Below are 219,718 nucleotides of genomic sequence, written 5' to 3' on the forward strand. Positions count from 1 at the left end.
GAAATGGTGATGCCGGGTGACAACGTCAAGATGGTCGTCACCCTGATCAACCCGGTGGCGATGGACGAAGGCCTGCGCTTCGCCATCCGCGAAGGCGGCCGCACCGTCGGCGCCGGCGTGGTCTCGAAGATCATCGAGTAATCTGGTAGTATCTGCGCCCCGATGTTGCCTGGGTAGGGCATCGGGGCGTATCAAATGGGAAAGCAGGCACAGGATGTGCCTTGTGTTCCCCGGACCAGGAAGGGTCAATGCCATTCAGGCGGCGTCAACAGGCGACTGTTGACAGCTGCCTTGTGTGCCATTATGCTTCTACGTCTGGGCAGGCCGGGAAACTGGTCTGCCTACGTTTTTGAGGTCCATGGAGTGACCTTGTCGGCCTGCAGGAGTGTGGGCCGTCCGTATTCAGGAATTTCATGGGGCAAAGCAACCCAGAGGCTTTGTCTGTCGCTCTTTTAACGAAGGAACCTACCGCCATGGCGGACCAAAAGATCCGGATCCGGCTGAAAGCGTTCGATCATCGTCTGATCGACCGTTCGGCCAGCGAGATCGTTGAAACGGCAAAGCGGACCGGCGCGCAAGTGCGTGGCCCGATCCCGCTGCCGACCAAGATCGAGCGCTACACCGTTCTCGTCTCCCCGCACGTCGACAAGGACGCGCGTGACCAGTACGAGACCCGCACGCACAAGCGCGTGCTCGATATCGTTGACCCGAATGACAAGACCGTGGACGCGCTGATGAAGCTCGAACTGGCTGCCGGCGTCGACGTTCAGATCAAGTTGACCTGAGGACTACGACCATGACGAAGAAGTATTCGTTGGGCTTCGTGGGCCGCAAGGCCGGCATGAGCCGCGTGTTCACTGAAGATGGCCGCTCCATCCCGGTGACCCTGATCGAAGCAACCCCGAACCGCATCGCGCAGATCAAGACCGTCGAAACCGACGGCTACAGCGCCGTGCAGGTGACCGTCGGCGCGCGTCGCGCTGCCCTGGTCAACAAGCCGGAAGCCGGCCACTTCGCCAAGGCGAAGGTGGAAGCGGGTCGTGGCCTGTGGGAATTCCGCGTTGAAGACGCGCAGCTCGGCGATTTCGCCGTTGGCGGCGAAGTCAAGGCGGACATCTTCGAAGTCGGCCAGATCGTCGACGTCCAGGGTGTCACCAAGGGTAAGGGCTTCCAGGGCACCATCAAGCGCCACAACTTCCGTATGGGCGATGCAACCCACGGTAACTCGCTGTCGCATCGCGCGCCGGGTTCGCTGGGTCAGCGCCAGACCCCGGGTCGCGTTTTCCCGGGCAAGAAGATGTCGGGCCACATGGGCGCGGTGCAGCAGAGCACCCAGAACCTGGAAGTGGTCAAGGTCGACGTCGAGCGCGGTCTGATCGCCGTTCGCGGCGCCGTTCCGGGCGCGGCGGGTGGCGATGTGATCGTCCGTCCGGCGAGCAAGGCATAAGGAGAGATGACGATGGAACTCGTTATCACGGGTAGCAACAACAAGGTCTCGGTCTCCGAAGCCGTGTTCGGTCGCGATTTCAGCGAAGATCTGGTCCACCAGGTCGTCGTTGCTTACCGCAACGCCGGTCGCGCCGGCACCAAGGCACAGAAGACTCGCTCCGAAGTGGCTGGTACCACCAAGAAGTCGAAGAAGCAGAAGGGCGGCGGCGCGCGTCATGGCGCACTGACGGCGCCGATCTTCGTCGGCGGCGGTGTCACCTTCGCGGCCAAGCCGCGCAGCTTCGAGCAGAAGGTCAATCGTAAGCAGTACCGTGCCGCCATGTGCGCGATCCTGTCCGAGCTGAACCGTCAGGGCCGTCTGACCATCGTGGAGTCCTTCGACGTCGAAGTGACCAACACGAAGGGTCTGGTCGCCAAGCTGGCCGGCCTGGAGGTGGGCAAGCGCCCGCTGATCGTCACCGAAGAAGCGTCCGAGCACCTGTACCTGTCCGCCCGCAATCTGCCGTACGTGCAGGTGCGTGACGTCCAGGGCCTGGATCCGGTCTCGCTGGTGGGTGCCGACACGGTCGTCATCACCGCTGACGCGGTCAAGAAGGTCGAGGAGTGGCTGGCATGAACAGCAACGAAAAAATCTTCAGCGTGCTGCGTGCCCCGCGTGTCTCCGAAAAGACCGCGCGCCTGCAGGAACTCTCCAACCAGTATGTCTTCGAAGTTTCGAACGAAGCCACCAAGGCCGATGTAAAGGCCGCGGTTGAGCAGCTGTTCGACGTCAAGGTCGAAGCTGTCAACGTGGTCAACGTCAAGGGCAAGAACAAGTCCTTCCGTAACCGTGCTGGCCGCCGCGGCGATTGGCGCAAGGCGTACGTTCGCCTGGCCGATGGCCAGTCGATCGATGTAACGGCCAAGGCCTGAGGTACATCCCATGCCATTGATGAAATTCAAGCCCACTTCCCCCGGCCGCCGTTCGGCCGTGCGCGTGGTCACTCCCGACCTGCACAAGGGTGCTCCGCACGCTGCCCTGGTCGAGTCGCAGAGCCGCTCGGGTGGTCGTAACCACCATGGCCGCATCACCGTGCGTCACGTCGGTGGTGGTGCCAAGCAGCACTACCGCATCATCGACTTCAAGCGCAACAAGCTGGGCATCCCGGCGCGCGTGGAACGCATCGAATACGATCCGAACCGCACCGCCCACATCGCCCTGCTGTGCTACGTCGACGGTGAGCGTCGCTACATCATCGCCCCGAAGGGCCTGAAGGCCGGTGATCAGGTGATCGCTGGTTCGGATGCCCCGATCAAGGCCGGCAACACCCTGCCGCTGCGCAACATCCCGGTCGGCACCACCATCCACTGCATCGAACTGAAGCCGGGCAAGGGCGCTCAGATCGCTCGCGCCGCTGGTGCGGCCGTGCAGCTGGTGGCTCGCGAAGGCATCTACGCCACCCTGCGCCTGCGCTCGGGTGAAATGCGTAAGGTTCCGGTCGAGTGCTGCGCCACCATCGGTGAAGTCGGCAACGACGAGCACAGCCTGGAAAAGCTGGGCAAGGCCGGTGCCAAGCGTTGGCGCGGCGTCCGCCCGACCGTTCGTGGTGCTGCCATGAACCCGGTTGACCACCCGCACGGTGGTGGTGAGGCCAAGGCCGGCCAGGGTAACCCGCATCCGGTCACCCCGTGGGGTGTCCCGACCAAGGGTTACAAGACGCGCCATAACAAGCGCACTCAGCAGTTCATCGTCCGCGATCGTAGGGGCTAATCGACCATGGCACGTTCACTCAAGAAGGGCCCGTTCGTCGATCACCACCTCGTCAAGAAGGTGGAGGCCGCTGCGGGCAGCAAGAAGCCGATCAAGACCTGGTCGCGCCGTTCGATGATCCTGCCTGACATGGTAGGCATCACCATTGCCGTGCATAACGGCAAGAACCACATCCCGGTTCTCGTCAACGAGAACATGGTCGGCCACAAGCTCGGCGAATTTGCCATCACCCGGACCTTCAAGGGTCACGGTGGTGACAAGAAGTCGGGCAAGTAAGGAGAGATGACAATGGAAGCGAAAGCCATCCTGCGCACTGCGCGCATCTCCCCGCAGAAGGCTCGTCTGGTCGCTGACCAGGTGCGCGGTCTGCCGGCCGAACGTGCGGTCAACCTGCTGAAGTTCTCGGACAAGAAGGCTGCCCACCTGATCAAGAAGGTGGTGGAGTCGGCTATTGCCAATGCCGAGAACAACCAGGGCGCCGACGTCGACGAGCTGAAGGTTCAGACCATCATGGTTGATGAAGGTCCGACCCTGAAGCGTTTCATGGCGCGGGCGAAAGGCCGCGGTACCCGCATCCTCAAGCGCACCAGCCACATCACTGTGGTTGTGGGCGCCGCCAAGTAAGCGGATAAGGAAAAGACCATGGGTCATAAAGTTCATCCGATTGGTATCCGCCTCGGCATTTCCAAGGACTGGAACTCCAAGTGGTACGCCAACAAGGCCGAGTTCGCCGGTTACCTGGCAGCCGACCTGAAAGTGCGCGACATGCTGCGCAAGAAGCTAGCCCAGGCCGGCATCAGCAAGATCCTGATCGAGCGTCCGGCCAAGACCGCTCGCGTGACGATCCACACCGCCCGTCCGGGCGTGGTGATCGGCAAGCGCGGTGAGGACATCGAGAAGCTGCGCAAGGAAGTGAGCGAGATGATGGGCGTCCCGGCGCACATCAACGTCACCGAAGTGCGCAAGCCGGAACTGGACGCGCAGCTCGTTGCCGAGTCGATCGCCCAGCAGCTGGAGCGTCGCATCATGTTCCGCCGTGCAATGAAGCGCTCGGTCGGCAACGCGATGCGCCTGGGTGCCCTGGGCATCAAGGTCAACGTCGGTGGCCGCCTCAACGGTGCAGAAATCGCCCGTTCGGAGTGGTACCGCGAAGGCCGCGTGCCGCTGCACACCCTGCGTGCCGACATCGACTATGGCTTCGCTGAAGCCAAGACGACCTACGGCATCATCGGCATCAAGGTCTGGATCTACAAGGGCGAGGTCTTCGATTTCTCCCAGGTTGGCCAGGAAAAGCAGGACGACACCCCGTCGCGCAACGATCGTCACGATCGCGGCGACCGTGGTGACCGTCAGCGCCCGGCCCGTGAAGCGAGGTAACGACAATGTTGCAACCCAAGCGAACCAAGTACCGCAAGGTACACAAGGGCCGTAACGATGGCCTGAGCTGGAGCGCCAACGCTGTCAGCTTCGGCGAATACGGCCTGAAGGCAACCGCACACGGTCAGCTGACCGCGCGCCAGATCGAAGCGGCCCGCCGCTCGATCAGCCGCTACGTCAAGCGCGGCGGCAAGATGTGGATCCGCGTGTTCCCCGACAAGCCCATCACCAAGAAGCCCATCGAAGTCCGAATGGGTTCGGGTAAGGGTAACGTGGAATACTGGGTGGCCCAGATCCAGCCCGGCCGCATGATCTATGAAATCGAGGGTGTTTCCGAGGAAGTGGCTCGCGAGGCGTTCCGCCTGGCCGCCGCCAAGCTCTCGGTCACCACCACTTTCGTGACCCGTACGGTGCGCTGATGGATATCAAAACTCTCCGTGAAAAGTCGGCTGACGAACTCAAGGCCCACCTGATCGACCTGCGTAAGGAACAGTTCTCTGTCCGTATGCAGCAGGTCACCGGCCAGCTGCCGAAGACCCACGACATTCGCCGGGTCCGTCGCGAGATTGCTCGCGTCAAGACCCTGCTCGGCAGCACGAAGTAAGGATGGCCGCTATGAGCGACAATACTGAAAAGAAGACGCTGCGCACGGTCGAAGGCCGTGTCGTCAGCAACAAGATGGACAAGACGGTTACCGTCCTGGTTGAGCGTCAGGTCAAGCACGCGCTGTACGGCAAGTACATCAAGCGCTCGACCAAGCTGCACGCCCACGATGCCGACAACGCCTGCAAGGAAGGCGATGTCGTCCGCGTGACCGAGATTGCTCCGATGTCCAAGACCAAGAACTGGCGCGTGGTGGAAGTCATCACGCGTGCGGCTGAATAAGGAGTCTGAATCATGATCCAGATGCAGAGCTACCTTGACGTCGCGGACAATTCGGGTGCCAAGCAGGTGATGTGCTTCAAGGTGCTGGGTGGTTCCAAGCGCCGTTACGCCGGCATCGGCGACATCATCAAGGTCACCGTGAAGGATGCGATTCCGCGCGGCAAGGTCAAGAAGGGTGAAGTGTATGACGCCGTCGTGGTGCGTACCCGCAAGGGTGTGCGTCGCGCCGACGGTTCGCTGATCCGCTTCGACGGCAACGCGGCCGTCCTGCTGAACAACAAGCAGGAGCCGATCGGTACCCGTATCTTCGGGCCGGTGACCCGTGAACTTCGTTCGGAGAAGTTCATGAAGATCGTCTCGCTCGCTCCCGAAGTGCTGTGAGCGACAGGAGATAATCATGGCTAACCGTATCAAGAAGGGCGACCAGGTTGTCGTCAACGCTGGCAAGGACAAGGGCAAGCAGGGCGAAGTCGTCCGCGTCGACGGCGACCGTGTGGTCGTCGCCAACGTGAACATCGTCAAGCGCCACACCAAGCCGAACCCGCAGGCAGGTGTTGCCGGCGGCGTGGTCGAGCGCGAAGCTTCGATCCATATCTCCAACGTGAACGTGCTGAACCCGGCTTCGGGCAAGGGCGAACGCGTTGGCTTCAAGGTGCTGGAGGATGGACGCAAACTGCGTGTGTTCCGCTCCAGCGGTGAGGCGCTCGACGCCTGAGGAATGTGAAGATGACTTCCCGTCTCGAAAAGATCTACAAGGAAGAAGTGGTGCCGGCGCTGATGAAGCAGTTCGGCTACACCAATCCGATGGAAGTACCGAAGCTCGTCAAGGTCACCCTGAACATGGGTGTCGGCGAGGCTGCCACCAACAAGAAGATCCTGGAAAACGCCGTCGCGGACATGACCAAGATTTCCGGCCAGAAGCCGGTTGTCACCAAGTCGCGTATCTCGGTCGCGTCGTTCAAGATCCGTGATGGTTGGCCGATCGGCTGCAAGACCACGCTGCGTCGCCACAAGATGTACGAGTTCCTGGACCGCCTGATCAACATCTCGCTGCCGCGCGTGCGCGACTTCCGTGGTGTTTCCGGCCGTTCCTTCGACGGCCGCGGCAACTTCAACATGGGTGTGAAGGAACAGATCATCTTCCCGGAAATCGACTTCGACGCCGTCGATGCGATCCGCGGCATGGATATCGCCATCACCACCACTGCGAAGACCGATGCGGAAGCGAAGGCGCTGCTGGCAGCGTTCAAGTTCCCGTTCCGTAACTGATCTGTCGAGGAAACCGAAATGGCAAAGACCTCCATGGTCAACCGCGACATCAAGCGGGAAAAGCTGGCCAAGAAGTACGCTGAAAAGCGTGCGGCTCTGAAGAAGATCGTGTCCTCCGTGGACGCGACCTACGAAGAGAAGATCGAGGCCGCAACCAAGCTGGCCAAGCTGCCGCGCGATTCGTCGCCGAGCCGCCAGCGTAATCGTTGCGAGCTGTCGGGTCGTCCGCGTGGCGTCTACAGCAAGTTCGGCCTGGGCCGTAACAAGCTGCGTGAAGCCACCATGCGTGGCGACGTGCCGGGTCTGCGCAAGGCCAGCTGGTAACCCCAGCCGGCCCTGCGATCAGGAGCCCCTTCGGGGGTTCCTGAACCGGGCAGGGGAGGCATTCAGCTTTCCCGACGCAAAAAAACCGAGGAGCCCGGCGCAAGCCGGGCTCTTTTGGCGTATACTCCCGCGTCTTGCCCTGCGCAAACGGGGTCGTAGGAGTGGGCTTCCGGCCCGCTGCATCAAGGGACCTGGCCCGTTTCCAGGAGACAACAGATTTTCGCGAAAGCGGATATCGGTGCACTCAAAGGTACTCATATGAGCATGACTGATCCCATCGCCGACCTGCTGGTCCGCATCAAGAATGCGGCCGCGGTGGGCAAGCAGACGGTGAAAGCCCCGTCGTCCAAGATCAAGGTTGCGATCGCCCAGGTCCTGAAGGACGAGGGTTACATCGCCGACCTGCGCGTGACCCAGCTGGAAAACAACAAGTCCGAGCTGGAAATCGTGCTGAAGTATTTCGAAGGCAAGCCGGTCATCGCGACCCTGAAGCGCTTCTCGCGTTCGGGCCTGCGCCAGTACCGCGGCAAGAGCGAGCTGCCGAAGGTCATGAACGGCCTGGGTATCTCCATCATTTCCACCTCCAAGGGCATCATGACTGATGCGCAGGCGCGCCAGCTGGGCGTCGGCGGCGAAGTCCTGTGCTTCGTGGCCTAAGGCGAAAGGAGTAGAACTATGTCCCGCGTAGCCAAGAAGCCGATTACCCTGGGTAAGGTTGAACTGAACGTCCAGTCGGACAGCGTCACCGCCAAGGGCCCGAAGGGCACCCTGTCGCTGGCCAAGCCGGCCGGTATTGCCATCAACGTCGACAACGGCGTTGCCACCCTGAGCACCGAAAGCGCCGACCTGGTCGCACTGACCGGTACCGTGCGTGCGATCCTGTCCAACATGGTCAAGGGCGTGTCCGAAGGCTTCGAGCGCAAGCTGGAGCTGGTGGGCGTGGGTTACCGCGCTGCCATGCAGGGCAAGGACCTGAACCTGTCGCTGGGCTTCTCGCACCCGGTCGTGTTCGTGGCGCCGGAAGGCATCACGCTGTCGACCCCGACCCAGACCGAGATCCTGGTCCAGGGCGCTGACAAGCAGGTCGTCGGTGAAGTTGCCGCCAAGATCCGTGCGTTCCGCAAGCCGGAACCGTACAAGGGCAAGGGCGTGAAGTACTCCGACGAAGTCATCATCCGTAAGGAAGCCAAGAAGGCATAAGCGCGAGTCCCTCGCAAGAGCCCGCACATCCCTGTGCGGACTTCTCAGGGAAAAGCTCTTCCTTCAGCTTTCAAGGAATAATCAAAATGAACAAGAACATCGCCCGCCTGCGTCGCGCCAAGTCGACCCGTGCCCACATCCGTGAGCTCGGCGTCGCCCGCCTGTCGGTGCTGCGCACCGGCCAGCACCTGTACGCCCAGGTCTTCACCGCCGACGGCTCCAAGGTGCTGGCTGCTGCCAACACCACCCAGGCCGACGTCATCGAAGGCCTGAAGAACGGCAAGAACGCCGATGCTGCTGCCAAGGTTGGCCGCATCGTTGCCGAGCGCGCCAAGGCCGCCGGCATCGAGAAGGTTGCCTTCGATCGTTCGGGCTACCGCTACCACGGCCGCATCAAGGCCCTGGCAGAAGCCGCCCGCGAAGCCGGCCTGCAGTTCTAAGGGACAAAGGCAGGGGGCCATTGGCCTCCTGCCCACCTGCTCGCCAGCCTGAGTGAGGCTGGACGGCGCCGCTCTTCTGCAGCGGCCCACCGGAACGCCGCGTCACGCCACAACCATAAGCGGCTTCGAGCCGTATATACCCAAACAACCAAGGAATCAACATGGCAGAAGAGCGTCAGCAGCGGGGTCGCGATCGCGACCGTAACCGCGAAGAGAAGATCGACGACGGCATGATCGAAAAGCTGGTCGCGGTCAACCGCGTCAGCAAGACCGTCAAGGGTGGCCGCCAGTTCACCTTCACCGCCCTGACCGTCGTCGGCGACGGCGAAGGCAAGGTCGGTTTCGGCTATGGCAAGGCCCGCGAGGTGCCGGTTGCCATCCAGAAGTCGATGGAACAGGCCCGCAAGAACCTGGTCAGCGTTGACCTGAACAACGGCACCCTGTGGCACACCATCAAGGATGGTCACGGCGCAGCCCGCGTGTTCATGCAGCCGGCTTCGGAAGGTACCGGCGTGATCGCCGGCGGTGCCATGCGCGCCGTGCTGGAAGCCGTTGGCGTGAAGAACGTGCTGGCCAAGGCCACCGGTTCGCGCAACCCGATCAACCTGGTGCGTGCCACCGTGAAGGGCCTGGCTGCTGCACAGTCGCCGGCTCGCATCGCGGCCAAGCGCGGCAAGAAGGTGGAGGAACTCAACCATGGCTAATGAGTCCAACAAGACTGTCAAGGTCCGCCTGGTGCGTGGCCTGCGTGGTACCCAGTCGCGTCACCGCCTGTCGGTGCGTGCGCTGGGCCTGAACAAGCTCAACGATGTGCGTGAACTGAAGGACAGCCCGCAGGTGCGCGGCCTGATCAACAAGGTTCAGTACCTCGTCCAGGTTGAGGAGTAATCGACCATGACTCTGCGTCTCAATGAACTGAGCCCGGCACCGGGCGCCCGCACCGAGCGTACCCGCGTCGGTCGCGGTATCGGCTCGGGCCTGGGCAAGACTGCCGGCCGCGGCCACAAGGGTTCGTTCGCCCGCAAGGGTGGCGGCAAGATCAAGGCTGGCTTCGAAGGCGGCCAGACCCCCATGCAGCGTCGTCTGCCGAAGATCGGCTTCCGTTCGCCGATCGCCAAGGACACCGCTGAAGTGCTGCTGTACGCGCTGGACAAGCTGCCGGCCGGTGAGATCGACTTCGCCGCCCTGCGTGCTGCCAAGCTGGTCCCGAGCACTGCCAAGAAGGCCAAGGTCGTCGTCAAGGGCGAAGTGACCAAGGCGTTCACCCTGAAGGGTATTGCTGCCACGGCGGGTGCCAAGGCCGCGATCGAAGCTGCCGGCGGCAGCGTAACGGAGTAAGAAAATCATGGCGCAAGCTGGCATCGGTAACCTCGCGGGCGGAATGGGCAAGTTCACTGAACTTCGCCAACGTTTGCTGTTCGTCGTCGGGGCTTTGATCGTCTATCGCATCGGCTGCTACGTGCCGGTGCCGGGCGTCAATCCCGATGCCATGCTTGCCATGATGCAACAGCAGGGCGGCGGCATCGTGGACATGTTCAACATGTTCTCGGGCGGCGCCCTGCACCGTTTCAGCATCTTCGCGCTGAACGTGATGCCGTACATCTCGGCATCGATCGTGATGCAGCTGGCCGTGCACATCTTCCCCGCCCTGAAGGCGATGCAGAAGGAAGGTGAGTCCGGCCGCCGCAAGATCACCCAGTATTCGCGCATCGGCGCCGTGCTGCTGGCAGTGGTGCAGGGCGGCTCGATCGCGCTGGCCCTGCAGGGCCAGGTCTCGCCGTCGGGCGCTCCGGTCGTGTACGCGCCGGGCATGGGCTTCGTGCTCACCGCCGTGGTCGCGCTGACCGCCGGCACCATGTTCCTGATGTGGGTCGGTGAGCAGGTCACCGAACGCGGCATCGGCAACGGTGTGTCGCTGATCATCTTCGCCGGTATCGTCGCAGGCCTGCCGGGTGCGATCATCCACACCTTCGACGCCTACCGCGACGGCAACATCCAGTTCATCCAGCTGCTGCTGATCGCCATCGTCGTGCTCGCCTTCACCTTCTTCGTGGTGTTCGTCGAACGTGGCCAGCGCCGGATCACGGTCAACTACGCGCGCCGCCAGGGCGGTCGCAACGCGTACATGAACCAGACCTCGTTCCTGCCGCTGAAGCTCAACATGGCCGGCGTCATCCCGGCGATCTTCGCCTCGAGCCTGCTGGCGTTCCCGGCCACCCTGGCCATGTGGTCCGGCCAGGCTGCCAATCAGAGCAGCTTCGGCCAGGTCCTGCAGAAGGTCGCCAATGCCCTCGGCCCGGGCGAGCCGCTGCACATGATCGTGTTCGCTGCGCTGATCACCGGTTTCGCGTTCTTCTATACCGCGCTGGTGTTCAACTCGCAGGAAACCGCCGACAACCTGAAGAAGTCGGGCGCGCTGATTCCGGGCATCCGCCCGGGCAAGGCCACCGCCGATTACATCGACGGCGTGCTGACCCGCCTGACCGCAGCCGGCTCGGCCTACCTGGTGATCGTCTGCCTGCTGCCGGAACTGATGCGCACGCAGCTGAACGCCTCGTTCTACTTCGGTGGTACTTCGCTGCTGATCGTGGTGGTGGTGGTGATGGACTTCATCGCCCAGGTGCAGGCGCACCTGATGTCCCACCAGTACGAGAGCCTGCTGAAGAAGGCCAACCTGAAGGGCGGCAACCGCGGCGGTTTTGCCCGCGGCTGATTGGCCTGTTATACTTTCGTCTTCCTGACGTGATGGTCCCTCCGCTTCGCGGACTCCGGCCACACAAACGAAGGGCGGCCCCCGCAGCGGTTCCGGGTGGGGGTGTGATGAGGTGGTCCCGCGCTGGAGTAGCGCGGGCGGCCCCGGGGGGAACCCCAGGTCCAACCCCATCCGGCGCCGGAGCCTGGGCACACTCCCCAGGCCGGGTTCATGAAACCAATGGTTTCACGGGCTTCCATGTAAACCGGAACCTTGTTAGTATCGCTAGTTCACTTTTTTGATCCATCCCGCCGGATTGGCGTGCCCGAGGCGCGCTGTCGGCCATCACTCAGCTGGAGAACCGCGTCATGGCGCGTATTGCAGGCGTCAACCTGCCAGCCCAGAAGCATGTCTGGGTCGGGTTGCAAAGCATTTACGGCATCGGCCGTACCCGTTCGAAGAAGGTCTGCGAAGTCGCAGGCGTTGCTTCGACCACCAAGATCCGCGATCTGTCGGAGCCGGAAATCGAGCGCCTGCGCGCCGAAGTCGGCAAGTACATCGTGGAAGGCGATCTGCGCCGTGAGATCGGCATCGCGATCAAGCGCCTGATGGACCTGGGCTGCTACCGCGGCCTGCGTCACCGTCGTGGCCTCCCGCTGCGTGGCCAGCGCACCCGTACCAACGCCCGCACCCGCAAGGGTCCGCGCAAGGCGATCAAGAAGTAAGGGACTGAGAAATGGCTAAGCCCGCTGCTAAGACCAAGAAGAAGATCAAGCGCGTCGTCACCGACGGCGTTGCCCACGTCCACGCTTCGTTCAACAACACCATCGTCACCATCACCGACCGCCAGGGCAACGCTCTGTCGTGGGCGACCTCCGGTGGCGCTGGCTTCCGCGGTTCGCGCAAGTCGACCCCGTTCGCTGCCCAGGTGGCCGCTGAAAAGGCCGGTCGTGCTGCGCTGGACTACGGCGTGAAGTCGCTGGAAGTTCGCATCAAGGGCCCGGGTCCGGGCCGTGAGTCGGCCGTGCGTTCGTTGAACAACGTCGGCTACAAGATCACCAACATCATCGACGTGACGCCTATCCCGCACAACGGGTGCCGTCCGCCGAAGAAGCGTCGCGTCTAAAGGGAGCGATAAGAAATGGCTCGTTATATCGGTCCTACCTGTAAGCTCGCCCGCCGCGAAGGCGCCGACCTGTCCCTGAAGAGCCCGGCGCGTGCGCTGGACTCGAAGTGCAAGCTGGAGCAGAAGCCCGGCCAGCACGGCGCCACTGCCCGCAAGGGCAAGCTGTCCGACTACGCCACCCAGCTGCGTGAAAAGCAGAAGGTCAAGCGTATCTACGGCCTGCTGGAGCGTCAGTTCCGCAACTACTACAAGAAGGCCTCGACCAAGAAGGGCAACACCGGCGAGAACCTGCTGCAGCTGCTGGAAACCCGCCTGGACAACGTCGTCTACCGCATGGGCTTCGCCGTGACCCGTCCGGCTGCCCGTCAGCTGGTGTCGCACCGCGGCGTCACCGTGAATGGCAAGTCGGTCAACCTGGCTTCGTACCAGGTCAAGGCTGGCGACGCCATCGCTCTGTCTGAAAAGGCTGCCAAGCAGCTGCGCGTCCAGGAAGCCCTGACCGTCGCCGCCCAGCATGACCTGAGCCCGTCGTGGGTTGAAGTGGATTCCGGCAAGTTCACCGGCATCTTCAAGGCTGTTCCGGATCGTTCGGATCTGCCTGCGGACATCAACGAAGCGCTGATCGTCGAGCTGTATTCGAAGTAATTCACATTGGAGAGCCCCCGGCGACGGCCGGGGGTTCACTAGGAGAACCCGCAACATGACGGTTACCGCCAACCAGGTTCTGCGTCCTCGCGGTCCGCAGATCGAACGCCTTACCGACACCCGTGCAAAGGTCGTTATCGAACCTTTGGAGCGGGGTTACGGGCATACGCTGGGTAATGCCCTGCGTCGCGTGCTGCTGTCGTCCATCCCGGGCTTCGCCATCACGGAAGTCGAAATCGACGGCGTGTTGCATGAGTACACCACGGTCGAAGGTCTGCAGGAGGACGTGCTCGAAGTCCTGCTGAACCTCAAGGACGTGGCCATCCGTATGCACTCCGGCGACAGCGCCACCCTGTCCCTGTCCAAGCAGGGCCCGGGCGTTGTCACCGCTGCCGACATCAAGGTCGACCACAATGTGGAGATCCTGAACGGCGACCATGTGATCTGCCACCTGACCAAGGACACGGCAATCAACATGCGTCTGAAGATCGAACGTGGTTTCGGCTACCAGCCGGCTGCCGCGCGTCGTCGTCCGGACGAAGAAACCCGTGCCATCGGCCGCCTGGTCCTGGATGCCTCGTTCTCGCCGGTCCGCCGCGTCGCCTATGCCGTGGAAGCGGCCCGCGTCGAACAGCGTACCGACCTGGACAAGCTGGTCATCGATATCGAGACCAACGGCACCATCGACGCCGAGGAAGCCGTGCGCACCGCCGCCGACATCCTCAGTGACCAGCTGTCGGTGTTCGGTGACTTCACCCACCGCGACCGCGGTGCGGCCAAGCCGGCAAACAACGGCGTGGATCCGGTGCTGCTGCGCCCGATCGACGATCTGGAGCTGACCGTGCGTTCGGCCAACTGCCTGAAGGCTGAAAGCATCTACTACATCGGCGATCTGATCCAGAAGACCGAAGTGGAGCTGCTGAAGACCCCGAACCTGGGCAAGAAGTCGCTCACCGAGATCAAGGAAGTGCTGGCTCAGCGCGGCCTGTCGCTCGGCATGAAGCTGGAGAACTGGCCGCCGGCCGGTGTCGCCAGCCACGGCATGCTGGGCTGATATCGGTAATGCCTGAAGGCTCCACCGTTCGCGGTGGGGCCTTCAATGCAACACACCATGCCATGACGAACCGCAGGTTCGCGCGGCAGGTCGTCCAGGACGGGCGGCCAGGACCATCCGCAGTCCGCGCAGCAACGCCAGGATGGCGACAACGATCTACACAGCCACATCATTAACCAAGGAATATCACCATGCGTCACCAGAAGTCTGGCCGTAAGTTCAGCCGCACCAGCGCCCACCGCGAAGCGATGTTCAAGAACATGGCCGCCTCGCTGTTCAAGCACGAGCTGATCAAGACCACCCTGCCGAAGGCCAAGGAACTGCGCCGCGTTGCCGAGCCGCTGATCACCCTGGCCAAGGTCGACTCCGTCGCCAACCGCCGTCTGGCCTTCGCCCGCCTGCGCGACAACGAAGCCGTGGGCAACCTGTTCACCATCCTGGGCCCGCGCTACGCGAACCGTCCGGGCGGCTACCTGCGCCTGCTGAAGTGCGGCTTCCGCGCCGGCGACAACGCGCCGATGGCCTACGTTGAGCTGGTTGACCGTCCGGTCGTGGCCGAGGAAGTGGCCGAGTAATCGGACCGCTCCAACGCGACACAGCGAAAGCCCGGCCTCTGCCGGGCTTTTGCGTTTCCAGGGCTCGGATCCCTTTCCGCAGGAAAGGGCCCTGACCCCGGGCAGGCAGCACCGCAGGCCAGAGCCCTTTGCATTCGCACTGGGATCTGACCCGCACCGTTCCGACAGGCGTCACCTGTGGCGGTTCGAATGGCACGCACTCTCGGTTACGCTTGGCGCCTGATCCATTTGAGCGTTGACGATGAATCCACTGCGCTGGCCCTTCCGCGCCCAGTTCTTGCTGGGCTTCCTGATCTGCGCGGGCCTGCTTGGCTACGCGATCTTCCTGCAGTTGAAGATGGGCCTGGAGCCGTGTCCGCTGTGCATCTTCCAGCGCCTGGCCTTTGCCGCGCTCGGCCTGCTGTTCCTGATCGGTGCGCTGCACGGGCCCTCCAACCGCCCGGGACGCGCGACCTATGGCGTGCTGGCGTTCATTGCCGCCGCAGTGGGTGCCGGCATCGCCGCGCGCCACGTCTACGTGCAGATGCTGCCGCCGGAAATGGGCTCCACCTGTGGCCCGCCGCTGGCGTTCCTGAGCGAGACCATGGGACCGCTGGAAGTATTCCGCACGGTACTGACCGGTACCGGCAACTGCGGCAACATCGACTGGACCTTCCTGGGCCTGACCATGCCGATGTGGTCGGGCGTGTGGTTCGTGCTGCTGGCGTTGTGGGCGCTCGTGGTGTCGCTGGGCAAGGTCAAGCGCTGAAAGCGAAACGGGGTCGGGTCCCTTGGCATCGCAAAGGGCTCTGACCCCAATCGTTGACGAAGGGTAGTGCCGGCCGCTGGCCGGCACACCGTGAGGATGCCGGCCAGCGGCCGGCACTACCTCAGAAGTCCTGCTGCAGGCTCAGGTAAGCACCTCGGCGCGGTCCCCACTGCGGGGCGAAGACGCCGACACCGCCACCGTCGCGCAGCTGGTAGCTGCGATCCAGTGCGTTGATCACGGCCAGTTGGACGTGCAACGGATGGCCGCTGTCGGCATTGAAGTCGTGCCCGGCGCTGAGGTTCACCTGCAGGTACGACGGCAGCTCGCCGCCGTTGGGTACGCCCTCGATGTCCGAACGCAGGCCGCTGCCGAACACGTAGTTGGCACCGATCCGGTTGTGTCCGGCAAAGGCGTAGCTGAAGCCACCCGATGAGGTCAGTTTCTGGTCGTGGTCGAGGTGGATCCAGTGGTCGGCCACATAGGCCAGCGCGTCCGGATCGAGGTTGTACTGGCTGGTGATCACCTGGGTGCCGATGGCCTTGTTGTACGCCGCGTTGAAGTAGGCGCTGAACGGGCCGTTGCTGTAGTCGGCACTGAACTCCAGTCCACGGATGTGGCCACGGCGATAGTTGAACGTCGAGTAGATGTAGGCGGCGCCGAACTGGCCTTCGTCCTGCAGGCGTGCGACGCGTCGGTCATACGCGTCCAGGCCCAGGGTCAGGTGCTCGCCCAGTTGCTGCGAGACGCCGATGTCGTAGTAGTCGCTGCGCTCGGCCAGCGGCGTGTTGTTGCCGCCGCTGGGCTGCTGGTTGGTGGTGCCGTCGTACAGCGCGATGTCGCTGCTGGCAATCAACTCGCTGGCCGGTGGCGTGAAGTAGCGCGAATAGCCGGCGTGCACGGTGGTGCTGTCGCTGGCATTCCAGACCACGCCCACGCGCGGGCTGAGCTGGCCTTCGGTGCGGCCGAAGGCCTTGTAGCGGTCGCCACGCAGGCCGTAGTTCACGGTCCAGTCGTCGCCGATCTTCCACTCGTCCTGTACGTACAGTGCCAGCGTACTGGCGTGGAACGCGCTGCGGTCGGGGATCAACAGCGGTGTCGTGCCGAACTGCTGGCCGCCGTCATCAACCGGGAACACCCAGCTGTTGCTGCTGGCCCGCGCGTTCTCGTAATTGCCGTACAGGCCATAGCGCAGCGTGTGGTCGTTGCCCAACGGCGTTGAGAAGTCGGCCTGCAGGGTGTTGGCGCGGTTGCTGCGCTGGACCTGCGAGGCGACGCCACTGAACACCAGGTCGCCCACCACGTCCGGGTTGAACGCCACGTCGCTGTAGCGCTGTCCGGCCGATAGCTGGTACGCGGTGCCGCCCAGCGTGCCCTGCAGCACCAGCATGCCGAAGCGGGTGGTCTCGCGCTGGGTCTCATCCAGCTGGCTGGAGTCGAAGGTGGTGGTGTCCAGATAACCGAACTGTGGGGTCTGCCCGGGGTTGACCGGGATCTGGAAGCGGTTGTTGGCGAAACCGGCGAACACGCTCAGGCGGGTGTTGTCATTGACCAGGTAGGTCAGGTCGGCGAAGGCCTTGCCCTGGTGGGTGTCGTCGTGCAGCGGCTTGCGTGAGTTGGTGGGGTTCTCCAGGCCGACCTCGTTCTGGTCGTAATTGCCGGTCAGGAACCAGCTCCAGCGCCCCTGGCTGCCCCACCACGAGGCGTTCGGATTGATCTTGCCGAACGAGCCGGTGGTCAGCCCCGCGCTGCCGCCATTGCCCAGCCCGGCACCGTTGCGGGTGGTGATGTCGACCACCGCTGCGGTGCGCTCGCCGAACTGCGCCGGCAGTGCGCCGTCCATCAGGCGGATGCTCTTGATGGTGCGCGCGTCCAGGGTCTGGCCGAAGCCGGAGATCGATTCGGGCAGCAGCACGCCGTTGATGCGGTACTGCAGGTTGGCGTGGTCGCCACGCACATGCACGCCGCCATAGGAGTCCTGGACCATGCCAGGGGCCTGCAGCAGTACCTGGCTGAGTGGCGCGGAGGCACCCAGCGGCTGCTTCTGGATGTCCTCGGCGGTGATCTGGTACTGGCTGCTGCCGATGTCCGGCGACAGCGTGTTGCGGGCCTGGTCGAGCTGGGCGTGGACGGTGACCGCATCCAGATCCTTGACGGACGAAGCGGGGGCGTCGGCTGCCGAGGCGAAGGCGGGCAGGCTGGCCAGAGCCAGGGCGAAGGTGATGCCGGTAGCGAGGGGCGAGGGCTTCATGGTGGGAGAGGTGGCGGCTGGATGTGGAAGGGGCCGGTCCATGACATTGAAGTGTTACTCCGTAACAAATCATGCGCCTGTCCCGGGCGGCTGACCATGCAGGATCTGGCCGCTGGCGTCGGCCTTTCTCTGCCGTTCAGGCGAGCCGGTAGGCCGGACCGGCCCTTTGCGTCAGCGGCCGGCTCTGCGACCATGACCGCCCCCCATCCCGGAAGTCTGCAATGAGCCTGTCCGCCGTTCCGCCTGTGCCCGATCCCGCCGCGACCGCCGCTGCCTGGTCGCCGGAGAGCTGGCGGGGCAAGACCGCGCTGCAGATGCCGACCTATCCCGACCCGGTAGCCCTGGAGGCGGCCCTGCACGAGCTTAAGCGGCTGCCACCGCTGGTCACCTCATGGGAGATCCTGGCGCTGAAGCAGCAGCTGGCCGAGGCCCAGGAAGGCAAGCGCTTCCTGCTGCAGGGCGGCGACTGCGCCGAGAACTTCAGCGACTGCGAATCGGGCACCATCTCCAACCGGCTGAAGGTCCTGCTGCAGATGAGCCTGGTGCTGGTGCACGGCCTGCGCCAGCCGGTGATCCGCGTTGGCCGCTTTGCCGGCCAGTACGCCAAGCCGCGTTCGGCCGATACCGAGACCCGCGACGGCGTGACCCTGCCGAGCTACCGCGGCGATGTGATCAACGCCCCCGCTTTCACTGAAGCAGCGCGTCTGCCGGACCCGAAGCGGATGCTGCAGGCCCACGCGCATTCGGCGATGACGATGAACTTCGTGCGTGCGCTGATCGACGGTGGTTTCGCTGACCTGCACCACCCCGAATACTGGAACCTGGAGTGGGTAAGCCACTCGCCGCTGGCGGCCGAGTACCAGAAGATGGTGGCCTCGATCGGCGATGCGGTGCACTTCATGGAGACCCTGGCCGGGGCCCGCGTGCACAACCTCAACCGCATCGACTTCTACACCTCGCATGAAGCGCTGCTGCTGCCCTACGAGCAGGCGCTGACCCGCCAGGTGCCGCGCCAGCAGGGCTGGTTGAACCTGAGCACGCATTACCCGTGGATCGGCATGCGCACGGCTGCGCTCGATGGCGCGCACGTGGAATACCTGCGTGGCGTGCGCAATCCGATTGCGATCAAGGTCGGCCCGTCGGTGACGCCGGACCAGCTGCTGCGCCTGATCGATGTGCTCAACCCGCACGACGAACCGGGTCGACTGAGCTTCATCCATCGCATGGGTGCGGCGCAGATCGCCGAGAAGCTGCCGCCGCTGCTGGATGCCGTCAAGCGTGATGGCCGCCGCGTGCTGTGGGTGTGCGATGCGATGCATGGCAACACCGAAAGCACTGCCAATGGCTTCAAGACGCGTCGCTTCGACAACGTGCGTGGCGAAGTGGAGATGTCGTTTGATCTGCATGCGGCCGCGGGCACGCGCCTGGGTGGCGTGCACCTGGAGCTGACCGGCGAGGACGTGACCGAATGCACCGGTGGTGCGCGCGAACTGACCGAGCGTGACCTGGAGCGTGCGTATCGCTCAACGGTGGACCCGCGGTTGAATTATGAGCAGTCGCTGGAGATCGCGATGGCGATCGTGCGCAAGCAGGAGCAGGTGCGGTAAGGGGTTTTCGGCAGGGCTTGCAGCCCTGCACCTGCTGCAATCAACGTCAACGGCAAAAGCCGAAGCCGAAGCAGCGGCAACAGCATGCATTCCATGGGCTGGCGGGGCGGTGTCGGAGTGCGGGGACGCTGCAAGTACGTCCCTGTAAGCTTGGCAGCCGCATCCATGCGGCTGACACCCCGCACTCCGACACCGCCCTACCTTCGACAGGTTCGGGTCGCTATTGGTGGGTGCCGACCGTTGGTCGGCACATCTGTCAGATGTCGAATGAATCATCCACGCATGGCGTGGATCTACTGGTAACTGCGGCGATTGGCATGCGCGCCTGTTGGTAGGTGTCGACCGTTGGTCGACACGATTTTTCTGTCAGATAGCAGTATTCAAAATGGGCTCCGACCCCGTGCCGACCAACGCTCGGCACCCACCATCAGCAGCAGGTTCCGACAGATCGCAGAAAACTGTCGAAGGCGGGGTGGGTCCGGTTGCGGGGGCGTGAGCCGCATTGGCCCGAGGCATGCCTCGGGCGGGTTGGGCAGGACGCCCAACCCCGGTCTTGCCGTGTGCGCAGGACTGCGCACACGAGCAAGCGGCGACCGAGCTTACATGGGTGAGGGCGCTTTGCTTGCGAAGCACCGCTTCGCAAGCGCCCGAACGCACAGCCGCCGGCGGCTGGGCCGAGCCCCGGAGGGGACTTGCAGCGCCCCCCGCAACCGGACCCACCCCGCCATCCCACAGGAAACCCGCTTCTGCTTCGGCTGTTGCTGTTGCCGCAGCACGCAGCAGGTGCAGGGCTGCAAGCCCTCCCGACCAACACCCTGCTTACGAACGGCTGACGTGACGCTCATGCGCCATGCGCGAGGCTGTCCACCTGGTTGTTCGACTGGAGGTGGCAACGGTGCACTGGCAGAGCGCACAGGCCTACGCATGGCCGTTGGGATTGGCCGTAGTGGTGGGCGGCATAGGCGCGTGGCTGATCCTGTGGATCTATCACCGGCTGAAAGGGCGTGATCGCCGACGTGCGCGTATCGGTCGAGTACTCGGGTTGCCGCTGGCTACCGCGTGGCCGCTGCTGCTGCTGATTCCCGCCTTGCAGGCGACGCCGCTGCAGGATCCGTTGCTGGGCCATCTGCAGCACGGACTCCACATTGCATTGATGGCCTGCTTCGTCTGGCTGCTGGTACGCGCGGTGGCAGCGGGCGAGCGCGCGATCCTGCGTAGCCATCCCATCGATGTCTCCGACAACCTGGAGGCACGCCGCATCCAGACCCAGACGCGCGTGCTCAGCAGGGTGTTGATGGGCGGCATCATCGTGCTCGGTGCGTCGCTGGTGCTGTTGACCTTCCCGATGGTGCAGAAGATCGGCACGGCGCTGCTGGCGTCGGCAGGCCTGATCGGGCTGGTGGCGGGCATCGCCGCCAAACCGGTGTTCGGCAACCTCATCGCCGGCCTGCAGATCGCACTGACGCAGCCGATCCGCCTGGACGACGTGGTGATCGTCGAAGGCGAGTGGGGACGCATCGAGGAGATCGGCAGCAGCTACGTGGTGGTGCGGATCTGGGATGAGCGGCGGATGGTGGTGCCCTTGACCTGGTTCATCGAGAACCCGTTCCAGAACTGGACGCGGCGCAGTGCCGATCTGCTCGGCACTGCGTTTCTGTGGCTGGACTATCGGGCACCGATCGCGGCGATCCGGGCCGAGCTGGAGCGCATCTGCCATGGCCAGGCGCTATGGGATGGGCGCGTCTGCGTAACCCAGGTGACCGAAACCAACGAGCGCGCGATCCAGGTGCGCCTGCTGGTCAGCGCGCGCAGTTCCGGTGATGCCTTTGATCTTCGCTGCCTGGTGCGCGAACGCATGCTCGATTTCCTCGCACGTGAGCATCCGCAGTCGTTGCCGCAGGTGCGTGCGCGGCTGCAACACGAAGACGAGCTGGATATGCCGCGTGGTCCACGTGCACGCACCTCGGATGTGCGTTCGCCAGGTGCTGAAGATGGTGAGGCCGCGATCGTGCCGGTGGAGCCACAGGATCGGTAGTGCCGGCCGCTGGCCGGCAACGCCGGAGCGATCGAGCTGCCGGCCAGCGGCCGGCACTACCGGAAGCAAGATGTCGCGGCGTCACCGGAGCTCAGGGCTCGCCGGCGTCGATCAGCGCATCGGTATCAAAGTGTGGCGGCCGCCGCGCACGGGTGCGCTGCTCGTAGGCGTAGGCCATTTCGATCAGCTTCGGCTCGCTCCAGGCGGTACCCATGAACAGCAGGCCGACGGGAAGGCCGTTGATCTGGCCCATCGGCACGGTCAGGCTGGGGTAACCGGCCACGGCAGCGGCGCTGTAGCTCTCGCCGGGGAAGTCGTCGCCATCGCTGCGGATCGGCCACGCCACACCGGTGGTCGGCGCCACCAGCGCATCGAGCTGATGGGCGGCGAGGGCTGCATCGATGCCTTCCGGACCGGCCAACCGGCGCGCATCACTGCGCGCGCGGATGTAGGCAGGGTCTGCCAGGCCGGTGGTGGCATCGGCCTCCACCAGCAGCTCCTGGCCGAACAGGCCCAGTTCCTGCTTGCTGTGCGCCTGGTTGAAGGCGATCAGTTCGGCCAGGCTGCGCAGTGGCGCGCGGTGGGTGCTGAAGTAGCGCTCCAGCCCGGCCTTGAATTCGTACAGCAGCAGCGTGCGCTCAGCCTCGGCCCACGCGCCCTGGTTGGGCAGCTCCACCGGCACCACCACGGCGCCGGCGCGACGCAGCTCGGTCGCTGCCTGATCGATCAGCGGCGGCATGCCGCGGTACTTCAGCAGCGGCGTCTGCAGCAGACCGATGCGTTTGCCGCGCAGACCCTGCGGGTCCAGGCGCGCGGTGTAGTCGTAGACCGCACGGCCGGGCATGGTCGCGGTGGCGGGATCGGCGTCATCGCGGCCGGCGATCGCAGTCAGCACGGCGGCAGCATCGGCGACGCTGCGGGTCATCGGGCCGGCGGTGTCCTGGCTGAAGGAGATCGGCACGATGCCATCGCGACTGACCAGCCCGACCGTCGGCTTCAGACCGACCACGCCGTTGATCGCGGCCGGGCAGACGATGCTGCCGTCGGTTTCGGTGCCGATCGCCACGCTGGCCAGGTTGGCGGCCACGGCCACCGCGCTGCCGCTGCTGGAACCGCACGGTGAATGGCTGATGCGGTAGGGGTTGCGGGTCTGGCCGCCGCGAGCGCTCCAGCCGGAGATGGAGTCATTGCCGCGGAAGTTGGCCCACTCGCTGAGGTTGGTCTTGCCCAGCACTACGGCGCCAGCCTCGCGCAGCCGGCGTACCAGGTAGGCATCGTCCGGACGGAAGCCCTGCAGGGCCAGCGAGCCGGCACTGGTGACCATCGGTGCGGCGTTGATGTTGTCCTTCAGCAGCAGGGGGATGCCATGCAGCGGCCCACGCAGGCGTCCTTCGCGGCGCTCGCGGTCGCGTGCGGCGGCTTCCTTCAGCGCGTCGGGGTTGAGCTCGATCACCGCGCGCAGGCGGGGCCCGGTGCGGTCCAGGGCGGCGATACGCTGCAGGTAGGCCTGGGTCAGGGTGGTGCTGTCCAGATCTCCGGCAGTCATCCGCGCCTGCAGGTCGGCGACATCGGTTTCGGCGTACGGGAACGGCACGTTGCGGCTCGCAGGTTCGGCCGCATGCGCGCTGGGCGTGGCCGGGCTGCAGCCAGCCGAAAGCAGCGCCGGCAGCGCGGCGAGCAGGCAGGTCAGCAGAGGCGGCAAGGACGGGCGCATGGGGCGGCTTGGTCGGCTCCAATCCCCAGTGTAGCCGGTGCTCAGCGGTGGCGCTTGCGCAGGTCGCGGGCGAGGACGTAGACCACGATCAGGTTGATCGCCAGGATCGTCCATGACGGCCAGCCGGGATGGCGGATGATCGCGAAGATGTCGAAAGGCAGGTACAGGGCGGCGGTCAGGCAGCCCAGCCAGGACGCCCAGGCCTTGGCCCGCCACAGGCCCCAGGCTTCGACCAGGTGCAGCAGGCCGTAGCCGATCATCCCCGCCGCGGCCAGGTGGACCGCGTCGGGACTGATCATGTGCAGCAGCGAGGGCAGGGTGCCATGGTCCGGATCGAGGCTGAAACGCCGGATCAGGGCCATGATGCCGTGCCGCAGCGGCTGCGGTCCGAGCACTTCCAGCCCGGTGGCGGCCAACAGCGCCAGCATCGCCTTGCTCGCTTCGAGCAGGGCGATGACGTGCAGACCCGGATGCCGGTGTGGATCCGGGTTGTAGCCGCTCTGGTTCACGGGGTGCTGGCTCAGCCGCCGCGCGAAGCCTTCTTGCGATCGCTCTCGGTCAGGAACTTCTTGCGCAGGCGGATCTCCTTCGGAGTGATCTCGACCAGCTCGTCGTCTTCGATGAAGTCCAGGGCCTGTTCCAGCGAGTACTTGATCGCCGGGGTCAGCTGGATCGCATCGTCCTTGCCCGAAGCGCGCATGTTGGTCAGCGGCTTGGTCTTGATCGCGTTGACGGTCAGGTCGTTGTCCTTGGAGTGGATGCCGACCAGCTGACCTTCATACACGTTGTCGCCTTCAGCAGCGAACAGCTTGCCGCGCTCCTGCAGCGGGCCCAGCGAGTAGGCCGGCGTGGTGCCCGGTGCATTGGCGATCATCACGCCGTTGATGCGCTTGGCAATCGCGCCCTGTTCCTTCGGACCGTAGTGGTCGAACACGTGGAACAGCAGGCCCGAACCCTGGGTCAGGGTCTTGAACTCGTTCTGGAAGCCGATCAGGCCACGGGCCGGGATCTGGTACTCCAGGCGCACGCGGCCCTTGCCGTCCGATTCCATGTTCTTCAGCTGGCCCTTGCGGGTGCCCAGCTTTTCCATCACGCCGCCCTGGTGGATTTCTTCGATGTCCACCACCAGCTGCTCGATCGGCTCCATCAGCTGGCCGTCGATTTCCTTGATGATCACTTCCGGGCGCGACACGGCCAGCTCGTAGCCTTCGCGGCGCATGTTCTCGATCAGCACCGACAGGTGCAGTTCGCCACGGCCGGAGACCAGGAACTTGTCGGCGTCTTCCAGCTGCTCGACCTTCAGGGCCACGTTGTGGACCTTTTCACGGTCCAGGCGGTCCTTGATCTGGCGGCTGGTCAGGAACTTGCCACCGGACAGGTCCTTGTTGCCGGCGAACGGCGAGTTGTTGACCTGGAAGGTCATCGAGATGGTCGGCTCGTCGACGGTCAGCGCCGGCAGCGCTTCCGGGAAGTCCGGTGCGCAGATGGTGTCGGAGATGGTCAGCTCCTGGATGCCGGAGATGGCCACGATGTCGCCGGCCTCGGCCGAATCCTGCTCGATGCGCTCCAGGCCCATGAAGCCCAGCACCTGCAGCACCTTGCCGTTGCGCTTCTTGCCTTCACGGTCGATGACCGCGACCTGCATGTTCTTCTTCAGGGTGCCGCGCTGGATGCGGCCGATGCCGATCACGCCCACGAAGTTGTTGTAGTCCAGCTGGCTGATGCGCATCTGGAACGGGCCTTCCGGATCCACTTCCGGCTTCGGCGCGTGCTGCATGATCGCTTCGTACAGCGGGGTCATGTCGCCGTCGCGCACGGTGTCTTCCAGGCCGGCATAGCCGTTCAGGCCCGAGGCGTAGACGATCGGGAAGTCCAGCTGCTCGTTGGTGGCGCCGAGCTTGTCGAACAGGTCGAAGACCTGGTCGATCACCCATTCCGGACGGGCGCCCGGACGGTCGACCTTGTTGACCACGACGATCGGCTTGAAGCCCATCGCGAAGGCCTTCTGGGTCACGAAGCGGGTCTGCGGCATCGGGCCGTCCATCGCGTCGACCAGGATCAGCACGGTATCGACCATCGACAGCACGCGCTCGACCTCACCACCGAAGTCGGCGTGGCCGGGGGTGTCGACGATGTTGATCCGGTTCTTGATGCCGGTCTTCTTGTCTTCCCAGGTGATGGCGGTGTTCTTGGCCAGGATGGTGATGCCGCGTTCCTTTTCCTGGTCGTTGCTGTCCATCACGCGCTCGGCGAGGACGGTGCGCTCGGACAGGGTGCCGGACTGCTTCAGCAGCTGGTCGACCAGGGTGGTCTTGCCATGGTCGACGTGGGCGACGATGGCGATGTTGCGAAGATTTTCGATGGACATACGAAAGGGGGCCAGTCGGCGCCGGATTTGGAAAAAGAAGTCCAACATTATACGTCGAACTTGACGATTCGCGAAAAGGTGGATTTCACATCCGTCGCGGGGCCCATTCAGCTGGCTGTCCGCCGCGTCGGCCGGGGCCGCCAGCGCCCGGAGACGCGGCTTCCCGTCCATGGGCTGAAGCCGGGTTCTTCACCGATGGTCGAAGCCGCCGCCGCCACGAGGCAGGTGTAAACTAGGTGGCTAGACGCGTTCCCCTCTGCATCAAGGATCTTCATGTCCCTCATCGCCACTTTCGACACCACCCAGGGCCCGATCAAGGTCGAGCTGTTCGCCGACAAGGCGCCGCTGACCGTGGCCAACTTCGTGAACCTGGTCAAGCACGGCTTCTATGACGGCCTGATCTTCCACCGCGTGATCGCCGACTTCATGATCCAGGGCGGCTGCCCGCAGGGTCGTGGCACCGGCGGCCCGGGCTACAAGTTCGAAGACGAGAAGAACGGCGTGAAGCACGAGGTCGGCTCGCTGTCGATGGCCAACGCCGGCCCGAACACCAACGGCAGCCAGTTCTTCATCACCCACATCAAGACCGACTGGCTGGACGGCCGCCACACCGTCTTCGGCAAGGTCCTGGAAGGCCAGGCCATCGTTGATTCGGTCAAGCAGGGCGACGTGATCCATTCGATCACCCTGGAAGGCGACGTCGACGCCGTGCTGGCCGCCCAGGCCGACCGCGTCGCGGAGTGGAACAAGCACCTCGCCGCCTGATCCCCCTTCGAAACGGCCACCCATGGGTGGCCGTTTCCCTGTTCCCCGCCGCCCGCTTGGCCTGCGTGGCTCTGCCCGCGGCGTCCCATCAAACGCTTGCAAGCAAGAGGAAACCCCCATGAAAGCACCCGTTCGTGTTGCCGTGACCGGCGCCGCCGGCCAGATCGGTTATGCCCTGCTGTTCCGCATCGCCTCCGGCGAAATGCTGGGCAAGGACCAGCCGGTCATCCTGCAGCTGCTGGAACTGCCGGTGGACAAGGCCCAGGCCGCCCTGAAGGGCGTGATGATGGAGCTGGAAGACTGTGCCTTCCCGCTGCTGGCCGGCATGGTCGGCACCGATGACGCCGAAGTCGCGTTCAAGGACGCCGACATCGCCCTGCTGGTCGGCGCACGTCCGCGCGGCCCGGGCATGGAGCGCAAGGACCTGCTGCTGGAGAACGCCAAGATCTTCACCGCCCAGGGTGCAGCGCTGAACAAGGTCGCCAGCCGTGACGTGAAGGTGCTGGTGGTCGGCAACCCGGCCAACACCAACGCCTACATCGCGATGAAGTCGGCCCCGGACCTGAAGCCGGAAAACTTCACCGCCATGCTGCGCCTGGACCACAACCGCGCGCTGAGCCAGCTGTCGACCAAGCTCGGCAAGCCGGTCGGTGGCATGGAGAAGCTGGTGGTGTGGGGCAACCACAGCCCGACCATGTACCCGGACTACCGTTTCGCCACCGCCGATGGTGCGTCGATCGCCGATGCGATCAACGACCAGGAGTGGAACGCCAACACCTTCATCCCGACCGTCGGCAAGCGCGGCGCGGCGATCATCGAAGCCCGTGGCTCGTCCTCGGCTGCTTCGGCCGCCAACGCAGCGATCGACCACGTGCGTGACTGGGTGCTGGGCAGCAACGGCAAGTGGGTCACCATGGGCGTGCCGTCCGACGGTTCCTACGGCATTCCGGAAGGCGTGATCTTCGGCTTCGCGGTGACCACCGAGAACGGCAAGTACACCCTGGTCAAGGACCTGCCGATCGACGACTTCAGCCAGAAGTACATCGACAAGACCCTGGCCGAGCTGGAAGAAGAGCGCGCCGGCGTCGCCCACCTGCTGGGCTGATGCAGGCGGTACCGGCTCCGGCCGGTACGTCTTCCATCAAGGTAGGTACCGACCGTTGGTTGGTACGCAGAAAACGGGGAGGCTTCGGCTTCCCCGTTTTCATTTGGAGCTCCTGGAACCGCATGATCCACCTGCACTACATCGATGACGCACTGCTGGTGGCCGAGAAGCCGGCTGGCCTGTTGTCCGTACCCGGCCGCAGCGCCGAGAACCAGGACTGCGTGGTCGCGCGCCTGCAGGCGCTGTATCCGGATGCGTTGACCGTGCACCGGCTGGACCAGGTGACCTCCGGCCTGCTGCTGCATGCGCGTGGCAAGGACATGCAGGCGACGTTGTCGATGCAGTTCGAGCAGCGCCAGGTTGGCAAGCGGTATGAAGCGGTGGTGCAGGGGCTGCTCGAGGGTGATTCCGGTGAAGTGGACCTGCCGTTGATCGTTGACTGGCCGAACCGGCCGAAGCAGATGGTCGATCACGAACGCGGCAAGCCGGCGTTGACGCGTTGGCGCGTGCTGGTGCGCGATGTTGAAGCGCGGCGCACGCGCGTGGCGTTGGAACCGATCACTGGCCGCAGCCATCAGCTGCGGTTGCACATGGCCACTATTGGCCATCCGATTGTTGGCGACGTGCTGTATGACGCGGCACCGGCGCACCGCGTGCATCTGCATGCGTGCAGCCTGCGGTTCACGCATCCGCTGACGGGCGAGGCGCTCGCGTTCGAGTCCGCGGCTCCGTTCTAGGGGGTCGGCAGGGCTTGCAGCCCTGCACCTGCAGAATCAACGTCAACATCAACGTCAAAAGCGGGCTGTCCGTGGGTTGGCGGGGAGGTATGGGTGGGCAGGACACGCCGTAAACCCATCCATGGGGGCTCGATGGCGCCATCCATGGCGCCAACGGTCCTGCCCACCCACACCGCCCCGCCTCTGACAGATTCCCGCGGCTGTTGGTAACTGCGGCCGTTGTTCCGCACGGCTGTTGGTAGATGTCGACCTTGGTCGACACGATTTTTCTTTCAGATATCGAATGAGTCATCCACGCATTGCGTGGATCTACCGTGTCGACCAAGGTCGACACCTACCAGCGCAATCCGCCGTTCCGACAGATGGCAGGAAACTGTCGAAGGCGGGGTGGGTCCGGTGGCGGGAGTGTCCGCGGCATGGATGCCGTGGCCAAGCCCCCATGGACGGGTTTACGGCGTCTCCCGCCACCGGATCCACCCCGCCATCCCCCAGTAAGCCAGCTTCTGCTGTTGCTTTGGCTTTGGCTTCGGCTTCTGCAGGTGCAGGGCTGCAAGCCCTGCATAACAAACCCCACCCCCTACCAAGGTAGGGCGGCCCGCGCGGCAGCACCGGACTATCCTCGAACCCATGACTTTGTCTGGGAGGGCTGCGTCATGAACTACGAGGAAACCTACCGTCGCTCGATCGACGAGCCGGAGGCCTTCTGGGGCGAGGAAGCCAAGCGCATCCATTGGCATAAACCGCCGCAGCAGGTGCTCGACTACAGCAACCCGCCGTTCCGGCGCTGGTTCGTCGGCGGCGAAACCAATCTCTGCTACAACGCCGTCGACCGCCACCTGGCCGAGCGCGCCGACCAGCTCGCGCTGGTCGCCATCTCCACCGAAACCAACAGCACACGCGAGATCACCTATCGCCAGCTGTACCGCGAAGTGAACGACTTCGCCGCGGTACTCAAGCACCTCGGTGTCGGCCACGGTGACCGCGTGGTGATCTACATGCCGAACATGGCCGAGGCGGTGTTTGCGATGCTGGCCTGCGCGCGCATCGGTGCGGTGCACTCGGTGGTGTTCGGTGGCTTCGCCGCGCACAACCTGGCGCTGCGCATCGACGATGCCAAGCCCAAGCTGCTGATCGCGGCCGACGCCGGTATGCGCGGTGGCAAGCTGATTCCGTACAAGCCGATGGTCGACGCCGCCTGCGCCGAAGCGGCGTCGCCGCCACCGCATGTGCTGATCGTGTCGCGCGGGCTGGATGCCGCCGAACCCCGCGTGCCGGGCCGTGATGTGGACTACGCCACGCTGCATGCACAGATCGGGGAAGTGGATGTGCCGGTGCAGTGGCTGGAAGCGAGCGAACCGAGCTACCTGCTGTACACCTCCGGCACCACCGGCAAGCCGAAGGGCGTGCAGCGCGATGTGGGCGGCTATGCAGTGGCGATGGCGCAGTCGATGGAGACCGTGTTCGACTGCAAGCCGGGCCAGGTGATGTTCTCCACCTCCGATGTCGGCTGGGCGGTGGGCCACTCCTACAATGTGTACGGCCCGCTGATCGGTGGCTGCACCTCGCTGCTGTACGAAGGCCTGCCGACCAATCCGGATCCCGGCATCTGGTGGGCGCTGTGCGAGCAGTACAACGTGCGCACGATGTTCTCCTCGCCCACCGCCATCCGCGTGCTGAAGAAGCACGACGCGGACTTCATCCATCGCCACGACCTGCGTGCGCTGAAGTACCTGTTCCTGGCCGGCGAGCCGCTCGACGAGCCGACCGCGCACTGGATCAGCGAAGCGCTCGGCAAGCCGATCATCGACAACTACTGGCAGACCGAAACCGGCTGGCCGGCACTGACCCTGCTGCCGGGCCTGGAGATGAAGCCGGTGCGTTTCGGCTCGCCCGGGTTCCCCAATCTCGGCTATCGGATGAAGGTGATCGACGAGAACACTGGCGAGGAAGTCGCACCGGGGCAGAAGGGCGTGCTGGTGGTGTCGCCACCGCTGCCGCCGGGTTGCATGAGCACCGTGTGGAATGATGACAGCCGCTTCCTGCAGAGCTACTTCAGCCACTTCAAGGAACTGCTGTACAGCTCGCTGGACTGGGCGATCCGCGACGACGATGGCTACACCTTCATCCTCGGTCGCACCGATGATGTCATCAATGTAGCCGGGCACCGTCTGGGCACGCGCGAGATCGAGGAGGCCATTTCCAGCCATCCGCGGGTGGCCGAGGCCGCCGTGATCGGGGTCAAGGATGAACTGAAGGGGCAGGTGCCGCTGGTGTTCGTCACCCTCAAGCAGGGCCTGGATGGCGAGGATCCGGCGCCGGTGGTGGCCGAGATGATGGCGACGGTGACCACCTCGCTCGGCGCGGTCGCACGCCCGGCGCACGTACACGTGGTCAATGCACTGCCCAAGACCCGCTCCGGCAAGCTGCTGCGGCGCTCGCTGCAGGCGCTGGCCGAACAGCGCGACCCGGGTGACCTGTCGACGCTGGACGACCCCAGCGCGCTGGAGGAGATCCGCCGCGCGCTGGGCCGTTGATCCGGTAGTGCCGGCTACTGGCCGGCCCCCCCCCTCAATCCCGAGGTTGCCGGCCAGCGGCCGGCACTACCCGCGGCACTTGCGCTAAGCTCGGCCTGTCATCGACCTGCAATACGCGGCGCGCGCCGGGGAAGGCGCGTGCCGTCCGGGGATGGCACACAGGGGGGCGTGCCCGTCAGGGCGCGCCGGCATTGTGCATCGAGGGAGGGGGAGGCAATGGCATTGCTGCACGCCAAGACGGCTGCTGGCCGTCAGGAAATCGAAGACCGTGGCCGGCGCCTGCCGGCGGCACTGCGTTCGATCCTGCTGATGGTCGACGGCCATCGCGATGACACCGAACTGCGTGGCCTGTTCGAAGGCCTGCGCGCGCCGGCCGATGCACTGGAGCAGCTGGAAGCGCAGGGCCTGATCGAAGTGATCGGTGGCAATGCCGAGCTGGCACCGGTACGTGGCATCAGCACCGGCCGCGAACAGGATCCGGCGTTGTACCAGCAGCTGTACGACGCGATGAGCGAGGCGGTGCGGCGCCACCTGGGCCTGAAGGGCTACTTCATGCAGTTGAAGATTGAACGCTGCACCGATGCACTTGCACTGGAACGCCTGTGCCCGGAACTGCTGGCGGCGGTGGGCAAGGCGCGCAGCCCGGCGCTGGCGCAGCGCTGGTGGCAGGAAACCCAGGCCGCCGTGGTCAATGGTGGCGGCGAGGTCGTGCAGGCATGAGCCACCGCGTAAAGTGATCGGTTCACTTCCCCACAAGGAGTCCCGCGTGCAGGACGACCACGACGACAGCGACACCCCAGGCTGGGACGCGATCAATGCGGCGCTGGCGCCGCTGTATGCCGGCCAGGAACCCCGTCACTACGGTACGGCGTTGCCGTACACGCTGGGTGGCCAGGATCCACTGGATGGCATCAGCGTGTACTGGGTGGATGCACCGGTACCGCATTGGCACTACATCACCTACGGCTTCTCCGAGCTGTACACCAAGGAGAGCAGCGATGCCGCCGCCAGCGGCTATGGTTTCGAGCTGACCTTCCGCCTGGCTGCTGAAGCCGGTGAGCACGCCGGCAGCAACCCGCCGGTGTGGCCGATGAACCTGCTGCAGAACCTGGCGCGCTACGTGTTTGGCAGCGGCAACGTGTTCGAGGATGGTCACCATCTGAACGCCAACGGCCCGATCGCGCTGGAGACCGGCACGCGCCTGTGCCACCTGGCCTTCATCGCCGATCCGCAGTTGCCTGCGCGCGACACCGCCAATGGCCACCTGCAGTTCCTGCAGCTGGTCGGGCTGACCGATGAGGAGATGGAAGCGGTCAAGCGTTGGTCGACGCGCGGCGTGCTGCAGGCGCTGCAACCGGCGATGCCGCTGTGGATCAGCGACCTGCATCGCGGCAACCTGTTGGAGGATCCGACACTCGCCGCACAGGTGCGGGCCGGCAGCGAGCGCGAGGGCTCCAGCACCGGCATGTTGTTCATCGAGACACTGGATTGGCGGCAGGAGGCGGGGGTCACCACCCTGGTGCTCGGCGCCGGGCAGGTGGCCAGTGTGTGCGAGCTGCTGCCATTGCGCCTGCGCCACGGCAGATCGCTGGAACTGGCCAGCCGCGAGCGGCAGTGGGAGTTCATTCCGGCAGCGCGCGGTGAAACCGGCGAGGTATCGGCCGACAGCGCGCGCTGGGCGCTGGACGAGACGGGGCTGCAGGCCCTGGCGGGCGTGCGTGCCGAACGTGGCATCTACCCGGTGGCGGGAGCGCTGCGCATCGAAGTGGTTCCGACCTACCTGCGCGATGCCAACGGTGAAGTGATCCGCCAGATCGGCTGAGTGTGGTGATGGCGCCGGTGGGGTCAGAGCCGCCTGCTGTGCAGACGGATCCGACCCCGGGTCAGGCTCAGGCCAGGCCTTCGGCCTTCAGTGCGGCCTGCACGCCGGCATCGGCGTCCATGCGTGCCTTGTAGGCGGCCAGGTTGTCCAGGCCCGACAGGTCGACCTTGGTGCCGGCGGCCCAACGCAGGGTGATGTAGAAGTACGGGTCGGCGAAACTGCGGAAGCCGGCCAGCCAGGGCTTGTCGGCCAGCTGCCTGTCAGCGGTCTCGAACAGGCCACGCAGGCGCTTGTGTGCGGCGGCGCGGATCGCATCGAACTGGCTTTCGTCGGCGATGAACTTGCCCGGTGCGAACAGCGGCGAGAAGGCCGGATGCACGTCGGAATTGACGAAGGCCAGCCAGCGGGTAGCTTCGGCACGCTGGCGCGCGCTGCCATCGCCGCCGAGGCCGGCCTGCGGGTAGGTGTCGGCGATATAGCCCATGATCGCGGCGTTCTGCAGCAGCACGAAGTCGCCATCGACCAGCGCGGGAACGGCGCCGGCCGGATTGATCTTGAGGAATTCCGGACCCTTGAGGGTGTCCTTGTTCAGCAGTTCGACCTCGAACGGCTGGCCGGTCCACTGCAGGGCGATGTGGTCGGCGGTGGAACAGGCACCGGGCTTGCTGTACAGCTTCATGGGAACTCCAGGTGATGCGGGCGGGAAACGCCCACTATCCCAGAGCCTGCCAGCGGGCGGCAACGCTGCCGCCAGCACGGATCGTTACGACTGCCGCGGCTTGAGGTTCTGCACCTTATAGAAGGTGTGATCGCCGATGGTGGCCACCTGGTAGGCGTTGCGCCAGTTCGGGCTGGCGATGGACAACGCGGCGAAGTGGCTGGCACCGGGCACGATCTCGCGGCGCTCGCCGGCCGGCAGCGCCCAGTTGCGCTCGGCGTCGAAGGCCACGTTCATTGCCTCGCTCCAGGCCGCGTCATTGCCCAGCTGGGTGCCGGGGGAGACGATGGTCGGCGCGAACTGCTTGCGCGCGGTGACCACCTGGCACATCGAGTCGCCCCACAGGCCACTGTCGAGGCGGCGCAGGGCGACCTCGGCAACGGCTTGCTGGCCGCGCAGGGTCTGGTCGCGGGCTTCCAGATAAACGGTGGTGCTCAGACACAGTGAATCAGCGGCCGGCTGCGGCAACAACTGCGACAGCCAGAGAATCCAGGCCAGTTTCATATAACTCCTTGCTCCGTATGGGCCGCACTCTCCGCTTCCAGTCGCGGGGGCGACAGGATGCGGGGTACGACTTGGCGTCATGGGGAGGCGGCCATCGGGGCCGCCCCGTGGGCAGCCCCAAAAGAAACGACCAGTACCGATCGTGGGGGCTGCGCCGGCTCACCGGAAACTGGCTGGTGAGCGGAAAGATGGCGCAAGGTAGGGGGGCGTAGCCGAACGCATCGTGAACCGGCCGGCTTGACATTCAGGTTCCGGAGGGGTGACGGAAATCACATTCCGTCCCCCATTCATGCGCTCATCAGAGCGCGGCGGCCACCCGGCTGCCCTGGTCGATGGCCCGCTTGGCGTCCAGTTCGGCCGCTACATCGGCACCGCCGATCAGCTGCGCGTTGATGCCGGCGGCCTGCAGCTCGGCCTGCAATGCGCGGTTCGGTTCCTGCCCGGCGCAGATCACCACATGATCGACCGGCAGCAGCTGTTCGCTGCCTTCCACGCGGATGCGCAGGCCTTCGTCGTCCACGCCCAGGTACTCGACGCCGCCGAGCATGCGCACGCCCTTGGCCTTCAGCGTGGCGCGGTGGATCCAGCCGGTGGTCTTGCCCAGCCGCGCGCCGGGCTTGCCCGGGCTGCGCTGCAGCAGCCACAGCCGCCGCGGCGATGCCTCGGGCTGCGGCCTGGCCAGCGAGCCGCGGGCCTCGAACGTGCTGTCCACGCCCCATTCGGCCATCCAGCGCTGTGGGTCCAGCGAGGGGGACTCACCAGCGTGGCTGAGGAACTCGCCGACATCGAAGCCGATGCCGCCGGCGCCGATGATCGCCGCACTGGCGCCCACTTCGACCCGGCCCAGCAGCACGTCCAGGTAGCTGACCACCTTGGCGTGGTTGGCGCCGGGGAAGTCGACCTTGCGCGGCGTGATGCCGGTGGCCAGCACCACCTCGTCGAAGCCGGCCAGGCTGGCCGCGTCTGCTCGCGTGCCCAGGCGTAGCTGCACGCCGGTTTCAGCCAGCTTGTGGCGGAAATAGCGCAGGGTCTCGTGGAACTCTTCCTTGCCGGGGATGCGCTTGGCCACGTTGAACTGGCCACCGATCTCGTCGTTGGCATCGAACAGGGTGACCTGGTGGCCGCGCTCGGCGGCCACCGTGGCGCAAGCCAGGCCGGCCGGACCGGCGCCGACCACCGCCACCTTTTTCGGCGTGGCAGCCGGGCGGTAGACCAGCTCGGTCTCGTGTGCGGCACGCGGATTGACCAGGCAGCTGGCCAGCTTGTTCTCGAACACGTGGTCCAGGCAGGCCTGGTTGCAGGCGATGCAGGTGTTGATCGCCTCGGCGCGGCCGGCGCGGGCCTTGTTGGGCCATCGCGGGTCGGCCAGCAGCGGGCGCGCCAGCGACACCATGTCGGCGCCGCCGCTGGCGAGGATGTGCTCGGCGACGTCGGGCATGTTGATGCGGTTGGTCGCCACCAGCGGCACCGTTACATGCGGCTTGAGCTTGGCGGTGACACCGGCGAAGGCGGCGCGCGGCACCGAGGTGGCAATGGTCGGGATGCGCGCTTCGTGCCAGCCGATGCCGGAATTGATGATCGTCGCGCCAGCCGCCTCGATGGCCTGGGCCTGCTGCACGATCTCTTCCCAGTTGCTGCCGTCGTCAACCAGATCCACCAGCGACAGGCGGTAGATGATGATGAAGTCCGGGCCGCAGGCCTCGCGGATGCGGCGCACGATCTCCACTGCAAAACGCATGCGTTGGTTGGCGTCGCCACCCCAGCGGTCGGAGCGCTTGTTGGTGCGCGGGGCGATGAACTCGTTGATGAGGTAGCCCTCCGAGCCCATCACTTCGACGCCATCGTAGCCGGCTTCACGGGCCAGCTTTGCGCTGCGTGCGTAGTCGGCGATATGCCGCTCGACGCCGCTGGCCGACAGCGCACGGGGGGTGAACGGGTTGATCGGCGCCTTCAGCTTCGACGGTGCCACCGACAGGGGATGGTAGGCATAGCGGCCGGCATGCAGCAGCTGCAGGCAGATCTTCGCGCCGTGCTGGTGCGCGGCGGCGGTGAGCTGCCGGTGCGGGCGTACTTCCCAGGGCCAGGACAGCTTTCCGCCAAAGGGCTTCAGCCAGCCGACCACGTTCGGCGCGAAGCCACCGGTGACGATCAGGCCGACGCCACCTTCGGCGCGTTCGGCGAAGTAGGCGGCCAGGCGCGGGAAGTCGCGGGCGCGATCTTCCAGGCCGGTGTGCATCGAACCCATCAGCACGCGGTTGCGCAGCTGGGTGAAGCCCAGGTCCAGCGGGGCGAACAGGTGGGGATAGGCGCTTTCGTTGGCTGGCGACATGATCGATACGCTTGCGTACGGAAGCGCGAAGCGTGCCGGGAAACGGCGGCTGGGGCAAGGGGCGCGGGCGGTAGTGCCGGCCGCTGGCCGGGTACGCTCGGCACATGCGTGCTGTCGCTCCCGCATTTCGCTGCGCGAACCGCGGGCCCCACTTATCGGCCTCTACCCCCCGCGCCTGCGGCGCTGCCCCCGAACTCCGGGCGCGGTAGTGCCGGCCGCTGGCCGGCATCCCGATCAGCTCAGGGTGATTGCGGTTGCCGGCCAGCGGCCGGCACTACCGGGGGACGCCCAATCCCAAACCAGCCCAGCGTTACCCCGCACAGGGGGCCGATCAGCAGGGCGAAGGCGAGGGTGCCGACACCGACATTGCCGCCGAGCCACCAGCCCAGCAGTAGCACGCTGCCCTCGATCAGGCTGCGCACCTTCCAGATCGGCCAGCCGGTGCGGGCATGCAGGCCGGTCATCAGGCCGTCGCGCGGGCCGGGCCCGAGCTTGGCGCCGATGTACAGGCCGGTGGCCAGGGCGACCAGCAGCATGCCGGCGCAGAACATCGCCAGCTGCCAGCCAAGGCCGACCGCCGGGGGAAGCAACCACAGCCCGAACTGCGCGGATGGACCGATCAACATCACGTTGAGCACGGTGCCGACGCCCGGCTTCTGTCGCAATGGCCACCACAGCAGCAGCACCAGCGCACCGATCACATTGGTGGCCAGGCCGAACGATAGCGGCGTCTGTGCGGCGATGCCCTGCGACAACACGTCCCAGGGGGCCACGCCGATCGCTGCACGGATCATCAGCGAGGCGCCGAAGCCGTACAGGAACAGGCCGATGATCAGTTGCAGCAGACGCAGGGGCAGGGCGGTGGGCATGGCGGCGCTCGGGGAGAGGGGAGGGATCTGTTTCCACCGTAATCCCGATTCAGTCACTCCCATAGATACAGATGACGGCCGATCCGCCGCTACAGGAGTCGTCGATCCTGCGTATGGGACGTTCTGTGGAGCTGGGCCATGCTCGGCTGCTTTGCCTGGCACCGCCAGCCGAACATGGCCCGGCACTGCACCGGCGTTCCAGCCTGGCTCAGTCGCTCCAGCCGGCCAGCGCCAGCTTGCCCACCGTGCGCCCGCTGGCCAAGCGCTGATGCGCGATGTCCAGATTCGCCGCATTGATCGCGCCCAGCGTCTCGCTGAGGGTGCCGCGCAGCTGGCCAGCGTCGATCATGCTGGCCGCGCGGCTGAGGATGCGGTGCTGTTCGATGCGGTCCGCCGTGGCGAAGCGCGAACGCGCGAACATGAACTCCCAGTGGATGCCGATGCACTTGGCCTTGTAGGGATCACCGATGCGCAGCGCGCCGCGCGGTTCGACGATGAGGCCGACATGGCCCTGTGGCGCCAGCAGTTGACCCAACGCATCCCAGTAATGGTCGGTGTCGGCCAGGTTGAGCGCGACCTGTACTGCGTCGATGCCCGATGCCTGCAGCTGGGGCAGCAGCGGCTGCCGGTGGTCGATTACATGCTGGGCACCCATCTGCCGGCACCAGTCGATCGACGACTCACGCGAGGCGGTGGCGATCACCTCGAATCCGGCGTGCCGGCCCAGCTGGATCGCCATCGATCCAACACCGCCTGCTCCGCCGATCACCAGCAGGTGCTGGCCGGCATGGCGGCGATCATCCAGCTGCAATGGCATGCGCTGGAACAGCAGTTCCCATGCGGTGAGCGTGGTCAGTGGCAGTGCGGCCGCTTCGGCGAAGTCGAGCGTGGTCGGCTTGCGCGCTACCAGCCGTTCGTCCACAAGATGGAACTGCGCATTGCAGCCCGGCCGGGTGACATCACCGGCGTAGTAGACCTCGTCGCCGGACGCGAACAGGCTGGCGTCCTCGCCGATCGCTTCGACCACCCCGGCGGCGTCCCAGCCGAGTACGCGGGGTGCTTCGAGCGTGGCCGGATCGGTGGCCGCCCGCTGCTTGCCGTCGACCGGGTTCACCGAGACGGCCTCGACCCGGATCAGCAGGTCGCGGCCACCCGGAGGCAGCGGCGGGGGGAGGTGGATATCGCAGAGGGCGGGGGCGGATTCACGACTCAGGGCGACGGCTTTCATCTCGGCTCCGGCTGGGTACGTGGCTCCATCATAGAGTTCCTCACGTTTCAGCAGATACGCTGAATCGGGTGGAGCAAGCTGTTGCGCAATATGTGGTATTCCGCACTTAAACCCCGTCAAACCCTTGCAGCGTGAGGGTCTTGCGGATTTTCATCATCCTGTATAGGGTTTCAACGTCGGACCGGTGGAGGGTCGGGCGCGATACTTCACATGTTACGGGACTGTTAACATGACCTTCACCCGCCTGAGCATAATGTTCGCGGCGGTGGCGTGCTGAATCGGCTGTCGAACATCGACGCACTAGTGCTGGCCCATGCCTCTACCGGTTTCATACCCCCGAAATAGGAGCTGTACTCAATGAACAAGAAGATCCTTACTGCCGCGCTGCTGGGTGGTCTGGCTTTCGCCCAGGCTGCGTCCGCGCAGGAGTTCGATGACCGCTGGTACCTGACCGGTTCGGCCGGCTTCAACTTCCAGGACAGCGACCGCCTGACCAATGACGCTCCGTTCGTCACCCTGGGCCTGGGCAAGTTCATCAGCCCGAACTGGTCGCTGGACGGTGAGCTGAACTACCAGAACCCGAACTTCGACGCCAACAAGGACATGAACTGGTCGCAGTACGGCGTCTCGCTGGACCTGCGTCGCCACTTCATCAAGGAAGGCCGCGGCTGGAACCCGTACCTGCTGGCCGGCCTGGGCTACCAGAAGTCGGAAGAAGAGTACAACCCGATCAGCGGTGGCCTGGCTGACCGCAAGGACGGCAACTTTGCCGCCAAGGTCGGCGTCGGTCTGCAGACCACCTTCGAGAAGCGCGTCGCTGTCCGTGCCGAGGTCGCCTACCGCGCTGATTTCGACGACCAGAGCGTGAACCCGAAGCGTGCCGGCAACGATGAAAGCTGGTTCGGCGACGTGCTGGCTTCGGTCGGCGTCGTGATCCCGCTGGGCCCGGCTCCGGTCGCGGCTGCTCCGGCTCCGGCTCCGGTTGCCCCGAGCTGCGCCGACCTGGATGACGACGGTGACGGCGTCAACAACTGCGACGACAAGTGCCCGAACTCGCAGCCGGGTCAGACCATCGGTCCGGACGGTTGCCCGGTGCCGGTCTCCATCGACCTGAAGGGCGTCAACTTCGACTTCGACAAGTCGAACCTGCGTCCGGACGCCGTGGCGATCCTGAGCGAAGCCACCGAGATCCTGAAGCGTTACCCGGATCTGCGCGTTGAAGTCGCCGGTCACACCGACTCGAAGGGTACCGACGCTTACAACCAGAAGCTGTCGGAGCGTCGTGCTACCGCCGTGTACAACTACCTGACCAAGAACGGCGTTGACGCCGGTCGCCTGGTCGGCCCGATCGGCTACGGCGAGAGCCGTCCGATTGCTCCGAACACCAACCCGGATGGTTCGGACAACCCGGAAGGTCGCGCCAAGAACCGTCGTACCGAGCTGAACGTCCAGAACTAAGTTCTGACGCTCTGCCAGTAGGACACAGCAGGACCCGGCTTCGGCCGGGTCTTGTTGTTTCTGCGGCCCGGAATCCGTTGCCTGCCGGTCCGGGGGTAACCGTTCATCGGATTTTTGTCCGTAAAACCAATGGGTTGCCGTATTCATTGAAAGTGGCGCTTGAAAGCTGTCGCGGCATTGCTAAACTCGCCGCGTCACTTCCTTTCCTGGATGCCCTTCATGCTGCGCTCTGCATCGGCCGCCGTCCTGGCGCTGGCCCTGGTTCCCGCCGCCCACGCTGCGGTCGATTGCTCGGTCAACACCAGCGCCTCGCCGCTGCCGTTGCCGGCCACGACCATCGCGCCGGTGGCCGACGAGCTCTACATCCGTGGCAACCAGCTGGGCATGCCGGCCGGCGTGCTGAGCAGCAACTACGATCCGTCGCAGTCGCTGGACCAGGTGCTGCAGCGCCTGCGCATCGATGGCTGCCAGAACATCGCCAAGGCCATTCCGAGCGCACCGGCGGTGAAGCCGAACGATCCGGCGGCCTACAAGCCGCAGACCGAATTCGACAACACGCCCTGGCGCTTCGACATGAGCCAGAACGGCAAGCGCATGACCGCCGAAGAGTTCGACGCCTGGATGAAGGCGCGTGGCGTGCGTGTGGTCAAGGCGCGTCCGGCTCCGGCCGCCACTCCGGCCCCGGCCGAAGCACCGGCTGAGACCAAGCCGGTCGACAAGAAGTAAGCGCCGCGGGGAGCAGAGGCTTGCGCACGCGCCGCCCACCTGCCGCCCCCGCCGCCCGCTCCCACGCATCGCGTGGGCGTGCGACTCCCGCTGCCACAGCCGCCGGTGTCCGTCATGGCCTGGCGCGCGTGCTGTCCAAGGCCGGCGTCTGCTCGCGCAGCGAGGCCGCGCGCTGGATTGCCGAGGGCCGCGTACGCGTCTCCGGCCGCATCGTGCGGGATCCCGAGTTCCCGATTGGCCAGCCGGCGCCGCCGATCGAGGTCGATGGCCAGCCGATGGGCGCGCCGCAGCGCCTGTACCTGATGCTCAACAAGCCACGCGGGGTGGTGACCACCGCGCAGGACGAGCGTGGCCGCGACACCGTCTACCGCTGTTTCGATGGTGCAGGGCTGCCGTGGATAGCGCCGGTCGGGCGCCTGGACAAGGCCAGTGAAGGGCTGTTGCTGTTCAGCAACGATCCGCAGTGGGCCGCGCGCCTGACCGATCCGGAAACGGGTCCGCAGAAGACGTACCACGTGCAGGTCGACCGCCTGCCCGATGACGCCACGCTGGCGGCCCTGCAGGCCGGCGTGGAGGACGAGGGCGAGTTCCTCGTGGCCCAGGCCGTGCGCGTGCTGCGCAGCGGCGACAAGACCGCGTGGCTGGAGGTGGTCCTCGACGAGGGCCGCAACCGCCACATCCGCCGCCTGCTGGCGGCCTTCGACCTGCAGGTGCTGCGCCTGGTCCGGGTTGCGATCGGCGGGCTGCAGCTCGGCGATCTCGGCAAGGGCCAGTGGCGGATGCTGGAGGTCAATGATCAGCGGCGGCTGGGGGCCGCTGCACCGGGCTGATCATCGCCCGCGGCCGGCGGTTGCCGGCCACCGTTCCAGGCGTAGGGGGCGCCTGGTTGCTGAACTTCCCGAACGGAGCCTGCCCATGTACCACCCGACCCTCAACCAAACCCTGCGCTGCGCAGGCCTGCTGCTGCCGATGGTGCTGCTGACCGCCTGTGGTGGCCACAAGAAGGTGGCCAAGGCAGAAGCGCCGGCCGAAACCCCGGTGGTGGAAGTGAAGACCCCGGAGCTGGATGGCCGCGGCAGCTACCGCTTCCTGATGAGCAACGGCGACAAGAAGATGACCGCCGATGAGTTCGATGCCTGGATGAAGGCCAACGGCATCCGCGTTGCCAAGGGCAACGGCCAGGACGCTGCCGCCAAGCCGGTGGTGGTGGCCAGCAAGGACGAGCCGAAGGGCAAGAAGAAAAAGAAGTGATGCTGGGAAGGTGCCGACCTCGGTCGGCACGCCCTCAAGCTCTGGTAGGTGCCGACCTTGGTCGGCACGCTTTGACCGCTGGGATCAACCCTTGATCACGCCCAGCTCGACACCGATGCGGGTGAACGCATCGATCGCGCGGTCCAGCTGCTCGCGGCTGTGCGCAGCGCTGATCTGGGTGCGGATGCGGGCCTGGCCCTTGGGCACCACCGGGAAGAAGAAGCCGATCGCGTAGATGCCTTCTTCGAGCAGGCGCTCGGCGAACTTCTGCGCCAGCGGTGCGTCGTACAGCATCACCGGGCTGATCGGGTGTACGCCCGGCTTCACGTCGAAACCGGCGGCGACCATCTTTTCGCGGAAGTAGCGGGTGTTCTCCACCAGGGTGTCGCGCAGGTCGTCAGCGGCGGCCAGCATCTCGAACGCCTTGATGCCGGCGGCCACCACATGCGGCGGCAGCGAGTTGGAGAACAGGTACGGCCGCGAACGCTGGCGCAGCAGCTCGATCACCTCGGCGCTGGCGCAGGTGAAGCCGCCCAGTGCACCGCCCATGGCCTTGCCCAGGGTGCCGGTGATGATGTCGATCTTCTCCAGCACGCCCTTCACTTCGGCCGAGCCGCGGCCGGTGGCACCGAGGAAGCCGGTGGCGTGGCATTCGTCGATGTGCACCAGCGCGTTGTACTTCTTCGCCAGCGCGGTGATCTCGTCCAGCGGAGCAATGAAGCCGTCCATCGAGAACACGCCGTCGGTGGTGATCAGCTTGGTCTTGCAGCCGGCGGCATCGGCGGCCTGCAGCTGGGCTTCCAGGTCGGCCATGTCGCAGTTGGCGTAGCGGAAGCGCTTGGCCTTGCACAGGCGCACGCCGTCGATGATCGAGGCGTGGTTCAGTGCATCGGAAATGATCGCGTCGTTCTCACCGAGCAGCGGTTCGAACAGGCCGCCGTTGGCGTCGAAACAGGCCGCGTACAGGATGGTGTCCTGCTTGCCGAAGAAGTCGGCGATCTGCTTCTCCAGCTGCTTGTGCAGGTCCTGGGTACCGCAGATGAAGCGCACCGAGGCCATGCCGAAGCCGTGGGTATCCAGCGCATCCTTGGCGGCCTGGATCAGGTCCGGATGGTCGGCCAGGCCCAGGTAGTTGTTGGCACAGAAGTTCAGCACCTTGCGGCCATCCTCGAGGGTGATCTCGGCCGACTGCGGGCTGGTGATGATCCGCTCGGACTTGAACAGGCCCTGGGCGCGGATGGCGTCCAGTTCCTCGGCGTAGTGGCGGGTCAGGGCGGAGGAGGCGTCGGTCATGGCGTGGGCACGGCTCTGAACGGGGAAACCGTTGATTCTACCGGGCTACGACGGCCTTCGACCGGGCCGGGCAGGGCACCGCCACGGGTGGCACATGTTGCATCGCAATAGCAAACGGGTTAAAAATTCGTGAACCGCGCCTGTCTGGCGCCGGTTGCCCGCTCCCCCTTCCCGCCCCCGCCACCCTCGGAGACGCCCATGAAGCACGCCCGTGCCTGCCTCGCCATTGCCGCTGCCCTGACCCTGGCCGCCCCGTTCGCCGCCAGCGCCCAGGAAAACGAATCGCCGTACAGCTGGAACGTCACCGCTGTTTCCGATTACCTGTTCCGTGGTGTGTCGCAGACCGACGAGGATCCGACCCTGCAGGCCGGTTTCACCTACACCAGCCCGGTTGGCCTGTACGCAGGCGTATGGGGCTCGGGCGTGGATTTTGGTGCGGGTGACCCGAAGACCGAGGTCGACTACCTGATCGGCTACGGCGTGGACGTCACCGAGCGCGTCAACTTCGACGTGCTGCTGAACCGCTACACCTACCTGAAGTCCAGCCACCAGAACTACAACGAGCTGATCACCACCACCACGCTGGATGACACCTACAAGCTGACGGTGGCCTACACCAACGATGTCTGGAACAGCAGCACCGATGGCTGGTACTTCGGCCTGGGCGGCAGCTGGGGCCTGCCGAAGGACTTCACCCTGAATGCCAACGTCGGTCGCAGCACCTTCGAGGACGGCATCGCCAAGGACTACACCGACTGGAACGTCGGCGTCGCGCGCCAGTTCGGCCTGTTCAACGTCGGCCTGGGCTACTACGGCACCGACGGCAACGGCCGTGACAATTCCGGCAAGCTGGCCCACAGCCGGGTGATGCTGAGCGTCGCCGTCGGCAAGTAACGCCGCAGGCGTTACGGGTAGTGCCGGCCGCTGGCCGGCAACACCAAAGAAAAAGGCGCCCATCGGGCGCCTTTTTCAATTTCAAGGTGTGCCGAGCAAGCTCGGCACCCACCCATCGCGCACGGCGAAGGGTCAATTCCAGCTCAAAACAACCTTGCCGGCCTTGCCTTCTTCCATCAGGTCGAAGCCCTTCTGGAAGTCGTCGATCGGCAGCTGGTGGGTCATCACCTTGCCGAGCGGGAAGCCGGACAGCACCAGCTGGGTCATCTTGTACCAGGTCTCGTACATCTTGCGGCCGTAGATGCCCTGCACGGTCAGGCCCTTGAAGATGATCTTGTCCCAGTCGCAGCCGGCGCCCTTGGGCATGATGCCGAGCATGGCGATCTTGCCGCCGTGGTACATGCAGTCGAGCATGTCGTTGAACGCACGCGGGTTGCCGCTCATTTCCAGGCCCACGTCGAAGCCCTCCATGTGCAGTTCCTTCATCACGTCCTTCAGCGACTGGTTGGCCACGTTGACCACGCGGGTGGCGCCCATGTCGGCGGCCAGCTTCAGGCGGAAATCATTGACGTCGGTCACCACCACGTTGCGCGCACCGATGTGCTTGCAGATGCCGGCGGCGATGATGCCGATCGGGCCGGCACCGGTGATCAGCACGTCCTCGCCGATCACGTTGAACTCCAGCGCACAGTGCGCGGCATTGCCGTACGGGTCGAAGAACGCAGCCAGCTCCGACGGGATCTGGTCCGGGATCGGCCACAGGTTGCTGGCCGGCATCACCATGTATTCGGCGAAGGCGCCGTTGACGTTGACGCCGATGCCGACGGTGTTCGGGCACAGGTGCGGGCGGCCGCCACGGCAGTTGCGGCAGTGGCCGCAGACGATGTGGCCTTCGGCCGAGACGCGCTGGCCGATTTCATAGCCGGTCACGGCCGAGCCGAGTGCGGCGACGCGACCGACGAATTCGTGGCCGATGGTCAGGCCCGGCTTGATGGTGCGCTGACTCCACTCGTCCCACAGGTAGATGTGCAGGTCGGTGCCGCAGATCGCGGTCTTCTCCAGCTTGATCAGGACCTCGTTCGGGCCCGGGGTCGGCACCGGAACTTCTTCCAGCCAGATGCCCTTGGCCGCTTCGCGCTTGACCAGGGCCTTCATCGTTTGCTGCGCCATCGGGGTGGAACTCATCAGGGGGAAAGCGCGGATTATAGGGTGCCGCGCGGATTTCCCATGTTGCGCTGCGGGTGCATTGGCGGAACGAAAGGCGTGCGCCGGCGGGCGTTTCGAACGTGCCGCAAACAGCAGCGCCTCCTTGATTCCGGGGGAGGGGGCGTGGTCACCCTGGCCGGGACACGCAAAAGCCCATCCATGGTGCTCGATGGCGCCTTGCTCGTGCGCGCTGTCCTGCGCACACGGCAAGACCGGGGTTGGGCGTCCTGCCCAACCCGCCAGTCGCATGCGCCCGGCCCATGGCGCCAACGGTCCCGGCCAGGGTGACCACGCCCCCTCTGGACCATTCCATGTGCGCGGCCGACGTGCGCATGGCAGCGCGAGAAGCAGGCCCATGACTTCCGGGGTTCGGGCCGGGGCGGGGCGGCGGGCTACAATCGAGGGTTCCACTACCAGGGGCCGCTCCATGCGCTCGAACCTGCTTGCATTCTCCATCGTCGCCAGCCTCGGGCTGGCCCAGGTCGCCCATGCCGCTGAAGGCATGTGGGTGCCGCAGCAGCTGCCGGAAATCGCCGGCCCGCTGCAGAAGGCCGGCCTGAAGCTGTCCCCGGAACAGCTGTCCAACCTGACCGGCGACCCGATGGGCGCGGTCGTCGCCCTCGGCGGCTGCACCGCCAGCTTCGTCTCGCCGCAGGGCCTGGTGGTCACCAACCACCACTGCGCTTATGGCGCCATCCAGCTGAATTCGACCGCGCAGAAGAACCTGATCAAGGACGGCTTCAACGCGCCGACCCTGAAGGACGAACTGAGCGCTGGCCCGAACGCCCGCGTGTTCGTGCTCGACCAGATCACCGACGTCACCACCCAGGCCAAGGCCGCCATCGCTGCCGCCGGCAACGACCCGCTGGCCCGCAGCCGCGCGCTGGACGCCTTCGACAAGGCCCAGGTCGCCGCCTGTGAAGCCGATGCCGGCTTCCGCTGCCGCCTGTACAGCTTCTCCGGAGGCAACACCTACCGCCTGTTCCGCAACATGGAAATCAAGGACGTGCGCCTGGTCTACGCGCCCCCGGGCAGCGTCGGCAAGTTCGGCGGCGACGTCGACAACTGGATGTGGCCGCGCCACACCGGCGATTTCTCGTTCTACCGCGCCTACGTCGGCAAGGACGGCAAGCCGGCCGCCTTCGCCGCCGACAACGTGCCGTACCAGCCCAAGCACTTCCTGAAGTTCGCCGACCAGCCGCTGGGTGCCGACGACTTCGTGATGGTGGCGGGCTACCCGGGCCGCACCAACCGCTATGCCCTGGCCGGTGAATTCAACGAAACCGCCAGCTTCACCTACCCGACCATCGCCAAGCACTACAACGCCGTGCTGAAGATGATCGCCGACGCCGGCAAGGCCGACGCCGACGTCAAGGTGAAGTACGCCGCCACCGCCGCCAGCATGAACAACGTGGCCAAGAACTACCTGGGCCAGCTGGAAGGCTTCAAGCGCATCGACGCCGCTGGCCAGAAGCAGGCTGAAGAAGCCGCCGTGCTGGCGTGGCTGAAGAAGCAGGGCGCTGCCGGCAAGCCGGCCCTGGCGGCACACGCGCAGCTGCTCAAGCATCTGGATACCAGCAAGTCGACCCGCGAACGCGACCTGTTCGTCGGTCAGTTCAACAACACCTCGGCCGTTGGCGCGGCGATCACCCTGTACCGCCTGTCGATCGAGCGCAGCAAGCCGGATGCCGAACGCGAAGCCGGTTACCAGGAACGCGACCTGACCACCATCGAAGGTGGCCTGAAGCAGATGGACCGCCGCTACGTGGCGAAGATGGACCAGCAGCTGCAGGCCTACTGGCTGGACCAGTACGTGGCCCTGCCGGCCGCACAGCGCGACAACGAAGTGCTGAACAAGTGGCTGGCCGGCAGCGATGCCGCTGCGGTGAAATCGCTGGTGGGCAAGCTGTCGGGCACCGAGCTGGGCAGCCTGGATGCACGCCTGAAATGGTTCAAGGCCGACCGCGCCGCGTTTGAGGCCAGCAACGATCCGGCCATCCAGTACGCCGTGGCCGTCATGCCGGCACTGCTGAAGCAGGAAGAGCAGAAGAAGATCCGCGAAGGCGAATCGCTGACCGCGCGCCCGCTGTACCTGCAGGCCGTGGCCGACTACAAGAAGAGCCAGGGTGAGTTCGTCTACCCGGACGCCAACCTGTCGCTGCGCATCACCTTCGGGAACGTCATGGGCTATGGCAAGGACGGCGTGAAGTACACCCCGTTCACCACCCTGGAAGGCGTGGCGGCGAAGGAAACCGGTGAGGATCCGTTCGATTCGCCGAAGGCGCTGCTCGATGCGGTCAAGGCCAAGCGTTACGGCGGCCTGGAAGACAAGCGCATTGGTTCGGTGCCGGTGAACTTCCTGTCCAACCTGGACATCACCGGTGGCAACTCGGGTTCGCCGGTGCTGGACGCCAACGGCAAGCTGGTCGGCCTGGCCTTCGATGGCAACTGGGAATCGGTCAGCTCCAACTGGGTGTTCGACCCGGTGATGACCCGCATGATCGCCGTCGACAGCCGCTACATGCAGTGGATCATGCAGGAAGTGGCGCCGGCGCCGCAGCTGCTGAAGGAACTGAACCTGGCGAAGTGAGGTAGTGCCGGCCGCTGGCCGGCAACCTCGACCAGACAGCCGGAGTTTCCGAAACCCCGCGACCCACGTCGCGGGGTTTTTTCATGCCCGGCCCGGCCCGGTGCGCCGAACAGGTATCATCCCTGTTCCGCGTACTTCACAGGATGTGAACGAAACGCGGAAACCTCCTCCCCCCAGGACCCCTTGCACGCATGCGCATCCTGCTTGCCCGCCACGGCGAAACGCCGTGGAACGCCGAAGGCCGCTACCAGGGCCAGATCGATATTCCGCTTTCGCCGATCGGTGAAGCCCAGGCCCAGGCACTGGGTGCCCGCCTCGCCTCGGTGGACGTCACCCGTGCCGTCGCCTCGCCGCTGTCGCGCGCGCAGCGCACCGCGCAGCTGGCGCTTGGCGCCGCCCGCGCCGACATGCTGCTGACCGAGCCGGAGCTGCAGGAAATCGCCCACGGTGAATGGGAAGGGTTGCTCGCCAGCGAGATCCACGAGAAGGATCCGTCGCGCCTGCAGGCCTGGCGCGAGGAGCCGGATACGGTGTTGATGCCCGGCGGCGAATCGCTGCGCCTGGTGCTGGAGCGCAGTTGGCGCGGGCTGGCCCGCGCCACCGAAGGCCTCGGCGAGCACGACACTCTGCTGGTGGTTGCGCACGATGCGGTCAACCGCGTGATCCTGTGCAAGGTGCTGGGCCTGCCGCTTTCCCGCCTGTGGACTTTCCGCCAGGCACCGACCACGCTCAACCTGCTCGAAGGCGCCGACCTGGACAGCCTGGAAGTGGTGCGCCTGAACGACTGCGCCCACCACACGCCGTTCTTCGGCGAAGCCAAGCACCGCGCTCTCTGATCCATCCCCCGCATCAACTGCTTCTGCTGGAACCGCTGCCGTGACGAACACCCCGACCACCCTGGCCGACTGGCTGGACTACATTGAACGCCAGCACCCGGCGAGCATCGACATGGGCCTGGAGCGCGTGCGCGCCGTGGCCGCGGCGATGGGCCTGGGCGCGCCGGCCAAGCGCACCATCGTGGTCGGTGGCACCAACGGCAAGGGCTCAACCGTGGCTTTCATCGAAGCCATTGCACGCGCCGCCGGCTGGAAGGTCGGTGCCTACACCTCGCCGCACCTGCTGCGCTACAACGAGCGCGTGCGCATCGACGGCCAGGACGTGGACGATGCCGCGCTGGTCGCCGCGTTCAATACGATCGAAGCCGTGCGTGGCGAGATCACGCTGACCTATTTCGAGTACGGCACGCTGGCCGCGCTGCAGCTGTTCGCCGACGCCGGGCTGGACCTGGCGGTACTGGAAGTGGGCCTGGGCGGCCGCCTCGATGCGGTCAACATCGTCGATGCTGACGTGGCGGTGATCACGACCGTGGACATCGACCATGCCGAGTGGCTGGGCGAGGATCGCGAGGCGATCGGGACCGAGAAGGCCGGCATCATCCGCGGCTGGAAGCCGGTGATCCTGGGCGAGACCGATCCGCCGTCGAGCGTGCTGCGCCGTGCCTACCTGGTTGGCGCCAATGCGATCCGTGGTGGCAGCGACTATTTCTACGAGCCGATCGATGCGCAGCGTTGGCGCTGGCGCGATGTCGGCCTGCGCATGGAACTGCCGACCCCGGCGCTGGCCGGCCCGATCCAGCTGGCCAATGCGGGTGCCGCCATCGCCGCGCTGCGCGCGCTGGACAAGCCGGTGCCGCGTGCGGCGTGGGCCGCCGGTGTCGCAGCGGCGCGCATTTCCGGCCGGCTGCAGGCATTCGAGCGCGATGGCGTGCAGATCCGCGTCGACGTCGGCCACAACCCGCAGGCGGCGGGCCAGCTGGCGCGTGCGCTGAAGGCCGAGGTCTCTGCCGGGCGCACCCTGGCGGTGTACGCCGCGCTGCAGGACAAGGACGCAGCGGGGGTGGTGCAGGCGCTGGAGGACGTAGTGGGCGAGTGGACCCTGGCCGGGCTGGAAGGCCCGCGCGGGCAGAGCGCCGTCCAGCTGCAGGCACGCCTGGCCGGCACCGCCGCCGCCACGGCGCTGCTGGCTGACAGCGTCGAACAGGCACTGGCGCAGGTGCTGGCCCAGGCCGAGCGCGGTGACCGCGTGCTGGTGTTCGGCTCCTTCCATACCGCTGCCGCCGCCCTGCAATGGCTGCAGGGCGATGCCTGATACGCGTTCAGCCAACGCCGACGCCGTCCGGTCCGGCACCCGTATAATCGATGCCAATCTCCGGACAGTTGCCTGCCTCACGTGGATACGCCTCTGAAACAGCGTCTGATTGGTGCCATCGTGCTGGTGGCACTGGCCGTGATTTTCCTGCCGATGCTGGTCAAGGGACCCGCACCGGACAGCGGCGTGGCCAATGTGCCGATCGCCGCGCCGGATGCACCGGCCGATGGCCAGTTCGAAACCCGTGAGCTGCCCCTGGTCGCCCCGGCCGGTGGTGCCACCGGTCTGCAGACCGGGCAGGCCAAGCCGCTGCAGGACGCCGCCACGCCGGCCACTCCGCCGACCGTGGATACCTCGCCGACGGTCGCCGCCGGCAACTATGCGGTTACCTTCGGTGCCTACGGCAGCAAGGCCGACGCCGATGCGGTGATCGCCTACCTGAAGCGCTCGCAGCTGCCGGGCTTCGCCGAAACGGCGACCATCAACGGCCGCCAGGCATGGCGCGTGCGCGTGGGGCCGTACGCCGACCGTGCACAGGCCGAGGCCGCCCGCCTGCAGGCGGTGAAGATCCGTGCCGATGTGAAGGCCGAAGTGATCACCCTGGATGCCGCAGCGGACAGCAGCGCCCCGGTGGCAGCCACCCCGGCACCGGCTACGCCGAGCGCCAGTACCCCATCCGCCGCCACCGCGCCGTCGGCCACCAGCAACCCGGTGCGCAGTGAAAACCTGCCGCCGAGTACGCCGACTGCAACGACCACTCCGGCGGCCAAGCCCGAGCCGCCGAAGCCGGCGCCGAAGCCCGAAACCCCGAAGCCCGAGCCGAAGCCGGAGGCCACTGCCAGCAAGCCGGCAACGGCCCCGGCCACGCCGGCAGCACCAGCCGCCAGCGGCGTCGGCTTTGCCGTGCAGCTGGGCGCGTTCGGCCAGGCCAACGATGCCAACGCCCTGCGCGACAAGGTCCGCGCCGCCGGCTTCAGTGCTTTTGTCGAGCAGGTGCGCACCGAAAAGGGCACCCTGCATCGCGTCCGCGTCGGGCCGGTGGCCAACCGTGGCGATGCCGAGCAGCTGAAGGCGCAGGTTGCCGCCAAGGTCGGCGTGGCCGGCATGGTCCGACCGCACCCATGACCCACGCGCAGCCTCGTTGCCAGCGCCGCCGAAGGAGCGGGGCGCCATGATCGACGTGGTGCTGCTGATCGTGATCGCCGCCTCCACCCTGCTGGGGATGCTGCGCGGCTTCGTGGGAATCGTCATCGGCACCCTGTCGTGGCTGCTGGCCGCGTGGGCGGCCTTCGCCTTCGGCAATGACGCCGCCCATTGGTGGGCCGCCCCGGCGGCCCCCGGTGGCGAACACTTCGTCGGTGGCTACCTGGGGGTCGGCATCGGCGTGATGATCGGGGTTGCGGTGATCGGCATGGTCATCAAGGCTCTGGTCCAGCGCAGCATGCTGACCAGCCTGGACCGCCTGCTGGGCGGGGTGCTGGGCGCCGTGCGGGGCGGCCTGATCGCCGCGATCCTGCTCCTGCTGGGCAGTTTCACCCCGCTGACCGCCGAGCCCTCCTGGCAGCGCTCGGCGGTGCGGCCACTGCTGAACCCCACCGTTGCCTGGATGAACAGCAAGCTGCCGCACTGGGAGGTTCCCGGGGCCGATCTGCTGCCCAAGGCCTTGCCGACCGACGGGCTGTCCCCATCTGCATTGATGGAGTTGGGCAAGAACGCGGGCGCCGGGTTGGGAAAGCCGGGCGCGGCAGGCGATAATGGCATCCTCAACCAGGTAGTGGCAGGCAGCGGATGGCTGCGGCCTGCGAAAGCGGAACAGGGCGATTCCTACGATCCGGCCGAAGTGCGTCCGGACGCCCCAGCACTGCCGGACAGTATCGAGCCGGGCGATCCGGCCAATGTCGACCGCAGGCGCGGCGACCACCGCGGCCAGGTACGGCCACCTTCCTTGTAACTGGGCACAGCCCAGCGGAGACCTCGCACCATGTGTGGCATCGTCGGAATCGTCGGCAACCAGAACGTCGCCGGGCAGTTGTATGACGGCTTGACCGTCCTCCAGCACCGTGGCCAGGACGCGGCGGGCATCGCCACCGCCAACGGCAGCCGCCTGCGCGTGCAGAAGGCCACCGGCCTGGTCCGCGATGTGTTCGATGCCCGCACCATGTCCACCCTGGAAGGCAGCGTCGGCATCGCCCACGTGCGTTACCCGACCGCCGGTTCGGAAGGCATGGACGAGGCGCAGCCGTTCTACGTCAATTCGCCGTACGGCATCGCGCTGGCCCACAACGGCAACCTGATCAATACCGAGGCGCTGCGCCAGCAGGTGTTCGAACAGGACCGCCGCAACGTCAACACCGATTCGGACAGCGAAGTGCTGCTGAACGTGTTCGCCTACGAACTGGAACAGCAGCGCCAGCTCAGCCCGGAAGCGGCCATCCGCGCGGTGGCCGGCGTGCACCGCCGCTGCAAGGGTGGCTATGCAGTGGTCAGCGTGGTGCTGGGCCTGGGCCTGGTCGCCTTCCGCGACCCGCATGGCATCCGTCCGCTGGTGCTGGGCAAGCGCAGCCATGCCGAGGGCGACGAGTACATCGTGGCGTCCGAGTCGGCCGCGCTGGACGTGCTGGGCTTCCAGCGCGTGCGCGATGTGCAGCCGGGCGAAGCGCTGGTGATCACCGCGCGCGGCGAGCTGTTCTCGGAAATCTGCGCCGAGCCGGCCGAGCACACCCCGTGCATCTTCGAATACGTGTATTTCGCACGCCCGGATTCGATGATCGACAACGTGTCGGTGCACAAGGCGCGCATGCGCATGGGCATCAAGCTGGGCGAGAAGATCCTGCGCCTGCGCCCGGACCACGACATCGACACCATCATCCCGATCCCGGATACCTCGCGCGACGCTGCGCTTGAGATCTCCAACGTGCTCGGCGTGAAGTATCGCGAAGGCTTCATCAAGAACCGCTACATCGGCCGTACCTTCATCATGCCGGGGCAGGGCGAACGCGTGAAGTCGGTGCGTCGCAAGCTCAACCCGATCCACCTGGAGTTCCGCAACCGCGTGGTGCTGCTGGTGGACGATTCGATCGTGCGTGGCACCACCAGCCAGCAGATCGTGCAGATGGCCCGTGACGCGGGCGCGCGCAAGGTCTACCTGGCCAGCGCCGCGCCGCCGGTGCGCTACCCGAACATCTACGGCATCGACATGCCGGCGGCCGAGGAACTGGTCGCGCACAACCGCACCGTGGAAGAGATCGAAGCCCACCTGGGCTGCGACTGGCTGATCTACCAGGACCTGGAAGACATGGAAGCGGCAGTGAGCGAGGGCAATCCGGCGCTGCGCAACTTCGATTCGTCCTGCTTCAACGGCCACTACCCGACCGGCATTGAACCGGGCTACTTCGAGCGCATCCAGCAGCTGCGGTCGGACGACGCCAAGCACAAGCGCCGCGCCTGAGGACCAGGCGTGGTTGACGTGCCCGATGTTGCTGGCGACCTGCTGCGCGCAGCGCAGCAGTGCCTGGCCGAAGCCGACCCGCTGCGCAAGGTTGCGCTGACCCAGGCCTACGCCGCTGCGTTCCGTGCCGGCCGCCTGAAGGTGGCTGCCGACGCGCCACCGCCAGAGCCGATCCGCATGCCGGGCCGGCCGGCGCAGCTGGTGCTGGTGCACCCGCGCGAAGTGCCGCGGCGCGGACTGGGCGGTGTGGAAGGACGGGCCGCCTTCATCCACGCCATCGCGCATATCGAACTCAACGCGATCGACCTGGCCTGGGACGCGGTGTACCGCTTCCGCGGCCTGCCGCCGGCGTTCCATGCCGACTGGGTCAGCTGTGCCGACGACGAATCGAGGCACTTCATGCTGCTGCGGGAGCGCCTGCAGGTGCATGGCCACGACTACGCCGACTTCCCTGCGCACAACGGCCTGTGGGAAATGTGCGAAAAGACCGCGCACGATGGCCTGGCACGCATGGCGCTGGTGCCGCGCGTGCTGGAAGCGCGCGGCCTGGACGTGACGCCCGGCATGATCGGGAAACTGCGCAATGTCGGCGATGGCGAGACCGCCGATGTGCTGGAAGTGATCCTGCGCGAGGAAGTGGCACATGTGGCTGCCGGTTCGCGCTGGTACCGCTGGTACTGCGACCGCGCCGGCGTCGAACCGCGTGCACGTTTCAAGGAACTGCTGGTGGAGTACGCCGGCGGCTACCTGCACGGACCGTTCAACATGGAAGCGCGCCTGCTGGCCGGTTTCGACGCGGATGAGCTCGCCAACCTGGTCGAACAGGCCGGTTGAAGAAAAGGGGACGGAGGGGATCAAGTCGTTTGTGCCACAAACGACTTGATCCCCTCCGTCCCCTATTTTCAGGCGTTCGGCAACACCACGCGCTTGCCATCCACCGTCGGCCGGTTGATGTAGAACAGGCCGGGACCCGGCCGGTAGGGCAGTTCGCTGACGCCGGCATCGGCCGCGTAGGTCAGTGCGGTGTCGCCCAGTGCATCGAAGTTCCAGTGCGCCGATTGCATCAGGTAACGCCGGCGCAGCAGCGCCTCCTGTGTCTGCGTCAGCGGCTGTCCGGCCACCAGGCGCCGTGCGATCGGCTGCAGGGCGGACGGCAGCTCCCAGCCAGGAACCTCGGCGGCATTGGCGGTCCATTGCACGCCGGCGTCGATGGCCTGCTGCTGCATCACCTGCAGTGCAATTAGCTGGTAGCGCCAGTCGATGCGCCGACGCAGCACCACCGCGGCGGTCACATACAGCACCGGTGACAACAGCACGCTGCGGCTGCCGGCGCGACGCTGCTGCTGCCACTGGTGCCAGACATCCACCCAGACCTCCTTCTCACCCACGCCCAGCTGCTGGCGCCAGCGTTCGGCATCGGCCTGTGCTTCGGCGTAGGCCGTGGTGGCCTGCAGCAACGCCAGTGGAGGGACCTGGTAGTCGGCAACCGCGGGGCGGCGCAACTGTTGCCGGCGCGGGCGGCTGAGCAGCTTGGGACCTTCTTCCAGCTGGTTGTAGCCACCGCCGATATTCGCGTGTACGCCGGGTAGGGCGATCTCGGCAAACGGCGGTGCCACGCTGGTCAACGGATAGTGCTGTCGATGTTCATCGCGTGCAGTGAGCTGCACGACGCGACCGGCGATGCCGCCGTGCAGGGCCAGCTGCGGCCGCTCATCGGCGCGGCCGCCATTGACTGCAACAACGGTGTCGAACAGTCCGATGAAGCGCAGCGCCGGCGTGGCCGGGGCGAAGTTCGCAGTGCAGGGCAGGCCGGCGGCCTGCAGCAGCTGGCGCCAGCGCACGCCGTCCCAGCCCTGCAGTTGGTTGGCGATGTCACGTGCGGCAGCAGCACCGCGTGAATAACCGAACAGGTCCAGCTGCACGCCATGCAGCGGTCGCTGCCAGCGTGCGGATAGTCCCGACAGTGCGGCCGGAAGCAGCACCTGCAGCGCGCGCTGTACTTTCGCGCGAACGCCACTGGCACCGATGCCGAAGGCCAGCCCGATCAGATCGTCGTCGGCATCATCGCGGGTACCCACGCCTTCGACATAGATCGACAGCGAGGGAGCGGCCATCGCATCACGGCGGCTGTCCGGATACAGCTGCTGCAGGCGCGCGATGTTGGTCAGGCCGTTGTCGTAGCTGCTGGTCAGCCGGCTCTGGTAGGTCGAATCATCGTCCGCGCGCAGCTGCGCCGGTCGAGGCTGCGGAACCTGCGGACGGCCGCGCGCCAGGTTGTGTGCGTTGTTGCGGGTGCCGTCGAAGAACAGGCCGATCCGCAGCAAGCCGACATCTTCGTCCGTGTCATTCGCTGGTGCCATGTGCATTCCCCGTCGTGGCCGCGTCACGGTAGCGCGAAAGCGGTGTATTGGCGAAGTGTAGTGACGCTTTTGACCTTACTTAACGCAGATGCGGTCGATCACAGTTCCTGATTTTCATTCCCATCTTCTATTGAATTCACACGACCCGCGCAGGCCATATGGCCAAACCCGGCAAACCCGGGCGTGCTGCATCAACGCTGTTCACATCATTCAAGGAGCGACACAATGTTGTCCAGATCGATTGGCAAAGCGGCAGGTGGCCTGGTGTTGGGTTTGTCGGTGGCGGCAGCCGCGCATGCGGCACCGTTGTTCGAACCGGTGACGGTCATCAGCCGGGCATCGGCCAACAGCGAGCCTGCACTCGGCAAGCTGCTGGCCACCCCGTCCACGGCGACGGTGCAGGAAGTGCGTGTCGACGCGGCGGCTACGGCGCAGCCGCAGCTGGAATTCGAGCTGCTCGGCAAACGGGTGCAGGCGGTGCGCAGCAAGGTCGAGGCGCTGCCCGATGGTGGCAGCATCTGGTACGGCCAGTTCCGTTCGCCGTCCGACCGGTTGACCGCCGCCACCTCCAGCGGCCAGGACGATCCGGGCAATTCGTTGATCCTGGTACGTTCGGGCGACACCATCACCGGTTCGATCCGCAAGGACGGCAAGCTTTATCGCCTGCGTCCACTGGGTAACCGCCACGTGCTGGTCGAAGTCGACGAATCGAGGATGCCAGCCGATCATCCGGCTGACTACAACCAGCTGCCGAAGATCCCGATGGGCAACAACGACCGCATCGGCATCGCGCAGGCCTCGTCCGGTAGCCCGGCCACCATCCGCGTGCTGGTGGTGGCGACCAATGCAGCGGTAGCGGCTTATGGCGGCAACATGCAGTCGCTGGTGCAGCTGGCGGTGGCCGAATCCAACCAGGGTTATGTCAACAGCAACGTCGGCATCACCATGGAACTGGCCCGCTACGAGACCACCAGTTACACCGAATCGGGCAGCTTCGATACTGATCTCGCGCGCTTCCGCGGCACCAGCGACGGCTACATGGACAGCATCCACACCAGTCGAAACACCTACACGGCGGACGTGGGCGTGCTGCTGATCAACAACACGGCGTACTGCGGCCTGGCGTCGGGGATCGGCTCGACGGCGTCGACGGCGTTCGCTGCGGTGTACTGGGATTGCGCAACCGGCTACTACTCGTTCGCGCACGAGATCGGCCATCTGCAGAGCGCGCGGCATGACATCGCCACCGACTCGAGCACCTCGCCCTACGCCTATGGCCACGGCTATCGCTACGAGCCAGCCACCGGCACCGGATGGCGCACGATCATGGCCTACAACTGCACCCGCAGCTGCCCGCGCCTGAACTACTGGTCGAACCCGAACATCAGCTACAACGGCATCCCGATGGGCAATGCCAGTACCGCCGACAACCAGCGCGTGCTGGTCAATACCAAGGCCACCATCGCGGCCTTCCGCTGAGGCCAGGCGCCGACCAGGCGCGGCGTCTACCCGGGCACGTGCACCTGCCCGGGTAGATGCCAACCTTGGTTGGCACCTTCGGACCCATCATTCGCGCGCGAGCGTATCCAGCGACCAGCCGCCGGCATCCACGCGCAGCACCGATCCCTGCTCGTACCAGTCACCCAGCACGATGCGGGTGCAGGCACGGCCACCGGCCTGCAGCGAATGGATCGCCGGGCGGTGGGTGTGGCCATGGATCATGGTGTCCACGCCATGGCGCGCGAACGTGGCATCGACTTCGGACGGCGCCACGTCGGTGACGGTCTCGAACTGCGCGCGATCACCCTGCTTCATTTCCGACTGGCGGGCCTGGCTGGCTTCGCGCGCCTTCTGCGCGAACGCGATACGCGCTGCCAGCGGCTGTGACAGGAACTGTGCCTGGAACGCCGGGTCACGCGTCTGTGCACGGAACTGCTGGTAGGGAATGTCATCGGTGCACAGCAGGTCACCGTGCTGCAGCAGCACCGGGCGACCGTAGAGGTCGATCACGCATGGGTCGGGCAGGATGCGCAGGCCGGCACGGCGCGCATAGTCTTCACCGAGCAGGAAGTCGCGGTTGCCGCGGATGAAGTACACCGGCACGCCGCTGTCGGAGAGTACCTTCAGTGCATCGGCCACCGCATCGGCGGCAGGCGAGGGCGTGTCGTCGCCGATCCAGGCTTCGAACAGGTCGCCGAGGATGTACAGCGCATCGGCGCCGGGCGCCTGCTCGCGCAGGAAGCGCAGGAACAGGTCGGTGATCTCCGGACGGCTGGGGTCCAGGTGCAGGTCGGAAATGAACAACGTGGTCATGCGGGCATTCTAGGGCATCAACGATGACGGTAGCGCCGCCGGCATCGTGGGGTTCAGATCCCTCTTCGAAGGAAAACGGATCTGACCCAGGGGGCTACACCGGCAACGGCAACCAGGCCAGGCTGGCCGAAGCCAGCCCGATGGCGATGCCGGTGGCGGCCAGCACATCGGACGGGTAGTGCAGGCCGAGTACCACCCGCGACAGCGCCACGCCCGCAGTGAACGGCACCAGCAGTGGCGCCAGCCACGGGTAATAGGCCAGCGCCACGATGGTGAACGACACCGCGTGCAGGGTATGCCCGGAGGGGAAGCTGAACTCGTCCAGCGGTGCCACCCAGGCACGGATGCGCAGGTCGGCGGCATACGGACGCGGGCGCCGGGTCCAGCGCTTGAGGCCCTTGTACAGCAACAGCGCGGCCAGGCCGGTGGCGGCCATGTGCACCGATGCGCGCAGGCCGTCGAAGCCATCAAGCAGCACCAGGGCGCCCATCAGCACATACCAGAACACGCCGTCACCGAGCCGGCTGATGACCGCGAACAGGCGGCGCACGCGGCGGCGGCGGCAGTAGTGGTTGGCCCGCCGGCACAGGCGCGCTTCGCGGTCGGCCAGCAGTTCAAGCCGCGTTGTGCGCATGGCCGGTCCTCCGCGACTGGGCCAGTTCGGCCAGCAGGGCGTCGAATTCCGCCACCACCTGCTGCGGATGCAGGCGCTTCATGGCGCGTGCGGCGTTGCTGCCCAGCATGTGGCGCTGCGCGTCATTCGCGGCCAGTTGCACGGCCGCGTCGATGAACTGCTCGTCGTTGTCCACTGCGGCGCCATTCTCGCCATTGCGCAGGTACTCGCGCGCCGCGCCGTAGTCGAAGGCCACCGTTGCCACGCCGCTGGCCATGCTTTCAAGGGTCACGTTGCCGAAGGTCTCGCTGCGGCTGGGGAACAGGAACAGATCGCCGCTGGCAAAATGACGTGCAAGCGCATCGCCACGCTGGACGCCGCAGAAGATGAAGTCGGGATTTTCATGCGCCAGCTTTTCGCGGGCCGGGCCATCGCCCACCCACACGAAGCGGGCCTTCGGACGGATCTGCTGCAACCGACGGAAGGCCTTCACCGCCAGCCCGAGGTTCTTCTCCGCGGCGATGCGGCCAACGTAGATCGCCACCAGGCCGTTGCCGTCCACGCCCCACTCTTCGCGCAGGGCAGGGTCACGACGGTTCGGATCGAACTGCTGGCTGTCGACCGCGCGCGCCAGCAGGCGTACGCGTTCGAAGCCCTGTTCGCCGAGGAACTGCTGCAGTTCGCGGGTGGGTACCAGGGTTGCATCGGCCTGGTTGTGGAAGCGGCGCATCCAGCGCATCGCGGCGGCCTGTAGCCAGGCCACGCCGTAGTCGGGCAGGTACTCGTCGAAGCGGGTGTGGAAGCCACTGGCCACCGGGATGCCGAGGCGCCGTGCGGTGCGCACCGCCGACCAACCCAGTGGGCCTTCGGTGGCGACATAGACGGCATCCGGGCGTTGCTGCTGCCAATGGCGACCGAGCCGGATCGGTGCCGGCATGCCGAAGCGCAGGCCGGGGTAGCGCGGCAGGGCGGCGCCGGGAACCAACAGGGTGCCCGGTGCGGAGTCCAGCGCTTCGTTGGCCTGGCGGGGCCGGATCAGGTCGATCTCATGGCCGGAATTGCGCAGTCCCTGCTCCAGCCCCTGCACGGTGAGGGCAACGCCGTTCACTTCCGGCGGATAGGTCTCGGTGACGATGGCATAGCGCATGGCGGGCCTCCGGGTTTCCGGCATGCTCGGGCCTGGCGATGTAGCCGATGTGACCGCTTTGCGACCGGCAGATGACGCGGCCGGAAGCGTACGCCACCACGGCCCCGAAGGGCCGTGGTGGGCACCGTGCGTGGTGCGTGGATCAGAAGCGCTGCTGGTATTTCATGTAGATGAAACGGCCGATGTCGAAGCCACCGTAGTAGGAGAAGTTGGCACTCGGCTGGCTGTACATGGCCGGGCCCTGGCGGCCGAACACGTTGTTGGCGCCGATTGAAACGGTGGCGTCCCACGGCAGTCTGTAGCGCGCCTGCACGTCATGGAAGGTGACCGATCCACGACGGTTGTAGTCGCGCGTACCGCTGAACCACGGCGCGCGCTGGTCGGGGTGGGAACACTCGTTCGGATAATCCTCCGCACCCAGGCAGCGTTCCTTGACGGCGGAGAAGTAACGCAGGCCCCAGGTCAGGCCGAGGTTGCCATGCTCCCAGCCCAGCGACGCGTTGGAGCGCACGCGGAAGCCGATGCCGCCATTGCCGGCGATGCCATTGCTGGGGATGGCCGGTACGCCGGCTTCGTTGGTGGTCTTCTCTTCGGCGTTGACCACATAGGTGGACTTCCAGTCGGCGCTCAACCTGCCCCAGCGGGTTTCGACCTTGTGGCCGATCTCCAGGTCGTAGCCTTCTGCGTGGCGGAAGCCGCTGTTGCGGTTGCCGAAGTTGAGTTTGTTGACGATGCCCAGCTCCGGGTCGCGGGTGAAGCTGCTGCAGCGCTCGGCAATACCCAGCTCGTAGCAGTCGCGAAGGATGTCGTTGGGATGGTCGGAGACGATGGTGTTGTCGATGCGGATCTTCCACCAGTCCAGTGCGATGTGAAGCCCTTCGGCGAACGTCGGGCTCCAGACCAGGCCCAGAGTGCGGCTGGTCGAAGTTTCCGGCTGCAGGTCGGGATTGGAGCCGTTGGTGAAGGGCAGGGGCGTCTGCCCACTGCTGCCGGTGATGGGTTCATTGCCCTGGCCGAGCTGGCGGTAGGTGTCGGCGTTGGCGATGTCGGCAGCACATCGCGCGCGGACCTCGGCACTGCTTGCGGCTGCGCCATGGACCGTATCGCAGGGATCGCGGAAGCCGGTGGTGAACGTCTCCGAGCCGCCGCCGTACAGGTTGGCGATGGTCGGCGCACGGAAGCCCTGTGCCCAAGTGCCGCGGACCAGCAGCTGATCGATCGGCTTCCAGGTGAAGCCGAACTTGCTGTTGAGGGTTCCGCCGAAGGTGGAGTAGTCCGAGTACCGTGTCGCCGCGCTGAGGGTCAGTTCGCGGGCACCGGCGAGGTCGCGCAGCACCGGCACGCTCAGTTCCAGGTAGGCCTCGTCGACACGGTAGCCGCCACCGGTGGGGCCTGCCGCGAGGTTGGTGGTGGCACCGGTCTGCGCAAGCGCATCAGGGATGAAGCGGCCGTCCTCGCGGCGGCTCTCGGCCCCAACGGCGAAGGCCAGCTCGCCGGCGGGCAGGCTGGCAAGGCTGCCGCTGAGGTTGGCGAACAGGTTGCGGGTGGTGGTGCGGCCGCGGGTGAGTTCTTCCGGGAACAGCCAGTCCTGTAGCTCCGTGTTGCCGGTCAGGCCATAGGGATCGTCCTGGCCATACGGAACCAGCGGGTTCCAGGGTTTGCAGCCTGCGATCGGCGCATCCGGCGTTCCGCATTCGACCTTGCCGGTTGCCGGGTTGTAGAACGAAGGACCGGTGGCATCGGCCACGCGCTGCTTGTGCAGGTTGCCGGTGGCACGTTGGGTCAGCTCACTGCGGTTGTACTGGTAACCCGCTTCCCAGTCGAAGTCGCGACCGCCGAATTCGAAGTTGCCCTCGAGTGCCGCGACGGCCTGCCAGGTGGTCAGATCGCTGGTGCTGACGCGAGGAATCTCCCAGGTACGACGGTTCCAGTGCACATCGCTGGGCGTGTCGTAGCCGTGATGGCTGCCGAACGGGTTGAACCAGCTGTCGGCCGACATCGGGGTGATGCCGGCTGGGCCGGACTGGAAGGGATAGCCGGCAATCTGGCGCGTGGTGGTGCGCCGGTTGTAGGCCAGCTGGGTGTTGAAACGGACCTGGTCGTTCAGCTCCACGCGCGCATCGACGAAGATCGAATCGCGCTTGATCGGCGTCTGCAGATGCATCTGCTCGTTGCTGTTGCTGACATCACCGGTGAACGGTGTGTTGTCGCTGAGGTGGAAGCTGTCTGGCCCACCTGGCTGGCGGCCACGGTCGAGCGAGTAGCTGCAGCCCCGGCTGTTGCTGCAGCCGGGGCCCTTGAAGCCGGTGATGCGACCCCACTGGCCGACCGTGGTCCAGCCGTCATCCGCGTGGCCGTCGGTATAGGTATAGGCACTGAAGCCGCGGTCCCTGGCCCAGACGCCCTTTTCTTCGACATGCTCGGCAGCAACGCTGATGGAAGCACGGTCATTGGACCAGCCGGCAACCACGTCGTACTGGGTACGGGCACCGTCGCCTTCACTGTATTGGCCGTGATAGACGTTGGCGGTTACACCCTGAACGTTGCGCCGGGTGATGATGTTCACCACGCCGGCCATCGCGTCGGACCCGTAGATGGCCGAGGCACCGTCCTTGAGCACTTCCATGCGTTCCACCGCAGCGGCAGGAATGCTGGAGATGTCCTGAAAACCCGAAGTGGTCATGCCCAGCCGCTTGCCGTTGACCAGCACCAGGGTGCGCTGCGCACCGAGGCCACGCATGTTCACGTAGCTGCCGCCGGCGGCTTCGCCGGCGCTCAACGGGCTGGCGCGGCTCAATGCCGGGCTGCCGGTCGCGGTCAGGTTCTGCAGGATGTCGGCAACGGAGTTGAAGCCCTGTCGCTCGATGTCGGCGCGGCTGACGGTCAGCACCGGCTGTGCGGTTTCCAGGTCGACCTGGCGGATGCGTGAGCCGGTGATTTCGATGCGGTCCAGCGTGGTGGCTTCCGGTGCCTGCTGCGCGAGCGCTGGAACGGCCAGGGTTGTGGTGGCCGTGATTGCAAGCGCACGACGGATCGCCAGCCCCAGTGCGGGAATACGGATGGTCATGGGTGTCTCTCTCTCAGTCTTCGAAGTCTTCGGTGCGCAGCCAAGCGGGCCGCGCCAACGCCACCGCAGGCGGTGGTTGTTCGAACCTAGTGAAGGAGGAGAGGGAGAGGTATGGGGAAAGGACGAAATCGCCATGGAGCGGCATGACGCTTCCGCACAAACCGGAAGTGAATCAATCGATTGATCTGATCGACGGCGGAGCGATGGACGATGCACCCTCGCCCCGACTCTGGACCGAAAGCGTCATGGCAATTGCAGGCAGCGACAACCTGCGCGGAAACAGTAAAGACCATCGCTCCGAAGGGTCGTGGTCGTAGAGCTTCAACAGTTTGTCGAACACGCGCGGAACAGGCCTTTGGCGACGCGTCATGACGTGCCGCCCTGGCCGTAGGGATCAGGCCACGAACGGCCGGAACTGGATGCCCAGCCCGGCGATGCCGTCGGTCTCGCCGATCAGGTCGGCGCGGAGCAGTGGACGCGCATCGATGAAGGCCTGCGGCACGATCAGCGACAGGCGGTTGTCGTCCGCGGTCAATTCCAATGCCGGCAGCGGATCGTCCTCGTGGGCGCGGTTGAGCAGTACCGCCAGGCGCAGCAGGGCGGCCAACCGGCGTGCGGTCAGCAGCAGGCGCTCGGGCAGGGCGTCGAACGCGGTCTTGGTCACGCTGCGGCGATGGCTGCGTACCAGTGCGGCCAGCATCTGCTGCTCCTGCCGCGAGAAGCCGGCGATGTCCGAGTGTTCCAGCACGTAGCTGCCATGCACGTGGTAGCCGCTGTGGGCAATCATCAGGCCCAGCTCGTGCAGGCGCGCGGCCCAGCCGAGCATGCGTGCGTCGTCGGCATCGAGTTTCCAGCGCTCCTGCACCTGCTCCAGCAGCGACAGCGCGGTGTCCTGCACACGGTCGGCCTGTACCGTATCGATGCCGTAGCGCTGGCTGAGCGCGGCCACCGATTCGTCGCGCAGGTCGTTCTCACCGGCACGGCCGACGATGTCGTACAGGATGCCTTCGCGCATCGCCGCCTTGCTGACCAGCAGCTTCTGCAGGCCCAGGGCCTGGAAGGCGGCCTCCAGCACCAGGATGCCGCCGGCGATGATCGGGCGGCGGTCGCTGGACAGGCCCGGCAACTGGATGTCGTCGATCTTCTTGGCCTTCAGCAGCTCGTCGCGCAGCTGGGGCAGGGCCTCAGCGGTGATCGCGCCCTTGCTCAGCTTCATCGTCGCGCAGATCTCGCTGATTGCCTTGTGCGTGCCCGAAGATCCGAGCGCTTCCTGCCAGCCCAGTGCGCGGTACTTGCTGGCAAAGGGCTGGAACTCGCGGCCGATCTCGGCCAGCGCGTCCTTCCAGCGCTTCTTGCTCAGCTTGCCGCCGGGGAAGAAGCGGCGGGTGCTGGCGATGCAGCCGGCCTGCAGGCTTTCACGCTCCAGGGTCTGCATGCCCATGCCGATGATGAATTCGGTGGAGCCGCCGCCGATGTCGATGACCAGCCGGCGCTGGCCGGGCTTGGGCGGTTGCGCGTGGGCCACGCCGAGGTAGATCAGGCGCGCTTCTTCGCGGCCACTGACCACTTCGATGGCATGCCCCAGCGCGGTTTCGGCCGGGACCAGGAACGACTGCGGCGAGCGCAGCTGGCGTACGGTGTTGGTGGCCAGCGCGCGTACCCGGTGCGGCGGCACATTGCGGATGCGCTGGCCGAAGCGGGCCAGGCATTCCAGCGCGCGCTGCCGTGCGGCGGAAGAGAGCCCACCTTTGCCATCCAGGCCATCGGCCATGCGCACGGTTTCGCGCAGGCGGTCGATCACCCGCAGCTGGCCGAGCGTGTAGCGCGCGATGACCATGTGGAAACTATTGGAGCCAAGGTCGATGGCGGCCAGCAGGTCGCCATCCTGCAATGCGGGCGGAGTCGTAGTGGTATGCGGCATGGGCGAATGTTAGCCGAAGGGACGGTGTGCTCGTCACCGCGCGGCCTTCACATTTTGGAAGAGGGGAGTGCGGCAGGGCTGCGCCCTGCACCCGCAGAGGCAACGTCAACGTCAACGTCAAAAGCGGGGTATCCGTGGGATGGCGGACCCACCCCGCCTTCGACAGATTTCTGCGATCTGATGGTGGGTGCCGACCGTTGGTCGGCACTGATCCTATCCCGCCCCAAATCGGTGCCTACTGCTCTTGGTAGGTGTCGACCTTGGTCGACACACCGGGTCAGAGCCCCTGCATCAATGCCATCTGCGCAGAATGCGGGGCTTCGTCGTGGGCCGGGGCACGCTTGTGGTAGATGCCGTCGGCATCCAGTTCCCAGGCGTTGAGGTTGTCGTCCAGGTAGTTCTGCAGCACCTCGCGGTAGACCCGCTTGGCCAGCTCCGGGTCGAGAATCGGGAAGCAGGTCTCGACCCGGCGCAGCAGGTTGCGCTCCAGCCAGTCGGCGCTGGCGCAGTACATCTCCGGTGCGCCGTCGTTGCCGAACCAGTAGACGCGGCTGTGCTCCAGGAAGCGGCCGACGATCGAGCGCACGCGGATGTTGTCCGAGATGCCCGGCACACCCGGGCGCAGGGTGCAGGCGCCGCGGATGATCAGGTCGATCTGCACGCCGGCCTGCGAGGCGGCGTACAGCGCGCGCACCACTTGCGGTTCGTTCAACGCGTTCATCTTGGCGATGATCCGCGCGGGGCGGCCGGCGGCGGCGATGCGCGTTTCGCGCTCGATGCGGCCGAGGATGCCGGTGTGCAGGGTGAAGGGCGACTGCAGCAGGCGCTTGAGCTTCATCTTCGAGGCCAGCCCGGACAGCTGCTGGAACAGCAGGTGCACGTCGTTGCCGATGTCCGCATCGGCGGTGATCAGGCTGATGTCGGTGTACGCGCGGGCGGTGCCGCTGTGGTAGTTGCCGGTGCCCAGGTGTACATAGCGGCGCAGCTTGCGGCCCTCGCGGCGCACGATCAGCAGCATCTTGGCGTGGGTCTTGTAGCCGACCACGCCGTACACCACCTGCACGCCGGCTTCCTGCAGGCGATCGGCCAGGCCCAGGTTTGCCTCTTCGTCGAAGCGTGCGCGCAGTTCAACGACCACGGTCACGTCCTTGCCGTTGCGCGCGGCCTGGATCAGCGCATCGACAATCAGCGAATCCTTGCCGGTGCGGTACAGGGTCTGCTTGATCGCCAGCACGTTGGGGTCGATCGCCGCCTGCCGGATCAGGTCCAGCACCGCGGTGAAAGCATCGAACGGGTGGTGCAGCAGCAGGTCCTGGCGCGCCGCGGTCTCGAAGATGCCGTCGCTGTCGCGCAGCGTGCGCGGGGTCATTGGCGGGTACTTCAGGTCCGGCTGTGCGATCAGGTCGTACAACTGGATGATGCGGTTGAGGTTGACCGGGCCGTCGATGCGGTACACCGCGTTCTCGGTCAGGCCGAAGTTCTGCAGCAGGGTGCGCACGATCTCGCGCGGCATGTCCTGCGCGATTTCCAGCCGCACCGCCGGCCGGTAGCCGCGATCGACCAGTTCGTCGCGCAGTGCCAGCGCCAGGTTCTCCACCTCCTCCTCGTCCACCACCAGCTCGGAGTTGCGGGTGACGCGGAACTGGTAGGCCCCCTGGACTTCCATGCCCGGGAACAGCTCATCGACGAAGGTGGACAGCACCGAGGACAGGAACACGAAATTCTGCGACCCGCCGAGCTTCTCCGGCAGCTGGATGATGCGCGGCAGCGAGCGCGGCGCACGCACGATGGCCAGATGGCCGGCGCGGCCGAACGCGTCGGTACCCTTCAGCACCACCACGATGTTCAGCGACTTGTTGAGGATCTTCGGGAACGGGTGCACCGGGTCCAGGCCCAGCGGCGACAGCACCGGCATGATCTCGTTGCGGAAATAGGCGCGCAGCCAGCGCCTCTGCCGATCGGTCCAGGAGTGGCGGCCGAGCACGCCGATGCCGGCCTCCATCAGCGCCGGGCGCAGCGTCTCGTTCCAGCAGCGGTACTGTTGGTCGACCAGTTGTGCCGCGCGGTCGTGGATGGCGTTGAGGATCGCCTGCGGGCTCATCCCGTCCGGTGCCGGTGGCAGGCCGAATTCCTGCGCGTGGCGGACGGCGGCGGCGCGGATCTCGAAGAACTCGTCCAGGTTGGTGCAGGAGATGCACATGAAGCGCAGGCGCTCCAGCAGCGGCACCTGCGGATCCATCGCCTGCGCCAGCACGCGGAAGTTGAAATCCAGCTGCGACAGCTCGCGGTTGATGTAGAGCGCCGGGTCGCGCAACGGATCGTTGTCCGGGCTCACGGGGAGGGGGAGGGATCCGAGGCTGCTCATGGCGTCATTCTTCGATGGAAGTCAGGGGGGCGGACTCGCGCGGGCGCACGTGGTCGGCATCGAAATGGCAGGAAAACACCGAGCCCTTGCCGACCTCGCTTTCAATCTCCAGCCGCGCGTGGTGCAGGCCGAGGATGTGCTTGACGATGGACAGGCCCAGGCCGGTACCGCCGCTTTCGCGGGAGCGGCTGCTGGAGACACGGTAGAAACGTTCGGTCAGGCGTGGCAGGTGGGAAGCCGGGATGCCGTAACCGGAATCGCGCACTGCCAGCACCGCGCCATCGCCTTCGCGGCGGAACTCCACGGCGATGCGGCCACCGGCCGGCGTATAGCGCACCGCATTGGTGACCAGGTTGGAGAAGGCGCTATGCAGCTCCTTGGTGGAACCCTGCAGGTCGACGCCGGCCAGATCGTCGATGCTGATCTGGTGGCGGCCCTGGCTGTGCGCTTCGGCCTCGCGGCGTAGTGTGGCCAGCATCGGCTGCATGGCGACGGTCTCTTCCTCGCTGTGCTCCTGCGATTCCAGCCGCGACAGGGTCAGCAGGTCTTCCACCAGCTGGGCCATGCGCTGGCTCTGCTTGCGCATTTCTTCCAGCATCGGACCGGTGCCCGGGAAATCCTCCGGGTCCATCATGTCCAGGTAACCGTGGACCACGGTGAGCGGCGTGCGCAGTTCGTGTGAAACGTTGGCGACGAAGTCGCGGCGCACCTGTTCCAGGCGCAGCAGCTTGCTGACGTCGCGGGCGATCAGCAGCCAGTAGTCCGAAGAATACGGAATCAGTCGCAGGTTCAGGCGGATCGCAGGATCGACCGGTGAGGGCACGTCCAGGATCGGCTCGGCGTTGCGGCCGCCGGCCAACCAGTGCGCCAGCGGCATCGGCTGCAGGCGTTCGACCAGCGCCTCGCCGAGGTCGCCCGGATGATGCAGGCCAAGCAGGGCGGTGGCCGCTTCGTTGAACCACTGCACGCGCTGGCTGTTGCGGTCCAGCACCACCACGGCATCGGGCAGCGCGGCGGCAGCGGCGCGGTAGCTGCGCAGCATGTCGAGCAGGCGGCGCTTGCGAACGCGCATTTCCACCTGGTTGCGGTACAGCAGGCGGTCCAGCTCGTTCCAGACGCCGGTGCCTTCCTCGGCGGTGTCCCAGCGCTGGCGCGCGGTCAGCCGGCGCAGCACGCTGCGCAGCCGCCAGTAATGCCAGGCCAGGGTGGCCAGCGCGCCCAGTGCGATGCACAGCCACAGGTGACCCGTGAACCACCCCACCAGTCCGGAGAACAGCAGTACCGCGGCAACGGTGGCCAGGGTCTTCAACCAGGCAGAGCGGATGTGGCGGGGCATTGCGATCTCGTCGTTGAAGTGCGGCGGTTCACTGGGGTGAACCGAGGGTTATAGCAGAGTTGCCGGCGCCGGCACCCGCGGGTGCGCGGCGTCGGCACGACGAGACTCAGGTCGCGGTGGAGAAGCGGTAGCCGGCGCCGCGCACGGTCTGCACCATGTTCTCGGCGTTGAACGGTTCCAGCGTCTTGCGCAGGCGGCGGATGTGCACGTCGATGGTGCGCTCCTCCACGTACACGCTGCCGCCCCACACATGGTCCAGCAGCTGGGCGCGGGTGTAGACGCGCTCGGGGTGGGTCATGAAGAAGTGCAGCAGGCGGTACTCGGTCGGGCCGATCGGCACCGGCTGGTCGTTGGCGAACACGCGATGGGCGGCGCCGTCGATGCGGATCGGGCCGACGGCCACGCTGCCGTCCTCGTCGTCCTCGCGGGCGCGGCGCATGACCGCACGGATGCGGGCCAGCAGTTCGCGCGCCGAGAACGGCTTGACCACATAGTCGTCGACGCCGGCTTCAAGGCCACCTACGCGGTCGTTCTCTTCACCGCGGGCGGTCAGCATGATGATCGGCACTTCGCGGGTCAGCGTTTCCTTGCGCCAGCGGCGGGCCAGGTCCAGGCCGCTGGTGCCGGGCAGCATCCAGTCCAGCAGGATCAGGTCGGGGACGCGATCGGCGATGGCGGTCTGGGCCTCACGGGCATCGCCGGCGTGGACCGGTTCGTAATCGCCCTTGCGCAGGGCGAAGGCGACCATTTCACGGATCGCGGGCTCGTCATCGACGATCAGGATGCGTTTCTGCACGAGGACACCGTAGGGCTCGGTTACTGGAGTGGTGCCAGTAGACTACGGTTTGATGACATGTTTGTGACTACCTGGCCGGAACCGGTCGGGATTGCCATCGACCGGTCACGCAGCACTCAGCGGCGGTCCAGGTCCGGGTCCTGCACGCCCTGGCGGCGCAGCTCCAGCACGGTGGGGGTGATCGCCTCGATGCGCGCATCCACCCGCGCCCGGCCCACGTAGTCCAGCGCCGGGTTGCGCTTGAGGGCCTGCAGCTGCATCAGCGATTGCTCCGGGCGGCCGCTGAGGAAGGCGGCCTCGGCATAGGCCTCGCTGGCGCGCACGCTGTCACCGGCCAGCTCGCTGGCGCGGGCGTATCGCTGCTGGAAGACCGGATCGTTACCACTTTGCGACAGCAGGGGCCGCAGCATGGCCTGCGCGCGCTGGCCGGCCTCGCGGGTGCCCTGTTCGTTCAGGATCTCGGCGTAGGTCAGGGCCACGGGCCGGCTGTTGGGGTGCTCGCGCAGCAGCTGCTCGAAACGGGTGTTGGCCTGCGCGCCCAGTCCGGCACGCGATTCGGCCTCGCCCAGGCCCAGTGCCAGCCACAGGTTGTCCGGGCGGGTCTGTAGCAGGCTGGCCAGGGTCTGCCGGGCCTGCGTGGCACCGCTGCGGCCGCCGCGCATGACCGCCAGCGCCTGGCCATAGCGCTGGGCGTCGTTGAGACCGTCCTTCTGCCGCTTGGCCATGTCCGCGTATTCGCGCTCCAGCTCGGCGGTGGAATCGGCGCTCAGCACGCGCAGGCGCTCGCGCGCCCACTCGAAGTCGCCACTGGCGCCACGGGCCAGCTGGCCGACCGGAACGCGCAGCACGCTGCTGGGAAGCAACGGGTTGTTTCCGCGCAGCAGCGGCTCGGCCAGGCCCGGATCGGCTGGATTCACCCGCTCCTTGCGCTCGCCGCTGGGGGTGCTGGTGGTCAGCAGCACCGTGTCCTTCTTCATCTGCTCGGCGCGGGCCTTGGCCTCGCTGATGCGGGTGATGTTGACCGGATGGGTGCGCAGGAACTCGGGCACGCTGTAGCCGCCCTCGTTGCCGCGCATCGCCGCCGACATGCGCTCGAAGAAGCCGGCCATGGCATCCACGTCGTAGCCGCTGCGCGACAGGGTGCGGATGCCGAGGCGGTCGGCCTCCGATTCGTTGGAGCGCGTGTAGTTGATCTGCCGCTGCTGCATCAGGCCCATGCCGGAGCTGATCGCGGCCATCGTCGCGTTGCCGGAGGAGGTGCTGTTGCTGGCCTGCGCGGCTACCACCGCCGCCAGCATGCCGAGCAGGATCGGGATCTGGTCGCGCTGGGCGCGTTCGACCCCGCGCAGCACGTGCTGCTGGGTGACGTGCGCGATTTCGTGCGACAGCACTGCAGCCACCTCGTCCTCGCGCTCGGCGGTCAGCACCAGGCCGGCATTGACCCCGATATAGCCGCCCAGCGTGGCGAAGGCGTTGATCTGGCGGTCCTTCATCACGAAGAACGTGTAGGGCTGGCGCGGCTGGTCGCTGTTGGAGCCAAGCCGGGTGCCCATGGTCTGCAGCCAGTCGTTCACCAGTGGGTCGTCCAGCAGGTAGCCATAGTTGCGCAGCTCGCGCAGCATCATCGCGCCGTACTCGGCCTGGCGCGCCGGGGTCAGCAGCTCGCCGGCCGAGGAGCCGATGTCGGGCAGCTTCTCCTGGGCCTGGGCCTGGGCCAGCGGCATGGCCAGGGCCAGGGTAACGGCGGTAGTCAGCAGCAGGGCTCGCAAGCGGAAGGTCCTCGGGCAGGGCGCGCCAAGCGTGGCAGGGCAGGGGGCAACCATTCGTTAACCCACAGTGTTGCGGCGGTGGCGTGGAATTTCCAGCGCACCGGTACCATATGTAGACCGTCGATCCATCGTGGAGTTTCCCGTGACAGCCCAGACCGCCGGCGGCGCCCCCGCCATCACCATCTATTCCACCGCCGTCTGCCCGTATTGCGTGGCCGCCAAGAACTTCCTGAAGAGCAAGGGCCAGCAGTGGACCGAGGTCCGCATCGACCTGGACCCGGCCGAGCGCGAGAAGATGATGGCACTGACCCGCCGCACCAGCGTGCCGCAGATCTTCGTCGGCGACGTCCACGTGGGCGGCTACGACGACATGATGGCCCTGCACCGTGAAGGCAAGCTCGAGCCGCTGCTGGCCGGGCAGGGCCAGGCATGAGCGCGGCCGACGACGGCAGCAAGGACCGCATCGCCGAATTCACCGAGTTCCGCAAGCGCATGAACGAACGCATCCTGGGCGAACCGAACCAGGTGGTGCGGCGCTTCTTCGCACTGGACACGCAGACCTACCAGGCCGGCGCGCTGGACGTGAAGACCAAGGAACTGCTGGGCCTGGTGGCCTCGATGGTGCTGCGCTGCGACGACTGCATCAGCTACCACGTGGCCCAGTGCAAGGACGCCGGCGTGACCCGTGAAGAGTTCTTCGAGACCTTCTCGGTCGGCCTGGTGGTCGGCGGTTCCATCGTGATCCCGCACCTGCGCCGCGCGGTCGACTTCCTCGACCAGCTTGAAGGCGGCGCCAGCGCTCCGGCAGCGCACGAGCACTGAGGGTAGTGCCGGCCGCTGGCCGGCATCGCCTGAACTCGACCTGGCCGAGGTTGCCGGCCAGCGGCCGGCACTACCGCCAGCGCGCTGGGGCCTGTCCAGCGATCCAGCAGCCCAGGAGCCCCTTCTTGTTGAAGGGGCGCGCCGACAGGCGGGGGTAGAGGAAGAATGCGCGGGCAATTATGCCTTTGCCGGGGTCAGGACCATGGTCTACTTGGGTAGCCGGCCCCGGCTAAGGCATAATTGCCGGTGAAACTTCCTTTGCGCCGGCGTTTCCGGGCACGTCCGGACGGCGTTTTTCCCCCTGTTCGGAACATCGATCAATGACGCAGAAAATTACGGTCATCCGCGGCGACGGCATTGGCCCGGAAATCATGGACGCCACCCTGTTCGTGCTCGACCAGCTCAAGACTGGCCTGGAGTACGAAGACGCCGACGCCGGCCTGGTGGCCCTGGAAAAGCACGGCGACCTGATGCCGGCGGTGACCCTGGAATCGATCGCGCGCAACAAGGTCGCGCTGAAGAGCCCGCTGACCACCCCGGTCGGTGGTGGCTTCACCTCGATCAACGTCAGCCTGCGCCGCCATTTCGACCTGTACGCCAACGTGCGTCCGGCCCACACCTTCCCGAACACCAAGTCGCGTTTCGACAACGTCGACCTGATCACCGTTCGTGAGAACACCGAGGGTGCCTACCTGGCCGAAGGCCAGGAAGTGTCGGCCGACGGCGAGACCGCCTTCTCCGGCACCCGCATCACCCGCAAGGGCTCCGAGCGCATCGTGCGCTACGCCTTCGAGCTGGCCAAGAGCACCGGCCGCAAGAAGGTCACCGCTGTGCACAAGGCCAACATCATCAAGTCGACCTCGGGCCTGTTCCTGAACGTCGCCCGTGAAGTGGCCGCGCAGTACCCGGACATCGAGTTCCAGGAAATGATCGTCGACAACTGCTGCATGCAGCTGGTGATGCGTCCGGAACAGTTCGACGTGATTGTCACCACCAACCTGTTCGGCGACATCATCTCCGACCTGTGCGCCGGCCTGGTGGGTGGCCTGGGCCTGGCCCCGGGTGCCAACATCGGCAAGGACGCGGCGATCTTCGAAGCCGTGCACGGCACCGCGCCGGACATCGCCGGCCAGGGCAAGGCCAACCCGTGCGCGCTGCTGCTGGCAGCCGCGCAGATGCTGGACCATATCGGCCAGCCGGAAAACGCCGAGCGCCTGCGCAAGGCCATCGTGGCCACCATGGAAGCCAAGGATTCGCTGACCGGCGACCTGGGCGGTACCGGCACCACCATGAGCTTTGCCCAGGCCATCGCCAGCCGCCTGTAAGCGGCCGGGCGACCTCGGTTGAATCCACAGCGGGGCGCCTTCGGGCGCCCCGTTGCGTTGTGGGCTGACTCGTAGATCCACGCCATGCGTGGATGGCGGGGCTTTGGTCCGCAGCCACCCATGGGGGGGTCTACAGGGGTTGTCTGTGCGTATTTCGCACAGATCATGTGCTGTTGCACGGCTGGTTCGTGCGCCATCCGCTCTGCATCCTGTGCCCACTTTCCACTGCACAGGAGTCGCTCCATGAATCTCACCGCCTTCGGCCTGGCCAGCCTGATCGGCATGGCCGCCACCATTCCGGTTGTTGCCGCCGAGTCGGCCCATCCCACCATCCGCTATATGGCGGGCGCGCCGGTCGCGACCTCGCTGGATGCAGCGAGGACCGCCGTGCTGGTGATCGACTTCCAGAACGAGTACTTCGATGCCAAGGCCGCGCCGGGCTTTGCCGGTGGCCGCATGGTCATTCCCGATGGCGTGGCCGCACTGCGCCAGGCCAAGCGGGTGGTCGCGTTCGCCGATGCCCACGGCATCCGCGTGATCCACGTGCAGCACGTGTTGCCGGCCGGTGCACCGCTGTTCGCGCAGGGCAGCGTCAATGCCGACTTCCATCGCGACCTGCAGCCGCGCAAGGGCGAGACGGTCGTGCAGAAGGACAACGTCAGTGTGTTCGCTGGCAGCTCGGCCGCGGTGCTCGACACGGTGCTGAAGGATGCCGGCATCGACACCCTGATCGTCACCGGCCTGCAGACCCATGCTTGTGTGGCCGGTGCCGCGCGCGACGCGGCGGCCGCACCCCGTGGTTACCGGGTGATCGTGTCGTCCGATGCCAGCGCCAGTCGTGACCTGGACCTGGCTGGTGGCCAGCGCATCGATCATCGCGCGCTGCACGATGCCTCGCTGGCGCAGATCGAAGACGCCTTCGGTGATGTCATGAGTACCGACGCGATCCTGGCGTTGCCGGTGCGCAAGGCCGGCGACGGCGCTTGATAAGCTGGCGGGGCCCGCATGCCGTGGGCCCCGCCACATGGAGTTGCCCGCCGATGGATCACTTCGCCGCCCTGCGTGCGCTGCGCGCCATCGTTGACGCGGGCAGTTTCACCGCGGCCGCTGAACGCCTGGGGACCACTCACTCGGCGATGTCACGGCAACTGCGCCAGCTGGAAGAGCATCTGCAGGTTCGCTTGCTCGATCGCAACAGCCGCAGGCTGTCATTGACCGAGGCCGGGCGCGACTACTACCGCGAGGCGGCAACGCTGCTGGACCGCCTGCAGGAGGCGGACGACCGTGCCCGCGCCGGGCAGGCGCAACCCAGTGGTAGCGTACGCATCAGCGTGCCGCAGGTCGTGGCCAGCCAGGAGTTGCAGCATTGGTTGCCGTCGTTCCTGCAGCGTTACCCGCACGTCTCGTTGGATCTGTCGGCCGATGATCAGCTGGTCGATGTCGTCGGTGGTGGGTTTGACTTGGCCCTGCGCATCGCGCATGCGTTGCCGGACAGCCAGCTGGTCGCACGTGAACTGGCCAGCTGCTCGCGCATCCTGGTGGCCGCCCCAGCCTACCTGGCGCGTCATGGCCTGCCGCGTCAGGCATCGGATCTCGCGCAGCACACGCTGCTGGGCTTCAGTCCCACACCGTCAATGCCGCCCTGGCAGCTGCAGGGGCCGCGTGGTGCCAGCATGAACATCGAGGCTGGCCAGCGCCTGCGCGTGGATGCCACGCCGGCACTGTATGCCGCCGCGCTTGCGGGAATGGGCATCAGCCTGTTCACCGCACTGACGGTGCAGGAAGACCTACGCGCCGGTCGTTTGATCCGTGTGCTGCCTGCCTGGCACGCCGGACAGCGGCGCTACTTCGCGCTGTATCCGCATGCACGTGCGCTGGCGCCGAAAGTGCGTGCGCTGGTCGAGCACCTTGCGGCGCACTACGCTGCACAGGTGGGCGCGGCAGGGTAGTCGCGCGGCTGCAATCGAGGTGGTGATGGAGTCGGTGTATCTGCTGGTCGCACTGGGCGCGATCGTCGCCGGATTCGTGCAGGGCCTGTCCGGCTTCGCCTTTGGCATGGTGGTGATGTCGTTCTGGGCATGGGGGCTGGAGCCGCGACTGGCGGCCACGCTGTCGGTGTTCGGCGCGCTGGTCGGCCAGCTGGTCGCGGTGTTCACCGTGCGCCGCGGATTCAACCTGCGCCTGCTGCTGCCGTTCGTGCTGGGCGGGTTGGCCGGCATTCCGCTGGGCGTGATGGTGTTGCCGCAGCTGGAGATGGACTGGTTCAAGGCGCTGTTGGGCGGCTTCCTGGCGTTGTGGTGCCCGGTGATGCTGATGGTGCGCTCGTTGCCTCCGGTCCGCGTTGGCGGCCGTATCGGTGATGCGATTGCTGGCATGGCCGGTGGCGTGCTCAGCGGCATCGGCGGCTTCGCCGGGCCGGTGCCGACGTTGTGGAGCACGCTGCGCGGCTTCGGCAAGGACGAGCAGCGCGCGGTCATCCAGAACTTCAATCTGGCCATGCTGGCGGTGACCATGGCCACCTATGTCGGCAGTGGCCTGGTGAGCCGGCAGATGCTCCCGTACTTCGCCATCGTGGCGCCAGCCATGCTGGTGCCGACCCTGCTGGGCGCGCGCGTCTACATCGGCATCAGCGAGCTGCGCTTCAGGCAGGTCGTACTGGGCCTGCTGACCGCATCAGGCATTGCGTTGCTGGCCTCGTCGCTGCCGACGCTGCTGGCGCGCTGAGGGAGGAACGAAAAAGGGCGCCACGAGAGGCGCCCTTTGTCGTCTATGGCATGTTCCGATTCAGCGCTGCTGGATCTTCGACAGCAGGCGCAGGAATTCCACATACAGCCAGACCAGGGTCACCATCAGGCCGAATGCGCCATACCACTCCATGTACTTCGGCGCGCGCTGGGCCACGCCGGTCTCGATGAAGTCGAAGTCCAGTACAAGGTTCAATGCAGCCACGACCACCACGAACAGGCTGAAAGCGATGCCCAGCCAGCTGGAGTCATGGATCACCGGCACGTTGATGTTGAAAAAGCCCAGCACGAACGATGCCAGGTAGAGCAAGGCAATGCCGCCGGTGGCGGCGACCACGCCCATCTTGAAGTTCTCGGTGGCCTTGATCACGCCGCTGCGGTATGCGACCAGGAGGGCGGCCAGGGTGCCGAAGGTCAGCAGTACGGCCTGGAACACGATACCCGGGTACTTCATGTTGAACAGCGCCGACACGGCGCCCAGGAACAGGCCTTCGACCAGCGCGTACATCGGCGCGGTGACCGGCGACCATTCCTTCTTGAAGATGGTGATCAACGCCAGCACCAGGCCGCCGATCGCCCCACCGATGGCGTACAGGCTCGCGCTGCCGGAAATCTGGCCGTACTCGTCGACCGCCTGGCTCCAGGCGAACGCCGCGGTCAGCACGGTCAACAACAGCAGGATGCCGGTCTTGTTGGCGGTGCCGTTGAGAGTCATCACCTGGTCGGGGCTGGTCACCACCGAGCCGCTGGCGAGGTCGAGGAAGGTCGACTCGGAAAGAGCCGGGTTGCCGCTGCGCATGCGTGTTCTCCGTGCGGATGAGGGGCTGGACGGCCATCCGGCCGATGACCGGGAGCATAGCTGATGGCTGCACGTGGTGCCGTGCCAGGCGTCGCGTTCGAGTCGCCCGCGTTGACAGTTCATGATGCGCTTGGCCACAATGATCAGCTCCCCGGGCCTGGCCCCGAGGGGATTGCAAGACCGGGGTATAGCGCAGTCTGGTAGCGCGCCTGCTTTGGGAGCAGGATGTCGGGGGTTCGAATCCCTCTACCCCGACCAATCCCACATCACGTCGGATTGGACACCGTTCCGGTCCGGGCGCCCGTAGCTCAACTGGATAGAGCACCGGCCTTCTAAGCCGGCGGTTACAGGTTCGATTCCTGTCGGGCGCGCCATTTCACCCATCTCCTGCAGGTCCTGTTGTTACCGGCCTCTGCCTGGTCCTGCGCTGTGTTGGCGCGCATTCAATCTGGTCCGTCGTGGCCGATGCATAGTCGGCCTGCCCCATGCCGGGGTGACTGCGCTGAGCCATCCCTTGATGAACACCGTTGCGCGATCGCGCTGTCTGCTGCTGGCGATGGGCCTGGGGCTTGCCGTGCAGGCGTCCGCCAACGCCCCAGTGATTGCGGTCTACCGCGGCGAGGCCGGTTGCCCAGGGTGTTCGGAGGCCGTCGAACAGGCCATCCATCGTTCGCGTCCGGACTATCACGTGGTGTTCGTCGGCCCGGGCGAGGCCGTCGATGTCGATTCGCTGGCCACGTCGCGCTACCGGGCCTATGTGCAGCCGGGGGGCGGGCAGGACATCGACGCCGCGATGGCGGCGGTGGGCGAAGAGGGGGCGGCAGTCATCCGTCGTTTCGTCGATGCAGGTGGAACCTACATCGGCCTGTGCATGGGGGCCTACCTGGCCGGTGCATCGCATCTGGGCCTGTTGGCGCAGGACCTGGACGCCGAGGCCGGCAGGCCGGGATTCCCGGTGCAGGATGAAGACGATGCCGTGATTCCCGTCGTCTGGGACGGGCGCCGCCAGACGGTGTACTTCCAGGACGGTCCCTACCTGCCCAAGGCGCCACGCGACCAAGGGTTCAAGGTGATTTCCCGCTACACCAATGGCGACATTGCGGCTGCGTCGTATCGCCACGGGAAGGGCAGGGTGGTGCTGTCGGGACCCCATCCGGAAGCGCCGACGCAGTGGTTCAAGATGGCGGAAATCCCGCTTTCGCAGATGCCGTCGGCCGATCTGTTCAAGTCACTGCTGGATGAGGATCGGCGCTGAGGCGGGCGCGTGCGCAGCGCGACGCGGAATGGCGACCGGCACATCAATGTGAAGAAATGCTTGCAATTCCTTCGCGACTCCCGGAAAATGCCGGACTCGCTTCAGGGGACGGCCTTCTGGTCCCACCCGGTCGCAACGCATCAGGTTCCACTGCTGGCAGCATCGGCAGGGGAGCAGAAGTTTCAGTGGTGGCTGTAGCTCAGTTGGTTAGAGTACCGGATTGTGATTCCGGTGGTCGGGGGTTCGAATCCCCTCAGCCACCCCACTGTTTCAACCGTATCGGCGCCGCCGGAGCGGTATTGCAATAAACAGAATGCACGCTACAATGTGTGTCTGAGTTTCACGGGCCGTTAGCTCAGTTGGTAGAGCAGTTGACTCTTAATCAATAGGTCCAAGGTTCGAATCCTTGACGGCCCACCAAGACAGAAGCCACCTGGTACGCCAGGTGGCTTTTTTCTTATAAGTGTGAACCCGTCATTTCGATGGATCACGCGCTGAAGCGCTCCGCCTGGCGGGGTTCTGCAGCGGCAGCGGGACTGCAGCGCTTGTTTCAACGATGTTGAAAAAAGTGCTTGCACCCACCGAGCGGATCGGGTCATAATTCGCGCCCCGATTTCGGGCTGTTAGCTCAGTTGGTAGAGCAGTTGACTCTTAATCAATAGGTCCAAGGTTCGAATCCTTGACAGCCCACCAGACGAAAGCCACTTGGTTCGCCAAGTGGCTTTTTTTCTTGCCTGTTTGCCGGGTTGCGCTTCATCCACGCATGGCGTGGATCTACTGAAGCGGTGCTGAAACCAGGGGCATGTGCGTCATCAGTGTTCTCAATGCTGTGCGCTGCTTCTCACCGCATTGCCTCTTTCATCGCACCCAATGGATCTTCTGCGCCGAGGGCGCATGTGAGAAGGAAGAAGCTGATGACTGATATCAACCGACTGTGCCGGATGGCGTGGGTTCCTTTCGCGTTGCTGGCGCTGATGGCCTGCGCACCTGGCAGTGACCCGGCGAAGACGGTCGAGCGCGATGCGGGCACCGGGGCCGTTCCGGCGCGCCCGATCGCCGGAGTCGCGCAGCCGGCATCGCTGGCGGAGGGTGGGGCCGCCAGCGAGGCTGTGGACCTGCGTCGCACCGATGATGGTGGCGTGGACATCCGCAAGGTGGATGCGGCTGGGCAGGGCGCTGACGCATCTGCGCGCCCTGCCGCGGCGAAACACTGAGTGGCTGCCGTCCCGAACGGTCGCCTGACTTTCGGGACGGCCTTTGGCGCGGACGATGTGCCTGCCTGTCATGTTCAGTTTTGTGCAGGCCTTCCGATTCCAGCCGGCGCCTGCGACAATGAACGCCTGTGCCGGCCACGCGAAAGTGGCGGAATTGGTAGACGCCCTGGATTTAGGTTCCAGTGCCGCAAGGCGTGGGGGTTCGAGTCCCCCCTTTCGCACCAGTGCCGGCCTGTCCCCCGCCCTGATCGGGCCCCGCTGCCCCCCTTGACCGGCACGCGCTGGCAGTGCAGGCCGAATTGGGCGAAACTAAAGGGCTGCGGCAAGCAGGCGCGTCCCAGACGTCGTGTCCTTACAACCGTTTCATCCCAATCATCGAGCCGGGGGCCTGCGCCACCGGTGGCAGGAGTCAACATGCAAGCTTCGATCGAATCCACCGGCAACCTGGAACGCCGCCTGAGCTTCTCGCTGCCGGAAGACCGTCTGCAGAGCCACATCGCCGGCCGCCTGGGCGAAATCGCCCGTACCACCCGCATCAAGGGTTTCCGTCCGGGCAAGGTGCCGGCCAAGGTGATCGAGCAGCGCTTCGGCGCGCAGGTCCGTGGCGAGGCGCTGGACGGCCTGCTGCGCGAAACCTTCGACGCGGCCGTGCGCGAGCACGATCTGCGCATCGTCGGCAGCCCGCGCATCGACAAGGGCGACGAGGGTGAATTCTCCTTCGTGGCCACCGTGGAAGTGGTGCCGGACTTCGGCGACATCGACGTCAGCAAGCTGACTGTCGTGCGCCACACCGCCGAGATCACCGACGCCGACATCGACCAGATGATCGAGAACCTGCAGAACCAGCGTCGTACCTGGGCCCCGGTCAGCCGTGGCGCGCAGGACGGTGACCTGGTCGCGGTGGAAACCTGGTCGCAGGCCGGTGAAGAGCGCCTGCCGGCCGAAGGCACCGAGAAGGGTTCGATCGTGCTCGGACAGGGCATGATGTTCGAGACCATTGAAAAGGGCCTGGTCGGCCTGGCCAAGGGCGAAGAGAAGACCCTGGACGTCGAGTTCCCGGCGGACTGGCGTGTGCCGGTGCTGGCCGGCAAGACCGTGCAGGTCACCGTCAAGGTCGCCGAAGTGTCCGAGCCGGTCGTGCCGGCGGTCGACGAAGCCTTCATCAAGAGCTTCGGCGTGAAGGGTGGCGATGTGGAGCAGTTCCGCAGCGACATCCGCGCCAACCTGGAGCGCGAGCTGAAGGGCGCCCTGATGAACCGCCTGCGCCGCGAAGTGGGCGAGCAGCTGATCGCCGCCTATTCCTCGGTGGAAATGCCGCCGCGCCTGGTCGAGAACGAAGCCCGTGCCATGCTGGCCCAGCAGGTCGAGCAGATCCGCCGCAACGGCCAGAACGTCGGCGAGATCCCGGCCGATGCCCACGAAGGCTTCAAGGAAGCGGCCGCCAAGCGCGTGCTGGTCGGCCTGCTGGTCGGTGAAGTGGCCCGCATCAACGACCTGCGCCTGGAAGCCAAGCGCCTGAACGAAACGATGCGTCTGATCGCTTCGACCTACGAAGAGCCGGAGCAGGTCATTGAGATGTACCGCAACGACCCCCAGCTGATGTCTGGCCTGCAGAACCGTGTGATGGAAGAGCAGGTGATCGACTGGATCGCCGAGCGTGCCCAGCACACCGAAGAGAAGCTGTCGTTCCAGGACGCGATCCGCCAGTAAGCCCGGGCGGATCACCGGATGCCCCGCGCCTTTGCCGGCGCGGGGTTGTTGCCCCCCAAGATAGGTACCTCACGTAATGGACAACCGAACCAAAGCCCTGAACCTGGTTCCGATGGTGGTCGAGCAGACCAGCCGCGGCGAGCGTGCCTACGACATCTATTCGCGCCTGTTGAAGGAGCGCCTGATCTTCCTCGTGGGCCCGATCGACGATCACATGGCCAACGTGGTGGTGGCGCAGTTGCTGTTCCTGGAATCGGAAAACCCGGAAAAGGACATCAACATCTACATCAACTCGCCGGGTGGCGTGGTCACCGCCGGCATGGCGATCTACGACACCATGCAGTACATCAAGCCGAATGTGAGCACCACCTGCATCGGCCAGGCTGCCTCGATGGGTGCCCTGCTGCTGGCCGCGGGCGAAGCCGGCAAGCGCTATGCGCTGCCGAACTCGCGCGTGATGATCCACCAGCCGCTGGGCGGCTACCAGGGCCAGGCCACCGACATCGACATCCACGCGCGTGAGATCCTGACCCTGCGTTCGCGCCTGAACGAGGTGCTGGCCAAGCACACCGGCCAGTCGCTGGAGACGATCGCCCGCGACACCGAGCGCGACAACTTCAAGAGCGCCTTCGAGGCGCAGGCCTACGGTCTGGTCGACCAGGTCCTGGAGCGTCGTCCGGATGAGTCGATCCAGGCCGGTTGACCGGCCTTCACGGGGCCATGGAGGCCTCGTTCCTGCAGGGTCGGGCGGGACTGGTGTCCCCTCGGCCCTGTGCTATTCTCGAATCGAACCCCCGTTCAGCGGGTGGGGTAACTGGGTAAGCGAAGCATGAGCGAAGACCGCCAAGGTCGTTCCACGGACACCGGCAAGATCCTCTACTGCTCTTTCTGCGGCAAGAGCCAGCATGAAGTGCGCAAGCTGATTGCGGGTCCGAGCGTGTTCATCTGTGATGAATGCGTGGAGCTGTGCAACGACATCATCCGCGAGGAGCTTGAGGAAAAGGCGCAGTCGGCGCGCAGTTCGCTGCCGAAGCCGCGCGAGATCCTCGAGGTGCTCGACCAGTACGTGATCGGCCAGAACCGCGCCAAGCGCACCCTGGCCGTGGCCGTGTACAACCACTACAAGCGCATCGAGAGCCGGCAGAAGAACGACGACGTCGAACTGGCGAAGTCGAACATCCTGCTGGTCGGCCCGACCGGTTCGGGCAAGACCCTGCTGGCCGAGACCCTGGCCCGCCTGCTCAACGTGCCGTTCACCATGGCCGACGCCACTACGCTGACCGAAGCCGGTTACGTGGGCGAGGACGTGGAGAACATCATCCAGAAACTGCTGCAGAAGTGCGACTACGACGTCGAGAAGGCGCAGCAGGGCATCGTCTACATCGATGAAATCGACAAGATCTCGCGCAAGAGCGAGAACCCGTCGATCACCCGCGATGTGTCCGGCGAAGGCGTGCAGCAGGCCCTGCTGAAGCTGATCGAAGGCACCGTGGCCAGCGTTCCGCCGCAGGGCGGCCGCAAGCACCCGCAGCAGGAATTCCTGCAGGTGGACACCAAGAACATCCTGTTCATCTGCGGCGGCGCGTTCGCCGGGCTGGACAAGGTGATCCAGGCCCGTTCCACCGACGTCGGCAGCATCGGCTTCGGCGCCAAGGTGAAGAGCAGCGAGCGCAAGCAGGAAGTGGGCAAGGTGCTGGCCGAAGTCGAGCCGGAAGACCTGATCAAGTTCGGCCTGATTCCCGAGTTCGTCGGCCGCCTGCCGGTGGTGGCGACCCTGGAGGAGCTGGACGAGCCGGCCCTGATCAAGATCCTGACCGAGCCGAAGAACGCCATCACCAAGCAGTTCAAGAAGCTGTTCGAGATGGAGAACGTCGAGCTGGAGTTCCGCCCGGACGCGTTGTCGGCCATTGCCCGCAAGGCGCTCAAGCGCAAGACCGGTGCCCGCGGCCTGCGTACCATCGTCGAATCGGTCCTGCTGGACACCATGTACGACCTGCCGTCGCAGGAAAACGTCAGCAAGGTGGTGGTGGACGAGTCGGTGATCGAGCACAAGTCCGAGCCGTACCTGATCTACCAGACCCCGGCGGCCCCTGAACAGAAGGCCGCAGGCGCCGAGTGATCCTTCCAGGTTGTTGATTGGAAAGGATTTTCAAGGAATGCCTTGCATCTGAAAGCCGATGGCCCCATAACGGGGCCATCGGCTTTTTTTGTCTCCGGAAGATGCCCTCCCGGAGGCGGTTTTCCCCCTTCCCTGGAGCCCCCATGGCCCGTTCCCCAAGTGAAACCCTCGACCTGCCGGTCCTGCCGCTGCGCGACGTAGTGGTGTTCCCGCACATGGTCATCCCGCTGTTCGTCGGCCGTGACAAGTCCATGCACGCGCTCGAACAGGCAATGGAGGCGGACAAGCGCATCCTGCTGCTGGCGCAGAAGTCGGCCGAAACCGACGACCCGCATGCGGCCGACCTCTACCAGGTCGGTACGCTGGCGCAGGTGCTGCAGCTGCTGAAGCTGCCCGACGGCACCATCAAGGTGCTGGTCGAAGGACTGTCGCGCGTGCAGGTCACCCACGTCGACGAGCGCAACGGCTCGCTGCACGGCCAGGCGGTGGAGATCGACGCCACTGACGAGCGCGAAGCGCGCGAGGTCGAGGCCATCGCCCGCTCGCTGATGTCGCTGTTCGAGCAGTACGTCAAGACCAACCGCAAGCTGCCGCCGGAGCTGTTGCAGACGTTGTCGGGCATCGATGAGCCGGCGCGCCTGGCCGACACCATCGCCGCGCACATCAGCGTGCGCCTGGCCGACAAGCAGCGCCTGCTGGAAACGCTGGCCGTGGGCGACCGCCTGGAAATGCTGGTCGGCCTGGTCGACGGCGAGATCGACGTGCAGCAGATGGAGAAGCGCATCCGCGGCCGCGTGAAGTCGCAGATGGAGAAGAGCCAGCGCGAGTACTACCTCAACGAACAGATGAAGGCCATCCAGAAGGAACTGGGTGACCTGGACGACGCACCGGGGGAGCTGGAAGAACTTGCCCGCAAGATCGCCGAAGCCGGCATGCCGAAGGCCGTTGAAGCCAAGGCGCGCAACGAACTGAACAAGCTCAAGCAGATGTCGCCGATGTCGGCCGAAGCCGCGGTGGTGCGCAACTACCTGGAGTGGCTGCTGGGCGTGCCGTGGAAGAAGCGCAGCAAGGTGCGCAAGGACCTGAAGGCTGCGCAGGACACCCTCGACGCCGATCACTACGGCCTGGAGAAGGTCAAGGAACGCATCCTTGAATACCTGGCGGTACAGTCGCGCGTGAAGCAGATGAAGGGACCGATCCTGTGCCTGGTCGGGCCGCCGGGCGTGGGCAAGACCTCGCTGGGCCAGTCCATCGCCAAGGCCACCAACCGCAAGTTCGTGCGCATGTCGCTGGGCGGCGTGCGCGACGAGGCCGAGATCCGTGGCCACCGTCGTACCTACGTCGGTTCGATGCCGGGCCGCATCGTGCAGAACCTCAACAAGGTCGGCAGCAAGAACCCGCTGTTCGTGCTCGACGAGATCGACAAGATGTCGATGGACTTCCGTGGCGATCCGTCTTCGGCGCTGCTGGAAGTGCTCGACCCGGAGCAGAACAACGCATTCAACGACCATTACCTGGAAGTGGACCTGGACCTGTCCGAAGTGATGTTCGTGGCCACCTCGAACTCGCTCAACATTCCCGGCCCGCTGCTGGACCGCATGGAAGTGATCCGCATCCCCGGCTACACCGAGGATGAGAAGCTCAACATCGCCACCCGCTATCTGGTGCCCAAGCAGGTCAAGGCCAACGGCCTGCAGCCGGAAGAGCTGGAGATCGGCAGCGATGCCATCCAGGACATCGTGCGCTACTACACGCGCGAATCGGGCGTGCGCAACCTGGAACGCGAGATCGCCAAGATCTGCCGCAAGGTGGTGAAGGAGATCGCGCTGGCCGGCCCGCAGCCGGCCAAGGCGAAGAAGGGCGCGAAGAAGAAGGCGCTGGTGAGCGTGTCCAGCAAGAACCTGGACAAGTACCTGGGCGTGCGTCGCTTCGACTTCGGCCGTGCCGAGGAAGAGAACGAGATCGGCCTGGTCACCGGCCTGGCCTGGACCGAGGTGGGCGGCGATCTGCTGCAGATCGAATCGACGCTGGTGCCGGGCAAGGGCCAGCTGATCCTGACCGGCCAGCTCGGCAACGTGATGAAGGAATCGGCTTCAGCGGCGCTGTCGGTGGTGCGTTCGCGCGCGGTCGGCTTCGGCATCGACAGCGACTTCCTGCAGAAGCACGACGTGCACCTGCACGTGCCCGATGGCGCCACCCCGAAGGACGGCCCGAGCGCCGGTGCGGCAATGGTCACCTCGCTGGTGTCGATGCTGACCAAGGTGCCGGTGCGTGCCGATGTGGCGATGACCGGCGAGATCACCCTGCGGGGTCGCGTCACCGCCATCGGTGGCCTGAAGGAAAAGCTGCTGGCGGCACTGCGTGGCGGCATCCGCACGGTCATCATCCCGGAAGAGAACCGCAAGGACCTGGCCGACATTCCGGCCAACGTCACCCGCGATCTGAAGATCGTCCCGGTGAAGTACATCGAAGAGGTCCTGGACCTGGCGCTGGAGCGTCCGTTGGCACCGAAGAAGGCGCGCAAGAGTGCGCAGCGTGTCACGGTGCGCAGCAAGGCCAAACCGAGTGGAAGCGCGCGCGTCAAGCATTGACGCGCGCTGTCCAATGGCCCGAAACCCGCGTCATTGCTGGCTTTCCAGCTTGCGTGGGGGTAGGGCCACTGGTATAAAAGCAGCACTCGCGAATGAGTGATCGCTGCCAGCGATGACTGAATCGGCGAACCGTTTCCACATGGTGGCCGCATGCAGAAGGCATGCGGTTGCTTCCCTGTCGAATAAGCGGAACCCACCGCCAAAGGAGTTGTAGAGAATGAACAAGACCGAATTGATCGATGCCGTTGCTGAAGCTGCCGACCTGACCAAGGCCGAGTCCAGCCGCGCTGTCGATGCCGTCGTTGCTGCCATCACCAAGGCGCTGAAGGACGGCGATGCGGTCACCCTGGTTGGCTTCGGTACCTTCCAGGTCCGCGACCGTGCTGCACGCACCGGCCGCAACCCGAAGACCGGCGACACCATCAAGATCGCTGCTTCGAAGAATCCGTCGTTCAAGGCTGGCAAGGCCCTGAAGGATGCTGTAAACTAAGCGGCTCGCTGGGGTGCTTAGCTCAGCGGTAGAGCGTCTCCTTTACACGGAGAGGGTCGGGGGTTCGAAACCCTCAGCACCCACCACAGCACCGCGGTAAAAGTTTGAGTGTGGAGCGGTAGTTCAGCTGGTTAGAATGCTGGCCTGTCACGCCGGAGGTCGCGGGTTCGAGTCCCGTCCGCTCCGCCATTCAACGAGGCCTCCGGCCAAAAGCTGGAGGCTTTGTTTTCTTCCCGGTCCAGGCCGGCTGGAAAGCAAAAAAAGCAACAATGCGGAGCGGTAGTTCAGCTGGTTAGAATGCTGGCCTGTCACGCCGGAGGTCGCGGGTTCGAGTCCCGTCCGCTCCGCCACTACATCGAGGCCCCCGGCCTGAAGCCGGGGGCCTTGTCTTCTCCCCGGAAGGCTCGGGAAGAAGGCGAAAGGTTTTTGCAAGAACGGAGCGGTAGTTCAGCTGGTTAGAATGCTGGCCTGTCACGCCGGAGGTCGCGGGTTCGAGTCCCGTCCGCTCCGCCATTGCAGAATTCTTAAGTCCCTGTGAAAAAACTTTGAAAAAAGTGTTCATCGGGCTGGGTTTCCAAGGAGTCTTCGGATATACTGGGCACCTGCAAAGTTTCAGCGCGGAGCGGTAGTTCAGCTGGTTAGAATGCTGGCCTGTCACGCCGGAGGTCGCGGGTTCGAGTCCCGTCCGCTCCGCCAACTCTAAAAGCCCTCGGCGCAAGCCGGGGGCTTTTTCTTTGTGCCGTCGGAAGCGGTGCGCAGGCCACGCCAGCGCTGCTTTTGGTCCCTGCGACGAAGCGGGTTACACTGCCGGGCTCGCCAATCAGGCCTTGTGATTCCTCACCATGCTGCAGAAACTCCGCGACAAGACCTCAGGCTGGATCGTCACCGTGATCCTGGGGCTGCTGATGATTCCGTTCCTGTTCGTGATCGACAACAGCTACCTCGGTGGCGTTGGCGCACAGAACGTGGCCAAGGTTTCCGCGCCGCCGACCTGGTGGCGTTCGGCACCGTCGTGGTGGCCGGTGCGCATGCTGTGGCAGCACCATGAGATCAGCGCGCAGGATTTCCGCACCCGCTTCGAGCAGGAGCGCATGCGTGAGCGCCAGCAGCAGGGCGAGAATTTCGACCCGCGCGCGTTTGAAAGCACCGAAAACAAGCTGGCCGTGCTCGATCAGCTGATCGACGAACAGGTCGTGCGCCTGGTTGGCGAGCAGGCCGGTGTCGTGATCGGCGATGGCGCGGTGCGCGAGTACATCGCCACCATCCCGGCCTTCCTCGATTCGAACGGCAAGTTCAACGAGAACAACTACCGCCTGGCGCTTGCCGGTGGCAATCCGCCGCGCACGCCGACCCAGTTCCAGGAACTGGTGCGTGAGAGCCTGCAGCAGTCGGTGATTCCGTCGGGCCTGCAGAACTCGGGCTTCGTTACCCAGTCCGAGACCGAGCGCCTGCTGAAGCTGCTGGGCGAGACCCGCGATGTCGAACTGGCCGCGTTGCCGGAAGTGCCGGCCGATACCGCGCCGGTGACCGACGCGCAGATCAAGCAGTGGTACGACAGCCATGGCAAGGACTTCCGCCAGGCCGAGAGCGTTTCGCTCGAGTACGTCGAGATCAATGGTGCGAACCTGCCGGCACCGACCGCCGCCGACGAAGCCACCCTGCGCAAGCGCTATGAAGACGAGAAGGCGAAGTTCACCACGCCGGAGCAGCGCCAGGCCTCGCATATCCTGATCACCGGCGACGGTGCCGAAGCCAAGGCGAACAAGATTGCCGCCGAAGCCAAGGCTGCCGGCGCCGACTTCGCTGCACTGGCCAAGGCCAACTCGGAAGACCCGGGTTCGAAGGGCCAGGGGGGTGACCTGGGTTGGGTCGAACGCGGCGCGATGGTCAAGCCGTTCGAAGATGCGCTGTTCGCTGCCAAGGCCGGTGACGTGATTGGTCCGGTCAAGACCGAGTTCGGCTATCACATCATCAAGGTTGCTGCGGTCCGTGGCGGCCAGGGCAAGTCCTTCGAGGAAGTGCGTGACACGCTGGCTGCCGAGCAGCTGAAGGCCGACGGCGAGCGCGGCTTCAACGAACTGGCCGGCCGTCTGGTCGACGCCATCAACAAGAGCCCGAGCGATCTGGCTGCCGCGGCCAAGGAAGTGAACCTGCCGCTGCAGACGCTGGGCCCGATCACCCGTGCCACCGCCAGTGGCATCGCCGCTGACCCGGGCGTGCTGCGTGCCGCCTTCTCAGACGTGCTGGTGCAGGACGGGACCGCCAGCGACCCGATTGCGCTGGGCGGCGCGACCAACCACAGTGTGGTCATCCGCGTGGCCGCGCACACCCCGGAACAGGCCATGCCGCTGGACAAGGCGCGCGAGCAGGTGATCGCCGCGATCCGTGCCGACCGTCAGCGCCAGGCCAGCGACAAAGCGGCCGATGCCGTGCTGGCCAAGCTGAAGGCGGGCGCCACCCTGCAGTCGCTGGCGGCCAGCGAGAAGCTGCAGCTGAGCCCGATGCCCGGCCTGCCGCGCAGCCAGCCGGTGCCGACCCCGGAAATCAACCGCGCGATCTTCAGCGCGCCGGTGCCGGCCGATGGCAAGCCGAGCTACGGCAAGGTCGATGTCAACGGCCATGCGTTGCTGTTCGCGGTGAACAAGGTGAACCCGGGCGACGTGAAGGAAGTGACCGCCGAGCAGCAGAAGCAGCTGAAGGACCAGCTGAGCCAGATCGATGGCATGGCTGCGGCCAAGGCCTATGTCGAGGCGATGCGCAAGAAGTTCGTGATCCAGACCACCGAAGCGAACCTGTAAGCCTCGCGGCGGGCAGAATCGAAGAAGGCCCGGCAATGCCGGGCCTTTCTTTGTCTTCGCGTCGTTTGTGGCGCGCTTGGCCTCTGGTAGTGGTCGAGCTTGCTCGACCGCCTCTTGTAAAGTCGAGCCGTGCTCGACTGCATCCGCTGGGCGCAGGCATGAAAAAGCCGAGCATGGGCTCGGCTCTGTAGGAGGCAGGGCAGGGCGCGGCCGGAATCGCGCCTGCTTCAATCCTCGACGCGCAGCACCGCGCCAGGCTTCAGCACACTGCTGCCGCTCAGGCCGTTCAGCGACAGCAGGGCCTTCACCGGCATGCCGTAGCGGCGGGCGATGGTCCAGGCCGACTCGCCATCACGCACGGTGTGGCGGCGGCTGCGCGGACGGTCGGCGATCGCGGCGACGGTTCTGGTGACCTGCGGCGTCGGTACAGCGGCCGCCACCGGTGCGGTGGTGGCGACCAGCGCGGTCGCTGCCTCCGCTACCGTCGCATTTGCGGCCGAGACCGGCGCCAGCACGCGGGTGGTACCCGAGGGGCGGCCACCGGAGGCCAGGGCCGGGTTGAGGCGGGCGATCCTGGCAGGGTCCAGGGCGCGCTGTGCGGCCCACTGCTGCACGCTGGTGCCCGCAGGCAGGGTGTGGTCCTTCAGCACCGGCACGGTGCGGTCCAGCGAGGCCATCACGCCAGGCTGGTCTTCCACGTCTTCCAGCACGCAGGCCAGGGCATGCAGCTTCTCGACGTAGGCATGGGTGACCGGCGACAGGCCGGGCAGCGCCGAAGGCTTGGCGTTCTGCGCGTTCATGCCAGCCTTGCGCATGGACTGCAGCACGCGGTACTCGCCGGCGTTGTAGGCCATCGTGGCCAGGCGCCAGTCGCCGCCGAACATGCCGTGCAGGGTCTTCAGGTAGCGCACTGCGGCCTGGGTCGAATCGACCGCCGACAGGCGGCCGTCATAGCCGTTGGTCATCGGCACGCGATGGTTGCGCGCGGTGGTGGCGATGAACTGCCACAGGCCGGTCGGGCCGCTGCCATTGCGGGCATTGGGCCGGTAGCCGCTTTCCACGAAGGGAATCAGCGCGAACTCGGTGGGCAGGTCGGCCTTGCGCAGCTCTTCGACCACGTAGCCGAACAGCACCAGCGCATCGTCATCCTGGTTGGCCAGGCGCGAGGGGGCGTGGGCGAACTGCTTCTGCCAGCGTGGGCTGGTGGCCTCGGCGTCGCAGCTGGGTTCGGCCAGGCCGTCGCGGAAGCTGGTGAAGATCTCCTGGCCGTTACGCACCGAGGCCGCTGGCAGCGCGGACGGATCCAGCGGCAGGGCCGCGGCAGCGGTCAGGTTCTGGCTGATGCCGGCGCCCAGTGACTGTGCGCCCGCGGTTCCGGCCAGCCCCAGGACAAGGCCCAGGGCCAGCGGCAGACTTCGGCGCATCATGCGCGGAAGCCGTCTTTCCAGTGCCGGAGACCGGCCATCACGTCGACGTCGTCAACGACGTCACGGCCCAGGTGTGCCGAGACCGACGCACGGATCGGCGCCGCGTGCACACGCAGGAAGGGATTGCAGTCGAATTCGTTGGCCAAGGTTACCGGCAGGGTGGAACGGTCATCGCGGCGCATGGCCAAAGCCTCCTCTTGGCGCTGCCACAGGGCAGCGTTGGCGGGGTCGACATGCCGCGCGAAGACGGCATTTGACACGGTGTACTCGTGGGCGCAACAAAGCAGCAGTTGCGCGGGCAAGGTACCCAGCTTGCGCATCGATGCCAGCAGCTGGGACGGCGTACCTTCGAACAGACGTCCACAGCCCAGGCTGAACAACGAATCTCCGCTGAAAAGATGTTCAGCAGTGTGAAACGCGATGTGGCTGCGGGTATGCCCGGGCACGGATAGTACGTGGAACGTCCGGCCCAGTGCCTGAACGCGTTCACCTTCGCCGATCCGTTCGGTGGCCGTGGGGATGCGCTCTTCGACCGGCGCGATGACCCGTACACCGGGAAAGCGAGCCTGCAGTGCGGGCACGCCACCGATGTGGTCGTCGTGGTGGTGGGTGAGCAGGATCGTGTCCACGCGCAGGCCCTGATCGGCCAGTGCGAGCACTGGCGCGGCATCGCCGGGGTCGACGACCACGGCAGTGCCATCGTCGGCGATCAGCGTCCAGATGTAGTTATCCGCAAATGCGGGCAGGGCAGTCAGTCGCATAGAATTGGACCATGCCCGCGCTGCAGAGCACCCGTCAAGCGAGCCAGACCCCGTGGTTCGACAGTGAGCCGGCGGCGGCGCTGCGCGTTCTGGAACGGCAGTTGCTGCTTCCGCAGCTGTCGGCGCTGCCCGCGCAGCCCTGGCTGTGGATCGCGCCGAGTGCGGCCTGGCTGGAGGATGCGCAGCTGGGTGGGCGCGGCCTGCGCCTGTACCGGCAGGGGTCGGGACCGGGCTATGACGGCGATACCCGCTGCGGGCTGCCCTTGCCTTTGGCCAACGAGAGCGTCAATGCGATCGTGCTGCAGCATGTCACCACCGGCGATGCCGACCTCCTGCTCGACGAGTGCGAGCGCGTATTGATGCCGGGCGGCCATTTGTGGCTGAGCAGCCTCAATCCGTTCAGCCCCTACCGCACGCACTGGCGGCAACATGGGCTGGTGGTGCGTACGCCGCAGCGGATCCGCCTGCTGCTCGGCCGCCATGGCCTGGAGTGCGACGATATGCGCTACCTCGGCCCGCTCTGGCGCGGTGCCGGCGGCCGTCGCCCGGGGGGCTGGGCGCCATTGCGCGCGGCCTGCCTGTTCCATGCGGAGAAACGCACGCTGGCCCTGCCCGGGCCGAAACCGCTGCCGGTGCGCTGGCACGGCACCGTTGCTACCTGATTCTGGAGCTGTATTGAAAACCATCGAAATCCACACCGACGGATCCTGCCTCGGCAATCCCGGCCCCGGCGGCTGGGCTGCGTTGCTGCGCTACAAGGGCCACGAGCGCGAGCTCAGTGGCGGTGAAGCGCACACCACCAACAACCGGATGGAGCTGATGGCGGCCATTTCCGGGCTGGAGACGCTGACCGAGCCGTGCAACATCGTGCTCTACACCGACTCGCAGTACGTGCGGCAGGGCCTGACCCAGTGGATGCCCGGCTGGATCCGCAAGAACTGGAAGACCGCTGGCGGTGATCCGGTGAAGAACCGCGAGCTGTGGGAGCGCCTGCACGCGGCCACGCTGCGGCACCAGATCGACTGGCGTTGGGTGAAGGGCCACTCCGGCGACCCGGACAATGAGCGGGTGGATACCCTGGCCCGCAACGCGGCGATCCAGATCCGCGACGCCAGCCCGGTAAACTGAGCCCATGCGTCAGATCATCCTCGATACCGAAACCACCGGCCTGGAGTGGAAGAAGGGCAACCGCATCGTCGAAATCGGCTGCGTGGAGCTGTTCAAGCGCCGCCCGACCGGCAACAACTACCACCAGTACATCAAGCCGGACTGCGAGTTCGAACAGGGCGCCCAGGAAGTCACCGGACTGACCCTGGAGTTCCTCGATGACAAGCCTGAATTCGCGCAGATCGCCGATGAGTTCCTGGCGTTCATCGATGGCGCCGAGCTGATCATCCACAACGCGGCGTTCGACCTTGGCTTCCTCGACAACGAGTTGTCGCTGCTGGGGCCGCAGTACGGGAAGATCACCGACCGCTGCACGGTCATCGATACCCTGGCGATGGCGCGTGAGCGCTTCCCGGGCCAGCGCAACTCGCTGGATGCGCTGTGCAAGCGGCTGGGCGTGGACAACTCGCACCGTGCGCTGCATGGCGGCCTGCTCGATGCGCAGATCCTGGGCGATGTCTATATCGCACTGACCTCGGGCCAGGAAGAGATCGGCTTCGGCCTGGGCGATGACGATGGCGGCGGTGCCGGCGCGGCGTTGCAGGCTTTCGATACCAGCAAGCTGCTGCCGCGTCCGCGCGTGGTGGCTACGCCGTCGGAACTGGAAGCGCACGCTGCGCGGCTGGAGCGGCTGCGCAAAAAGGCCGGCCACGCGCTGTGGGATGGCCCGAAGGTGGAAGAGCCCGCCAGCGCGTAATACATCGAGGTAGTGCCGGCCGCTGGCCGGCATCGTCGTGATACGAGGTTCCCCGGGTGAGCCGGCCAGCGGCCTGCACTACCGCCTCCACGCATGGCGTGGCTCTACCGGTTAATGGCAGCGCACCAGGATCACGCTGATGTTGTCACGGCCACCGCCATCGAGTGCGGCGGCGACCAGCGTATCCACGCATTCCTGCGCGCTGGCATCTTCGAATGCCAGGGTGCGGGCGATGCCGCGGTCATCCACTTCCTCGGTGAGACCGTCGCTGCACAGCAGCAGCTGCATGCCCGGACGCAGCTCACCACTGGTGGTGGCCACGTTCAGGTGGGCTGGATCGGTCACGCCCAGTGCCTGGGTGACCACGTTGCGATGCGGATGCGCGCGGGCCTGTTCGGCGGTCAGGTTGCCCTGCGCGACCAGTTCCTGCACCACGCTGTGGTCCTGGCTTAGCTGCGCCAGCTGGCCGTCGCGCCACAGGTAGGCGCGGCTGTCGCCGACCCAGGCCACTTCATAGCGGTTGCCCTGCACACGCGCGGCGACCACGGTGGTGCCCATCGGCAACGTGTCGTTGCGCCGGCGCGAGGCGCGGATGATCTCTTCGTCGGCAGTGCGGATGGCCTGTGCCAGCGGTGCGCCGCGGCGGATCTCGCGCACGATGGTTTCGCGTGCCAGTGCACTGGCCACTTCGCCGCAGGCATGCCCGCCCATGCCGTCGGCCACCAGCCACAGGGCCAGCTCGCTGTCACCGTAGTAGGTGTCCTCGTTGAGCTCGCGGCGCATGCCGGGGTGGGTGAGGTGTCCGAATTCGATCATGGTAGGCAGGGCGGGGTATTGCCGGGGGAGACAGGCATCATCGGGTGGCCGCAGGCATCCGGCAAGGCATGCGCCCAGGAAATTTTCAGTTCGTTGGCCGGAATGACTTGTCGTCGGCCTCACTTCCTCGTATGATGCGCGTCCCCGGTCCGCCGGGGACCACCCGGAGAGGTGGCAGAGTGGTTGAATGTACCTGACTCGAAATCAGGCAGGCGTTTATAGCGCCTCGGGGGTTCGAATCCCCCCCTCTCCGCCAGATAAAAGAAAAGGGCTGCCGAAAGGCAGCCCTTTTCTTTTATCTGGCGCGGGACACGACGCGCGTTTCGCGCGCCGCCCCACACGTTGCGTGGCAACGCGTGGGCCCCTCCCTTTGCCTGCCTCTCCCCGCCCCTGTCGGGGCAGCCCCTCAACAGAGGGGCTTGTTTCACCCGGCGATTCCCTGTGTGGCGGATGCAAGTCATTGCTTGGATGAGTTCGGTGATCATCCCCTCGACTGGAGAGGGCTGCCGAAAGGCAGCCTTTCTTCTTTCATCAGGCGCGGGAACGCGACGCGCGTTTCGCGCGTCGCCCCACACGTTGCGCCGCTCGTTGCCCGCTGGGTGCATCCACGCACGGCGTGGAAGGCAAGGCCATTCGCACAGGGTGGGGACCGATGCCCCGTGCGAATGGCGTGTGCTCAGAACGTGTAGCCCAGCCCCAGCTGTATGCCGTTCTGGGTCTGGCCGTCGCGCCGCTCGCCCACGTAATCAACCATCACCGACAGGCGCTTGCTGGCACGGCTGGTCACGCCCAGGTTCCAAGCCAGGACCTGCTCACCGACGGGCTGGCTGCTGGCACTGAACAGCAGGTCCGGGGCGGCGGCGAAGCCGTTGCTGTAGCGGGCCTGGGTATCGCCCAGCTCCTTCTGCCAGACCACGCGGGCCCGCGGGGTGATGCGCTCGCCGTTGTTGCCGTCGAAGGTCTTGAACAACTGCAGGCCGGCGCCTACGCGGATGCTTTCCAGGCTGCCACTGCGGCCGATGAGTGCGGCTGCGTCCTGGCCTTCGTTGAAGTGCGTGGCCGAGGTGCGCATGTAGTCGATCACCGGCAGCAGCGGCTGTATCACCAGGCCGTTGCCGGTGGTGAACGAGAACGCATGCTCCACGCGCGCGGAAATCGCGTCGTTGCTGTACTTCGCACGCACCGGTGCCTGCAGGCCCTCGATCCCCTCGATGCTGCGACGGGTATCGTGGCGAAGATCGGTGTAGCGGACGGCGGCGGACAGGTAGCCGCGCGAATAGAGCGCGTCCACGTAGCCGCCGATATCCAGCGCGCGGACATCGCCGCTGAATCCTGCACCTTCGCTGGACCGGGTCGACATGTCGGCCGCGGCAAGGCTCACGCCCAGTGTCACGCGGTCGTCTGCCAGACGGGTATCGGCACCAAGCGCGATGCCGCCGATGGTGTGGTTCAGGCCGGCGACGCCCGCACCACCCTCGATACGGCCATGGCTGCCGAACCCGCGCGCCCAGAAGCTGCGGTTGTGTCCGGCGTCGCCCGCATCACTGCCTGCATCTGCCGGTGCGACCAGGTGCATCGCCAGCTGGTTGAACAGGCGACTGCCGGTCGTTGCCGATTGCGCCGAGGCGGTCTGCGCGGCCTGTGCTGCCAGGCCGTCCGCATCGCCACCGCTGCGCGATGCTGCCTGGTGCTGCTGCACGACGTTGCCGATGCTGCCGACCAGTGCGGTATCGGCCAGGCGCAGGCTGGCATGCGCGTCGCCGCGCAATGCTCCCGCCTGGCGCGCGATGTCATCGCGGTCAGCGAACTGCAGGGCACCCAGCAGTCCGCTCATCGAGGAGGTGCGCTGCGCAGCGGCCTGTTGCAATGCGATGCCCAGACCGTCGCCGGATGCGGCGTTGCCGAACAGGCGTGTGTCGTCGAAGGAGGGATTGGCGGTCAGCCACAGGCCGCTGCCGGTCTGGTTGACGGTGAAGCTGAGCAGTGAATTGTGGCGAGGGCGGAATACGGCGCCGGGAGCGGTGAGGTCCACCGCGCTGCCGGCCTCGCCACTGCGCTCGACGTACTGGAAGCGCCCTTCGATGAAGTCCGACACCGGTGCTGCGCGGGTCAGGGTATCGGGCGTAGCGGTGCGGCACCACAGGCCAGCGTACTCACCGTTCGAAGCGCTGCAGGGGGCGATGGGCAGCTGCAGGGCGCTGGCATCCACCTGGGTTCCCACCAGGTGGTTCTGCTGCCCGGCCGGGAAGAACGCCTGCTTGACGTCCAGCGTCAGCCTGGCGGCGGGGGCAATGCTCAGCACGGCGCGGTTGATGTTGCCGAACAGGTTGTAGTCCCCCGCCTGCCGGTCCTCATCGACCAGGAAGTAGCGGGCTTCTTCCAGCGTCAGTGCCGGTGCAGTGCGCTGGCTGTCGACCTGGAAGGCCAGGTTCGCACCGTCATTGAGGTTGATGTAGCGACCCTTGCCGATCCGGAAGCGCTCGCTGGTGAACACGTCGTCGCCACCCGGTGCGAGTGCTTCCAGCGAGTAGGGGCGCATGACGATGCCGGACGGCGCGAGCGTTCCGCCCTCGTTGATGTCGATCGTGGCATTCAATGAACCGTGCCCGGTCAGCACGCCGCCGCGTTCGATCACGGTCAGGCTGCGCAGTGCGCCCTGCTGCAGTTCGATGCGCCCGCCATTGCGGGCGCCGATGGCTTCGGCGTGGTGGATCCAGCCATTCTGCTGCAGGCGCAGGGTGCCGCCATCGGCGACCACATACTGGGCGGCGGAAGCGGTATCCAGCGACCAGACCCCGCCCTTGCCGATACGGATCACACCGAAGGCGTCGTCCAGCCGGATGTCCGGGGCCGACTGCTGGAAGTAGCGCAGGTTGGCCAGCGCATTGGTGTAGCGCCCGCGCACGGCCAGGTTCGGATTGAGGTCTCCGCTCACGTCCTTGTCGACGGAAAGCACGTCGCCGGTCTGGACGTAACCGGCTTCGGTGACGACGCGATCACTGTAGAAGGTCACACCGGGATACGCGGTGCAGTTGCCTGCCGCGCTCTGGTCGCGGGTCGGGCAGAAGCGCGTGGCCACGGCCGCCACGTTCGGGTCGAAGTAGCGCAGGAAGCCCGACTGCTGGGTCAGTTCATAGTGCGCCTGGACGATGCGCGCTTCGATGACCGCGAAGTCGGTCGGGCCGAACATGTCCCGGTAATACTTGATGTACTTGTCCTGCCCCGGGTAGGGGGTAGGACCGTTCGGGCCGGATTCGCCATGGATGCCCAGCACCGTCTGCGTGTAGTTGCCGTGCGCCGGCAGCAGGCCGAACTGCGTGACCTTGCGCTTCACGCCGGCAACGAAGGCGTCGGCGCAGGCCGAGTAGCAGCCGCCGTCCAGTACGGTATCCAGCCCGTGCTGGCGGATGATGGCACCCATGCCCACGCCACCGGAGGCGGCCCCGCCCGGCGAGTTGCGGAACACCACCTGGCGGAGCGGCGTACCCCGGGCCTGCGCGGCCAGGATGTAGGCCTCCAGCGTCTGCGGATCGGTCGCCAGTACATTGCCGGTGTAGTAGAGCGTGTCTCCATTCACGTGGAAGGCACTGGCATGGGCCTGCGGTGAGGCAGCGATGCCGAGAAGTGCTGCAACAAGGGCACTGCCGAGGACGGTGGCGCGACGGGTGGGGAGGGCGGGATATCGATGCATGCGGAGTTCCACGGAAAGGAGTGAAGTGCGGATGCCGCCCCTTTTTCGCTGCATGAACACGCTGATGCGGCGTGTTTTCAACACGTTGCAGCGTGGGCAGGGCGGGTCGCGCGCGCTCGGCCGTTGGACTGGCCGGGCGAGGAGGCGACAGGCCGCCTCTCCAGACCGCTAACGCAGCTGCGGGGGGATCTCCCCCAGTCATCGCGCTCGGCTGACCCTGCAGGCGCCGGGGCGCAGCGTTTGCGCCGCGCGGGTTACCATGTATGCATCACCTGCTGGAGCCTTCCCCCATGAGCGCTGAAATCCTTGTCCCCGTGTCCTTCGGCGAGCTGCTGGACAAGATCTCGATCCTGCAGATCAAGTCCGAGCGCATCAGCGACGAGGGCAAGCTGGCCAACGTGCGCAGGGAGCTGTCGGCGCTGGAGCAGACCTGGATGGCGCACCCGGCGGCGGTGAAGGACATCGCCAAGCTGCGTGCCGAGCTGAAGGCGGTCAACGAGCAGCTGTGGGACATCGAGGACGACATCCGCCTGAAGGAAAAGGCGCAGGCGTTCGACCAGGGCTTCGTCGACCTGGCGCGCAGCGTCTACCTGCGCAACGACGAGCGTGCGCGCATCAAGAAGGCGATCAACCTGGCGCTGGGCTCGGCGTACGTGGAAGAGAAGTCCTACCAGGATTACGCGCCGCGCGCGTAATCCCGGCGGCCAAAAGAGGGAGGTCCACGCCACGCGTGGATGAAACCGCTGGGCGCAGGCCAACGTTCGGCCGGCCAATCACCCCAGATGATCGGCCACGTAACGCTCGAAAGCCGCGATGCCGTCTTCGACAGTGATCAGTTCCATCACATCGTCGAACTCGATCTTGGTGCCCCATTTCAGATCGGCAGCCTGCTTGGCCAGGTACTTGCGTGCGGCGTCGTCGTAGCGGTCCACGCAGTAGCGGCGGTCCGAGTACGGTCCGCTGCGGTTCGGGTTGCTGGCCGCATGCAGGCCCAGCACCTTGGCGCCCATCGCGTTGGCGATGTGCATCGGGCCCGAGTCCGGAGTCATCACCAGGTTGGCACGGGCAAGCAGGGCAGGCAGCTGCTTCAAGGTGTCCTTCCCGACCAGGTCCAGCGCCGGCGTGAGCAGTTGTGCCTGGATGGCATCGGCCATGCTGCGCTCCAGTTCGCTGCGGCCACCGCACAGCACCACCTGCCAACCACGCTGCGCGGCGTGGTTGGCCACGGCTGCATAGCGGTCTGCATACCAGTTGCGGCGCACGTGGCTGGAACAGGGCGAGATCATCAGCACCGGGCGCCCATCGTCCTGCCATTGCGCGGCGGCCCAGTCATATGCGGACTGGGGCACGGCCAGGTCCCAGCTGACCTCGGTCTGGCGCAGGCCCAGCGGCTCGCAGAAGCTGCCGATGGCATCCAGCACATGGACGCCGGGGCGGTCGGGAATGCGCTCGTTGATGAAGAGCCCGTGCAGGTCCTTGGAACGGCTGCGGTCGTAGCCGATGCGTCGCTCGGCGGGAATGAACGCCGACAGCAGGTTGGCGCGGAACGCCACCTGCATCTGCAGCAGCGCTTCAAAACGCCCCGGTGGCAGCTGTTTGCGCAGCTCCTTGACCCCTGCCATGCCGCTCTTCTTGTCGTAGGCGTGGAAGGTGACGCCGGGCAGGCCATCGAGCAGTTTGTGGCCGACCTTGTCGATGATCCAGTGGATCGGCGTGTCCGGACGCGCAGCCTGCAGGGTGCGCACCAGGGGCACCACGTGGGTGACATCGCCGAGTGCGGACAGGCGCAGGAGGCACAAGGAGGAGGACGCTGATGCCATGTGTTGTTAGACTCAATGAAATGGTCGCATTCGACGCCAATGAAGCGCTGACGCCATGCCGCGAGGGTCGCGGCATCGGGGCCATTCTGTTCGACCGCGAGCGGCTGCGGCAAGCCGAGGTTGGCCTGTTCTCGCCCCAGCACTGGGGCAGCAAGGCCCGGCCGGTCGGCGAGGGCGGCCGCGGCAGCGCCTGGTTCATCGATGCGCCGTTCGGCGCCAGCGTGCTGCGCCACTACCTGCGCGGCGGCCTGGCAGCGAAGATCAGCCATGACCAGTACCTCTGGCGCGGGTCGGACCGGACCCGGAGCTTTGCCGAATTCCGCCTGATGCGCGCCCTGCGCGAGAAGAAGCTGCCGGTGCCCCGGCCGATCGCCGCGTACTACATGCGCGAAGGCCTGCGCTACCGGGCGGCAATCCTGATGGAGCGGATCGAGGGCGTGCGCTCGCTGGCCGACCGTGCGCTGGTCGCCGGACGGGGCGCGCCCTGGGAAGAGACCGGGCGGCTGATCGCCCGCTTCCACCGTGCCGGCCTGGACCATGCCGACCTCAACGCGCACAACATCCTGTTCGATGGCAACGGCCATGGCTGGCTGATCGACTTCGACCGCGGGGTGATCCGCATTCCGGCCACCGCCTGGCGCGAACGCAACCTCAAGCGCCTGCTGCGCTCGCTGATCAAGCTGCGCGGCGAGCGCAGCGTGGAGGACGTGCAGAAGGACTACGCGCGGCTGAGGCGCGCCTATGACATGGCCTGGAACCGGGGCACCTGATGGGCTGGTCGTTGCGTTTCCTCGGCGTCGGCAACGCGTCGGCGGTCGAGCTGGGGTCGCCGATGTCGGTGATCGAGCGGGACGGGCGGCCATGGCTGACGATCGACTGCGGCGGCGAAGGCCTGACCGCGTTCAAGGCGCACTACGGGCACATGCCGCAGGCACTGTTCGTCACCCATGTGCACCTGGATCACGTGGCCGGTTTCGAGCGGCTGTTCGTCGATACCTTCTTCAGCACGCAGCGCCGCGGCAAGGTGCGCCTGTATGTGCCTGCCACCGTGGTGCCGCTGCTGCACAAGCGCATCGGTGACTACCCGAACGTGCTGGCCGAGGGCGGTGCCAACTTCTGGGATGCCTTCCAGTTGATCGTGGTGGGCGAAGCGTTCTGGCACGAGGGCGTGCGCCTGGAAGTATTCCCGGTACGCCACCACTGGCCGGAGACGGCGTACGGCCTGCGCCTGCAGGGCGCGCTGACCTGGAGTGGTGATACCCGGCCGATTCCGGAGATGCTGGCCCGCTTCGCCAATGACAACGAACTGATCGCCCACGACTGCGGCCTGCACGGTAATCCGTCGCATACCGGTGTGGACGACCTGGAGCGCGAGTACAGCTCGGAACTGCAGGCGCGGATGATGCTCTACCACTACGCCAGCGTGGCTGATGGCGTGGCGCTGGCCGCGCGCGGCCACCGCGTGGCGCAGCCGGGGCAGTGCGTGGCGCTGGCGACCCCCACTGCACCGCACGTGCTGGCGCAGGATCCGCCGTGAGCGGTGCCGGCCAGCCCGCCGACGCGGCGCTGGCCGCCGGACTGGAGGTGCTGGAGCGCGCGCTGCATGCGCCTGCGGTGCGGGCCGATCCTGAGCGCCTTGACGCATTGCTGGACGAGGATTTCAGCGAGATCGGCAGTTCCGGGCAATGCTACGGCCGTGATGCAGCCTTGCAGGAGATCCCGTTGGAGCGCGCGCAGGTGCTGATCGAATCGGAACAGTACGCGGCGTGGTTGCTGGCCGACGGTCTGGCCCAGGTGCGTTATCGCAGCCGCCATTACCTCGACGGCCAGCCGCAAGGCTGGGTGCTGCGCAGCTCGCTGTGGCGCCGGCACGGGGATGGATGGCGCATGCTGTTCCACCAGGGCACGCCCGAGGCACGGTAGGACCGGGCCATGTCCGGCGAAGGGCGCCAACCAGGGTTGGCACCTGCCAGGGGCGGGGCGTCGCCGGAAAAGGCGATGGCCCCGCCGGCTGACCTCGGCGCCCGCGTCGATCGATACCGTTGCTGCCTTCCGGCCCTGGCGGGGTTTTCGACCTAGCGTCGCGAGGGGCCGACGGGGCCACCATAGAGACGTCGGCCGCCCGGAGGGCAGCCAGTTCACGGACCAGGGGAAGCAGCGCGCGATGCGCCAGAGACCACAGCCGGACTGCGCATCGGCTGGCCGATGGCAGACGCGTAGTCTAGCGCAGGCAGGTGCATCGACGCCAGCTTCACGCGCTGAATCCGCTGTAACCCGTTCCCGCCCATGGCGGCCCGGGCCACCCGCCGTTGCTAGAATGCCGGCCAGGAGGAACGGCCTCCCCCACATCGGGAATCAAAGACCAGGACGGCCTGGCCCTACCAAGAGGAGGGCCGTCATGGCCTGGATCTATCTGTTGTTCGCCGGCCTGCTGGAAATCGTCTGGGCCGTGTCCATGAAGCAGTCCGAAGGCTTCACCAAGCTCACCCCCACCGTGGTCACGATCGTCGGCATGATCGCCAGCTTCTGGTTGCTGGCGGTGGCCATGCGCAGCCTGCCGCTGGGCACCGCCTATACGATCTGGACCGGCATCGGCGCGGTCGGTGCGTTCGTGGTTGGCATCGTGTTCCTCGGCGAGCAGGTCAGCCCGATGCGGATCGGTGCAGCGGTGCTGATCGTTTCCGGCCTGGTGCTGATGAAACTCTCGAGCAGCTGAATGATTTACTTATGGCGGGGAAAGGAATCTCCGCTTCCAGCAGGTATATGCATTTTCGGCAAGACCATTTTGTCCGCCCGTTTTATTTGACGTACGTCATGAAAATAACGAGCGTGATTCACATGCCGCTGGCACCGGCGGTCGCACAGTGCCGCCATTCGTCGGGCGAAACCGGGGAGTTTTCGCCTTGAGGGACACGCTGTCGTACCTGTCACCGGGTGCGACCGCGTGAAGATGTGAAGATTTTCAGGAGTTAATGCCTTCAAACCTTGTTTCCGTATCGGGAGCCGGGGTGGGCCGCATTGTCTCCAAAAAAACCTGCCAGCTGTGCCATCCGGTCTTTTCATGGAGATTTACCGATGAACCGCATTTACCGTCTGGTTTTCAATCGTGCCCTTGGGGTAATGCAGGTTGCTTCGGAGGTCGCCCGGAATCCCGGCGGAAGCGCGGTCAGCGCAGGGCGGGTGCCGCGATTGCGGGCGCACCAGCTGGCGGTGGCTTTGGCCGCCACACTGGCCAGCGGATCGGCGTTTGCGGCCTGCACTACCGCAGGTACGACGGTGACCTGCGCCACCGGCTCCAATACCAATTCGCTGACCAACAGCATCAACGGCGTGACGCTGAATATCCAGACCGGCGCCGAGCTCAGCGTGCTGCCGGTCGTTGGCGGAAGTGCAGTGAATTTGAGTGGTAATGGCATCACCGTGAACAACCAGGGCACGGTCGATCCCACGATCAACGGTGGCCTGAGCCTGGCGGCGTCGGGCATGGTGCTGGGCAACAACACCGTCGGTGGAAACACCATCAGCGTCAACAATCAGGCAGGCGGGGCGATCAAAGGCCTGGTCAACATCGGCTCCATCTTCGGTTTCGGCGGACAGGCGCTGGTGGTGCAGAATGCTTCCGGCGGTGTCAGCAACATCGTCAACGCCGGTAATGTGGACATGTCGATTTTTGGTGCAGGCCTGTTGACCACGGCCGATGCGGCATCGATCGTCAGCTACGGTGGTGCGCAGACCACTCTCGACAACACCGGCACCATTACCGGCCGCATAGGGTTCCAGGGTTCGGCCACGGCGGGGGCCGGCAATACCTTCCTCAACGCAGGAACCATCAACGGCAGTGTGAACCTGGGCAGTTCGGTCACCGGGAACACCTTCACCGCCGTGTCTGGTTCCAGCGTCAATACCGCCGGTATCGGCGTGGCCGGGCAGGTCGGCGCGCTTGCGGTGAATCTGGCCGCGGCCGGCATCGTCGACGGTGGTTCGGCGTCCAACAACAGCCTGGTGCTGCAGAACAGCGCCACCGGCCCGGGCAGCGGTACCGGTGGGGTGGTGACCACGCTGGGCTGGAACCAGTACATCAACTTCCAGAGGCTCACCGTCAACAGCGGTACCTGGAACCTGCAGGGTGCGTGGGCTGGTGCGGGCACGACCACGCTCAACGATGGCCTGGTCAATTTCAATAATGCCGGTTCCTTCGGCACAGGGCTGTTCACCGCCAACGGCGGTGCCATCGCCTCCTCCACGGCCGGTCTGAATCTGGCCAACGCTTTCAGCCTTGGTGGCAATCTGTCACTCGCGGGGACCAATGCGTTCAGCCTGGGTGGCGTGCTGTCCGGTACTGGCGGGCTGACGGTCAACAACACCGGCATCGTTACTCTCGGCGGCGCAAACCTGTTCTCCGGCGGCGTCAACCTCAATGCCGGCGGCCTGGTACTGGGGAATGCCGGTGCACTGGGCAGCGGCAACCTGACCGTGGGTGGCAGCGCTTCACTGGATACGACGTCGGGCTTCACCCTGGGCAACAATCTGGTGATCAATGGCGGGGGCTCGCTGAACCTGCTGGGCAGCAATGCGTTGTCATTGAACGGTTCGATCTCCGGTGCCGGCGACCTGACCAAGAACGGCGCCGGCACTCTCACCCTGAACGGCGCCAATGCGCTAACCGGCAGTTTTAACCTGGCCGGAGGCGCGTTGGCGCTGGGCGCGGGCGGCAGCCTGTCGCCCACCGGTGCGATCACGGTCGGCGTCGGTACCACCCTGGACCTGTCGGCGGCCGCCAACCAGACCATCGGTTCGCTTGCGGGCCTCGGCGGCTCGGTCAACCTGGGCAGCCACACGCTCACCCTCGCCGGGCTGGGCGATACCAGCTACAGCGGTACGTTCGCCGCAGGCACGGGTGGCCTGATCAAGCTGGGCACCGGCGTGCAGACCTTGTCGGGCGTGAACAACCTCAGTGGCGGCGTGGCACTCAACGCCGGTGGCCTGCTGCTGGGCAACGCTGCTGCGCTGGGCAGCGGTGCGCTCAGTGTCGGTGGCAACGTGACGCTCGATGGAACCACGGGGGCGCTTGCACTGGCCAACGCGGTCAACCTCGGGTCGGGCGCCAGCCTGAATCTGCTTGGCGGACAGGCGCTCACGTTCAACGGCGTGATCGGTGGCGGCGGTGGCTTGGTCAAGAGCGGTGCGTCGTCGCTGACGCTCAATGGCGCCAATACCTTCGACGGCGGCGTGGTGTTCAATGCCGGCAGCCTGGTGCTGGGCAACGGCGGTGCACTGGGAACCGGGGCGCTGAACGTCGGCGGTGCGGTATCGCTCGACGCCAGCGCCGGCCTCACCGTGGGCAATGGCATCACGCTTGGCGCCGGTGGTTCGCTCGATGTGCTGGGCTCGAATGCGCTGACGCTGGGCGGTGTCATCGGCGGGAGCGGCAGCCTGGTCAAGAACGGCGCCTCCACGCTGACGCTGGGCGGCGCGAACACGTTCACCGGTGGGCTGGCGGTGAATGCCGGAACGGTGTCATTGGCCAGTGGTGGCAGCCTGGCGGCGACCGGCGCGGTCAGCCTGGCCGGCGCTGGCAGCGCACTGGATATCTCGCTGGGTGGCAACCAGACCATCGGTGCGTTGTCCGGCGTGGCTGGCAGCACCCTGTCGCTGGGCAGCAGCACGCTGACCTTTGGTGATGCCACCAACCAGACCTTCGCCGGCGTGATCGGCGGCACCGGTGGCCTGATCAAGCAGGGCACCGGCGTGCAGACGCTGACCAGCGCCAGCACCTTCAGCGGTGGGGTGAATCTTGCCGCCGGTGGCCTGGTGCTGGGCAACGCCGGTGCGCTGGGAAGCGGTGCGCTGACCGTCAGTGGCAACGGTTCGCTGGACGCCACTGCTGCGCTGAACCTGGGCAATGCGATCAACCTCGGCGCGGCGTTGACCCTGCCGGGCAGCCAGAACCTGGCCCTGGCCGGCAACATCACCGGCACCGGCAGCCTGGTCAAGAATGGCGCGTCGACACTGACCTTGAACGGTACCAACACCTCCAGCGGTGGACTGAGCGCAAACGCCGGCAGTCTGCTGCTGGGCAACAGTGGCGCACTCGGCACCGGGACGCTGGGCATTGGCGGCAGCGTCTCGCTCGATGGCGGCGTCTCGCTGAACCTGCTCAACAATGTGTCCCTGGGCGCGGGTGCCGCGCTGTCGCTGCCGGGCTCGCAGGCGATCACGCTGGGTGGCGTGGTGTCCGGTGCCGGCAGGCTGGTGAAGAATGGTGCCACCACCTTGACCCTCAACGGCGCCAACAGCTTCGGTGGTGGGCTCACCGTCAACGGCGGCGGCGTGCTGCTGGGCAATGCCGGCGCACTGGGTACCGGTGCGCTGTCGGTGGGCGCCAATGCCACGCTGGACAGTTCGGTAGCGCTGAACCTCGCCAACAACCTCAACCTCGGCGCCGGCGCGGCGCTGGATCTGCTGGGTAGCCAGAACGTGTCGCTGGGCGGTCTCATCAGTGGTACTGGCAGCCTGGTCAAGAACGGTACGGCGACGCTGGCGTTGAACGGCGCCAATACGTTCAGCGGGGGCGTCGGCCTCAACGCGGGTCTGCTGCAGCTGGGCAATGCGCAGGCGCTGGGTGCCGGCCAGCTGGACGTGGGCGGCAACGCTTCGCTGGAGGCCACAACGGCGCTGGCGCTGGGCAACAACATCGGTCTCGCTGCCGGTGCCAACCTTTCCGTGCTGGGCAGCAATGACCTGACGCTGGCCGGTCCGGTATTCGGTGCCGGTGGGCTGATCAAGGACGGCACGGCGCGGTTGACGTTGTCGGGCGCCAATACCTACAACGGCGGCACCACCATCAACGCCGGCACGCTGGCGCTGGGCGCAGGCGGCAGTCTCGCCGCAGCCGGTACGGTGAATCTCGCCGTTGCGGGCGCGACACTGGACATCTCCGCCGCCGGTGCGGCACAGACTATCGGCGCGTTGAATGGCGTGGCGGGCAGCCAGCTGGCGCTGGGCGCGCAGTCGCTGACCTTTGGCGGTGCCAGCAATGGCAGCTTTGCCGGTGTGATCGGTGGTACCGGTGGCTTGGTCAAGACCGGCACGGGCGTGCAGACGCTGTCCGGTGCAAACACGTTCAGTGGTGGCCTTGCGCTCAACGCGGGCGGGTTGGTGCTGGGCGATGCAGGTGCGCTTGGTACCGGTGCACTGGGTATTGGCGGCACCACCACGCTGGACAGCACGGTGGCATTGAATCTGGCCAACGCGGTGAACTTCGGTGCCGGCACCCAGCTCGCCCTGGGCGGAACCAGTGACGTTGCATTCGGAGGCGTGCTGAGCGGCAACGGCAGCCTGGTCAAGAATGGTGCGGGCCTGCTGACCCTCAACAACACCAATACCTTCGGTGGCGGCCTGACCTTGAACGGTGGTGGCCTGGTGGTCGGCGCGAATGGTGCGCTCGGTACCGGTGCGCTGGCGGTCAATGCCAGCACCACGCTGGATGCGGGCACTGCACTGACACTCGGCAATGCGGTCACGCTGGGCTCGGGCGTCGCACTCACGCTGCCCGGCAGCAATGCGCTGACGCTGTCCGGCGTGGTCGGCGGCAATGGCAGCCTGATCAAGAATGGCGGCACCACGCTGACGCTGTCCGGTGCCAACACCTACACCGGCGGTACCACCATCAACGCCGGCACGCTCGCGTTGGGTACGGGTGGCAATCTCGCCGCAGTCGGTGATGTCACGCTGGGCGCAGGCGCTGGCTTCGATATCTCCGGCGCCGGCAGCAACCAGACCATCGGTGCACTCAACGGAGCGGGGGGAAGCACGCTGACGCTGGGCGGCAATTCGCTCACCTTCGGTACGGCCGGCAACGCCGCGTTCGATGGCGTGATCAGCGGCGGTGGTGGCCTGGTCAAGGTGGGCGCGGGCGTACAGACCTTGTCCGGCGCCAATACCTTCGGTGGTGGCGTGACGCTCAATGCAGGCGGACTGGTGCTCGGCAATGACGCAGCGCTGGGCACGGGCGCATTGACCGTCGGTGGTGCTGCCACGCTGGATACCACCGGCCTGGCAACGCTGGCCAACAACATTGCGCTCAATGCCGGGCTGACCGTGCTCGGGACCCAGGCACTCACACTCAACGGCGTCCTTTCCGGGGCCGGCAGCCTGACCAAGAATGGCAGCGCGACGCTGACCTTGAATGGCGCCAACACCTATACCGGCGGTACCACCATCAATGCGGGCACGCTGGCGCTGGGCGCCGGTGCCAGCCTGGCCGCGAGCGGTACCGTCAATCTTGCCACCGGCGCCACGCTGGATCTGTCGGCCGGCAGCGGCACGCAGCAGTTCGGCACGCTGGTTGGCAACGGTACGGTGAATCTCGGCGCCAACTCGATCGAGGTCGGCGGTGCCACCGATGGCACCTTCAGCGGCTCGATCGCAGGCACCGGTGGCCTGACCAAGGTCGGTGCCGGCATCGAGACGCTGACCGGTGCCAACACCTACACCGGCGGCACGTTCATCAACGCCGGTACCCTGGCGATCGGCCCCGGCGGCAGTCTGGCCGCGACCGGTGCGGTGACGCTCACTGCGGCAGGCACAGGCTTCGATATCTCCGCCGCTGGCGCCAACCAGACCATCGGGGCGTTGAACGGCGTGGCGGGCTCGACGGTGAGCCTGGGGGCGCAGACGCTGACCCTGGGCGGCGTTGGCAACAGCATCTTCGATGGCGCGATCTCCGGCACCGGCGGCTTGGTCAAGAACGGCGCCGGCAGCCTCACGCTGGGCGGCGCCAACCTGTTCAGCGGTGGCGTCGCGCTCAATGGCGGCGCATTGGTGGTCGGCAACAACGCTGCGCTCGGCAGCGGTGCGCTGACGGTCGGAAGCAACGCGACGCTGGATGCATCGACCGGCGTCAGCCTGGCCAACAACATCGGGCTTGCCGGCGGCGCCAGCCTCGATCTGCTTGGCAGCCAGGCGCTGACCCTGGGCGGCGTGATCTCCGGCACGGGCGGGCTGATCAAGGACGGTGCGGCCACGGTGACCCTGAGCGGCGCCAACACCTACACCGGTGGCACCACCATCAACAGCGGCACGCTGGCGATCGGCGCTGGTGGCAGCCTCGCCGCGGCCGGCGCAGTGAACCTGGCCGGTGCCGGCACGTTCGACATTTCGGCGGGCAACCAGGCCATCGGTTCGCTGGCCGGCGTCGCCGGCAGTACGGTGGCGCTGGGCGGCAGCACGCTGACCCTGGGCGGCACCGTGGACAGCACCTTCAGCGGTGCGATCAGTGGCAACGGCGGCCTGGTCAAGAACGGCGCAGGCGTGCAGACGCTCAACGGTGCCAGCACCTTCAGCGGTGGCGTCACGCTCAACGCCGGTGGCCTGGTGGTCGGCAACAATGCTGCGTTGGGCACCGGTGCGGTGACGGTCGGAGGCGCTGCGACGCTCGATTCGAACACGGCGGTCACCCTCGCCAACGACTTCACCCTCAACAACGCGTTGACCGTCCTCGGCAGCAACAACCTCACCCTCAACGGCATGCTCAGTGGTACCGGCTCACTGACCAAGGAGGGGGCCGCGACGCTGACCTTGAATGGTGCCAACACCTATACCGGCGGTACTTTCATCAACGCCGGCACTCTGGCACTGGGTGCTGGCGCCAGCCTGGCCTCCACAGGCACCGTCAACCTGGCCACGGGGGCGACCTTCGATCTGTCAGCAGGCAGCGGCACGCAGCAGTTCGGTACCCTGATCGGCAGCGGTACAGTGAATCTGGGCGCCAACACGCTGACGATCGGAGGCCCTGTCAATGGCACCTTCAGTGGTTCGGTGGCCGGCTCCGGTGGCCTGATCAAGGAAGGTGCGGGCACCCAGACGTTGACCGGCACCAACACCTTCACCGGTGGCACCACCATCAACGCCGGCACGCTGGCGATCGGTGCCGGCGGCAGCCTCGCGGCGACTGGTGCGGTGAACCTGGCCAATGCCGGTACCGCCTTTGACATCAGCGCAGGTGGTGCGCAGGCGATCGGTTCGCTGGCAGGCGTGGCGGGTTCGACAGTGGCGCTGGGCGGCAACACGCTGACCCTCAATGGCGTGGGCAATACCACGTTCGCCGGCACCATCGGAGGGGCCGGTGGCCTGGTAAAGAACGGCGCAGGCATCCAGGGCTTGACGGGCGTCAACGTCTTCACGGGCGGCGTGGCCCTCAATGCCGGTGGCCTGCTGCTGGGCAACGGCGGTTCGCTGGGCATCGGCGCGCTGACCGTAGGCGGCAACGCCAGCCTGGACGGCACCAGTGCGCTGACTCTGGCCAACACCGTGCAGCTGGCCAGCGGCACGCTGACTCTGGCCGGCAGCAACGCGCTGACCTTGAACGGACCGATCAGCGGTGCCGGTGGCCTGCTGAAGGATGGCGCGGCGACGGTCACCCTGGGCGGTGCCAGCAGCTATACCGGCACCACCACCATCAACAGCGGCATGCTGGCGGTAGCAGCCGGCGGCAGCCTGTCCGGTGCCAGCACGGTCAACCTGGCCGGTGCTGGCACGCTGGATATCAGCGCCGGTGGCAACCAGAGCATCGGCGGCCTGGCCGGTGTGGCCGGCAGCACGGTGGCGCTGGGAGGCGCAACGCTGACTACCGGCGGCAACAACGCCAGCACCGTGTTCGCTGGCGTCCTCAGTGGCACCGGCGGCCTGGTGCAGGGAGGTACCGGTACGCTGACGCTGAGCGGCGACAACACCTATACCGGCGGTACCACCATCAACGGTGGCAGCACCCTGCAGATCGGCAACGGTGGCAGCACCGGTTCGGTGCTGGGCGACATCACCAACAATGGCAGCCTGGTCTACAACCTCGGCACCACGGCAACCGTGGGTGCGGTGGTCAGTGGCAATGGCGGTTTGACCCAGGCCGGCAGCGGCACGCTGGTGCTGACCGGCAACAACACCTACACCGGAGGGACCACCATCAATGCCGGCGGCACGCTGCAGATCGGCAACGGTGGTGCGACCGGTGCGATCGTCGGCGACATCACAAACAACGGCGCGCTGGTGTCCAACGTGGCCGGCAACACCACGCTCGGTGGCACCATCAGCGGCAGTGGCGGCCTGACCCAGGCCGGCAGCGGTACGCTGGTGCTGACCGGCAACAACACCTATACCGGCGGCACCACCGTCAATGCCGGTGGCACCCTGCAGGTGGGCAATGGCGGTGCGACCGGTGCGATCACCGGCAACGTTGCCAACAACGGCAGCCTGGTATTCAACGTGGGCGGCAACACCACGGTCGGTGGCGCGATCAGCGGCAGCGGTGGCCTGACCCAGGCCGGCAGCGGCGTGCTGACCCTGGTCGGCAACAACACCTATACCGGTGGCACCACGATCAATACCGGCGGTACGCTGCAGGTCGGCAACGGCGGGGCAACCGGCGCCATCGCTGGAGACATCACCAACAATGGCGCGTTGATCTCCAACGTGGCCGGCAACACGCAGCTGGGCGGCACCATCAGCGGTACGGGTGGCCTGACCCAGGCGGGCAGTGGGTCGCTGGTGCTGACCGGCACCAACACCTACACCGGGGGTACCACCATCAACGCCGGCGGCACGCTGCAGCTGGGCAATGGCGGCGCGACGGGTTCGATCGTCGGTGACATCACCAACAACGGTTCGCTGGTGTCCAACGTAGCCGGCAACACCACGCTGGGCGGCACCATCAGTGGCAGCGGCGGCCTGACCCAGGCTGGCAGCGGCACACTGACCGTGACCGGCAACAACACCTATACCGGGCCGACCACGATCAATGCAGGCGGCACGCTGCAGGTCGGCAACGGCGGTGCGACCGGCGCGATCGGTGGCAACGTCACCAACAACGGCAACCTGGTGTTCAACGTGGCCGGCAATACCACGGTCGGTGGCGCCATCAGCGGCAGCGGTGGCCTGACCCAGGCCGGCAGCGGCACGCTGGTGCTGACCGGCAACAACACCTATACCGGTGGTACCACCATCAACACCGGCGGCACGTTGCAGGTCGGCAATGGCGGCGCCAGCGGTGCGATCGCCGGCAACGTCAGCAACAACGGCAGCCTGGTGTTCAACGTGGGCGGCAACACCACCGTCGGAGGCACCATCAGCGGCAGTGGTGGCCTGACCCAGGCCGGCACCGGAACGGTCACCCTGACCGGCAACAACACCTACACCGGCGGCACCACCATCAATGCCGGCGGTACCGTGCAGGTCGGCAACGGTGGTGCCAGCGGATCGATCACCGGCAACATCACCAACAACGGTGGCCTGGTCATCAACACCGGCGGTACCACCACGCTGGGCGGCACCATCAGCGGTGGTGGCAGCATCGTGCAGGCCGGTCCGGGTGGCCTGAACCTGGGCGGTAACAGCGGTGGCTTCAGCGGCACCGGCCAGGTCACCGGCGGGGGCCTGAATGTCACCGGCACCATCGGTGGCCAGTGGACCATCGGCAGCGGTACCACGCTGTCCGGCACCGGCACCATCGGTGGCACCGGCGGCGGCGTGACGGTGTCCAGCGGTGGTGTGTTGTCGCCGGGCAATGGTCCCGGCAACGGCAGTGGCGCGGGCAACGGTACCGGCACGATCACGGTGGGCGGCAACCTGAATCTGTCGCCGGGCAGCACGCTGGGCATCGACCTGGGCGCCACCGGCAGCGATACGGTACAGGTGGGCGGCAGCGCGAATGTGGGCGGCAGCACGGTGCAGGTGAACACCATTTCGCCGAGCACCAGCTACCAGCAGGGCCAGCAGTACACCGTGATCAACGCGGGTGGTGGCGTCAGTGGGCAGTTCGCTTCGGCGACCTCGCCGTCGGCCTTCCTGACCATCACCCCGGTCTACACCGCGAACACGGCCAACCTGCAGATCGATGTGGCACAGACCGCGGCATTCACCACGGCGGCGAAGACGCGCAACCAGTTCAACACCGCTGCAGCGCTGGACAGCCTGCCGCAGAGTGGTTCGGCACTGGGCCTGTACAACACGGTGCTGATGTATGACGCAGGTACCGCGCGCGCGGCGTTCGACCAGTTGTCCGGTGAGGTGCATGCGGCCAGCCGTGCGGTGTTGCTGTATGACAACTACCTGGAAGAGGGCATCCGCCAGCGCCTGGGCAGCGAGCTGCCGACCGTGCGTGGCGAGCGTGCCTCGGCCTGGCTGGCCGGCAGCGGCAAGGTGTTCAAGCAGGATGGCGATGGCAACGGCGACGACATCCGCTCCAACCGCAATGCACTGATGGCGGGCGTGGACTGGCAGCTGGGTGAGCATGTGGTGCTGGGTGCGGCCGCAGGCAACGAGCGGCTGGATACCCGCCTCTACGATCGCAGCTCGCGGGCCCGCCTGCGCGGCAACACGTTCGGCCTGTATGCGCAGGGCCAGTGGAACAACGGCTTTGCGGTCGGTGGCAGCGTATCGCGCGGTGACTACCGCACGCGTACCACGCGTGAGGTGCCGCTGCTGGGCCAGACCCTGTACAGCCGCCAGGATTCGGATGTGACCATCGCGCAGGTGGAGGGCAGCTGGACCTGGACCCATGGCAGGACCCAACTGCAGCCGTATGTGCAGTTCACCAGGCACTGGGTCGACAGCGATCGTGCGGTGGAGCAGGGCGGCACGGCTGCGCTGGTGCTGGAAGGCGGCAAGGACACGCTCAATGTCAGCACCGTGGGCGTGCGCGGCCGTTGGGATGTGGGCAGCGGCGAGCGCTTTCCGGCGCAGCTGACGGTTGGCCTGGGCTGGCAGCATGCATCGGGTGATACCGATGTGGCCAGCCGCAACCGCTTCGCGGTGGGCGGCAATGCCTTCGACGTCTACAGCGCGGTGATGGCACGCAATGCGCTGGTCAGTCAGGTGGGCGTGGCGGTGGGCCTCGGCCGCAACAGCCAGCTGTCGATGTTCGTGCAGGGCCAGCACGGCGATGGCCGCCGCGACGTGGGCGGGCAGATCAACCTGCGCGTGGGCTTCTGAGGAGAGTGGGGCGACGTTGGATCCACGCCTGCGTGGATCCAGGGCGGTGCGGAGGGCTAGACCCTCCGCTCCATCTCCACGGCATCGATCCCGGCGCCGTGGCCATTGGAAACGATCCGCGTCACCTGGAAGCCCAGGCCAGCATAGAAGCCCTGGGTGTGCTGGCTGGTACTGAGCGTGATGCGCTTGATCGAGGGATCCGCTTCGGCCTGGCGCAGGCGTGCCAGCGCCAGTTCCCGGCCCAGTCCATGCCGGTGCAGCGCGCGCTGTACCATGCCCCAGCAGAAACCGGCACTGCCGTCGCCGCGTCGCGACAGGCCGCCGCACGCCACGATGCTGCCATCTCGCTCGATGACCTGGAATGCACAGTCCATGGCCTGTTCTTGCAGGAAGCGCTCAAAGTCGCTGCGCTCTTCGGGCGCGAAGTAGGTGGGCACGTTGCTGTCGAAAATCGACAGGCAGGCGCTGGCATCGGCGGGGCGGTAGAGGCGGAGGTTCATGGAAAATGCCTTGGCGTTGCCCGGGCGCATTTCAACCGTCCAGACGTTGTCCTTCTCAAGGGGGTATCGCACGACGAGGCCGCAGGGGCGCCGAAGTGCTCCAAGGTACATGGAGCGGAGTCGATCTTCTCACGGATGATTTCGCCCACTTCGAATGACTGTGCGGAACACAGGCGCCTGCACCAGGCGGGTGCGTCAGTGGCGAGGCGCATGCGGCCGCGATGGCATGCAGCGGGGCGCGGCGGCTCCTGGGCTATGCTTTCGACACGTGGGACTGACCGCGCGGCAGGATCCGCCGGCCCCATTCGTCTTCCTGCCTGCAACGGAGCTGCCCAGCGATGCCCGACCCTTCTCTTTCCCGGACTGCCCAGGTCATGCGCGGTCTGCTGTTTGGCGCGGTGGGGCTGTTGATCCTTGCCGTGGCCGCCTTCGAAGTGACGCATCGCCTTGAGTTCCTGCAGATCGCGCAGGCCGTCGATGGCCAGGTCGAGCGCCTGAACGCGGGCGGATCGCATCCGCAGATTGCGTTCACCACCGCGACCGGCCAACGCGTCTCTTACCCGCAGGGCGGCATGATCTTCGGCTATGAGCCTGGACAGCCGGTACGCGTGCTGTACGATCCGGCGCAACCGCGCCTGGAGCCGGTCCTGGATACGTTCGGTGCGCTGTGGGGAATGACGGTCGTGTGGATGCTGCTGGGGCTGGCGTTCGTCGGCGTCTGCGTGCGGGGACTGCTCCGGCGCAGGTGACTCGCAGCAGATCGCGCGCTGTCGGCGGGCGGACCGTTGGACCTGCCCCAGGCGGCAGGGCCTGTTCAGTCCGGTAGTACCTAGCGCGCTTCCCGCCAGCCAAATAAAAAAGCCGCCCAGTGGGCGGCTTCTTCATTTATCTGGCGGAGAGAGGGGGATTCGAACCCCCGAAGCGCGGTTTAGACGCTTACACACTTTCCAGGCGTGCTCCTTCAACCACTCGGACACCTCTCCGGATCCCTGCCATCGGCAAACGCCTCAGCAGGGGCGCAGATTCTAGCGGGCTGCGCGGCACTTCACAAGCACCCCGGCCAGGAACCCGCGAAAGATGTGCCGGAGGCGAGGGGGGCTGGACAGGCATGGCACAATGGAACATCCGATGGAAAACGGTGGCCTGATGTCCTATCTCGTCCTTGCCCGCAAGTGGCGTCCAAAGCGTTTTGCCGAGCTGGTGGGCCAGGAACACGTGGTCCGTGCGCTCAGCAACGCACTGGACAGCGGCCGGGTCCACCATGCGTTCCTGTTCACCGGCACCCGCGGCGTGGGCAAGACCACCATCGCGCGCATCTTCGCCAAGTCGCTGAACTGCGAACAGGGCACCAGTGCCGATCCCTGCGGCCAGTGTGCAGCCTGCCTGGATATCGACGCCGGCCGCTACATCGACCTGCTGGAAATCGACGCCGCGTCCAACACCGGCGTGGACGACGTGCGCGAGGTGATCGAGAACGCGCAGTACATGCCTTCGCGTGGCAAGTACAAGGTCTACCTGATCGACGAAGTGCACATGCTGTCCAAGGCGGCGTTCAATGCGCTGCTGAAGACGCTGGAAGAGCCGCCGGAGCACGTGAAGTTCCTGCTGGCCACCACCGATCCGCAGAAGCTGCCGGTCACTGTGCTCAGCCGCTGCCTGCAGTTCAACCTCAAGCGCCTGGACGAGGACCAGATCCAGGGCCAGATGACCCGCATCCTGGCGGCCGAGGAGATCGAGGCCGACGGCAGTGCCATCGTGCAGCTGGCCAAGGCCGCTGATGGCAGCCTGCGGGACGGCCTGTCGCTGCTGGACCAGGCGATTGCCTATGCCGGCGGCGCACTGCGCGAGGACGTGGTACGCACCATGCTGGGCACGGTCGACCGCACCCAGGTGGCGGCGATGCTCGATGCGCTGGCTGACGGCGATGGCCCGCGCCTGCTGCAGGTGGTGGCCGCGCTGGCCGAATTCTCGCCGGACTGGAGTGGCGTGCTGGAAGCGCTGGCCGAAGGCCTGCACCGCATCCAGGTGCAGCAGCTGGTACCGGGTGCGGCCGTTGCCGAAGGCCTGGATGCCGCCGCATTCGCCGAGCGCCTGCGCCCGGAAGTGGTGCAGCTCTGGTACCAGATGGCCTTGAACGGCCGTCGTGACCTGCCGATGGCGCCGAGCCCGCGCGCGGGCTTCGAGATGGCCGTGCTGCGCATGCTGGCGTTCCGCCCGGCCGCGGCGGTCCCGCCGGTGCCGAAGTCGGTGGAGGGGGCAGGCAATGCGCCGGGTGGCAATGCTGCCGGTGGTGGCACCGGTGCGGGTACCCACGAAGCGACGCCGGCGACTGCCGCCGCTTCGGCAAGCCCGGCCGTGGTGGCGCAGGTGGCCGCTCCGGTGCAGGCCGCGCCGCGCGAACCTGAACCCGAACCGGACCCGGCCCCGCAACCCGAACCGGACCCGACGCCGGAGCCCGAGCCGGTTCCGGTGGAAGAGCCGGTGTCACCGCCGCCGGTGAAGGCCGAAGCAGCGGCGCCGCCGTCCGTTGAAACGGAAGCGGGCGACGACCTGCCGCCGTGGGCCACCGACGAAGCCGAGGCACGTGACGAAGCGCTGGCGGCCGAGATGGCTGGGCCGGAAGCTGCCATGGTGGCGCCCTGGCATGAGCCGCCGGCTCCCGTCGCGGCTCCCAGCGAGCCTGCACCGCCCGCACGCCCGTTCCGCACGGAAGGCATTGCCATCGCGCCGGTCGAGCCGGCGCCAGTGCAGGAGAACGCGCCGCTGGAAGGTGTGAGCGACCTGGCCAGCGCCGAGGACTGGCTGGATCTGGTCGCCAACAGTGGCCTGAGCGGCCCGTCGCGGCAGCTGGCCGCCAACGCTGCCTTCATCAGTTGCCAGCACGGGACCTTGAAACTGGGCCTTTCGCCCGGATTTGAATACCTGCGCTCGGAGCGCGCGCTGGCCGCCCTGGGCGAGATGCTGGAGAAGGCCCTCGGCCAGGCGCCGAAGATCGTGGTCGAGACCGTGGAAACCGAACACGTTCCGGCCGAGACCCTGCACCAGCGTGCCGACCGCCAGCGTAGTGAGCGGCAGCAGGTGGCAGAGGCCGTTTTCATGGACGACCCGGAAGTGCAGGTGCTGATCCAACAGCACGGTGCCCGGGTTGTTTCCGATTCCATCCGTTCTTTTGACGAGTAGGACACCATGCGCGGAAACATCGCACAACTGATGCAGCAGGCCCAGAAAATGCAGGAAAACCTGCAGAAGGCCCAGGAAGAAATCGCCAAGATCGAAGTGACCGGCAGCGCCGGCGGCGGCATGGTCAGCGTGACCCTGACCGGTGCCAAGGAATGCCGCAAGGTGCGCATCGACCCGTCGCTGACCAGCGACCCGGAGATGCTGGAAGACCTGATCGCCGCCGCCTTCAATGATGCCTCGAACAAGATCGATGCCGAGTCGAAGTCGAAGATGGGGTCGGCCACCGCCGGCATGCAGCTGCCGCCGGGCATGAAGCTGCCGTTCTGATTTCCCAGGGGGCGCCTGCCGCTGCAGGTGCCCGCTCCAACCCTCGGTCGAGCATGGCTCGACTCTACAGACAGCTGTCGAGCGTGCTCGACGCCATGAAAGCATGCCGCCGTGTCCGCACCCCTGCTTGAACAATTGATCGACGCATTGCGGGTGCTGCCTGGCGTCGGCCAGAAGACTGCGCAGCGCATGGCCTATCACCTGCTCGAGCGCGAGCGCGAAGGTGGCCAGCGTCTGGCCGAGACACTGGCATTGGCGGTGGAGCGAATCGGCCACTGCGTGCAGTGCCGCGATTTCAGCGAAACCGAGCTGTGCCCGACCTGTGCCAACGGCAGCCGCGAGCGCAGCCAGCTGTGCGTGGTCGAATCGCCGGCCGACCGCCTGGCCATCGAGAACGCCACCGGCTTCCGCGGTGTCTACTTCGTGCTGCAGGGGCGGCTGTCGCCGCTCGATGGCATCGGCCCGCGCGAGCTGGGCCTGGAGCAATTGGAGCGACGGTTGGCCGAAGGCGAGGTGCAGGAGCTGATCATCGCCACCAGCGCCACTGTCGAGGGCGAGGCCACCGCGCACTACCTGGCGCAGCTGGCGCGCGCACGCAAGGTGCAGCCGAGCCGTTTGGCGCAGGGCCTGCCACTTGGCGGTGAACTCGAATACGTCGATCGCGGCACGCTCTCGCACGCGTTCGGAACGCGCAGCGAATTCCGCGATTGAATGCCGGCCGGGCATCCCCCGGCGCGGCCGGCCTACAATGCGGATGACATCCCCGCCGAGGCCGACCATGAGCAACGAAACCCTCTTCAGCAAGATCATCCGTCGCGAGATCCCGGCCACCATCGTCTACGAGGATGACGAGGTGCTGGGCTTCAAGGACATCGCACCGCAGGCACCGGTGCACGTGCTGTTCATTCCGAAGAACGAGATCATTCCGACCCTGGATGACCTGCAGCCGTCGCAGGCGCACCTGATCGGCAAGCTGGCGCTGGCTGCCGCCGAGTACGCGCGCCGCGAGGGCTTCGCACAGGACGGCTACCGCATCGTGATGAACTGCCGCGAGCATGCCGGGCAGACCGTGTTCCATATCCACATGCACCTGCTGGCCGGTGCGCCGCTGGGGCATTTCGGTGCGCCTGGGCGTTGAAGCCCCTGTCCACGCCATGCGCGGATGAAAAAGGCCGCCCGAGGGCGGCCTTTTCCGTCATGCCTGTGCGGTGACGATCACCACCAGCCCCAGCGACCATAGCCGCCCCAGTACGGACCATACGGGCCCGGGCCCCACGGGCCATAGGGGTAGGGCACCACGTCGACCTGGCGCTGTTCCGGCCACAGGTAGATCACATCGGCCGACAGCTTGGGCAGGCGGTAGTCGTACTCGCCGATGCGGGTGTTCTGGTAGCCGTCGATCTTGCCGATGAAAGTCACGTCACGACCGGCTTCGAACACGGCCGGGTCGTAGAAGCCGGCACGGCAGGCGATGAAGCGGCCGTCGCTGGCGTCGGACGAGGTGGTGTTCGGGCGGCCACTGCCATTGAGCGGGCGCGAGATGATCTGGAAGCAGGTCTCGCCCTGGCCGGGCTTGGTTTCGATGATGCGACCGCCCCAACGGACCGGCGTGCCGACCTGCTGGGTAGCGACCGAGTCGCGGGGGGAGACCAGGCTGAACTGTCCCTGCAGCGGCTTGGGGGCCGTGGCGCAGGCCGACAGGGCCAGCGTGGCCACAGCGGTGAGAAGGAACTTGGTGTTCATGGGGAGGCTCCGGAAGTCGGGCGATGCCTGCGCAGGTCCCGCAATAATGAAGCGAGGTCGGTGCAAGTTCCAGCGTAGCGCGCGTCGGCGAAACGCTGGCTGAGTGCGAGCAGGGCCGGGTCAGGGCGCTGCCGGTGCACCCGCTGGGCCCAGTCCTGTGCGGTTTCGTGCGGTTCACGGGCCAGGCCGAGGCGGGCGTAGCGCCGTCCGAGCCGGTGCCAGGCGCGCAGCAGCGGGTCGCGTTCGCGCTCGCCACGGGCCAGCAGCCAGGCCATCCACGCCAAGGCCAGCATCGTTGCCACCACGAAGCCAGCGACAAGTTGCGTGGGGCCCAGATCATCCAGCCCGAACGGCGTGAGCAGTTGCTGCTGGCGGCGTGCATCGAATGACAGCACCAGGTCGTTCCAGCCGCGGCGCAGCCAGTCGCCCATCTGCCCCAGCTGCTGCCAGCGTTGCTGCAGTGGCGTGTCCGTACCGGCCTGCAGGCGGTCGTCCAGTGTGTCCAGGATGCGTTCCGGTGCCACGGCTGCGGTCGGGTCAACCCGTACCCAGCCGCGCTGCGGCAGCCATACCTCGGCCCAGGCATGGGCGTCCATCCGCCGCACGATCCAGTAGTCGCCAAGGCGGTTGTAGGTGCCGCCGGCAAAGCCGGTCACCACCCGTGCCGGGACGCCGGCGTTGCGCATCAACACCACGAAGGCCGAGCTGAAGTGTTCACAGAAGCCGGCCTTGTAGCCGAACAGGAACTCGTCGATCGGGTCGCGCCCTGCCGCAGGGGTGTCCAGCGTGTACGAGAAGTCGGTGGTGATCCACTGCAGCGCGCGGCGCACGATGGCCTCGTCATCGCTGCCAGCCTGCTGCCGCCATTGCTGCGCCAACGTGGCGGTGCGCGGGTTGAAGCCACTGGGCAACTGCAGCGCGGCCCGTCGCAGATAGGGTGACAGCGTGCTGTCGAAGCGTTGTGGTGGCGCCGAATGCAACCGCCAGCGGCTCAGCGACGCCAGTGACCGCTCGCTGCTCAGGCTCATGTCCGCATCCAGCGTGCTGCCTGCAGGCGCGCGGCTGGGCAGGTCCAGTGCCACCAGCTGGCGCCGGTCGGTGGGTTCGTAGTCGATCTGGTAGTCCCAGCCCTGCGTGCCGGCCTCGACCACGGCCGCCTGCCGTCGCTCGCTGGCGCGGTCACGTGTCCAGCGCCGGCCATCGAAGGCGGTCAGTACCGGTCCTCGCCAGTAGCGTTGCATCGGCTCGGGTACCGCGCCGAAGAACTGCACGCGCAGCGCCGGGCTGTCGTCGGCCATCAGGTCCAGCCACTGGCCGGGCTCCATGCTGTCGGACAACCCCGGCGTACCCACGGCGCGCTCGGGAACACCCCACAGTGGCGTGGCCAGGCGCGGGAACAGCCAGAAGCAGGCCAATGCCAGCGGCAGGCCGATCGCCAGCAGGCGGCCAACGCCGCGCAGCTGCCCTCGCAAGGGCAGCTGCGCGGCGTGGCCTTCATCCCCGGCCAGCCATTGCAGGGCGAGCAGCGCGCTGATCCCCGCCAGTGCGGCCAACACCGTGGTCAGTGGTCCTTGGTCGAGCAGGAACGCCGCAAACGGGGAAAACAGCGCGAACCCGAGCAGGCTGCGGGCATCGCGCCGGCTGCGCAGTTCGCTGGACTTGATCGCCAGCATCGCTGCCAGCAGGGCGCAACCGGTATCGCGCCCAGGTCGGACCATCCCCATCTGCCAGGCGATGGCACCGAGCATGGCCAGCACCAGCAGCAGGCGCACCGGCATGGGCAGCACCTTCCGCCACGACAGGACCGCAGTCATGAGCGCTGCGGCCGCGATCACGCCCGCCAGCAAGGGCGGCAACTGCAGCAGCAACGGCAACAGCGCCAACGCCGCGCTGGCCAGGGTCCAGTTGCGGGCATTGCGGTCGAGCGCGGGCGTGGTCTCAGTCATGCGGCATCAATGCCAGTGCACGCAGGCACAGGTGGTGGTGGATGGCGCCCTGGCCTGGCCCGAATGGCGGGTGTGCAGGCAGCAGCAGGGTGTAGCGGCGGCCTTCGCGCTCGGCCATGTCGACCCATCGCGCCAAACGCGCGATGCGTGCTTCATGGCCCAGCGGGGACAGCGTGCGCCAATCGAGGATGACTTCGATGCCAACCGGCCTTTCGTACTCGCGCACCAGCAGGCTGTCGCGGCGTGCCGAGTGCTTCCAGGAAATGCTGCGTGGCGCATCGCCCGCACGATAGGGCCGTAGCTGATGCAGTTCCTCGCCGCTGGCGTGGGCTCGGGTATGCAGCGGATCGTTGCCGCTTTCCGGCAGTGCAGGGGCCAGCGCCTCGGGTTGCGGATAGACCAGCAGCGGTTGTTCCGGCCACACCCACGACCATGCCCGCACCAGGCCCAGTGGCTGGGTGGTGGAGAGGCGGATGCGCGGGAGCTCCAGCCAGCCGCGGCGTTCGCTGGGAACGTGCAGCTCCACTTCACCGCGGCCGTGTGCAGGCAGCGAGGTCCAGGCTTCGCTGTCACCCAGCTGCAGGTGCAGGCCGTGGCGTGCGCGCGGATCACGCAGTGACAGGTCCACGCGCAGGCGCAGTGGTTGCCCGGCAGGAACCGGCTCGGCGGAGATCGCGTCGATCTGTACGCCGGACAGCTGCAGGTGCGCGGCGATGGCGCTGGCGATCGCCGCTGCCGCCAGCAGCAGGGCCAGCAGCAACGCCGGGTTGTTGTTGTAGTTCAGTGCGCCCAGCAGCATTGCCGCCAGCAGCGCGGCGACGAACAGGCCGAAACGGGTGGGCAGCACGTAGATGCGATGGCGGTCCAGACGCTGCGGCAGTGCTTCAGGCCTGCGCGGGCGTGCCAGCAGTTGCAGTCGTGCCCAGCGCGTGGCCACCCTCAATCCACCGCAACGGTCTGCAGGATGGCCCGTGCCAGTGCCGGCCCCGAGCTGGACTCGGCTTCGGCCACGAGGCGATGACCGGCCACCGCCACGAACAGGGTCTGCACGTCCTCGGGCACCACGTGGCCGCGGCCCAGCAGAAGTGCATGCGCCCTGGCCGCGCGCAGCAGCGCAAGGCCGGCACGCGGTGACAGGCCCACGCGCACGCCGGCGTGCTGGCGGCTGCGGGTCAGCAGGGCCTGCACGTAGTCCACCAGTGCATCGCTGGCATGGACCTGGCTGACGGCTTCACGCAGCGCGCGTACCTGGGTGTCATCCAGCTTCGGTACGGCACGTGCGATCAGGTCGCGGCGGTCTGTACCTCGCAGCAGTTCGCGTTCGGCCTGCGCACTGGGGTAGCCCATCGCCAGGCGCAGCAGGAAACGATCCAGCTGCGAATCCGGCAGCGGGAAGGTACCGGACAGGTCCACCGGGTTCTGCGTGGCGATCACGAAGAACGGATCGGGCAGGGGATGGGTCTGCCCATCCAGGGTGACCTGCTGTTCGGCCATCGCCTCCAGCAGCGCGCTCTGCGTGCGCGGCGGCGCACGGTTGATCTCATCGGCCAGCAGCACGTGGGTGAACACCGGTCCCGGGTGGAACTGGAACTGGCGGCTGCCGGCCTCGTATACCGAAACGCCCAGTACATCGGCGGGCAGCAGGTCGGAGGTGAACTGCACGCGCTGGAAACTGAGGCCCAGGCTGCTGGCCAACGCATGCGCCAGCGTGGTCTTGCCCAGGCCGGGCAGATCCTCGATCAGCAGATGGCCACCGGAAAGCAGGGCGACGAAAGCCAGCCTGACTTCCGGCACCTTGCCCAGCACCAGTGCGTTTACCTGATCCTGTGCCTCCCGCAGGGCCTGGCGCAGTTGATCGGTTAGCATGCTGGGATTGGGGGACGAGGCTGGCATGATCGTCTCAGGTCTGGAATCCATTCGATTATCCATAGAGCAATGCAGGGCGAACAGCGCGCGCGGACAATATTTCTCTGGTTATGGACGCTGGTCACAGCGGCCAAGCTGGTAGTGGCTGCGCGGCTGCCACTGTTTGTTGACGAGGCGTTCTATTGGCAGGAAGGCCAGCATCTGGCCGCTGCGTATTCGGACCTTCCCGGACTGACCGCGTGGTTGGCGCGCCTGGGTGTGGAGATCGGTGGCCACCATGTGCTCGCGTTGCGCCTGCCGTTCCTGGCCATCGGCGCGCTGCTGCCGTTGCTGGTGGTGCGCACGGCCACGCGCTGGTTCGGCAATGTGGCCGGTTGGCAAGCGGGCAGCCTCACGCTGTTGATGCCGTTGTCGGCGACGCTGGGCCTGCTGGCGGTGCCGGATGTGCCCATGGCACTGGCCGCGGTGATCTGCCTGCACGCCGGTGCGCGGCTGCTGCACAACGTTGATGCATCGTCGGCGATGAAGCTTGCGCTGGGCCTGTCGATCGGTGCACTCAGTCACTACCGTTTCATCGGTGTCATCGGCGTTGGCTTCATCGCGTTGCTGGCGCTGCCGCAGGGGCGGCGCATGCTGGCCGATCCGCGCGTATGGGTCGCGCTGGCGGTGGGCGTGCTGGCGTGGCTGCCGTTGCTGGCATGGAACGCGGACAACCACGACGCCGGCCTGAAGTTCCAGGTGGTCGAGCGCCATCCCTGGACGTTCGAATGGAACGGGCTGTGGTTCCTGGTGATCCAGCCCATGCTGGTCACCCCGATCCTGTGCATGGCGATGTGGAAGGTGGCGCTGGCCGGTACCCGCAGGGGCGGCGGCACGCGCGTGCAGTGGCGCTACTTCGGCCTGGTCGGGGGCGTATCCACGCTGGGCATCTTCCTGCTGGGCTTCTTCACCGACGTCGAGCGGATCAGTTTCCATTGGCCGCTGCCGGGCTATCTGGCCCTGCTGGTGGCGGTGCCGGTGGTGCTTAACGGCTGGCCACGCTGGCTGCGGCGCACCGGCTGGTGGCTGGCGGGCGCAGGCATGGTGCTGGCGTTCGGCTATTACCTGATGGCCTCTACGCCTGCGTTGCGTGAGCAGCTGGCAGGCAGCAAGTACTACCCGCGCAATTTCGCTGGCTGGCAGCCGTTGGCGATGACGGTGCGCGAAGAGTTGCAGCAGATGCCGGCGGGCACGCGGGTGCTGGCGGGGAACTTCAAGGTTGGCGCCGAGCTGGGCTTCCAGCTCGGCAATGGCGATATCGAAGTGCTGCCGCATCCGCTCAACGACAAGCATGGGCGCACCGCGCAGCTGGCGCAGTGGGAACTGCTGCATGAGGGCAAGCGCTCGACGCCGATGCTGCTGGTGCTTTCACCCAGTGACCAGCGTTATCGCGATCTGCTGGCGCGCTATCACGCCATCTGCGGACAGGTGGGGCCGCTGCCGGCGCCGCGGGTGGTCAGCAGTGACCATGGCTTCCAGCGTTTCCTGCTGTTCCGGCTGCCGGCGCAGCGCGCGCCCGGGGCGTGCGTGACTCCGGCAATGGCGTGGCTGGATACGCCTTCCAACGGCGAAAAGGTGTCTGGCACGCTGGCGATCAAGGGATGGGCGTTCAAGGATGGTGTCGGCCTGGCACGGGTTGAGGTGCTGGTCGATGGCCGCTCGATGGGGGATGCGCGCTATGGCCGCGCATTCGACGTGCGCCAGACCTGGCCGGACAGCACCGATCCGCAGCATCCTGCGGTGGGCTTCGATGCTTCATTGGACACGAGCACGCTGGCGCCGGGACGACATTGGCTGGGCCTGCGCCTGCACGGTCGCGATGGCAGCGTGGAGGACTGGCAGGAGCAGCTGTTCGAGGTTCGCGGGCGCTGAGGCGGAGCGCGGTCCAGGTGGTCGCGCGCCAGGTTGGTTGCGTGCTCCAGGTTGGTCGGGTGCTCCACGTTGGTAGAGTCGACTGTCAGTCGACTGCTCTTCCAGCCGCCGGCAAAACCCCGCGCTGCGCGCGATGGTCGACTGACAGTCGACGCTACCCGGCTCAGGTCCTACCCGGCCCATGTCCGGCCTGTTTCCGCGATCGGTGCCGGCAGTCAGTGTGTCGCCTTCAGGGCACCGCGAACCCTGCCTGGCGCAGCAACCCGCACAGCGCGATCAGCGGCAGGCCGATCAGCGCGGTCGGGTCGCGGTTGTCGATCGCTTCGAACAGGCTGATGCCCAGGCCCTCGCACTTGAAGCTGCCGGCACAATCCAGAGGCTGTTCGGCGGCCACGTAGCGGGCGATCTCCTCCTGCCCCAGCGTGCGGAAACGGACTTCGGTCAGATCCACGGCGCTGAATGATTCTCCGCCCTGCGTGAGACTGATGGCAGTGTGGAAGCGTACCGTCTGCCCGGACATCGCCGCCAGCTGCGCGCAGGCCGCCTCGGCCGTGCCCGGTTTGCCCAGCGGTCGCCCGTTCAGGTCCGCCACCTGGTCCGAGCCGATCACCCAGGCGCCGGGCTGGCGGGCGGCGACTTCGGTTGCCTTGGCCGTGGCAAGGCGCGTTGCAAGGGCCAGCGGCGTCTCACCGTTCAACGGGGTTTCATCCACCTCCGGGCGCGCGCAGTCGAAGGGCAGGCCCAGCCGCTGCAGCAACTCGCGGCGGTAGCGGGAGGTGGAGGCCAGGACCAGTGACATGCGAGAATACCGGGGCAGGGTGCGGCAGTCTGGCCTGTGCGCAGCGCCAGCAGCAAGTGCTGTATGGCGGGCATTTGACAGCAGCCCCCCCGATCCTTAGTATTCAGCGGCTTATGTCCGCGAACGTGCCCGAATCGCTGGATGCTTGGCGGATGGTCGTAGCGCGAAGGCGCTTCGACGGCCAGGTCTCCCTGGCTGAATTGACCCGCCTGCAGGGGCTGGTCGCAGATACCGACGGCGAGTGTTCCTACTCGCTTGAATTCGGTCGCGACGAAGTCCTGCGGGTATCCTATGTGGAACTGACCATCGACACCGCGTTGCCGCTGACCTGTCAGCGCAGCATGCAGCGATTCCTGTTGCCGGTGAAGGTGACCCAGAGGCTTGGCCTGATCCGCGACGAGGACGAGGAATCGTCCCTGCCGGAGGAGTACGAGGCGTTGCTGGTGCCGGAAGACGGCCAGCTGCGTCCGCTGGACCTGGTCGAAGACGAGTTGGTGCTGGCGGTGCCGGTGGTTCCGCTGTCGCCCGACGGTGAAGCAGTCGACAAGGACTGGGCGCCGAGCGAAGAAGAAACAAAGAAGGCCAATCCGTTCGCGGCATTGGCGGCATTGAAGAAACAATAGCAGCCGGATTGTCGTCGGCGGCTGCGGCGAAAGCGAAAGTGTGCTGGGCGCTGGCGTCCTGCGCGACGATACGACGAAGCAAAACGAACCGAGTTTGGAGCAATCCCATGGCTGTGCAGAAATCCCGTGTTACCCCGTCCCGCCGCGGCCAGCGCCGTTCGCATGACGCCCTGAGCGCCAAGCAGCTGTCGACCGACCCGACCACCGGCGAAGTGCACCTGCGTCACCACATCACTGCCGACGGTTTCTACCGCGGCAAGAAGGTCATCCAGACCAAGACCTCGGCCGTCGAAGAAGATTGATGTGCCGGGAAGGCCGCTGCCCCCGGGCAGCGGCCTTTGCCTTCTTTCCCGGGCGTGCCGGTGATCGGCGGCCCGCGCAACAGGAAACATGATGAGCAAGCGGATCTACTCGAGGATCGCGGGCACCGGTAGCTATTTGCCGGAAAAAGTCCTGACCAACGCCGACCTGGAAAAAATGGTCGAAACCTCGGATGAGTGGATCCAGTCGCGCACCGGAATTCGTGAACGGCACATCGCGGCCGAAGGCGAAACCACCAGCGACCTCGGCTACCAGGCCGCGTTGCGCGCACTTGAAGCGGCCGGTATCGACGCTTCGCAGCTCGACATGATCGTGGTCGGTACGACCACGCCCGACCTCATTTTCCCCTCCACCGCGTGCCTGATCCAGGCCAAGCTCGGTGTTGCGGGGTGCCCTGCCTTTGACGTCAACGCCGCCTGCTCGGGCTTTGTGTTCGCGCTGGGCGTGGCCGACAAGTTCATCCGTTCCGGCGACTGCAGGCACGTGCTGGTGATCGGCACCGAAACGCTGACCCGCATGGTCGACTGGAACGATCGCACCACCTGCGTGCTGTTCGGCGATGGCGCCGGCGCCGTCGTGCTCAAGGCCGACGAGGAAACCGGCATCCTCAGTACCCACCTGCATGCCGACGGCAGCAAGAAGGAGCTGCTGTGGAACCCGGTGGGCGTCTCGACCGGCTTCAAGGACGGTGCCAACGGTGGCGGCACCATCAACATGAAGGGCAACGACGTGTTCAAGTACGCCGTCAAGGCGCTGGACTCGGTCGTGGACGAGACCCTGGCTGCCAATGGCCTGGACAAGTCCGACCTGGATTGGCTGATTCCGCACCAGGCCAACCTGCGCATCATCGAAGCCACCGCCAAGCGCCTGGACATGTCGATGGACCAGGTGGTGGTGACTGTCGACAAGCACGGCAACACCTCGTCCGGCTCGGTGCCGCTGGCGCTGGACGCCGCGGTGCGTTCGGGCCGCGTCGAGCGCGGCCAGCTGCTGCTGCTGGAAGCCTTCGGCGGCGGCTTCACGTGGGGTTCGGCCCTGCTGCGCTATTGATAGTGCAAGTTACGACAATGTGAAGTTTTGTCGTTACGGCCCCTCTGGGGCCGTAACGCGTTTAAAGGAGTACACGTCATGGTTGAGCCCATCGTCATCGAAGGGCAGCGCGCCTGGCTGAAGCAGTACGGCAAGGGAAGCCGCGCAGTGGCCCTGGGCCTGCTCAATTTCGTTGCCCGTCGTTTCCATCTGGACGCCCTGCGACCACCGCCGCACCGTGGTGGTGATGCCGCGCGAGAAACCGAAGCCCGTCGCCTGGGAGAACTGCAGGCGCAGGGCGTGAACGTGCCCGACGTGCTGGGCAGCGGCCACGCCGCGCTGGTGATCGGTGACAACGGCAGCTCGTTCAATACCTGCCTGCGCCAGGCCGATGAGGCCGGCCGCGACCGGCTGGTGATGGCGGCCATGCAGGCCATCGCCGAAGCGCATGCGCGCGGCGCCTATTTCGGCCAGCCGCTGCCGCGCAACCTCACCTGGGATGGGCAGAAGGTGGGCTTCATCGACTTCGAGGAAGATCCGCTGGAAGTGATGGATCTGTCCGAAGCGCAGGCCCGCGACTGGCTGATGTTCGGTTACGGCGTGGCCAAGTACTACGCCGACCGCCCCGAGCAGCTGCAGGCGATGATGGCCGAGGCGATGGGCGAGGCCCAGGCGCCTGTGCGCGAACACGTGCACGCGGTCAGCGGCCGCCTGCGCAGCCTGGCCCGGGTCTGCATGAAGCTGGGCCGTTCAGCGCGCGCGCTGGCGCATTCGATCTTCATCGCCCATGGCGCCAGCACGGCGGGCGTGCTGATGCTGGTGGGCCTGTGCGTGGACTTCCTCGCCGACGGCGACCTGGACGTGCTGCAGCTGTTCTGCTGATGGCAGGTTCGCGCTGCTGGCAGGTTGGCGCTGCGGTAGAGTCGACTGTCAGTCGACTTCCGCGCGCAGCGCGGGTTTTCAGGGGCTGATCGAGGGGCAGTCGACTGACAGTCGACTCTACCTGGGCGGGGACACCGCACCGGATGCCGGGTTGTCCCGCGGCCGCGCTCCATACGCCTGCATACGCGCACGTACAGACGACACAGCGGATTCGCCCTTATCATGGCCCGCTTCGATTGCAACAAGCGGATGACCGCGTGACCGTATCCACCCTCGCTTTTGTCTTCCCCGGCCAGGGCTCGCAGTCTGTGGGCATGGTGGCCGAGCTGGCCGAACTGCACCCGCAGGTGCGTGAAGCCTTCACCGAGGCATCCGATGGTGCCGGCGTCGACCTGTGGGCGCTGTCCCAGGGTGGCCCGGAGGAAATGCTCAACCGTACCGAATACACCCAGCCGGCCCTGCTGGCCGCGAGCATCGGCGTGTGGCGCGCGTGGAACGCCGTGGGCGGTCCGCGCCCGTCGGTGCTGGCCGGCCACAGCCTGGGTGAGTACACCGCCCTGGTTGCCGCTGGCGCGCTGAGCCTGCATGACGGTGCGCACCTGGTGCGCCTGCGCGGCCAGCTGATGCAGGAAGCCGCACCGGCCGGTGTCGGCGCCATGGCCGCCGTGCTCGGCGCCGAAGACCAGCTGGTGCTGGACGTCTGCGCCGAAGCCGCGGGCAGCCAGGTGGTGGTGCCGGCCAACTTCAATTCGCCGGGCCAGATCGTGATCGGTGGCGACGCCGACGCGGTCGACCGCGCACTGGCGCTGCTGGCCGGGAAGGGCGTGCGCAAGGCGGTCAAGCTGGCCGTGAGCGTGCCCTCGCACACCCCGCTGATGCGCGAAGCCGCCAACCGCCTGGCCGAAGTGATGGCCGGCCTGTCCTGGCAGGCGCCGCAGCTGCCGGTGGTGCAGAACGTCGATGCCAAGGTGCACGAGGGCGTGGACGCGATCCGTACCGCGCTGGTGCAGCAGCTGTACCAGCCGGTGCAGTGGACCGGTTGCGTGCAGGCTCTGGCCGGCCGTGGCATCACCCGGATCGCCGAGTGCGGCCCGGGCAAGGTGCTGACCGGCCTGGTCAAGCGCATCGACAAGGCCATCGACGGCCGTTCGCTGGCCACCCCGGGCGACTTCGAAGCCGCCCGCGAGGCATGGTCGGCCTGACTCCCCCTGTTCCTGCCGACCGTACCGGTGGCCGCTGCACGCGGCACGGGTGCGGCGGCCGCCCCAGCCTGAGGAAAACATCATGAGCAAGCCCCTGCAGGGTGAAATCGCACTGGTCACCGGTGCCAGCCGTGGCATTGGTGCCGCCATCGCCGATCTGCTGGCCGCCCAGGGCGCCACCGTCATCGGCACCGCCACCACCGAATCCGGTGCCGCCGCCATCGGCGAGCGCCTGGCCGCCCACGGCGGCCACGGCCGCGCGCTGAACGTCACCGACGCCGCCGCGCTGGACAGCGTGCTGGACGGCATCGCCAAGGAATTCGGCCCGATCTCGATCCTGGTCAACAACGCCGGCATCACCCGCGACAACCTGCTGATGCGCATGAAGGACGAGGACTGGGCGTCGATCATCGACACCAACCTGACCAGCGTGTTCCGCACCAGCAAGGCGGTCATGCGCGGCATGATGAAGGCGCGCAAGGGCCGCATCATCAACATCGCATCGGTGGTGGGCGTGACCGGCAATGCCGGCCAGGCCAACTACGCGGCCGCCAAGGCCGGCATCATCGGCTTCAGCAAGTCGCTGGCCAAGGAAATCGGTTCGCGCGGTGTCACCGTCAATGTGGTCGCTCCCGGCTTCATCGACACCGACATGACCAAGGCGTTGCCGGAAGAAGCGCGCACCGCGCTGATCAACGACATCGCCCTCGAACGCCTGGGTTCGCCGGAGGACATCGCCCATGCGGTGGCCTTCCTGGCCAGCCCGGCTGCCGGTTACATCACCGGCGAAACCCTCCATGTGAACGGTGGCATGTACATGCCGTAAGCAAGGGGCGCAGGGATTGCGCCGCAAGTGGTTGATCTGCTGAGGTTTTTGCTGCGATGCAAGGCCGCGCCGGTTTCCACTACACTATCCCACGGCCATCGCCTTTGATGGCGACCACTTTTGAACCACAACTCCATCTGGAGCGAGATCCCATGAGCACCATCGAAGAACGCGTCAAGAAAATCGTCGTCGAACAGCTTGGCGTCAAGGAAGAAGAAGTCACCAACAGCGCATCGTTCGTCGATGACCTGGGCGCTGACTCGCTGGACACCGTCGAGCTGGTGATGGCCCTGGAAGAAGAATTCGAGTGCGAGATCCCGGACGAAGAAGCCGAGAAGATCAGCACCGTGCAGGCCGCCATCGACTACGTCAAGGCCCACGTCAAGGCCTGATGTCAGACGGCAGTGCGCGTGCAGGTATTTCCTTGCCGCGCACCGCACCCCATGGGGCCGCTGTTGCGGCCCCGTGTGTTTGGGCATCACATCGAAGCAAACCGAGTTACCCGTAGAAATCATCCGGGTCAGGAGAAACAGCAATGAAGCGTCGCGTCGTCGTAACCGGCCTGGGTATCGTCTCGCCGTTGGGCAATGATCTGGCCAGCAGCTGGGAAGGCATCACCCACGGTCGTTCGGGCATCGGTCCGCTGACCAACGTTGCTGATGCCTACGTGGATCGGTTCACCACCAAGATTGCAGGTGAGGTCAAGGGATTCGACATCACCGCCGACAATGAACTGTTCGGCAAGTTCCGGGTCAGCGGCAAGGATGCCAAGAAGATGGACCCGTTCATCCATTACGGCCTCGGTGCCTCGTTCATGGCCCTGCATGATTCGGGCCTGGAGATCACCGACGCCAATGCCGAGCGCATCGGCGCCATCGTCGGCGCCGGCATCGGCGGCCTGCTCGGCATCGAAGAGCAGACCATCGAGTTCCACGAGGGCAAGAAGATCTCGCCCTTCTACGTACCCAAGACCATCATCAACATGCTGCCGGGCCAGCTGAGCATCATCACCGGCCTGAAGGGTCCGTCGTTCTCGGCGGTCTCGGCGTGCGCGACCTCGAACCACTCGATCGGTACCGCGATGCGCATGATCCAGTATGGCGATGCCGACGTGATGGTGGTCGGCGGTGCCGAGCGTGGCTCGTCGCCGACCGCGCTGGGCGGCTTCTGCGCGATGAAGGCCATGAGCACCCGCAACGATGCCCCGGAACAGGCCTCGCGCCCGTGGGACAAGGACCGTGACGGCTTCGTGCTGGGCGACGGCGCCGGCATCCTGATCCTGGAAGAGTACGAGCACGCCAAGGCACGTGGCGCGAAGATCTACTGCGAACTGGCCGGCTTCGGCGCCAGCTCCGACGCGTACCACATGACCGCGCCGAGCGAGAACGGCGAAGGCGCCGCGCGCTGCATGGTCATGGCCATGAAGGACGCCGGCGTGACCCCGGAGCAGGTGGGTTACCTCAACGCGCACGGCACCTCCACGCCGCTGGGCGACCTGGGCGAGACCATGGCGATGAAGACCGCCTTCGGCGACCACGCCTACAAGATGATGGTCAGCTCCACCAAGTCGATGACCGGCCACCTGCTGGGCGCTGCCGGCGGCGTGGAAGCGATCTTCTCGGTGATGGCGCTGCAGGACAACGTCATTCCGCCGACCATCAACCTGGAACAGCCGGGCGAAGGCTGCGACCTGGACTACGTACCGAACGAAGCACGCCAGGCCAAGGTGGACGTGGTGATGTCCAATGGCTTCGGCTTCGGCGGCACCAACGGCACGCTGATCTTCAAGCGCGTCTGACCGGTGCGGTAGGTTGTAGAGTCGACTGTCAGTCGACTGCCCTTCGATCCGCCGCGGTGATCGTTGATGGGAAAGCAGTCGACTGTCAGTCGACTCTACCCATCGGCAATCCGACAAACGGATCAACGCCGTGCACCACGGAGCCGCCGCAAGGCGGCTTCCGTGCATCTGAATTCCCGAACTGGCTGCCATGACCCACGCACCGCTGATCCACCCGCTGCCGCACCCGATCGATCTGCTGGCCCTGCAGCAGCACGACCCGGCGCGCTTCCCGCTGCTGATGGAATCCACCGCCTCGGGCACCGCCCAGGGCCGCTGGAGCCTGCTGCTGGCCGCGCAGGGCGATGGCCTGCGGCTGGATGCCGACGGCCAGGTGCGCGACCAGCACGACGTGGTGCAGCCCGGCACGTTCCTGCAGGCACTGGATCGCGCCTGGCAGCATGAGCGCCTGCCGCATGACGGCAGCCACAGCCTGCCGTTCCGCGGCGGCTGGGCGTTGATGCTCGATTACGAAGTGGCCAGCCAGATCGAACCGGTGCTGCCGGCGCGTGCTCGCGAGGATGGCCGCCCGACCGCGCTGGCGCTGCGCTGCCCGGCGGCGGTGCTGCATGACCACCACAACGATGCCAGCTTCGTCATCGCCGAAGCCGGCGAGCAGGCGTTGCTGGATGCGCTGGTGGCACTGGCCTCGGCCGCGCTGCCCGAAGCCGGGCAGGGCTGGCAGCCACCGCAGGCGGTCGGCGAGGACGCGCCGCAGCGTTTCACTGATGGCGTGCGCCGGGTGATCGAGTACCTGCGCGCCGGCGACGTGTTCCAGGTGAACCTGTCGCGGCGCTGGAACGCGCAGTTCGCTGCGCCGGTCAGCCCGCAGGCGCTGTACGCACAGCTGCGTCGTGCCAACCCGGCGCCGTTTGCCGGCCTGTTCAGCGCGCACGGCCGCCATGTGGTCAGTTCCTCGCCGGAGCGGCTGGTGTCGGTGCACGCCGGCCATGCGCAGACCCGTCCGATTGCCGGTACCCGTCCACGCTTCGAAGGCGACGACGATGCCGCGCGCATCCAGGAGCTGGTCGGCCACCCCAAGGAGCGTGCCGAGCACGTGATGCTGATCGACCTGGAGCGCAACGACCTGGGCCGCATCTGCCTGCCGGGCACCGTGGTGGTCGATGAGCTGATGACCGTGGAGAGCTACGCGCACGTGCACCACATCGTCAGCAACGTCAGCGGCCATCTGCGCCCGCAGGTCACGCCCGGCGAGGTGATCGCCGCCACGTTCCCGGGTGGCACCATCACCGGCTGCCCGAAGGTGCGCTGCATGCAGATCATCAGCGAGCTGGAGCAGATGCCGCGCGGTGCCTATACCGGCGCGTTCGGCTGGCTGAACCGCGATGGCGACCTGGACCTGAACATCCTGATCCGTACCGCCGAAGTGGATGGTCACGAGGTGAGCTTCCGCACCGGCGCCGGCATCGTGGTCGATTCGGACCCGGACAAGGAGCTGGACGAGACCCGCGCCAAGGCCCGCGGCCTGCTGCGCGCACTGGGCCAGCAGGGGTAGTGCCGGCCGCTGGCCGGCAACCTCATTCATCCACGATCCACGCGATTGCCGGCCAGCGGCAGGCGCTACCGGTACCGGCGGGTGCCGTTGTTCCGGTGGGTGCCGACCGTTGGTCGGCACGGCTGCGTGGCCCCGGTCATGACCCCAATCCACCGGCACGGTATCCTGCACGACGGAATCGAGTTCAGAGGTAGTCCATGGCGGGAGCCAAGCGCGGGTGTCTGTTCGTGGTAACGCTGGTGGTGGTGCTGGGAGCCGTCGTCGCCGGCGTGGGCGCGTGGTTCTTCTACCAGCAGACGCGTTTCGCCGATGCCCCGATCACCCCGACTGCCGAGAGCATGGTCATCGCCAGCGGCGATGGCATGAACAGCGTGCTGCGCAAGCTGCGCGATGCCGGCGTGGACGAGGGCCAGGACACCCAGTGGCAGCTGCTGGCGCGCCAGCTTGATGCCGCCGGCAAGCTGAAGGTGGGCGAGTACGCGCTCAATGGCGAGCTGACCCCGCGCGAGCTGCTGCTGCGCATGCGCGCCGGCAAGGTGCTGCAGCACCGCGTCACCATCGTCGAGGGCTGGAATATCCGCCAGCTGCGCGCCGCGCTCAAGCGCGCCGAGCCGCTGCTGCACACCACCGACAATCTTGATGATGCCGCGCTGATGCAGCGCCTCGGCTTCGGTGGCCAGCATCCGGAAGGCCGCTTCCTGCCGGAGACCTATGTCTACCAGCGTGGCGACAGCGATCTGGACGTGCTCAAGCGCGCCCATGCCGCAATGGAAAAGGCGCTGGACGAAGCGTGGGAAAGCCGCGCGCCGGACCTGCCGATCAACACGCCCTACGAACTGCTGACGATGGCCTCGATCATCGAGAAGGAAACTGCGCTGGCCAGCGAACGCCCGCAGATTGCCGGCGTGTTCATGCGCCGCCTGAAGATCGGCATGCGCCTGCAGACCGACCCGACCGTGATCTACGGCCTCGGTGCCGCGTATGACGGCAACATCCGCCGTCGCGACCTGACCACCGATACGCCGTACAACACCTATACCCGTGCCGGCCTGACCCCGACCCCGATCGCGATGCCCAGCCGCGACGCGCTGATGGCGGCCGCGCAACCCGCGGCGGGCGACGCGCTGTACTTCGTCGCCGTGGGCGATGGCAGCGGCGCGCACGTGTTCTCGCCCAGCCTGGACCAGCACAACGCCGCAGTCGCCCGCTACCTGCAGCAGCTGCGCCAGCAACGTACCCAGGAGACCCCGGCGCAATGAGTCCCGCGCTGCTTCGCCACCCGCGTTTCGTCAGCCTGGAAGGCGGCGAGGGCGCGGGCAAGACCACCGCCATCAATGCCATCCGTGACTGCCTGCGCAGCCACGGTCATGAGGTGGTACTGACCCGCGAGCCGGGCGGTACGCCGCTGGCCGAGCGCATCCGTGGCCTGGTGCTGAAACCGGATGCCGAGATCGCCGCCGAACCGCTCAGCGCCGAAGCCGAGCTGCTGCTGGTGTTCGCCGCGCGCGCGCAGCATGTGCGCCAGGTGATCCAGCCGGCGCTGCAGCGCGGTGCCTATGTGCTGAGCGATCGCTTCACCGATTCCAGCTATGCCTACCAGGGCGGTGGCCGTGGCCTCGATCCGCAGTGGATTGCCGATCTGGAGCGCCGCGCAGTGGGCCTGCTGCCGGGCCTGACCCTGCTGCTGGACGTGGACGTGGCCGTCGGCCGGGCACGCGCCAATGGCCGTGACCTGTGGCCGGACCGCATCGAGAGCGAACAGGATGATTTCTTCCAGCGCGTGCGCGAAGTGTTCCGCAGCCGTGCGCAGCAGGATCCGCAGCGCTTTGCGTTGATTGATGCGGGCCAGGAGCAGGCGCGCGTGGCCGCCGATGTGGTCGCGAGTGTCGAGCGCTGGCTGCAGGACGGGGAGGGCGCATGAGCACGTTTTCGCCCTGGCAGCAGCGCGCGTTCGACCAGACCGTGGCCGCGCTCGATGCGGGTCGCCTCGGCCATGGCCTGCTGATCTGCGGGCCGGCCGGGCTGGGCAAGCGTGAGGTGGCGCTGGCGTTGGCCGACCACGTGCTGGCGCGCGGGGACGCCGCGCACGCCACGCGCACGCGCCAGCTGATCGCCGCCGGTACCCATCCGGACCTGCAGCTGGTCAGCTTCATTCCGAACAAGAGCGGCGACAAGCTGCGTACCGAGATCGTCATCGAGCAGGTGCGCGAGATCACCGACAAGCTGGCGCTGACCCCGCAGTACGGCGTGGCGCAGGTGGTGATCGTGGACCCGGCCGATGCGATCAACCGCTCGGCCGCCAACGCGCTGCTGAAGACGCTGGAAGAGCCGCAGCCCGGCCGCTACCTGTGGCTGATCAGCAGCGACCCGGCGCGCCTGCCGCAGACCATCCGCAGCCGTTGCCAGCGCCTGGAATTCAAGCTGCCGCCGCAGCACGAAGCGCTGGCCTGGCTGCAGCAGCAGGGCCACAGCGAAGCATTGGCGCGCGAAGCGCTGGAGGCCGCCCGCGGCCATGCCGGCCAGGCCGACAACTGGCTGCGCGAAGACGGCCTGAGCCTGCGCCGCGAAGTCGGTCGAGATCTGGAACAGCTGGCCGCCGGCAAGACCGGCGCGGTGGAGCTGGCGCAGAAGTGGTGTGGTGACGACAACGCGGCGCTGCGCCTGCGCTTTGCCGCCGACCTGGCGCTGGCTCAGGCCAGCACCGATGCCTTGACCACGCCGGAGCGATTGCACAAGCTTGCAGCCTGGTTCGATGCGGCCAACCGCACCCGCGACCTGCTGCGCACCACGGTGCGTGCAGACCTTGCGGTGGTCGAGTTGCTGCTGGCCTGGAACAAGGTGAACGAGCGGCCTGCCGCAAGGGGAAATCGATGAGTGCCAGCAACGCCCGCCAGGGCATCCTGTCCCTGGCCGTGAAGGACAAAGCCGCGCTGTACAGCGCGTACATGCCGTTCGTGAAGAACGGCGGCATCTTCGTGCCCACGCCCAAGCGCTACTTCCTGGGCGACGAGGTGTTCCTGCTGCTGACCCTGCCCGATTCCAGCGAGCGCCTGCCGGTGGCCGGCAAGGTGATCTGGGTGACCCCGGCCGGCGCGCAGGGTAACCGCACCGCCGGCATCGGCGTGCAGCTCGCCGACGGTGCCGAAGGCGAGGGCGTGCGCCACAAGATCGAGACCCTGCTGGCCGGGCTTACCGGCTCGGACAAGCCGACCCACACGATGTGAGGTGGCGCCGGGCCATGCGGCTGCATGCCTCGAAACGCCCGTGAACACGAATGTGAAAAAGTGTTGACGGCCTCTGAAAAGCCCCTATAATGAGCGGCTCAGCAACACACCGGGCGGTTAGCTCAGCGGTAGAGCATTGCCTTCACACGGCAAGGGTCACAGGTTCGATCCCTGTACCGCCCACCATGTTGTAGAACGAAAGAAGCCTCCAGAAATGGGGGCTTTTTTGTTGCCTGACCATCAGCGCGGCTTTCCGGCATCGTTGGCAGCGCGACTCACCGGCTCCCTCAACCGCGCGAGGCGCTCGGGGGACGCACTTCACCGATGCGGGCACAGGATTCCATCCATGCGCTGTTGCGTGGTTCACGGCTAGCGTACTCTCGAGGCAGTGCCGTGGCCCCATTCCCTGGACTGCCACATGCCGCTCGCCCGCATCGATCTTCGCAAAGGTAAACCCGCCGACTACCTGCAACGCGTCGGCGAAACCATCTACCAGGCCATGCGTGCGGTCGGCGTGCCGGAGAACGATCGCTTCCAGATCTTCCAAGAACACGAGCCAGGCACGCTCATCTACGACCCCGGATACCTGGGCGTGGACCGGACCGACGATTTCATCTGCATCCAGATCACCTGGAACGAAGGGCGTACGCTGGAGCAGAAGAAGGCGTTGTACGCCGGCATCGCCGATGGACTGCACGCGGCGGTGGGCATCCGCCGCGAGGATGTGTTCATCAATCTTGTTGAAGTAAAAAAGGAGAACTGGTCGTTCGGTAATGGCGTGGCGCAGTACGTGAGTTGATGCGCGGAAAGCACCACGCATGGCGTGAATCTACACCTCGCTGCCGACCTGTTCGCCTTCGCTGGCCGGGGCATTGCTGGCCGCTTTCACTGCGTCGGCGCTGTTGGGTTGTTCGCATTCGATGCGGGTGACATAGCCCTCGCTGCCGATGCTGTGCTCGGCACGCTTGACCAACCACTGGCCATCCACGCCCTCGCGGAACCCCTGCATCACCACGGTGGCTTCGGCCATCAGTGTTTCGCGGCCGGGCAGGGTGTAGCTGAGCGTCCGCGTCTGCCGTGCCTGTTCGCGATGCTTGGCGCGCGCCGCCGCCTCTGCGCTCTCCCGGTCGGCATAGGCCATGCGCAGGCGCATGATCGGTTCACCGCTGCCGACCTTCACTTCCTGGCGCTTGGCACTGCGCACGTCGCGGTAGTACGCAATGGTGGTACCGGCATCTTCGCGTGCGGCAAGGGTTACCCGATAGTCGCTGCCATCGGCCGGGGTGAGGGTGACATCGGGAATGCGCTCGCCGCTGGCGCTGGTGGATTCGCCCCGCTTCACGAACACCAGGCGCCCGGCTCCGGGCTTGGCGATGGCATCGTGCTGTTTGGCCAGGCGCAGCAGCAGGTTCATGTCCGACTCCTGCGACTGCACCGTCAGCGGCAGCACGATGGACGCCAGCGATGCGCTCACCGCTGCGTTCAGCCCATGCTCGCCGGCCATGCGTCGCACCATGTCTCCGATCGTGGTGCCCTTCTTCCAGGTGCGTGTCTTCTGCGTCTGCAGGTCGCTCTTGCCTCCCTTGCTGGTCTCGAACGGTGCCGCCCGGGCGCGCAGCGTCATGCTGCCGGGAAAGCCGGAGATCTCCACCTCGTCGCAGATGTACAGGCCTACGCGCCGCACTTCGCCGTCATAGCCGATGAAGGCCTCCAGTTCCGCGCCAACCGGTGGCAGCTGGACCGGATCGGACGGATCGTGGTCGGCCAGCTGCAGTTCCAGCGTGTCGGACGTGTTGCCGGTCTCGTCGGTGATGCGCAGCGACTTGAAGCGCGCCATGATCTTGTCGGTGATGTCCTGGCTGTTGGCCACCACGCGGAAGGCCGGTGTGATGTTCAATCCCACAGGGCGACTCCCTTGCGCTCGCTGGCCGGGCGCTGCACCTCCGGCAGGGTGATCGCTACGCCGGCAGGCAGTACCGGGCCGCGTGCGGCCAGGCCCGGGTTGGCATCGAACACCGCGCGCAGGATGGCCGGTGACTGCTCGCCATAATGCGCGTACGCGATACGATCTACGACGTCGCCGTCGCGGGTGCTATACGTTCGTGCCATTGCTGTGCTTCCGCAGTGAAAGGGTGAATTCCTGTTTCAGGATCGCGCTGTCGGCGGTGAACTCGCTGGCGGTGGCATCGATCTTCTCGATGACCCACAGGCCCAGGTTGCCGCCTTTGCCGGTCAGCAGTCGATGAGGCGTGCCCTGCGCGGCCAGTTTGCGCAGCTGTGAGAGCTCATTGCCGGCGCCGCGGAACTGGTAGTAGATGACGCCCGGCAGGGTCATGCTGGCTGAGCCCGGTCCGGTGTACTGCAGGGCCGCCATCTGGCCGATGCGGTCCTGCGCCTGCCAGCGATACTCGTTGGATTGCTGGATCTCCCGGAAGACCGCGGTATTGAGGCTGAACTTGAAGCCGCCCAGCATCAGCAGGACCGGGGCGTTGCCGGAGTCATTGGCTTTGAACTGCGACAGCAGCTTGTCCACAGTGCCGGTTACGAATTCGCGTTTCATGCTCAGTTCCTGTCTGCCAGGCCACCACGGGCGGCAACCGCGTTGCGACGCTGCAGCTCGTCGGCCGTGCGGCGCGCCACCGCTTCGCTGGATTCGCCTGGCTGCTGGTGGATGGTGATGTGGTTGGTCTGCTGCTGCTGCACGGTGGTGGCGCTGCGCGGGGTGGGCGAAGGCATCTCCGGTGCGGCACGCCCGGCCGGCGTACCAAAGGCATTCGGCATGCGTGGCTGCACGCTGGCGCTGTGCATGCTGGCGGGCGCCAGCATCACCGGAGGCAGCTGTATGCCGCCGTTTGCGCGTATCGCGCCGTAGGCATCAGCCGCGGTGTTCACACCAAGCGCGATCTTGTCCTTGGCGGTGCCCAGCACGCCCCCGACCTTGTCCATGATGGTGCCCACCACCTCCATGAAGGGGGCGATCTTGGCCATCATCGTGTCGATCACGCTGCTGACCTTCGCTGAAACCCAGTCCCAGGCGCTGCCGAAGGTGACGACGATGAATCCAGCCACCGTGCCGATGACCTCACCGATCATCCTGAAGACCTCGGCGACGAAGCCAGCGACCTGGATGACGGCGCGGAAGTTGAACATCAGCGCTTCGCCCACGAGCTTGCCGATCTCGCCCACGCGGGAGAGTTCGTTTCCGGTGTACTGCGCCGGGGCCAGCATCCGCGACAGCCAGTCCCAGGCCTGTCCCAGCAGGGCACTCACGGCCTCCCAGGCCGGACGCAGCGGCGCAACGGCATTCATCAGCTCTCCCATCGCGGAGGTGCCCGCGCTGCTGAGACCTTCCCATACACCGCCCAGGAAGGCCTTGATCGGCTCCCAGTACTTGCGGACAAGCAGGGCACCGGCAGTGAGCGCGGCCACAGCTACCGCGATAGGGCCGCCACCAATGGCGCCCACTGCGGTGGCGACGACGCGGAACACCGAGGCGATACGCATGGCCATCGGCCCGAAGCGCCCCAGCTGTGCCAGCAGGCTGCCGCCACGGAACAGCTGGAAGGCCTTCTGCACGCCCAGGATCGGGCCCTGCAGGAAAGTCCAGGCGTAGCGAGCGCCGAGCACCGCCGTGCGCATGCCCAGCATGCCGACCACGATCTGCGTGGTGTTGGCGATCAGCTTCGGGTTTTCATGCACGAACGAGGTAACCCCGTTCAACAGCTCGGTCAGCTTGACCGCGGCCTCGCCCACCGCGGGCAGCAGTGCCGCACCGAAGGCCTTGGACAGGTTATCCACGGCGATCTTGGCACCTTCGATCTTCTGCGGATCGGTCTGCATCGCATCGGCATAGGCCGCACCGGTGGTACCCGCCGATCCATTCAAGGCCTTGTCGCGGACACGGATGTAGGTATCCCAGTTCTCGATCATCGGCTGGACGAAGTTCTTCGCCTGTGCATCGCTGAACAGGGTGCCGATCTTCTTCTGGTCGCCCGCGGTCGCCTGGATGATTCCCTGCATCGCAGCGTCGAAGGGATTGCCGCCGCTGGTCTGTGCATCGCCGATGATCTTGTGCAGATCCAGGCTCAGGCTCTTCTTGGCCTTCTCCTGAATGTCCGGCGAGAGCACCTCGGACATGAAGCTCTTCATGTTGCTGGCGGCCTTGTCGGCGCCACCTGCCGAGTCCAGCGTGGCTTCCAGTGCCGCACCCAGCGTAGCCGCCGCCGATGTGCCCTGCAGCTTCATCGCCTCGAACGAGGAACCCAGCACCGGCAGCACCTGGGCCATGTCCTTCAGGCCCAGGCTGCCCTGCTGGCTGTTCACCACCAGCACGTCCAGCGCGTTCTGCATGCGCGAGGGATCGATATCGAACGACTGCTGCAGGGCGGCCGCAGCTTGGGCCACATCATCGATGCTGGCACCGGTGACGGTGGTGGTCCGTCCAACGGCGCCGAGGCTGGCCTGCGCGGACTGTGCGTCCATGCCGGCCGCTACCATCAGCTTGATCGACCGCTGCAGATCGTCGGCGCCCTGGTTGGTTGCACGCGATTGCTGCAGGATCGCTTGGCCTAGCGCACTCACCTGCGCGCGGCTGAGGTTGGCTGCCACGCCGATCTGCTGGTTCTGGCGGGCGAAGCCGGAGGCGTTCTCGACCGGCTTGGCCAGTGCGGTGACGGCGGTGCCGAGTGTGCCGCGCGCTGCCTTGAACGAGGCGCCGAGTTTCTCGCGCTTCTCCAGGTTGGCGGTGCGCTTGGCTTCGACACGCTCCAGCGCTTCCTGAGAGGCGCGCAGCGCATCGGCTTGCGCGCGCATGCGGGTGTATGCGGTGCCCGACTTCTTCATCGCGGCGAGCTTGAGCTCCAGCTTGCCGGCTTCATCGCCGAGGCGCTTCACGCCATCATTGGCGAAGGACAATGCGTCCTTCAGCGACTTGGACACCTCACCGCCGATCGTGATCGTTGTCGTTTGAACGTTACTGGCCATGTACCGGCAATCCCTGAATCCACCAGATGAACTTCGACACCCGCAGTGTCATGATTTCGCGCAGGCCCCAGCCGGTATGACCGGCCAGAGCAAGCACTCCCTGCCTGATCTGTGGCAGGGTCAGGTGGTAAAAAGCGCGACGCCTGCCTGCAGCCGGGCGTAGTCGCGCAACGGCATCTTGCGCACGTCGTCCGGCGAGATCTCGCACAGGTTGGCGATCATCCGCACCTCACGCTGGGCGTCGCTGCCCTTGTCGTCCTGGTAGCGCTCCATGTCTTCCACGGTCGGCTCGCGCATGCGCAGCACGGCGGTTTCCATTCCATTGACCTGGCGCGGACGGGTGAGGGTGATCTCGGCAAAGCCATCGCGCTCGATGACGGTGTCGGTGGGGGTCTTGGTCTTGCTGGACATGGATGCGTTCCTGGAATGCGATGCGGTGCGATGGATGCGGGGGCGCGAGGCGCCCCCGGGTTCTTCGGTGCGGCGTGGGCTCAGATGCCCAGCGCGCCGCGGATGCCGGCCAGGACGTCGACGCCACCCTGGCGGGCGATCATGTTGACCACGTCGATCTCCTGCACGACCTGGGCACCATGGGTCAGCTTGTAGTAGCTCAGCGCCAGGCTGACCTTGATCGTGCCCTTCTCGCCGACCTTGGTTTCGCCACGGTCCAGCAGCTTCACCTTGCCGCGCATGTTGTGCACGACCTGAGTCACTTCGCCGTCGTCGCCTTCCAGCGCCTCGCGGGCGGTGAAGCCGTATTCCTTGCTTTCGATGACGTGGAACTTGCTCATGATCTCCGCGTCGTCGGAGGCGAACTCCACATCGGCGGTCAGCTTTTCATGGCCGAGCACGATCTCGGTCGGGGCCAGCATGCCGCCGGCCTGGAAGTCCTCGGTCTTCAGCGACAGCTTGGGGGCGGTGAAGGACATCACGCTGCCGGCATAACCCTTGCCGTCGACGTAGAAGTTGAAGTTTTTACGGATCTTGCGCGCCATGCTTAGAAGATCTCCGAGACGTAGTTGTTGTTCATGTGCATGCGGAAGGTCAGCTGCTCACCCGGGTAGGTCGGAGTGAAGTCGAAGTCCCAGTAGAAGCGGCCCTGGGCCACGCTGTCCGCTGCGTTCAGTTCCGGGTCGATCCAGCAGTTGCCGCCGAGGATCGCGCCCTGGGTCTTCAGGCCGCGCAGGAAGGCATTGACGCCCTCGCGCACGTCATCGACGTAGGTCTTGCTGATGCCGCGGTCGACGGCCCACAGGTGGGCGGCCTCCAGACTGTCGGCGATGATGTCGGCGGTGCGTACCACGCACAGGAACTGCCACTTCGGATCGATGCTGGTGGTGCGGTTGCCCCACAGGCGGAAGCCCCCTTCGCGGATGACCGTGGCCACGTTGGCCTGGTTCAGCAGGTTGGCGCGGCTGGTGGCATCGGACAGGCCGAAGTCGATCGCACGCGCGGTACCGACCACGCCGTTGAGTTCCAGGTTCGACGGCGACGCCCACCAGCCGCGCTCGTTGTCGCTGCGGGCGATGGCACCGGCCACGGCACCGGAGGCATGGCGGGTGACGATGGCATCACCGGACTGCACCAGCAGCGCGGGGTCGACCACGTAGACGCGCTTGGAGCCGGTCAGGGCGGCGGTGGACTTGGCGGCGTCGTCGTTGCTGTTCGGGCCATCCTTGATGATCACCGCGCGCAGCTTCTCGGCGATGCCGAGCAGTTCCGCTACGACCGGGTTGGCCAGCACGGCCTCCGGCTTGGCCGGATCGGCCGGGTGCACATGGGTAAAGCCGGGTGCGACCAGGATGCGCGGCTTGACGCCGACGATGGACTTGGCGGCCAGCAGCGCATGCACGCCTTCGTAGGCGCCGGTCTGGGCGTTCACGCCGCCCAGCACGTTGGCCAAGGTGGCGCATTCATTCGCGCCCTTCTCGACGCGGACGACGACGACGACGGCACTGGACTGGTCGAAGATCGTGTCGAGCGCACCGGGCAGGGTGCCGGCATCGGTGCCGGTGGTCGCCGACAGCTTGGCGGCCTGCGACGGCGAGGTCACCAGTACGGGCGTGTTGACGGGGAACGCTTCGGTGTCGGCCAGCGGTGCGGTGCCGACGATGCCGATCACGCTGCTGGAGGCGATGGCAATCGATCGGGCACCGGTATCGATGTTGACGACCTGTACGCCATGGAGAAATTCGGTCATTCGGGGTTCTTCCTCGGTGTGGGTGTGTGCCGGCTTGTGCAGGCGACGGGGTAATGTTCGGAGAATGTGGCGGTCGCGATAATTGCAGCGGTGGCCCGATGTGCAATCAGTACCAGCCCGAGACGGCGACGTTGGCGTATACGGTTGAAACCTGAGCGGGGCTGCCGGAACGACGGAGATGAACGGCTATCTCAACCGTGATGCTCTCGTACATGGAAGATGCCGCAGGAATGCTGATGGATACGGTTGCCGAGCGCGATGTCGCAAGTGAGGAGAATGACGGTGCGCTTGTGCTGAACGAAGCAGCCCCTGTGTTGCTGGCCGTGAACTGCACTTCGTACTGGCCGGGATTTGCACCCGCCGGTGCCCAGCGACCGGAATCCACCTGGGCGGTGGCATCGTTACCACCGCCGTAACTGTTGCTGTGGACGGTGAAGTTGCCGTCGGACAGCAGGCTGATCTGCACCGACGCCGTGACATCGCCGAATGAGTTTGTTTTGGCGCCATTGCCGGCTGAGTAGTCCTTGCCGTGGAAGGGCAGCCGGTAGCTTGCGGTGCCCCGGGCCGCCCACAGGTTGGATACGTCCATTCCATTGATGCGATGGCCTACGTCGGCACGCTTGCTGCCGTACTGGATGTGGGCGTATCGGCGGCTCAGGTCGGTGCCGCCGATACGGCGGCCCGAATCCTGCGCCAGTGGACCTTCAACGTACGGATCGAACAGGTCGTCCAAGTCGACACCGGAAGAGCGATATCCGCTGGGCATGTCAGCGCTCCGCTTTCAGTGCGCGCACTTCGGCGGCCAGTTCCTGGATGGCCTTGGCCATCACCGGCAGCAGCTGGTCGAGCTTGACCGATGCCACGCGCTCACCCTGGAACTCGACGCCTTCCAGGTCGACCGCTTCCGGCACCAGTTCGGCAAGCTGCTCGGCGACGAAGAACAGGCGACGGCGACCGTCGTCGTTGTACTCGGGTTTGTAGTGGCCGGCTGCAAGTTCCATCTTCTCTACAACAGCCAGACCGTAAGAGAGTTCGCCATCGATGTTCTTCAGCTTGCGCGAAGATCCGAAGTCGTAACCACCCGTCGTAGTGAGCGCGCCGTTACCACCAAGGATCATTGCTGCACCCATGCTGTTCGGATAGGTGCTGATGCCCCACTGCATGGTGCCGGCGGCCATCCACCATCCACCTTGGATGGAGTTGTCCAGCATGCCGAATCCGCCGCCGAATGAACCCTCCGAAGTGAAGCCAAAACCTGTGATGCCGGTGGCGGGGTTAGTGAACTCCGGCGTAGTAGTCACTTGTCCCGAGTTGGACATGCGGATACCACGTCGCAACGAGGGGTTGTAGAAGTGGAAGCCGTTGCTGATCGCATGCATTTCCGCGAAGCTGCTGCTGTCACCGGTGACGGCTTCAATCGTTGTACGTGGATAGCCGTTGAGAGTCTGCGAGTGGAATCGGATGCCTGGCTGGGAATCGCCCGCAGCACGGAACAATGACGGCCCGCTCGCGAAAATTCCGGAGTTGAAGTTGTGCCGCGTGCCGTAGTAGTTCATCGGCACATATGCATCGACAGCTGGGTTGGTACCCATGATGCACGGGAATCCGTCCCCGGAAACAGTGATGCGAACTTTATTGCTGGCTGCCGGGCCAGCGGTGATGTGCGAGAGATTCTTCAACTCGCCGGTCATCGTGTCGCCGGCTTTGCTTACCTTGCTTGCTGGATCGAAGTTTCCACTGGTCCAGACAGTGCCGCCCGCATTGAGCATGGCGGTGTATCCGCCTGCCGCGTTGGCGAAAGTGAAGTTTGACCCGTTCTTGAAAATGTAGGAGTTGGTATCGCCGAGCACGAGTACGCCGTCGTTGGCCACACCATTCCATCCATAGGAACGAAGCGAGTTTCCATTCACGCCGACGTGCCCGGTGAACGTCCCGCCACTCTTGTCCATCTTCGCTTCAGGCGCGAAGTTCCCGGCATGCCACATCGGCGAGCCGTTCCAGCGCGGCGTGTCGCCATGCTTGATGGTGATTTCGCTGCTGGCACTGCGGTCCGCGCTCCATACGCGCCACAGGCTGGAATTTCCCCAGCCGCCAATGAAGGACTGCTCGGCACCGGCGGCACCGAAGCCCAGCAACGGATACGTGCCGCTGATGAACTGCTGGTCGGTGAACGTGTTGCCGCCCCTGGACGCCTTGCCATCCAGTGCCGACTGCAGCCCGGTCACATCGGCAATCACATGCTTGTGGCCCACGGTGGCGAAGTCACCGGCCAAGGCGAACTCGGAGGCGTGCCTGCCGTCCAAGGTGTCGGCGTCCAGGCCGTTGCCATGCCCGGCGTCCTTCAGCGCGGCGCTCTTCAGTTCCAGCGCAGTGCGCGCCGCCGCGGTGTTCGCCGCAGACAGCAGTGTCTTCGCCAGCGCGGTCGGGGCGCTGGCGCCGAAGCGCTTGTCGGTGTAAGCACGCATGCCACGCGGAGTCACCACGCGCTGTGTGTCGGTCGCATCTTCGGCTTCGGTGGTGGTGGCCAGCTCGACCACGCCGACGACCTCGGTGGTGGCCGGTGGATAGAGGAAGCCGGCATCACCGAACTGGATCTGCGTCGTGTCGATCCCGCTGAAGCGTGTGTCGGTGGCCAGCAGCAGCATCGATGCGGCCGACTTCTCCATGATCGGATCGGCTTGGCCGTAGCTGGCGAACAGCGTACCGTCAGCCAGGTACAGGCCGAAGCCGCGCAGCGTGTAGGAGGTGGCGCTGTCATCGCGGATGGTGACGTGCACGGTGTCATCGCCCACGGCCTGGCCGCCGAAGGTGGCGACGCGCTTGATCTCGCCAGGCAGTGCAGTGAGCCCCGCCGACGGCACGAAGGCAGTCGAGGTCAGGCCGATCTGGGTGATCAGGACGGCGTTGGTGCCGGTGTTCGGCGGATTGACCAGCTTGGCGAAGCCGGCATCGGTGATTTTCAGGCGCATGCGGGGGTTACTCTCCGATCAGTTGAAGGCGGCGGAAGGCCGTGGCGTGGGCGGCTGCAAGTGCGCCGACGGCGGCGTCGGTCTGCATGCCCTGGGTAAAGGTGAAGTGCGAGCGCACCGGCTTGGTCCGGGTGATTTCGCCGATGACGTCCTCGACGAACATCGCCGTGGCGGACTGGCCATCCTGGTTGGCGATGGTCATCACCGCTTCGAAGGTGTGCGGCGCGCCCTTGGGCTGCAGCTGCCACCACTCGCGGATCAGCACCGATCCACCGAACGCGGCCACCACGTCGCGCACGCTGCCGGCGGTGCCCTTGCGACGCTGGATGGCGATGGCCGTACGCACCCGGGCGCGCTTCACGGCTTCGGGCCAGTAGGCCTTCCATTCGTCCACCGACAGCGCCCAGGCCAGCCAGGGCAGCAGTGCGGTCGGACAGCGGTCGGCATCCCACAGCGCGGTGATGTCCACCGGCAACGGACTTGCAACGATGGCGCGGGCAAGCGCGCGCTCGGCATGGGTGGCGTTGGTGGGTAGCAGGTTTGCCGCCGAGGGCACCACCACCTGGGCGTCACCATCGATGACCTCGCCGGGCGCCGGTGCAGCGGCCAAGGTGACCCTGCTGCCCTCGATGACGCTGCCCTGCAGCGGCTGCCGCCCCCGTGCATCGGTGCGGTACACCGCCTGCAGGCTCGCCAGCGCGCCGCCGGGGTGGCGGAAGGTGCGGTTGCGGCCATCGATCGCGCCGCGCAGGCGCGCGTTGATCAGGCGCGTGCTCGGCTCATTCATCGGTGCCGCCGTGGGTCAGGGTCACGCCGGCGCAGTGGGTGGCCTGGGTTCGGTTCACCACCACATCTGCAGCCGGATGGACGATCTCCACGCGCTGCACGCCCTCGGCATGCAATGCGGCGAACAACCCCGAACGGGTGACATCGCGGCCGAGGCGATGTGACTCGCTGATGTAGCGGTCCAGGCGGGTGCGCGCTTCGGCAAGCACGACCTGCGAATCCGGGCCGGCAAAGGTGAACAGCGTGGCGTCGACCGAGTAGGTGACGATCGTGGCCGGCTTCACCAGCACGTGGTCGGTCAGCGGTCGCACGTCATCGGCGCTCAGCTTCGCCTCGACGATGTCGAGCAGGCCCTGGGTGGCGGTTCCATCCGCTTCGCGCGACAGCACCGAGACCACCACTTCGCCGGGGGCGGGACTGGTCGCACTGGCGTCGAGCACGCGCGGATCCGCGCTCAGCGCATGGAATACATAGGCACCTTCCGGCCCTGCCACGCTGAACCCTTCCGGGCCCAGCTGGATGCGACGGCGGAAGTCCTCATCGCTCTCATATCGCGGTGGAACGCCTTCCTGCGGCCTGCCCGGGTCGAGCACCTGGCGGACGACGCCGAAGATCGCGGCGAGGTGGTCCAGGTCGCTGCCACCGGCATAGGCCAGCATCACGCCACGCGCGGCGTCGTTGACACGCTGGCGATCGAGCAGGCGCAGGTAGGTGCAGACCTCCAGGATCTTGAAGGCCGGGTCCGACGGCAGCAGCGCGTCGAAGGTGGGATCCAAGGCCTGCAGTGCGGTCAGCGATTCATCGAACATGGCTTCGAAATCGAGCACTTCGATGACCGCCGGTGCAGGCAGCTGGGACAGATTGACACTGGTGAACGAGCCGGATGCCACGGTTAGCGAACCTCGATTCCTTCGATGGTGATGGCCTCGCCGTCCGGCAGGTGGATCCCGGTCACTGCCAGGATCATCACGCCAGGGGCGGGGAGGGAGACGTCGACGTTCTCGACGTGGAGACGCGGTTCCCATCGCGCCAGCGCGTCGACGGTGGCCGCGATCAGGTCCATGCGCAGCGAGCGGTTGGTCGGCGCATCGATCAGTTCGAATACGCGTGAACCGTATTCGCGGCGCAGTACGCGGGAGCCAAGGGGTGTGGTGAGAATGTCACGCACGGACTGGTGGAGATGGGCGAGCCCATCCAGTGATTTGCCGGTGTTGGCGTCGATTCCTCGCATGGCCTCTATCGTCGTGGAGTGCGGGTTTTCAGGGCATTGCAGGCGTGGCCGCTCAGGCCTGGGCCGGCGTGGTCGGGGCGGTTGGGCCCTGTGCGGTGTGCTTGTGTGCCTTCAGGCCGATGGCACCGGCCTTGACCTCGCCCGGTGTGCTGATGTCCTTGCCGGCGCTGATCGCGCCGCTGACATCCAGATCGCCGGTCGCTTTGATCGAGGGTGTATCGAGCACGATCGATTCGCTGGCGATCACCTGTGCATTCGCGCAGGTGACGATGACCTTGCCGCTGCCGACATGGACGTTGAGCGTGGTGGTTTCCTGGTCGTACTCGACGCTGCTGCCGTCGGCGAACTCGGTGCGCTGCCGCAGGCGCGAGTCGGCCGGCGGCGGAAAGCGGTCCTGGTACAGGCTGCCGAGTACCAGCGCCTGGCCGGGGTCGCCATAGGGGCACGCCAGTACGACCTGCTCGCCGGGTTCGGGTGCGCACCAGGTGCGTACGCCCGGTCCCGCGCCGCGTTCCAGCCAGGGAATCCAGTCGGTAAGCATGCCGTCGGCATCGACGCGAACGCGTCCGTTTGCCTCGTCCAGTTCGCGTACCACACCGATCATCAGCAGGTTGCCGATCAACCGCGCGTGTTCGGCGCTCATGGTGCACGCTCCGGCAATGGCTGGTAGCGGGACTCATGGACGCGGCCGATCTCCGGCGCGAAGCTGTAGCACGCCTGCGGCACCACGCCACCGGCGTCGTCCCAGGGGTTGTCGCCCAGCGCGACCGGCAGTGACCACTCGACGATCCAGGTGCGCAGGCCCGGCTGTGCCGCCGCGGGGTCTTCCGGCAATGCTGCAATCACATCGATCGCACCGCTGGCAACGCCGGGGAAGCGGCCGAGCTGGTGCAGCCAGGTCGCCAGGGCGAGGGCCGCGTTGCGCAGCTGCAGCACTGTGGTTGCATCGGTCGCCGGCAGCGCAATGCGCGCTTCGAAGCGCAGCGCGGCCTGCAGCAGGCCACTGCCATCATTGTTGTCCCTGCTGCGGTCACAGCGGGTCATCGCCAGCAGGCAGGCCGGCAGCGGCATCCCCTCGGCGTTGGCGTCGCGATGGAACTCGACGCTTGCAAACCCGGGAAAGCGTGCGCGGATCGCGGCTTCGATCGCGGCAATCAGCGGATCGAGCGTAGGAGGGAAGGGATCGTTCGCCATGTCAGCTCATGCAGGGAAGGGAAGAAGGGCGTGGCCTGTGCGGCGCGCGCGGTCTGCAGCCAGTGTTGCCATCACCGCAGTGGGGTGGCATTGCAGGCGTGGCCGTATCCGGCAGGCTCAGTGCGCGGGAGTGGCGCTGCTGCCGCAGTCGGCGGGTGCTGCCGGCGCGGCGCCATTGATGGTGATACCGCGCTGGTTGCCGAGGCTGCACAGCAGCGCACTCAGCTGGTCGGCCAGCGCGTGGTACTGCTGTGCGACGGCAACGTGATTGCGCAGCAGCGCGTCATCGCTGGCTGCGTGCAGGTCCGGCAGGCGGGGTGGGGGAAGCAGCTGGGCAGGTGCGATGCTGAGGTCAGCGCGGCAGGGCGTGGCCGGCGTTGGCCTCGCGCCAGATGCGCACGAACTCAGCGTCAGCGTCGCCGCGATCACGACCAGGAGTCTTGGCATGGGTTTCGATGTCCCGTTGCAGGGTGTTGAACTGTTCGGTGTGCCGGGCCTGGTGGGCCAGGCGCTGTGATTCGGCCTGCGCGCCTGCGGCGCTGTTGGCGAGGGCCTGCTGGTACGCGCGCTGGACTGCATCGGTGCGGGCCTCCTGCTGCGCTGCCCGGGTGGTGGCAACGGCAAGGTCCGCAGTGCGGTCGCGCAGGGTCCATCCCAGCCAGGCGCAGCTCGCGTGACTACCGGCAAGGACCAGCAGCCCGATGCCCAACCTCAGTGCCCCGGGCGTCACTGCAGGGCTCCGCCGGCGGCACGGTACGCCGCGCGCAGTGTTTCCAGTGCGTGCTCCTTCTGGCCGTAGCCGGCGCCCGGCAGCGATGCCCAGATGCGCCGGGCCGCGGTGACGGCGGCATCGAAGCGTCCCAGCCGGATCAGCTCGTAGGCACCGCACTGTTTCAGCAGGGCGACTGCTGCACGGTCCTGGGAGACTGGCCCGAAGTCAGGAAGGCCCAGTCGCGCGCGCAGGTCATCCCAGGTGCTGCGCAGGAACTGGTAGCGGCCGGCGGCGCTGGATTTGATGCCATAGCGTGGCAACGACACCAGCACGCGGGGATGGTCGCGGTAGTCGGTGAACAGCTGGCCACCGACGATGACGTCGTAGCCGCGGTCACGTGAGCGCTGGTTCGGAATGTCGGTGCCTTCGGACACCGCCAGCATGTCCAGGAATGAGGCGACGTTGGTGCCACCGAGGGCGCTGGCTGCAGCGGCGGTCATGCGGCGGCCCCCGGCTGCTTGCGCACCAGGTTCAACAGAGCATCTATCTGTACGCTCTGCTGGGCGATCTGTGCACGCAGGGCGCTGACTTCACCGCGCAGCTGCCCGATCTCCTGGGCCATTGCCTCGCGCTCGTGCATCAGCCCATCAGCGCGTGTACGTTCGGCCGCGAGCTGTTCCTGCAGGGTGCGCAGGGTGTTGCTGGTGGCTTCATCGGCGGTGCGGTCGACCTTGGCCGACGACAACCACTGGCGCAGCCACAGCGACACCGCGATCAGCACGCCCGAGGTCCCGCCCAGGTACTTGGCCCAATCCGGCACGCCGGCCAGCAGGTCGCTCTCGTTCATGCGCGTGCGTATCCCTTGAGCAGGGCCGGGTGGACAGCCGGTGGCAACGCGGTGCGCGCACCGCGCAGGGCGCGCTTGATGGTGGTCTGTGAGACGCCGAACTCACGCGCAACATGGTCGCGTGGCATGCCGCTGGCGACCGCGCGGGCAATCTGCTCGCGGCGTTCGTGCGCGCCGGCAGCGAAGCAGGATGCCAGGAACAACAGTTCGCCGCCGAAGTGCGCGACCAGCCGGTGGGCGACGTCGTGGCCAAGGATGTCGATCAGCCGGTGCTGGTCGGGCAGGGTGGAGGGGACGTAGACGATGACGCGGTGACGGCCGGTGGTGCTGGAGGTGGTCGGCGGCCAGGCACGCACCAGCGTGAGGGCTGCGGATTCGCCGATGACCTCGGCCAGGGTCTGGATGCTGTCGGGCAGGGCGTTCATGGAGGATGTCTTCAGTGGCATTGATCTCCACTGTTGCCATCCCGCATGACCAGTCAACACCTTTCATCTACTTTTATATCGGTGCGCTGAAGACGTTCAGTCGTGCGTGAGGAGGGGGGAGGAGCACGACACGCCTGCTTGCAGTGAGCCGAATCCGCTTGCTCTGGCCGCTGGTGTTTTCCTGTACATCCGTACTCGTTGTCCTCACCTGGCAGGAACAGAGGCAGATCAAGGGGATGGGGCAGGTACAGGGTGAGGACGGCCACCTGCCACACAGCCTCATGCGCCGTGTACTGGCCGGAAACGAAAAAGCCCCGGACGATGCCGGGGCTTCAGGACTGCAGGGGGCGCTGGATCAAAGATCGAACACCAGGTTGCCGCCGGTCTTGCGGGGGATGTACCCGGCGTCGCGCAGCCAGCGTGCGGCGTTGACCTGGTCCATGCGCTTGACCGGGAAGCGGTTGGCGAACATCAGGAAGCGCGCCACGGTGATCGACTCGCCCTTGCCCTTCAGGGCCGCAAGGGTTTCGACGAACCATGGCGCGGGCGGCTGCTGGCTGCCCGGGCGGGCCACGGTACGCGTCTGCTGGGCGCTGCCTGCGCCTGCCCGGGCAGTGGCCAGCGTGCACAGCGAGATGAAGATCGCATCCAGGCTCACGATGTCCTTGCTGCCCTTGGGCTGGGACTTGAACAACTCGATGGCCTTCAGGCGCGTCGACGTGAACTGTTCGACCTCCATGGCGTTTCCTCTTTGCGAAATGGGTTGGGGATGCAGGGTGACGACAGGTGTCGTCGGTGATGGGGGATGACCTTACATCATTTTCGCCGATGATGGGTCGGGGCCTGCGCTGGGTTCGGGGGATGGACCGGATGGCGGGCCGGCATTCCGGATCAGATCACACCGCGCGAACGCAGCTGGTCCAGCGATCTGCGGACCAGATCGGCCGCGGTGCTGTCATTGTCGACTTCGATGTCGACCAGCTCATGCGGTAGCGGCTGCTCGCTGGCATGCGGGTCGCTGCTGCGATGGCCTGGGCGATTGACGCGGATCACGACACCACCACGACGGCGGATCGCGCGGGCCTCATTGGCGAAGCGGACGTCGGGTACCAGCCCGCCCTCGGGCAGGCGTGCGAACAGCGAGCGTACCCACAGCTCGGGATGGACGCGGTCACGCCCCCACTCGGTACCGGCGGTCTGCATCAGTTGGCGCGGGGTGAGTTCGGCCAGCCAGTCGATGGCGTCCTCCTTGCGGCTGTCCAGTTCGTGCAGGGAAAGCCCGAGGAGGGAGGCGACCAATTGCCGCAGTGGGGCCGCGAAGCTGTCGCATGGCAGTGACAACGCCGACGCCAGTCCATTGGCGAGTGTGTCCTTGCCCGAGCGCTTGCTGCCGGCGATGCCGATGTAGAGCGGCACACGAGAGCGTGGCGCCGGCCGCAGGGCAACGCTGCCCAGTGCAGGGCCGGCACGGAACGCGGCCAGTGTGTCGGCAATCAGGCGATGACCGCTGTCGAGGGAGGCGGGAATCATGCGGAATCTACTCCTGGAGAAATGCGGCAGGTGCCGGAGGATCAGGAATCGCGACCGACGACGCTGCGGGCGCGGAGGATGCGCTGGGTGATGTGCCCGCCCCGGGCCGCCGCGGCGATCGGGTCAAAGCACAACATGGCGGTGCGGGTACGCCGGCCGGCAGCAAGGTGGTCGCGGATGGTCCGCTCGGACAGCACCGGTACCCGCTGGTGGATCTGCTGCACGGTCAGCTGCTCACCTTCGAAGGCATGCAGTCGGGGACGGGACATGGCGGAAGCGCTCCTGGAAGGTGGCGGGCCGATACCGGCATCTTGCCCCTGTAGACGCCTCTAGTCAACACCTTTCATCTACTTTCATCATGATGCGGTTGGGCGGGCGGGCTGGCGATCCACAGCCGCAATGCCGCTGCTGCCAGACGCTCACGCTCAACCGGGCCGCGTGCGGCCAGGACACCCTCGAGATACTGTTGGCGGTGCCGGCGCGGACTGACCACCGTCCAGCGCCCGTCGGTGCCCACGCGCCGGTAGCCGTCCAATTGCAGCAGGCGACGTGCTTCGCAGTGCAGGCGCCAGTCGCCGCTGCTGCTGTCAACGTCGCGACCATCGTGGAGGCGCGGCATCTAGAACGGCCCTGCCGCGTGCTCGGCCAGACTGCGTTTGCGCTGTGGCATCAGCCAGACCTTGGCGCGCTCCTTGCCCACCACACGGGTGCGCACACCATGCCGCTTCACCACGTAGGCGGCGGCCTCGTTCACCTCGCGACGGTTGGGCCTGTCGATGCCCACCGCGATGACGATCTCGGTGGCGCGGTAGTGCGCGCTCCAGTGCTCGGCAGGGAGCGACCAGTCGAAATGACGATCGATCAGTTCGGCGATCGGCGAGATGGGCTCGTGTTCGCTGTTAGTGGCATTGAGCGCATCCAGTTCCTCGGCACTCAAGTGCCAGGTCTCGCCACTGCAGTACAACGCATGGGCCTCAGCCCAGACCTGCTGCATGTCGATCCGCGCCGGTTCGCCCAGCGCCACGGCGTGCACGGTCCACCAGCGGGTGTTGCCGGTGGCATCGCGGAGGAAGCGTTCGTCGTTGACACTGGCAAACAGGATGGTGCGCCGCGCATAGCGGGATTCGGTGCGAGCGTAGGGGCGGCGGATCTCGTCATGGCTGCGCGAGATGAATGATTTCAGCGCCGCGATATCGGTACGGCGGAAGGTGGCATCGACTTCGCCCAGTTCGACGATCCACTTGGAGATGACCTGCTTGACGCTGTCCTTGTTGGCCGGATCGAGCACCACCCCGTCAGCGATCAGTTGCAGCTCCGCCGGCGCCAGTTGCCGTGCCCAGCGTGTCTTGCCCAGGTTCTGTTTCGAGACGAACGTCAGTACGCCGCGCGCGACCACGCCATCGGGCTCAAAGGCGGCCGCCACACCGGAGATCAGCCAGCGCCGCATCAGGACTTCCTTCAGCACGCGGCCGTCGGCCATGCGCGTGGGCTGGGCTTCCAGCACGGTGTCGAAGAACGCCTGCAGGCGGGTCTGGCCATCCCACGGCCGTGAGGTGATCCAGCTGGCGACCGGGTTGTAGGGATTGGCTTCGGCCACCTGGCACAGGTTGGTCTCGAAGCTGGCGGTGGCCATGCCGGCGCGGTGCATGCAATCCATCACTTCGCCCGCCGCGACCTCCTTGGCGTTGTCCACGGTCGTCTGCAGCCCAGGGACCAGAATCTCCAGATCCTTGCGGATGACGTTGTAGCGCACGGTCACACCGGTACGACGGCACAGCTCGGCCAGGTTGCGGGCGGTTGGCAACGGCCGCCCGCGCGCGTTGGTATCGGGAAACGGGGTGAAGGCATCGAATGCGGACAGGTTGCCAGGCACCTGGTAGCGCGCGCTGGCCGATGACGGCGCATCGTCCAGTGCCACGTCGTCGCCCCCTGCCGGCGGCATGGGGGGCAACAACTGGGCACGCACGGTGTCCAGCCCCTCGCGCAGATGCAGGTCGTTGAAGTCGGTAGGGCGGTCATCGTCGCCATGCAGCGTGGCGAACTCGGGCCAGACCACGCGGGCATCGATGTCCGCGGCAGCCTGCGTGGCCAGGGTGACGCCAGGGTTGTCCAGCGGCTGCCGCGTCCACTGATCGTTGTCGGCACACAGCACGAATGACGCGTCCGGCATGGCGCCGCGCCAGGCCCGGGCAACCGCGCCAAGGTTGCCTGCATCCCAGGCCACCACCACGCACCAGCCCGTGGCCTGGTGGATGGATCCGGCGGTGGCATAGCCCTCTGCAATGGCGATCGGTTGGCCAGGGGCCGGCTTGCCGATGACATGGAAGCAGCCTTGCTTGCGGCCACCGGAAAGGAAGTCCTTGTCGCGGCCAAGTGCTGGATCCACGCGGGGAAAGATCGCCTGCAACGAGACGATACGGCCCGCGCTGTTCATCACCGGCACCAGCAGGACATTGTCGATATGGCGGAAGACCAGGCCATCGCTGTTGCGCACCGGCCATGGCGCCACACGCAGGCCATGTGCGTGGATGCCCTTGCGTACGAGATACGGGTGGTGGGCATCGGCAGGAATGGCACGGTTCCACAGCACGTTGGCCGCCTTGGCGGCGGCGTCCTCGCGTTCGCGCTGATGCCGTTCGCGCTCGCTGCGGGCCGCCTCCTGGCGTTGCCTGATGGCACGCTGCTCGGCGGCGCTCAACGCGGTCGGCGACTTCGCGCACCAAGCATGGCGGGTGCCGGTCCGCCAGCTGCCGAACTCGCCGGCCGGCACGTGGTCTCCAAACAACACCGCCCAACCATTGCGCGTGCCACGACGGTCGCCTTCCACATGGAAGCGCACCAGCGTGCCATCGGCGTTGAGCGCGTCGCGGCCGCGCGCGTCCGGCACGATGCCGTGCGCGTGCATGGCCTGCAGGAACGCGGGAACGATGTCCTGCGTGGGATGCGGTGTGTGCATTCGACAAGGCCCCTGGGAACGTGGATCGGTCCACGGCGGCCGATGGCGGCCAACGTGCTGTGCAGTGTCCGGCGTGCGCAGGTCACGCAGCGGCCGACCGACGCAGTGTGGTCAGGATGTGATGGGAGTGGTGATACGGTCATAGTGTCGGAACGGGGCTTCATTTGCAACACCTTCCAGCACCTTGCATCCCTGATCGCAATGGGGCCACCCAGTAAGCGTTGGATCTGCGATGGCGTTCGCAGATCACTGTGATCGTGCCGATGCGTCGCAGTTGGCGAGAACCGGTTTTCGGATGATGCGATCGCCGCCAACGACGGCCCATCGTTTCTCTCCATCGCGCCTTCGGGCGCCCGTGCACAAGGAGCCTGCATGCCTGAAATCCACTGCAACCACGAACGCCGATCCGCCGCGGAATCCGCGTCGTTGACCGTCGTTGCGACGTTCTCAACCGGTGCGACCACCCCTCGATAAAATACAACCCGCATGACGGACACCATCGACGAAGCGCAGGAAATGGAAGCGCGCCACCTGCAGCGCGCCCTGGCCCAGCACGCAACGCGGGCCAGCAACGTTGCCCCTCTCACTCCCATGGGGGAATGCCACAACCCGGACTGCAGCGAGGACTTCGACAACGATCCGGCAAGACTGTTCTGCGGGCCTGCCTGTGCCGAGCGTTTCGAAGCCATCCATCAACACCGCAACGCATAGGAACAGGGGACATGTCTCTGAACAGCAACGACGCTGGCTTCACCGAACGCATCGCCGGTTTATCGGCCGAGCTCGCCGTGCTGGTGAGCCTTGTGGAGAACCACATCCATCTGCAGCTGGCTGATCTGGCCGACTCGGGTGATGTGGATGCACAGGAGCGATTTGCGGTAGCCGATCCGGAGCGCTGGTTGGAGAACGCCCGCAACAGCCTGCAGGCGGGTTTCATGTTTCTGGAGCGCGCGGTGCAGCAACCGGCGCGGTTCTAGCGATGTGATGCGGGGACGGAAGGGGCCGTATGGGTGCCTTCCGTCCCCCTTGGTGTCATGGAGAGCGCTTGCGTCCGTGGCTGCGTCATAACGTCGCACCACCCTTCTGGAAATCCTGAACGTGGTCCAGGGTTGGCGGCAGCCCCGTAGAATGGTGGTGTGCGTCGTTCTGTCCTCCACCGCCGGTTCCAGTCCTTGGCATGGCTTGCCATGCTGCTGGTGCTGCTCGCCCCGTTGGTGAGCCGTTGGCTGGCGCACGGTCACGTGGCCACCGCTGCGCCGGTGGCGGCGATGGACCATGCGATGCACGCAGAGCATGCGCAGCACGCGATGGAAGGGCACCACGATCATCACGCGATGGCGATGCAGCACGGCGAATCGACGCCGAAGCCAGCTGCCGATCCACATGCCGACCATGAGATGGGCGTGGATTGCGATTACTGCCTGATCGCCGCGCGGCTGATCACCCTGCTGGTGGCGGCATTGCTGCTGCTGGCGCCGATGGCGCCCGTATGCCGCGCGCTGCGCGGTGCGGTGCGGGCGTTGCCGCAACGGATCAGCGGCACATTGGGAGCGCGTGGGCCGCCGGCCTTGATGGCTGCCTGAGCCACACGCGCGGTGCATTGATCTTTTTTCATGAGGTTGCCGGCCACGGCCGGTGCCCGCACGCGCGTGTCTGTCCCTTTCTGATTGCTGCCCTGCCATTGCAGGGGGGCCTTGCATGCCGTGAACAGATGAAAACGAACCCCAACTCCGCGCGCCTGCGCCGGGCGACGCTGCCTGCCATGTGCGCGTTGCTCCTGCACACCGCCTCTGTACTTGCCGCCGATGCGGCACCACCGACCACGCTGGATACCGTGCGCGTGGTCGATACCCGCAGCGGCGAGCTGTCTTCCACCTCCAGCGCAGGCTCTGCGTTGGGCCTGAGCGTGCTGCAGACACCGGCCAGCCTGACGGTGATTTCGCGCGAGCAGCTGGAACAGCGCGGCGACACCAACCTCAATGATGCGATCAGCCGCGCCGGTGCGATCAGTGCGATGCCGCACCCGGGCAACGGCCTGAGTGCGCTGTCCAGCCGTGGCTTCACCGATGGCGCTTCCGTGATGCGCCTGTATGACGGGCTGCGCCAGTATGGCGGCGTGGGCATCACCTTTCCATTCGATACCTGGTCCATCGAGCGCATCGAAGTGCTGCGCGGTCCGGCCTCGGTCATCCATGGCGATGGTGCCATTGGCGGGGTCATCAACATCGTGCCGAAGAAGCCGACGCGCGGTGCCATCGAGAACGAGATCAGCGTGACCGTGGGCAGCAAGGACACCGCGCGGCTGGGCTTCGGCAGTGGTGGCGCGCTGACCCCCGAGCTGGCCTACCGGCTGGATGTGAGTGGCAACTACAGCGGTGGCTGGGTTGATCGCGGGCGCAGTAGTGATGCCACCTTCTCCGGCGCACTGCTGTGGCAACCGCGTGCGGATCTGCAGCTGTCGCTCACCCATGCGCAAGGCTATCAGCAACCGATGCGCTACTTCGGCACGCCACTGGTGGATGGCCGCCAGCTGGAGGCGCTGCGCCACCGCAACTACAACGTGGAAGACAGTGACATCCGCTACCGCGACCGCTGGACCCAGCTCGATGCGCTGTGGACGCCGAACGCAAGCGTCGAATGGCGCACGCGCCTCTACCAGATCGACAGCCAGCGCGATTGGCGCAATGCCGAAGCCTACGTCTACAACCGCGCTACCGGCTTGATCGATCGCTCAGGCAATACCGAGATCACCCACGACCAGGACCAGACCGGGTTGACCTCGACGCTGAGGGTACAGGGGAACATTGCGGGCCTGGCCAACAGCTTCGCCGTGGGCCTCGATGCCAACCGCGCGCACTTCAAGCACACCAACAACACCTATGCCGGCAGCTCGGGCCCGGTCGATCCGTTCGATCCGGTGCCGGGCCAGTTCACCAGCGACGCGCCGAACCTGCCGCGCTACCGTAATCGTGCCGAGCAGTACGCGCTGTTCGTGGAAGACCGCTTGGCGCTGAGCGAGCGCTGGTCGGTGCTGGGTGGGCTGCGCCACGACCGCGCGCGCATTGATCGTACCGATCTGATCAGCGGCCAGAACGCGTTCTCGAAGACCTACCGCAGCACCGGCTGGCGTGGAGGCGCGGTATTCGCGCTGCAGCCGACGTTGAACCTGTATGCGCAGTACTCGCAGGCGGCGGACCCGGTGAGTGGCCTGTTGATGATCAGCCCGGCCAACGGGGCCTTCGACCTGGCCAAGGGCCGGCAGATCGAGTTGGGCCTGAAGCAGGCCTTCGATGGCGGCGAGTGGACGCTGGCGGCGTACCGCATCCGCAAGACCGGGCTGCTCAGCCGCGATCCGCTGGTGCCGGATCGCCGCGTGCAGGTGGGCGCACAGACCTCGCGTGGCGTTGAAGCCTCCTTGAACTGGAACTTCGCGCCGCACTGGTCGCTCGATGCCAACGCCACGGTGCTGAAGGCCGAGTTCGAGGACTTCTTGGAAACCACCGGTTCGCCGGCGGTGCTGGTGTCGCGTGATGGCAATGTGCCACCGAACGTGGCCGAGCGCCTGGCCAATGTGTGGCTGAGCTGGCAGTTCGCACCGGACTGGAGTGCGGCGGGTGGCGTGCGTTACGTCGGCAAGCGCTACGCCGACAACGCCAACACCTTGGAGCTGCCCGGCTACAGCACCACCGACCTGGCACTGACCTGGCAGGCGGCACCGCGCACGCGGCTGTCGGCGCGGCTGTTCAACGTGTTCGACAAGGCGTACTACGCCACCGCGTACTACACCAGCACGCAGTGGCTGCTGGGTGCGGACCGGCGCGTCGAATTCACCGTCGATCATCGCTTCTGAGGAGGCTGGCGATGACGTTGCGATCCACCGCCAAGCGCTGGACCTATCTGGTGCACCGCTGGCTGGGCATCGGCGGATGCCTGCTGATGTTGCTGTGGTTTGTCAGCGGCATGGTGATGCTGTTCATTGGTTACCCGAAGCTGACACCCGGTGAGCGGCTGGCGGCGTTGCCGGTGCTGGGGGATGCTCGCGATCTGCAGGGGCTGTCGGTACTGCCTGCCGTGGTGCAGGCCGAGCCGGAGGTTGTGGCGCTGACGACGCTGCGTGGCGAGCCTGCGTACGTGGTGCGCAATGGCAGCAACGTGGGCGCCTGGTCTGCCGTGACCGGCCAGGCGCTGCTGCCGGTGTCGGCACAGAGAGCCGAAGCATCCGCCGCACAGTTCGCGGGCGGCCAAGCCTTCGTCGGCGCGACACGCGTGGACGAGGACCGCTGGACGCATTCGCGTGCGCTGGATGCGCATCGGCCGCTGTACCGGGTTGAAGTGGGCGGCGCGCAGCCAGGGGATGTGTATGTGTCCTCACACACCGGCGAAGTGGTGCAGGACGCACCGCATGTGCAGCAGCGCTGGAACTATGTGGGCGCCTGGCTGCACTGGTTGTACTTCCTGCGCATGCAGTCGGTGGACCCGGTGTGGACGTGGGTGGTGATCGTGCTGTCCGCGCTGTGCACGGTGGCGGCGATCAGCGGCATCGTGGTGGGTGTGTGGCGCTGGCGTTTCCGTGGGCACTACCGTTCGGGTGCGAAGACGCCATACGTCGAACCATGGATGCGCTGGCACCATCTGATCGGGCTGGTGGCTGCGGCTTTCGTGTTCAGCTGGATCTTCAGCGGGCTGATGTCGATGAACCCGTTGGGCGTCTTCAGCAGTACGCGCGAAGCGATCGACAGCGGACGCTATCGTGGCGGCGCGGTAGCGGTGGATGGCGCGCTGGGTGAACCGGCGGCGCTGCTGGCGGCCGTCGACGACGCGCGCTTCAAGCCGGTGGAGATCCAGTGGCGACGCATCGATGGTGAGCTGTTCGCGGTGTTGCTGGACGGGCAGGGCGAGACCCGCATTGTGTCCGGCAGTGATGGTCATCTGCAGGTTGCGCGGTTGCTGCCGGCCGCATGGCTGCAGCAGAAGGTGCGGGCGTTGTCCGATGCGCCCGTGCAGGGGTACTGGGTCCAGCTCGCAGCGGATGCGTACTTCTACCCGCGTGCACCGGAAGCCATGAACGGCGCAGCGGTACGCCGCTTCCCGGTGGCGGTGGCTGATTTCGGCGATGCCGAGGCGACGCGGGTCTACCTCGATCTGGCCACTGGCGACCCGTTGCTGACGATGGGGCGTCGCGAGCGCGTGGGTCGCTGGCTGTTCCACTTCCTGCACAGCTGGGACCTGCCGGCGATGCTGCGTCAGGTCACCGCCCGGCTGGCGGTGTTGCTGCTGCTGAGCCTGGCTGGCGCTGCGTTGTGTGCAACGGCCACGGTGATCGGCTACCGCCGGTTGCGGATGAAGCTGCGGCGCAGGCGGCGCTGATGCCTTGGACTAAACCCGCAGCCAACGTGTGGACACGGCCACCAGCAACAAGGCCGTGGCCACACCGATGAACGCAGCAATCAGACCGAAATGATTGGCGGCAAAGCCGATCAACGCCGGTCCGGCAAGGATGCCGGCAAAGCCCAGCGTGGAAACGGCGGTGATGGCCAGCGCGCCGGGCATGCGGGTCTGGTGGCCGGCCAGCGAGAACAGCGCGGGCGCGATGTTGGCGCAACCGAGGCCGACCAGCACATAGCCCGCCAATGATGCCTGCCACGGCGTGACCAGGGTCAGCACCAGCACGCCGGCAGCGGCGAGCAGCGCGCCGAACACGATCGCGCGCTGGCGGCCCACGCGTGCCACCAGTGCATCGCCGAACAGGCGCGCGACCGTCATGGTCAGGGTGAAGGTCACATAGCCGACGCCGGCGAGGCTGGCATCGACGCGACGTACGTCGCTGAGGAACACCGCGCTCCAGTCGAGCATCGCACCTTCGCCGAGGAAGGCGACGAACGCTAGCACGCCGATGAACAGCACGATGCCATGCGGCAGGGCCAGCATCGGTGTGTCGTGTGGCATGCGTTCGCTGTGCCAGTAGGTCGCCGACAACAGCATCACCAGCAGCATGGTGCCGACACCGATCAGCACCGATGCCAAGGGCGGCAACTGTGCGGACAGCAGCACGGTCATGGTGGCCGCGCCGAGGAAGCCGCCAATGCTGAAGAAAGCATGGAAGCCAGACATCATCACCCGCCGTGCTTCGCGCTCGACGATGACGGCCTGCACGTTCATCGTGCAGTCCATCGCGCCCACGGCCGCACCGAACACGAACAGCACCACGCCCAGCGTCCAGGCCGAACCCGCCAGGGCCAGGCCGGGCACGGTCAGGAAGATCAGCAGGCTGCTGGCCACCATCACCCGGCGGCAACCGAGGCGTGCGGCCAGCACGCCGGACAAGGGCATCGCCAGCAGCGAGCCGGCACCGAGGCAGAGCAGCACCAGCCCCAGCGTGGCGTCATTGATCCCGGTGCGCGCTTTGGCGAATGGCACCAGGGTGGCCCACAACGCGGTGGCGAAGCCGGGAATGAAGAACGCAGCGCGGGTCGCGTGCTGTTCGGCACGCGCGCGGTTGGCAAGGGACATGAGCGGTACGGTCAGGGAGGCGTGGGGTGCACCGCGATACCGGCGGCGTGAAAGCGAGCCGCCAAGGCGGGCGGTGCGGTGGTGGTCAGCACCAGGTCGTCGATCTCGTCCAGGCTGGCGATCTGCCAGTTGCCGCGGGCACCGAGCTTTTCAGTGGTGGCGGCGACGATGACGCGGCTGCTGCAGGCCACCATCGCGCGCTTCAGCGTGGCTTCTTCCGCATCCATTGCCCACACGCCGGTGTCGCCGTCCACCGCGCAGGGGCCGGGCAGGTACACGTCGGCACGCAGGCGCTGCACCTGGGCCAACGCCTCGGCACCGACCGCACCGCCACCGCTGGCCAGGCGCCCGCCGATCAGATGCACTGAAGTGCCTTCGAGCATGCTGGCGGCGGTGGCGATCTGCGGGGCGTTGGTGATCACCGTCAGCCCGAGAGCGGCCGGCAGCTGCTGGGCGATCGCCAGATTGGTCGAACCGGCATCGAGCAGTACCACCTGGCCGGGTTGCAGCAGCGCGCAGACGCGGGCGGCCAGCTCGGCCTTGTCGCCGCGGTCGCGGGTCAGGCGCTCGCGCAGCGGCCGTTCCTTGGGCGGCGGCAGTACGGCGCCGCCGTAGACGCGCTGGCACAGGCCCTGGGCGGCGAGCTCGCGCAGGTCGCGGCGGATCGAATCTTCGGAGACGGCATAACGGCGCGCCAGTTCGGCGGCGACCACGCGGCCCTGCTGGCGCAGCTCCTCGAGGATCTGCCGGGTGCGCTGGGCGGGTAGGGGGCTGGGGTCGGCGCTCATGTCGCAAGTCTGCACGTTCGTGCATAATCGTGCAACAACACGCATTGGTCGGGAGGGCACAGGGCGGCTGGACTGCCGGTGAACCCGTCCGCCCCGGGGTCTATGGATCGGCCTCGCGGCCCGGCATCATGGCGGGGCACTTGGCATGGAATCCCTGATGTCTCCTACCGTTCACCGCAAGCTGCGCATCGGCGTGGACCAGTACACCGGCCAGAAAGTGGTCGACCAGCAGTTCCACGAGTGCGATTTCTCCGGTGCGGACCTGACCGGCACCGAGTTCATCAACTGCAGTTTCTACGATGCCGACAGCCGCGCCGGCTGCCGCTTCAATGGCGCCACGCTGAAGGAAGCCAGTTTCCGCAGCTGCGATATCAGCATGTGCCATTTCAATTTCATCAAGGCGCTGGGCCTGGAGATCAGCGAGTGCCGTGCGCAGGGCGCGGATTTCAGCAACGCCAGCTTCATGAACCAGATCACCACGCGCAGCTGGTTCTGCAGCGCGTTCATCAAGAAGTCGAACCTGCGCTATGCCAATTTTTCGCGGGTAACGCTGGAAAAGTGCGAGCTGTGGGAAAACCGATGGGATGGCGCGAATGTGAGTGGCGCCAGCTTCGCCGGCTCGGACCTGTCCGGCGGCCAGTTCGAGGGCGTCGACTGGAACAGCGCCAACTTCACCGACTGCGACCTGACCAACTCGGAGCTGGGTGAGCTGGACCTGCGCAGCACCAACCTGCGTGGTGCCACGCTGGACGTGCAGCAGGTGGCGCTGTTGATGCAGCGCATCGGCATCACCGTGGTGCCGTAGGCATCACCCGGCGTACGCCACCCAGCCCTTGAAGCTGAAGCCTGCGTAGAACAGCTCCACGCCGTCGAAGCCGGCCTCCTGCAGCAGCGCCACTTCCTGTTCGGGGGCCAGCAGCGGCAGCCGCTCGGCAATGGCCTCGATCGCGCGCTGTGCATCGGCGTGGGCAACGCCCGAGGCTTCGGCGAACGCTGCGTAGCGCTGCAACCAGCGCAGCTTGCCGGCCGGTTCCTGCGGCACGCTGTGGTGGGCCACAACCAGCGGCGCACCGGGCTGCAGGCGCCGGTGCAGCTCGCGCAACGTGTGCAGGCGCTGCCCGGCATCGAGGAAGTGCAGGGTCAGCAGGCAGCTGGCCCCATCGAAGCGCAGAGCGGGCGCATCGTCGATGTAGCCTTCCAGCAGCTGCACGCGCGGCATCAGCGGACCCAGTGTCTGCTCGGCCAGAGCCAGCATCGGCGCGGCCGGATCCACGCCCAGCAGCTGCCAGCCCGGCTGCGCCTCGGCAAAAGCCTTCAGCTCCAGCCCGCCACCGGCGCCCAGCACCAGCACACGGCCCTGCGCGGGAACGCGTTCGGCCAGCAGCAGGCGGCTCATCTGCTGCAAGGCGAGGAAGCCGGGCACTTGGCGCAGCGGCGCTTCGGCATAACGGGCCACCGCCTGCGGGTCGGAGAACGTGGACATGCGCGGATTCCTGCGGCGGGGGACATACCACTGTAGCGCGGCGCGCAAGAGGCATTGCGCGCCGCTGCCACACGGGCAGGACAGGGCTCAGGCCGCTGTGGCCTCAAGCACGTCTTCCAGCCGCACCTCGCCGAGGAAGCCACCGCTGCTGGTTGCCGGCTGCTGCGCTTCGATGGCGTGGGCGAACTGCACGCCGGCGTCGTCCTGCAGGCGCTCGAACAGCTGCTGCACCCTGGGAAACTCGCGACGATCGACCACCTGGTGATAGTCATTCCAGCGCGCGATGCCGGCGAAGTAGGCATCGGCAAAGCTGCGCTGTTCGCCCAGCAGCCACGGGCCCGTGCCGATCATCTGCTCCAGCGCCTGGTGGGCGTGGCGCACCTTGGTGGTGCCATAGGCACGCAGCGCCTCGCCGTCATCGCCTTGCGCATGCTCCAGTGCGTGCCAGAGCGGCGCGTAGGCACCGAAGAAACTGGTGTTGAGATAGGCCAGCCGATGGTTGAGGCGATCGAAGCCGGAGGTGCCCTGTGCGAAGCCCAGTCCCTGCGCGATACCCAGCGCGGCCAGGTGGTTGAGGATGGCCAGGCTTTCGCTGAGCAGCTCGCCCTGCGCGGTTCGCAGCGTCGGGGTTTCGCCCAGTGGATTGAGGCGGCGGTAGTCCTCGCCCTGCACCTGGCCGGGCATGTCGATGCGGCACAGGTGATACGGCTGGCGCAGCCATTCCAGGGCGACGATGGAGCCGAACGAGCAGCCCGAGGGCACGCCGTAGAAGAGGATCGGGGTCATGGCAGATTTCCGGTTCAAGCCGCGATGCGGCGGGTGAGGGAAGCGTGCCTGCGTGGACATTGCCCCGGAAGCCGTTCGAATGGCATCCTGAAGTCCACATCTGTGGACGTTGTCCATGCTCAACCTCAACGATCTGGCCCTGTTCGTGACCGCGGTGGAGCAGGGCGGGTTCGCTGCAGGCGGGCGCCATCTGGGCCTGCCGCGCTCGACCCTGAGCAAGCGCGTGGCGCTGCTGGAAGAACAGCTCCAGGTGCGGCTGCTGCAGCGCAGTTCGCGCCGCTTCGCATTGACCGAGGTCGGTCAGGAGTTCTTCGAGCGTGCACGCGCGGCGCTGTCCGAGGTTGAGGCCGCCGAGGCCATCGTCCGCGACCGCCAGGCCGAACCCAGCGGCACCGTGCGGATCAGCGCTTCGATTCCGGTGGTGCAGGGCGAGCTCGCCGCGTGCTTGCCTGCACTGGCCCGCCGCTATCCACGGCTGCGCATCGAAGTTGAAGTGAGTGATCGTTTCATCGATCTGGCGCAGGAAGGCATCGACATCGCCCTGCGCAGCCACTTCGGTCCGCTGCCGGATTCCGGGTTGGTGCAGCGCATGCTCGGTAGCGAACGCATCGTGCTGGTGGCGTCCCCTGGTTATCTGGCAGCCGCGCCGGCAGTGGACACGCCCGAACAGCTACGCGCGCATGCAGGCCTGCTGACCGCGCGCCATGCAACGCGCTGGACGCTGCACGGCGCCGACGCCCACACCGTGCAGGTGGAGCCGCAGGTGGCGCTGGTCGGCAATGAATCGCAGCTGCTGATCGCGGCGGCAGAAGCGGGTCTTGGCATCACCGTGCTGCCACACAGCCTGTGTGCTGCGGCCATCGCCGACGGCCGCCTGCAGCAGGTGCTGCCAGCGTGGCATGCCGGCGAAGTCACCACCAGCGTGTTGCTGCCGCACCGTCGCGGCCAGTTGCCGGGCGTCCGCGTGGTGGTGGATGCGCTGGTCGCGCATTACCAGCTCAACGCAGCGCGCGCGCCAGCACCTGCCAGATCCTCGGGTCCTGGCACTGCGAAACGTTGAAACGCACATAGTCGGCCGCGCGCTGCGATTGGCTGAAGGCATTGCCCGGCGCCAGCACGATGCCTTCGCGCAGGCATTGCCGCGCCAGTGCGGCGGCGTCGCGGCCATCGGGCAGCTGGCACCACAGGAACAGGCCGGCTTCCGGCTGCAGCCACGGCGTGATACCCAGCGTCTGCAGTTTCCGCAGTGTGTGCCGGCGTGCATCGGCCAGCCGCGAACGTATCGACTGCATGTGGCGGCGGTAACCGCTGTCGGTCAGCGCGATGTGCATCAACTGCGCGGCCAGATGGCCACCGCCGAAGCTGGTCGCCAGCTTCAGGTCGGTCAATGCCTCTATCCAGTCGTGGCGCGCGGCGATGTAGCCGCAGCGCGACGCTGCCGACAGCGTCTTGGAGAAACTGCCGACGTGGATCACCCGTGACAGTCCATCGAGCGCGGCCAGCCGCGGTGCCGGCTGCAGTTCGAAGTCGGCGAAGATGTCATCCTCGATGATGATCAGTTCGCTGCGTTCGGCCAGGCCCAGCAGGCGGTGTGCGGTGCTCGCGGAAAGCACCGCGCCGGTCGGGTTGTGCAATCCGGAATTGGTGATGTACAGCCGCGGCGAATGTGCCTGCAGGGCCTGCGCGAACGCCTCCATGTCCGGGCCGCTGTGCGTGTACGGCACGCCGATGGCCTGCACCTGGTGCGCCTTCAGCAGCGCGTGGTAATTGAAGTAGCTCGGGTCGTCGACCAGCACGCAGTCGCCGGACTTGAGCAGGAAACGGCAGAGCAGATCGACCGCGTGCGTACCGGATTCGGTCAGCAGGATCTGCTCCACCGGTGCATCGATGCCAAGCGTGGCGCTGCGCCTTTGCAGCAGCTGGCGCAACGCGGGCAGCCCGAGCGGGCCGGCGTAGTCCACCAGTTGCATGGCATCGGCACGCGCCAGCCGGCGCAGGCCGCGGCGCACGCCATCGTGATACAGCCAGTCACTGGGCATCCAGCCGCACCCTGGCTTGAGGTCGCCCGCGGGCGTTTCCAGCGATTGCCGTGATACCCACAGCGGATCCACCGCGCGATCCAGCCGTGGCTCCAGTTCGGCCAGCGCCAGCGGTGCGGCCGGGCCACTGACGTAGAAGCCCGAGCCTGCGCGCGCACTGATCAGGCCTTCGGCCGCCAGGCGCTCGTAGGCCTCGACCACGGTGGAGACTGAAACTCCCATCGCCGCCGCCTGCGCGCGTACCGAGGGCAGGCGGGAGCCGGGGCCATCGACCCGTGCACTGATCCGGGTGCGGACGGTCTGGATGACCGATTCGATGCGGGTAAGGGGGCGCGGCATGGTGGAACCGTAGTGGAAGTGTGGGCAGTACAGTTACTTGCGACTGTACTGGATTGTAGCTGGGGTCTTCCCGCGCCGGATGCTTCCATGCAGGTCCAGCCGGGCATCGTCCGGCACCTTCAGGAGTACAGGCGTGGAACGGTCGGCGAGTGGTTGGATCAATGGCTTCATCGGTGTGGTGATCTTCGCCGGCTCCCTGCCGGCCACCCGCCTGGCGGTTCTGCAGCTGGACGCCGGATTCGTCACCGCTGCACGCGCGACCATTGCCGCCGTGCTCGGCCTCGGCCTGCTCCTTCTGCTGCGCCAGCCGTGGCCGCGGCGCAGTGACCTGCCAGGCCTGGCAGTGGTCAGCCTCGGGGTGGTAGTCGGCTTTCCGTTGTTGACCGCACTCGCGCTGCGCCACGCATCGTCGGCGCACACCATCGTGTTTCTCGGCCTGTTGCCGTTGAGCACTGCGGTGTTCGGCGTGCTGCGCGGTGGCGATCGGCCGCGCCCGGCGTTCTGGCTGTTTTCGTTGCTGGGCAGTGCCTGCGTGGTCGGCTATGCGGTGCGCAACGGCATCGAGGCATCGTTGCAGGCCGATCTGCTGATGCTGGCGGCGATCGTGGTGTGCGGGCTGGGCTATGCCGAAGGTGGTCGGCTGGCCCGTCATCTCGGCGGTTGGCAGGTGATCAGTTGGGCGTTGCTGCTGGCCTTGCCGGTGATGCTGCCGCTGACGGCGTTGATGCGCCCGGCCTCGTTCACTGCGGTTGGTGCCTCGGCGTGGTGGGCGCTGGGCTATGTGGCAGTGTTCAGCATGCTGATCGGCTTCCTGTTCTGGTACCGCGGGCTGGCGCAGGGCGGCATCGCCGCCGTCGGCCAGTTGCAGTTGCTGCAACCGTTCTTCGGCCTGGCCCTGGCCGCGCTGCTGCTGCACGAATCGGTCAGCCTCAGCATGGTGCTGGTGACCGTGGTCGCGGTGATCTGCGTGGCCGGCGCGCGCCGCTTCAGTCGCTGAACGAAAAAGGGGACGGAGGGGATTAAGTCGTAATCGGTCCTACTGTGCCTGAAACGACTTAATCCCCTCCGTCCCCTTTTCCGGGGCGCGCTGGAACAGATGCGCAACGGCATAGTCGATGAATACCCGCAGGCGTGCACTGGGATGGCGCCCACCGGGCCATAGCAGCGAGAACTGCCCCTGGTGCGTGGGCAGTGCTGGCAGCACCCGCTGCAGGCGGCCGTCGGACAGCGCGTCGGCTGCGAGGAAGTCAGGCATCCAGGCCAGGCCCATGCAACCGATCGCAGCGGCCAGCACGGCCTCCATGTTGTTGCAGGTCATCGCCGTGGGAAGGCGTGCCCCCGCATCGCCTTCGATGCCCGGCAGCTGCCAGGGATGCAGCTTTCCGGTGGTGGGGTAACGGAAACGCAGCGCGGTATGCAGGCGCAGCTCGCCCACATCACCGGGCGTGCCATGCGCCTGCAGATAGCCCGGCGCCGCACAGAGGATGAAACGAAAGCCGCCCAGTCGCCGTGCGGTCAGGCTGGAATCGGCCAGTTCACCACTGCGTATCACCGCGTCCAGGCCTTCGCTGACCACATCGACGATGCGGTCGTTGAAGTCCAGTTCCAGCTGCACCTGCGGATAGCGTTGCTGGAAGCCGGGCAGCACCGGCAGCAGGAAGCGGTACCCGATGGTGGGCAGGCCGATGCGCAGCAGCCCGCTGGGGGCGTGCTGTCGCTGCGCCAGGTCCGCCTGTGCTTCGGAAAGCTCGTCCAGTGCACGCCGGCAGCGCTGCAGCAGCAGTTCGCCTTCGTCGGTGAGATGCACGCGGCGGGTGGTCCGTTGGAACAGGCGGGTGCCGAGCTCCTGTTCAAGACGGGCGATGCGCTTGCCGACCGCCGACGCGGACAGGCCAAGTACACGCGCAGCGCCGACGATGCTGCCAGCCTCCGCGGTGCGGACGAAGGCGAGCAGGGCAGAAATGGAGTCCATGCGGGGCATGATTACGGAACAGTGCGACGCAATCAACGTCCATCGAGCCTGTTTTTCAGGGATAGCGGCCTGTCCATCATCAATGCCCCTGATGGATGGAGGCCCGCATGGCCCCGGTTTCGATGCTCCCTGTACCTGTCCAGACGCAGCAGCGCTGGACCCTGCTTGCCGTCTGCCTGGCCGCACTGGCGTTGCCGTTGTCCTTCTCGGCCGGTGCCGTCGCGGTGCCCGCGCTGGCCCGTTCCGTGACGTCGTCGCCGAGCGTGCTGGCCTGGGTGACCAATGCCTTCATGCTCACCTTCGGCAGCCTGCTGCTCGCTGCCGGTGGCCTGGCCGACCGCTATGGCCGGCGGCGGTTGTTCCTGCTGGGCACTGCAGGCTTCACCGTCGCCACGATCGTCGTCTGCCTCGCGCCCACGCTGCTGTGGCTGGATCTGGCGCGCGGGCTGCAGGGCGTTGCCGCCGCAGCGGCGTTGGCGTCCGGCACGGCTGCGCTCGCGCATGCTTGGCAGGGGCCGATGCGTGGCCGTGTGTTCGCCCTGCTGGGCGCCACATTCGGTGCGGGGTTGGCGCTGGGGCCGCTGCTTGCGGGTCTGCTGCTGCAGGCATTGGGATGGCGCAGTGTGTTCGCCGTCGGCGGCGTGCTGACATTCGCCGCCTTCGTACTGGGCGCGCGTGTGCTGCCCGAAAGCCACGGTGAACGCGGGCGACTGGATGTCGGCGGCATGCTGGGCTTCAGCCTGATGCTGGCAGCGTTGACCCTGGCCCTGCTGTGGCTGGGCGAGTTCGGCCTGCATACCGTGCGCGTGCAACTGGCGCTGTTGGCGACGCTGCTGCTGGGCGCAGCGTTCATCTGCATCGAACGACTGCACCGCTCACCCCTGCTGGACCTCTCGTTGTTCTCGCAACCGGCGTTCCTCGGTGTCCAGCTGCTGCCGGTCGCAACCTGCTTCGGCTACGTGGTGCTGCTGGTGGTATTGCCTCTGCAGCTGCTGGGAGTGCACGGACAGAGCGCGACCCTTGTGGGGCTGCAGATGCTGGCCCTGTCCGCGCCGATGCTGGTGCTGCCGATGCTGGCTGCGCGCTGGGCGGAGCGCGTTGGAAGTGCGCGGCTGTGCACGCTGGGACTGCTGGTCTGTGCCTCTGGCCTGTACCTGTTGTCGCGCCATGCATCGCAGCCGTCGCCTTCGCAGTGGGTGCCGTGGCTGATGCTGGTCGGTGCAGGGACGGCCTTGCCATGGGGGCTGATGGATGGGCTGTCGGTCAGCGTGGTGCCGGTACAGCGTGCGGGCATGGCCGCCGGCATCTTCGGGACCGTGCGTGTAGCCGGTGAGGGCATCGCATTGGCCACAGTCACTGCCTTGCTTGCGCTGCAGATCGGCCATCAGCTGCAGGGCGCGTCGCCGGCATCGCTGGCGCGTGCCGGTGCCTATCTGGCCACGGGGGCGCGGGAACAGGCGCAGGCACTGCTACCGGCGATGAGCCGCATGCAGCTGCAGCACGCCAGTAGTGAGGCGCTGGCAACACTGCTGCGTGTACTGGCGCTGCTGACCGCCGCATGCGCTGCGTTGTTGCACCTGTTGCTGCGGAAACGTAAAGACGCGTTGGTCGGGCGTACTGCGTAGCAGGCTCATCGCCCGCCTTCGCCGTCATCCCGTTGTCGTGTCCCGCTCACGCTGCCTATGCCCACCCGGGCCTAGGCTTGGTCGTCCCCGTCCCCCACGGAGACCTGCCATGTGGCTGCTCGATCATCTCTGGCCTGGCCGTCGACCGCTTCCTCCCCCGGCCGCGGATGCGCCACCGGCACCGCCGCGCCGGCCCTGGTTGAAACGACCCGCGCGGGCGGGGCGCAGCGGCATGGCGCCCTGGCAGAAGATCGCCACGCCACCGCGGCGCACGCGCCACTAGTCGCTGCGGTCTGACGGGTGATTGATCCCGTCGCTGACCGGGATCACCCCCAACGCGAACGGGTCGATGCCTTCCAGGCAGGCCACGTTGTAGCCGTACTGGTCGGGGTTGGAGCGGCGCCGGTGATGGGTGTAGATGCCGCACACGCCACAGAAGTAGTGCTCGGCCACATGGGTGTTGAACTGGTACATCTGCAGTTGGTTCTGCCCGCGCAGCACCTGCAGGCCCTGGCGGGGGACGCTGGCGGCGATGGCACCCCGGCGCCGGCACATCGAGCAGTCGCAGCGGCGGGGATCGACGATGCCGTCCGGCAGGTCCAGCAGCAGCTCGACGGTGCCGCAGTGGCAGGTTGCGCGGTGCTGGGGTTGGACCGGAACGCCGGCCACGGAAGTGATGCCCATCATTGCTCCTGTGTGATCCGTCTGGCCGCGGGGGCCGCCGCAGACGGTGCGCCGGTGTGCCTGAACGGGCCGTAGATGCCACGGTGAACCCGCTTGTGGCTAACTATGCGGCTTCAGGACCGCGACAGGATGCCAGTGAAAGCCGCAGGACGATGGATGACAGGAAGTGCCACGGCGCTGCTGGCGCTGTGGGTGACCGGGCTGCTGGCCTATCAGTTGCCGGGGCCGGGCTGGCTGGCCACCGGCGTCGCCGGGCTGTGGCTGCTGGTAGCGCTGTGGGCGTCGTGGCGGGTCGCGCGGGGCCGTGCCTCGTGCCGCCTGGGCCTGGCGTTCGGGGCATCGCTGGCGCTGGCCGGCCTGTGGTGGCTGCTGCTGACCCCGCGCCAGGACCGCGTGTGGGCCGATGACGTGGCCCAGCGCCTGCACGTGGTGTCTTTCGATGGCCGCCATGTCGTGCTGGACAACGTGCGTGATTTCACCTGGCGCAGCGAAACCGACTACGACGCCCGCTGGGTGCGCCGCGAGTACGACCTGGACCAGTTGCGCTCTGCCGATCTGGTGCTGTCGTACTGGATGGGCCCGGCCATCGCCCACACCCTGATCTCGTTTGGTTTCGAGGACGGCCGCCACGTGGTGTTCTCGCTGGAGATCCGCAAGGAGCGCGGTGAATCGTTCTCGGCGCTGGGTGGCTTCTTCCGCAAGTTCGAGATGACCCTGGTAGCTTCGGAGGAGACCGACATCATCCGCACCCGCACCAACGCGCGCGGCGAGGACGTCTATCTCTACCGCCTGCATGGCATGAACCGCGCACAGCTGAAGGAACTGTTCGCTGCGTACATCGCGCAGGCCCGCGAACTGGATGCCAAGCCCGGCTTCTACAACACGCTGACCAGCAACTGCACCACCATCGTCTTCGACCTGGCCCGGCACATCGCACCGCGTCTGCCGCTGGATTACCGCCTGCTGCTGTCCGGTTACCTGGCCGAGTACGCGCAGGAGGTCGGCGCGCTCGCTCCAGGTGTGCCGTACGCCGAGCTGCATGACAAGGGCCGCATCACCCAGCGTGCGCTGGACCTGGGCAGCGGCGACCACTTCTCCACCGTAATCCGCCAGGGCGTGCCCGGCACCGAGCAGGACCCGCAGTAATGACCCGATTCCTCCCACGCCGCTGGCAGCGCCTGCTGCCGGTGTTGTTCGCTGCCTTCCTGCTGCTGGGTAGCAGCGGTTGCGCGATGGTTACCGTCAAGCAGGTCAAGTCCAGCGATTCGCTGGTCAACAAGCGTGCCGACGTGCTCAACACGGGCAAGCTCAGCCCGGCCGCGCGCGAAACGCTCAGCGCGGCAGGCCTGGACGAGTCGCAGTGCGAAAAGGACTTCCTGGTCTGCCGCAGCACGCTGCTGATGACCGACGACCTCAATGTCGAGCAGCGGTTGTCGGCGCTGTCCGAACTGTGGGTGAAGGCCGCGCTGGCGATGACGCCGAAGAAGACGGCTGCCGGCGATCCGCCGATGAGCGATGCGGCATTGGATGCCTGGCTGGAAGCGGCGCGCTATGCCTATGCCTACCTGTTCTACAGCGGCCGCTCACCGTCCGACCGTGCCTTCGAGGACCGCCAGACGCAGGTGCGCGACTACTACAACTACGCGGCCGAGAAGGCGGCAGTGGTGCTGTTCGTGCGCGCACGCGCCGCTGCGCTGGCCGGCGAGGATTACACGAAGCCGCTCACGGTCGGCAGCTGGTCGCTGGCCTCCAACTACCAGCAGCTGAACCTGAAGAGCATTCCCGCGCAGCTGGTGCCGGCCGGCACGGTCAGCTTCGTCGGCCTGCGCAGTACCTATCGCCGCGATGGCTTCGGTGCCGAGCTGGTGATGGTGATGGACCCGCCGAAGCTGGTTGCACCGGTGATCGCACCCGAGGGCCCCAAGGCCGAGGCGCCGCAGGAGGATGAGGACGACGCACGCCGTGGCCGCCGTCATCGCCATGACGATTCGGTGCCCGAGTTCAGCGAGATGTCCTCGATCAACGTCACCGCACTGCTGCGCTTCGAGGGCAGCAACCTGGACGATGTGATGCGTACGCGCCGGGTCGAGCTGGACGCTTATTCGCCCGAAGCCACCGAGCGCATCACCCTGCATGGCGAGCAGGTGCCGCTTGCCGGCAACTTCACCGCCGCCTATGGCCTGTGGCTGGCGCAGAGCGGTTTCGCCCGGCAATCGCTGCGCACCCTGTTCGGCATGAGCGAGGGCATCGGCGAACCGCACATCTACCTGATGCAGCCGTGGGACCCGAATCGTCGCATTATCTTCATGCTGCACGGCCTGGCCAGCAGCCCGGAAGCCTGGGTGAACCTGGCCAACGAGATCATGGGCGACCCCGAGCTGCGCCAGCAGTTCCAGGTGTGGCAGGTGTACTACCCGACCAATGCGCCGATCGCGTTGAACCGCTACGAGATCGCCAATGCGTTCAACGACACGCTGAAGCACTTCGATCCCAACGGCAGCACGCGTGCATCGAAGGACATGGTCTACATCGGCCACAGCATGGGCGGCGTGCTGGCGCGCCTGCTGGTCAGTGACTCGGGCGACGTACTGTGGAATGACCTGCTGGCCAACTACGACCTGAAGGGCGAGCGCCTGAAGCGGGTGCAGAACAAGCTGGGGCCGCTGCTGCATTTCAAGGCGCAGCCGAACGTGGAGCGTGCGATCTTCATCGCCGCGCCGCACCAGGGCACCGACATTGCCGGCAACAAGGTCGGGCGCCTGATCGGTCGCCTGGTACGCCTGCCGCTGACCATCCTCGGCAAATTCGAGGATGTGTTCCTGGCACTGGCGCAGGCCGAACAGCAGGTCGATGGCACGGCCAAGCCGAAGATTCCGAACAGCATCGACAACCTCAAGGCCAGCGATCCGTTCGTGAAGGCCGCCGCACAGCTGCCGATCGAAGCGGGCCTGAAGTACCACTCGATCATCGCCCAGCGCAAACCGGAACTGCCGGTGGACAAATCCGATGACGGGCTGGTGCCGTACTGGAGTGCGCACCTGCCGGGTGCATTGTCCGAGAAGGTGATCATTTCCGGCCACAGCGTGCAGGAGACCCCGCAGGCGGTGCTGGAAGTGCGGCGCATCCTGCATCGGGACATCGATGATGTGGGGGCCGGTACGCGGTAATGCCGGCCGCTGGCCGTCATGGGATTCCCGCGTGCGCGGAGGTTGCCGGCCAGCGGCCGGCACTACCGGAATCCGGCGGCGCTACACCCGTCGCGCGATCACCGTGGCCAACAGCGCAAGGCCGAAGGTGATGGTCAGGCACAGCAGGTAGCCGGTGTGCGGGCTGCTTTCCACGAACAATGCGAACAATGCGCCGGAGACCGCCAGCGCGGTGGTCACCGACAGGGCCTCGCTCAGCTGCAGTGCCGAGGTGTTGGCACCTTGCTCCCGCGGCGCCGACAACGACAGCGTCAACACCGACAGGCTGGCGTAGATCATGCCCATGCCGAAGCCGGTCACGGCCCAGCCGAGCAGCGACACCGGCAGTGGCACCGCGTTGAACAGCACGGCCAGCGTGGCGGCGATGCCGACCGTCATCATCATTGTGCCGGCGCGCAGCAGCTGCTGGCGTGGCCAGCCACGCTGCTGGTGGCCCTGCAGCCACGAGCCGGCGAACCAGCCCAGCGCACCGAGACTGAGTACGGCACCGGCCCAGCTGGGCGAAAGGCCACGTTCGCGCTGCAGCAGCAGTGGCAGGTAGGCCTCGCAGGCGAAGAAGGCGGCTGCCGCGATGCCACGCAGCGCGATCACGCTGGGCAGGCCACGGCGCAGGATCAGTGTTCCGCGCGGAAGCAGTCGATGTACGCAGAACAGCAGCGCCAGCACCGCCACACCGATGCAGAGCAGGGCAGGCAGGGCCGGTTGCTGACCGCCGAAGTACAGCAGCAACGCGGCCAGCGAGGCGCCGCTGGCCCAGCGCACCACCTTGCCGCGTCCATCGTCGGCGGTGCCGGGGGGACGGGGCTGCATGCGTGCCAGCGCGGGGCGCAGCAGCAGGCCTGCCGGAACCGCCAGCAATGGCACCGCCAGGAACACCCAGCGCCAGCCCAGGTGCTGCACGATCAGGCCGCTCAACGCCGGGCCAACCATCGAAGGCACCACCCAGCCGGCCGAGAAGGCGGCGAACACCTTCGGCCGCAGGTGCTCCGGGTAGCTGCGGCCGACCATCACGTACAGCGAGACCGAGATCGCACCCGCACCCAGGCCCTGCAGCAGGCGTCCCGCCACCAGCATGCCCATGCGCATCGCGAAGCCGGCTAGCAACAGGCCCAGCACGAAGCAGCCAAGGCCGTACCAGAGTGGCCGTGCCGGACCATGGTGATCGGCCCAGCGCCCGGCCAGGGTCATGCCGATCACGCTGGTGGCCAGGGTACCGCCGAAGGCCAGTGCGTACAGGCGCAGGCCATCCAGCGCCTCGGCCACGGTGGGCATCGCGGCCGCAACGGCCAATGCCTCGAAGGCGTGCAGCGCGACCAGCGCGACCATGCCGAGGGTGGTCGCGCGATAGCGTGCGGACAGGATCGAGGTGTCGGCCGGCAGGTGGGCGGCGGCGGGCGAGAGGGTCGGGGTCATACGGGTCAGATGCGGGCCGCGCTTGTCAACTGGCGGCGAAGATAGCAGCATGACACCTCAACAGCAGTTGAGGTCAAGCAATGGTGTCCCAGGAACTGAGCGTGGGTGAAGTCGCCCAGCGCAGTGGCGTGGCGGTTTCCGCGCTGCATTTCTACGAGCGCAAGGGGCTGATCAGCAGCCTGCGCACCTCGGGCAACCAGCGCCGCTACAGCCGCGACGTGCTGCGCCGGCTGGCCGTGATCCGCGTTGCGCAGCGCGTGGGCATGCCGCTGGAAGCGGTCGGCCGTGCCTTCGAAAGCCTGCCCGAGGGGCGCGCACCGACCAAGGCCGACTGGGCCAGGCTGTCCGCGCGCTGGCGCACCGAGCTGGAGGAGCGCATCCACATGCTGCAACTGCTGCGCGATGAGCTCACCGGCTGCATCGGCTGCGGCTGCCTGTCGCTGCAGCGCTGCCGCCTGGCCAACCCGGGGGATGTGCTTGGCGAACGCGGCGACGGCCCGATGCGCTGGGAATGACCCGCGAAAAGGGGACGGAGGGGATTATGTCGTTTGTGCATTGACGACTTGATCCCCTCCGTCCCTTCTTTCTTACCAGACCGTGATCGTCTCGCCGCTCTGGATGCCTTCCACTGCACGCAGGAAGGCCAGCGCCGCGCGCTGCGCGCTCACCGCTTCAAAGCCCGGGAAATAGGGTGCGTAGGCCGCCATCGATTCGATCAGCACGTTCGGGCTGACCACGTTGATGCGCAGGCCACGCGGCAGCAGTTCCAACGCGGCGGCACGCACGAAGCCTTCCAGCGCGGCATTCACCGAGGTGGCGTTGACGCCATCGCGGATCGGCTGTGCACTGACGATGCCGCTGGTCAGGGTGATCGAGCCGCCGGCGTTGAGATGGTGCTGCGCCGCCAGGGCCAGCCGCACCTGGCCCAGCAGCTTGTCCTGCAGGCCGAGGTTGAACTGCGCCGGCGTCATGTCCTGCAGCGGACCGAAGTGCAGCTTGCCGGCGGTGGAAATCACCGCATCAACCGGGCCGGTACGCGAGAACAGTTCGGCGACGCTGGCGTCGTCGGTCAGATCCACGCGCATTTCGCCACTGTTGCGGCCGGCGGCGAGAATCTGATGCTGTTGTCCGAGCTGGCGGGCGACTGCCTGACCGAGGGTGCCGCTGGCACCAACGAGGAGGATCTTCATGGCCGTTCCTTGCGTGAGGGAGTAAGCGCAGTCTGCGCCGTCACAGTGGGGTTAGGTAAGCGGCGTATGCTTTGAGGATTCCTAACTCTGGATTAGCAATGGATACCCTTCGCTGCATGCAGGCTTTCGTCGCGGTAGCCGAGTGCGGCAGCTTTGCAGGGGCCGCTGAACAGTTGCAGGTCTCGGCGGTGATGGTCGGCAAGTACATCCAGCAGCTGGAGGCGCACCTGGGCACCGCGGTGCTGCAACGGAACACCCGCCGTCAGCGCCTGACCGAAGCCGGCAGCGCCTACCTGGCCGGGTGCCGGCAGGTGCTGGAGCAGGTGCAGCAGGCCGAGGCCGACGTGGCTGGACTGCAGGTGCAACCGCGCGGGCTGCTGCGGGTCAGCGCACCCACCACCTGGGGCAGCTGCGTGCTGGCGCCACAACTGGCCGGCCTGCTGCGCGCGCAGCCGCAGCTGAACGTCGAACTGGATCTGAGCAACCGCCGTGTGGATCTGATCGAGGACGGCTTCGACGTGGCGATCCGGGTCGGGCCGCTGCCGTCGCAGGAGGTGGTGGCGCGGCCGCTGCCACCGTATGCGATGAGCCTGTGCGCGGCGCCGTCCTACCTGCGCCGGCGCGGCACGCCGCGTACGCCCGCCGATCTGGAAGGGCATGACTGCCTGAGCCATCTGGCCTGGCGCGGTGGCCACGGCTGGCAGCTGGCCAACGGTGAACAGGTGGACTGGGAAGCGCGCCTGACCTGCAATGATGGTGTTGCACTGCGCGAAGCCGCCGTGGCCGGGGCCGGGCTGGTGCTGCAGCCGACCGCACTGCTGGCCGGGGAGATTGCAGCAGGGCGGTTGAAGCCGCTGCTGCGCGACTACCTGCCCGAACCGCGGCCGATGCACCTGATCTACCTGCCCGACCGCAGGCCGCGCCCGCGGTTGCAGTGCTTCGTCGATTTCGTCATGACCACGTTGGGGCAATGAGCATCCACGCCATGCGTGGATGATGGTAGGTGCCGACCGTTGGTCGGCACACATCGGGATCAATCATTCGCCGCAGACAGTTCCTGCCCACGCACCTGCGCAGCGCGCAGTGCCGTATCCACCAGGGCCTCGAAGCCACCGGCCTGGAAGCTCTCGATCGCGGCCTGGGTGGTGCCGTTGGGCGAGGTCACGCGGCGGCGCAGTTCCGCCGGGCTTTCGCCAGCCTCATCCAGCATGCGTGAGGCGCCCAGCAGGGTCTGCACCACCAGCGTGCGCGCGGCGTCGGCCGGCAGGCCCTGGGCAATACCCGCCGCTTCCATCGCTTCGGCCAGCAGGAACACATAGGCCGGGCCGCTGCCGGAAACGGCAGTCACTGAATCCATCAGCCCCTCGCTGTCGATCCACACCGTGCGCCCGGCACTGGCCAGCACCTGCTCGGCCCGCGCGTGCTGCTGCGTGTCCACCGACGGTGTGGCGAACAGGCCGGTCACACCTGCGCCGAGCAGGGCAGGGGTGTTCGGCATCGCGCGCACCACTGCCAGGTCGCCCCCCAGCCAACGCTGCAGCTGCGCACTGGTGATGCCGGCGGCAATCGACACCACCAGCGGTCGGCTCGCCTGTGCCAGCGCCTGCAGAGACTGGCAGACTTCGCGCAGCACCTGCGGCTTCACCGCCAGCAGCCAGGTGCCACCCTGCGCGGCGGCATCGCTCGTGTTGTCATGCACCTGCACGCCGAAGTCGGCGGCCAGCGCCTGGCGCAGTTCGGCCACCGGTTCGGCGACATGGATGTGCGCGGCCGGCACGCCCTGGCGGATCAGGCCGGCGATCAGGCTGCGCGCCATGTTGCCGCCGCCGATGAAGGTGATGGAATCAGCTGCCATTGAAATCTCCTTGAAAAATCAGGCCGGGCGCGGGCGCGCGCCGAACAGGGCGGTGCCGATGCGCACCAGGGTGGCGCCCTCGGCGATGGCTTCGGCGTAATCGCTGCTCATGCCCATCGACAGCGTGTCGATCTGCGCGTGTTGGGCAGCCTGCGACTGGAAAAGTGTGCGCATGCGCACGAATGCATCCCGACGGCGCTCGGCTTCGGGCCATGGCGCGGGAATCGCCATCAGTCCGCGCAGGCTCAGGGTGGGTTCGGCGGCAATCGCTGCGGCCAGTGCATCCACTTCTTCCGGTGCACAGCCATGCTTGCTCGATTCGTCGTCGATGTTGACCTGGATCAGCACGTTCAGCGGGCCTCGCGCGACCGGCCGATGGCGTGCCAGCGCGGTCACCAGCTTGGGCCGGTCCACGCTCTGCACCCAGTCGAAGTGGGTGGCCACGGCCTCGGCCTTGTTCGACTGCAGGTGGCCGATCAGGTGCCATTCCAGCGCCAGGTGCTGCAGCGCCTGCATCTTGGCCAGTGCCTCCTGCACGTAGTTCTCGCCGAAGGCGTGCTGGCCCTGCGCGGCCAGCGCAGCCACGGCCTCGGCCGGCTGGGTCTTGGACACTGCCAGCAGGCGTGGGTCGGGCCTGCCAGCGGCCTCGGCGGCGGCATGCAGGTTGCTCAGGATCTGGGGCAGGGGAGTGGCCACGTAACGCGTTCCGTTGAATCAGGAGGCTATACTGCCGCCCGGGGAAAGATCCTTCCAGTCGAAGCCGTTATTGGGGAGTAGCCGCTCATGGATATCGCCGAACTGCTGGCGTTTTCCGTTAAGAACAAAGCGTCCGACCTGCACCTGTCCGCAGGCCTGCCGCCGATGATCCGCGTCGACGGCGACGTTCGCCGGATCAACATCCCAGCCCTGGACCACAAGCAGGTCCATGCGCTGGTGTACGACATCATGTCCGACAAGCAGCGCCGCGATTACGAGGAATTCCTCGAAGTGGACTTCTCCTTCGAGATCCCGTCGCTGGCGCGCTTCCGAGTGAACGCGTTCAACCAGAACCGCGGTGCCGGTGCGGTGTTCCGTACCATTCCGTCCGAGGTGCTCACCCTCGAGGACCTGGCCTGCCCGCCGCTGTTCCGCGAAGTGATCCAGCAGCCGCAGGGCCTGATCCTGGTGACCGGCCCGACCGGTTCGGGCAAGTCGACCACGCTGGCGGCGATGATCGACTACATCAACAAGAACGAATACGGCCACATCCTCACCGTCGAGGATCCGATCGAATTCGTGCATACCTCGCAGAAGTGCCTGATCAACCAGCGCGAAGTGCACCGCGACACGCATGGCTTCAATGAAGCACTGCGCTCGGCGCTGCGTGAGGACCCGGACATCATCCTGGTGGGCGAACTTCGTGACCTGGAAACCATCCGCCTGGCACTGACCGCGGCGGAAACCGGCCACCTGGTGTTCGGCACCCTGCATACCAGTTCGGCGGCCAAGACCATCGACCGCATCATCGACGTGTTCCCGGCCGGCGAAAAGCCGATGGTGCGCTCGATGCTGTCCGAGTCGTTGCGCGCGGTCATTTCGCAGGCGCTGCTGAAGAAGGTTGGCGGCGGTCGTACCGCAGCGTGGGAAATCATGGTCGGCACCCCGGCCATCCGCAACCTGATCCGCGAGGACAAGGTGGCGCAGATGTACTCGGCCATCCAGACTGGCCAGCAATACGGCATGATGACCCTGGACCAGCACCTGCAGGACCTGGTCAAGCGCAGCCTGATCACCCGAAACCAGGCCCGTGAGTACGCCAAGGACAAGCGCCTGTTCGAGTAAGGCGGGGCAGTAACGGGGCAGCGTGCGCCAGTGCGCTGCTGTTCCCGTGTTGTTTCCTCCACCGACCGTTACCTGGTAAACCGCTTTCCGGGAGCCTGCCGTGAACACCACCGCGACCACCATCGATTTCACTTCGTTCCTCAAGCTGATGGCGCACCAGCGCGCCTCGGACCTGTTCATCACTGCGGGCATGCCGCCGGCGATGAAGGTCAACGGCAAGATCTCGCCGATCACGCAGACCCCGCTCACGCCGCAGCAGAGCCGCGACCTGGTCCTCAACGTGATGACCCCGGCGCAGCGCGAGGAATTCGAGAAGACCCACGAATGCAACTTCGCCATCGGCCTGTCCGGTGTCGGCCGCTTCCGCGTCAGCTGCTTCTACCAGCGCAACCAGGTCGGCATGGTGCTGCGTCGCATCGAGACGCGCATTCCGACGGTGGAAGAACTGAGCCTGCCGCCGATCATCAAGACGCTGGCGATGACCAAGCGCGGCATCATCCTGTTCGTCGGTGCCACCGGTACCGGTAAATCGACCTCGCTGGCGGCGATGATCGGTTACCGCAACCAGAACTCGACCGGCCACATCATTACCATCGAAGATCCGATCGAATTCGTGCACAAGCACGAGGGCTGCATCATCACCCAGCGCGAAGTCGGCATCGATACCGACAGCTGGGAAGCCGCGCTGAAGAACACCCTGCGCCAGGCGCCGGACGTGATCATGATTGGCGAGGTGCGTACCCGCGAAGGCATGGACCACGCCATCGCGTTCGCCGAAACCGGCCACCTGGTGCTGTGCACCCTGCATGCCAACAACGCCAACCAGGCGATGGACCGCATCGTCAACTTCTTCCCGGAAGACCGCCGCAACCAGCTGCTGATGGACCTGTCGCTGAATCTCAAGGGCGTGGTCGCGCAGCAGCTGGTGCCGTCGCCCGATGGCCGCTCGCGCAAGGTGGCGATGGAGATCCTGCTGGGCACGCCGCTGGTGCAGGACTACATCCGCGACGGCGAGATCCACAAGCTGAAGGAAGTGATGAAGGACTCGGTCCAGCTGGGCATGAAGACCTTCGACCAGAGCCTGTTCGAGCTGTACCAGGCCGGCGAGATCAGCTACGAGGACGCGCTGCGTTACGCCGATTCGCAGAACGAAGTGCGCCTGCGCATCAAGCTCAGCCAGGGCGGCGACGCACGCACGCTGTCACAGGGCCTGGATGGCGTGGAGATCTCCGAGATCCGGTGACCTGCAGATCTGTAGAGTCGACTGTCAGTCGACTCTCGCGCGCAGCGCGGGATTTTCCCGGCCGGTGAAAGAGCAGTCGACTAACAGTCGACTCTACCGGGCGCGTTGGCGATTGATGAATTCCAGTCATGACCAACTGCAATGCTGCCCATTCAATCGGCGGCCCCTGCAGGCGTATCGTCAGCGTTCCCCCTCTGGAGCATCACGATGCAGACACGTGAACTCGGCCGCAGCGGCCTGAAGGTCTCCGCCTTGGGCCTGGGTTGCATGGGCCTGACCCATGCCTATGGCCAGCCGGTCGAGCGCAGCCAGGGCATCGCCCTGCTGCACGCCGCCGTTGAACGCGGCGTGACCTTCTTCGACACCGCCGAAGTGTACGGCCCGTACACCAATGAAGACCTGCTCGGCGAGGCCCTGGCGCCTTACCGCGACAAGCTGGTGATCGCCACCAAGTTCGGCTTCAAGGATGCGCGCACCGATACCGGCCTGGACAGCCGCCCCGAGAACATCCGCGCCGTGGCCGAAGCCAGTCTCAGGCGCCTGCGCACCGACCATATCGACCTGTTCTACCAGCACCGTGTCGACCCGAACGTGCCGATCGAGGACGTGGCCGGCACCGTGCGCGACCTGATCGCCGAGGGTAAGGTCGGCCACTTCGGCCTGTCCGAGGCCAGCGCCGCCACCGTGCGCCGTGCGCACGCGGTGCAGCCGGTGGCTGCCGTGCAGAGCGAGTATTCGCTGTGGTGGCGTGAACCGGAGCGCGAACTGCTGCCGGCCCTGCAGGAACTGGGCATCGGCTTCGTGCCGTTCAGTCCGCTCGGCCGTGGCTTCCTGACCGGCGCGATCAACGCCGACACCACCTTCGACGCCAACGATTTCCGCAACAGCGTGCCGCGCTTCGAAGTGGACGCCCGCCGCGCCAACCAGGCGCTGGTGGATCGCATCAGTACGATTGCTGCAGCACGCGGCGCGACCCCGGCGCAGGTGGCGCTGGCCTGGCTGCTGGCGCAGGCGCCGTGGATCGTGCCGATTCCGGGCACCACCAAGATCCACCGCCTGGAAGAGAACCTGGGTGCGGCTGACCTGCAGCTGGCGCCGGAAGAACTGCAGCGCATCGCGCAGGCGCTGGATGAAGTGTCGATCGTCGGTGAGCGCTACAACGCACAGCGTGCGGCCCAGGCCAAGGGCTGATCACCGGGTGCGGACCGAGGTGGGTGCGGACCGTTGGTCCGCACACCTCATCCAGCCATCGGCCCGCGCAGCGCATCCAGCACCGTGCGCATCGCCACCGTGACGTGGCGGCGCGACGGGTAGTACGCGTAGTAGCCATCGAAGTGCGGGCACCAGTCGTCCAGTACCGACTGCAGGCGGCCATCGTCCAGCATCGGCTGCACCTGGTCTTCCGGCAGCCAGGCCAGTCCGCTGCCGGCCAGCGCAGCGGCGCGGGTCATGCCCATGGTGTTGAAGGTCCACTGGCCGCTCACGCGCACGCTCAGTTCGTTGCCGTCCTGGCCGAAATCCCACGGCATCAGCCCGCCATGCGTGGGCAGGCGCAGAGTCACGCAGTTGTGGCCTGCCAGCTCGTTCGGATGCCGTGGCACCACATGCTGGCGGAAGTAGCTGGGTGCGCCGACCACGCGCATGCGCAGCGGCGGGCTGATCGGCACGGCGACCATGTCGCGCGCCAGGCGCTCGCCGAGGCGGATGCCGATGTCGTAGCGCTCGGCCACGATGTCGGCCAGCCCGTAGTCGGCGGTCAGTTCCACCTTGAGATCCGGATACTGCTGCAGCAGCGGCGCCAGCCGTGGCCACGCGATGTACTCGGCGGCATGGCCGGTGGCATTGATGCGGATGGCGCCGGCCGGGCGTTCACGGTATTCGGCCAGCGCGGCCAGTCCGTCCTCGATCTCGGCCAGGCGCGGGCCCAGGGTGTCGAGCAGGCGGGCACCGGCTTCGGTGGTGGACACGCTCCGAGTGGTGCGGGTCAGCAGGCGCACACCCAGGCGCTGTTCCAGGCCGCGCATGGCATGGCTGAGCGCGGACTGGGACACGCCCAGCTGGGCGGCGGCCTTGGTGAAGCTGCCCTCGCAGGCAACGTGGACGAAGGCCTGCAGGTCGTTGAGGTTTTCGCGGGGCATGACGGGATGATACGGCTCCCGGATTGAACGGACCTGTCGATTTCCGGCTCCCCTGTTCGTCGTACCGGTACATCCAACGCAAGGAGCTTCCGCATGAGCACTGAAAAGCCCCAAGGCCCGGCCTCGTATTTCCCCTCCATCGAGAAGACCTACGGGCAGCCGGTGGCGCACTGGTTCGGGCTGCTGGCCGGGAAGAAGGGCCTGAAACACATGGAACTGGTCAGCTTCCTGAAAAGTGAGCATGGGCTGGGCCATGGCCATGCCAACGCGCTGGTGGCGCACCATCTGGCCGGCAAGGGCTGAGCAGCGGCGGGCAGGAGATAGCGCGGGGCGCATTCAGCTGAACGATTTCATCTGCAACTGTCATGCGGATCGTGTCTAATACCGCTCCCCACCTGCTGTTCCCCACCCGTATGTCCCTTCCCTCCCATGGCCCCGCGCCGTGCGACGACGCTGACGGCCACCTGGTCACCGCCGGTCCGCTGACCCCGCCGCCCGACAGCGCCGGCACCACCGCCGACGAAAAAGCGCTGCGCCACTCGATCGCCGAGGACGTGCAAGGCATGGTGCTGGCCACGATGGTGGCTTCGCTGGGCCTGGCCATCTTCGCCAAGGGCGGGCTGATGATCGGCGGCATGGCGGGCATGGCGTTCCTGCTGCACTACGCGATGGGCTGGAACTTCGGCCTGGTGTTCGTGCTGGTCAACCTGCCGTTCTACTGGGTGGCGCTGCGGCGCATGGGCTGGGAATTCACCCTGAAGACCTTCGCCGCGGTCACCGCCTGTGGCGTGCTGACCGACCTGCTGCCGCGCTGGATCGACTTCTCGCACATCAACCCGCTGTATTCGGCGATCGTCGGTGGCGCGTTGTCCGGCCTGGGCATCCTGTTCTTCATCCGCCATCGTGCCAGTCTCGGCGGCATCGGCATCCTGGCGGTGTACCTGCAGCGCACCCGTGGCTGGAGCGCGGGCAAGGTGCAGATGTCCTACGACGCCTGCCTGATGGTGGCCGCGTTCTTCGTGTTGTCGCCGTCGAAGGTGCTGTACTCGGCCATCGGCGCGGTGGTGCTCAGCCTGGTGCTGATGTTCAACCACCGCCCCGGCCGCTACATGGGCGTGTGACCGTTCAACGGGGTTGCCGGCCAGCGGCCGGCACTACCGGAACCCACGCGTAGTAACGCCGGGCCATGCCCGGCGGATATCCATCAGCGGGCGGCGGACTTCAGCCACGGCGGCGACAGCGTCAGCAGTCGCGCATGCACCGGGCAGTCCTCGGCATGCGCACCGGGCAGGTAGCCCAGGCTCATCAGGAACTCGCCGGTGATCTCGCCGCCGGTGAAGCGGAAGGTCTTCTTGAACAGCTTCACCCAGTCGGCCTTGCTGCGCGGGTGGTGCGCATCCAGCCACGACGCGAAGCTGCCGTGGCTGGCCCGCAGCTGCTGGATCACCTGCGCGTTGTGGATCGCCGCCAGCACCTTCAGCCGGTTGCGGATGATGCCCGCGTCCGACAGCAGGCGCTCGATGTCCTGCTCGGCGTATGCAGCCACGCGGTCCACATCGAAGCCGTCATAGGCCGTGCGGAAGCCCTCGCGCTTCTTCAGGATCGTTTCCCAGCTCAGGCCGGCCTGGTTGATCTCCAGCACCAGCCGTTCGAACAGCTCGCGCTCGTCACGCTGCGGGAAGCCGTACTCGTTGGCGTGGTAGTAGTCGTGCACCGGATGGCCCGGGGCGATGAGGCAGTAGCCGCTCATGGGGAAGGCTCGTTGGATTCGGATTCGGGATCGATGGCCAGCGCAGGGTGTCCGCCGATGGACAGCATCGGCCAGCGCGGTGGCACGAGCGTGAGTTTGCCGTCACGCAGGGCCTGGTTGATCGTCTCGGCCTGGCCGCTGACGGTGCCGAACAGCGAACCGGCCCGGCGCCAGTGGGCATCCCTGCCACGTGCGTACAGCACGCAGTCCGGCCCACGGTGGGTGTAAAGCTCGCACAGCAGCACTTCGCCGGTGCCATCGCCGTCCAGGTCGCGATGCACGATCAGGCAGTCGCGCTCGCTCTGGGCGCAGGATTCGCCATCGATCGCGCGCGTGGCCAGTGCCTGCCACCAATCGTCCGGTGGTGAGCTGGATCCCTTGGCCAGCTTCAGCGCGCGCTGCAGGGCCACGACGTCCTGCGGCCCCTTGTCGAGGCGGTGGCCGTCATCCCAGCGCGAGGTACGTGCCAGCGCGGCAGCGATCACCTGTGGCGCGTTGGCATCGGCGGTGATGGCTGGGTCACGCTGCAGCTCGCGCAGCGCCCGCACGCCGCGGTGGCCAAGATCGAAGCGCAGCACGTTGACGTCACTGCTGGTGATCGCGGGCGGGTCCGCACGCAGGCGCGCCAGCTGGCTGGACAGGGTCAGCCGCACCGGGTCCAGCAGCGGCGAGTTGCCCAGCAATGCCAGTGCCAGCACCGCCCAGCACATCCAGCGGTTGACCGGCTCCAGCATCTGCAACCAGCGGCGCTGCCGGCGCAGCACCGCCAGCGCGTAGCCCACGGCATAGCCGGCCACGGCCACTGCGACGAGTACCGCCCAGAACCGGTCCACGGTCCAGCCGTACTGCACCACGCGCAGCCCCAGTGCGTGCAGCGCCAGTGCGGCGTAGACCGGCAGCGCCAGCAGGCTGGCTTCAACCAGCCGGCGCAGCAGCAGCGGGTAGGGGGCGCTGTCTTCCCCCTGCTGGTAGACCGCATTGGTGAACGTCACCAGCAGCAGCGACAGCACCAGCAGCAGGCCGGCGGCCGAGCGGGTCTTCCACAACGGTTCCAGCCCGGTAAGCGGCAGGCTCAGCACGAACAATACGGCGATGAACGAGAGCAGCGGCAACAGCCCACGGCAGATCGCGAACAGCACCTGGCGGGTGATCTGGATGGCGCGGTGCTGGGTGCGCCCGATCAGTACGCCGAACCCGGCCAGGCTGCCGGTGGCCAGTGCGATGAACGCGTCCTGCCGGAACAGGTCGCGGAAGACGGTCACGTCGAGCAGCTGGAACAGCGCCGACCACAGCCACAACAGCAGCCAGGTCAGCCCGGTGAACAGTGCCGCCAGGGCCAGGGTCAAACCATTCTGCCAGGCGCGCTCGAACAGCTCGGGGTAACTGGCACGCCAGTGCCCGTGCTGCAGCTGGAACTGCCACCAGGGCAGGACCACGAACACCGCCACGGCGATGCCCAGGGTCAACGGAAGCTGCAGCGCGCTCGACTCCAGCGCGGTCTCGCCATTGAGGTTCCAGCCGATCCAGGCGGCCAGCGCCAGCACCACCGTCGAGCCGAGCACGGCCTGCAGCCACAGGCGGCGCTGGCCCAGCTCCACCAGGCTCAGCGCCACCGCGCTGGGAATGGCCAGCACCCAGGCGTACCAGCAGTAGCGCCAGCCGATATCGCGGAACGGCCACGCGTCGGACAGTTCCTGCGCGGCATACAGCATCAGGCCCTGCAGCAGGGCAAGCAGGACGATGGCGCTGCGTGCCGGCAGGGTCAGGGGCGTTGAAGACTGCATCGATGACCTTCCATGGCAAAGCACTATCCTAGCCCATCGCTGTTCGACGCCATCGCGCGACCATCCCGCCCCCAGCAGGTAGAATAGGACCATGCCTGTAACGCCGACCTCCCTTGCCGATCACCTGCTCGTCGCGCTGCCGTCGCTGCTCGACGCGACCTTCGCCCGCAGCGTCGCGCTGATCTGCCAGCACGACGAGAACGGGGCGATGGGCGTGCTGGTCAACCAGCCTTCCGAGTACACGCTGGGTGAAGTGCTTGCACAGATGGACATCACCACCGGTGATGGCGACCTGCAGGCGCGCATGGTGCTCAACGGCGGCCCGGTGCATCCCGAGCGCGGCTTCGTCATCCATGACGACGCGCGGGCGTGGGATTCCAGCCTGACCGTGGGCGACGGCTTGTACCTGACCACCTCGCGCGACATCCTCGAAGCGATGGCGCGCGGCGAAGGCCCGGCCAATGCCGTGGTCACCCTCGGCTGTGCCGGTTGGGGCGCAGGGCAGCTGGAAAGCGAGCTGTCCGAGAACAGCTGGCTGACCGTGCCGGCCGATGCCGAGCTGGTGTTCCAGCTGCCGCTGGAGCAGCGCTGGCAGGGTGCGGCCTCGCGCATCGGCGTGGACCTGTTCCGGCTGACCGACTACAGCGGCCATGTCTGAGCCCATCACGCCCGCGCCGGATTCTGCTGCCCCGGCGATCCGCCGTGATGGCACCGTTCTGGGTTTCGATGTCGGCTCGCGACGGATCGGCGTGGCCATCGGCAGTGCCTTCGCCGCGCATGCGCGCGCGGTGGCCGTGGTCGATGTGCACGGCAACGGCCCGGACTGGACCGCGATCGAACGCCTGCTCAAGGAATGGAAGCCCGACGGCCTGGTGGTCGGCGACCCGCTGACCCTGGACGGCCAGGACCAGCCCAACCGCAAGCGCGCGCAGGGCTTCGCCCGCCAGCTGCGGGAGCGCTTCAAGCTGCCGGTGGTGATGATCGACGAGCGTTCCAGTTCGGTCGAGGCCGCACGCCGCTTCGCCGTCGAGCGCGCCGAAGGGCGCAAGCGCCGCCGTGATGCGGCTGCCCTCGATGCCGTCGCCGCAGCGGTGATCATTGATCGCTGGCTGTCGTCGCCGGACGACGCCACCCCCATTCCCTGACTGCCCGACACCGCCATGACCGCCCAGCAAATCGATGCCTCCGGACGCCTGCGCCACCTGCTGACCCTGGAGGGCCTGCCGCGCGAAACGCTGCTGCAGCTGCTCGACCGCGCAGGGCAGATCCGCGATGCCGCAGTCGGCCGCGTCGGCAACAAGCGCCACGTGCTGGCCGGTTCGGCGGTGTGCACGCTGTTCTTCGAACCGTCCACGCGCACCCGCAGTTCGTTCCAGCTGGCCGCGCAGCGGCTGGGGGCGGACGTGCTGAATTTCGACGCCTCGACGTCCTCTACCCGCAAGGGTGAGACCGCCTGCGACACGCTTCGCAACCTGGAAGCGATGGGCGTGCGCGGCTTCGTGGTGCGCCACCCCGATGACGGCGCCGTGGCCGCACTGGCCGATGCGGCAGGCGAGGGCACCGCGCTGATCAATGCCGGTGACGGCCGCAGTTCGCACCCGACCCAGGGCCTGCTGGACATGCTGACCCTGCGCCAGGCCAAGGGCCCGGATTTCTCGAAGCTGAAAGTCGTGATCGTCGGCGACGTGAAGCACTCGCGCGTGGCCCGTACCGACCTGCATGCGCTGCGCACGCTGGGCGTGGGTGAGATCCGCGTATGTGGCCCGCAGTCGCTGCTGCCGGACGACGAGACCCTGAAGGGCTGCGTGGTCGGCGATGATTTCGACGCGATGCTGGAAGGCGTCGATGCGCTGATGATGCTGCGCCTGCAGCGCGAGCGCATGGAAGAAGGTCTGGTGCCGTCGCTGGAGCAGTACCATGCGCAGTACGGCCTGACCAACAAACGCCTGGCGCGCGCGGGCAAGGATGCCGCGGTGCTGCACCCGGGCCCGATCAACCGCGGCGTGGAAGTGACCGACGAGGTGGCCGACGGCTCGCAGTCGTGGGTGCTGCGCCAGGTCGCCAACGGCGTCGCCGTGCGCATGGCCGTGCTGGAAACCCTGCTGGGCTGACCACCCGGGTGAGGTAGGTGTCAACCTTGGTTGACACACTCACCGCCCGGTTCGTGCGCGCACTGTTTTGGTAGATGCCAACCTTGGTTGGCACTATCCACCGGTGCTAATGTCATCGGGCAGATCACATGACGCCCCAAGCTCCCATTCGCACCATGCATGCGGATATTGCCCAAGCCGCGTCGTCAGCCCAGCCCTGATCGGATTTCCCATCAGGTACATCGCATGCCGGTGCAACGATTCGTCAGAGCGGATCGCATGATCGTGATAGCAGGCCTGCCAGAAGCGCCCTACTCGCCCCAGCAGCCGGTTTGCCTGCCGGGCTGTGCGCGACTTGAAACGCTTCATGACGGTTTCCAGCGTTCCCGCACGTAGTTCGACCAGCCAGTGGATGTGGTCGGGCATGACCACGTAGGCAATCGAGCGGGTGAAGCCCTCCTGATCCAGTCGCTGGAATTCGCGGACTGCCAAGGCGGCCGCTGCGGCGTCGGTGAAGAGCGGCGCGCGTTCATGGACGACGGTGGTGAGGATATAGCTGAGGCCGACGCTGGAGCGACGGCCGAGCAGGAGACGGGTGTTCTGCATGGAGGAAGCATGGACGGGCCTGCTTCCAGTGAACATCGGGGAATGGCTTGGTTTCAGGTAGGCCAGTGCCAACCAAGGTTGGCGACTACCAGAGCAGTCAACGCCAACCAAGGTTGGCGACTACGAGAGCAGTCAATGCCAACCAAGGTTGGCAGCTACCAGAAGCTGCGGTTCAGCGCTTCTGCGCGAACAGCCATTCCCACATTGCCGGGTCGGCGTAGGTGGCGTCCCAGGCATTGTGGTTGCCTTCCGGGTATTCGGTGTAGCGCACGTCGCGTGCGGCGGCGCGCTGGAATGCGGCATGCAGTCTGCGGTCGTCGTCCGGCGGCACCACGTCATCCAGTGCGCCGTGGAAGATCCAGATCGGCGTGTGCTGCAGGCGCTGGGCAATCACCGCGTACGGGTCCGCCTCGTGCGCGACCTGCTCGACGAACAGGGTCGGGCGTACCGCACGCGGGGCGAGCACCGCGCCGCACACGGGGACGATCGCGGCAAAGCGGCGTGGGTCATCCAATGCGATGTTCCAGCTGCCATAGCCGCCCATCGACATGCCGGTCAGGTATTGCCGCGCCGGGTCGGCGCCGAATTCGGCGATCGTCGCGTCCAGCGCGGCCACTGCCGCACGGTTGTTGCGGCCGCTCCATTCCTCGTGGCCCGGTACCTGCGGGAACACCACCAGGGCGGGGAAATCGGGATGCGCGCGCAGGTAAGGCCCCAGCCCGGCGTGGGTCTGCTTGACGCCATCGGCGCCGCGCTCGCCCGAGCCGTGCAGGAACAGGACGACCGGAAGGTGGGTGGGAGCGGCGGCCTGCACGCCGGCCGGAATGAACACCTGGTAGTACGCCGTTTGCCCGTCCACCTTCACCGCACGTGCTTCGAAGCGGCCACGCGCGCTGTCCGGCAGCGAAGTGCAACCGCTCATCATCAGAAGGGCCAGCAGTGGCAGCCAGCGCGACAGCAAACGGACCATGAGATTTTCCGAAGCGGCGAGATCGCCTGCATCGTAGTCCGCCGACGTCGGCCCGGCATCGTGCGCCGCGTCACTGCGGGCGCGGGAAGCTGGCGATGATCTCCAACTGCTCCTGTGCCTCGGTATTGCCTTCGGCGGCGGCGGCCTGCACCTGCGCAATGTCCGGGTGCAGGACCACCAGCAGTGGGTTCTCGCAGACCGGGCAGTCGTACTCGGTGGCGTCCTCGTCAAGTTCCATTTCCATGGCACGCGAGCTGCCCTTCCATTCGCAGGCCGGGCAGGTGTGCTGCTGGTCGCGCCAGCCGGGCTGGAAGTAGTTTTCGATTGTCGTTGCCATGGGGGGATCCAGTTGGGATCGGGTCAGAGCGCCGCGCAGCGGGGATCCGACCCGCGAGACGGTCAGTGCAGCAGCACCAGGGTGGCCAGGCCGAGGAAGGTGAAGAAGCCCATCGAATCGGTCACGGCGGTGAGGAAGATGCCGCTGGCCAGCGCCGGGTCGAAGCCGAAGCGCTTCAGCGTCAACGGCACCAGCACGCCGGCCAACGCAGCAAACAACAGGTTGCAGGTCAACGCGATGGCGATCACTGCCGACAACCCGGGCGAGTGGAACCAGGCGAGCACGATCAGGCCCAGCACCGAACCCAGCATCACGCCGTTCAACAGCGCGACCCGTACTTCCTTCCACAGCAGGGTGCGGGCGTTGGAGGCGCCCACCTGGCCCAGCGCCAGGCCGCGCACCATCAGTGCCAGCACCTGGGTACCGGCGTTGCCGCCGAGGCCGGCGACGATCGGCATCAGCACCGCCAGCGCCACCAGTTTGTCGATGGTGCCTTCGAAGTGGCCGACCACGCTGGAGGCCAGGAAGGCCGTGCACAGGTTCACCGACAGCCACATCAGGCGGCGGCGCATCGCGCGCCAGACCGGGCTGAACAGATCTTCGTCCTCGTCCAGACCGGCGGCGCCCAGCGCCTGGTGCTCGGCCTGGCCGCGGATGATGTCGACCACGTCATCGATGGTGATGCGACCGATCAGGATGTTGTTGTCATCCACCACTGGCGCGGAGATCCAGTCATGGTCGGAGAACTGGCGGGCGACTTCCTGGTCGCTCTCGCCGACGTCGATGGCTGGCTGCTCGTCGTCGATCAGGCGATTGATCGGGGTGGTGTCCTCGTGGGTCACCAGTGCCGCCAGCGACACGCGGCCGAGGTACTGATGGCGGCGGCTGACCACGAACAGGTGGTCGGTGTGGTCGGGCAGTTCACCGCGCAGGCGCAGGTAGCGCAGCACGACGTCGACATTGACGTCGGCGCGCACGGTCACAACGTCCGGATTCATCAGGCGACCGGCGCTGTCCTCGGGATAGGACAGGACCTGTTCCAGGCGCTCGCGGTTCTCGCGGTCCATCGACTTGAGGACTTCGTCGATGACCGTGTCCGGCAGGTCTTCGACCAGGTCGGCCAGATCGTCGATGTCCAGGTCTTCGACCGCGGCGATGATCTCGTCCGGGTCCATGTCCGCGAGCAGGCTTTCGCGCACGTCCTCGCCGACGTGGACCAGCACCTCGCCGTCGTCTTCAGGATCGACCAGGCCCCACACCACCTCGCGCTTGCCCGGCGGCAGTGATTCAAGCAGGTTGCCGATCTCGGCCGGGGCCAGGGTGTTGACCAGGCGACGTACCGGGCCCAGCCGGCCGCTGTCCAGTGCATCGGACAGCATCCGCAGTTGGCGCGCAGTCTTGTCGTGGCGTACAGCTTCAGCCATCGCAGCTCCCGCGGGATAAGAAAAGCCGCGATCCCGGCAAGGATGCGGCAACAGGGGTGTTCAGCGCGTCATTATCGCAAGGCGATGTTTCAACGCATAGCCGCCGGGTGGCGGGAGTGCCGGCCGCTGGCCGGCAACCTCTTGGCCTTCAACGAGACGGGGTCAGATCCCTTTTCCCGCGGAAAAGGATCTGACCCCAGGCGTGCATGCCCGGCGAGCGGGGGGTATCAGGTCGTTTCGGCCACCAGCGCCAGCCAGCGTTCGATGGCGCGTCGGTCGCGCGCGGCCAGCAGCTTCGGCGCGCGCGCGCGCAGCGCACCCAGATCGGCTTCGCGTATCGCGCGGCGTACCTCCAGCAACGTACCCGGGTGCAGGCTGAACTCGCTCAGGCCCAGCGCCAGCAGCAGCGGGGTCATCCGGGCATCACCGGCCATCTCGCCGCAGACCGCCACCGGGATGCGGTGACGCGCGCCGGTCTCGATCACCATCTGCAGCAGCCGCAGCACGGCCGGGTGCAGCGGTGAATACAACTCGCCCAGCGCCTCGTTGTTGCGGTCGGCAGCCAGCAGGTACTGCACCAGATCGTTGGTGCCGATCGACAGGAAATCGACCAGGTCGATGAAGCTCTCCAGCGCCAGCGCAGCGGCGGGGACTTCGATCATCGCGCCCAGCGGTACGTGGTCGGACACCATGTGCCCTTCGCCGCGCAGCTGTTCGGTCAGTTTGAGCATGCGACGGCGCACGGCCAGCAGCTCCTCGCGGGTGCTGACCATCGGCACCAGTACGCGCAGCTTGCCGTATGCAGACGCGCGCAGGATCGCGCGCAGCTGGGTGTCGGCCACTTTCGGCCGTGCCAGCGACAGGCGCACCCCGCGCAGGCCGAGTGCAGGGTTCTCTTCGTTGCTAAGGGTCAGGCCGGTACGGTCGGCCTTGTCCGCGCCCAGGTCCAGCGTGCGTATGGTGACCGGCCGCCCGCTCATGCCCAGCGCGGCATCGCGGTAGGTCTGGAACTGCTCTTCTTCGTCCGGCAGCTCATTGCGCTGCAGGAACAGGAATTCGGTGCGGTACAGGCCGAGCCCCTGCGCGCCCAGTGCATGCGCCTGGGTCACGTCTTCCAGCGATTCGGCATTGGCCAGCAGGGCAATGTCGACCTGGTCGCGGGTACGGCTGGGCTTGCTGCGCAGGCGGCCGAGCTCGCGCTGCTCGCGCGCATGTTCCTTCAGCCGGACGCGGTAGTCCCGCAGGTTGTCGGCCTGCGGGTTGACGGTGATGCTGCCGTCGGCGCCATCGATGATCAGCACATCGCCATCGGCGATGCGGCTGAGCAGCTGCGGCACGTTGACGATCAGGGGCAGGTGCAGGCTGCGCGCCAGGATCGCGCTGTGCGACAGCGCGCTGCCGGCGGCCGTGACGATGCCGACTACGCCCTGTGCCTGCAGCTGCGCCAGCTCGGAGGGCGCGATGTTGTCACAGACCAGGATCTCGCCGGCCAGGCCTTTCACTGCCGACGGCCGTTCGGGTTGCAGGAAGGCGTGGATGCGCCCGATCACATGGTCGAGATCGTCCATGCGGCTCTTCAGATAGGCATCGTCCATGCCATCGAAGACCTTGGCCAGGCGGTCGCGCTGCAGGCGCAAGGCATAGCCGGCGCTGTACGGGCCACTGCGGATCAGCTCGTCCAGGCCGTACAGCAGCTCGGGGTCGTCCAGCAGCAGCGCGTGCAGGTCGAGGAACTCGCCCACTTCCTGGTTCAGGGCGCCATGCAGGCGCTGGCGCAGCTCGTGCATTTCCGTACGCGCGGCATCCAGCGCCCGGTGCAGGCGCGCCAGTTCGGCCTCGACCTGGTGGGCGGCCACGCGCTGCTCGGCCACCTCCAGCGCATGCGGCAGTCGCACGCGTGCCCGGCCCATCGCCGTTCCGCGCGCGGCGCCGTGGCCGGCCAGCAGCTGTACCGGCCGTTGGCCGGAAGGGACCTGGCTGGCGCGTGCGCGTGGCACGCTCAGCTGTCCTCGTCGAAACGGCGTTCGAACAGGCCGACCACCGCCTCCATCGCGGCGGCTTCGTCCTCGCCGTTGATCCGCACGGTGACCGGGGTGCCTTGGCCGGCGGCCAGCAGCATCACGCCCATGATACTCTTGGCGTTGATCTCACGGCCTTTGGCGGCCATGGTCACGTTGCAGCGGAACGGCGCCAGGGTCTGCACCAGCTTGGCGGTGGCCCGGGCATGCAGGCCCAGGCGGTTGCTGACTGTGAGTTCTCGTTCAAGCATCGTCGACTATCGCTCCATTACGGGTACCCGCCGCGGCTGTGGCGGGCAGTTGATCCAGTCCCTGTTCCGGATAATTCATCACCCGCAGCAACATCGGCAGGCTCAGCGCCGACACCCGGCGAACCGGGGTCCCCAGCCGGGCCAGCTGCCCGGCAAGGTTGGCGGGGCTGGCGCCGTACAGGTCGGTCAGGATCAGCACACCATCACCCCCGTCAACCCGCCGCAGGGCGGCCGAGGCGAGCGGGAGCAGGGCGTCCAGGTCTGCGTCGAACGGTACTTCGAAAGCTTCGGTTTTCAGCGGCAACTGCCGCAGGAGCCGGGTCGCCACGTCAAGCAGGGCGGTCCCGACCCCGGGATGTGTTACGAGGAGAATGCCACAGGTCATTACTGCACGTTAACAGGTCAAGGTGAATTGGCGATAGCAGCAGGAGAGGGGCACTGTGTCCCGTATTCAGCGTTGCTCCCAGGGAGGCCTTTTCCGTTGAGAAAGAGATCCGACCCCATCCGTTTTTCGATGCCTGACAGCGATTCATCCATGCAGGCGTGGATCCATCGTGTCGACCAGGGTCGACACCCACCCGCAGCAGAAATCTGCCAGAGGTGGGGCGGTGTGGGTCTGCAGGACCGTTGGCGCCATGGATGGCGCCATCGAGCCCCCAGGGGTGAGGGCGCTTTGCTTGCGAAGCACTGCTTCGCAAGCGCCCGAACGCCCAGCCGCCAGCGGCTGGGCCGGACCGCGGAGCGGGGTTCACGACGTGTCCTGCAGACCCGCACCGCCCCGCCATCCCACGGGATGCCGCTCCTGCTGTTGCTGTTGCTGTTGCTGTTGCCGGCCAGCGGCCGGCACTATCGGCGGGTGCCGGGCGCAGCCCGGCCGACCCCCTCAATCCTGTTCGCGGTGGTACGTCGCCACGTCTTCCCAGCCCATCTCGCGGGCATGCCGGGCCAGGCGCTCGGCCAGGAACACCGACCGGTGCTTGCCGCCGGTGCAGCCGAACGCCACTGTCACATAGCTGCGGGTGCCATCACCCAGCTTCGGCAGCCAGGTATCGAGGAAGTCCATCAGCTGGGCCAGGTAGCGCTGCACGTCCGGCTGCGCTTCCAGGTAGTCGCGTACACCCGGTTCGCGACCGCTGAGCGCGCGCAGGTCCGGGTCCCAGTGCGGATTGGGCAGCACCCGCGCATCGAACACGAAGTCCGCCTCGGCCGGCACGCCGCGCTTGTAGGCGAACGATTCGAACAGCAGCGACAGGCCGGTGGCATGGTCCATCGTGAACTCGGTGATGATCCGCCGCCGCAGCTGATGCACGTTGAGGCTGCTGGTGTCGATCACCGCATCGGCCTCGCGGCGCAGCGGTGCGGTCAACTCGCGTTCGCGGGCGATGGCTTCAGGCAGCGACAGGCCCAGCTGGCTCAGCGGATGGCGGCGGCGGGTGTCGGCGTAGCGCTTGAGCAGCGTCTCGTCGCTGGCCTCGAAGAACAGCACCTTCACGTCCACGCCGGCGTCGGCCGCCAGCTGCCGCCAGTCGCCCAGCTGGCTCAGGTCGGCCTGGCCGCGAACGTCGATGCCTACGGCCAGACGCCGTGGTGCGCTGCCGTCGTGGTTGGTCAACAGGCTGCGCACGAAGTCGGGCAGCAGATTGATCGGCAGGTTGTCCGAGCAGTAGTAATCCTGGTCCTCGAAGGTCTTCAGGGCGACGGATTTACCCGAGCCGGACAGGCCGCTGACGATGATCAGGGTCGGGGCGGAGGGGGTGACGGTGCTCATGGACAGGCTCTTCGAAGGGCAGGGAAATCAGGGTGTTCGCCGTTCCAGCAGGTTGCTGTGGCGGGCGATGAACATGGCTGCCGGGTCGATGCCCTTGGTGCGCAGGATGTGCAGGCGGGTGGCCGCCTCGGTCAGCACGGCCAGGTTGCGGCCGGGCATCACCGGCAGGGTGATCAGCGGTACGTCCAGGTCCAGCACATGGCGGGTGCCCGAATCGCCGGTCAGGCGCTCGTAGCCATGCGGGGTGGGTTCGGTCATCGGCTTGGTCAGGTGGACGATCAGCCGAAGGTACTTGTTCTTCTTTACAGCCGTGTCGCCGAACATCTCGCGCACGTTCAACACGCCCAGGCCGCGCACTTCCAGCAGGTCCTGCAGCAGCTCCGGGCAGGTGCCATCGAGTACATCGGGTGCGATCTGGGTGAATTCGGGGGCATCGTCGGCCACCAGGCGATGGCCACGGCTGAGCAGTTCCAGCGCCAGTTCGCTCTTGCCGGATCCCGCTTCGCCGGTGATCAGCACGCCGATGGAATAGATCTCCATGAACACGCCATGCAGGATCACCCGCGGCGCCAGCGTCCGCGCCAGGTGGTAGGACAGGTGGTTGAGCAGTTCGTGGCCGCGCTTGGGCGACAGCCACAATGGCGTGCCGGATTCGTCCGCGGCAGCGCGCAGGTCTTCCGGGCAGGCCTGGTTGCGGGTCAGCACCAGCGCCAGCGGGTGCGACTGCATGATCTTTTCGATGGTCTCCCAACGCTGGCGCGGTTCCAGCGCATCCAGCCAGGACAGTTCCTCGGTGCCCAGGATCTGCACCTTGTTGGGATAGATGGCATTGAGGTAGCCGGCCAGCGAGGGGCGCCGCGAGACCGTGTTGCCGGCCTCCAGCTCGCGCTTCTCGCCGGACTTGCCGGCAGCCCAGCGCAGTCCCAGCCGCTCGCGCTGCTGTTCGAACAGTTCACGGGCGGTGATGCTGGTATTCATGCGGCACTCGCAGGTGGGGTCATGTCCAGCGCCTTGCGCAGCGCCCGGGCATCGCCCGCTTCGCGCAGGGCCTGGCGGATGTCCGGCGCCGAGAACAGCTCGGCCAGCTCGGACAGCAGCATCAGGTGCTGGTGGGTGTAGTGGGCGGGGACGGCCATCGCGAACACCAGGTCCACCGGCTCCTCGCCACCGAAATCGACCGGGGTGGCCAACCGCAGCAGAGCGCCGCGGGGGCGGTCCAGGGTTGGCGCGCGGCCGTGGGGAATGGCGATGCCGTGGCCGATGGCGGTGCTGCCCAGCGCTTCGCGCTGGCACAGGTTCAGATAGATCTGTTCGGCGTTGGCCTGGCGGCAGGCCAGCAACCCGGCGGCGGCCTGCAGGACGCTGTCACGGTCGGTGGCCGTGCAGAGCTGGGTCTGCACGGCCGCCAGGAGGTCAGTCAGGGGCATGTCTGCGGGGAACGGTGGCGATCAGCCACCATTGTCGCCCACCGGCAGCGGTGCGTGCTGCTGTTTTTTCTCCTTGTGCTTGATCACCAGACGGTCAAGCTTGTCCGCAAGCAGGTCGATCGCGGCATACATGGTCTGGGCATTGGCCTCGGCGTGCAGGGTCTGGCCGGGAATGTTGAGGCTGGCGTCGACGTGGTGTTCGGTCTTCTGCAGCTTGAGGGTCACCCGCGCTTCGCAGTGCTGGTCGAAGTGCTTTCCGATCCGGGCCAGCTTCTCCTCAACATAGGACTGCAGGGCCGGGGTGACTTCGACATCTTTGCCAAACGTTTCGATGCGCATCGGGTTTCTCCTGTGTTCGGATGTGCCAATGAACCTCTCCGCCGGGCGCGGCGGCGCGTCAAGCGATTCTGACCCTTTCGTGCGAGGCGGAAATGTTCATGGCTTCACGATACTTCGCCACGGTGCGTCGCGCTACTGGAATTCCCGACGATTTGAGCAGGTCAGCCAGCTTGGCGTCAGAAAGCGGCTTGCGCGGGTTCTCGTCGTCGATCAGGCGCCGGATCATCGCCTGGATGGCGGTGCTGGACGCCTCGCCACCGCTCTCGGTATCGATGCCCGAGGCGAAGAAGGCGCGCAGCGGCAGGGTGCCTCGCGGGGTACGCACGTGCTTGCGGGCGATCGCGCGCGAGACCGTGGATTCGTGCAGGCCGAGCTCGGCGGCGATCTCGCGCAGGGTCAGTGGACGCAGCGCCTGCTCGCCGAATTCGAGGAAGCCGGCCTGCTGCAGGATAAGGCTGCGCACGACGCGCAGCAGGGTGTCACCACGCTGCTGCAGCCCTTTCAGCAGCCAGCGCGCTTCCTGCAGCTGGGCACGCAGGTAGCCGGCATCGGCGTCGCCACAACGTCGGATCAGCTGTTCGTAGCCGCGGTGGATCACCACCTTCGGCCCGGCATGCGCGGCCAGCGCTGCGCGCCATACGCCGTTCTGCCGCCACACCACCACATCCGGCACCACGTAGGTGTCCTGCGACAGCGGCGCGATCTGCGTGCCCGGGCGCGGGTCCAGCGAGCGCAGCAGCGCCACGGCAGTCTCGACCTCGTCCAGCGGCAGCTTCAACTCATGGGCGAGCCCGGCGACGCCGCTGCGCGGCAAACGTTCCAAGGGTCCTGCGGCAATCTGTCGCGCCAGAAGCAGGCCGGGCGTGTCGCCGGCCAGCACATCCAGCTGCAGCAGCAGGCATTCGCCCAGCGTGCGTGCGGCCACACCCACCGGATCGAAGCGCTGGATGCGATGCAGCACGGCGAGGATCTCGTCATCGTCGGCGTGGATCGCCGGCAACAGGGTTTCAGCGATGGTGGCCAGCGGTTCGCGCAGGTAACCGTCGTCGTCCAGTGCATCGATCAGTGCGGCACCGATGCTGCGATCACGCGAGGACAGATGCGACAGATGCAGCTGCCACAGCAGATGGTCGGCCAGTGTTTCGGTTTCGGCTACGCGCTCGGCAGCGCTGCCATTGTCGTCGTCATCATCGAAGCTGCCACCGCTGCCGGTCGTCGTCCAGTCCAGTTCGGTCGGCGCCCAGTCGTCGCCCTCATCGCTGCGCTCTGCAGGCGCTTCGTTGTCGTTGCCATCGCTGCCTTCATTGGCGGCGCTGCTGTCGTTGCTGTCGGCCCAGTCCAGCAGTGGGTTGCTTTCCACTGCCTGCGCGATCTCCAGCTCCAGTTCGGTGGCCGACATCTGCAGCAGCTTGATCGCCTGCTGCAACTGGGGCGTGAGCACCAGTTGCTGTCCCAACGATGTCTGCAGCCGAGTCTTCATGCCTGTGCCGAAAGGAAGGAAAGGGCCCCGGCGACTGCTTCACAGCTTGAAGGAATCCCCGAGGTAGACGCGGCGTACATCGGCGTTGTCCAGGATCGCCTCCGGCGAACCCTGGGCCAGCACGCTGCCCTCGGCGAGGATATACGCGCGGTCGCAGATACCCAAGGTCTCGCGCACGTTGTGGTCGGTGATCAGCACGCCGATACCACGCTGCTTGAGGTGGGTGACGATGCGCTGGATCTCGCCGACCGAAATCGGGTCGACACCGGCGAACGGTTCGTCGAGCAGGATCAGGCGCGGTTGTGCGGCCAGTGCGCGGGCGATCTCGCAGCGGCGGCGTTCGCCACCGGACAGGCTGGCGCCGAGCTGGTCGGCGACATGGCCCAGCTGCAGTTCGTCGAGCAGGCCGTTCAATTCGCGCTCGCGGCCGGCCGAGTCCAGGTCCTCGCGCAGTTCCAGCACCAGGCGGATGTTGTCGGCCACGGTAAGCTTGCGAAACACCGACGGTTCCTGCGGCAGGTAGCCCACCCCCTGCTTGGCGCGGGTGTACATCGGGTCGCCGGTGATGTCCTTGCCGTCGAGCACGATGCTGCCGGCATCGGCGGCCACCAGACCGACGATCATGTAGAAACAGGTGGTCTTGCCGGCACCGTTGGGGCCGAGCAGGCCGACCACTTCACCCGCATCGAGGGTCAGCCCGAAGTCCTTGACCACTTCGCGCTGCTTGTACTTTTTGCGCAGGCCCTTGGCGACGAGCATTACTTCCTGCTCCCGGCCGGCTGTGCCGGCGTGGTGGCCTTGGGCTGTGCCGCAGGCGCGGCCGGGGTCTTGTTCTTCGGCGGGATGACGGTACGCACGCGGCTGCCGTCACCACCGGAGTTCATCTCGCCGGTGCGGGTGTTGTAGACCATGCGCTGGCCGGCATTGGTGCCGCGCGCGCTGGTGACCTTGTAGTTGCCGGTCAGGGTGATGATCTCGGTCTTGATGTCGTAGTCGATGCGATCAGCAAGCGCATCCATCCAGGTGCCGTCATCAAGCTGCTGCTTCATCTTGGCCTGCTTGCCGGTGAAGACCACGCGCACGGCCTCGCCGTCCTTGAGGTAGATCTCGGCCTCGGACGAACGCAGGTCCAGCGTGCCCTGGGTGATGATCACGCCCTGCGACAGCACGGTCTTGCCGTCGCCGGTGAGCATGCCGGACTGGGCGCCGGAATCGATGTGCATGTCTTCGTTGCGGTCGGTGGACTTGGCGAAGGCGGCGCTGGGGACAAGAAGACCGAGCGCGAGTACGGCGGCAAAGGGAATCTTCATCGGGGTCCGTTCTACCGGTGGGGGCCTGCCGGGCGGGCCGGGGGCGGAGGGTGGGGCTGCCGGCCCTGCGCCTGTCCGGAGACGTCGCGGGCTGGCGGCGGAATCAGCGTCTGGGCGTGTAACGGCCCTTGGACTGGCTGAGGAAATGATACGTGTTGTTCTTCGAATCCACTTCGAAGCCGACGCCGGACTGTTCCATGCCCGGGCGGGTCATGGTCACCAGGGCGTCGGTACGGGCGCGGTTCTCCTTCGGGAACACGTCCAGGTGGTCGGTGCGGAAGGTGGTCGGCACCACGCCCGGGCCCGCCGGGCTGTCGCCGGCAACCTTGCCGCGCAGCTTCATCTCGTCGCCCTTGGCGCTGAGCCAGCCGGTCTCGGCACGCAGCGTCCAGTGCTTGCCATCCTTGTCCGGCATCTCGAACAGCGGGGTGGCAATGTTGATGGTCTGGTCGCCGCGCTGGCGCTCCAGCCGCGGTGCGCGCAGGGTGGTCGATTCCTTGCCGTGCTCATCCAGGGCGACGATCTGGAAGTCATGCAGGATGTAATCCACACCGATTTCCTGGCCCCCCGTGGCTGGACCCTTGTCGCGGTTGCGCAGCGCCGCCCAGCTGCTCAGCAGGGCGGCCAGCAGCAGGCTGATGCCGAGCACGGTGCGCCAGTTCAAGGTGGGCAGGTTCATGCGCCAAACCTCGCCAGCACCGCATCCGCGCGGCCCTGGGCGGCCAGCAGGATGTCGCACAGCTCGCGCGCGGCGCCACGGCCACCCTCGGCGCGGGTCTGCCAATGCACGCGTTCGGCGATCCACGGATGGGCATTGGCCGGGGCCACCGCAAGGCCGACCGCACCCAGCGGCGCCAGATCGGGCAGGTCATCGCCCATGAACGCCACCTGTTCCAGGCCGATCCCGTGCTGCGCACACAGCGCCTGCACGCTGGCCAGCTTGTCGCCCACGGCGATCTGGGTGTCGATGCCGAGGTCGGCGCCGCGCTTGAGCGCGGACTGGCTGTTGCGCGCGGTGATCAGCACGGGGTGGATACCGTGCTGCTGCAGCAGTTTCAGGCCCAGGCCATCCTGCACGAAGTACGCCTTGCTCTCGTTGCCGTCCTTGTCGTAGTACAGCCGACCGTCGGTGAGGGTGCCGTCCACGTCGAAGCAGGCCAGGCGGATCTGGGCCGCAGCGGCATGCAGGTGGGCGGGGAAGGCGGGCAGGGGGGACCAGGGCATCAGGGCGGCAGGCTCGTTATGGGCGGGTGCGGCGTTACAGACTGAATGGGGTCTACGGACTGTCGGTTAAACCACCCGGGCCCGCAACAGGTCATGAATGTTCAGCGCGCCAACCGCGCGGCCCTGGCCATCAACCACGATCAGGCCGGTGATCTTGTGGGTCTCCATCAGGCGGGCGGCCTCGACCGCCAGCTGGTCGGCGCCGATGGTGCGCGGGTTGCGGGTCATCACGTCGGCGATCTTCGCCGTGCGCACATCCAGCGCGCTGTCCAGCGCACGGCGCAGGTCGCCGTCGGTGAACAGCCCGATCAGCACGCCGTCGGCGTCGACCACGGCGGTCATGCCCAGCCGCTTGCGGCTCATTTCCACCAGCGCCTCGCTGAGGCTGGCGTCGGCGCCCACGCTGGGCAGGTCGTCGCCGGTGTGCATGACGTCGGTGATGTGCAGCAGCAGGCGACGGCCGAGGCTGCCGGCAGGGTGCGAGCGGGCGAAGTCATCGGCGGTGAAGCCACGTGCATCGAGCAGGGCCACGGCCAGTGCATCGCCCATCGCCAGCGAGGCGGTGGTGCTGGAAGTGGGTGCCAGCGCCAGCGGGCAGGCCTCGGCCGGCACGCTCACGTCCAGATGGATGTCGGCGGCGGTGGCCAGGCTGGACTGCGGGCGGCCGGTCATGGAGATCAGCAGGTTGCCCTGGCGCTTGAGCACCGGCAGCAGCATCAGCACCTCGTCCGATTCGCCCGAGTAGGACAGGGCCAGCACGACGTCGTCCTCGGTGATCATGCCCAGGTCGCCGTGGCCGGCTTCACCGGGGTGCACGTAGAACGCCGGCGTACCGGTAGAGGCCAGGGTGGCGGCGATCTTGCGCGCGATATGCCCGGACTTGCCCATGCCGGTGGCAACCACCCGCCCGCGGCTGGCCAGGATCGCCTGGCAGGCCTGCTGGAAGGCCTCGCCGAGGCGGTCGGCCACGGCATCCAGGGCCTGCCGCTCGATCTCGAACACGCGGCGGCCACTGGCAACCAGGCCGGCAGGGTCGACGGAACGGGGGGGCAACAGGGATTCGGCCATGCGGACGCCACGCAGCGGAAGTAGAATGGACCCACATTTTATTAGGAAAGCCCGTTGGACGCCGACACCATCCGCAATCTGATCGAAACCGGCCTGCCCGGCGCCCGCGCCGACGTGCAGGGCGACGATGGCGTGCATTTCGAAGCGACCGTGGTCTGCGAGGCCTTTGCCGGCAAGATGCCGCTGGCCCGCCACCGCATGGTGTATGCCACCCTGGGCGACCTGATGGGCGGCGCGATCCACGCGCTGGCGCTGAAAACCGTGACCCCGGCCGAAGCCGGCTGAACCGCAGAAGATCCCGAATACATGGCCAAGATCGTTGTGACCGGCGGCGCTGCGCTGCACGGTGAAGTGAGCATCTCCGGCGCCAAGAACGCCGTCCTCCCCATTCTCTGCGCGACCCTGCTGGCCGATGAGCCGGTGGAGATCACCAACGTGCCGCACCTGCACGACGTGGTCACCACGGTGAAGCTGCTTGGCGAGCTGGGCGCCAAGGTCACCATCGACCAGGGCACGCTGTCGCGCGGCAGCGCGATCGTGGTCGACCCGCGTCCGGTCAACCAGCACGTCGCACCGTATGAGCTGGTCAAGACCATGCGCGCCTCGATCCTGGTGCTGGGCCCGCTGCTGGCCCGCTTCGGCGCCGCCGAAGTGTCGCTGCCGGGCGGCTGCGCGATCGGCTCGCGACCGGTCGACCAGCACATCAAGGGCCTGCAGGCGCTGGGCGCCGAGATCGTGGTCGAGAACGGCTTCATCAAGGCCAGCGCCAAGCGCCTGAAGGGTGGCCACTTCACCTTCGACATGGTCAGCGTCACCGGCACCGAGAACGTGCTGATGGGCGCGGTGCTGGCTGAAGGGACCACCGTCCTCGACAACTGCGCGATGGAACCGGAAGTGACCGACCTGGCGCACTGCCTGATCGCGCTGGGCGCGAAGATCGAAGGCCTGGGCACCGCCCGCCTGGTGATCGAGGGCGTCGAGCGCCTGTCCGGTGGCCGCCACGAAGTGCTGCCCGACCGCATCGAGACCGGCACCTTCCTGGTGGCCGCGGCGATGACCGGTGGCAAGGTCACGGTCAACCGTGCGCGCCCGAACACCATGGACGCGGTGCTGTCCAAGCTGGTCGAGGCCGGTGCGAAGATCGAGACCACCGACGACAGCATCACCCTGGACATGCAGGGCCGGCGGCCGAAGGCGGTCAACCTGACCACCGCGCCGTACCCGGCATTCCCGACCGACATGCAGGCGCAGTTCATGGCACTCAACTGCGTGGCTGACGGCGTGGGCGTGATCAACGAAACGATCTTCGAGAACCGTTTCATGCACGTCAACGAACTGCTGCGCCTGGGCGCGGACATCCAGGTTGAAGGCCACACCGCCATCGTGCGTGGCAGCGAGCACCTGAGCGGCGCACCGGTGATGGCGACCGACCTGCGAGCGTCGGCCTCGCTGATCCTGGCCGGCCTGATGGCCAGCGGCGATACCACCATCGACCGCATCTACCACCTTGATCGTGGCTACGAGAACATCGAAGAGAAGCTGTCTTCGCTCGGCGCCACCATCCGGCGCGTGCCATGATCCTGCGCGGCAAGTTCAGCCCGCGTCGCAAGGCGCTGCTGGCCCTGGTGCTGATCGTGCTGGCGTGGCTGGGCTATGCCTGGTACGCCAACATCGCCATCACCCAGGGCATCGAGCAGAAGGACATGGACTGGAACGGCGACGGCACGGTCACGCGTGACGAGATCATCGAGTCGTTCTATGCGGTCGCGGTGAACGACAGCCAGGACGGCAACCGTCATTGCCGCACCTTTGTCTGGCGCAGCACCGGCGAGCAGATCCGAGTGGACTGCCGCACCGAGTTCAAGCCGGCGGCGGCCGAGGAAAAGAAGTAAGAAAAACGCCCGCGAAAGCGGGCGTTTTCTTTTCGCGGGGCCCTGGGTCGGAGCCCTTTCCATCGGAAAGGGCTCCGACCCCAGCCACACAACCGGGGTCAGAGCCCATCCCCGAGGGGATGGGATCCGACCCCGGCACTCAGTTCATCGCCTTGATGGTCAGGTCCAGCGCATCGCGGCCGCTCTCACGCTGCAGCATGCGCGCCGGCACCGGGAAGTCCGGCACGATCCAGGCGATCAGCTCCTTGTTGCCGTCGGCGCGCGAGACCTTGGTCGCCTCGTAACTCTTGCCGGCCACGGTGATCGATTCCTTGCCGATCACGCGGTAGGTCATGTTCTTGATCCGGCCTTCGTCCACCATGCGATAGGTCAGCGGCTTGCCGGCGGCCAGGTCACGGGCGATCGCCAGGTTGATCAGCAGCGCGTCCATGTCGCCTGCTTTCAGCGCGATGGGGCCCGCACGGTCCGGCTTGATGTCGCCGGTCCAGGTGGCCTGGTTGCTGGTCCAGTTGTAGTTGGCCTGCACGTTGCGCTTCTTCACCAGCAGCGCCGAACGGTCCTGGCTGCTGAGCGGGCGCAGCTGGCCACGCACTTCCTCGAACACCGTGCTCTGGCTGAGGTCGGCCAGCTGGTTCTTCACCTGCAGGCTGTAGCGCCATTTGTTGCTGCCTTCGCTGGCCAGGGTCATGGTGCCGTTGGCCTGCATGCCCATGTAGCTGGCCAGGTAATCCGCCTTGAACGGTTCCAGCGCCATGGCCGGCAGGCTGGCCACGGTCAGGGCAGCGGCTGCGATCCAGGTGAGGGGGCGGGTCAGGGTATTCATGCTCAGACTCCTTGGTATTCGATCAGGCGCAGGTCGACGCGGTCTTCGCCGTCTTCGCGTTGCAGGATGCGCACCGGGGTGGGGACACCGTTGGCGATCCAGAGAATGGTTTCGTTTCTGCCACCGTTGGTCCGGTAGACCCGCAGCGCGTTGTAGGACAGGTCGCCGACCTCGACGTTCTCGGTCTGCGGCGCGGCCTGGTAGTCGTGTTCGCGGACCTTGCCCATGTCCACGTAGCGGTAATGCATGGTGGCGCCCGGACGCGCATCGCGCATGATCGCCAGGTTGATCAGCAGCGCGCTCTGGTCGCCGGCCCGCAGCGGGATCGGCTGCGCGCGCTCCTTCTTGACGTCGCCGGTCCATTGCGCGGTGCCGGCCTGCCAGTTGTAAGTGCCCACGGCCTTCTTGCCCAGGAACAGGCCCTTGCGCACCGTGCTCTGGCTGAGCGGTGCGTAGACGCCACTGCGCTCCTCGAACACCGTGCTCTGCTCGATGTTCAGGCCGAGCACGCTGGCAAAGCCGCGGCGGCCGACCACCTGCATGTCCACGCGCCACTGGCTGCCGCCGGTGTGGGTGACCTGCATGCTGGCATCACCCGCTTCCTTGCCCTTGTAGAAGGCCTGGTAGGTGGCGGTGAACGGCTGCAGCGGCGGCGGCTCCCAGGCCAGTGCCGGCAACAGCGGCACACTGGGCTCGTTCGGTGGCAGCGCAGCGGGTGTGGGCGGCGGTGAAGCCGCAGGCGGCTGCGCCTGGCCCCAGCCCACAGCGGGAAGCACGGCAAGCGACAACAGCAGTGAAGTGGACAGCAGCGTCGTGGTCTTCATGGAGGACAGGAACCGCAGGAGGGGGCAGGATGCCAGCCCCGCAGTCAGCGGGGCGTGTGCAAGAGCGTTACCGGTTCAGGTTTCCGGCGGAATCTAGGGCCAAGGGGCTAAACAGGGGGTGACCGTCCAGCCAGGGCTGACCCTCCCGTTCAGCCAGGCGGCCCTCGCACAGCAGCTGCAGTGTGGCGATCAGCAGCGGATGCTCCACCGCAAGCACGCGTGCGGCCAGCGCCTGCGCGTCATCGCCGGGCCGCACCGGCACGCGGGCCTGCGCCAGCACCGCGCCGGCATCCAGTTCGGGGACCACCAGGTGCACGCTGGCGCCATGCTCGGCGTCACCGGCCTGCAGCGCCCGCGCGTGGGTGTCCAGGCCCTTGTGCAGCGGCAGCAGCGACGGGTGGATGTTGACCAGGCGGCCATCGAAACGCTGCACGAAGGCCGGACCAAGGATGCGCATGTAGCCGGCACAGACGATCCAGTCCGGCTGTACCGCGGCAAGCGCATCGCCGAGCGCCTGCTCGTAGCTGGCGCGGTCGCTGAATTCCTTCGGTGCATGCGCCCAGCGCAGGCCGGCATCGACACGCAGCAGGGCCTCTGCGGCGGGGCGGTCGGAGAACACGCCGACCACCTCGGCCGGCAGGCGGCCGCTGCCGATCGCGTCGAGGATGGCCTGCAGGTTGCTGCCGCGGCCCGAGGCGAGCACGGCGATGCGGGTTGGGGCGGTCATTGCAGGGAACTCCGGCGGATCAGAGGCCAGGTCAGCAGGCTGCCGACGGTCGCCATCAGCATGTCGGCATGCGCATCCCACATGTCACCCTGCTGGCCGTTGTAGGCTTCGGCGGCATCCGGCGACAGCGCCAGCGCGATGGCCCATTCGAACCATTCGTAGACCAGGCTGGCACACATCACCGTCATCACTGCCAGGGTGAAGGCCTGGCCCAGGCGCAGCGCCGGCCACGCGTGACGGGCCAGCTGCAGCAGTGCGGGAGTGAAGCAGACGCCGAACAGGAAGTGGATGAGGCGGTCGAAATGGTTGCGCTGCCAGCCGAAGGCCGCATTCGGCGACCAGCCGGTCAGCATCTGCGTCCAGGCGTCGTAGGGCACGTTGGAATACAGCCAGCGCGCCGCCACGCAGTGCAGGGCGATGAAGCCGCAGATGGCGATGTAGGCGCCGTTGCCCAGCCAGCCGCCGCGGCGGTCGACCCACAGCAGGGCGGCCAGACCGACCACGGTCAGCGTGCTGTGCAGGGCCTGCTCGATGGGCCACAGCGGGTGGATCCAGCTGATCGCGAAGACCGCCAGTACGGCGGCGAAAGCCCACTTCTTCGGGACCGGGAAGCGGCGGGTGGTGGGCGAATCAGACGTCGGGAGGGCAGGCGCGGACATGGGAAATCGATCAGATGAGGACGGGGCGTCTGCCGGCAGGTTCAGGCACTGAGGTGATCACCGCGGTCGAACAGCGCAGCCATTTCCGGCTTGGACAGGAACACCCAGGCATAGGCGGCCAACGCCATGCCCAGTGGTCCAGCCAGCACGCCCAGCCACGCCGCGCGCTGGCACCAGGCCAGCCCGGTGCGATGTGACAGCTTGCGCGCGGTGTGCAGCTGCACGAACCCCAGCACGGCGGCCAGCACGGCGATGGACGCATAGACCGTGGTCAGCATCCAGGCATCCTCCAACCCGCGCGACTGGGCCACCCAGCCGCTGAGGCCGAGGAACGCCACCGCGGCGACCCAGTGGAAACCGGCCAGGGCGTAGAACAGCACTCTCAGTGTCTGCAGATGGCTGGTCAGCTGCAGCTGCGCCAGGGTCTGATGCGGCAGCGGCGGTGGATTGCCGGAGGCGGTCATGCGGTCGCGGCGGGAAGGTCGAAGGCGGCCTTGACCTGCGGGCGCAGCAGGGTGATCAGGCTGAACACCCCCAGCACCGTGCCGACCGGCGTGAACAGGCAAGCCAGGCCAGCCGCGATCAGGCACAGCAGATGGCGACGGCGGCGGGACAGGCAGCGGCCGGCATAGGCCACGAACGCGCCCAGCGTGATGCCACCGAACACGACGACGCAGCCGAGAACGGTGAACACCCAGCCCATCAGGCGCTGTTCCTCCAGCGAGGAGGGCTCGCCGCCGGACTTCATCGGCAGGCTGCCGGTCAACGCGGCGATGCCGATCACGATGTGCAGGATGAAGATCAGCGAGAACAGCACGATCAGGCCACCGACCACGTAGTGTGCGATGGCCAGCATGCGCAGGTGGTCGGCATCCTGCGCGCTGAACAGCGGTACCGCCGCCAGCGGCGGCGGCACGGGGGCGGGCGACAAAGGGGGCGTTGCGTCCATGCGGGGCTCCTGGGTTGCCGGCGTCAGCCGATGTGGACGCGTTCGGCGCCTTCGGCGGTGACCACCTGGCCGATGGCCCAGTGCTCCAGGCCCTGCGCCTTGACTGCATCGGAAACGGCAGCCACCTGGTCCGCTGCGACGATCAGCACGAAGCCGATGCCGCAGTTGAAGGTGCGCCACATCTCGCTGTCGGCCACCGCGCCTTCCTTCTGCAGCCACTGGAACACCGGCGGCAGGGTCCATGACGACGCCTGGATGTCCAGGCCGAGGCCGTCGGGCACTACGCGGATGATGTTCTCGGTCAGGCCGCCGCCGGTGATGTGGGCCATGCCATGGATGGCCTCGCCGTGCGACTTCAGCAGCGACAGGATCGGCTTCACATAGAGGCGGGTCGGTGCCATCAGCGCATCGACCAGCTTCACGCCGCCTTCCAGCTCCAGATCGGCCGGGCGACCGGCGCGGTCGTAGATGCGGCGCACCAGCGAGTAGCCGTTGGAGTGCGGGCCGGAGGAGGCGATGCCGATCAGCACGTCGCCGGCGGCCACGCTGGCGCCGTCCTTCAGCTCGCTCTTCTCCACCGCGGCGACCGTGAAGCCGGCCAGGTCGTATTCGCCGGGAGCGTACATGTCGGGCATTTCAGCGGTTTCGCCGCCGATCAGCGCGCAGCCGGCCTCGGTGCAGCCGTTGGCGATGCCGCCCACGACCGCTGCGGCGGTGTCGATGTCCAGCTTGCCGGTGGCGAAGTAGTCCAGGAAGAACAGCGGTTCGGCGCCCTGCACCAGCACGTCGTTCACGCACATGGCGACCAGGTCGATGCCGATCGTATCGTGGCGGTTCAGCTGGTGGGCCAGCTTCAGCTTGGTACCCACGCCGTCGGTACCCGACACCAGCACCGGCTCGCGGTACTTGTTGGACAGGTCGAACAGGGCACCGAAGCCACCCAGGCCGCCCATCACTTCCGGGCGGAAGCTGCGCTTGACCAGGGGCTTGATCCGCTCGACCAGCGCATTGCCGGCGTCGATGTCGACCCCCGCGTCACGGTAGGTGAGGGGGGAGGGGGCGGAAGACGGGGTGTTGGTCACGGGCGTCGGCGCTGGCAGGGGTTGAACGGGCGATTTTAACAGGCCGCATTGGCGCAAAGGCCGTATTCGGGCAACAATTCCCCCGGATACGTCGAGCCAATGGATGTCCTGATGCGCCGCAGCCTGATTCTGACCCTGCTCCTTGCGCTGAGCCTGCCGGTGGCCACGATGGCCCAGAGCGGCCTTCGCACCGAGGGTGATGTCGCCACCGCCAGTGGCGCGTACGAGGCCGAAGTGCCCGTCAACAGCCAAGCCGAGGCCGATCGCAACGGCGCCCTGGCCCGCGCCCTGAGCGTGGTACTGGGCAAGCTGTCCGGCGACCGCAGCGTGATGTCCCGCCCCGGCGTGGTGCAGGCGCTGCGCAACGCCAAGGACTACGTGGCCAGCTACGACTACAAGCAGGACCAGAGCGTGGGCGCCAGTGGCGCCCCCAGCTTCCGTACCCTGCTGGTGGCCCGCTTCCGCGAGGATGATGTCGACTCGCTGGTGTCGGCGCTGGGCCTGCCGCTGTGGCCGCAGCCGCGACCGAAGCCGGTGCTGTGGCTGGCCGTCGACGATGGCAGTGGCCCGCGCCTGGTCAGCGTGCAGCAGGCCAACGCCGCCCGGCCGTTGCTGAACCGCGCCATCGAGCGCGGCTACAAGCTGGGCCTGCCCAGTGGTGGCGCCGCCGAACAGGCGCTGGCGGGTGCGATCTGGCGCCAGGACAGTGCCGCCGTGGCCCGTGCCTCCTCGCGCTACTCGCCGCCGATGCAGCTGATCGGCAAGTTGTACCGCGCCAATGGCGGCTGGCAGGCGGACTGGGTGTTCGTCGACAACGGCCGTGAACTGAACAAGTGGACCAGCAAGGACGCCAACGCCATGCGCGCGATGGCGGCCGGTGCCGACGGCGCCGCCGATGCGCTGGTCAAACGCTATGCCAAGGCCGGCGCCGCCGTCGGTCAGGCCGGGACCTACCGTGTGGTGGTCACCGGCATCAACAGCGCCGACGACTACCTGCGTCTGGCCGCCGGCCTGCGCGAGGTGCCGGTGGTGCGCAATGTCACCCCCCTGCATGCCTCGGCTGGCCAGCTAGAGCTGAACCTGGAGATGACCACTGGCCTGGCCGGCTTCAACCGCATGCTGGGCGACAACGGCGTGCTGGCGCCGAGCGCTCCGCTGCCGGCCCTGCCCGCTCCGATCGACGACACCGCCGGTACTCCGGTGGCCGCCCCGGTCAGCAACGAGTACCGCCTGCGATGACTCTGACCCCGGAAGCGGAAATCGCGCAGTTCCTGCGCCGCCTGAAATACATCCTGTTCGCCGGCCTGATCGGCTGGGTGGTGTGGCTGCTGGCGCCGATCCTGACCCCGTTCGTGCTGGCGCTGGCGCTGGCCTGGCTGGGCGACCCGCTGGTGGACCGCATCGAGGCCACCGGCCGCTCGCGCATGACCGGCGTGGTGCTGGTGTTCGCGGCGATGGTGCTGGTGATCGTGGCGCTGCTGCTGGTGCTGGTACCGATGATCGAGCGCCAGATCACCACCCTGATCGCGGTTGCCCCGCAGGCACAGGCGTGGCTGATGGAGAAGGGGATTCCCTGGTTCGAGCAGAAGACCGGCCTGGAAGTGATGCAGTGGCTGGACCCGGACCGCCTGATCGAATGGGTGCGCAGCCACTGGCAGCAGGCCGGCGGCTTCGCCACCACGTTCATGGGCTACGTCTCGCGCTCCGGCTTCGCGATGGTGACCTGGGTGGTCAACATCCTGCTGCTGCCGATCCTGGCGTTCTACTTTCTGCGTGATTGGGACAAGCTGGTCGAGCGCGTGGCGTCGGTGATTCCGCGCAACCACATTGGCACCATCAGCGCGTTGGCGCGTGAGTCCAACGAGGTGCTGGGTGCGTTCATCCGCGGCCAGTTCCTGGTGATGCTGGCACTGGGCGTGATCTATGCCGGCGGCCTGTCGCTGGTCGGCCTCAAGCTGGGCCTGCTGATCGGCCTGATTGCCGGTCTGATCAGTTTCATCCCGTACCTGGGCGCGACCACCGGCGTGCTGATGGCGGTGATCGCCGCGCTGGTGCAGGCACAGGGCTTCGACCTGAAGCTGCTGATCCTGGTCGGCGTGGTGTTCACCGTGGGCCAGCTGCTGGAGAGCTACGTACTGACCCCGCGCATCGTCGGCGACAAGATCGGCCTGCACCCGGTGGCGGTGATCTTCGCGGTGATGGCCGGCGGCCAGCTGTTCGGCTTCCTCGGCATGCTGCTGGCGCTGCCGGTGGCGGCGGTGACCAACGTGCTGCTGCGCTACGCGCACCAGCGTTACCGCCAGAGCGAGCTGTACGTGGGCGAGAAGCCGGCAATCGTGCTTGACGGCGTGGTCGATGCCCCCCATATCATCGTTCCGAACGAAAAAGGCCCCGACCTGAAGTGATGGGTGTGCCGCAACTGCCGCTGGCCCTGCATTACCCGCGGGACCAGCGCCTGGAGACCTTCATCGGCGCGCCGGATGGCGCGCTGGCGCAGCTGCGCGCGATCGCGGTGGGTGCCAGCCACGATTGGGTCTACCTGGAAGGTGCGGCGGGCACGGGCAAGAGCCACCAGGCGCTGGCGATGTGTTCCAGCGCCGAGCAGGCAGGGCGCCTGCCGACCTATGTGCCGCTGGCCAGTGCAGCCGGCCGCGTGCGTGCGGCGCTGGATGGGCTGGAGGCGCGTGAGCTGGTGGCGCTGGACGGCCTGGACGAGGTTGCCGGCAACCGCGACGACGAGATCGCGCTGTTCGATTTCCACAACCGCGCGCGCGCTGCAGGCGTGACCGTGCTGTACACGGCGCAGAAGGCGCCGGAAGCGCTGGGCCTGGTGCTGCCGGACCTGCGTTCACGGCTGGGCCAGTGCGTGCGCGTGCTGCTGCAGCCGCTGGATGAGGAGGGGCGGGCAGCGGTGCTGCGCGAACGCGCGCTGCGACGCGGCCTGGCGATCGACGAGGCATCCATCGAGTGGCTGCTGTCGCATACCGGGCGCGAACTGGGTGGGTTGATCACGCTGCTGGACTGGCTGGACCGCGAGTCGCTGGCGGCGAAGCGGCGGATCACCGTGCCGTTCCTGCGCCAGGTGCTGGAAGAAGGCCGGCCCCGCTACTGAGGGTGGGGTTTGTTTGCAGGGCTGCGCCCTGCACCCGCGGTAGTGCCGGCCGCTGGCCGGCAACTTCAACAGCAACGTCCAAAAGCTGGCTTCCTGAGGGGAGGCGGGGTGGCTCAGGTTGCGGGGGACGGCGCAAGTACGTCCATGTAGCCTCGATCGCGCCATCCATGGCGCTCACGCCCCCGCAACCTGAGCCACCCCGCCTTCGACAGGTTCCCGCGATCTGCGGGGACTGCGTACTGCACTGCTGACTGCTGACTGCTGACTGCTGTTGGTGGGTGTCGACCTTGGTCGACACGTGTCTTGCTTGTGGTGGGTGACGACCGTTGGTCGTCACCAGAGCAAGCGCAGCGAAGCGACCCGCTTTTGCTTTTCTTTCTTTCTTCCGTGGCTGGACGCCCACGGAAACTGTCAGAGGCTGGTCGGGTGGGCCATGCAGGGGCGTTGGCGCCATGGATGGCGCCATCGAGCTTACAGGGACGTACTTGCAGCGTCCCCTGCATGGCCCACCCGCCCGGCCAAGCACGGCTTTTGATCTGAGCGACCAGCCACGAGGGGCTCAGCCGTTCGCCGCCAACTCAGCATCCAGCGCACGCAGGCGATCCACGGTGCCGACATCGGTCCAGCGCCCGCGATGGTGCTGCCCGGTCATCAACCCCTGCGCCATGAAATGCTTCTGCAGCGGCACCACCGAGAACTTCGGCGGCAGCCGCTCGCTGCCCGGCGCCTCGCCGATCACCGTGCGCCAGTCGGCCACGATCGAAGGACGGTACACGCCGATGCCGGCATAGGTCAGGCAGGGGCCTTCGCGATCGTGGTGCAGCACCCCCTGCGTATCGAGGCGGTAGTCACCGTGCGGGTGCTGAACCGGATTGTCGACCAGCACCAGGTGCGCCTGGCCCCGCGGCTCGCGCGGCAGCGTGGCGAAATCGAAATCGGTCCAGATGTCGCCGTTCACCACCAGGAACGGGGCATCGCCCAGCACCGGCAGGGCGTTGAGGATGCCACCGCCGGTCTCCAGCGGGGTCGCTCCTTCGTACAGGAAATGCAGTTGCAGGCCCCATTGGCTGCCATCGCCCAGCGTCGCCGGGAACTGTTCGGCCAGCCATGCGGTGTTGACCACCACCTCGCGCACGCCGAGTGCGGCCAGGCGTTCCAGGTGCCAGACGATCAACGGCTTGCCAGCCACTTCCAGCAGCGGCTTGGGCGTGTGCAGGGTCAGCGGGCGCATGCGCTCGCCGAGGCCGGCGGCAAAGACCAGCGCCTTCATCGGGCCACGCGCATCGGTGCACCCAGCCCGGCCAGCGCCGGCTTGATGCGCTCGTCCAGCAGCTGCTGCAGCGGTGCCAGTTCCCGATAGCGCGGCAGCACTTCATCCAGATAGGTGATGAAGCGCGGTGCGTCGTCGAGGTAATGGCCCTTGTTGTCGCGGTAACGCAGCCGGCAGAACAGGCCCAGGATCTTCACGTGGCGCTGGATGCCCATCCAGTCGGCATCGCGCAGGAAGGTGGCGCGGTCGGGCACCGGCAGGCCGGCGTCGCGGGCACGCTCGTGGTACTGCGCCAGCCACTCGTCCACACGCTCCAGCGGCCAGCTAAGGAACGCGTCCTTGAACAGGCTCATCGCGTCGTAGGCGATCGGGCCGCGCACCAGGTCCTGGAAATCCAGCACTGCGGGACCATTTTCGACCGGCATCAGATTGCGCGGCATGTAATCGCGGTGGGTCATCAGCTGGGCCTGGCCCAGCGCGTTGTCCATCAAGCGGCGGTGTACCAGCTGCAGCCCTTCGATCTCGCCACAGTCCAGCTCCAGGTTCAGGTGGCGCTGCAGGAACCATTCGTCGAACAGGCCGGCATCGCGCTGCAGCAGCGCCTCGCCAAACTGGCCGAAGTCGGCCGGCACCGGGATCGCCTGCAGGCGCAGCAGCTGTTCGATCGAACGGCCGAACCATTCATCGGCGTTGCGCTCGTCGAGGATCCTGGCCAGGGTCGGGCCGCCGAGATCTTCCAGCAGCAGGAAGCCGGCATCCAGATCCTGCGCCAGCAGCATGGGCACGCGCAGGCCGTTGTCGTGCAGCAGGCCGCGCATGCGCAGCCACGGCCTCGGATCTTCCAGCCCCGGCGGGGCATCCATCACGATGTGGCTGCCGCGCGTGCTGGTGGTGCGCCAGTAGCTGCGCATGCCGGCATCGACCGAGGCGCGTTCGACCACCGCGCTGGCATCATCGAGCTGGGTACGGGCCCACTGCAGGCGCTGCGCGCTGCGCTGGGGATCGGAGGCGGGTTCGGTCATGCAGGCATATCCGGGCGCGCCGGGCGCGCCAACGTCGGGAACAGGAAGGGAAGGAGGGACGGGGTCAGCGACGGCCGCTGAACAGGCGCAGCACGGCCAGCACGGCCACCGCACCCACTACCGCACCGAGGAAACCGGCCGGCTCACCGGGGGCGTACCAGCCCATGTACTGGCCGAACCAGCCGGCCACCAGGGCGCCAAGGATGCCCAGCACGATGGTCAGCAGGCAGCCCATGCGGTTGTTGCCGGGCATGAAGAAACGCCCGAGCAGGCCGACGAAGAAGCCGACCAGGATGATGTAGAGCCAGCTGCTGCTGCCGAACAGACCATTCATGCGCGCGATTTCCACCAAGGGTGGACGCAGCCTAGCAAGGCCAGGCTGCGTCCGTCACGGGTGCCGGATCAGCAGCAGCCGTGGTCGCCGTGGCGGGTGCCGCTGTCGGCAGCCACCGGCGAACCGCTGGTCTCGCCGCGCAGGCTGGCTGCGTAGTGCTCGCTGATCACCTTGGACACGCAGGCGGTGACCTTCTTGCCCATGGGGATGTGCAGGAACTCGTTCGGGCCGTGCGCATTGGAGTGCGGGCCGAGCACGCCGGTGATCATGAACTGGGCACCGGGGAACTTCTCGCCCAGCATGCCCATGAACGGGATCGAGCCGCCTTCGCCCATGTACATCGCCGGCTTGCCGAAGAAGGTTTGACTGGCGTCGTCGATGGCCTGGGTCAGCCACGGCGCCATCGCCGGGGCGTTCCAGCCGGTGGAGGCCTTTTCCAGGTCCAGGCTGACCTGCGCGCCATTCGGCGGGTCGCGCAGCAGCGCTTCCTTCAGCAGCTCGCCGCAGGTCTTGCCATCGGCCGTCGGCGGCAGGCGCAGCGACAGCTTCACCGAGGTCTGCGGGCGCAGCACGTTGCCGGCCGATTCCAGCGGCGGCATGCCGCCGACGCCGGTGACCGACAGCGCCGGGCGCCAGGTGCGGTTGAGCACCAGCTCGGTGAGGTCCTCGTTCATCGGGCGCAGGCCGTCGACCATCGGGAACTTCTCGAAGATCTCGGTATCCACCACTTCGGCGGCGCGCTTGGCCTGTTCCAGGCGCTCGGCCGGGATCTCGACGTTCATGCCGTCGATCAGGATGCGGCCGGTCTCCTGGTCCTCGATGCGCGAGAGGATCTGGCGCAGCAGGCGGAAGCTGGACGGGATCACGCCGGAGGCATCGCCGGAATGCACGCCTTCGTTGAGCACCTTCACGGTGAAATTGCCGCCGGTCAGGCCGCGCAGCGAGGTGGTGCACCACAACTGGTCGTAGTTGGCGCAGCCCGAATCCAGGCAGACCACCAGCGACGGCTTGCCGATGCGGTCGGCGAGGTGGTCGACGTAGGCTGGCAGGTCGTAGCTGCCCGACTCTTCACAGGCTTCGATCAGCACCACGCAGCGCGCGTGCGGCAGGCCCTGGGCCTGCAACGCCAGCACGGCGGCCAGCGAGCCGAAGATGGCGTAGCCGTCATCGGCGCCGCCGCGGCCATACAGCTTGTCGCCGCGCAGGACCGGGGTCCACGGGCCGAGGTCGTCGTCCCATCCGGTCATTTCCGGCTGCTTGTCCAGGTGGCCGTAGAGCAGGATGGTGTCGTCGCCGGTCTCGGCGCCGGTGGCCGGAATTTCCAGGAAGATCAGCGGGGTACGGCCTTCCAGGCGCACCACTTCAACCTTCAGGCCGGGCAGCTGCTGGGCCCTGGCCCAGTTCTCCATCAGCGTGACCGCCTGTTCCATGTAGCCGTTCTGCACCCAATTGGCGTCGAACATCGGCGACTTGT

218 protein-coding genes, 14 tRNA genes, 1 other RNA gene and 1 pseudogene (1 of these 234 cut by a window edge) are annotated in these 219,718 nt (G+C 66.6%); 134 read left to right on the top strand and 100 right to left on the bottom strand.

The window, feature by feature from the left end:
- From AC5P8Y_RS03395 to AC5P8Y_RS03535, 29 genes are all read left to right on the top strand, one after another.
- Positions 1 to 141 (top strand): EF-Tu C-terminal domain-related protein (locus AC5P8Y_RS03395; protein ID WP_487247787.1); only part of this gene is annotated, 141 nt, incomplete at its 5' end.
- Between the two features lie 332 nt (positions 142 to 473).
- Positions 474 to 785, top strand: a complete 312-nt coding sequence (rpsJ, locus tag AC5P8Y_RS03400) for a 30S ribosomal protein S10 (RefSeq protein ID WP_005408208.1) — start codon at positions 474 to 476, stop codon at positions 783 to 785.
- An 11-nt stretch (positions 786 to 796) separates the two neighbouring features.
- Positions 797 to 1,447 carry a 50S ribosomal protein L3 gene (rplC, locus tag AC5P8Y_RS03405; protein ID WP_004145336.1) on the top strand — a complete coding sequence of 217 codons (651 nt, stop codon included), beginning with the start codon at positions 797 to 799 and terminating at the stop codon, positions 1,445 to 1,447.
- Positions 1,448 to 1,459: 12 nt separating this feature from the next.
- Entirely contained in the window at positions 1,460 to 2,065 is a 606-nt protein-coding gene (rplD, locus tag AC5P8Y_RS03410) for a 50S ribosomal protein L4 (protein ID WP_019659578.1), read from the top strand.
- Entirely contained in the window at positions 2,062 to 2,361 is a 300-nt protein-coding gene (rplW, locus tag AC5P8Y_RS03415) for a 50S ribosomal protein L23 (protein WP_004145338.1), read from the top strand. Before rplD ends, rplW begins: the two co-directional genes overlap by 4 nt.
- A 10-nt stretch (positions 2,362 to 2,371) precedes the next feature.
- The gene (rplB, locus tag AC5P8Y_RS03420) at positions 2,372 to 3,199 is read left to right on the top strand and encodes a 50S ribosomal protein L2 (protein WP_004145339.1); all 828 of its coding nucleotides are present in this window, start codon (positions 2,372 to 2,374) and stop codon (positions 3,197 to 3,199) included.
- A gap of 6 nt (positions 3,200 to 3,205) precedes the next feature.
- A complete protein-coding gene (rpsS, locus tag AC5P8Y_RS03425) occupies positions 3,206 to 3,475 on the top strand; it encodes a 30S ribosomal protein S19 (RefSeq protein WP_005415413.1) in 270 nt (89 codons plus the stop codon).
- Between the two features lie 12 nt (positions 3,476 to 3,487).
- Entirely contained in the window at positions 3,488 to 3,823 is a 336-nt protein-coding gene (gene rplV / locus AC5P8Y_RS03430) for a 50S ribosomal protein L22 (RefSeq protein ID WP_004145348.1), read from the top strand.
- Positions 3,824 to 3,841: 18 nt separating this feature from the next.
- Positions 3,842 to 4,576 carry a 30S ribosomal protein S3 gene (gene rpsC / locus AC5P8Y_RS03435; protein ID WP_005415414.1) on the top strand — a complete coding sequence of 245 codons (735 nt, stop codon included), beginning with the start codon at positions 3,842 to 3,844 and terminating at the stop codon, positions 4,574 to 4,576.
- A gap of 5 nt (positions 4,577 to 4,581) precedes the next feature.
- Positions 4,582 to 4,995, top strand: coding sequence for a 50S ribosomal protein L16 (rplP, locus tag AC5P8Y_RS03440; RefSeq protein ID WP_004154486.1), 414 nt, complete (start codon positions 4,582 to 4,584; stop codon positions 4,993 to 4,995).
- Positions 4,995 to 5,180, top strand: a complete 186-nt coding sequence (rpmC, locus tag AC5P8Y_RS03445; RefSeq protein WP_004154487.1) for a 50S ribosomal protein L29 — start codon at positions 4,995 to 4,997, stop codon at positions 5,178 to 5,180. The genes rplP and rpmC overlap by 1 nt, the downstream gene beginning before the upstream one ends.
- An 11-nt stretch (positions 5,181 to 5,191) precedes the next feature.
- Positions 5,192 to 5,461, top strand: coding sequence for a 30S ribosomal protein S17 (rpsQ, locus tag AC5P8Y_RS03450; protein WP_004154489.1), 270 nt, complete (start codon positions 5,192 to 5,194; stop codon positions 5,459 to 5,461).
- Positions 5,462 to 5,473: 12 nt separating this feature from the next.
- Positions 5,474 to 5,842, top strand: coding sequence for a 50S ribosomal protein L14 (gene rplN / locus AC5P8Y_RS03455; RefSeq protein ID WP_010483978.1), 369 nt, complete (start codon positions 5,474 to 5,476; stop codon positions 5,840 to 5,842).
- Positions 5,843 to 5,858: 16 nt separating this feature from the next.
- Complete coding sequence (gene rplX, locus AC5P8Y_RS03460; RefSeq protein WP_004154490.1) at positions 5,859 to 6,176, top strand: 50S ribosomal protein L24; 318 nt, start codon at positions 5,859 to 5,861, stop codon at positions 6,174 to 6,176.
- Positions 6,177 to 6,187: 11 nt separating this feature from the next.
- Positions 6,188 to 6,730 (top strand): 50S ribosomal protein L5, encoded by a 543-nt coding sequence (gene rplE / locus AC5P8Y_RS03465; protein WP_005415416.1) that lies wholly within the window; start codon positions 6,188 to 6,190, stop codon positions 6,728 to 6,730.
- 18 nt (positions 6,731 to 6,748) lie between these two features.
- Positions 6,749 to 7,054: a 30S ribosomal protein S14 gene (gene rpsN, locus AC5P8Y_RS03470; protein WP_019659577.1), complete on the top strand. Its 306-nt coding sequence runs from the start codon at positions 6,749 to 6,751 to the stop codon at positions 7,052 to 7,054.
- A 258-nt stretch (positions 7,055 to 7,312) separates the two neighbouring features.
- Positions 7,313 to 7,711, top strand: a complete 399-nt coding sequence (gene rpsH / locus AC5P8Y_RS03475; RefSeq protein WP_021204581.1) for a 30S ribosomal protein S8 — start codon at positions 7,313 to 7,315, stop codon at positions 7,709 to 7,711.
- Between the two features lie 18 nt (positions 7,712 to 7,729).
- On the top strand, positions 7,730 to 8,254 hold the full coding sequence (rplF, locus tag AC5P8Y_RS03480; protein ID WP_019659576.1) for a 50S ribosomal protein L6: 525 nt from the start codon (positions 7,730 to 7,732) through the stop codon (positions 8,252 to 8,254).
- Between the two features lie 80 nt (positions 8,255 to 8,334).
- Positions 8,335 to 8,694: a 50S ribosomal protein L18 gene (gene rplR / locus AC5P8Y_RS03485; protein WP_026346969.1), complete on the top strand. Its 360-nt coding sequence runs from the start codon at positions 8,335 to 8,337 to the stop codon at positions 8,692 to 8,694.
- 161 nt (positions 8,695 to 8,855) lie between these two features.
- Entirely contained in the window at positions 8,856 to 9,398 is a 543-nt protein-coding gene (rpsE, locus tag AC5P8Y_RS03490) for a 30S ribosomal protein S5 (RefSeq protein ID WP_004154496.1), read from the top strand.
- Entirely contained in the window at positions 9,391 to 9,582 is a 192-nt protein-coding gene (rpmD, locus tag AC5P8Y_RS03495) for a 50S ribosomal protein L30 (RefSeq protein WP_005408214.1), read from the top strand. Before rpsE ends, rpmD begins: the two co-directional genes overlap by 8 nt.
- A 6-nt stretch (positions 9,583 to 9,588) precedes the next feature.
- Positions 9,589 to 10,032, top strand: coding sequence for a 50S ribosomal protein L15 (rplO, locus tag AC5P8Y_RS03500; protein ID WP_004154498.1), 444 nt, complete (start codon positions 9,589 to 9,591; stop codon positions 10,030 to 10,032).
- Between the two features lie 7 nt (positions 10,033 to 10,039).
- Positions 10,040 to 11,407, top strand: a complete 1,368-nt coding sequence (gene secY, locus AC5P8Y_RS03505; RefSeq protein WP_005408215.1) for a preprotein translocase subunit SecY — start codon at positions 10,040 to 10,042, stop codon at positions 11,405 to 11,407.
- A 347-nt stretch (positions 11,408 to 11,754) separates the two neighbouring features.
- Positions 11,755 to 12,111, top strand: coding sequence for a 30S ribosomal protein S13 (gene rpsM, locus AC5P8Y_RS03510; RefSeq protein ID WP_004154500.1), 357 nt, complete (start codon positions 11,755 to 11,757; stop codon positions 12,109 to 12,111).
- An 11-nt stretch (positions 12,112 to 12,122) separates the two neighbouring features.
- Positions 12,123 to 12,512: a 30S ribosomal protein S11 gene (gene rpsK / locus AC5P8Y_RS03515; RefSeq protein ID WP_004145443.1), complete on the top strand. Its 390-nt coding sequence runs from the start codon at positions 12,123 to 12,125 to the stop codon at positions 12,510 to 12,512.
- A 15-nt stretch (positions 12,513 to 12,527) separates the two neighbouring features.
- Positions 12,528 to 13,157, top strand: coding sequence for a 30S ribosomal protein S4 (gene rpsD / locus AC5P8Y_RS03520; protein WP_004145446.1), 630 nt, complete (start codon positions 12,528 to 12,530; stop codon positions 13,155 to 13,157).
- A gap of 55 nt (positions 13,158 to 13,212) precedes the next feature.
- On the top strand, positions 13,213 to 14,211 hold the full coding sequence (locus AC5P8Y_RS03525) for a DNA-directed RNA polymerase subunit alpha (protein ID WP_005408216.1): 999 nt from the start codon (positions 13,213 to 13,215) through the stop codon (positions 14,209 to 14,211).
- A 191-nt stretch (positions 14,212 to 14,402) separates the two neighbouring features.
- Positions 14,403 to 14,786 carry a 50S ribosomal protein L17 gene (gene rplQ, locus AC5P8Y_RS03530; RefSeq protein WP_005408217.1) on the top strand — a complete coding sequence of 128 codons (384 nt, stop codon included), beginning with the start codon at positions 14,403 to 14,405 and terminating at the stop codon, positions 14,784 to 14,786.
- Positions 14,787 to 15,027: 241 nt separating this feature from the next.
- Positions 15,028 to 15,534 carry a disulfide bond formation protein B gene (locus tag AC5P8Y_RS03535; protein ID WP_005412342.1) on the top strand — a complete coding sequence of 169 codons (507 nt, stop codon included), beginning with the start codon at positions 15,028 to 15,030 and terminating at the stop codon, positions 15,532 to 15,534.
- Positions 15,535 to 15,655: 121 nt separating this feature from the next.
- Here AC5P8Y_RS03535 and AC5P8Y_RS03540 read toward each other — a convergent pair whose 3' ends face one another.
- Positions 15,656 to 17,782 carry a TonB-dependent receptor gene (locus AC5P8Y_RS03540; RefSeq protein WP_495201840.1) on the bottom strand — a complete coding sequence of 709 codons (2,127 nt, stop codon included), beginning with the start codon at positions 17,780 to 17,782 and terminating at the stop codon, positions 15,656 to 15,658.
- 221 nt (positions 17,783 to 18,003) lie between these two features.
- Here AC5P8Y_RS03540 and AC5P8Y_RS03545 point away from each other — a divergent pair, with 221 nt between their 5' ends.
- Together AC5P8Y_RS03545 and AC5P8Y_RS03550 are read left to right on the top strand one after the other, a co-directional pair.
- Entirely contained in the window at positions 18,004 to 19,389 is a 1,386-nt protein-coding gene (locus AC5P8Y_RS03545; protein ID WP_033835443.1) for a class II 3-deoxy-7-phosphoheptulonate synthase, read from the top strand.
- An 850-nt stretch (positions 19,390 to 20,239) separates the two neighbouring features.
- Positions 20,240 to 21,424, top strand: coding sequence for a mechanosensitive ion channel family protein (locus AC5P8Y_RS03550; protein WP_032966454.1), 1,185 nt, complete (start codon positions 20,240 to 20,242; stop codon positions 21,422 to 21,424).
- Between the two features lie 91 nt (positions 21,425 to 21,515).
- On the opposite strand, the gene AC5P8Y_RS03555 is transcribed toward AC5P8Y_RS03550, so the two are convergent.
- From AC5P8Y_RS03555 to typA, 3 genes are read right to left on the bottom strand one after another with little or no spacing between them, the layout of a single operon-like run.
- A complete protein-coding gene (locus AC5P8Y_RS03555; RefSeq protein WP_049403833.1) occupies positions 21,516 to 23,138 on the bottom strand; it encodes an amidase in 1,623 nt (540 codons plus the stop codon).
- Positions 23,139 to 23,179: 41 nt separating this feature from the next.
- The gene (locus AC5P8Y_RS03560) at positions 23,180 to 23,647 is read right to left on the bottom strand and encodes a DUF2127 domain-containing protein (protein WP_005408223.1); all 468 of its coding nucleotides are present in this window, start codon (positions 23,645 to 23,647) and stop codon (positions 23,180 to 23,182) included.
- An 11-nt stretch (positions 23,648 to 23,658) separates the two neighbouring features.
- Positions 23,659 to 25,506, bottom strand: coding sequence for a translational GTPase TypA (typA, locus tag AC5P8Y_RS03565; RefSeq protein ID WP_005412346.1), 1,848 nt, complete (start codon positions 25,504 to 25,506; stop codon positions 23,659 to 23,661).
- Between the two features lie 273 nt (positions 25,507 to 25,779).
- Here typA and AC5P8Y_RS03570 point away from each other — a divergent pair, with 273 nt between their 5' ends.
- The 6 genes from AC5P8Y_RS03570 to AC5P8Y_RS03595 all read left to right on the top strand — a co-directional run bounded on the left by AC5P8Y_RS03570 (position 25,780) and on the right by AC5P8Y_RS03595 (position 32,469).
- The gene (locus AC5P8Y_RS03570) at positions 25,780 to 26,271 is read left to right on the top strand and encodes a peptidylprolyl isomerase (protein ID WP_005408225.1); all 492 of its coding nucleotides are present in this window, start codon (positions 25,780 to 25,782) and stop codon (positions 26,269 to 26,271) included.
- Positions 26,272 to 26,389: 118 nt separating this feature from the next.
- Positions 26,390 to 27,376 carry a malate dehydrogenase gene (locus tag AC5P8Y_RS03575; RefSeq protein ID WP_004153634.1) on the top strand — a complete coding sequence of 329 codons (987 nt, stop codon included), beginning with the start codon at positions 26,390 to 26,392 and terminating at the stop codon, positions 27,374 to 27,376.
- Positions 27,377 to 27,498: 122 nt separating this feature from the next.
- Complete coding sequence (locus AC5P8Y_RS03580) at positions 27,499 to 28,113, top strand: RluA family pseudouridine synthase (RefSeq protein ID WP_033835446.1); 615 nt, start codon at positions 27,499 to 27,501, stop codon at positions 28,111 to 28,113.
- Positions 28,114 to 28,766: 653 nt separating this feature from the next.
- A complete protein-coding gene (gene prpE, locus AC5P8Y_RS03585; protein WP_005408227.1) occupies positions 28,767 to 30,647 on the top strand; it encodes a propionate--CoA ligase in 1,881 nt (626 codons plus the stop codon).
- 216 nt (positions 30,648 to 30,863) lie between these two features.
- Entirely contained in the window at positions 30,864 to 31,367 is a 504-nt protein-coding gene (locus tag AC5P8Y_RS03590; protein WP_033835447.1) for a hypothetical protein, read from the top strand.
- Between the two features lie 46 nt (positions 31,368 to 31,413).
- Positions 31,414 to 32,469: a suppressor of fused domain protein gene (locus tag AC5P8Y_RS03595; RefSeq protein ID WP_049403835.1), complete on the top strand. Its 1,056-nt coding sequence runs from the start codon at positions 31,414 to 31,416 to the stop codon at positions 32,467 to 32,469.
- Between the two features lie 67 nt (positions 32,470 to 32,536).
- Here AC5P8Y_RS03595 and AC5P8Y_RS03600 read toward each other — a convergent pair whose 3' ends face one another.
- From AC5P8Y_RS03600 to AC5P8Y_RS03620, 5 genes are all read right to left on the bottom strand, one after another.
- Positions 32,537 to 33,148 (bottom strand): glutathione S-transferase N-terminal domain-containing protein, encoded by a 612-nt coding sequence (locus AC5P8Y_RS03600; protein WP_005408230.1) that lies wholly within the window; start codon positions 33,146 to 33,148, stop codon positions 32,537 to 32,539.
- Between the two features lie 84 nt (positions 33,149 to 33,232).
- On the bottom strand, positions 33,233 to 33,691 hold the full coding sequence (locus AC5P8Y_RS03605) for a cell wall hydrolase (protein ID WP_004154513.1): 459 nt from the start codon (positions 33,689 to 33,691) through the stop codon (positions 33,233 to 33,235).
- Positions 33,692 to 33,989: 298 nt separating this feature from the next.
- Entirely contained in the window at positions 33,990 to 36,020 is a 2,031-nt protein-coding gene (locus AC5P8Y_RS03610; RefSeq protein WP_049433058.1) for an NADPH-dependent 2,4-dienoyl-CoA reductase, read from the bottom strand.
- Between the two features lie 239 nt (positions 36,021 to 36,259).
- Entirely contained in the window at positions 36,260 to 36,889 is a 630-nt protein-coding gene (yczE, locus tag AC5P8Y_RS03615; RefSeq protein WP_005408232.1) for a membrane protein YczE, read from the bottom strand.
- Positions 36,890 to 37,097: 208 nt separating this feature from the next.
- Entirely contained in the window at positions 37,098 to 38,117 is a 1,020-nt protein-coding gene (locus AC5P8Y_RS03620) for a zinc-binding alcohol dehydrogenase family protein (protein WP_049454674.1), read from the bottom strand.
- Between the two features lie 357 nt (positions 38,118 to 38,474).
- Between AC5P8Y_RS03620 and AC5P8Y_RS03625 the strand changes: the two genes are divergently transcribed.
- The 4 genes from AC5P8Y_RS03625 to AC5P8Y_RS03640 all read left to right on the top strand — a co-directional run bounded on the left by AC5P8Y_RS03625 (position 38,475) and on the right by AC5P8Y_RS03640 (position 41,552).
- Positions 38,475 to 39,575, top strand: a complete 1,101-nt coding sequence (locus tag AC5P8Y_RS03625; protein WP_005408234.1) for an OmpA family protein — start codon at positions 38,475 to 38,477, stop codon at positions 39,573 to 39,575.
- Positions 39,576 to 39,794: 219 nt separating this feature from the next.
- Entirely contained in the window at positions 39,795 to 40,301 is a 507-nt protein-coding gene (locus AC5P8Y_RS03630) for a hypothetical protein (RefSeq protein ID WP_005408235.1), read from the top strand.
- Positions 40,302 to 40,321: 20 nt separating this feature from the next.
- A complete protein-coding gene (locus AC5P8Y_RS03635) occupies positions 40,322 to 41,131 on the top strand; it encodes a pseudouridine synthase (RefSeq protein ID WP_329771619.1) in 810 nt (269 codons plus the stop codon).
- 85 nt (positions 41,132 to 41,216) lie between these two features.
- Positions 41,217 to 41,552, top strand: coding sequence for a hypothetical protein (locus AC5P8Y_RS03640; RefSeq protein ID WP_049454677.1), 336 nt, complete (start codon positions 41,217 to 41,219; stop codon positions 41,550 to 41,552).
- An 84-nt stretch (positions 41,553 to 41,636) separates the two neighbouring features.
- On the opposite strand, the gene kbl is transcribed toward AC5P8Y_RS03640, so the two are convergent.
- Positions 41,637 to 42,845 (bottom strand): glycine C-acetyltransferase, encoded by a 1,209-nt coding sequence (kbl, locus tag AC5P8Y_RS03645; protein ID WP_049403840.1) that lies wholly within the window; start codon positions 42,843 to 42,845, stop codon positions 41,637 to 41,639.
- Positions 42,846 to 43,043: 198 nt separating this feature from the next.
- On the opposite strand from kbl, the gene AC5P8Y_RS03650 reads away from it, so the two are divergent.
- On the top strand, positions 43,044 to 43,739 hold the full coding sequence (locus tag AC5P8Y_RS03650) for a TorF family putative porin (RefSeq protein ID WP_005412357.1): 696 nt from the start codon (positions 43,044 to 43,046) through the stop codon (positions 43,737 to 43,739).
- 132 nt (positions 43,740 to 43,871) lie between these two features.
- On the opposite strand, the gene tdh is transcribed toward AC5P8Y_RS03650, so the two are convergent.
- The gene (gene tdh, locus AC5P8Y_RS03655; RefSeq protein WP_010483949.1) at positions 43,872 to 44,894 is read right to left on the bottom strand and encodes an L-threonine 3-dehydrogenase; all 1,023 of its coding nucleotides are present in this window, start codon (positions 44,892 to 44,894) and stop codon (positions 43,872 to 43,874) included.
- Between the two features lie 478 nt (positions 44,895 to 45,372).
- On the opposite strand from tdh, the gene AC5P8Y_RS03660 reads away from it, so the two are divergent.
- From AC5P8Y_RS03660 to AC5P8Y_RS03690, 7 genes are all read left to right on the top strand, one after another.
- Positions 45,373 to 47,535 (top strand): S46 family peptidase, encoded by a 2,163-nt coding sequence (locus AC5P8Y_RS03660; protein WP_005412359.1) that lies wholly within the window; start codon positions 45,373 to 45,375, stop codon positions 47,533 to 47,535.
- 191 nt (positions 47,536 to 47,726) lie between these two features.
- Positions 47,727 to 48,371, top strand: coding sequence for a histidine phosphatase family protein (locus AC5P8Y_RS03665; RefSeq protein ID WP_049403843.1), 645 nt, complete (start codon positions 47,727 to 47,729; stop codon positions 48,369 to 48,371).
- A gap of 40 nt (positions 48,372 to 48,411) precedes the next feature.
- A complete protein-coding gene (gene folC, locus AC5P8Y_RS03670; RefSeq protein WP_049403845.1) occupies positions 48,412 to 49,683 on the top strand; it encodes a bifunctional tetrahydrofolate synthase/dihydrofolate synthase in 1,272 nt (423 codons plus the stop codon).
- Between the two features lie 81 nt (positions 49,684 to 49,764).
- Positions 49,765 to 50,808, top strand: a complete 1,044-nt coding sequence (locus tag AC5P8Y_RS03675) for an SPOR domain-containing protein (RefSeq protein WP_049403846.1) — start codon at positions 49,765 to 49,767, stop codon at positions 50,806 to 50,808.
- Positions 50,809 to 50,854: 46 nt separating this feature from the next.
- Complete coding sequence (locus tag AC5P8Y_RS03680; RefSeq protein WP_049403848.1) at positions 50,855 to 51,634, top strand: CvpA family protein; 780 nt, start codon at positions 50,855 to 50,857, stop codon at positions 51,632 to 51,634.
- Positions 51,635 to 51,664: 30 nt separating this feature from the next.
- Complete coding sequence (purF, locus tag AC5P8Y_RS03685) at positions 51,665 to 53,131, top strand: amidophosphoribosyltransferase (protein ID WP_005408246.1); 1,467 nt, start codon at positions 51,665 to 51,667, stop codon at positions 53,129 to 53,131.
- A 9-nt stretch (positions 53,132 to 53,140) separates the two neighbouring features.
- On the top strand, positions 53,141 to 53,965 hold the full coding sequence (locus tag AC5P8Y_RS03690; RefSeq protein ID WP_049403849.1) for a ferritin-like domain-containing protein: 825 nt from the start codon (positions 53,141 to 53,143) through the stop codon (positions 53,963 to 53,965).
- Between the two features lie 68 nt (positions 53,966 to 54,033).
- On the opposite strand, the gene AC5P8Y_RS03695 is transcribed toward AC5P8Y_RS03690, so the two are convergent.
- On the bottom strand, positions 54,034 to 55,491 hold the full coding sequence (locus AC5P8Y_RS03695; protein WP_111188646.1) for a T6SS phospholipase effector Tle1-like catalytic domain-containing protein: 1,458 nt from the start codon (positions 55,489 to 55,491) through the stop codon (positions 54,034 to 54,036).
- A 225-nt stretch (positions 55,492 to 55,716) separates the two neighbouring features.
- Here AC5P8Y_RS03695 and AC5P8Y_RS03700 point away from each other — a divergent pair, with 225 nt between their 5' ends.
- Positions 55,717 to 56,970, top strand: coding sequence for a M12 family metallo-peptidase (locus AC5P8Y_RS03700; RefSeq protein WP_033835456.1), 1,254 nt, complete (start codon positions 55,717 to 55,719; stop codon positions 56,968 to 56,970).
- A gap of 87 nt (positions 56,971 to 57,057) precedes the next feature.
- Here the strand turns inward: AC5P8Y_RS03700 and lpxH are convergent, their stop codons facing one another.
- The 4 genes from lpxH to AC5P8Y_RS03720 form a co-directional block, all read right to left on the bottom strand.
- Positions 57,058 to 57,804, bottom strand: a complete 747-nt coding sequence (gene lpxH, locus AC5P8Y_RS03705) for a UDP-2,3-diacylglucosamine diphosphatase (RefSeq protein ID WP_033835457.1) — start codon at positions 57,802 to 57,804, stop codon at positions 57,058 to 57,060.
- A 94-nt stretch (positions 57,805 to 57,898) separates the two neighbouring features.
- The gene (locus tag AC5P8Y_RS03710) at positions 57,899 to 58,438 is read right to left on the bottom strand and encodes a phosphatase PAP2 family protein (protein ID WP_005408251.1); all 540 of its coding nucleotides are present in this window, start codon (positions 58,436 to 58,438) and stop codon (positions 57,899 to 57,901) included.
- Positions 58,419 to 59,564, bottom strand: a complete 1,146-nt coding sequence (locus tag AC5P8Y_RS03715; protein ID WP_049403851.1) for a glycosyltransferase family 4 protein — start codon at positions 59,562 to 59,564, stop codon at positions 58,419 to 58,421. Before AC5P8Y_RS03715 ends, AC5P8Y_RS03710 begins: the two co-directional genes overlap by 20 nt.
- A gap of 142 nt (positions 59,565 to 59,706) precedes the next feature.
- Positions 59,707 to 62,631: a TonB-dependent receptor plug domain-containing protein gene (locus AC5P8Y_RS03720; protein ID WP_111188645.1), complete on the bottom strand. Its 2,925-nt coding sequence runs from the start codon at positions 62,629 to 62,631 to the stop codon at positions 59,707 to 59,709.
- A gap of 143 nt (positions 62,632 to 62,774) precedes the next feature.
- On the opposite strand from AC5P8Y_RS03720, the gene AC5P8Y_RS03725 reads away from it, so the two are divergent.
- Positions 62,775 to 62,948, top strand: coding sequence for a hypothetical protein (locus AC5P8Y_RS03725; protein ID WP_160314648.1), 174 nt, complete (start codon positions 62,775 to 62,777; stop codon positions 62,946 to 62,948).
- A gap of 77 nt (positions 62,949 to 63,025) precedes the next feature.
- On the opposite strand, the gene ppx is transcribed toward AC5P8Y_RS03725, so the two are convergent.
- From ppx to AC5P8Y_RS03750, 5 genes are all read right to left on the bottom strand, one after another.
- Positions 63,026 to 64,552, bottom strand: a complete 1,527-nt coding sequence (gene ppx, locus AC5P8Y_RS03730; protein ID WP_005408255.1) for an exopolyphosphatase — start codon at positions 64,550 to 64,552, stop codon at positions 63,026 to 63,028.
- Between the two features lie 277 nt (positions 64,553 to 64,829).
- The gene (gene ppk1, locus AC5P8Y_RS03735) at positions 64,830 to 66,917 is read right to left on the bottom strand and encodes a polyphosphate kinase 1 (protein ID WP_005408256.1); all 2,088 of its coding nucleotides are present in this window, start codon (positions 66,915 to 66,917) and stop codon (positions 64,830 to 64,832) included.
- A 4-nt stretch (positions 66,918 to 66,921) separates the two neighbouring features.
- Entirely contained in the window at positions 66,922 to 68,253 is a 1,332-nt protein-coding gene (gene phoR, locus AC5P8Y_RS03740; protein WP_005412369.1) for a phosphate regulon sensor histidine kinase PhoR, read from the bottom strand.
- Between the two features lie 106 nt (positions 68,254 to 68,359).
- The gene (phoB, locus tag AC5P8Y_RS03745) at positions 68,360 to 69,049 is read right to left on the bottom strand and encodes a phosphate regulon transcriptional regulator PhoB (protein ID WP_005408258.1); all 690 of its coding nucleotides are present in this window, start codon (positions 69,047 to 69,049) and stop codon (positions 68,360 to 68,362) included.
- Positions 69,050 to 69,165: 116 nt separating this feature from the next.
- Positions 69,166 to 70,818, bottom strand: a complete 1,653-nt coding sequence (locus tag AC5P8Y_RS03750; protein WP_049403855.1) for a M48 family metalloprotease — start codon at positions 70,816 to 70,818, stop codon at positions 69,166 to 69,168.
- Positions 70,819 to 70,960: 142 nt separating this feature from the next.
- On the opposite strand from AC5P8Y_RS03750, the gene grxC reads away from it, so the two are divergent.
- The 6 genes from grxC to AC5P8Y_RS03780 all read left to right on the top strand — a co-directional run bounded on the left by grxC (position 70,961) and on the right by AC5P8Y_RS03780 (position 75,689).
- A complete protein-coding gene (gene grxC, locus AC5P8Y_RS03755; protein ID WP_004154541.1) occupies positions 70,961 to 71,251 on the top strand; it encodes a glutaredoxin 3 in 291 nt (96 codons plus the stop codon).
- Positions 71,248 to 71,640, top strand: a complete 393-nt coding sequence (locus AC5P8Y_RS03760; protein ID WP_049433210.1) for a carboxymuconolactone decarboxylase family protein — start codon at positions 71,248 to 71,250, stop codon at positions 71,638 to 71,640. The genes grxC and AC5P8Y_RS03760 overlap by 4 nt, the downstream gene beginning before the upstream one ends.
- Before the next feature lie 320 nt (positions 71,641 to 71,960).
- Entirely contained in the window at positions 71,961 to 72,965 is a 1,005-nt protein-coding gene (locus AC5P8Y_RS03765; protein ID WP_033835461.1) for an isocitrate dehydrogenase, read from the top strand.
- 243 nt (positions 72,966 to 73,208) lie between these two features.
- Entirely contained in the window at positions 73,209 to 73,952 is a 744-nt protein-coding gene (locus tag AC5P8Y_RS03770; RefSeq protein ID WP_049403860.1) for a cysteine hydrolase family protein, read from the top strand.
- Positions 73,953 to 74,005: 53 nt separating this feature from the next.
- Positions 74,006 to 74,914, top strand: coding sequence for a LysR family transcriptional regulator (locus AC5P8Y_RS03775; protein ID WP_033835463.1), 909 nt, complete (start codon positions 74,006 to 74,008; stop codon positions 74,912 to 74,914).
- A 25-nt stretch (positions 74,915 to 74,939) separates the two neighbouring features.
- A complete protein-coding gene (locus tag AC5P8Y_RS03780) occupies positions 74,940 to 75,689 on the top strand; it encodes a sulfite exporter TauE/SafE family protein (protein ID WP_049403862.1) in 750 nt (249 codons plus the stop codon).
- Positions 75,690 to 75,749: 60 nt separating this feature from the next.
- On the opposite strand, the gene AC5P8Y_RS03785 is transcribed toward AC5P8Y_RS03780, so the two are convergent.
- Positions 75,750 to 76,508, bottom strand: coding sequence for a Bax inhibitor-1/YccA family protein (locus AC5P8Y_RS03785; protein ID WP_005408265.1), 759 nt, complete (start codon positions 76,506 to 76,508; stop codon positions 75,750 to 75,752).
- A 181-nt stretch (positions 76,509 to 76,689) separates the two neighbouring features.
- Between AC5P8Y_RS03785 and AC5P8Y_RS03790 the strand changes: the two genes are divergently transcribed.
- The 19 genes from AC5P8Y_RS03790 to AC5P8Y_RS03880 all read left to right on the top strand — a co-directional run bounded on the left by AC5P8Y_RS03790 (position 76,690) and on the right by AC5P8Y_RS03880 (position 88,685).
- A tRNA-Pro gene (locus AC5P8Y_RS03790) sits at positions 76,690 to 76,766 on the top strand.
- A 39-nt stretch (positions 76,767 to 76,805) separates the two neighbouring features.
- A tRNA-Arg gene (locus tag AC5P8Y_RS03795) sits at positions 76,806 to 76,882 on the top strand.
- 143 nt (positions 76,883 to 77,025) lie between these two features.
- On the top strand, positions 77,026 to 77,763 hold the full coding sequence (locus tag AC5P8Y_RS03800) for a BPL-N domain-containing protein (RefSeq protein WP_005408266.1): 738 nt from the start codon (positions 77,026 to 77,028) through the stop codon (positions 77,761 to 77,763).
- A 188-nt stretch (positions 77,764 to 77,951) separates the two neighbouring features.
- Positions 77,952 to 78,028, top strand: a tRNA-His gene (locus AC5P8Y_RS03805).
- 79 nt (positions 78,029 to 78,107) lie between these two features.
- Positions 78,108 to 78,183 (top strand) — tRNA-Lys (locus AC5P8Y_RS03810).
- A gap of 197 nt (positions 78,184 to 78,380) precedes the next feature.
- Positions 78,381 to 78,456, top strand: a tRNA-Lys gene (locus tag AC5P8Y_RS03815).
- 221 nt (positions 78,457 to 78,677) lie between these two features.
- Positions 78,678 to 78,977 (top strand): hypothetical protein, encoded by a 300-nt coding sequence (locus tag AC5P8Y_RS03820; RefSeq protein ID WP_049403864.1) that lies wholly within the window; start codon positions 78,678 to 78,680, stop codon positions 78,975 to 78,977.
- Between the two features lie 139 nt (positions 78,978 to 79,116).
- A tRNA-Leu gene (locus tag AC5P8Y_RS03825) sits at positions 79,117 to 79,201 on the top strand.
- Between the two features lie 190 nt (positions 79,202 to 79,391).
- Positions 79,392 to 80,687 carry a trigger factor gene (tig, locus tag AC5P8Y_RS03830; RefSeq protein WP_049403865.1) on the top strand — a complete coding sequence of 432 codons (1,296 nt, stop codon included), beginning with the start codon at positions 79,392 to 79,394 and terminating at the stop codon, positions 80,685 to 80,687.
- Between the two features lie 76 nt (positions 80,688 to 80,763).
- Positions 80,764 to 81,390 carry an ATP-dependent Clp endopeptidase proteolytic subunit ClpP gene (gene clpP / locus AC5P8Y_RS03835; protein WP_004146318.1) on the top strand — a complete coding sequence of 209 codons (627 nt, stop codon included), beginning with the start codon at positions 80,764 to 80,766 and terminating at the stop codon, positions 81,388 to 81,390.
- A 126-nt stretch (positions 81,391 to 81,516) separates the two neighbouring features.
- On the top strand, positions 81,517 to 82,806 hold the full coding sequence (gene clpX / locus AC5P8Y_RS03840) for an ATP-dependent Clp protease ATP-binding subunit ClpX (protein ID WP_004154600.1): 1,290 nt from the start codon (positions 81,517 to 81,519) through the stop codon (positions 82,804 to 82,806).
- Between the two features lie 143 nt (positions 82,807 to 82,949).
- The gene (gene lon, locus AC5P8Y_RS03845) at positions 82,950 to 85,397 is read left to right on the top strand and encodes an endopeptidase La (RefSeq protein ID WP_033835467.1); all 2,448 of its coding nucleotides are present in this window, start codon (positions 82,950 to 82,952) and stop codon (positions 85,395 to 85,397) included.
- Between the two features lie 217 nt (positions 85,398 to 85,614).
- The gene (locus AC5P8Y_RS03850; protein ID WP_005408270.1) at positions 85,615 to 85,887 is read left to right on the top strand and encodes an HU family DNA-binding protein; all 273 of its coding nucleotides are present in this window, start codon (positions 85,615 to 85,617) and stop codon (positions 85,885 to 85,887) included.
- 11 nt (positions 85,888 to 85,898) lie between these two features.
- Positions 85,899 to 85,973, top strand: a tRNA-Val gene (locus AC5P8Y_RS03855).
- A gap of 26 nt (positions 85,974 to 85,999) precedes the next feature.
- Positions 86,000 to 86,076, top strand: a tRNA-Asp gene (locus AC5P8Y_RS03860).
- Between the two features lie 84 nt (positions 86,077 to 86,160).
- A tRNA-Asp gene (locus AC5P8Y_RS03865) sits at positions 86,161 to 86,237 on the top strand.
- An 86-nt stretch (positions 86,238 to 86,323) separates the two neighbouring features.
- Positions 86,324 to 86,400: transfer RNA gene (locus AC5P8Y_RS03870), tRNA-Asp, on the top strand.
- A gap of 106 nt (positions 86,401 to 86,506) precedes the next feature.
- A tRNA-Asp gene (locus AC5P8Y_RS03875) sits at positions 86,507 to 86,583 on the top strand.
- Between the two features lie 146 nt (positions 86,584 to 86,729).
- The gene (locus AC5P8Y_RS03880) at positions 86,730 to 88,685 is read left to right on the top strand and encodes a peptidyl-prolyl cis-trans isomerase (RefSeq protein ID WP_005408271.1); all 1,956 of its coding nucleotides are present in this window, start codon (positions 86,730 to 86,732) and stop codon (positions 88,683 to 88,685) included.
- 227 nt (positions 88,686 to 88,912) lie between these two features.
- Here the strand turns inward: AC5P8Y_RS03880 and AC5P8Y_RS03885 are convergent, their stop codons facing one another.
- A complete protein-coding gene (locus AC5P8Y_RS03885) occupies positions 88,913 to 90,112 on the bottom strand; it encodes a lytic transglycosylase domain-containing protein (RefSeq protein WP_005408272.1) in 1,200 nt (399 codons plus the stop codon).
- Positions 90,109 to 90,873, bottom strand: coding sequence for a hydroxyacylglutathione hydrolase (gene gloB, locus AC5P8Y_RS03890; RefSeq protein ID WP_049402787.1), 765 nt, complete (start codon positions 90,871 to 90,873; stop codon positions 90,109 to 90,111). Before gloB ends, AC5P8Y_RS03885 begins: the two co-directional genes overlap by 4 nt.
- A gap of 11 nt (positions 90,874 to 90,884) precedes the next feature.
- Between gloB and AC5P8Y_RS03895 the strand changes: the two genes are divergently transcribed.
- From AC5P8Y_RS03895 to dnaQ, 3 genes are read left to right on the top strand one after another with little or no spacing between them, the layout of a single operon-like run.
- Positions 90,885 to 91,535 carry a class I SAM-dependent methyltransferase gene (locus tag AC5P8Y_RS03895; RefSeq protein WP_033835469.1) on the top strand — a complete coding sequence of 217 codons (651 nt, stop codon included), beginning with the start codon at positions 90,885 to 90,887 and terminating at the stop codon, positions 91,533 to 91,535.
- Between the two features lie 13 nt (positions 91,536 to 91,548).
- Complete coding sequence (rnhA, locus tag AC5P8Y_RS03900; RefSeq protein ID WP_005408275.1) at positions 91,549 to 92,001, top strand: ribonuclease HI; 453 nt, start codon at positions 91,549 to 91,551, stop codon at positions 91,999 to 92,001.
- Positions 92,002 to 92,005: 4 nt separating this feature from the next.
- Complete coding sequence (gene dnaQ, locus AC5P8Y_RS03905) at positions 92,006 to 92,737, top strand: DNA polymerase III subunit epsilon (protein WP_012479272.1); 732 nt, start codon at positions 92,006 to 92,008, stop codon at positions 92,735 to 92,737.
- Between the two features lie 111 nt (positions 92,738 to 92,848).
- Here the strand turns inward: dnaQ and AC5P8Y_RS03910 are convergent, their stop codons facing one another.
- Entirely contained in the window at positions 92,849 to 93,553 is a 705-nt protein-coding gene (locus tag AC5P8Y_RS03910) for a PP2C family protein-serine/threonine phosphatase (RefSeq protein ID WP_005408277.1), read from the bottom strand.
- A gap of 165 nt (positions 93,554 to 93,718) precedes the next feature.
- On the opposite strand from AC5P8Y_RS03910, the gene AC5P8Y_RS03915 reads away from it, so the two are divergent.
- Positions 93,719 to 93,809 (top strand) — tRNA-Ser (locus AC5P8Y_RS03915).
- A 420-nt stretch (positions 93,810 to 94,229) separates the two neighbouring features.
- Here the strand turns inward: AC5P8Y_RS03915 and AC5P8Y_RS03920 are convergent.
- On the bottom strand, positions 94,230 to 97,244 hold the full coding sequence (locus AC5P8Y_RS03920) for an autotransporter outer membrane beta-barrel domain-containing protein (RefSeq protein ID WP_049432365.1): 3,015 nt from the start codon (positions 97,242 to 97,244) through the stop codon (positions 94,230 to 94,232).
- A gap of 290 nt (positions 97,245 to 97,534) precedes the next feature.
- On the opposite strand from AC5P8Y_RS03920, the gene AC5P8Y_RS03925 reads away from it, so the two are divergent.
- Complete coding sequence (locus AC5P8Y_RS03925; protein ID WP_049402794.1) at positions 97,535 to 97,939, top strand: DUF6165 family protein; 405 nt, start codon at positions 97,535 to 97,537, stop codon at positions 97,937 to 97,939.
- Positions 97,940 to 98,017: 78 nt separating this feature from the next.
- On the opposite strand, the gene AC5P8Y_RS03930 is transcribed toward AC5P8Y_RS03925, so the two are convergent.
- Positions 98,018 to 99,064, bottom strand: a complete 1,047-nt coding sequence (locus AC5P8Y_RS03930) for a glycosyltransferase family 9 protein (protein ID WP_012479274.1) — start codon at positions 99,062 to 99,064, stop codon at positions 98,018 to 98,020.
- Positions 99,065 to 99,084: 20 nt separating this feature from the next.
- Between AC5P8Y_RS03930 and AC5P8Y_RS03935 the strand changes: the two genes are divergently transcribed.
- The 3 genes from AC5P8Y_RS03935 to AC5P8Y_RS03945 are packed head-to-tail and all read left to right on the top strand — an operon-like array spanning position 99,085 to position 100,987.
- Positions 99,085 to 99,834 carry a 3-deoxy-D-manno-octulosonic acid kinase gene (locus tag AC5P8Y_RS03935; RefSeq protein WP_012479275.1) on the top strand — a complete coding sequence of 250 codons (750 nt, stop codon included), beginning with the start codon at positions 99,085 to 99,087 and terminating at the stop codon, positions 99,832 to 99,834.
- Complete coding sequence (locus tag AC5P8Y_RS03940) at positions 99,834 to 100,601, top strand: MBL fold metallo-hydrolase (RefSeq protein WP_049402793.1); 768 nt, start codon at positions 99,834 to 99,836, stop codon at positions 100,599 to 100,601. The genes AC5P8Y_RS03935 and AC5P8Y_RS03940 overlap by 1 nt, the downstream gene beginning before the upstream one ends.
- A complete protein-coding gene (locus tag AC5P8Y_RS03945) occupies positions 100,598 to 100,987 on the top strand; it encodes a nuclear transport factor 2 family protein (protein WP_049402792.1) in 390 nt (129 codons plus the stop codon). The genes AC5P8Y_RS03940 and AC5P8Y_RS03945 overlap by 4 nt, the downstream gene beginning before the upstream one ends.
- 78 nt (positions 100,988 to 101,065) lie before the next feature.
- Here AC5P8Y_RS03945 and ffs read toward each other — a convergent pair.
- Positions 101,066 to 101,162, bottom strand: an RNA gene (gene ffs / locus AC5P8Y_RS03950) — signal recognition particle sRNA small type.
- Positions 101,163 to 101,462: 300 nt separating this feature from the next.
- On the opposite strand from ffs, the gene AC5P8Y_RS03955 reads away from it, so the two are divergent.
- Both AC5P8Y_RS03955 and AC5P8Y_RS03960 read left to right on the top strand, forming a co-directional pair.
- The gene (locus AC5P8Y_RS03955) at positions 101,463 to 101,780 is read left to right on the top strand and encodes a DMT family transporter (protein WP_005408286.1); all 318 of its coding nucleotides are present in this window, start codon (positions 101,463 to 101,465) and stop codon (positions 101,778 to 101,780) included.
- 359 nt (positions 101,781 to 102,139) lie between these two features.
- Complete coding sequence (locus AC5P8Y_RS03960; RefSeq protein ID WP_495201841.1) at positions 102,140 to 113,047, top strand: autotransporter-associated beta strand repeat-containing protein; 10,908 nt, start codon at positions 102,140 to 102,142, stop codon at positions 113,045 to 113,047.
- A 56-nt stretch (positions 113,048 to 113,103) separates the two neighbouring features.
- Here the strand turns inward: AC5P8Y_RS03960 and AC5P8Y_RS03965 are convergent, their stop codons facing one another.
- Positions 113,104 to 113,547, bottom strand: coding sequence for a GNAT family N-acetyltransferase (locus AC5P8Y_RS03965; RefSeq protein WP_033835198.1), 444 nt, complete (start codon positions 113,545 to 113,547; stop codon positions 113,104 to 113,106).
- A gap of 338 nt (positions 113,548 to 113,885) precedes the next feature.
- On the opposite strand from AC5P8Y_RS03965, the gene AC5P8Y_RS03970 reads away from it, so the two are divergent.
- A complete protein-coding gene (locus tag AC5P8Y_RS03970) occupies positions 113,886 to 114,296 on the top strand; it encodes a DUF3592 domain-containing protein (protein ID WP_223846475.1) in 411 nt (136 codons plus the stop codon).
- Positions 114,297 to 114,437: 141 nt separating this feature from the next.
- Here the strand turns inward: AC5P8Y_RS03970 and AC5P8Y_RS03975 are convergent.
- Positions 114,438 to 114,530, bottom strand: a tRNA-Ser gene (locus tag AC5P8Y_RS03975).
- Between the two features lie 163 nt (positions 114,531 to 114,693).
- Between AC5P8Y_RS03975 and dnaX the strand changes: the two genes are divergently transcribed.
- The 4 genes from dnaX to AC5P8Y_RS03995 all read left to right on the top strand — a co-directional run bounded on the left by dnaX (position 114,694) and on the right by AC5P8Y_RS03995 (position 118,192).
- The gene (gene dnaX / locus AC5P8Y_RS03980; RefSeq protein ID WP_032966003.1) at positions 114,694 to 116,727 is read left to right on the top strand and encodes a DNA polymerase III subunit gamma/tau; all 2,034 of its coding nucleotides are present in this window, start codon (positions 114,694 to 114,696) and stop codon (positions 116,725 to 116,727) included.
- Positions 116,728 to 116,733: 6 nt separating this feature from the next.
- On the top strand, positions 116,734 to 117,054 hold the full coding sequence (locus AC5P8Y_RS03985) for a YbaB/EbfC family nucleoid-associated protein (RefSeq protein ID WP_005408298.1): 321 nt from the start codon (positions 116,734 to 116,736) through the stop codon (positions 117,052 to 117,054).
- 111 nt (positions 117,055 to 117,165) lie between these two features.
- Positions 117,166 to 117,765: a recombination mediator RecR gene (recR, locus tag AC5P8Y_RS03990; RefSeq protein ID WP_005408299.1), complete on the top strand. Its 600-nt coding sequence runs from the start codon at positions 117,166 to 117,168 to the stop codon at positions 117,763 to 117,765.
- A 67-nt stretch (positions 117,766 to 117,832) separates the two neighbouring features.
- Positions 117,833 to 118,192 (top strand): histidine triad nucleotide-binding protein, encoded by a 360-nt coding sequence (locus AC5P8Y_RS03995; RefSeq protein ID WP_005408300.1) that lies wholly within the window; start codon positions 117,833 to 117,835, stop codon positions 118,190 to 118,192.
- Between the two features lie 77 nt (positions 118,193 to 118,269).
- On the opposite strand, the gene AC5P8Y_RS04000 is transcribed toward AC5P8Y_RS03995, so the two are convergent.
- From AC5P8Y_RS04000 to AC5P8Y_RS04015, 4 genes are read right to left on the bottom strand one after another with little or no spacing between them, the layout of a single operon-like run.
- On the bottom strand, positions 118,270 to 118,797 hold the full coding sequence (locus AC5P8Y_RS04000; protein ID WP_005408301.1) for a Slp family lipoprotein: 528 nt from the start codon (positions 118,795 to 118,797) through the stop codon (positions 118,270 to 118,272).
- Complete coding sequence (locus tag AC5P8Y_RS04005) at positions 118,794 to 120,743, bottom strand: transglutaminase TgpA family protein (RefSeq protein ID WP_353949659.1); 1,950 nt, start codon at positions 120,741 to 120,743, stop codon at positions 118,794 to 118,796. Before AC5P8Y_RS04005 ends, AC5P8Y_RS04000 begins: the two co-directional genes overlap by 4 nt.
- Positions 120,736 to 121,680, bottom strand: a complete 945-nt coding sequence (locus tag AC5P8Y_RS04010) for a DUF58 domain-containing protein (protein WP_109337778.1) — start codon at positions 121,678 to 121,680, stop codon at positions 120,736 to 120,738. The genes AC5P8Y_RS04005 and AC5P8Y_RS04010 overlap by 8 nt, the downstream gene beginning before the upstream one ends.
- Positions 121,681 to 121,682: 2 nt before the next feature.
- Positions 121,683 to 122,636 carry an AAA family ATPase gene (locus AC5P8Y_RS04015; RefSeq protein ID WP_005408304.1) on the bottom strand — a complete coding sequence of 318 codons (954 nt, stop codon included), beginning with the start codon at positions 122,634 to 122,636 and terminating at the stop codon, positions 121,683 to 121,685.
- Positions 122,637 to 122,678: 42 nt separating this feature from the next.
- Here AC5P8Y_RS04015 and AC5P8Y_RS04020 point away from each other — a divergent pair, with 42 nt between their 5' ends.
- Positions 122,679 to 124,520 (top strand): glycosyltransferase family 39 protein, encoded by a 1,842-nt coding sequence (locus AC5P8Y_RS04020; RefSeq protein WP_111108742.1) that lies wholly within the window; start codon positions 122,679 to 122,681, stop codon positions 124,518 to 124,520.
- A gap of 229 nt (positions 124,521 to 124,749) precedes the next feature.
- On the opposite strand, the gene AC5P8Y_RS04025 is transcribed toward AC5P8Y_RS04020, so the two are convergent.
- Positions 124,750 to 125,319 (bottom strand): Maf family protein, encoded by a 570-nt coding sequence (locus tag AC5P8Y_RS04025; RefSeq protein WP_111188203.1) that lies wholly within the window; start codon positions 125,317 to 125,319, stop codon positions 124,750 to 124,752.
- Positions 125,320 to 125,432: 113 nt separating this feature from the next.
- Between AC5P8Y_RS04025 and AC5P8Y_RS04030 the strand changes: the two genes are divergently transcribed.
- The 15 genes from AC5P8Y_RS04030 (at position 125,433) to AC5P8Y_RS04100 (ending at position 137,578) form a co-directional block, all read left to right on the top strand.
- The gene (locus AC5P8Y_RS04030) at positions 125,433 to 125,942 is read left to right on the top strand and encodes a YceD family protein (RefSeq protein ID WP_012479287.1); all 510 of its coding nucleotides are present in this window, start codon (positions 125,433 to 125,435) and stop codon (positions 125,940 to 125,942) included.
- A 107-nt stretch (positions 125,943 to 126,049) separates the two neighbouring features.
- Positions 126,050 to 126,244: a 50S ribosomal protein L32 gene (gene rpmF / locus AC5P8Y_RS04035; RefSeq protein ID WP_005408308.1), complete on the top strand. Its 195-nt coding sequence runs from the start codon at positions 126,050 to 126,052 to the stop codon at positions 126,242 to 126,244.
- Positions 126,245 to 126,335: 91 nt separating this feature from the next.
- Positions 126,336 to 127,313, top strand: coding sequence for a beta-ketoacyl-ACP synthase III (locus AC5P8Y_RS04040; protein WP_005408309.1), 978 nt, complete (start codon positions 126,336 to 126,338; stop codon positions 127,311 to 127,313).
- A 78-nt stretch (positions 127,314 to 127,391) separates the two neighbouring features.
- Complete coding sequence (locus tag AC5P8Y_RS04045) at positions 127,392 to 128,174, top strand: BUD32 family EKC/KEOPS complex subunit (protein WP_005408310.1); 783 nt, start codon at positions 127,392 to 127,394, stop codon at positions 128,172 to 128,174.
- A gap of 257 nt (positions 128,175 to 128,431) precedes the next feature.
- Positions 128,432 to 129,376 carry an ACP S-malonyltransferase gene (gene fabD / locus AC5P8Y_RS04050; RefSeq protein ID WP_049431465.1) on the top strand — a complete coding sequence of 315 codons (945 nt, stop codon included), beginning with the start codon at positions 128,432 to 128,434 and terminating at the stop codon, positions 129,374 to 129,376.
- Positions 129,377 to 129,458: 82 nt separating this feature from the next.
- Positions 129,459 to 130,202 (top strand): 3-oxoacyl-ACP reductase FabG, encoded by a 744-nt coding sequence (gene fabG, locus AC5P8Y_RS04055; RefSeq protein WP_005408312.1) that lies wholly within the window; start codon positions 129,459 to 129,461, stop codon positions 130,200 to 130,202.
- A 152-nt stretch (positions 130,203 to 130,354) separates the two neighbouring features.
- A complete protein-coding gene (gene acpP / locus AC5P8Y_RS04060) occupies positions 130,355 to 130,594 on the top strand; it encodes an acyl carrier protein (RefSeq protein ID WP_005408313.1) in 240 nt (79 codons plus the stop codon).
- A gap of 143 nt (positions 130,595 to 130,737) precedes the next feature.
- Positions 130,738 to 132,000, top strand: a complete 1,263-nt coding sequence (gene fabF, locus AC5P8Y_RS04065; protein WP_012479290.1) for a beta-ketoacyl-ACP synthase II — start codon at positions 130,738 to 130,740, stop codon at positions 131,998 to 132,000.
- A gap of 190 nt (positions 132,001 to 132,190) precedes the next feature.
- The gene (locus AC5P8Y_RS04070) at positions 132,191 to 133,555 is read left to right on the top strand and encodes an aminodeoxychorismate synthase component I (protein ID WP_049431467.1); all 1,365 of its coding nucleotides are present in this window, start codon (positions 132,191 to 132,193) and stop codon (positions 133,553 to 133,555) included.
- A gap of 197 nt (positions 133,556 to 133,752) precedes the next feature.
- Entirely contained in the window at positions 133,753 to 134,814 is a 1,062-nt protein-coding gene (gene mltG / locus AC5P8Y_RS04075) for an endolytic transglycosylase MltG (RefSeq protein WP_049431471.1), read from the top strand.
- Positions 134,811 to 135,476 carry a dTMP kinase gene (gene tmk, locus AC5P8Y_RS04080; RefSeq protein ID WP_049403322.1) on the top strand — a complete coding sequence of 222 codons (666 nt, stop codon included), beginning with the start codon at positions 134,811 to 134,813 and terminating at the stop codon, positions 135,474 to 135,476. Before mltG ends, tmk begins: the two co-directional genes overlap by 4 nt.
- The gene (locus AC5P8Y_RS04085) at positions 135,473 to 136,429 is read left to right on the top strand and encodes a DNA polymerase III subunit delta' (RefSeq protein ID WP_033835181.1); all 957 of its coding nucleotides are present in this window, start codon (positions 135,473 to 135,475) and stop codon (positions 136,427 to 136,429) included. Before tmk ends, AC5P8Y_RS04085 begins: the two co-directional genes overlap by 4 nt.
- Positions 136,426 to 136,779: a PilZ domain-containing protein gene (locus tag AC5P8Y_RS04090; RefSeq protein WP_005412452.1), complete on the top strand. Its 354-nt coding sequence runs from the start codon at positions 136,426 to 136,428 to the stop codon at positions 136,777 to 136,779. The genes AC5P8Y_RS04085 and AC5P8Y_RS04090 overlap by 4 nt, the downstream gene beginning before the upstream one ends.
- A 111-nt stretch (positions 136,780 to 136,890) precedes the next feature.
- Positions 136,891 to 136,965, top strand: a tRNA-Val gene (locus tag AC5P8Y_RS04095).
- A 232-nt stretch (positions 136,966 to 137,197) separates the two neighbouring features.
- Positions 137,198 to 137,578 (top strand): tautomerase family protein, encoded by a 381-nt coding sequence (locus AC5P8Y_RS04100; RefSeq protein WP_049403312.1) that lies wholly within the window; start codon positions 137,198 to 137,200, stop codon positions 137,576 to 137,578.
- Positions 137,579 to 137,608: 30 nt separating this feature from the next.
- Here AC5P8Y_RS04100 and AC5P8Y_RS04105 read toward each other — a convergent pair whose 3' ends face one another.
- The 23 genes from AC5P8Y_RS04105 to AC5P8Y_RS04215 all read right to left on the bottom strand — a co-directional run bounded on the left by AC5P8Y_RS04105 (position 137,609) and on the right by AC5P8Y_RS04215 (position 156,612).
- A complete protein-coding gene (locus AC5P8Y_RS04105) occupies positions 137,609 to 138,682 on the bottom strand; it encodes a phage late control D family protein (protein WP_111188202.1) in 1,074 nt (357 codons plus the stop codon).
- The gene (locus AC5P8Y_RS04110; RefSeq protein ID WP_005408322.1) at positions 138,673 to 138,888 is read right to left on the bottom strand and encodes a tail protein X; all 216 of its coding nucleotides are present in this window, start codon (positions 138,886 to 138,888) and stop codon (positions 138,673 to 138,675) included. Before AC5P8Y_RS04110 ends, AC5P8Y_RS04105 begins: the two co-directional genes overlap by 10 nt.
- Positions 138,872 to 139,339, bottom strand: a complete 468-nt coding sequence (locus AC5P8Y_RS04115; protein ID WP_005408323.1) for a phage tail protein — start codon at positions 139,337 to 139,339, stop codon at positions 138,872 to 138,874. The genes AC5P8Y_RS04110 and AC5P8Y_RS04115 overlap by 17 nt, the downstream gene beginning before the upstream one ends.
- 2 nt (positions 139,340 to 139,341) lie before the next feature.
- A complete protein-coding gene (locus AC5P8Y_RS04120; RefSeq protein WP_111188201.1) occupies positions 139,342 to 141,762 on the bottom strand; it encodes a phage tail tape measure protein in 2,421 nt (806 codons plus the stop codon).
- A 120-nt stretch (positions 141,763 to 141,882) separates the two neighbouring features.
- The gene (locus AC5P8Y_RS04125) at positions 141,883 to 142,173 is read right to left on the bottom strand and encodes a phage tail assembly protein (RefSeq protein ID WP_005412456.1); all 291 of its coding nucleotides are present in this window, start codon (positions 142,171 to 142,173) and stop codon (positions 141,883 to 141,885) included.
- 80 nt (positions 142,174 to 142,253) lie between these two features.
- Entirely contained in the window at positions 142,254 to 142,757 is a 504-nt protein-coding gene (locus AC5P8Y_RS04130; protein WP_005412457.1) for a phage major tail tube protein, read from the bottom strand.
- 2 nt (positions 142,758 to 142,759) lie between these two features.
- Positions 142,760 to 143,962, bottom strand: coding sequence for a phage tail sheath C-terminal domain-containing protein (locus AC5P8Y_RS04135; RefSeq protein ID WP_495201842.1), 1,203 nt, complete (start codon positions 143,960 to 143,962; stop codon positions 142,760 to 142,762).
- Positions 143,963 to 144,068: 106 nt separating this feature from the next.
- Positions 144,069 to 144,695 (bottom strand): hypothetical protein, encoded by a 627-nt coding sequence (locus AC5P8Y_RS04140; RefSeq protein WP_353949657.1) that lies wholly within the window; start codon positions 144,693 to 144,695, stop codon positions 144,069 to 144,071.
- Positions 144,696 to 144,729: 34 nt separating this feature from the next.
- On the bottom strand, positions 144,730 to 146,931 hold the full coding sequence (locus tag AC5P8Y_RS04145) for a tail fiber domain-containing protein (protein ID WP_111188199.1): 2,202 nt from the start codon (positions 146,929 to 146,931) through the stop codon (positions 144,730 to 144,732).
- 7 nt (positions 146,932 to 146,938) lie between these two features.
- Positions 146,939 to 147,487 (bottom strand): phage tail protein I, encoded by a 549-nt coding sequence (locus AC5P8Y_RS04150; RefSeq protein ID WP_258391685.1) that lies wholly within the window; start codon positions 147,485 to 147,487, stop codon positions 146,939 to 146,941.
- Positions 147,488 to 147,710: 223 nt separating this feature from the next.
- Positions 147,711 to 148,607 carry a baseplate assembly protein gene (locus AC5P8Y_RS04155; RefSeq protein ID WP_049403304.1) on the bottom strand — a complete coding sequence of 299 codons (897 nt, stop codon included), beginning with the start codon at positions 148,605 to 148,607 and terminating at the stop codon, positions 147,711 to 147,713.
- A 2-nt stretch (positions 148,608 to 148,609) separates the two neighbouring features.
- On the bottom strand, positions 148,610 to 148,948 hold the full coding sequence (locus tag AC5P8Y_RS04160) for a GPW/gp25 family protein (RefSeq protein ID WP_005408332.1): 339 nt from the start codon (positions 148,946 to 148,948) through the stop codon (positions 148,610 to 148,612).
- Positions 148,949 to 149,000: 52 nt separating this feature from the next.
- Complete coding sequence (locus AC5P8Y_RS04165; RefSeq protein ID WP_024956108.1) at positions 149,001 to 149,591, bottom strand: phage baseplate assembly protein V; 591 nt, start codon at positions 149,589 to 149,591, stop codon at positions 149,001 to 149,003.
- Entirely contained in the window at positions 149,588 to 150,142 is a 555-nt protein-coding gene (locus AC5P8Y_RS04170) for a hypothetical protein (protein WP_111188197.1), read from the bottom strand. The genes AC5P8Y_RS04165 and AC5P8Y_RS04170 overlap by 4 nt, the downstream gene beginning before the upstream one ends.
- A 352-nt stretch (positions 150,143 to 150,494) precedes the next feature.
- Positions 150,495 to 150,872 carry a hypothetical protein gene (locus AC5P8Y_RS04175; RefSeq protein ID WP_111188196.1) on the bottom strand — a complete coding sequence of 126 codons (378 nt, stop codon included), beginning with the start codon at positions 150,870 to 150,872 and terminating at the stop codon, positions 150,495 to 150,497.
- Positions 150,869 to 151,354: a glycoside hydrolase family 24 protein gene (locus tag AC5P8Y_RS04180; protein ID WP_111188195.1), complete on the bottom strand. Its 486-nt coding sequence runs from the start codon at positions 151,352 to 151,354 to the stop codon at positions 150,869 to 150,871. The genes AC5P8Y_RS04175 and AC5P8Y_RS04180 overlap by 4 nt, the downstream gene beginning before the upstream one ends.
- Positions 151,351 to 151,701, bottom strand: coding sequence for a hypothetical protein (locus tag AC5P8Y_RS04185; RefSeq protein ID WP_005408337.1), 351 nt, complete (start codon positions 151,699 to 151,701; stop codon positions 151,351 to 151,353). Before AC5P8Y_RS04185 ends, AC5P8Y_RS04180 begins: the two co-directional genes overlap by 4 nt.
- Positions 151,698 to 152,126, bottom strand: coding sequence for a helix-turn-helix domain-containing protein (locus AC5P8Y_RS04190; RefSeq protein WP_231522231.1), 429 nt, complete (start codon positions 152,124 to 152,126; stop codon positions 151,698 to 151,700). The genes AC5P8Y_RS04185 and AC5P8Y_RS04190 overlap by 4 nt, the downstream gene beginning before the upstream one ends.
- Before the next feature lie 355 nt (positions 152,127 to 152,481).
- The gene (locus tag AC5P8Y_RS04195) at positions 152,482 to 152,865 is read right to left on the bottom strand and encodes a hypothetical protein (protein WP_033835195.1); all 384 of its coding nucleotides are present in this window, start codon (positions 152,863 to 152,865) and stop codon (positions 152,482 to 152,484) included.
- 152 nt (positions 152,866 to 153,017) lie between these two features.
- Positions 153,018 to 153,656 carry a deoxynucleotide monophosphate kinase family protein gene (locus AC5P8Y_RS04200; RefSeq protein WP_033835196.1) on the bottom strand — a complete coding sequence of 213 codons (639 nt, stop codon included), beginning with the start codon at positions 153,654 to 153,656 and terminating at the stop codon, positions 153,018 to 153,020.
- 41 nt (positions 153,657 to 153,697) lie between these two features.
- Positions 153,698 to 153,925 (bottom strand): hypothetical protein, encoded by a 228-nt coding sequence (locus AC5P8Y_RS04205; RefSeq protein ID WP_033835197.1) that lies wholly within the window; start codon positions 153,923 to 153,925, stop codon positions 153,698 to 153,700.
- A gap of 74 nt (positions 153,926 to 153,999) precedes the next feature.
- On the bottom strand, positions 154,000 to 154,275 hold the full coding sequence (locus tag AC5P8Y_RS04210) for a DUF7696 family protein (RefSeq protein ID WP_111188193.1): 276 nt from the start codon (positions 154,273 to 154,275) through the stop codon (positions 154,000 to 154,002).
- Positions 154,276 to 156,612 (bottom strand): VapE domain-containing protein, encoded by a 2,337-nt coding sequence (locus tag AC5P8Y_RS04215; protein ID WP_288419270.1) that lies wholly within the window; start codon positions 156,610 to 156,612, stop codon positions 154,276 to 154,278.
- Positions 156,613 to 157,098: 486 nt separating this feature from the next.
- Between AC5P8Y_RS04215 and AC5P8Y_RS04220 the strand changes: the two genes are divergently transcribed.
- The 5 genes from AC5P8Y_RS04220 to AC5P8Y_RS04240 all read left to right on the top strand — a co-directional run bounded on the left by AC5P8Y_RS04220 (position 157,099) and on the right by AC5P8Y_RS04240 (position 161,979).
- Positions 157,099 to 157,323: a hypothetical protein gene (locus AC5P8Y_RS04220; RefSeq protein WP_005408344.1), complete on the top strand. Its 225-nt coding sequence runs from the start codon at positions 157,099 to 157,101 to the stop codon at positions 157,321 to 157,323.
- Positions 157,324 to 157,334: 11 nt separating this feature from the next.
- Entirely contained in the window at positions 157,335 to 157,589 is a 255-nt protein-coding gene (locus AC5P8Y_RS04225) for a hypothetical protein (RefSeq protein ID WP_012479313.1), read from the top strand.
- 210 nt (positions 157,590 to 157,799) lie between these two features.
- Positions 157,800 to 158,195 carry a DUF2946 family protein gene (locus AC5P8Y_RS04230; protein ID WP_111188192.1) on the top strand — a complete coding sequence of 132 codons (396 nt, stop codon included), beginning with the start codon at positions 157,800 to 157,802 and terminating at the stop codon, positions 158,193 to 158,195.
- A gap of 128 nt (positions 158,196 to 158,323) precedes the next feature.
- Entirely contained in the window at positions 158,324 to 160,462 is a 2,139-nt protein-coding gene (locus AC5P8Y_RS04235; RefSeq protein WP_111188191.1) for a TonB-dependent receptor, read from the top strand.
- 11 nt (positions 160,463 to 160,473) lie between these two features.
- The gene (locus AC5P8Y_RS04240; protein WP_049403296.1) at positions 160,474 to 161,979 is read left to right on the top strand and encodes a PepSY domain-containing protein; all 1,506 of its coding nucleotides are present in this window, start codon (positions 160,474 to 160,476) and stop codon (positions 161,977 to 161,979) included.
- 9 nt (positions 161,980 to 161,988) lie between these two features.
- On the opposite strand, the gene AC5P8Y_RS04245 is transcribed toward AC5P8Y_RS04240, so the two are convergent.
- Both AC5P8Y_RS04245 and AC5P8Y_RS04250 read right to left on the bottom strand, forming a co-directional pair.
- A complete protein-coding gene (locus tag AC5P8Y_RS04245; protein ID WP_111188190.1) occupies positions 161,989 to 163,122 on the bottom strand; it encodes an MFS transporter in 1,134 nt (377 codons plus the stop codon).
- A gap of 11 nt (positions 163,123 to 163,133) precedes the next feature.
- A complete protein-coding gene (locus AC5P8Y_RS04250) occupies positions 163,134 to 163,910 on the bottom strand; it encodes a DeoR/GlpR family DNA-binding transcription regulator (protein WP_049433233.1) in 777 nt (258 codons plus the stop codon).
- A gap of 157 nt (positions 163,911 to 164,067) precedes the next feature.
- On the opposite strand from AC5P8Y_RS04250, the gene smqnr reads away from it, so the two are divergent.
- The gene (gene smqnr / locus AC5P8Y_RS04255) at positions 164,068 to 164,715 is read left to right on the top strand and encodes a SmQnr family pentapeptide repeat protein (RefSeq protein ID WP_049433234.1); all 648 of its coding nucleotides are present in this window, start codon (positions 164,068 to 164,070) and stop codon (positions 164,713 to 164,715) included.
- A 3-nt stretch (positions 164,716 to 164,718) separates the two neighbouring features.
- On the opposite strand, the gene AC5P8Y_RS04260 is transcribed toward smqnr, so the two are convergent.
- Entirely contained in the window at positions 164,719 to 165,393 is a 675-nt protein-coding gene (locus AC5P8Y_RS04260) for a class I SAM-dependent methyltransferase (protein WP_049403294.1), read from the bottom strand.
- Between the two features lie 87 nt (positions 165,394 to 165,480).
- Positions 165,481 to 166,179, bottom strand: a complete 699-nt coding sequence (locus AC5P8Y_RS04265) for a glutathione S-transferase family protein (protein ID WP_111188189.1) — start codon at positions 166,177 to 166,179, stop codon at positions 165,481 to 165,483.
- A 115-nt stretch (positions 166,180 to 166,294) separates the two neighbouring features.
- Here AC5P8Y_RS04265 and AC5P8Y_RS04270 point away from each other — a divergent pair, with 115 nt between their 5' ends.
- Positions 166,295 to 167,239: a LysR substrate-binding domain-containing protein gene (locus tag AC5P8Y_RS04270; RefSeq protein ID WP_049433236.1), complete on the top strand. Its 945-nt coding sequence runs from the start codon at positions 166,295 to 166,297 to the stop codon at positions 167,237 to 167,239.
- On the opposite strand, the gene AC5P8Y_RS04275 is transcribed toward AC5P8Y_RS04270, so the two are convergent.
- A complete protein-coding gene (locus tag AC5P8Y_RS04275) occupies positions 167,178 to 168,557 on the bottom strand; it encodes an aminotransferase-like domain-containing protein (protein WP_111188188.1) in 1,380 nt (459 codons plus the stop codon). The genes AC5P8Y_RS04270 and AC5P8Y_RS04275 overlap by 62 nt on opposite strands.
- A 133-nt stretch (positions 168,558 to 168,690) precedes the next feature.
- Here AC5P8Y_RS04275 and AC5P8Y_RS04280 point away from each other — a divergent pair, with 133 nt between their 5' ends.
- Entirely contained in the window at positions 168,691 to 169,554 is an 864-nt protein-coding gene (locus AC5P8Y_RS04280) for a DMT family transporter (RefSeq protein WP_049433238.1), read from the top strand.
- Positions 169,555 to 169,593: 39 nt separating this feature from the next.
- On the opposite strand, the gene AC5P8Y_RS04285 is transcribed toward AC5P8Y_RS04280, so the two are convergent.
- The gene (locus AC5P8Y_RS04285; RefSeq protein ID WP_111188187.1) at positions 169,594 to 170,529 is read right to left on the bottom strand and encodes a LysR family transcriptional regulator; all 936 of its coding nucleotides are present in this window, start codon (positions 170,527 to 170,529) and stop codon (positions 169,594 to 169,596) included.
- 107 nt (positions 170,530 to 170,636) lie between these two features.
- Here AC5P8Y_RS04285 and AC5P8Y_RS04290 point away from each other — a divergent pair, with 107 nt between their 5' ends.
- Positions 170,637 to 172,154, top strand: coding sequence for an MFS transporter (locus AC5P8Y_RS04290; protein WP_049403288.1), 1,518 nt, complete (start codon positions 170,637 to 170,639; stop codon positions 172,152 to 172,154).
- Positions 172,155 to 172,433: 279 nt separating this feature from the next.
- Here AC5P8Y_RS04290 and AC5P8Y_RS04295 read toward each other — a convergent pair whose 3' ends face one another.
- Complete coding sequence (locus AC5P8Y_RS04295) at positions 172,434 to 172,838, bottom strand: GFA family protein (RefSeq protein ID WP_049433241.1); 405 nt, start codon at positions 172,836 to 172,838, stop codon at positions 172,434 to 172,436.
- A 156-nt stretch (positions 172,839 to 172,994) separates the two neighbouring features.
- Here AC5P8Y_RS04295 and AC5P8Y_RS04300 point away from each other — a divergent pair, with 156 nt between their 5' ends.
- A complete protein-coding gene (locus AC5P8Y_RS04300) occupies positions 172,995 to 173,984 on the top strand; it encodes an Lnb N-terminal periplasmic domain-containing protein (RefSeq protein ID WP_080353463.1) in 990 nt (329 codons plus the stop codon).
- Complete coding sequence (locus AC5P8Y_RS04305; protein WP_005408362.1) at positions 173,984 to 176,005, top strand: esterase/lipase family protein; 2,022 nt, start codon at positions 173,984 to 173,986, stop codon at positions 176,003 to 176,005. Before AC5P8Y_RS04300 ends, AC5P8Y_RS04305 begins: the two co-directional genes overlap by 1 nt.
- 81 nt (positions 176,006 to 176,086) lie before the next feature.
- On the opposite strand, the gene AC5P8Y_RS04310 is transcribed toward AC5P8Y_RS04305, so the two are convergent.
- The gene (locus AC5P8Y_RS04310; RefSeq protein ID WP_049403284.1) at positions 176,087 to 177,508 is read right to left on the bottom strand and encodes an MFS transporter; all 1,422 of its coding nucleotides are present in this window, start codon (positions 177,506 to 177,508) and stop codon (positions 176,087 to 176,089) included.
- 29 nt (positions 177,509 to 177,537) lie between these two features.
- Here AC5P8Y_RS04310 and soxR point away from each other — a divergent pair, with 29 nt between their 5' ends.
- A complete protein-coding gene (soxR, locus tag AC5P8Y_RS04315; protein ID WP_005412484.1) occupies positions 177,538 to 177,972 on the top strand; it encodes a redox-sensitive transcriptional activator SoxR in 435 nt (144 codons plus the stop codon).
- A 72-nt stretch (positions 177,973 to 178,044) separates the two neighbouring features.
- On the opposite strand, the pseudogene AC5P8Y_RS04320 reads toward soxR, so the two are convergent.
- Positions 178,045 to 178,668: pseudogene (locus tag AC5P8Y_RS04320) on the bottom strand (short chain dehydrogenase); the annotation flags it as partial.
- A 77-nt stretch (positions 178,669 to 178,745) separates the two neighbouring features.
- Between AC5P8Y_RS04320 and AC5P8Y_RS04325 the strand changes: the two are divergent.
- On the top strand, positions 178,746 to 179,621 hold the full coding sequence (locus AC5P8Y_RS04325) for a LysR family transcriptional regulator (RefSeq protein WP_005412485.1): 876 nt from the start codon (positions 178,746 to 178,748) through the stop codon (positions 179,619 to 179,621).
- A 59-nt stretch (positions 179,622 to 179,680) separates the two neighbouring features.
- On the opposite strand, the gene proC is transcribed toward AC5P8Y_RS04325, so the two are convergent.
- The gene (gene proC, locus AC5P8Y_RS04330; protein ID WP_033834830.1) at positions 179,681 to 180,502 is read right to left on the bottom strand and encodes a pyrroline-5-carboxylate reductase; all 822 of its coding nucleotides are present in this window, start codon (positions 180,500 to 180,502) and stop codon (positions 179,681 to 179,683) included.
- A gap of 18 nt (positions 180,503 to 180,520) precedes the next feature.
- The gene (locus AC5P8Y_RS04335) at positions 180,521 to 181,198 is read right to left on the bottom strand and encodes a YggS family pyridoxal phosphate-dependent enzyme (RefSeq protein WP_111108624.1); all 678 of its coding nucleotides are present in this window, start codon (positions 181,196 to 181,198) and stop codon (positions 180,521 to 180,523) included.
- Positions 181,199 to 181,285: 87 nt separating this feature from the next.
- Here AC5P8Y_RS04335 and AC5P8Y_RS04340 point away from each other — a divergent pair, with 87 nt between their 5' ends.
- The 3 genes from AC5P8Y_RS04340 (at position 181,286) to AC5P8Y_RS04350 (ending at position 184,757) form a co-directional block, all read left to right on the top strand.
- Positions 181,286 to 182,323 carry a type IV pilus twitching motility protein PilT gene (locus AC5P8Y_RS04340; RefSeq protein WP_004147099.1) on the top strand — a complete coding sequence of 346 codons (1,038 nt, stop codon included), beginning with the start codon at positions 181,286 to 181,288 and terminating at the stop codon, positions 182,321 to 182,323.
- A gap of 100 nt (positions 182,324 to 182,423) precedes the next feature.
- Positions 182,424 to 183,566, top strand: coding sequence for a PilT/PilU family type 4a pilus ATPase (locus tag AC5P8Y_RS04345; RefSeq protein ID WP_005408369.1), 1,143 nt, complete (start codon positions 182,424 to 182,426; stop codon positions 183,564 to 183,566).
- A gap of 207 nt (positions 183,567 to 183,773) precedes the next feature.
- Entirely contained in the window at positions 183,774 to 184,757 is a 984-nt protein-coding gene (locus tag AC5P8Y_RS04350) for an aldo/keto reductase (protein ID WP_111108625.1), read from the top strand.
- A gap of 47 nt (positions 184,758 to 184,804) precedes the next feature.
- Here AC5P8Y_RS04350 and AC5P8Y_RS04355 read toward each other — a convergent pair whose 3' ends face one another.
- Entirely contained in the window at positions 184,805 to 185,704 is a 900-nt protein-coding gene (locus AC5P8Y_RS04355) for a LysR family transcriptional regulator (RefSeq protein WP_111188469.1), read from the bottom strand.
- Positions 185,705 to 185,797: 93 nt separating this feature from the next.
- Here AC5P8Y_RS04355 and AC5P8Y_RS04360 point away from each other — a divergent pair, with 93 nt between their 5' ends.
- A complete protein-coding gene (locus AC5P8Y_RS04360; RefSeq protein WP_111188470.1) occupies positions 185,798 to 186,007 on the top strand; it encodes a DUF4287 domain-containing protein in 210 nt (69 codons plus the stop codon).
- Between the two features lie 110 nt (positions 186,008 to 186,117).
- Positions 186,118 to 186,825 (top strand): YitT family protein, encoded by a 708-nt coding sequence (locus AC5P8Y_RS04365; RefSeq protein ID WP_014036228.1) that lies wholly within the window; start codon positions 186,118 to 186,120, stop codon positions 186,823 to 186,825.
- 83 nt (positions 186,826 to 186,908) lie between these two features.
- Here the strand turns inward: AC5P8Y_RS04365 and AC5P8Y_RS04370 are convergent, their stop codons facing one another.
- Both AC5P8Y_RS04370 and AC5P8Y_RS04375 read right to left on the bottom strand, forming a co-directional pair.
- Complete coding sequence (locus tag AC5P8Y_RS04370) at positions 186,909 to 187,454, bottom strand: DNA-3-methyladenine glycosylase I (RefSeq protein WP_033834834.1); 546 nt, start codon at positions 187,452 to 187,454, stop codon at positions 186,909 to 186,911.
- Entirely contained in the window at positions 187,451 to 189,238 is a 1,788-nt protein-coding gene (locus tag AC5P8Y_RS04375; RefSeq protein WP_111188471.1) for a DUF4153 domain-containing protein, read from the bottom strand. Before AC5P8Y_RS04375 ends, AC5P8Y_RS04370 begins: the two co-directional genes overlap by 4 nt.
- Positions 189,239 to 189,329: 91 nt before the next feature.
- Between AC5P8Y_RS04375 and AC5P8Y_RS04380 the strand changes: the two genes are divergently transcribed.
- From AC5P8Y_RS04380 to AC5P8Y_RS04390, 3 genes are read left to right on the top strand one after another with little or no spacing between them, the layout of a single operon-like run.
- Positions 189,330 to 189,896 carry a YqgE/AlgH family protein gene (locus AC5P8Y_RS04380; protein WP_005408377.1) on the top strand — a complete coding sequence of 189 codons (567 nt, stop codon included), beginning with the start codon at positions 189,330 to 189,332 and terminating at the stop codon, positions 189,894 to 189,896.
- Positions 189,889 to 190,383 carry a Holliday junction resolvase RuvX gene (ruvX, locus tag AC5P8Y_RS04385; RefSeq protein WP_005408378.1) on the top strand — a complete coding sequence of 165 codons (495 nt, stop codon included), beginning with the start codon at positions 189,889 to 189,891 and terminating at the stop codon, positions 190,381 to 190,383. The genes AC5P8Y_RS04380 and ruvX overlap by 8 nt, the downstream gene beginning before the upstream one ends.
- A 15-nt stretch (positions 190,384 to 190,398) precedes the next feature.
- The gene (locus tag AC5P8Y_RS04390; RefSeq protein WP_049403275.1) at positions 190,399 to 191,349 is read left to right on the top strand and encodes an aspartate carbamoyltransferase catalytic subunit; all 951 of its coding nucleotides are present in this window, start codon (positions 190,399 to 190,401) and stop codon (positions 191,347 to 191,349) included.
- Between the two features lie 93 nt (positions 191,350 to 191,442).
- Here the strand turns inward: AC5P8Y_RS04390 and AC5P8Y_RS04395 are convergent, their stop codons facing one another.
- From AC5P8Y_RS04395 to AC5P8Y_RS04475, 17 genes are all read right to left on the bottom strand, one after another.
- The gene (locus AC5P8Y_RS04395) at positions 191,443 to 191,934 is read right to left on the bottom strand and encodes an REP-associated tyrosine transposase (RefSeq protein WP_033834837.1); all 492 of its coding nucleotides are present in this window, start codon (positions 191,932 to 191,934) and stop codon (positions 191,443 to 191,445) included.
- A gap of 172 nt (positions 191,935 to 192,106) precedes the next feature.
- The gene (locus tag AC5P8Y_RS04400; protein WP_033834838.1) at positions 192,107 to 192,904 is read right to left on the bottom strand and encodes a carboxylesterase family protein; all 798 of its coding nucleotides are present in this window, start codon (positions 192,902 to 192,904) and stop codon (positions 192,107 to 192,109) included.
- Between the two features lie 70 nt (positions 192,905 to 192,974).
- Positions 192,975 to 193,241, bottom strand: coding sequence for a hypothetical protein (locus AC5P8Y_RS04405; RefSeq protein ID WP_033834839.1), 267 nt, complete (start codon positions 193,239 to 193,241; stop codon positions 192,975 to 192,977).
- A 62-nt stretch (positions 193,242 to 193,303) separates the two neighbouring features.
- Positions 193,304 to 194,665, bottom strand: a complete 1,362-nt coding sequence (gene mgtE, locus AC5P8Y_RS04410) for a magnesium transporter (protein ID WP_008266103.1) — start codon at positions 194,663 to 194,665, stop codon at positions 193,304 to 193,306.
- A gap of 227 nt (positions 194,666 to 194,892) precedes the next feature.
- Positions 194,893 to 196,662, bottom strand: a complete 1,770-nt coding sequence (gene ptsP, locus AC5P8Y_RS04415) for a phosphoenolpyruvate--protein phosphotransferase (RefSeq protein ID WP_164133202.1) — start codon at positions 196,660 to 196,662, stop codon at positions 194,893 to 194,895.
- A gap of 2 nt (positions 196,663 to 196,664) precedes the next feature.
- Positions 196,665 to 196,934: an HPr family phosphocarrier protein gene (locus tag AC5P8Y_RS04420; RefSeq protein WP_005408385.1), complete on the bottom strand. Its 270-nt coding sequence runs from the start codon at positions 196,932 to 196,934 to the stop codon at positions 196,665 to 196,667.
- Entirely contained in the window at positions 196,927 to 197,319 is a 393-nt protein-coding gene (locus tag AC5P8Y_RS04425) for a PTS sugar transporter subunit IIA (protein WP_005408386.1), read from the bottom strand. Before AC5P8Y_RS04425 ends, AC5P8Y_RS04420 begins: the two co-directional genes overlap by 8 nt.
- A 498-nt stretch (positions 197,320 to 197,817) precedes the next feature.
- A complete protein-coding gene (gene rapZ / locus AC5P8Y_RS04430; RefSeq protein ID WP_033835540.1) occupies positions 197,818 to 198,702 on the bottom strand; it encodes an RNase adapter RapZ in 885 nt (294 codons plus the stop codon).
- A gap of 27 nt (positions 198,703 to 198,729) precedes the next feature.
- Complete coding sequence (gene hprK / locus AC5P8Y_RS04435; RefSeq protein ID WP_005408388.1) at positions 198,730 to 199,680, bottom strand: HPr(Ser) kinase/phosphatase; 951 nt, start codon at positions 199,678 to 199,680, stop codon at positions 198,730 to 198,732.
- On the bottom strand, positions 199,677 to 200,129 hold the full coding sequence (locus AC5P8Y_RS04440) for a PTS sugar transporter subunit IIA (RefSeq protein ID WP_033835541.1): 453 nt from the start codon (positions 200,127 to 200,129) through the stop codon (positions 199,677 to 199,679). Before AC5P8Y_RS04440 ends, hprK begins: the two co-directional genes overlap by 4 nt.
- A gap of 21 nt (positions 200,130 to 200,150) precedes the next feature.
- Positions 200,151 to 200,468 carry a ribosome hibernation-promoting factor, HPF/YfiA family gene (gene hpf, locus AC5P8Y_RS04445; protein ID WP_004147311.1) on the bottom strand — a complete coding sequence of 106 codons (318 nt, stop codon included), beginning with the start codon at positions 200,466 to 200,468 and terminating at the stop codon, positions 200,151 to 200,153.
- A gap of 58 nt (positions 200,469 to 200,526) precedes the next feature.
- Positions 200,527 to 201,948 (bottom strand): RNA polymerase factor sigma-54, encoded by a 1,422-nt coding sequence (locus AC5P8Y_RS04450; protein ID WP_033835542.1) that lies wholly within the window; start codon positions 201,946 to 201,948, stop codon positions 200,527 to 200,529.
- Between the two features lie 39 nt (positions 201,949 to 201,987).
- Positions 201,988 to 202,707 (bottom strand): LPS export ABC transporter ATP-binding protein, encoded by a 720-nt coding sequence (gene lptB, locus AC5P8Y_RS04455; protein ID WP_005408391.1) that lies wholly within the window; start codon positions 202,705 to 202,707, stop codon positions 201,988 to 201,990.
- Positions 202,707 to 203,258 carry a lipopolysaccharide transport periplasmic protein LptA gene (gene lptA, locus AC5P8Y_RS04460; RefSeq protein ID WP_005408392.1) on the bottom strand — a complete coding sequence of 184 codons (552 nt, stop codon included), beginning with the start codon at positions 203,256 to 203,258 and terminating at the stop codon, positions 202,707 to 202,709. Before lptA ends, lptB begins: the two co-directional genes overlap by 1 nt.
- A 103-nt stretch (positions 203,259 to 203,361) precedes the next feature.
- Complete coding sequence (lptC, locus tag AC5P8Y_RS04465) at positions 203,362 to 203,937, bottom strand: LPS export ABC transporter periplasmic protein LptC (RefSeq protein WP_012479345.1); 576 nt, start codon at positions 203,935 to 203,937, stop codon at positions 203,362 to 203,364.
- Positions 203,934 to 204,482: a KdsC family phosphatase gene (locus AC5P8Y_RS04470; protein WP_005408394.1), complete on the bottom strand. Its 549-nt coding sequence runs from the start codon at positions 204,480 to 204,482 to the stop codon at positions 203,934 to 203,936. The genes lptC and AC5P8Y_RS04470 overlap by 4 nt, the downstream gene beginning before the upstream one ends.
- 66 nt (positions 204,483 to 204,548) lie before the next feature.
- Positions 204,549 to 205,550, bottom strand: coding sequence for a KpsF/GutQ family sugar-phosphate isomerase (locus AC5P8Y_RS04475; RefSeq protein ID WP_033835544.1), 1,002 nt, complete (start codon positions 205,548 to 205,550; stop codon positions 204,549 to 204,551).
- A 54-nt stretch (positions 205,551 to 205,604) separates the two neighbouring features.
- Between AC5P8Y_RS04475 and AC5P8Y_RS04480 the strand changes: the two genes are divergently transcribed.
- Genes AC5P8Y_RS04480 through AC5P8Y_RS04490 form a run of 3 tightly spaced genes read left to right on the top strand, consistent with a single transcriptional unit; the run spans position 205,605 to position 207,442 of the window.
- Positions 205,605 to 205,835: a BolA family protein gene (locus AC5P8Y_RS04480; protein ID WP_005408396.1), complete on the top strand. Its 231-nt coding sequence runs from the start codon at positions 205,605 to 205,607 to the stop codon at positions 205,833 to 205,835.
- A gap of 21 nt (positions 205,836 to 205,856) precedes the next feature.
- Entirely contained in the window at positions 205,857 to 207,128 is a 1,272-nt protein-coding gene (murA, locus tag AC5P8Y_RS04485) for a UDP-N-acetylglucosamine 1-carboxyvinyltransferase (RefSeq protein ID WP_005408397.1), read from the top strand.
- Complete coding sequence (locus tag AC5P8Y_RS04490; protein ID WP_005408398.1) at positions 207,125 to 207,442, top strand: hypothetical protein; 318 nt, start codon at positions 207,125 to 207,127, stop codon at positions 207,440 to 207,442. The genes murA and AC5P8Y_RS04490 overlap by 4 nt, the downstream gene beginning before the upstream one ends.
- 139 nt (positions 207,443 to 207,581) lie before the next feature.
- On the opposite strand, the gene AC5P8Y_RS04495 is transcribed toward AC5P8Y_RS04490, so the two are convergent.
- From AC5P8Y_RS04495 to purM, 7 genes are all read right to left on the bottom strand, one after another.
- The gene (locus tag AC5P8Y_RS04495; RefSeq protein WP_005408399.1) at positions 207,582 to 208,265 is read right to left on the bottom strand and encodes a DUF3108 domain-containing protein; all 684 of its coding nucleotides are present in this window, start codon (positions 208,263 to 208,265) and stop codon (positions 207,582 to 207,584) included.
- 2 nt (positions 208,266 to 208,267) lie between these two features.
- Complete coding sequence (locus tag AC5P8Y_RS04500) at positions 208,268 to 209,089, bottom strand: DUF3108 domain-containing protein (protein ID WP_005412504.1); 822 nt, start codon at positions 209,087 to 209,089, stop codon at positions 208,268 to 208,270.
- A 67-nt stretch (positions 209,090 to 209,156) separates the two neighbouring features.
- Positions 209,157 to 209,816 (bottom strand): phosphoribosylglycinamide formyltransferase, encoded by a 660-nt coding sequence (purN, locus tag AC5P8Y_RS04505; protein WP_005412505.1) that lies wholly within the window; start codon positions 209,814 to 209,816, stop codon positions 209,157 to 209,159.
- Positions 209,813 to 210,475 carry a DUF2238 domain-containing protein gene (locus tag AC5P8Y_RS04510; protein ID WP_322534790.1) on the bottom strand — a complete coding sequence of 221 codons (663 nt, stop codon included), beginning with the start codon at positions 210,473 to 210,475 and terminating at the stop codon, positions 209,813 to 209,815. The genes purN and AC5P8Y_RS04510 overlap by 4 nt, the downstream gene beginning before the upstream one ends.
- Before the next feature lie 41 nt (positions 210,476 to 210,516).
- Entirely contained in the window at positions 210,517 to 210,939 is a 423-nt protein-coding gene (locus tag AC5P8Y_RS04515) for a hypothetical protein (RefSeq protein ID WP_111188179.1), read from the bottom strand.
- Complete coding sequence (locus AC5P8Y_RS04520) at positions 210,936 to 211,424, bottom strand: hypothetical protein (RefSeq protein ID WP_150359536.1); 489 nt, start codon at positions 211,422 to 211,424, stop codon at positions 210,936 to 210,938. Before AC5P8Y_RS04520 ends, AC5P8Y_RS04515 begins: the two co-directional genes overlap by 4 nt.
- Before the next feature lie 23 nt (positions 211,425 to 211,447).
- Complete coding sequence (purM, locus tag AC5P8Y_RS04525) at positions 211,448 to 212,506, bottom strand: phosphoribosylformylglycinamidine cyclo-ligase (RefSeq protein ID WP_322534789.1); 1,059 nt, start codon at positions 212,504 to 212,506, stop codon at positions 211,448 to 211,450.
- A gap of 99 nt (positions 212,507 to 212,605) precedes the next feature.
- Here purM and AC5P8Y_RS04530 point away from each other — a divergent pair, with 99 nt between their 5' ends.
- The 3 genes from AC5P8Y_RS04530 to hda are packed head-to-tail and all read left to right on the top strand — an operon-like array spanning position 212,606 to position 215,618.
- Positions 212,606 to 213,745 (top strand): DUF2066 domain-containing protein, encoded by a 1,140-nt coding sequence (locus AC5P8Y_RS04530; protein ID WP_495201843.1) that lies wholly within the window; start codon positions 212,606 to 212,608, stop codon positions 213,743 to 213,745.
- Positions 213,742 to 214,911, top strand: a complete 1,170-nt coding sequence (locus AC5P8Y_RS04535) for an AI-2E family transporter (RefSeq protein WP_005408407.1) — start codon at positions 213,742 to 213,744, stop codon at positions 214,909 to 214,911. Before AC5P8Y_RS04530 ends, AC5P8Y_RS04535 begins: the two co-directional genes overlap by 4 nt.
- A complete protein-coding gene (gene hda, locus AC5P8Y_RS04540) occupies positions 214,911 to 215,618 on the top strand; it encodes a DnaA regulatory inactivator Hda (protein WP_329771670.1) in 708 nt (235 codons plus the stop codon). Before AC5P8Y_RS04535 ends, hda begins: the two co-directional genes overlap by 1 nt.
- A 559-nt stretch (positions 215,619 to 216,177) precedes the next feature.
- Here hda and murU read toward each other — a convergent pair.
- The 4 genes from murU to AC5P8Y_RS04560 all read right to left on the bottom strand — a co-directional run.
- Positions 216,178 to 216,888 (bottom strand): N-acetylmuramate alpha-1-phosphate uridylyltransferase MurU, encoded by a 711-nt coding sequence (gene murU / locus AC5P8Y_RS04545; RefSeq protein ID WP_033835551.1) that lies wholly within the window; start codon positions 216,886 to 216,888, stop codon positions 216,178 to 216,180.
- On the bottom strand, positions 216,885 to 217,910 hold the full coding sequence (locus tag AC5P8Y_RS04550) for an aminoglycoside phosphotransferase family protein (RefSeq protein ID WP_033835552.1): 1,026 nt from the start codon (positions 217,908 to 217,910) through the stop codon (positions 216,885 to 216,887). The genes murU and AC5P8Y_RS04550 overlap by 4 nt, the downstream gene beginning before the upstream one ends.
- 64 nt (positions 217,911 to 217,974) lie before the next feature.
- On the bottom strand, positions 217,975 to 218,244 hold the full coding sequence (locus AC5P8Y_RS04555) for a GlsB/YeaQ/YmgE family stress response membrane protein (protein WP_005408411.1): 270 nt from the start codon (positions 218,242 to 218,244) through the stop codon (positions 217,975 to 217,977).
- Between the two features lie 68 nt (positions 218,245 to 218,312).
- Positions 218,313 to 219,718: the 3' portion of a M20 family metallopeptidase gene (locus AC5P8Y_RS04560; RefSeq protein ID WP_033835553.1), read on the bottom strand. 88 nt of this gene lie beyond the right edge of the window; the window shows 1,406 of its 1,494 coding nt (coding positions 89–1,494); the start codon falls outside the window, past its right edge — the gene reads right to left on this strand; its stop codon occupies positions 218,313 to 218,315.

The sequence above is a fragment of the Stenotrophomonas sp. YJH_SMC_12-1 genome, assembly GCF_059370935.1.

What these genes read in the sequence shown, in the direction of transcription:
- AC5P8Y_RS04270 (WP_049433236.1), top strand. Translation starts at nt 166,295, where the DNA reads ATGCTCAACCTCAACGATCTGGCCCTGTTCGTGACCGCGGTGGAGCAG.
- tmk (WP_049403322.1), top strand. Translation starts at nt 134,811, where the DNA reads ATGAGTCCCGCGCTGCTTCGCCACCCGCGTTTCGTCAGCCTGGAAGGC.
- rpsH (WP_021204581.1), top strand. Translation starts at nt 7,313, where the DNA reads ATGAGCATGACTGATCCCATCGCCGACCTGCTGGTCCGCATCAAGAAT.
- AC5P8Y_RS03920 (WP_049432365.1), bottom strand. Translation starts at nt 97,244, where the DNA reads ATGCATCGATATCCCGCCCTCCCCACCCGTCGCGCCACCGTCCTCGGC.
- AC5P8Y_RS04170 (WP_111188197.1), bottom strand. Translation starts at nt 150,142, where the DNA reads ATGGCGAACGATCCCTTCCCTCCTACGCTCGATCCGCTGATTGCCGCG.
- AC5P8Y_RS04360 (WP_111188470.1), top strand. Translation starts at nt 185,798, where the DNA reads ATGAGCACTGAAAAGCCCCAAGGCCCGGCCTCGTATTTCCCCTCCATC.
- AC5P8Y_RS04380 (WP_005408377.1), top strand. Translation starts at nt 189,330, where the DNA reads ATGCCTGTAACGCCGACCTCCCTTGCCGATCACCTGCTCGTCGCGCTG.
- AC5P8Y_RS03895 (WP_033835469.1), top strand. Translation starts at nt 90,885, where the DNA reads ATGCCCGCGCTGCAGAGCACCCGTCAAGCGAGCCAGACCCCGTGGTTC.
- lptB (WP_005408391.1), bottom strand. Translation starts at nt 202,707, where the DNA reads ATGCTCGTCGCCAAGGGCCTGCGCAAAAAGTACAAGCAGCGCGAAGTG.
- AC5P8Y_RS04015 (WP_005408304.1), bottom strand. Translation starts at nt 122,636, where the DNA reads ATGCCAGCCTCGTCCCCCAATCCCAGCATGCTAACCGATCAACTGCGC.
- AC5P8Y_RS03640 (WP_049454677.1), top strand. Translation starts at nt 41,217, where the DNA reads ATGTACCACCCGACCCTCAACCAAACCCTGCGCTGCGCAGGCCTGCTG.
- rpsE (WP_004154496.1), top strand. Translation starts at nt 8,856, where the DNA reads ATGGCAGAAGAGCGTCAGCAGCGGGGTCGCGATCGCGACCGTAACCGC.
- prpE (WP_005408227.1), top strand. Translation starts at nt 28,767, where the DNA reads ATGAACTACGAGGAAACCTACCGTCGCTCGATCGACGAGCCGGAGGCC.
- AC5P8Y_RS03960 (WP_495201841.1), top strand. Translation starts at nt 102,140, where the DNA reads ATGAACCGCATTTACCGTCTGGTTTTCAATCGTGCCCTTGGGGTAATG.
- AC5P8Y_RS03525 (WP_005408216.1), top strand. Translation starts at nt 13,213, where the DNA reads ATGACGGTTACCGCCAACCAGGTTCTGCGTCCTCGCGGTCCGCAGATC.
- AC5P8Y_RS03580 (WP_033835446.1), top strand. Translation starts at nt 27,499, where the DNA reads ATGATCCACCTGCACTACATCGATGACGCACTGCTGGTGGCCGAGAAG.
- AC5P8Y_RS04495 (WP_005408399.1), bottom strand. Translation starts at nt 208,265, where the DNA reads ATGAATACCCTGACCCGCCCCCTCACCTGGATCGCAGCCGCTGCCCTG.
- clpP (WP_004146318.1), top strand. Translation starts at nt 80,764, where the DNA reads ATGGACAACCGAACCAAAGCCCTGAACCTGGTTCCGATGGTGGTCGAG.
- AC5P8Y_RS03605 (WP_004154513.1), bottom strand. Translation starts at nt 33,691, where the DNA reads ATGAAACTGGCCTGGATTCTCTGGCTGTCGCAGTTGTTGCCGCAGCCG.
- AC5P8Y_RS04000 (WP_005408301.1), bottom strand. Translation starts at nt 118,797, where the DNA reads ATGAACACCAAGTTCCTTCTCACCGCTGTGGCCACGCTGGCCCTGTCG.
- purN (WP_005412505.1), bottom strand. Translation starts at nt 209,816, where the DNA reads ATGACCGCCCCAACCCGCATCGCCGTGCTCGCCTCGGGCCGCGGCAGC.
- mgtE (WP_008266103.1), bottom strand. Translation starts at nt 194,665, where the DNA reads ATGGCTGAAGCTGTACGCCACGACAAGACTGCGCGCCAACTGCGGATG.
- AC5P8Y_RS04195 (WP_033835195.1), bottom strand. Translation starts at nt 152,865, where the DNA reads ATGGAGGTCGAACAGTTCACGTCGACGCGCCTGAAGGCCATCGAGTTG.
- proC (WP_033834830.1), bottom strand. Translation starts at nt 180,502, where the DNA reads ATGGCAGCTGATTCCATCACCTTCATCGGCGGCGGCAACATGGCGCGC.
- typA (WP_005412346.1), bottom strand. Translation starts at nt 25,506, where the DNA reads ATGTCCATCGAAAATCTTCGCAACATCGCCATCGTCGCCCACGTCGAC.
- phoR (WP_005412369.1), bottom strand. Translation starts at nt 68,253, where the DNA reads ATGCCCCGCCACATCCGCTCTGCCTGGTTGAAGACCCTGGCCACCGTT.
- AC5P8Y_RS04190 (WP_231522231.1), bottom strand. Translation starts at nt 152,126, where the DNA reads ATGAACGCCCTGCCCGACAGCATCCAGACCCTGGCCGAGGTCATCGGC.
- AC5P8Y_RS03695 (WP_111188646.1), bottom strand. Translation starts at nt 55,491, where the DNA reads ATGGCACCAGCGAATGACACGGACGAAGATGTCGGCTTGCTGCGGATC.
- AC5P8Y_RS03910 (WP_005408277.1), bottom strand. Translation starts at nt 93,553, where the DNA reads ATGATCGAATTCGGACACCTCACCCACCCCGGCATGCGCCGCGAGCTC.
- AC5P8Y_RS04395 (WP_033834837.1), bottom strand. Translation starts at nt 191,934, where the DNA reads ATGCAGAACACCCGTCTCCTGCTCGGCCGTCGCTCCAGCGTCGGCCTC.
- AC5P8Y_RS03940 (WP_049402793.1), top strand. Translation starts at nt 99,834, where the DNA reads ATGGGCTGGTCGTTGCGTTTCCTCGGCGTCGGCAACGCGTCGGCGGTC.
- AC5P8Y_RS04325 (WP_005412485.1), top strand. Translation starts at nt 178,746, where the DNA reads ATGGATACCCTTCGCTGCATGCAGGCTTTCGTCGCGGTAGCCGAGTGC.
- AC5P8Y_RS03570 (WP_005408225.1), top strand. Translation starts at nt 25,780, where the DNA reads ATGTCCCTCATCGCCACTTTCGACACCACCCAGGGCCCGATCAAGGTC.
- AC5P8Y_RS04260 (WP_049403294.1), bottom strand. Translation starts at nt 165,393, where the DNA reads ATGTCCACGTTCTCCGACCCGCAGGCGGTGGCCCGTTATGCCGAAGCG.
- AC5P8Y_RS04500 (WP_005412504.1), bottom strand. Translation starts at nt 209,089, where the DNA reads ATGAAGACCACGACGCTGCTGTCCACTTCACTGCTGTTGTCGCTTGCC.
- AC5P8Y_RS04185 (WP_005408337.1), bottom strand. Translation starts at nt 151,701, where the DNA reads ATGAACGAGAGCGACCTGCTGGCCGGCGTGCCGGATTGGGCCAAGTAC.
- AC5P8Y_RS03535 (WP_005412342.1), top strand. Translation starts at nt 15,028, where the DNA reads ATGAATCCACTGCGCTGGCCCTTCCGCGCCCAGTTCTTGCTGGGCTTC.
- AC5P8Y_RS04340 (WP_004147099.1), top strand. Translation starts at nt 181,286, where the DNA reads ATGGATATCGCCGAACTGCTGGCGTTTTCCGTTAAGAACAAAGCGTCC.
- rpsK (WP_004145443.1), top strand. Translation starts at nt 12,123, where the DNA reads ATGGCTAAGCCCGCTGCTAAGACCAAGAAGAAGATCAAGCGCGTCGTC.
- rplD (WP_019659578.1), top strand. Translation starts at nt 1,460, where the DNA reads ATGGAACTCGTTATCACGGGTAGCAACAACAAGGTCTCGGTCTCCGAA.
- kbl (WP_049403840.1), bottom strand. Translation starts at nt 42,845, where the DNA reads ATGACCGACGCCTCCTCCGCCCTGACCCGCCACTACGCCGAGGAACTG.
- AC5P8Y_RS04555 (WP_005408411.1), bottom strand. Translation starts at nt 218,244, where the DNA reads ATGAATGGTCTGTTCGGCAGCAGCAGCTGGCTCTACATCATCCTGGTC.
- AC5P8Y_RS04520 (WP_150359536.1), bottom strand. Translation starts at nt 211,424, where the DNA reads ATGGACGCAACGCCCCCTTTGTCGCCCGCCCCCGTGCCGCCGCCGCTG.
- AC5P8Y_RS03590 (WP_033835447.1), top strand. Translation starts at nt 30,864, where the DNA reads ATGGCATTGCTGCACGCCAAGACGGCTGCTGGCCGTCAGGAAATCGAA.
- rplX (WP_004154490.1), top strand. Translation starts at nt 5,859, where the DNA reads ATGGCTAACCGTATCAAGAAGGGCGACCAGGTTGTCGTCAACGCTGGC.
- acpP (WP_005408313.1), top strand. Translation starts at nt 130,355, where the DNA reads ATGAGCACCATCGAAGAACGCGTCAAGAAAATCGTCGTCGAACAGCTT.
- AC5P8Y_RS04390 (WP_049403275.1), top strand. Translation starts at nt 190,399, where the DNA reads ATGACCGCCCAGCAAATCGATGCCTCCGGACGCCTGCGCCACCTGCTG.
- AC5P8Y_RS04305 (WP_005408362.1), top strand. Translation starts at nt 173,984, where the DNA reads ATGACCCGATTCCTCCCACGCCGCTGGCAGCGCCTGCTGCCGGTGTTG.
- AC5P8Y_RS04030 (WP_012479287.1), top strand. Translation starts at nt 125,433, where the DNA reads ATGTCCGCGAACGTGCCCGAATCGCTGGATGCTTGGCGGATGGTCGTA.
- rplN (WP_010483978.1), top strand. Translation starts at nt 5,474, where the DNA reads ATGATCCAGATGCAGAGCTACCTTGACGTCGCGGACAATTCGGGTGCC.
- AC5P8Y_RS03955 (WP_005408286.1), top strand. Translation starts at nt 101,463, where the DNA reads ATGGCCTGGATCTATCTGTTGTTCGCCGGCCTGCTGGAAATCGTCTGG.
- AC5P8Y_RS03785 (WP_005408265.1), bottom strand. Translation starts at nt 76,508, where the DNA reads ATGCGCAGCGGCAACCCGGCTCTTTCCGAGTCGACCTTCCTCGACCTC.
- AC5P8Y_RS03800 (WP_005408266.1), top strand. Translation starts at nt 77,026, where the DNA reads ATGAACACCGTTGCGCGATCGCGCTGTCTGCTGCTGGCGATGGGCCTG.
- AC5P8Y_RS04025 (WP_111188203.1), bottom strand. Translation starts at nt 125,319, where the DNA reads ATGTCACTGGTCCTGGCCTCCACCTCCCGCTACCGCCGCGAGTTGCTG.
- AC5P8Y_RS04245 (WP_111188190.1), bottom strand. Translation starts at nt 163,122, where the DNA reads ATGTCCCTTGCCAACCGCGCGCGTGCCGAACAGCACGCGACCCGCGCT.
- AC5P8Y_RS04220 (WP_005408344.1), top strand. Translation starts at nt 157,099, where the DNA reads ATGACGGACACCATCGACGAAGCGCAGGAAATGGAAGCGCGCCACCTG.
- AC5P8Y_RS03880 (WP_005408271.1), top strand. Translation starts at nt 86,730, where the DNA reads ATGCTGCAGAAACTCCGCGACAAGACCTCAGGCTGGATCGTCACCGTG.
- AC5P8Y_RS04210 (WP_111188193.1), bottom strand. Translation starts at nt 154,275, where the DNA reads ATGCCGCGCCTCCACGATGGTCGCGACGTTGACAGCAGCAGCGGCGAC.
- AC5P8Y_RS04405 (WP_033834839.1), bottom strand. Translation starts at nt 193,241, where the DNA reads ATGGCAACGACAATCGAAAACTACTTCCAGCCCGGCTGGCGCGACCAG.
- AC5P8Y_RS04215 (WP_288419270.1), bottom strand. Translation starts at nt 156,612, where the DNA reads ATGCACACACCGCATCCCACGCAGGACATCGTTCCCGCGTTCCTGCAG.
- gloB (WP_049402787.1), bottom strand. Translation starts at nt 90,873, where the DNA reads ATGCGACTGACTGCCCTGCCCGCATTTGCGGATAACTACATCTGGACG.
- AC5P8Y_RS04375 (WP_111188471.1), bottom strand. Translation starts at nt 189,238, where the DNA reads ATGCAGTCTTCAACGCCCCTGACCCTGCCGGCACGCAGCGCCATCGTC.
- soxR (WP_005412484.1), top strand. Translation starts at nt 177,538, where the DNA reads ATGGTGTCCCAGGAACTGAGCGTGGGTGAAGTCGCCCAGCGCAGTGGC.
- rplF (WP_019659576.1), top strand. Translation starts at nt 7,730, where the DNA reads ATGTCCCGCGTAGCCAAGAAGCCGATTACCCTGGGTAAGGTTGAACTG.
- yczE (WP_005408232.1), bottom strand. Translation starts at nt 36,889, where the DNA reads ATGCCCACCGCCCTGCCCCTGCGTCTGCTGCAACTGATCATCGGCCTG.
- AC5P8Y_RS03995 (WP_005408300.1), top strand. Translation starts at nt 117,833, where the DNA reads ATGAGCAACGAAACCCTCTTCAGCAAGATCATCCGTCGCGAGATCCCG.
- hpf (WP_004147311.1), bottom strand. Translation starts at nt 200,468, where the DNA reads ATGCGCATCGAAACGTTTGGCAAAGATGTCGAAGTCACCCCGGCCCTG.
- AC5P8Y_RS03555 (WP_049403833.1), bottom strand. Translation starts at nt 23,138, where the DNA reads ATGCGCCCGTCCTTGCCGCCTCTGCTGACCTGCCTGCTCGCCGCGCTG.
- rplW (WP_004145338.1), top strand. Translation starts at nt 2,062, where the DNA reads ATGAACAGCAACGAAAAAATCTTCAGCGTGCTGCGTGCCCCGCGTGTC.
- AC5P8Y_RS03610 (WP_049433058.1), bottom strand. Translation starts at nt 36,020, where the DNA reads ATGTCGCCAGCCAACGAAAGCGCCTATCCCCACCTGTTCGCCCCGCTG.
- AC5P8Y_RS03885 (WP_005408272.1), bottom strand. Translation starts at nt 90,112, where the DNA reads ATGATGCGCCGAAGTCTGCCGCTGGCCCTGGGCCTTGTCCTGGGGCTG.
- AC5P8Y_RS04310 (WP_049403284.1), bottom strand. Translation starts at nt 177,508, where the DNA reads ATGCTGCTATCTTCGCCGCCAGTTGACAAGCGCGGCCCGCATCTGACC.
- AC5P8Y_RS03720 (WP_111188645.1), bottom strand. Translation starts at nt 62,631, where the DNA reads ATGACCATCCGTATTCCCGCACTGGGGCTGGCGATCCGTCGTGCGCTT.
- AC5P8Y_RS04040 (WP_005408309.1), top strand. Translation starts at nt 126,336, where the DNA reads ATGAGCAAGCGGATCTACTCGAGGATCGCGGGCACCGGTAGCTATTTG.
- lptC (WP_012479345.1), bottom strand. Translation starts at nt 203,937, where the DNA reads ATGAACCTGCCCACCTTGAACTGGCGCACCGTGCTCGGCATCAGCCTG.
- fabF (WP_012479290.1), top strand. Translation starts at nt 130,738, where the DNA reads ATGAAGCGTCGCGTCGTCGTAACCGGCCTGGGTATCGTCTCGCCGTTG.
- AC5P8Y_RS04020 (WP_111108742.1), top strand. Translation starts at nt 122,679, where the DNA reads ATGCAGGGCGAACAGCGCGCGCGGACAATATTTCTCTGGTTATGGACG.
- AC5P8Y_RS03780 (WP_049403862.1), top strand. Translation starts at nt 74,940, where the DNA reads ATGGAGTCGGTGTATCTGCTGGTCGCACTGGGCGCGATCGTCGCCGGA.
- AC5P8Y_RS03540 (WP_495201840.1), bottom strand. Translation starts at nt 17,782, where the DNA reads ATGAAGCCCTCGCCCCTCGCTACCGGCATCACCTTCGCCCTGGCTCTG.
- AC5P8Y_RS03620 (WP_049454674.1), bottom strand. Translation starts at nt 38,117, where the DNA reads ATGAAAGCCGTCGCCCTGAGTCGTGAATCCGCCCCCGCCCTCTGCGAT.
- AC5P8Y_RS04550 (WP_033835552.1), bottom strand. Translation starts at nt 217,910, where the DNA reads ATGACCGAACCCGCCTCCGATCCCCAGCGCAGCGCGCAGCGCCTGCAG.
- AC5P8Y_RS03970 (WP_223846475.1), top strand. Translation starts at nt 113,886, where the DNA reads ATGCCCGACCCTTCTCTTTCCCGGACTGCCCAGGTCATGCGCGGTCTG.
- AC5P8Y_RS04090 (WP_005412452.1), top strand. Translation starts at nt 136,426, where the DNA reads ATGAGTGCCAGCAACGCCCGCCAGGGCATCCTGTCCCTGGCCGTGAAG.
- lptA (WP_005408392.1), bottom strand. Translation starts at nt 203,258, where the DNA reads ATGAAGATTCCCTTTGCCGCCGTACTCGCGCTCGGTCTTCTTGTCCCC.
- AC5P8Y_RS04120 (WP_111188201.1), bottom strand. Translation starts at nt 141,762, where the DNA reads ATGGCCAGTAACGTTCAAACGACAACGATCACGATCGGCGGTGAGGTG.
- AC5P8Y_RS03820 (WP_049403864.1), top strand. Translation starts at nt 78,678, where the DNA reads ATGACTGATATCAACCGACTGTGCCGGATGGCGTGGGTTCCTTTCGCG.
- AC5P8Y_RS04130 (WP_005412457.1), bottom strand. Translation starts at nt 142,757, where the DNA reads ATGGCGCGCAAGATCCGTAAAAACTTCAACTTCTACGTCGACGGCAAG.
- AC5P8Y_RS04110 (WP_005408322.1), bottom strand. Translation starts at nt 138,888, where the DNA reads ATGGCACGAACGTATAGCACCCGCGACGGCGACGTCGTAGATCGTATC.
- rpsQ (WP_004154489.1), top strand. Translation starts at nt 5,192, where the DNA reads ATGAGCGACAATACTGAAAAGAAGACGCTGCGCACGGTCGAAGGCCGT.
- murU (WP_033835551.1), bottom strand. Translation starts at nt 216,888, where the DNA reads ATGAAGGCGCTGGTCTTTGCCGCCGGCCTCGGCGAGCGCATGCGCCCG.
- AC5P8Y_RS03985 (WP_005408298.1), top strand. Translation starts at nt 116,734, where the DNA reads ATGCGCGGAAACATCGCACAACTGATGCAGCAGGCCCAGAAAATGCAG.
- rpsD (WP_004145446.1), top strand. Translation starts at nt 12,528, where the DNA reads ATGGCTCGTTATATCGGTCCTACCTGTAAGCTCGCCCGCCGCGAAGGC.
- rpsS (WP_005415413.1), top strand. Translation starts at nt 3,206, where the DNA reads ATGGCACGTTCACTCAAGAAGGGCCCGTTCGTCGATCACCACCTCGTC.
- clpX (WP_004154600.1), top strand. Translation starts at nt 81,517, where the DNA reads ATGAGCGAAGACCGCCAAGGTCGTTCCACGGACACCGGCAAGATCCTC.
- rplV (WP_004145348.1), top strand. Translation starts at nt 3,488, where the DNA reads ATGGAAGCGAAAGCCATCCTGCGCACTGCGCGCATCTCCCCGCAGAAG.
- secY (WP_005408215.1), top strand. Translation starts at nt 10,040, where the DNA reads ATGGCGCAAGCTGGCATCGGTAACCTCGCGGGCGGAATGGGCAAGTTC.
- lpxH (WP_033835457.1), bottom strand. Translation starts at nt 57,804, where the DNA reads ATGACCACGTTGTTCATTTCCGACCTGCACCTGGACCCCAGCCGTCCG.
- AC5P8Y_RS03680 (WP_049403848.1), top strand. Translation starts at nt 50,855, where the DNA reads ATGATCGACGTGGTGCTGCTGATCGTGATCGCCGCCTCCACCCTGCTG.
- ppk1 (WP_005408256.1), bottom strand. Translation starts at nt 66,917, where the DNA reads ATGAGCAGCCTCGGATCCCTCCCCCTCCCCGTGAGCCCGGACAACGAT.
- rplB (WP_004145339.1), top strand. Translation starts at nt 2,372, where the DNA reads ATGCCATTGATGAAATTCAAGCCCACTTCCCCCGGCCGCCGTTCGGCC.
- AC5P8Y_RS04125 (WP_005412456.1), bottom strand. Translation starts at nt 142,173, where the DNA reads ATGTCCAGCAAGACCAAGACCCCCACCGACACCGTCATCGAGCGCGAT.
- AC5P8Y_RS04250 (WP_049433233.1), bottom strand. Translation starts at nt 163,910, where the DNA reads ATGAGCGCCGACCCCAGCCCCCTACCCGCCCAGCGCACCCGGCAGATC.
- AC5P8Y_RS04160 (WP_005408332.1), bottom strand. Translation starts at nt 148,948, where the DNA reads ATGCGAGGAATCGACGCCAACACCGGCAAATCACTGGATGGGCTCGCC.
- AC5P8Y_RS03930 (WP_012479274.1), bottom strand. Translation starts at nt 99,064, where the DNA reads ATGGCATCAGCGTCCTCCTCCTTGTGCCTCCTGCGCCTGTCCGCACTC.
- AC5P8Y_RS04045 (WP_005408310.1), top strand. Translation starts at nt 127,392, where the DNA reads ATGGTTGAGCCCATCGTCATCGAAGGGCAGCGCGCCTGGCTGAAGCAG.
- AC5P8Y_RS04180 (WP_111188195.1), bottom strand. Translation starts at nt 151,354, where the DNA reads ATGACCGCCGCTGCAGCCAGCGCCCTCGGTGGCACCAACGTCGCCTCA.
- AC5P8Y_RS03760 (WP_049433210.1), top strand. Translation starts at nt 71,248, where the DNA reads ATGAGCGCGGCCGACGACGGCAGCAAGGACCGCATCGCCGAATTCACC.
- tdh (WP_010483949.1), bottom strand. Translation starts at nt 44,894, where the DNA reads ATGAAGGCCCTGGTCAAGCGCGAAGCGGCCAAGGGCATCTGGCTGGAA.
- AC5P8Y_RS03550 (WP_032966454.1), top strand. Translation starts at nt 20,240, where the DNA reads ATGCGCGAGGCTGTCCACCTGGTTGTTCGACTGGAGGTGGCAACGGTG.
- rpsN (WP_019659577.1), top strand. Translation starts at nt 6,749, where the DNA reads ATGGCAAAGACCTCCATGGTCAACCGCGACATCAAGCGGGAAAAGCTG.
- rplC (WP_004145336.1), top strand. Translation starts at nt 797, where the DNA reads ATGACGAAGAAGTATTCGTTGGGCTTCGTGGGCCGCAAGGCCGGCATG.
- AC5P8Y_RS03935 (WP_012479275.1), top strand. Translation starts at nt 99,085, where the DNA reads ATGGTCGCATTCGACGCCAATGAAGCGCTGACGCCATGCCGCGAGGGT.
- AC5P8Y_RS03575 (WP_004153634.1), top strand. Translation starts at nt 26,390, where the DNA reads ATGAAAGCACCCGTTCGTGTTGCCGTGACCGGCGCCGCCGGCCAGATC.
- AC5P8Y_RS03660 (WP_005412359.1), top strand. Translation starts at nt 45,373, where the DNA reads ATGCGCTCGAACCTGCTTGCATTCTCCATCGTCGCCAGCCTCGGGCTG.
- AC5P8Y_RS03700 (WP_033835456.1), top strand. Translation starts at nt 55,717, where the DNA reads ATGTTGTCCAGATCGATTGGCAAAGCGGCAGGTGGCCTGGTGTTGGGT.
- rplE (WP_005415416.1), top strand. Translation starts at nt 6,188, where the DNA reads ATGACTTCCCGTCTCGAAAAGATCTACAAGGAAGAAGTGGTGCCGGCG.
- rplO (WP_004154498.1), top strand. Translation starts at nt 9,589, where the DNA reads ATGACTCTGCGTCTCAATGAACTGAGCCCGGCACCGGGCGCCCGCACC.
- lon (WP_033835467.1), top strand. Translation starts at nt 82,950, where the DNA reads ATGGCCCGTTCCCCAAGTGAAACCCTCGACCTGCCGGTCCTGCCGCTG.
- AC5P8Y_RS03600 (WP_005408230.1), bottom strand. Translation starts at nt 33,148, where the DNA reads ATGAAGCTGTACAGCAAGCCCGGTGCCTGTTCCACCGCCGACCACATC.
- rpmC (WP_004154487.1), top strand. Translation starts at nt 4,995, where the DNA reads ATGGATATCAAAACTCTCCGTGAAAAGTCGGCTGACGAACTCAAGGCC.
- AC5P8Y_RS04515 (WP_111188179.1), bottom strand. Translation starts at nt 210,939, where the DNA reads ATGACCGCCTCCGGCAATCCACCGCCGCTGCCGCATCAGACCCTGGCG.
- AC5P8Y_RS04350 (WP_111108625.1), top strand. Translation starts at nt 183,774, where the DNA reads ATGCAGACACGTGAACTCGGCCGCAGCGGCCTGAAGGTCTCCGCCTTG.
- smqnr (WP_049433234.1), top strand. Translation starts at nt 164,068, where the DNA reads ATGTCTCCTACCGTTCACCGCAAGCTGCGCATCGGCGTGGACCAGTAC.
- rplQ (WP_005408217.1), top strand. Translation starts at nt 14,403, where the DNA reads ATGCGTCACCAGAAGTCTGGCCGTAAGTTCAGCCGCACCAGCGCCCAC.
- AC5P8Y_RS03965 (WP_033835198.1), bottom strand. Translation starts at nt 113,547, where the DNA reads ATGAACCTCCGCCTCTACCGCCCCGCCGATGCCAGCGCCTGCCTGTCG.
- AC5P8Y_RS03715 (WP_049403851.1), bottom strand. Translation starts at nt 59,564, where the DNA reads ATGCGCTATGCCATCGTCACCGAGACCTATCCGCCGGAAGTGAACGGC.
- dnaX (WP_032966003.1), top strand. Translation starts at nt 114,694, where the DNA reads ATGTCCTATCTCGTCCTTGCCCGCAAGTGGCGTCCAAAGCGTTTTGCC.
- AC5P8Y_RS04265 (WP_111188189.1), bottom strand. Translation starts at nt 166,179, where the DNA reads ATGACCCCGATCCTCTTCTACGGCGTGCCCTCGGGCTGCTCGTTCGGC.
- rpsM (WP_004154500.1), top strand. Translation starts at nt 11,755, where the DNA reads ATGGCGCGTATTGCAGGCGTCAACCTGCCAGCCCAGAAGCATGTCTGG.
- AC5P8Y_RS04470 (WP_005408394.1), bottom strand. Translation starts at nt 204,482, where the DNA reads ATGCCCTGGTCCCCCCTGCCCGCCTTCCCCGCCCACCTGCATGCCGCT.
- AC5P8Y_RS04005 (WP_353949659.1), bottom strand. Translation starts at nt 120,743, where the DNA reads ATGACTGAGACCACGCCCGCGCTCGACCGCAATGCCCGCAACTGGACC.
- AC5P8Y_RS03775 (WP_033835463.1), top strand. Translation starts at nt 74,006, where the DNA reads ATGGATCACTTCGCCGCCCTGCGTGCGCTGCGCGCCATCGTTGACGCG.
- rpsC (WP_005415414.1), top strand. Translation starts at nt 3,842, where the DNA reads ATGGGTCATAAAGTTCATCCGATTGGTATCCGCCTCGGCATTTCCAAG.
- AC5P8Y_RS04440 (WP_033835541.1), bottom strand. Translation starts at nt 200,129, where the DNA reads ATGCCCCTGACTGACCTCCTGGCGGCCGTGCAGACCCAGCTCTGCACG.
- AC5P8Y_RS04475 (WP_033835544.1), bottom strand. Translation starts at nt 205,550, where the DNA reads ATGGCCGAATCCCTGTTGCCCCCCCGTTCCGTCGACCCTGCCGGCCTG.
- AC5P8Y_RS04510 (WP_322534790.1), bottom strand. Translation starts at nt 210,475, where the DNA reads ATGTCCGCGCCTGCCCTCCCGACGTCTGATTCGCCCACCACCCGCCGC.
- AC5P8Y_RS03765 (WP_033835461.1), top strand. Translation starts at nt 71,961, where the DNA reads ATGACGCAGAAAATTACGGTCATCCGCGGCGACGGCATTGGCCCGGAA.
- AC5P8Y_RS04145 (WP_111188199.1), bottom strand. Translation starts at nt 146,931, where the DNA reads ATGCGCCTGAAAATCACCGATGCCGGCTTCGCCAAGCTGGTCAATCCG.
- AC5P8Y_RS04400 (WP_033834838.1), bottom strand. Translation starts at nt 192,904, where the DNA reads ATGGTCCGTTTGCTGTCGCGCTGGCTGCCACTGCTGGCCCTTCTGATG.
- AC5P8Y_RS04285 (WP_111188187.1), bottom strand. Translation starts at nt 170,529, where the DNA reads ATGGACTCCATTTCTGCCCTGCTCGCCTTCGTCCGCACCGCGGAGGCT.
- AC5P8Y_RS03850 (WP_005408270.1), top strand. Translation starts at nt 85,615, where the DNA reads ATGAACAAGACCGAATTGATCGATGCCGTTGCTGAAGCTGCCGACCTG.
- AC5P8Y_RS04450 (WP_033835542.1), bottom strand. Translation starts at nt 201,948, where the DNA reads ATGAAGACTCGGCTGCAGACATCGTTGGGACAGCAACTGGTGCTCACG.
- AC5P8Y_RS04275 (WP_111188188.1), bottom strand. Translation starts at nt 168,557, where the DNA reads ATGCCGCGCCCCCTTACCCGCATCGAATCGGTCATCCAGACCGTCCGC.
- AC5P8Y_RS04135 (WP_495201842.1), bottom strand. Translation starts at nt 143,962, where the DNA reads ATGACCGAATTTCTCCATGGCGTACAGGTCGTCAACATCGATACCGGT.
- AC5P8Y_RS04240 (WP_049403296.1), top strand. Translation starts at nt 160,474, where the DNA reads ATGACGTTGCGATCCACCGCCAAGCGCTGGACCTATCTGGTGCACCGC.
- AC5P8Y_RS04205 (WP_033835197.1), bottom strand. Translation starts at nt 153,925, where the DNA reads ATGTCCCGTCCCCGACTGCATGCCTTCGAAGGTGAGCAGCTGACCGTG.
- tig (WP_049403865.1), top strand. Translation starts at nt 79,392, where the DNA reads ATGCAAGCTTCGATCGAATCCACCGGCAACCTGGAACGCCGCCTGAGC.
- murA (WP_005408397.1), top strand. Translation starts at nt 205,857, where the DNA reads ATGGCCAAGATCGTTGTGACCGGCGGCGCTGCGCTGCACGGTGAAGTG.
- AC5P8Y_RS03710 (WP_005408251.1), bottom strand. Translation starts at nt 58,438, where the DNA reads ATGCGCACAACGCGGCTTGAACTGCTGGCCGACCGCGAAGCGCGCCTG.
- AC5P8Y_RS04165 (WP_024956108.1), bottom strand. Translation starts at nt 149,591, where the DNA reads ATGAGCGCCGAACACGCGCGGTTGATCGGCAACCTGCTGATGATCGGT.
- AC5P8Y_RS04535 (WP_005408407.1), top strand. Translation starts at nt 213,742, where the DNA reads ATGACTCTGACCCCGGAAGCGGAAATCGCGCAGTTCCTGCGCCGCCTG.
- ruvX (WP_005408378.1), top strand. Translation starts at nt 189,889, where the DNA reads ATGTCTGAGCCCATCACGCCCGCGCCGGATTCTGCTGCCCCGGCGATC.
- AC5P8Y_RS03925 (WP_049402794.1), top strand. Translation starts at nt 97,535, where the DNA reads ATGAGCGCTGAAATCCTTGTCCCCGTGTCCTTCGGCGAGCTGCTGGAC.
- AC5P8Y_RS04355 (WP_111188469.1), bottom strand. Translation starts at nt 185,704, where the DNA reads ATGCCCCGCGAAAACCTCAACGACCTGCAGGCCTTCGTCCACGTTGCC.
- rpsJ (WP_005408208.1), top strand. Translation starts at nt 474, where the DNA reads ATGGCGGACCAAAAGATCCGGATCCGGCTGAAAGCGTTCGATCATCGT.
- hda (WP_329771670.1), top strand. Translation starts at nt 214,911, where the DNA reads ATGGGTGTGCCGCAACTGCCGCTGGCCCTGCATTACCCGCGGGACCAG.
- AC5P8Y_RS04530 (WP_495201843.1), top strand. Translation starts at nt 212,606, where the DNA reads ATGGATGTCCTGATGCGCCGCAGCCTGATTCTGACCCTGCTCCTTGCG.
- hprK (WP_005408388.1), bottom strand. Translation starts at nt 199,680, where the DNA reads ATGAATACCAGCATCACCGCCCGTGAACTGTTCGAACAGCAGCGCGAG.
- AC5P8Y_RS04235 (WP_111188191.1), top strand. Translation starts at nt 158,324, where the DNA reads ATGAAAACGAACCCCAACTCCGCGCGCCTGCGCCGGGCGACGCTGCCT.
- AC5P8Y_RS04290 (WP_049403288.1), top strand. Translation starts at nt 170,637, where the DNA reads ATGGCCCCGGTTTCGATGCTCCCTGTACCTGTCCAGACGCAGCAGCGC.
- AC5P8Y_RS03665 (WP_049403843.1), top strand. Translation starts at nt 47,727, where the DNA reads ATGCGCATCCTGCTTGCCCGCCACGGCGAAACGCCGTGGAACGCCGAA.
- AC5P8Y_RS04230 (WP_111188192.1), top strand. Translation starts at nt 157,800, where the DNA reads ATGCTGCTGGTGCTGCTCGCCCCGTTGGTGAGCCGTTGGCTGGCGCAC.
- AC5P8Y_RS04225 (WP_012479313.1), top strand. Translation starts at nt 157,335, where the DNA reads ATGTCTCTGAACAGCAACGACGCTGGCTTCACCGAACGCATCGCCGGT.
- rplP (WP_004154486.1), top strand. Translation starts at nt 4,582, where the DNA reads ATGTTGCAACCCAAGCGAACCAAGTACCGCAAGGTACACAAGGGCCGT.
- rpmD (WP_005408214.1), top strand. Translation starts at nt 9,391, where the DNA reads ATGGCTAATGAGTCCAACAAGACTGTCAAGGTCCGCCTGGTGCGTGGC.
- AC5P8Y_RS04100 (WP_049403312.1), top strand. Translation starts at nt 137,198, where the DNA reads ATGCCGCTCGCCCGCATCGATCTTCGCAAAGGTAAACCCGCCGACTAC.
- AC5P8Y_RS04490 (WP_005408398.1), top strand. Translation starts at nt 207,125, where the DNA reads ATGATCCTGCGCGGCAAGTTCAGCCCGCGTCGCAAGGCGCTGCTGGCC.
- AC5P8Y_RS04365 (WP_014036228.1), top strand. Translation starts at nt 186,118, where the DNA reads ATGTCCCTTCCCTCCCATGGCCCCGCGCCGTGCGACGACGCTGACGGC.
- rpmF (WP_005408308.1), top strand. Translation starts at nt 126,050, where the DNA reads ATGGCTGTGCAGAAATCCCGTGTTACCCCGTCCCGCCGCGGCCAGCGC.
- AC5P8Y_RS03545 (WP_033835443.1), top strand. Translation starts at nt 18,004, where the DNA reads ATGAGCCTGTCCGCCGTTCCGCCTGTGCCCGATCCCGCCGCGACCGCC.
- dnaQ (WP_012479272.1), top strand. Translation starts at nt 92,006, where the DNA reads ATGCGTCAGATCATCCTCGATACCGAAACCACCGGCCTGGAGTGGAAG.
- AC5P8Y_RS03630 (WP_005408235.1), top strand. Translation starts at nt 39,795, where the DNA reads ATGCTGCGCTCTGCATCGGCCGCCGTCCTGGCGCTGGCCCTGGTTCCC.
- rapZ (WP_033835540.1), bottom strand. Translation starts at nt 198,702, where the DNA reads ATGAGCACCGTCACCCCCTCCGCCCCGACCCTGATCATCGTCAGCGGC.
- AC5P8Y_RS04200 (WP_033835196.1), bottom strand. Translation starts at nt 153,656, where the DNA reads ATGATTCCCGCCTCCCTCGACAGCGGTCATCGCCTGATTGCCGACACA.
- AC5P8Y_RS04085 (WP_033835181.1), top strand. Translation starts at nt 135,473, where the DNA reads ATGAGCACGTTTTCGCCCTGGCAGCAGCGCGCGTTCGACCAGACCGTG.
- AC5P8Y_RS04295 (WP_049433241.1), bottom strand. Translation starts at nt 172,838, where the DNA reads ATGGGCATCACTTCCGTGGCCGGCGTTCCGGTCCAACCCCAGCACCGC.
- purF (WP_005408246.1), top strand. Translation starts at nt 51,665, where the DNA reads ATGTGTGGCATCGTCGGAATCGTCGGCAACCAGAACGTCGCCGGGCAG.
- mltG (WP_049431471.1), top strand. Translation starts at nt 133,753, where the DNA reads ATGGCGGGAGCCAAGCGCGGGTGTCTGTTCGTGGTAACGCTGGTGGTG.
- AC5P8Y_RS04300 (WP_080353463.1), top strand. Translation starts at nt 172,995, where the DNA reads ATGACAGGAAGTGCCACGGCGCTGCTGGCGCTGTGGGTGACCGGGCTG.
- AC5P8Y_RS03725 (WP_160314648.1), top strand. Translation starts at nt 62,775, where the DNA reads ATGACGCTTCCGCACAAACCGGAAGTGAATCAATCGATTGATCTGATC.
- AC5P8Y_RS04420 (WP_005408385.1), bottom strand. Translation starts at nt 196,934, where the DNA reads ATGCTTGAACGAGAACTCACAGTCAGCAACCGCCTGGGCCTGCATGCC.
- AC5P8Y_RS03770 (WP_049403860.1), top strand. Translation starts at nt 73,209, where the DNA reads ATGAATCTCACCGCCTTCGGCCTGGCCAGCCTGATCGGCATGGCCGCC.
- AC5P8Y_RS04070 (WP_049431467.1), top strand. Translation starts at nt 132,191, where the DNA reads ATGACCCACGCACCGCTGATCCACCCGCTGCCGCACCCGATCGATCTG.
- AC5P8Y_RS04425 (WP_005408386.1), bottom strand. Translation starts at nt 197,319, where the DNA reads ATGACCTGTGGCATTCTCCTCGTAACACATCCCGGGGTCGGGACCGCC.
- AC5P8Y_RS03650 (WP_005412357.1), top strand. Translation starts at nt 43,044, where the DNA reads ATGAAGCACGCCCGTGCCTGCCTCGCCATTGCCGCTGCCCTGACCCTG.
- AC5P8Y_RS04370 (WP_033834834.1), bottom strand. Translation starts at nt 187,454, where the DNA reads ATGAGCGGCTACTGCCTCATCGCCCCGGGCCATCCGGTGCACGACTAC.
- AC5P8Y_RS03625 (WP_005408234.1), top strand. Translation starts at nt 38,475, where the DNA reads ATGAACAAGAAGATCCTTACTGCCGCGCTGCTGGGTGGTCTGGCTTTC.
- fabG (WP_005408312.1), top strand. Translation starts at nt 129,459, where the DNA reads ATGAGCAAGCCCCTGCAGGGTGAAATCGCACTGGTCACCGGTGCCAGC.
- ppx (WP_005408255.1), bottom strand. Translation starts at nt 64,552, where the DNA reads ATGCCGCATACCACTACGACTCCGCCCGCATTGCAGGATGGCGACCTG.
- AC5P8Y_RS04115 (WP_005408323.1), bottom strand. Translation starts at nt 139,339, where the DNA reads ATGAAACGCGAATTCGTAACCGGCACTGTGGACAAGCTGCTGTCGCAG.